The sequence below is a fragment of the Coleofasciculus sp. H7-1 genome, from assembly GCF_057473865.1.
Map to the genome: position 1 here is coordinate 115344 of NZ_JBYCCT010000066.1, position 204581 is coordinate 319924.

The following is a 204581-nucleotide window of genomic DNA, read 5'->3' on the forward strand; positions in this document are numbered from 1 at the left end:
ATAAACCTCTGCGATCGCTGTCATTGGATTCAACCAAAATACCCATCCCCGCCATTTCTCCGGAATAGCTGACGCTGGATAGATAATCGGTGTTACGTAGAACCAGAGATTCAAAATTACTCCCAGCGTCTGAGGAATATCTCGCAAAAACACCGTCAGTCCTGCCACCAAATAACCCAAGCCAGCAGTTAACAACAACTGCGGTAGCCAAATTAGAGGCAACAGTGCCAACGTCGTGTGTAAAGTTCCAGACGACACCGCCACCAACACAATCAACGCCATCAGACCAAGCGAACTTTCAATAAATGCTGATAATATCGGCACCAGCGGTAACAACGCCAGCGGAAACACTACCTTCTTCACCAAGTTTGGCTGTCCCACCACCGAACTCGCTGCTTGGGTAAGCCCACTGGTAAATGCAATCCAGGGAAGCAACCCCGCAAATAGCCATAAACCATAGGTAATATTGTTCGCTGGCAAACCCTTTAAAGTCAGCTTTACCTGCAAGACAATTGAGAAAACATAGGTGTAAATCAGCAACTGCGACAGCTGATTAACTAAAGGCCAAAAATTGCCTAACACCGAACCCTTATATCGCGCTTCCAAATCCCGCCGCACTAGGGTTCTCAACAAATCCAGCTTTGCCCACCACAGGTCATTAACCGGAAGCCAACGCCTCACCCTGCCAGCCTTGCGAACAACTGCTTTCATTGACTTCAACAAATCCCGCTACACTCCCACAACCAAAGCACGAAGCCACTTTTTCCTATGAAGCTGAGTCAAACATTAGAGTTCCCATTGTCGCTTTTTGGCATTTGTTTGCTTTTGTAACAAGTCTAGTCTATTAAGTTAAAGATGATATAGGAAATCTGCCGCAATGCAAGCAGAAGTTTTACGAGTGATTTATGGCAAGAGTAAAGCGTAGCAGTTTAAGGTCATTTTAGTGCTATGGCGACAAAGTATCAGGGCAACGAGTAAGGGTGTAAATACGTTCTGTGGGTATTGACGAGAGGACATCTGAACCAAAAGAAAGCGATGTCCTAAGAGGACGACCTTCGGTTCGCCACCACTCGATCAAACCAATCTCTGAGGTTTTGCCCTAAACTGTGGAATGATTCGGAATGGTTCATTGCATCGGAGCAGTAATGGAGATCGGTCAGAAAGTAAAAGTATACCGCCTCAGAGACAGGGTTTCTCCCGCTGTTGTTAATAAACTGGGGAAAGTCGGCACCATCAAAGGCTACAAAATGACGGATGGTAGTGGCGTTGGGGTCGTCGTGCAATTTGACGACAACTCGACCACTTGGTTTTTTGAAGATGAACTGAAACCCGCACAATAAGAACAGATGGCCCTGATTTTAACGTTTTTGGGCAAAGGCGGCACGGGTCGCACCACAGTCGCGATCGCCGCCGCCAAACAACTGGCAAACAAGGGAGCGCGAGTGCTACTTGCCGGACAAGATCCCGGCCCCACTCTCGGATTGCTCCTGGGGGCGTCCCCTAGCCCCGATCCCCAGGAAATGGCTCAAAATTTACAGGTAGTACAGTTCCAGTCTGCCGTGCTACTCGAACGCAGCTGGGAAGATATCAAAAAACTAGAGGCGCAGTATCTGCGGACGCCTCTGCTCAAAAATGTCTACGGTCAGGAATTGGGCGTATTGCCGGGGATGGACAGCGCCCTGGCTCTCAACGCCATCCGCGAGTACGAAGCCAGTGGCAAGTACGACGTAATAATCTACGACGGCAGCGGCGACCAAACCACCCTGCGGATGCTGGGGATGCCAGAGATACTCAGCTGGTATATTCGCCGGTTCCGAAAAGTGGTAGAAGATTCCGACCTGTGGAGAACAGTTTCGCCTTTCATTCAACCCATCAGCAGCGCTGTTCTCAATGTGTCATGGACTGGGGATAACTTTGCCCAACAGCCCACGAATGAGGTGAACAATCTGCTGGAGCGAGGGAGAGCCGCAGTCGCTGACCCCAACCGCGTTGCCGCCTATTTGGTGACGACGGGTGCGCCAACGGCTGTTGCTACTGCCCAGTATTTTTGGGGCAGTGCCCAACAAGTCGGGCTGACCGTGGGAGGCGTCTTGCTCAACCAAGAGTCGGTCACAGAAGCCATTTCGGCAAACTTTACCCCTCTTGCCGTCAGTTCCCTTCCCAGTTGCCCACCGGCTGACTGGCAACCGCTAATAGACGCCCTCCCGGATTTGCGTCAAGTAGCGGGGCTGCCCAAACCTATCGAGATTGACATTCCAGGTCGTCAGGTACGTCTATTCTTGCCCGGTTTTGATAAAAAGCAGGTAAAACTCACCCAATACGGCCCTGAAGTTACCATCGAAGCGGGAGATCAGCGGCGCAATATCTCGTTACCCCCCCAGTTGAGCGGTCAACCCGTCAAAGGCGCTAAATTTCAAAATAGTTACTTGGCGATTTCGTTCTAATTGGTCATTGAGAATTGGTAATGGGTAATGGGTACTTGATAATGACCATTACCCGTTGACCATTACCCGTTACCTATTACCCATTAGCAAATGACAACCGACAAACAACAAACAACCGATAACAAACCATCTGAGCGCAGTGCGAAAACTCGGCAACTTCTGGGCATGAAAGGTGCCGCTCCTGGCGAGACTTCTATCTGGAAAATTCGCTTGCAGTTGATGAAGCCGATTACCTGGATTCCCTTGATTTGGGGCGTTGTCTGCGGTGCGGCTTCTTCGGGTGAATACACTTGGACGCTGGAAAATGTTCTGAAAGCTGCTACTTGTATGCTGCTGTCGGGACCTATTTTAGTTGGGTATACCCAAACTTTAAATGATTTTTACGATCGCGATATCGACGCGATTAACGAACCGTACCGTCCGATTCCTTCCGGTGCCATTTCTGTTCCCCAAGTGGTGACGCAAATTTTGGTACTGTTATTTGCAGGGTTAGGACTTTCCTACGTTTTAGATAGATGGGCGGGGCATGATTTTCCTACCATCACCTGCATTGCCTTGGGCGGTACTTTTCTGGCTTATATTTACTCTGCGCCACCGCTGAAGCTGAAGAAAAATGGCTGGCTGGGCAATTACGCACTGGGTGCCAGTTACATTGCTCTGCCTTGGTGGACGGGTCACGCGCTGTTTGGGGAGCTAAACGCTACGATTATGCTTCTGACGCTGTTCTACAGTTTGGCGGGGTTGGGAATTGCGGTGGTGAATGACTTCAAGAGTGTTGAAGGCGATCGCCAACTCGGTCTACAATCGCTCCCGGTGATGTTTGGTGTTGGCACGGCTGCCTGGATATGCGTGCTGATGATCGATATCTTTCAAGCTGGAATTGCCGCTTATTTAATTAGCATCCACCAAAACCTTTATGCGGCAATCTTGATATTACTCATCATCCCCCAAATCACTTTTCAGGATATGTATTTTCTCCGCGATCCCCTGAAAAATGATGTGAAATATCAGGCAAGCGCTCAACCTTTTCTAGTTCTAGGAATGCTTGTTGCTGGTTTGGCATTAGGTCATGCCGTTTATTAGTAGGTTATTAGTAGGTTGGGTTGAGTCACGAAACCCAACTTATTAATTAACAAACATTTGTTGGGTTCCACTACAATTATTCTTCACAGTAGGTTGGGTTGAGTCACGAAACCCAACTTATTGATTAACAAACATTTGTTGGGTTTCGCTTCGCTCTACCCAACCTACAATTATTATGAATTGATATTAAAACAAACCCCGGCTTACTCATGCCCTATACTTACATCAAATAATATTTCTTCCCCAGAACCCCAAGATACATCATATATTCCGGCATTAACATAACGGTGAAAGCTAGAATATTCCCAGTCTTTGGGTGCTTTCACTAATCCATGTTTGACTGGATTGTAGTGAATATAGTCAATGTGTTTAGCAAAATCTTCTTCGTCTCGAATTTGATGTTCCCAAAAGCGGCGTTGCCAGATTGATTGCTCTTTTTTACTTTGTCTGGATAGAGAAACTTTTTGATGATACTGTGGTTCGCAGTTGCGGCTAAAATAACTTTTGATTAAACGCCATCGCGTAGAGAAATCGCTATCTCCATCCGGCAAAGTCCAAATACAGTGTAGATGGTCGGGTAAAATAACGCAGGCATCAATTTTAAAAGGATGCGTTTTGATAATCTCTCTAAAAGCATTTCTTAATATGGAGATATTTGAAGGAATACATAAAAATTTTCTTCTATTGTGAGTTACTAATGTAAAAAAGTAGGTGCCGCCTTCTATTTTGGCTCTACGATATTGCATAGCGTTAAGAGGATGGGGTGTTGGGTTTCGTTGCCTCAACCCAACCTACACGATCTGAGTATGAACTAGCGCGTCTTGGTTTTGGTGAACAAGACTCTCAAGTCATCCTCAACAACATTGTTATCTTAAGTTGAATTGTTTTTAGTTGAGGCTGAGGTGTTGGGTTTCGTGACTGTTTATTAGTAGGTTGGGTTGAGTCACGAAACCCAACTTATTGATTAAAAAACATTTGTTTGGTTCCGCTACAATTATTCTTCACAGTAGGTTGGGTTGAACGCACTTGAAGCCCAACAAATACAGCAGTTCCCGCTATTGTGAGGTACGTTCTTAGTCGTGAAAGGTTACAGGAGGTAGCGGGGAGGGGATAAACTGTACTTCATAACAGCAGGAAGCGCTGTATATAGTGTTATGTTGGGTTTCGTACCTCAACCCAACCTACTTTTACGTGTAAGAATTTGTTGGTAAGCTTTGATAGTTGCTCTAGCGATCGCTTGAAACTGGATTCAATTCTCAGATAAACGGTTGACAAATTCCTCCCAGGAATTAACCGTCAGCGCTACCTCCACCAAATCTTCAAGTTGATTTAGGTCAAGTTCTTGCAAGTCTTGCTCTACATCCGGTGGAACCAACCCGAAACGAGTCGTCAGCAGACGCAATAGCTGCCGCAATGCACCTTGTTGTAAACCTTGCTGTTGAGCGGTTTCTAGTTGTTGTTGCGCTGCATCAGCCCTAGCTTGCGCCGCCTGGGCATTAGCTTGCGCCGCATCAGCCCTAGCTTGCGCCGCCTCCTCTGGTAGGGGGACAAGATTGCCTTCCCGATTGTAAAAGCGTAACCATACAGCCGGAACTCGTTCTATCGTCCCCTCCCAAGTTCCCAGCCACAAGCCTAAGCGCTGACACCACAGCCACCCTTGCTCATTTGGTGTCAGGGGCTGATACTGTTGATTAGCATCCAAATGCCATCCCTGTAAAGAATTGGCATCGAATGGGTCGAACACAAAGTAATCTGGCGTGCGGAAAATCTGCTCGTAAATATCCTTCTTTACACTTGTGTCAACCTGTGCTGTGGAAGGTGACATCAGTTCCACAATTACATCAGGATAGCGACCATTTTCCTCCCACACGACCCAACCTTGACGATCGATGCGACCATCCACATTCAACACCACAAAGAAATCAGGTCCCCGAAAGTCCCGATTTCGTGCTTGAGTGCTGCTGTAGTAAATAAACATATTCCCAGCAGCAAAGTAATCATCACAGTCAGCCAATGCAAGTAACATTGACCGAATCAGGACATTCATACCAATACGGTGACGATTACTTTCCAAAGGTTCACCATCATCGAAAATTAAATCAGTAGGTGGCATGGGAGGTTCCCAGTCCACAACTGTTGTATTTTGGGGCATTTCCAAGCTTGTCTCGCCAGAGATCATCCCAACCCCCTACTTGTTTTTACTTATTTATAATAATTTTCTCGTAAGCTTTGATAGTTGCTTGAGCGATCGCTTTCCAACTGTAATTTTTTAAAGCGTACTCTTGGGCATTGATTCCCCGTCGCTGTCGTTCCGAAGCATCAGCCAGCGAATCGCGCAATTGTTCAGTTAAACTATCCACATCACAGGCGCAAACCCAGCCAGCTTCCGCCTGTTGAATTTCCTCCCAGATATAAACTTGGTCAGAAATTACCACCGGGGTGCCGTTACACATCGCCTCTGCTACAGCAATCCCAAAGTTTTCGTAGTAAGAAGGGAGGACAAATAAATCGGCATCTTGTAGCAAAGCAGTTTTCGACTCACCAGTCACAAATCCGGTTATAGTAGTGCGATCGCCTAAACGTGACGCTTGCAATTGTTCTCGAATTTTGTTCTCATAAGCTGGATCTTGCGGATTTCCACCCGCCAGCACAAAGTGAAAATTAGCACCCTCTTCTAAAAGTTTTTCCAGTGCTGGGATCAGTAAATTTAGCCCCTTTTTCGGGTCAATTCGAGACATAAACAGCAGCAAAAGCCGATCCTCCGAAATGCCAAAATGCCTTCTAGCTTGCCCTTTGGGAAGCATCATTGGCTGCTTTACACCCAAAGGAATCACCACATCCGGTGTTGAAGTTCCAAAACGTTCGGAAATCTTAGCTTCTTGAAGGCTCGTGAAGTGAATTCCTGCCGCACCTGCTAAATTGGGACGTTCCAGCAGTGCCGCATAAATCTGCTTGATTCTCTTCTTCTTGCGTAAATCGGCAGGGTCAAGCGTCCCCAAAGGACGCATTAAATAGGGTAAATGCTTATATCTGGCTACAGTCGCCGCCGCAGTGCTTACAGGCGAAAATAAAGCATGGATATGAGCTAAGTCAAATTCAGCCGCGTGTGCAGCCAGCCAACGCAACAAATCCAGGGAAAACTTATAGCGCCGAAACGGGGAACAGGGGAAATAACGCACCTGGTAGCCATTTTGTTCCACCGGACGGTCGAGAGGCACATCTAAAGGCGGCTGACCGACATCTCCGTTGCTATTTGTAGTCAGTACCGTCACCTCCACACCCTCTGCCGCCAGTGCCTCTGATAGCCCCAGAACCATCTGACTAGGGCCACCATAAACTAAAGAAATCGAAGGGACAATTTGTAAAATTTTCATCTTGTTTGTCAGGTATCAGTTGTCAGTTGCTAAGGACTACTGACTCTTGACTAACTGTTTATAAAAATCTAATTGCTGCTTGGCTAATGCAGTATTGGTATATTGCGCGATCGCTCGTTCATAACCCAGCTTACCCAACTTCTGGGCTAAATCTGGTTGTTCCATCAATTGCCCCAGGCAATTTTGCAAAGCTGCTACATCCTTCTCTGGAAAGATTAACCCAGCGTCTCCAATTACGTGCGGAATTTCCCCGGAATCAGAACCAATTACAGGAACTTGGCAAGCCATCGCTTCAATCAGCACATGACCAAACTGTTCCTTCCAACCAGCGGCAGTCAAAGTTTTAAACTTATCAGTCGTTTCCGAAGGTAACACCAGAGTATTCATCAGGTTGATATAGCAGGGAACTGCGTCATGGGGAACGCTTTCCACCAAAATCAATCTATCTTTAATTCCCGCCTCAGCAGCCCGTTCCAGTAGTACCGACTGCAATGGGCCGCGACCGAGTAAAAGCAATTTCCAGGGGCGTGACTGCAAGCCTGTCAACGCTTGCAACAGCGTCAGCAGCCCTTTTTCCTCCACAAACCGCCCCACAAACCCGACCACAAATTCATCCGGTTGAATCCCCAGTTTTGCTGCCAATTCTGGCTGTGGTGTTGGTGAGAACAGTCTTTCATCTACACCCAACTGCGGCATCACCTTGCTAGGGCCGTGGTAGCCGTGCTGCTGTAATATATCCACACCATCTTGATTTCCGGCAATCAGTCCGTGAGTGTGTCGTAGGTTATAAGCTTCTAGTATAGAAACAGGAAATTTTAGTTCGTAGGGCAAGTTCCACCAGGTAAAAAACACATTTTTCGCCTTAAGCCCCAACAGTCGATTGAGCGTAATCAGCTGAGCATAACCTAAAGCTTTTGAACCCTGTTCCACTTGAATAATCTGGGGTCGAAACTGGCGCAACAATGAAATCAGATCAGCCCCAAAGGTGAGCATTCCCTGGTTGTTCTGGCTGAAATTAGAAACTGGCACGATTTGAAAAGAGCCTTCTTGACGCAGCTGAGTTTCAATCGTCTTATTCTGGACACCCCCAGGCTGCCACCGGCGCGGCACGACTACAGTTACTTCAATTCCGGATTCCAGTTGAGCTAACGCCCTTAGTTTCTCGCAGTTGAGGTCAACGATATAAGTGTGACTGGCAACCAAAATCCTCATCGCGCAACTCCTAGTAGCGAAAATATTTTTTTAACGCTCTCGTAGCGCTAAGGTAAGCGCAAAGGTTCGCAGAGAAAATTTTTCTTTGCGTTTACTTTGCGTTCTTTGCGTTTAAATTCCATCTTGACGAGTGTAAATTTGACCGTCTTCCCAACTTGATTGGATAACTGTGCCAAGTGCGTTGAAAAAGCCTAAAGTGTAGGAAGCAAAGCGAGTCAAAACTTTTAAGGGGGAGCCGCTTTTGTTGCATGGAGGATGCCCCAGTACGTGACAGTCAAATAGCTTGGCAAAGAATCGCAGACATTGAGTTGGGGTGAGGTTTTTGAAGCCCAATAGGAAGTGGTTGTGATAGAAGGTGAGTTGGTATTTGAGCGATCGCGTACTAATATCGTGACAGCCGCCAGTTTCTTCTCCCAGGTGAACTAAATCGGCATCGGGGTCATACCAAATTTGATACCCAGTCTGTCGTAACCTCAGACAAAAGTCCGATTCCTCCCGTACTGCACTGCCCCGAAACCGCTCATCAAACCCCAGTCCGTGCTTGGTAAATATTTCTCGCCGGAAAGACATATTGCAGCCTCTGGCAGTGAGAACGCGCTGCGGCTTTACGGTATGCACTAAGTCAATGTGGTACCAGGCAATTCCAGGGTCCATTGCTTCTTTTGGCAAATCCTCAATCGTCAACTTATTGCCGGAATCTTCCAATTTCATCCGGTCAAATACTCGCCCCGCCACCGCACCCACTTCCGGGCGATCTAAATAATTGCGGGCATGAGCCTCTAAATATCCAGGCTTTAGCTGGACATCATCATCGAGAAACAACACAATTTCCCCAACTGCCCGCCGTACCGCATAATTTCGGGCACCCGGTAAACTTGCCCAATCTACGCGAAACCAGCGAATTTTACCGCTGTTTGCCAATTGTTCAAGATACGCTTGAGTTTCTGGCTGGTGCGTGGCGGTTTGATCGACCACCAGCACTTCAAAGGCTGGGTAGTCTTGCTGCAAGACATCTTTGAGCGTGTCTCGCAAAGGTTCTTCACGTCCGTAAGTGGGGATAATTACCGAAATCAAAGGCTTCACGGTTTATTGCTCCGAAATGCAATTGAGTGCTGAGCGATCGCTGCCTTAATTATGTGGCAGGTACCGGGCTTGTTTTGCCGACAGTACGCCTTCCTGATGATTTGCGGCGTCCTTTCTTTTTAGTTTGAGCCTCATTTTCTTCCTCTGCTAATCGCTTCTCCTGTTCCTGCTCGTCTATTACTGGCAATCTAAAAATAACACCGGCAAAAAACCAGTAATAAATTGCCACATCTGTATCCAGTGGGTACCAGTAAGTGTTGTAACTCAGGACTAAAACTAAAACCCAAAAACTGGCACCAAAACTGCGTAAACTCTTATCTTTTACCGAGCGGTAAATCTTGAAAGTAATCGCTGTCAAGCAAGTCACAAAAACTAAGAACGCCAGCGTGCCTAACGGGCCAATTTCGTATAGAACCTTGGGATAGTAAGTTTCAACCAGCGCTGCATCACCAAAAATTCGGGTGGAATTGGTAGCAGTTCCCAAACCGCGTCCCAAAAATCCCCGCTGTTTCTTGACCGCCCAATTAAATTGATCAACGATAAATGCTTGGGGGGGTGAAGCATTCCAGCGGCTGACAAAACTATCGACCCGTTCCTGAATTAAAGCTGGATTGGCGGCAGCGGCGATTCCTATCACCAGACCTAGCCCGACTCCAACGGGGATAAACCGTTTGAGGTTCGCCACTTGACCTGTAAGCACGAGCAGCAGCACGAAGACGACAGGAACCAGCGACAGGGCAATTCTTTGACCGGAGATCACCGCATTAGCAAAGACGAGTGCCATACCTACCAAACCGCCAATCCGCCAGAAAAACGAGGGGTCGCAAAAGGCAGTTGCAAAGGTAAAAAAGGCGTTGGCAATCAGGAACCATGCCCAGTGCCAGGGGGATACAAACGTACCTGGTAAGCGAATCATCCCGACTTCTGGACTGTAAACCAAAGCGCCACCGACAAAACACTTGGCATCCAGGGTTGCCTTAAACAAAGCATCAGCGACCAGTCCTCTGGTTCCAGCACACCTACCGCTGGTCAGCATCCAGTACTGAATAAAGCCAAGGATACAGCAGATGATGGCGAGAACCAGATGCATTCGCGTCAGGAAGAGCAATTCCTTTTTTGTCCGAATCAGGTAGTAGGCACAAAAAGCCAAGGGAATGTACCCCAGAAAAACTTTGAGACCCAAAATCCCCTGCAAAAATGGTTGTCCCGACCTACCTCCCGAAAATTGTAGGAAGCCGTTAACAAACAGTAGCGTAAGCCCAGAAAAGACCAACAGAATGTACAAGCTCGGCTTGATATCTTTGGAAATTAGGATGGGCAGCTTTTTCCGTTGGCAGTCCTTTACCAGGGCAATCACTGCGGGAATATAGATTCCATCTTTAGCCAGCTGGAACACCACATTTCCGCCGCCAATCCAGTAGGTGACGGTGCCATTAATCGGTAGGTAGAGAAGGAACGCCCATAGCGCTGTGCGGGGATATTTGTAGGAAAACCCCAGAGCCGGAATTGCTAAAGAGGCGAAGGCTGCTTTTGGTCCAGCGGCGAGAAACAGGAAGATAGCAAGGACGGCGGCAATCCCCACGCTGGCAAAGGCAAATTGAGTGAATTCTTTTCGCGCCTGCTGCGCCTGGCGCTTTTGGGCTAACTGCTCCTTAAGACTTAGGGTTGGCGTCTCAGGCTGCTGTTTTGAATTTTTGGACTTTTTGGATTTTAGCTTTGATTTCGGCATGGGGGAGCTTGAGCAGCCAGTACCCATCGATTTTGGCACACCTGATTTGAGATGCGTGGATTGGCGATCGCATCCACCCATCTCAAATCTCAAATCAAAATCACGCCAGATGTTGCTCGACTGCGAGAACCAGCTGTTCTGTCCAGTAATTTGTTAGGTGGGCACTGGCGGCTTCCACCATAACTCGGATGACGGGTTCGGTGCCAGAGGCGCGAACTAAAATTCTTCCCTGGTCTCCCATTGCCGCTTCTGCTTGAGCGATCGCATTTGTCACGGCATCGCACTCTTGCCAGCGCCGTCTCTTTTCCCGGTCTTCCACCCGCACATTCCGCAGCAGCTGTGGATAAGTCTGAAAGCTTCCATCGATCAGTTCGGCGAGGGATTGCCCGGTGGTATGCACAAGCGCCGCTATATGTAAAGCGGTCAGCAAGCCATCTCCGGTGAGACTGTAATGGTGGCAGAGAATATGTCCCGATTGCTCGCCGCCCAGCTTTCCTCCAGTCCGCAGCATTTCCGCCTGTACGTATTGATCGCCGACGGCTGTCCGCACGAAAGAACCGCCTAGCTGTTTCCAGGCGCGTTCAAAGCCCAAATTCGCCATAACTGTCGCCACGATCAAATCCCCAGGCAACTGCCCCGCTTGCCGCAGGGTGTTGCCCCAAAAATAGAGGATATAGTCACCGTCAACGACGCGACCTTGGGCATCGACTGCCATCACTCGGTCGGCATCTCCATCAAAAGCAAAACCTAAATCTGCACCGTGCTGTTTGACGGCTGACTGGAGAGAACCGAGGTGAGTGGAACCGCAATTGACATTGATGCGAGATCCATCGGGACTAGAGTGCAAGCAGATTACTTCTGCCCCCATCTCTTGAAATACCGCTGGTGCTAGATGAACCGCCGCGCCCCAAGCGAGATCCAGCACGACTCGCAAGCCTTGTAGCCCGATCCCTGGTGCTAGCGATCGCTTAAGCAAGTCCACATAATTTGCCACTAACTCCGGTCGATGATAATGCTGTCCCCAGCTACCATCCAACGTGGCGAAATTCGCCCTTCCTCTTAAAGCCGCTTCAATCTCCTGCTGCAATGCGGGGGGAAGCTTCGTACCATCCGAGCCAAAAAACTTGATTCCGTTATCTTCTGGCGGATTGTGGCTGGCAGAGATCATCACCCCGCCCACGGCTTGGGAGGCGCTGGTGAGATGAGCCACGCAGGGAGTCGGGCATAGCCCTAGATTCCACACTTCCAGACCCGCTGACGTTAAACCAGCGGCAAGCGCCATTGCCAACATATCGCTGGAGTTTCTGGAATCCTGCCCTAAAATCACCGGCCCTGAGGTGGTTGCCGATGCCCGCAGCACTTGACCTGCCCAAAAACCCACTTGCAAGGCTAGGGAGGCACTCAGCAATTCTCCAGCTTTTCCGCGAATGCCATCGGTGCCAAACAGAGGAGTCGTTGGCAAAGAGAGGAAACTAGAAGCAGGATTAATACCGCTCCGGATGCCTGGTTGCTCTGCCTCAGTCGCAGGACTAAACAGCTGAGGACGGCTTGGGGATGAAACCATATTTATTCAAACACTCCACACACAACACACTTACAGTGGAGGATAGCACCTTCCGGAATAACCCAAACCTCTCTTAGGGTCTGCCGTTGGCTTGCTCTAGGTCGAGGCGGCTACTGAGTGCGATCGCGCTCGGATGTTTGCTCGGCAAGACCAGTGCAAACTCGGTTCCCCTTCCCATCTGCGAATTGACCTCGATTTTGCCTTGATGCTTTTCCATAATTTGGGCGCAAATTGCCAGTCCTAGCCCGGTGCCTTTTCCCGCAGGCTTAGTAGTGAAAAAAGGGTCGAACAGTTTGTTTTGAATATCCGGAGGAATACCGGGGCCGTTATCCCCAATCCGCACCCTTACAGACCCGGTATTTTCTGTCTCTATTTCCGTCTGAATCAAAATCTGCGGACTGGGTTGCTGGTTTTGATCTAGCAAGGCGTCAATCGCATTGCTCAAGATATTCATAAATACCTGGTTGAGTTGCGCTGGATAACACTCAACTAAAGGCAAATCTCCATATTGTTTGATAACTTCAATTCCGCGTTTAAGTCGATGGTTGAGAATCAATAAAGTGCTGTCAATTCCTTCATGAATATCAACAGGTTTCATTTCCGCTTCGTCTAGGCGAGAGAAATTCCGCAAAGACAGCACGATTTGACGGATGCGGTCAGTTCCCATCTTCATTGAAGATAGTATTTTCGGCAAATCATTAGCGACAAATTCCAGGTCAAATGCTTTAATTTGAGCTTGGATTTCCGGGGCGCTGTTGGGATAATGTTGCTGGTAAAGATCGATAAGATTAAATAAATCCTGTGTATACTCGCTGACGTGACTCAGGTTGCCGTAGATAAAGTTAACTGGATTATTAATTTCATGAGCCACTCCTGCTACCATTTGACCCAAACTAGACATTTTTTCCGTTTGAATCAAACGAGCTTGAGTTTGCTGGAGATCGTGCAAAGTATGGCTGAGTTCGGCAGCTTGAGACACTAACTCAGCATTCAGTTCTTGCAAATGAGCGCGAGCTGCTTCTAGCTGCTCATTTTTGCCCTCAAGTTCTTCAGTCCGTTCTGCTACCCGTCTTTCCAAAGTCTGGCGAGCTAACTCCAATTCTTGAGTATAGTTTGCAACTCGTTGAATGAGGTTGTTGAAGGAAATCGCTAATACTCCAACTTCATCTTGAGTGAGGACAGGAGCTTGCAGGTCAAAATTAGCTTCCTCAGTAGCTTGAGTCGCTACTTTAGTAACCGCTTCAATAGGATAAGCGATCGCGCGACTGGTATAAATGGCGATAACGGTAGCGATCGCGCTCGACAGTAGTATGGCAGCGATCATCACCTGGGTTCCTAGATTTTCTGCCTCTTCTAGACTCTCATACGCTTCTTCTTCTGCCTTGCGAACCGTTTGAATTAAAATTTCTACGTCTTCTGAAAAGTTGTCAAACTCGGTAGCCACTTTGTTATTCGTAAAAGCGATCAGTACCTGTTGTGCGGCTGAAACCTCCTGTGGTTTTAAATTAGACCCGTTAATTCTTTTAATCAGAGCTTCTACTTGCTGAAAATAGCTTTCTACCTGATTCTGGTTATTTTGAAGAAATTGCTTCAAATCCTGGCGATTAGTGCTATCTGCTAAAGCTCTGATTTCAGATAGCCGATTCTCAACCTCCGCTTTATGCTTAACAAAGTGAGCATAGTGTTTCCTAAATACCTCTGGTTGCGATATTAAAGAAATAAATTGTTGCTGGTGATTTCGTGCCTCTAGTACGTTAAACCTCAATTCATTGAAAAGAAGTGTTTCGTCGTGTGCCCTCTCTAGCTTCTCCTTAGCTTGGGCTTCATAGTAATAATCTCCTACTGTACGTCCTATGGTGGTTCCTACAATCGCCACAGCAAGAGTTAGGGCATATCCAAAGCCAATTTTCTTGCGGATACTGACACGATGGAGCCGTCGGTTTACCCAGTTGGAGGAAAGTTCTGGGGGACTGAATTGGCTTTGTGACTCAGACTTAGCAGCGATGACCCGATCGTGTGGGGTAAAGCCAGGATCTGGAGATGGCATGGTCGAAATTTTAGTGGGATACTCAATAATAGTTTCCCTAGAAATCCTTAATCTAACAATATACAAATATTAGATTTTGTCTGCTCTAAGCCGCTAATGTTTATTTCTTGCCCACTTCCTTAGCTTTCGCAAAGCTCAACTAACTGGTTGACCTAAACTCCCACCTCTAACAACAAGGGTTGGATTGTTTCCCAAGTCAATCCTTGTTCTATATAATCGGGAGCTTCCGGATTGTAAGGGGAAAGTACTCTATCAATAGAGATAATCGTTGCCCCGTCTGGCAGCACCGGCACATCCGGATCGAACGCTGTTGGGCGCATCAAAGAACTAGAATATCCTTTAAAAATGGCAATTTTGTCTTCTTCACCGGCAATTTCAACCGTGACAATCAGGACTTCATGAGGGCGCTTGGCGGTGTATTGCTCTAGACGCTGCCCAACAGCATTACTCATATCGTGTAGAGTCTAAGGTGTTAGAGAGAAACAATTAAAAAGGCAAAATTAAAAATTAAAAATTGAAGGCTTTTTTAATTTTTAATTTTTAATTATTTTTACTGTTCCATAGCCGAGCGTCCCTCTTTGCCCAGCCGGATCAGGACAAAATAACTCAAGTAAAGTACGTAAATCACTAATCCCACCATCGCTAAAAAGCCTAAAAATTGGGGTGTATAACTGGGATGAAAATACTGTTTGTACATTCTAGGTGCTTCTAACCAAACGTTACAAAATGGTTTCTGAATCGCTCCTGGGGAAAATGCACAAGACAGGAAAGGAAGGAAAGCTAAAGCGCCCAATGTTAGATAAACACTGACAGCCCAACGCCACGCTGTTAGCGCTAGCTTGAGAGGACGCAGCGATTGATCGTCAATTTCATCGTTGATATCCACCCAAAACCAGAGGGATATGGGAATCAACAGGCGGGCAAAGAAAGAAGACACATAGGAAATAGGCCATCCAGCAATCATCAGGTAAATTGTAATCGCCAGCAGACTAGAAACCCGCCAGTAGATGATTAACAAGCGCACCATTGCATCGGCTTTCTGGATAAAAGCCCAGATCAGCAGAATCAGCGGAATGATAACAGTAAATAGTAGCGCTAGTCGGTAGTCCATCCAAACTAACGGTCGAAACCAGAGGTTGTCATTGTCCATTGGCTGTGTATGGCAGAAAGGGGAATTTTTACCCACTCATTTTAACTGTCTAGGTGCGACTGCTACTCAACTAATCTCGTTGCTCTAATTGTCTGCAACAGTTCCCTACACGCGAGGGGAGGGGTTTTCAAGGGAAGGTTTTTTCTCTGTTTTCCCCTTATTTTTACTTTCCCGATCAAAAACTGCTTCTTTTTCACTTGTGGGGGAAGGGGAGCTTTGATTCGTTTCCCGATTGCTTTTGGGTTACGCGAGAAGCAGCTTCAGAGCGATCGCCACAAATATTGGTATAGATAGCTACACAAAGCGAAAAAACAAGCAACTCGAACGACTTCAATCAGGTTCTTGTTGCTTGTAAGTGCCGGAAATTTATCCGGTGAATTTGTGCGGCGAACTCCAGCTCCGACTGGTGGCATTTAGCACCGAGTTAAGTTTATTCTTCGTAGACCCGGCACTCATCTGCCCCTGGATTAGCGTCACAATACCGCTCCAGAGAATTCTTCGGCTTGGTTTCCCGCTGATGGGATGCTTCTGCTTGCAATTCTTCAACGGCATCCCAGGCAGCAGCACACTCACCGGAGCCTGCGCCCTTGATATCGCAGACAGACCGGGCTTGGTCGCGCTCTTGTTCAATTTGGTCTTGGATGTTGCTCATAATTCTCGTCCCCGTTTCTTGTTTTAATTCAGGAAACCTGGTGAATTTCGACCGTTATCGGCAATCTCAAATCAGGTGTTCTGCTTGCTGACTCTAAGTTTCAGTCATTCTTTGTTTGTCATATCAGCAACAGACAGCACCTGAACAGGATCGATCTTTATCTTTTAAGATTTGGTCGTTTCTGACTCACCGAGGTGCCAGTATACACTTAACCGGCTAATCTATGGTTATCTTCACCATATTAACTAATGTTAAGGTGCTACTGCCACTCGCCAACTCCTCCCCTAGTGTTGAAGTGATGGGACTCTACAACCTGTGCCTTGCGAGTGTTAGGGTAATAATAATGCTTTGATACCCTGCCAATCGACCCAAGAGCATTGGCTTACAAAAGCGCATTTTTGTGTAATCCCTATGGCTAACCAGATCAAGTGGACGAACGCCTTATCAACCCGTCCGTCTTTGGAAGCGGCAGTCGCGGAAGTGGTTGAACGCACGACTCTGGCGTTGCAGGCACCGGCTGATTTGGGGCTGGTGTTCATCTCGTCTGCCTATGCGAGTGAATATTCGCGGCTGATGCCATTGTTGCAGGAACGACTTAATATCAAAGCGCTGATTGGCTGTGGTGGCGGCGGCATCATTGGCATGAATTCGCAAGACGAAGTGCAAGAAGTCGAACGAGAACCAGCATTAAGCCTCAGCTTAGTTCATCTGCCTGGAGTCAATGTTCGCGCTTTTGAGATTTCTAGCGATGCTCTGCCCGACCTGGATAGCTCACCGGATAATTGGGTAGACCTGATTGGCGTATCACCCGCTGATGAACCCCAGTTCATCTTGTTAGCCGATCCTTTCTCTTCCAAGATTAATGACTTACTTCAAGGACTGGATTTTGCTTATCCAGGGTCGGTGAAAGTGGGGGGACTGGCTAGCGCTGGCAGTTTGGGCAGCAACACGGGTTTGTTTTGTAACTACCAGCTCTACCGTGAAGGAACGGTTGGCGTCGCTTTAAGTGGCAATATTGTACTGGAAACAATTGTGGCACAGGGCTGTCGCCCGATTGGGAAGCCTTATAGGATCGCGAAAGGAGAACGGAATATTCTTCTGGAACTGACTCCCCAAGAGGATAGTGCCGATGTGAATGACTGTGGCGGGAAATCTGGGACGCCTCTGGAAGTCTTACAGGATTTAATCGAGAATTTGAGCGAGGCAGACCGACAGTTGGCACAGCATTCGCTGTTTGTGGGCTTGGTGCGGGATGAATTTAAGTTAAACCTGGAGCCGGGAGATTTTCTGATCCGCAACTTACTAGGGGTAGATCCCAGAGTGGGGGCGATCGCAATTGGCGATCGCGTCCGCCCCGGTCAGCGCATGCAATTCCACCTCCGAGACGCCCGCACCTCCGCAGAAGACCTGGAACTCCTCCTCCAGCGTTATCAAAAACAGGCACCCAACGATTCTCCATCTGCCGGTGCCTTGATGTTCTCCTGTTTGGGGCGAGGAGAAGGGCTTTATGGGCAGCCCAACTTTGACTCCGAGCTATTCCGTCGCTATCTAAAAGACATCCCACTGGCTGGCTTCTTCTGTAATGGTGAAATCGGCCCCGTGGCAGGCAGCACTTTTCTACATGGCTACACCTCAGTCTTTGGTATCTGTCGCCAAGCTTAAAATGATGCATTTCAGATAATTGGGAATTGAGAAAAAGTTTGGAGTTTTGATCCTTGCTCAAGCGTATAGTTTTAAATTTTGAATTAAAGAATTTTATTCAACCTCAAAACTTAACACTCATCCCTCTTCTGACCGATTACCAGTTCCCCAATTATCTGCGATACCAATCAAACAAAATTGTCCTAGACTCTAGGGAAGTCTCTTGGTTGAAGAACTCCAACTTTTGCTGAATTATCAGCAATCCCATTTCGCCTCGAAATAACCTTCGCAGGCACACCCACTGCCACCGAGTAAGAGGGAATATCTTTGGTTACAACTGCGCCTGCACCGATGACACTGCCCTTACCAATCGTGACTCCATCTACTACTGTTACTTTACTACCCAACCAACAGTCATCTTCGATCGTAATTCCCTTGCAGTTGTAGCCTTGGCTGATCATTGGGCGTGTGGTATCTTCAAAGTTATGATTGCTAGCATAAATGCTGACATGGGATGCAATTAAACAGTCTTTACCAATTTTTATTTTCTGCCCAGATATACAAGTGTATGGGCCAACGTAAGTATTTTCTTCAAGCTCAATATAGCCGTCTTCTAAAACTTTGATATCTACGCCTCGATCGAGGCGTACTCGATTTCTTAGACAAATTGTACTGCTTTTTCCCCCAGCATATAGATAAACATTCTGTCCTAGATATACCTGATCTCCAATCCTAATCTGACTCTCCTGGTCATAACTTTGTAAGAGAGTACCGCGATAAATTTTGGTTTTATCCCCAATTTCAATACAACAAGCACGGATCAATTCTACACCCGGTTGAATCAAAACAGAGGTGCCTATTCGCCCTAAAATAGTGCCATACAGATGGTTTCGCAACACTAAACCTAGCGATAAGGGAACCCATCCAAGTAATGTAATTACTAAAGATTCTTTTCGGCGATTCCACTGTGAAGGATAAAGGTTATTTTCAAGGCTCATTACTATTTCCCTCCAAAGCTGACTTTTTTTTTACCTGATATCGAATTATTTTTAGCAGGAATAAACTTTTCGCGCGAAAGTAGTATGGCTGGCTCAATACAGTCTTCGACATGATTAGAGTTTTAGAAGTCTGTAACTTGAACATCCACCTGTTTTGCTGAAGGTTTGCTAATAGTATTTCGCTGAGAAATGACTCTAGCAGGCACACCCACGGCAACTGAGTAAGAGGGAATATCTTTGGTTACGACTGCGCCTGCGCCGATGATACTTCCCCGACCAATCTTGACTCCATCAAGCACTTTTACTCCAGTGCCTAGCCAACAGTCATCTTCGATGGTAATTCCTTTGCAAGTGACTCCTTGCTTCCATATATAAACTGTAGGATCTGCAAAGTTATGATTGTTGGCATAAATTCCTACGTGTGATGCGATTAAACAGAATTTGCCGATTTTGATATTACCGGGGCCACCTAAACAGGTATAGGGAGAAATATGTGTGCGTTCACCAATCTCAATATGACAGTTACCTCGTTCGGTAACATTAATATCAACACCGCGATCGAAGCAGACTAAATCTCCCAGAGAAATCTTACTGTTTTGACCGCAAGCGTTGAGGCGAACGTCTCGAAGAAGTTTGACATTGTTTCCGATTTCAATACAACTAGCACCGAGAAGTTCAACCCCAGTTTGAATGTATAGAGATTTGCCTACCCGACCCAAAATAGTGGGGTATAGTAGTCTCCGCAGCATCGTCCCCAGAGGTCGTCGAATCCCCCCGATTAAGGTCATCAATACAGATTCTTTTATCCGCGACCAACGTGAAGGTACTTGAGATTTTTGTACTGAGGATTGAGGTTTTTCAGCACTTATGTCGATACTCATGGCAAATGCACTCCAAAATCATCTTCTTAACTAAAACTCAGTACTTACGCAACATCACCACATCTGAGGGCAACCACAAGGGGATTGCCCCTACAAAACGCTATATGTATAAGCTTTGTGTAAGTCCTAAAACTAATACTTGATGATTTGTGGGAGTAACTATCTTTCGAGCAAAATCAGTGCGGCTTAACCAAATGAACGTTGTCTTTGATTTCAAGTCATTAACCTACGCTAGCGATTGAAGCCGAGATCCTAGAAAAAGCTGGAGTTCTACTAATCACAGTCATGCCAAAAGTGATGGTAATAGATACAACAGACTTTTGCTAGAATTAGTTTCTAATTTGTGCAAGTCAAAGGATCTTAAAAGCCTAAAGATTTGGCTTTAAAGATAGTTACTATGAGCAGGCAGAGTTTTCAGTTGCACCTGCATAAATTCTAGGAAAAGCAGGAAAATCGACTTAGTTATTTTCCAATGCGATCGCCCACTCGTTTGGCATCGCCTCTAAATCGCTGTGACTAAACTAGGGCGGGGTATCTCCAACTTCAGCCATCACGTTGAATTCCACCATCGGCGCAAACAACATGGCACTTCCGCGATGGCTATGACGACTTTCTTCTATCCAGTTTCGTTGGTCTACTGCTAAGGTCACGATGTAGAGCGTGGATTTAGAGACTTATATCTAGACTGAAAATAAGCTTAAGCAATGTTATGACACTTTAGCTGACACGCTACTGAAGGTAAAGATTGAACAGCATCTTACTAAGGGTAGATCAAAGAGCTGGTGAATTAGGTTATAGAGATAAAGTTGTGTAATTGTCGATGAGGGCGGGGGTGCCATCGGGAGCGATCGCGCCAAATGACTCGAAATAGCGCTTTGCGACTGGGGGGAAGTGGGAGAAATCAAATAAAGCATCCCCATTGGCAACATCTGCCCAGAAATAGCGCAAATTGGGAGCGAGTCCCTCTGCCTCTGCCATCGGAATATTTAAGGGTGGCTCAGTCAGCAACTTGAGCATGAAAGGAAGAGAGCGATCGCCCATCCAATCTCGTGAGAACTGTGGCAGCGTCGGGAAATGGGGGACAGATTCCACCCGATGCGACTCAATCTGCAAGGATTTTCTGCCTTGGTTATCGGTGCGGAAGTTCAAGATGCGGTAGGGATGAGGATAGCTAACTAGAGAACCTGTGGTGATGTCATAAACACCGCGATCGCTAGCAATATCCTGAATATGCAAATGCCCTGTAAAAATTAGATTTACCCCCGCCTCCCGGAGCATTTGCAACAGCACTGGCGCATTCTCCAACATATACCGACGCCCTAGCTGGTGGCTAGATTGTCCGGGTAGATGCTCGACGACGTTGTGATGCACCATCACCATCACCAACTCGTCATCAACCTCTTTGAGCCGTTCTTGCAGCCATACCAACTGAGCATCATCCAAACGTCCTACCTGTTTCCCGCGATCGCTAAAATTATTGGAATTCAGCCCAATTAAACGCACTCCGGGTAAAATTTGACTCGTGTAATACAGACGCTCTGGATTCTCGTAGCCAAACTGTTGGTAATAGTGGGGAAACTCTTGGAGTCCAATAGTGCTATCAGTGGGTAGTAAACTGGGTACATCATGATTCCCCGGCACCACGTAGGCTGGGAAAGGTAGCTTCAAGAGGCGTTTTTGCAGCCAAGCATGATTTTCTGGTTCCCCATCCTGCGTTAAGTCTCCCGGTATCAACAGAAAATCTAAGTTGAGTTGTTCCAGATGTCTCAGTACAATCTCCAATGCTGGGATACTGACTTCTACCATGTGAAAACGGCTGGGATGATCCGTAATCGTGTTAGGAAGTGCGATGTGTAAGTCGCTGATGATAGCAAAACGAAAATTGAGACTCATAGCGCCAACGCGAAAGTGGATGCGGGAATGTAATAATAGCGATCCCCGTCGATCATAACCTTTGCTACATTCTCTTACGCAGGCGAATCAGTCAGGGAATCGCCAAGTTCGCATCAAAACCTAACCCCCCAACCCCCTTCCCTGCTTTACCGTGTACACATATCTTTCATTAAGTAGCAAAACGTGATTGATCCCCCTAAATCCCCCTTAAAAAGAGGGACTTTGGCTTGATTGCCCCCCTTTTTAAGGGGGGTTGGGGGGATCAAAACGGGATTGGCAAGTTCAAAAAGACTTGTGCGTACACGGTAGCTTCCCTGGTAGGGAAGGGGGTGAAATTCGCTCCGGAGGCTAAAATCTTCCTGTTCCTGCTTAAGAGTAGGAGAGGGTTAGGGAGAGGTAAAAACTTTGTGTTGAATGATATTTACCTACTGAATCGCTAACATCCAAAAAAGGAGTTTCATTTTGTCACCCGTCCGAGTTCGCCAACACGTTAATCCACTTTCCTCCAAGTATCAAACGCCGGTAAATCCTCCCGACTGGCAGAAAATTTATGCCGATCCGACAAAGCCGCTGCATTTAGATATTGGTTGCGCTAAGGGGCGGTTTTTGTTGAAGATGGCGACTGTAGAACCCAATTGGAATTATCTAGGTTTAGAAATTCGAGAAACGTTGGTAGAGGAAGCCAATGAATGGAAACGGCAGGCGCAATTAGAAAATCTTCACTACTTATTTTGTAATGCCAATAACTCATTAAATCCTATTTTGAGTTCCTTGCCAGTTGGTGGCTTGCAGCGCGTCACAATTCAATTTCCCGATCCGTGGTTTAAAAATCGACACGCCAAACGCCGAGTGGTGCAGCCAGAAATGCTAGAAGTTCTGGCAAAGTACCTGGTTAGTAGAGGAGTGGTTTTTGTTCAGTCAGATGTTGAGGTGATCGCAGTGGAAATGCGCGATCGCTTCTCCTCTTCCCCAGCCTTCCAAAGGCAGGGAGGTGACGCCTGGTTAGACACTAATCCCCTGCCAGTGCCAACCGAACGCGAAATCACTACCCTTTCTCGCGGGGAACCCGTTTATCGCGCTTTATTTATCAGAAGTTGAATTTTGAGGGTTGAGTATTTTAATGGTGAGATTAATGATGTGAAAACTAGGGAATTTTCAAAACTCATCCCTCAACCCTCAAAACTTTCCTAAACCCAATTGGGCACCCACTGGCGCAACCAAGACGGCAAATACCGAACATTGAAGCGCGGTATCAAGATTTGATAATCCCTTAGAGATAAGGGCAAACCTAAATAGATTGGCATCCAGAACACAAAAGCTGCCAAGATCGTAAAAATTACCGTCAGGGCGATCGCTCTTAACTGACGCGCCGGACTTTGCAGCCAGCCATCGACAATCCAGGCAAGTGCCAACCCCGCAAACACAGACGCCCCCATGTAATGGTACAAAAACGTGCAGCGAGTCACCCGCACCCAAGGCAGCACATTCGCTAGCCAATTCAGAACCAAGTACAAAGCAATCCAAGTTGAGGCGCTTGGGGTAAATTTCCACCCTTTCCCAGTCAAGAAGTGTTGAGCTAGCAAAAACAGCAGCAGTAAAATTGCCACCGTTGAAAGCCACCACAGAACTGGGTTCCCCATCGCGTGAACATCGTAAATCACGTTACCTATCCCTTTCGGCAAAGGCGGGAATTCGGGTACCGTCGCACTCGTATTTTGAGCCGTTTGGTAAAAGTACGCCACCGGGCGCAGCATCAACAGCCAGGTGTACCATCGGGAGCAGTAAGGATGAATTTTAGGGCCATCACCTACCCGTTGGTGATATGCCAGAATTTGCCTTTGCACCTCCCAAAATCCAAATTCTGGGTTGAGTTGAATGTGAGGAATCCAAATAACGGCGTAAAACAGGAATGGGATGATTGCTAAATTTACTAAAACGTGCAGTAAATTCAGCTGTGTCAGGTTTTGCAACGGTGTCAGAGTGAGGAGTGAGGAGTTAGGACTGAGGGCTGAGGAGTTAGGAGTGAGGACTGAGGGCTGAGGGCTGAGGACTGAGGAGTCAGGAGTTAGGAGTGAGGAGTCAGGAAAAAATCTCCTCTGCTCCTCTGCTCCTTTGCTTCCTTTGCTTCCTTTGCCGATTGCCTGTTGCACCCATTGCATCGCCCAGGCAAAACCCCACATAAAGTATGCCCCTAACAGAAACCACAAGCCATTCCACTTGATAGCCACTGACGCCCCGAAAAAAATACCGGCTAGCGCTAGCCAAAACCAGCGCCGCATGGCTTGATTAGCGAGTCCTAATAGGAAAAACCACTGCCCCAGCAGTCCAAAAATCACTAGATAAACGTTATTCAGGGCATAGCGCGACTCTACCAGGAATAAACCATCGGCGGCGGCAAAGATAGCAGCGATTAACGCATAGCTGCGCCGATAAGTTAGTTGATAGGCTATTCCCCCCAGCACTAAGGGAATAAATGAGCCAGTCAGCGCATTTAGCCAACGGTAACTCCAAGGGGAATGCAGAGAACCCGTCAGCCCGTTCATCGTATCTTTCCCAAACGGCAAGCGATCGCCTATCCATATCCCCACGGCGATGATGTACTTACTCAAAGGGGGATGCCCATCAAAAAAGGGAGTCCGGGTTAAATAGTTGTTGGCAAACTTCGCATAGTAAACTTCGTCAAACACCAAAGCATTAAATCGTTCCAGCCCCCAAAAGCGCAGGGCAAGCGAAACCAAGAATACGCCAGCCATCCCAATCCAGAACCACCGTTGGCTGATAGAACGTTTGTTAAACAAGAACATAGAAATCCGCTCAAACGCTTCAAGGCATTTCCAAACTGTGTAGCATCATCCCAAAAATTTCTCAATAAAACTTTACTCTGAGTAGAGTGCGTGTCAGACAAAAAAATGAACGAGGATGAGTTGAGCAACGAAGTCGTTGCGAGTCGCGGATCTTCTCCCCCGCCAAAGGGGTGGCAAGGTGCGATAGCGAAGCGCAGAAAAAGTCAGTTCGCCCGATTTTTTAAATTTGAGGAATTCCAAACCAACTTTCGCACCGAAGTGTTGGCAGGCGTGACCACGTTTATGACAATGGCATATATTCTGGCAGTCAATCCGGGGATTTTGTCAAATGCCATTTTTCTGGAACAACCGCAGGATTTATTTGGGGAGTTGGCGATCGCAACGGCGATTTCCAGTGGTCCGGAGATTTGCTCGGTCAAGCTTTCCAGGGGTTGAGTCAGATTAACCAAACCAACATCTGGAATTTAATCACCGTCACCTTTGTCTTTCTGTTCATCGCTCTCTTCGACACCATCGGCACCCTCGCCGGTGTCGGCACCCAGGCAGGCTAAATTGATGAAAATGGGGAACTGCGCCGCGCTAGTGAAGCGCTGATGGCAGACGCCGTGGGAACCACCGTGGGGGCAATTCTGGGAACTTCCACCGTCACTACCTACATTGAGTCAGCCGCTGGTGTCTCGGAAGGGGGACGCACCGGGTTTACTGCCGTTGTCGTCGCCGCCTTATTTACTTTGTCGATATTTTTTATCCCTTTGTTGGCAGCAATTCCCGCCTTTGCTACAGCACCCGCACTGCTAGTTGTTGGCGTCTTGATGGCGGGAAATGTTCGTCTAATTCGTTGGGACGATCCCGCCGAATCAATTCCCTCATTTTTGACCATTCTCCTGATGCCTTTGACCTACTCAATTGCCGAAGGTTTGTCAATTGGTTTTATTACTTATCCACTGATAAAAACGTTTCAAGGTAAAGCACATGAAATCAGTTTATCCGTGTGGATTTTGGCTGGAGTATTTGTGCTGAGATTTGTATTTATGGCTGTAAACCCTGCTATGTAAAAGTAAGGAGTCAGAAACTAGAAGGAACTCCATTTCTAAATCTCTTCGCAAAAAAATGCTTTTTTGAACCACAAAGGCACTAAGACACCAAGATCAAGAACTTCGTGTTTCCTTAGTGCCTTTGTGCCTTTGTGGTTAATCTTATCCAAGCGCTTGCGTCATCAAGCCGGGTGCTGGGAAATGCTAACTTGTATGTCTGAATATTGAGCTTTATTTAGGCTTAGAGAATTTGTTGGGATGTCTGGGAACTATAAATCAAGCGGCGAATTATCCTTACTTTTAGGGATTCCCCTAAATTCATGCCCAGTTGACGCTACCCATCGTTCTTACAAAAATGATTCTTACCCTTCCCGGTTACGAACTTGTTGAAGCCCTACATGAAGGCATCAATACTGTTATTTATCGTGCTTCCAGGCAGTTGGATGAAACTTCAGCGATCGTTAAAGCGCTCAAAGCCGAGTATCCCACCCTGGAAGAGCTAACCCGATTAAAACATGAATATAAAATCTTAGAAACGCTAGTAAATATAGAAGGAATTGTCAAGCCCATAGCGCTAGAAAATTATCATAACGGTCTAGCACTTATCTTGTCAGATTTTGGGGCAATCTCTCTAAAAAATTATATTAGCGATCGCTCTTTAGAATTAAGCGAATTTCTAAACATAGCCATTCAGCTAGCATCCACGCTTGCTCAACTGCATTCCTACCAAATTATTCATAAAGATATCAAACCTCACAATATCCTCATTAACCCAGAGACAAGGCAAGTTAAAATCATCGATTTCAGCATTGCATCGCGCCTAGAAAGAGAAAATCAAACGCTTGGCAACCCCACCTTACTGGAAGGCACCCTCGCCTATATGTCACCGGAACAAACCGGGAGAATGAATCGGTCGCTTGACTACCGTACCGACTTCTATTCTCTAGGCGTCACCTTTTATGAAATGCTCACAGGTGAATTGCCTTTTAATGCTACCGAACCGCTGGAATTGGTACACAGCCATATCGCTAAAATGCCACTGCCACCTCATCAACTAGATTCGGAAATTCCAGAAGCAATTTCCAATATTGTAATGAAATTATTAGCTAAAAATGCTGAAGACCGCTATCAAAGTGCAGATGGTTTAAAGTTTGACTTAGAAATATGTCTGATGAAGCTACAGACTACCGGAACGATTTCTGACTTTATTCCCGGCAGTGCTGACAAAGCAGGTCAATTATTAATACCTCAAAAAATTTATGGTCGTGAGGTGGAAGTTGCTACCCTGCTAACTACTTTTGAGCGCGTCTCTGATGGGACGGGAGAAATGATGCTTATTTCCGGTTATTCCGGAATTGGTAAAACTGTTTTAGTCAATGAAGTTCACAAACCCATTGTCCGGCAACGGGGATATTTTATTGCGGGTAAATTCGATCAGTTTAAGCGAAATATTCCTTATGCTTCCCTGATTCAAGCATTCCAATCCTTAACTCTGCAACTGCTGACCGAAGGCGAAGCAGAAATTCAAATTTGGAAAGAGAAACTCTTAGCTGCTTTAGGCGTTAACGGGCAAGTCATCACAGACGTGATTCCCGAAGTCGAACTGATTCTCGGCAAACAGCCGCCCGTTCCGGAACTTGGGGCAACTGAATCGCAAAACCGTTTCAGTCGGTTATTTAAACAATTTATTGGTGTATTTACAACTAAAGAACATCCGTTAGTTGTCTTTCTGGATGACTTGCAGTGGGCAGATTCGGCATCGCTGAAATTGATCGAACTGCTGATGACCGATAGCAAATATCTATTGCTGATTGGGGCGTATCGAGATAACGAAGTTTTTCCCACGCATCCGACAATTCAAACGGTTGACAAGATTCGACAAACGGGTGCGACGGTGAATGATATTTTACTTGAACCTTTACAACTGGTTAATGTCGAAGAATTTATCGCCGATACTTTAAATGAATCTGTTCAGTCAAAACCGCTAGCGGAGTTACTTTTCAACAAAACTCAGGGAAATCCGTTTTTCTTAACTCAACTGCTCAAAACACTTTACCAGGAAGATTTGCTGGGTTATGACTTACACTCAGGTGAGTGGCAGTGGAATATTGAGCAAATTCAGGCGATTGGCATCACCGATTATAATGTTGTCGAGTTGATTGCCAGAAATATTCGCAAACTGCCGGATGAGACGCAGAAAGTATTAAAACTAGCTGCTTGTATTGGCAACACTTTTAATTTAGAAGTCTTGAGCGTTGTCAATGAAGAATCCGCCTTAGTTACTGCCGTACAGTTGTGGTCTGCACTTCAGGCAGGTTTGATTTTACCCCTAAGTAATGAATATAAAATTCCCCTAGCATTTACTCAGGAGGAATCGGGAGGGATTAGTTTAACGGATGTCAAGGTTGACTACAAGTTTTTACATGACCGCGTCCAGCAAGCAGCTTATTCTCTAATTCCTGATGAGGAGAAGAAAGCAACGCACCTAAAAATTGGTCAATTACTGCTGCAAAATACAACGCCTGAAGAACGAAAAGAAAATATCTTCGCTCTAGTCAACCAACTCAATTATGGGACTGATTTACTTACAACTGAAAAAGAAAAATATGAACTAGCTGAACTTAATCTTATTGCCGGTCAGAGAGCCAAGGCAGCAACAGCGCACGATTCCGCAGTCAAATATTTGCAAGTGGGTTTATGTCTTCTGGGGGTAGATAGCTGGGATCGCTATGAACTGACATTACCACTGCATGAGGAAGCAGCAGAGGCAGCATTTCTGAGTGGTGATTTTGACGCAATGCAGAGATTCGTTGAGGTAGTGCAAAACCGCGCTAAAACGCTACTGGACAAAGTGAAAGTTTATGAAGTCCAGATTCAAGCTTATGCCTCTCAAAACAAGCCGCTAGAAGCAGTTAATACGGCGCTAGAAGTCTTAAAGCTATTGGGAATGGGATTTCCCCAAAAAGTGAGTTCCTCAGATATTGGGCGAGCATTAGAGGAAACTGCTTCAATTTGCAGTGGTAAGGAACCCTCGGACTTAATCAACTTACCTCCAATGACAGACCCTGATAAACTAGCAGCTTTGAGGCTTCTGTCACGCATATTTGCTTGTGCCTACATTACTGCACCGGAATTGTTACCCTTACTGATTTGTAAACAGGTCAATTTATCTGTCCAATATGGAAACGCTTCTGTGTCTACTTTAGCTTACTCTAACTATGGTTTAGTTCTGTGTGGGGTAGTAGATATCGAGCGGGGATATCAATTTGGTCAGTTAGCTTTGAATCTTGTTTCAAAATTGCATGCTAAAGAATTTGAAGCTAAAGCACTCTTTGCGGTCAATACTTTTGTCCGGCATTGGCAAGAACACCTGAAGAATACCTTAGAATCTTTGCGTTTAACTTACTCTAGCGGTTTGGAAACCGGAGATTTAGAATATGCAGGCTATGGTCTGGAGGTGTACTGCTATCACTCCTATTATGTTGGTAAGCAACTCGTTCAACTGGAGCGAGAAATGGCAACCTTCACAGATTCCCTTAGAAAAATTAAAAATGAAACAGCACTCAATTATCTCAAAATTATTTGGCAAGTTGTCTTAAATATGACAGGGATAAATGATAATCCCTATCTATTGCAGGGTGACGCTTATAACGAGGAGGAAATGCTACCGATTCACCTGCGAACTAATGACCAAGTAGCACTTCAACGTATACATTTGCACAAAATTATATTGGGTTATTGGTTTGAAAATTATTTACAATCGCTGGAAAATATTACCCATTTAGAAAATTATTTTAGCGCACTTAAAGGGCAGATAGTTGTTGCTATCTTCTATTTCTACGATTCTCTGGTGCAGTTGGCAGTGTACGCCGATAATTCACAGTCAGAGCAACAGGACATTCTCGATCGCGTCCAAGCTAATCAAGAAAAGATGCAGAAATGGGCGCATCATGCCCCAATGAATCATCTGCACAAATTCTATTTAGTAGAGGCAGAAAGGTATCGTGTTTTAGGGGAAAAAATAGAGGCAATCGAGATGTACGACAAGGCGATCGCTCTTGCCAAAGAAAACGAGTATATCAACGAAGAAGCCCTAGCTCACGAACTCGCTGCTAAATTTTATCTGTCATGGGGTAAAGAAACCATTGCCAAAACCTACATGACGAATGCTTACTATGCTTATATCCATTGGGGCGCTTTAGCTAAAGTCAAGCATTTAGAAGAAAAATACCCACAATTAATTACGCGATCGCCTGTTGTTACCGAAACCCCTTTCGACCATACGATGACAATTGCCTGTTTGACCACTACAGGCGGTCAAACAGGGTTGCTAGACTTGGCAACTGTAATGAAAGCCTCTGTTGCCATTTCTGGCGAAATTGTTCTGTCTGACTTGCTTGACAAATTAATGAAAATATTGATAGAAAACGCTGGCGCTGAAACTGGTGCGCTTATCCTATCAAAAGAAGGTCAATTTGTCATAGAAGCGGTGGCGACTAAAGATGAAGTCCGAGTGCTGCAATTACCAGTATCAACTTCTAGGCAATTGCCTGTCTCGGTACTTAATTACGTCACTAGAACTCAGAAAGATGTCATTTTAAATGATGCTAGTCGAGAGGAAATATTTAACACCGATCCCTACATTACTCAACACCAACCAAAATCTCTTTTGTGTACGCCCATTATCTACCAAGGGAAATTAATTGCTCTGGTTTATCTGGAAAACAATTTAACTGCTGGCGCTTTTACACTGAAGCGGGTGGAAATATTGCGACTGTTATCGGGACAGGCTGCGATCGCGCTGGAAAATGCCCGACTCTATAACAAATTAGAAAACGGGAGCATCCCACTTTTTATTTAGCGAGCAAAGATTAATCCATTAAGATAAGCGCAGCGGTGAGCAAGGACTTGATGAACATTCTCAATGTTCCATTGTGCCCCAGAAATTTTAGTTCGACGGTCAATCTGTTTAACAGTAGATTCAATCGCACCAGAACCAATGGAGCAAATTTGCTCTGCTTGATAATACTGATAATTAATTATACGGTGTCGATGTTTCTCAAGATAAGCACAGAAATTTTCACCTTGCTTAAGCTTGCAGTCAGCAAAGCAGGCGATCGCATCATCAACTTTTCCTTTCCAGAGAAACTCCTTGGCAGTGTGTATTCTCTGCATTGAACCACCAACCTTATAGAGATTTTCCATTAAATGAAACCAATCAAGTATTTCACGGCGCTCTTGAGAGGGCATAAACTCGCGGATAATGTTCCAAATGCCATCATGTCCGTCTCCAATACATGTGAGAATAGAAGCCAAGGGTTGGTTGTTGACCCAATCAATTACAAGATTATTTTCTTGAAATGAAGCTGCCATAGCTTGTAAGTTGTGTAAGCGGACTGCTTTGTAACCTTTCCAGTCACATGGTTTACCGATAGGTGTGCGGATACGGATATTTCCTCCATCAACACTCAATTCCTCAACCGTTGATTGTGCTTCTGGGAATTCAAAATTTTGACGATGTACCAGTCGCTGTTGCACACTTTTGGGGACTTCTATCCCCGTGGCATATTTTACATCTTCTGCTGCACGTTGGTATGATACCGAAGCGCTCGCTCTTAAACAACATGCTTCTAAATATGGGCTTAACTGACTATGGGGTTTAAGTTCCAGGTTTTGTGCTTGAGAACTCGTAATTGGCAGTTTCCCGATGATACTTTTTACAACTCGAAAGTGTCCTGTGTTTTCTCCTGTGACATTTTCGATAAAAAAACCCCTACTTCTGGCATGAAATGTTGCTGCATTTGACTGCGTACTACTTCTTCGATCTTCCCTAAGCTTGTTAGTTCGTTGATGGGGGCGTTTTTGTAGAGGATTTTAGCGATCGCACGAGTATGTTCGATTAAAAGTTGGCTTTCTTCTTTAGTCATTGCGGTTCCCATCAAAACGATCGCATGGATTACACCTCTACCATCTCACTTTTAATTTTTATTTATCGGAAGAATAAAAACTGGGATGCTCCCAGTGTCATCTACTACTCAGATTTGATATCAATTAATCTCACCAAAGCGATCGCTTGTCTCATCCTTGATGGAAATTAGCTGGCGTTGATGGCGAAATGGGAATGACGTAAGAGCGATCGCGCAACGCGCAATATATTCGCTAACCCTAACGCCTTTCTGTAGACGCGAAGCGGCGCATCCGTTGCTCTAGGGTCGGTCTATCCGTAAAACTACCAGCATCTTCAGTTAAACACTATCAAACTTCCACTTTTTCAGAGCTAAACCGTAATATTACTGTGATTAAATCAAAGATAAATTTGATTACATACAACTAAATCACTTACCTGTCTGTAGTTTAGATATCACTTCACAAAATCTTTGTTATTTGCCAGGAAAAGATGGATCTTCTGTAAAGATTCAGTAAAGATTCTCTTTAGAGTCAGTATTCTTCCTTAGGGATTGCTTAGGATATAGCGAAAGCACTATTAGAAAGCTAGGTACTTTTATTTAATTCTCTGACTTTTATCTACAAAACGAGAAAGAAACCAATTTACACAAGTTACGTGTTTTTACGGAAAGCTTGAATTTTATTTACACAATTAGATGGTTCGTGATTCTGAAAAGCGTGCAGAGGCTAATCAAAAGAATATACGATTTTTAGTTATTATCGTACTAATTTTAGGGATATTTTTTCGATTTGCAAATTTAGATCGGAAAGTCTACCAACACGATGAAGCTTTTACCTCAATGCGAATTTCTGGCTATTCCAAACCAGAAGTACAACAGCAACTTTTCGATGGTCGTGTAATCAGTGTCGAAGACTTGCAAAAGTATCAGCGCCCCAATTCAGAAAAAGACTTAATCGATACCATACAGGTGCTGGCGCAATACCCAGAACATCCGCCGCTATATTACGTGATAGCGCGATTTTGGGTGCAGTGCTTTGGCAGTTCGGTGGCAGTGACAAGAAGTTTGGGTGCCCTAATTAGTTTGCTAGCATTCCCTTGCATTTATTGGCTGTGCCGAGAATTATTTGAGTCGTCGCTGACGGGATGGATAGCGATCGCTATCATCGCTATTTCACCCTTACACGTACTGTACGCCCAGGAAGCGCGGCAGTATAGTTTGTGGACGGTGACAGTCTTGCTATCGAGTGCAGCGTTGCTGCGAGCTATCCGGGTTAAAACTAAGCTAAGTTGGGTGATTTATGCAGTTACTGCGGCGTTGGGACTCTATTCAAACTTGTTTTTTGGGCTGACTTTAATTGGTCATGGGATTTATGTCATTTTAACTAGAATACGTCGAGAAAATAAAGCTTTTATTGCTTATTTGCTTGCAGCAATAGCGGCTAGTTTAACCTTTGTACCCTGGGTTTTGGTTGTTTTCAGTAGCGATCGCATCATTGATAGAGTAGCATCAGCTCCAAAACCACCCAATTTATTTACTTTAGTTAAATGGTGGACTCGTAATCTTAGCAATATTTTCTTAGATATAGATCCTAGTGGTAACTGGTTCGATCCGATTGGTTATGATGACCCTTTTTCCATTCCTCTAACTTTAATCTTGGTTGGTTACTCAATCTATTTTCTCTATCGCCATACCCCTGTGAAAGTTTGGTTATTTATTTTGACTTTTACTGGGATGGCGGTTATCCCCCTAATGCTACGAGATTTAATGACTGGGGGATTTCTATCCACAGCAACACGATATCTAATCCCATCCTATTTAGGAATTCAGATAGCTGTTGCTTACCTCCTGGCTAGTAAAATTACTTGGAGTTTTAATTCCATCCGGCAACAGAAACTGTGGCAGTTTGTGATGGTTGCTCTGCTTTCGTGCGGAGTCTTATCCTGTGCAATCAGTTCGCCAGCAGAGGTATGGTGGAACAAATTTATGGACACTTATAATCCTCAAGTGGCTCGCATCGTTAACCAAGCTTCTCATCCGCTTGTGATTAGCGATACTAAAATTCCCGGAAGTGTATTATCCCTTAGCCATCTGCTCAGTCCGAAAGTGCAGCTACAGTTGGTGAACAAACCAAAAACATTTCTAGCTGCTGATGGTTTCAGTGAGGTATTTTTATTCGATTCATCAGATACTTTGCGAGAACAACTTGAGAGAAAACAGGGTTATAAGTTTGATATAGCTTTTAAAGGCTACAAATTTGAACTCTGGGAAGCAAAAAACTAGCTAGCGGCTATCAAGCCTAATTGCAGAATTAAATAAATGGAATGGCGATCGCTTTTGCCATAGATGCTGTAAATCGGTAGCATCTCACCTGCTGTCTTCATTTTTCGGCGTAGCATGACAAGGAAAAGACGCGATAGCGAAGCGCCGACCTGTCGGTTCGCGCTGCTTAATTTTTAGCAACATTGAAACTAATCGCCGTTTTGAAGCGTATCAGACAGAAGTACAAGCGATCGCGCAATTGGGAATTAGCTTCCATGACTGGTTGAAATTAGCTCCCTCTATAGAATCTAAACCCGATGGCGCAGAATTGATGTACATCATTCCATCCCAGCCCCTAGTACTGTAACTCTATCGTTTACAATACTTTCTGTTGCACAAAATAGTAGCCATGAAATATCGCCTGATTGACCTGTTCTCAGGAGCAGGCGGGATGACACTTGGATTCACAGATAAAAGATTTGGAGGCGGATTTGAAAGTATCCTTGCGGTAGACAACGATAAGGCTGCGATAGCAACTTACAATGCCAATTTTGGCACAAATGTGATGTTAGCACGTGTAGAAGACTGGCTAGATAAACACCCTAAGATTCCGGTAGCCGATGTTGTTATTGGGGGTCTTCCCTGTCAAGGCTTCAGCCTGCTGAACAAAAAGCGTCTGGGAGACTATCGCCGTGCCCTTTGGGAGCCATACATGGATGTCGTAGAATCTTCTGTGGCATCTGTATTTATTCTAGAAAATGTACCAGAATTTTTGCGTTCCATAGAGTTTACTTATATCAATAATCGGGCAAAAAAAATTGGGTTTAAAGTATTTTCTGGAATCTTAAATGCTGCAAATTATGGCGTACCACAAACGCGAAAACGTGCCTTCATTATTGGTTGTCATAACAAATGCATTCCAGCTCCACATTTTCCCCCAGCACCTACCCACCCTAATAATTGGCTAACGGTGCGTAACGCTATCAGCGATTTACCTGATCCAGAAGGAACACAAATTCGCCAAATTCCTCCACCTCTTGATTTGCACTTTGGGCGAAGTCCAACCCCAATAAGTTTGCAACGTTATAAAGCGGTTCCACCAGGAGGCAATCGTTTTGACCTTCAAAAAAATGCACCTGAATTAACTCCTGCTTGCTGGATTAAGAAAACTTCTGGAGGGACAGATTTATTTGGTCGCTTATGGTGGGATAGACCCTCAGTAACAATTCGCACTGAATTTTTTAAGCCTGAAAAAGGTCGCTATCTCCATCCAGAAAAGCATCGGCCAATTACACATAGGGAAGCTGCAAGATTGATGGGGTTTCCAGATGATTTTCGTTTTTTTGGTAGCAAGGTAGAAATTGCAAGGCAGATTGGTAATGCTGTGCCGCCACCGCTAGCAGGAGCGATCGCTAAGATGATTTGGAAAATGTTAGATGCCTCTTTGAAAGGTAGCGCAGCATGAGTGCTTATTTCTCTCAATCAAGAAAAAAGTTTCACGCAGATGTGCTGGTCGGGCTAATACGTTTTAATAGTCAGGGTGTACCAAACTTTGCAGACACTTCCAGTAAAGCAAGCTCAAATATTGCTAAACGTATTGTTGGAAAAATGGAGGGAGAGGTTAGTATTGGTCGTGTAGCAGGGCAAACTTCTGGAAAATTATTTGAGGATTTAGTTCTAGAATTTATCCAGAATTGTTTCGGAAGACTGGGTAATCTTCGACCTGGAACATGGGGGATTAAAAAAATAAGCAGTCGAGATAGATTGTCTATAGCCCAATTTGAACAATATGCCCATCTCGTTGTACTTGATGAGGCAGCCAGGTCTAACCCAGCGCTTGCCGCAGCTTTAGGCAGTGACTATACCATCACGCCTGATATTTTGATGTTTCGCGTTCCAGAACCGGATGACCGAATTAATGAAATATCCGACCTTGTGGATGACGAATCAGTTACTTACGCCATTCTAAGACAAAAGAATAGTGGAGCTTCGATTCTACACGCTAGCATATCTTGTAAATGGACAATCCGCAGCGACAGAAGTCAAAACTGTCGTACAGAAGCTCTTAATCTAATCAGAAACAGAAAAGGTAAATTACCTCATATTATTGTAGTAACTGCTGAACCTTTGCCAAGTCGAATTGCCTCTATTGCACTTGGTACAGGAGACATAGATTGCGTTTACCATTTGGCCCTTTATGAGCTGATAGCTGCTGTTAGGGAAGCGGATTTAGAGGATGCTGGTGAAATGTTGCGGATTATGGTTGAGGGAAAGCGGTTGAGAGACATCAGCGATTTGCCTCTGGATCTTGCTACTTGAATTATTTTCAATAGTTGAGCAATCATTAAAAATAGCTCAAGGATTGCTCTAATATCTGAAATGGGGCAAAATAATAAACTGAAAACTAGACGAATTTGCCAATTTCAATAAAGTTAATCATTCAATCGTTTTTAAATTTAAAGGTAAAAAAAGATAATCCGTGGTTATTGCGCGTAATTAATAATAAGATAAATGTTAAGACAGCACCAGCAAAGATAGCCCATAAAACATATCGATTTTTTCGATTCAGCCAACTAAAGAAGAATACTAAGATGAGAAAGAGAATAGTAGTAACAATTCTTTGTAAGTTTCTTAAATCCCAAGCTATCAAGGGATCTTCCAAATCTCCAAACATCATTAAAATGGCTCCTTGTAATTTAGGCTTATTCTAATCTATATAAATAGACAGCTCAACAGCCAAACCAATATTTTTGTGTAGACGATACCAGGCGATCGCTACTGTTAGGGAAGCGGATGTAGAGAATCCGGGTGGAAGGCTGCGGATGAGGGTTGAGAGACATCAGCGGTTTGCCTTTTGGATATCGCCACTGAAAGTTAGAAAGCCGCGTCAGCCACCATCTCCGAGGCGATAGCCTTTACCGTAGACAGTATGAATCAAAGCTGTCTCTCCAGCCGCTTCAATTTTGCGGCGCAAAAGCCGAATCAAAGCGGCTAAAACGTTACTGCTGGGTTGTTCTTCTGGGTTCCACAAATGTTGATGAATTTGGGCGTGAGTTAGCAACTGCCCAGCGTGACGCATAAAATATTCCAGCAGCTGAGTTTCTTTTTCTGATAACTCAATGGTGCGTCCGTGACGATAGGCTAGCTGGTTTTCACAATCTAGTTCTAAATCTCCAATCTGAAGTAGGTGAGGACGGTTGTGCGCCCCTACAGTCACCCTGATAGGCGCATCGGTCGCGGAACGACGCAGCAAGGCGCGGACTCGTGCGAGTAACTCTCGCAGTTCAAACGGCTTCACCAGATAGTCATCCGCACCGGCGTCCAAACCCAGCACGCGGTCGTCTATGGTATCTTTGGCAGTGAGAAAAAGGACGGGTGTAGCATCTTTGCGCGATCGCATCTGCTGACAAATCTCCAACCCGGCAATCTCCGGCAGCATCCAATCGAGAATCAGCAAGTCATAGCCTCCTTGCAGCGCCATCTGGCTGCCAGACGCCCCATCGTAAGCCAAATCAACGCTGTAGCCTTCACGACTTAGCACGCGACTCAGCGGTTCAGTCAGCTCAACTTCATCATCCACCAAGAGAATTCGCATCACAAAAGTTATGAATTATGAGGTATGAGTTATGAGTTACCTTTTGATATTCAAAACTCAACACTCAACACTCAGAACTCTATTCTATGCTTACCGTTGCATTGCCCAAAGGCGCACTCTTATCTGATAGCATTCGGCTGCTGCAAAGTGTCGGACTCGACTTTAGTGCCTTCAAAGATTCTGCCAACCGCCAACTCCAAATACAAGACCCCACCGGCACCGCCAAAGCGCTACTGGTAAGGGCGCAAGATGTCCCAGTTTATGTGGAATATGGGCAAGCGCATTTAGGGATTGTCGGTTACGATGTTCTACGGGAGAAAAACCCCCAGGTTGCTCATCTAGCTGACCTCCGGTTTGGTCTTTGTCGGCTGTCAGTGGCGGTACGGTCTTCTAGCCTTTATCGGTCAGTCTTGCAACTGCCGCCCCACGGTCGAGTCGCGTCTAAGTTTGTTCATTGTGCCCACGAATACTTTGAAAGCTTAGATTTACCCGTAGAAATTGTGCCTTTGTATGGTTCCGTAGAACTAGGGCCGATTACCGGGATGTCGGAGGCGATTGTAGATTTAGTTTCCACGGGTCGCACCCTGCGCGAAAATGGCTTGATCGAGATTGATACACTATTTGAAAGTACGGCGCGGTTAATTGCCCACCCTCGGAGTTACCGCCTCAATACGGGTGATATCCATCAATGGGTTGAAGACCTTAGAAGTGCTGTTTTAATCAATTGCTAGCGCAAGGCGATCAAATGGACGAAACAATCAGGATTTGCTCGGTTGATAAAAATGCTTGGAGTTCAATTGTGCAAGGTTTTGACCCGAATATTCTCCAAAACGTGCTAGAAGTCTATGGCGCTGATGGAGAGAAAGTAGGAACTCTGTGCGAATCGGTAGATGGCAAATCCTACATCAACGGGCAACCTGAAACGGCTTACCTATCTCTACAGGCAGCTGCTACAGCACTGGTGAAAGGGGAACAATGAAGAAAGTAGAAAGAAGATAGCTTTGGCAGCATGACTCAATCCCCGCTTCTGACGGAAACTTATGGAAAAGAGCGATCGCGCGTTCGTGAAAGCGACTGGCGACTCTTCCTGCGCCTAGTCCCCTACGCCCGGAAAAGTGGTCGCCTGCTGATAATTTCCATCCTGTTGTTAGTGCCGCTGTCAGTCGCAGGGGCAATTCAACCGATCATCGTGGGGCAAGCAATTTCGCTGATTCGTGGGGAAGCAGTTTGGTCTTTTCTTCAAGGTAAAGGCTTGTTGGAAGGAATTAATCTTCTGGCCGTTTTACTGCTGGTAACGATGATCGTTCGCATGGTGTTCACCGCCGCCCAAGGTTACACGGTGCAGAAGGTGGGACAGCAAATTACCGCCGAGATTCGCACTGACTTATTTCATCACGTCACTTCCTTGGCGGTGCGATTTTTTGATCGCACCCCCGTGGGACGATTGATTACCCGCCTCACCAGCGATGTAGAAGCCCTGGGGGATGTCTTTTCCACAGGTGCCATTGGCATTGTCAGCGATCTAGTGTCGATTTTAGCGATCGCCATCACCATGTTTTTGCTGCAATGGCAGCTGGCATTGATGCTAACACTGATGTTGGTGCCGGTGACGGGTTTGATTATTTACTTCGAACAGCAGTACCGCAAAGCCAATTACAACGCTAGAGAAGAACTCTCTGCACTCAACTCAACGCTGCAAGAAAACATCGTTGGAGTGAACGTCGTGCAGCTATTCCGGCGAGAGAAATTCAACTCAGAACTGTTTCGGGTAACGAATCAGCGGTATATCGAAGAAGTAGATAAAACTATCTTTCACGACTCAGCCGTATCAGCCACATTAGAGTGGATTGCACTGGTAGCGATCGCGGGCGTACTCTGGTTAGGCGGACAAATGATCATGGGCAAAGCCCTCAGTTTTGGCACCCTCTCTGCCTTTATCTTGTATGCCCAGCGTCTATTCGATCCCTTGCGACAATTTGCTGAAAAATTTACCTCCCTGCAAGCTGGTTTCACCGCCGTCGAACGCATCACCGATATTCTCAGCGAACCGATTGAAATCCGCGATCCTGAAGGTACACAAAAGCAGCTTGTAGAGACGCAATTTATCCCGTCTGGATCAGAGGAACCGAGGAGAATTTCCCATTCCCCATTCCCAACCGCCAAAGGTGAAATTCGCTTTGAAAATGTCTCCTTTGCCTATAAAAATGATGAATACGTCCTCAAAGACCTGAACTTCACCATCCATCCCGGCGAAAAAGTCGCTCTCGTTGGTCCCACGGGTGCTGGTAAAAGTTCGATTATTCGCTTGCTGTGTCGCCTTTACGAAACCACTGAAGGTCGCATTTTCCTTGATGGTGTCAACGTCCGAGACTTACCCCAAAAAGAACTGCGGGAACACATGGGCGTCATCCTCCAAGATGGCTTTCTGTTTGCCGGTGACGTGAAGAGCAACATTACTCTAGGAGATACTTACTCCTTTGAAGAAATTCGACAAGCCGCCGAAAAAACTAATGTTGCCAGTTTTATCGAACAACTGCCTCAAAGCTACGATACCCAACTTAGAGAACGAGGCACCAATATCTCTAGCGGGCAAAAGCAACTCTTAGCATTTGCCCGTGCCGCTATCCGCAATCCCCGTATTTTAGTGCTAGATGAAGCAACAGCCAGTCTAGACGTAGGTACAGAAGCTTTAATTCAAGATGCCCTCGACAAATTGCTGGAGGGACGCACCGCCATTATTATCGCTCACCGTCTCTCAACCATCCGCAATGTAGACCGGATTTTGGTGCTGAAGCGAGGGCAACTGGTAGAGTCGGGCAGCCACGATGAATTGTTGCGCCAAGGCGGATTGTACGCCAGTTTATATCAGTTGCAAATGTTAGGCGCTTAAGAAGGTAAAAGTAAAAAGGCAAAAGAAAGATTCTTGTCTCTTTCTTTTGCCTTTTTACTTAATTAGGACTTACGCAACTTGCGCGACATCTGAGGGCAACCACAGGGGGATTGAACCGACAAGAACGCTATATGTATAAGCTTTGCGTAAGTCCTGTTAATTAAACAAACGTGCCATTTGACTGCTTGCGTTGAATGCCAATCACCGAAGGACGCGGTGGTCCTTGAGGATTGCCCTCAATATTGCTAGGCCAATTACTACCACGAGGAACCGTGCGTTGTTGGTTAAATAGAGTGCCATTCAAGTCCAGCATCTCAATCGTTCGACTTAGGGTTTGCTGAGGAGTAAACGGGCAATCTTCACCAGGGTGCTGCACCGCCAGGATCAGCGTATCCCCGATAAAAGTCGGCCCCGTCATCTCGCAACGCGGCGGGCCATAGGCAAAGGGTACGATTTCCCCGGCATCCGGGCCAGTGGTGGGAATGAAAAAGAGCCAGTTATTTCCAAAAACCCCAATCAGGTTAGAAGTTTGAACATTGAGATTAGAATCATCCACACTAGGGGAGTTAGCACCCACTACCCTGTGGTCTATCAGTAATGGAGTTGCGGCAGCACCAACATCAAAACCATTGTGAGCGCTCGTAGACATATCCGTGACGCCCCAAATATTTCCTTTGGGATCAAATGCCAAGTTATCCACATTGGCAAAACCAGAACCCGGTTCTGCTCCTGCTTCCCCACCTTTAGCAAATCGCTGCCAGCGGAAAGTTGTACCCGTGCCATCCGAGCTGTTTTCCATAATTTTGAACAGTTCGCCCGAAGGCTGTCCGGCGGTGACGGCAGGGCTGTACTTAGAAATCACAAAGATTCGAGAGTCGGGGTAGCCATCGCTTCCCGCCGCACCATCCGTGTAGGCAATAAATACTTCCTTAGTGCGAGGATGAACTTCGATATCTTCGGGACGTGCGGTGGGAGTGGCTCCCATTAAGTTGGCAGCTAAGAAGGCATCCACGAGGACAGCCCCTTGGCTGGTGTAAAAATTGGACAGCTTTTTACCTTTGTAATCAGGTAGAAGCGTGGCTTCATTAGTTGTATCTACATTTAAGGCACCACCATCTGTGGTTTGGCTAGCAATCCCGTTCCGTTTGGGTAGTTTAATCAAACCATTCCGGCTCGCTTTGCCTAGTGCGGCAATTTCTTTAGAGCCAAGAACGGAGGGCGGAATCGGATTGGTAGCAGCATTCAAATCCAGGGGAATCCACGTTCCTGTCCCGTCAGGATTGTAACGGGCGACATACAGCGTCCCATCCTCAAATAAAGCGCTGTTGCTCTTGCTATTGGGGGCAGAAACTGTGCCTTTGCTGATAAATTTCCAGGTGTGTCCCCCACGTCGGTCATCACCCATGTAGGCAACTAATTTTTTCCCAGCTTCCGCCCGCATGGCGATGTTTTCATGACGGTAACGACCCAAGGCGGTGTGTTTGCGAGGGCGGAAATTCGGGTTACTCGGATCAATTTCCACCATCCAGCCGTATTTTTCGCCGACCAAGCCAAATTTTTCCCCAGTGGTACCGGGGGTGTAGCTAGTCTGAGTGCCGTCAGGCTTCACAAATTCTGTGACTCCCACAAAAAAGGCTGTGCTTGCCTGAAAGTTTTCTTCCGCTGAGAGGATGGTTCCCCAGGGAGTGGTGCCGCCAGAGCAGTTGTAGCCAGTGCCAATGATTTTATTACCCAGCCCATCTACACTGAGAGGAAATACTTGAGTGGCAGCGAGTCCCGTACCCAGCAGGTAGTTTTGATCGCCTTTCTGGTAGCTCTTGGAACCCCAAGAGGTAATGGTTTTATACTGATCGGAACGCTCGCTGTTAATCCCTAAACCGGAAAGACCATGAATGCGTCGATTGTTGGGATCTTTAACAATCGAATAGCGTCCGGCGCGATTTTGGCGTGACATCCGCAGGACAGAGCCACCCATGTTGTACATGATTTCGCCCAACAGGAGAAGACTGGTTTTGTCAGCCGGTAAACTCTGCCCGACGACCAAGGGATAAGATTCAGGCAATCCTGCTAAATCCGCTGGGACTTCAGGGAGTGCAAAAGCAAACGGGTAGGAGACATACTCGTGATTTACCCAAAGGTAGCCATCGTTGGGGTTTCTGCCATCCAGGGGAACGAAGCCGGTGTAGTCGCAGTTGTAGCCAAAGTATTCTTCTTGGTTGGGGAAGACGCGATCGCCCCAACGTACAATCACATAACGTTCGTATTCTGGGGGTACCACTACATCATCAATGATGTTGTAGGTGCCTAACCGAGTATCAGTAGCAGCATTTAGTACGCTTCCTTGATTATTAATTGCTGTAGCGTAAAAACTTTTTTGCTCTTGGTAAATCGGTAAAGGATGTGGCAAACGCACTGGGGTAAATTTCAGCGATGGAACCGCTTGGGCAACGCTAGGATTGCTGCCAAAACGCTGTCTCCCCAAAGTAGGAGCTAGTACAGCAGTACCGGCACTCGCCCCAAAAAAAATTAGTAGCTGCCTGCGACTGAACTTAGACATTAAATTCCCTCTCTTTTTGGGATCGCAATAATCAAAAATCTTGAGTCATTATTTGGCAGGAATTTAGTCGAGCTAAGCTCTATAACTTAAACAGTCAGCCAAAAATGCTGCGAACTTCAGCGAAGCCACAGCATTCATGTCAACTGCTAGTCAACGCAGCATTACCTCAAGCCATCGGCATAAGTAGATATACCTCTAGCATCATGCCTGCTTTTTGTTCTCTCTACTCGAATGGGCGGCTCCCCCATGCTCGACTTACACCGCCAAATCTGGGTGTTTCTACGCACCCTATGAATACTACTGACGTAGAATTAAGCTTCTTTAATCTCTGGGTTAATACAAGATTAATAAAATATAAATTTATCAAGAAGTTGTAAATAAGAATAAGCTTGTTAAGCCGAATTTTAGCAGGTCTTATACCCCTATTAATGTTTGCTTAACCAAAAATGCTTTTAATAGAAGTATCCGTGAAAATACTTAAGGTTAACCCAAGCCTGCTCTTAAAAATCAGCAGAACTTGAAAAAGACCTTTTTGACGGAAAAAATTAGGAGTCATTTCAATGATAAAAACGATTGGTTTTGCGGCACTTGCCATCGGTGTAAGTGTATCTTTTCCAGCTACAGCGAAAGCTGCTATCCTGAATGGAGGATTTGAAGAAGGGTTTCAGAACTGGAAAACAGTAGGCGATTATCGAATAGAAACTTCAGCTTTTGGAATTAAGCCATCCCAAGGAAAAAACCAGGCTTTTCTCTCAACTGCATACCAAGAAATTCTTGGTTTTGACAATAATTCTAATCCGATAATCGGCGGGAATGCCGCTCCCGTCACTTTCATTTCTGGCTTTGCTGAAGAAGAAAGTTTAGAAGGATTCTTAGGTTTCTCAACTTTCTTTGGCGATCAATCTTTATATGACATTGCTACCGCAGAGCCGATTGAGGGATCTGCCATCAAGCAGACTTTTAAAGCCAGTGCTGGGCAAAAGTTATCTTTTTCTTGGAACTTCCTCACTAATGAGGCTGTTGAGCAAGCTGCGGTTGATGACTTTACCTATCCTGAATTTAATGACTTTGCTTTCGTAAGCCTTCAGTCAGAATCTAGCACCCAATTCTTCAATTTAGCGGATACAATTTCAAAATTTACTGACTCTTCGAGTGTCTTTAGTAAAGAAACGGGATTCAAAACTTTTTCATACATCATTCCAACTTCAGGAGAATATACTTTAGGGATTGGGGTTGTGGATGTTGGGGATGGAACACGTATTTCAGCCTTATTGGTTGATGAGGCGGCAGTTGTTCCTGAAACTACGCCTACATTGGGTATACTTCTTTTTGGAGTGGCAACAGTAGCAGGGTTAAAGGGTAGAAAGAAAAACCCAAATTTGTTGTCTTAAAAAGATAATTTTAGTGTTTTTTCTACCTAGAGGCGCGAATAATTGCGCCTCTACTTGTATTTAATCATCCCGAAAACCAGGATCGTCTTCGCGTCTGATGGTGGATGTAGGAGTAATCGGAGGTAGGAAGGAATCAGATGAATTATAAAAGCCTAGCAGCAATCCAGAATTATCAAAATATCGAATCCAACGATCAATTTTGGGTTCTGTCTGCCAATCAGAACGATAAACTTTTGAAAATAGAAGTGGGGCTACTTGTCCTTTGATGTCACCGAAAATTCTGATATAAATTTGCGTGATATCCGGGTTTTTGGCAAATCCCTCATCAACAGAATTGCTAGCAATAGATTCTGCTTGCTCAAGCACGTCTTCAAAACTTTGATTGGTATTAGGGCTAAAAATCAGATCGATTTGTTGAAGTTCAGGTTGTTGAGTTTCAAACTGCTGAATTTGAGAGAAAACAGGTGGAGCGATCGCGCTCAATCCTGTCAAAATTAAAAATGTAGCTGAAACGATCCCGCGATGGATACCCATTGCTGTTACTCGTTAAATTTTTATGGCTTTATTTCTTCTACTGAAAGTACCTTGCAACACAGCTTATATCCGTGATAACATTTCAGCATTAACAGACTAACACTCGTAGAATTAATCAGCCACTAAGTTAGGGTTAACTCTAAGTAAAGACGAAAAACAAAACGCAGCGGTTAGGTGTCGTGCATTTAAATGAAAATCTTATCAAATGAAGCCTAACGGTGCTGTTGAATGGGAATTGCGATCGCAAACTCTGTACCTTGCCCTGGTTCAGACACGCAGTGCAATTGACCCCCGTGTTTTTCCACAACAATTTGATAGCTGATCGACAAACCTAACCCCGTGCCTTTGCCCACGGGTTTGGTCGTAAAAAAGGGATTAAATAACTGTTTTTTCATAGCTTCCGTCATCCCTAGACCGTTATCTGCAAAGCTGATAACTACACGATCGGAGTTGACAACAGGTGATATCCGTAATCATCGCAAAGGAGCCAGCATAATTCCCCGCTGAGTCGAAGATGGGAGAGGTAGAAACAATTGCCCATCGAAACGAGCCATCTTTGCAACATAACTTGAAATCAATCTTGTCTTTAATACCTTGGTGATGAAGCTTGACTTGGCGGGCAGCGATCGCTTTCCCTTCATCATCCATGAAATCAAATAGCGGTCTACCCTGCATCTCCTCAATGCTGTAGCCAAGCATTTCTGTCATTGTGCGATTGACAAAAACCGTCTTGCTTTGGGCGTCGATCACCCAAATTCCTTCTAAGGCAGTCTCAATAAAGTGACGATAACGCTCTTCGGATTCTCGTAGCGCCTCCTCAGCGGCTTTGCGCTCGGTAATATCCCGCGAGATGCCAATCAGACCAATCACGTTACCACAAGGTTCGCGCAAAACGCTTTTGGTGGAAAGATAAGTCTTGGTGATGCCCATGATGGTAACAACTTCCTCAACCACCTCAGCTTTTCCCGATGCCATAATGCGGCATTCAGTCTCTGTGAGTTGACAGGCAAGTTCAGGTGACAACAACTCGGTATTATTCTTGCCGATAATTTCCTCCACCGGCTTACTCAGAATGGTGCCAAGACCTGAATTAGGCATCACCACCCGGTATTGTAGATCCTTGACAAAGATGGCATCGGGGGTTCCTTCAATGACTTCCTGCAAGAGGCTATAGCTCTGCTGGAGTGCCGCCTCAGTGCGCTGGCGCTCTAGCATCTCTTCCTGCAATTGCTCGTTGGCTTTCCTAAGTTCAGCCGTCCGCTCTTCCACCCTGATTTCTAGCTCAGCCTTTGCCTTTTTCAGCGCTTGCTCTGCCTGGTGACGCTCGGTAATATCAATCCCCGTACCGATGATGTACTTGACCCCACCAGAGGAGCCGAGCAGCGCCGTATTCGACCAAGCAATCAAACGGCGATCGCCATCTCGCGTTAACCAGTAGTTGTCATACTGGTTTGGGAACTGACCAGCTTGAAGATTTTTAAAGACAGCTTTGACAGGTTTCACTTCTTCTGGCAGCAAAAACAAATCCCAGAACGGTCTGCCTTTGACTTCATCCGCCGCGTAAGCAGTGGTTTGCTGGCAGGCTTGATTGAAAAGGACGATTCGCCCCTGGGTGTCGAGAACCACCACCAAAGTTGCTGCTGTATCCAGAACAGCGGCGACGAAGTTGCGCTCATCCGGCAACACTTCCTCGGTATTAAAGGTTCCACGACTTTTTGACATATTTTTTTAGATAGTTATTCCAATTTTTTGATTCTACATTATGGTGCTATTGGTTCAGATTATTTAGCTACAAAAAGTTGGACTGGTTAGCGTGTTGGAGGTGGCGGTGGATAAAGTTAACAGGATTATTAAATTCATGGGGAATACTAGCAACCATCTGAGCGACGCTGAACATTTTTTAGGCTTGAATCAGTTGAGCTTGAGTTTCTTGGAGTTCTGGCAAAGTTTGTTCCAGTTGCCAGGTTTTGTCTTGGTCAAGACGGGCAGAATTACTGGCTTCGGCGTAGAGTTCCGCGCTTGTTAATCGCGATCGCTATCTGATGTGGCAATGGCGCAAAGCAGTGCCACATCAGCGTCTGTCCAAACCAATTTTGTGCCGGATACTTAAGCGAAAGATTAGCTGTTTTAGCTAATTTTTTGGAGGTTTCTTGGAGTTATTTTCTGGAACAGATACAGCGGTAAAATTTATTTTATCTTCAGAAACTTTTGGCTCGGAAGACTGCATCAACAAAAAGCCTCCGTAATTATCCTTAATTTAATCAGTATGAAAATACTCAAGTTTTTACTTAAAAACTTACTTTTATTTTCAAAAATGCAACCAAGATATATAAAATTTTGATAAAGTCAAAGAAGAATGTATATCTAAACACAGTAAGAATTAACAAATAGGATGAGACTGACAATGGCGATCGCTAATATTTAAGATAATCAAACTAAGAGCGTCAAATTGGGATCGGCAAAATTGCTGAATCTTAATACTTATCCAAAAACCCATCGTGCGAACTAAGTAAGATTACGACAGAAAATTGTGCAGGACGTTGCTAGAGAGCTTGGCGATCCGATAAGCTTTTGCAAAATGCCTCTGAACTGAGTGCGCCGCACACGAAACCTGTCAATGACTAATACTCCTTCACTGACGAGCCAAGATGCTGCTGAGACGAGAGCGATCGCTTCTGCCGACTCATCCATCTGGCCTAACTTGCTGCAACAGCTACTCGATCGGCAATCCCTGCCTCACGATCAAGCCGCCTGTCTGATGCAGGCATGGTTAAACGAGGAAATTCCACCCGCGCTATCGGGGGCGATTTTAGCCGCCCTGCAAGCAAAGGGCGTTTCGGCAGACGAACTTGCTGGGATGGCTCAGGTGTTACAGTCTCAATCCTCCCCACTCAGCCTACAATCGCCAATCCTCAGTCCGGTCATTGACACTTGTGGAACTGGGGGAGATGGGGCATCAACCTTTAATATCTCTACAGCCGTTGCCTTTGTTGCCGCTGCGGCTGGCGTCTCAGTCGCCAAACATGGCAATCGTTCGGCTTCGAGCAAAGTTGGCTCGGCGGATGTCTTGGAAACGCTGGGAGTCAACCTGAACGCCAGCAGTGAGAAAGCACAAGCAGCACTTGAGGAAATCGGGATTACCTTTCTATTTGCACCCGGTTGGCACCCAGCGCTCAAAGCTGTGGCACCGCTGCGGCGAACCTTGAAAGTGCGGACAGTATTTAATTTACTAGGCCCCTTGGTGAATCCGTTACGCCCCACAGGGCAGATCATTGGCGTGTGCGATCCCAACTTGGTAGTGACGATTGCCCATGCTTTAGGGCAGTTAGGAACTCAGCAGGCAATTGTCCTGCACGGACGCGAGAAACTGGATGAAGCGGGGTTAGCAGACGCGACAGATTTAGCAGTGCTGTCCGGTGGTGAGGTACAACTGGCAACGCTGCATCCCCAAGAATTAGGCTTGACACCGGCACCCACGGCGTCAATTCGGGGTGGAGATGTCGAGGAAAATGCCGAAATTTTGCGCGATGTCCTTCAAGGAAAAGGAACATCCGCGCAGCAGGATGTAGTGGCCTTGAATGCGGCGTTGGCACTCCAAGTTGGCAGCGCTATCGCAATGGGTAGTCATGCAGAGGGCATTGCGATGGCTAGAGAAATCTTAGGTAGCGGTACTGCCTGGTCGAAGTTGGAGCAGTTAGTTGAGTTTCTGAAAAATTAGCGAATGGCTAATCTGATTATGAATGGGCAAATTGACGAGTGCTGGTAGCATCCTGGGCGATGTCTATCGTCCTCCATTCAATCGGATTTGCCAAATGCGATCGCATTCTCACACAGCACCCACTTATCTCTTATCCCAACCGCCTGTGAGATGATAACTTACCAACTAAGAACTAATTTCTAAAAACTAACCACTACCTTATGTCTATTTCTTCTGCTCAACCAGCTTTGCTCGTCCTTGCCGATGGCACGTCGTACAAAGGCTGGTCTTTTGGTGCCCCTGGAACAGCCATCGGTGAAGTGGTCTTTAACACGGGTATCACCGGCTACCAGGAAGTCTTGACAGATCCCAGTTACTGCGGTCAGATTGTCACCTTCACCTATCCAGAATTAGGCAACACTGGCGTCAATCTAGATGATGAAGAATCGAATGGCCCCCAAGTGCGGGGCGCGATCGCTCGTAACATTTCCTCCCGTCCCAGCAATTGGCGTTCCAGCCAGTCTTTGCCCGATTATCTCAAGCAACACCACATTCCAGGCATTTACGGCATCGATACCCGTGCCCTTACCCGGAAGATTCGCTCCGCTGGTGCCATGAATGGGGCGATTTCCACCGAAATTCTTGACACCGCTGAATTGCTGAAGAAAGTGCAAGCAGCTCCCAGTATGGCAGGGTTGAATCTAGTTCGGGAAGTTACGACTGCCAACGTCTATGAGTGGTCTGACCCCACAGAGTCGAGTTGGGAATTCAGCCCTGGAATCCCCTCAGACAGGGAGGAAGCCCTCACGGTTGTCGCCATTGATTTTGGCATCAAACGGAACATCCTGCGGCGTCTGGCGAGTTACGGTTGCCGCGTGGTCGTGGTTCCCGCCAATACATCCCCTGAAGAAATTCTCAAGCACAACCCGGATGGAATTTTTCTTTCCAATGGTCCCGGCGATCCCGCTGCTGTTACCGAAGGCATCGAAACCACAAGGGCACTGCTAGAAAGCCAGAAACCGATGTTTGGGATCTGCATGGGGCACCAGATTCTCGGTCTTTCGCTGGGGGCTGACACCTTCAAGCTCAAATTTGGTCATCGGGGCTTAAATCAACCCGCCGGTTTTGAGAACCAGCGAGTGGAGATTACCAGCCAAAACCACGGGTTTGCCATTGATGCAGATTCTTTAAATCCAGAAGTGGAAATTACCCACCTGAACCTGAACGACCGCACTGTGGCTGGGTTGCGTCACAAATCCCTACCCTTCTTTTCCGTACAGTATCACCCAGAAGCCAGCCCTGGCCCTCATGATGCCGACTATCTGTTTGAGCAATTTGTTGAGCAGATGCGATCGCACAAGCGTATTCTTTGACTGACGATCGCATTGCCAGTCAAGCGAGTATTCCTCTCCCTCGCCCGCAAGGAGGAGGCACGGGGGATGAGGTTTGTCCCATGTGACGTGGATAGTCTTATATCCTTGACTAAGGACTAAGGACTAATCACAACAGATGGGTATATCCAGCGCATTGTGTTTTATAATAAAGCCTCGACTAAGGACAATCCAGCTAGGAGGGTGTTATTCCTGAGCCACTAACCCTAACTGTCAGCTTAAGAGGCACTCGCGAAGTTAGGGACAATTATCAGCTATTCCGCCTCACAGGCTTATTGGATGCTTTTTCCGAACCCACGTTTCGGAAAGTTATCAGCAAGTGTATTGAGGAAGGTCCCAGTAACGTTGTTCTGGATCTTTCCAAAATTGATTTTGTCGATAGCTCTGGCTTGGGCGCTCTAGTGCAGCTGGTGAAGAAGGCTCAAAGCCTTGAGGGTAGTTTGCAAATTGTTACAAATGCGCGGGTGACTCAAACTGTGAAGCTGGTTCGCTTAGAACAGTTTCTGTCATTGCAGCCTTCGGTCGAAGCGGCATTGGAGAAGGTCAAGCCAGCTTAACCTAACAGAGACGCGATCGCTCTCGCGGCGCGGATGCGCTCTTCGTATGCCGCCATGATTCGCTGTTCGCGCTTGAGGGGTGGGGGCAACAGAACCCGCCCCAATCATTTTCAAGAGTCCTGAACAGGGAATGATAGGGAAACAAAGAGCAGCGGGGCCCAGGCGTAGGAGACAAAGGGAACAGGTAATTACCAATTACCCCTTACCTACTACCCATTCCCCATCACCTGAGTTTCAGGCGAAAGCATTAAGATTAACTAGAGGGCGAGGTAGGGCATAGATGTGAGTTCACAGGAGGAAGAGTGTTCAGATTGGCTGAATACTAACCCCGTACTGGGTGAAACCAAAATATCGTTGAACTCGACCTGGGCGATCGCAAATCGCAGCACGCAAATTCAGCGGCTTTCCCCGGCGTCTTTAGCTTATCTAGGAGATGCCGTGTATGAACTTTATATCCGTAGTTTTTATCTACTGCCACCCAAGCGATCCCACGCTTATCATGACATGGTAGTGGCGCAGGTGAGAGCCGAAAGTCAGGCAAAAGCATTGCGATCGCTCGAACCCCACCTCACCAGCACAGAATTAGAAATCTTGCGGCGCGGACGCAACGCTGCGACAGGTCGCCCCAAGCGCCTCGATCCCGAAATTTATCAACAAGCTACCAGCTTAGAGACGTTGATGGGCTATCTTTACCTAACCGATCCCCAGCGATTGAACCAGCTGCTGAGCTACTTAGAGCTAAATCCACTTCCACAAGTTAAAGATTCTTAACAATATGGCCGATCAACATCGCCGACCCCATCCTCCGGGCAGAGCCAGCACCAGTCGAGGAAAGCCCATTCGAGCCAAGCGTGCCTTCCCAAAGCGTCTTGGGGAAAATCGGCTCGTGAAGCGAATTGTAGAGCAACGGACGCCCCCCGCGCGTTCCATCTCCGATGACAAGGACGCCGCTAGGGATACGCGCCCTCTCGGTAAGCATGAGCAAGTCAAGCCGATTATTCAGCGCCGAGAGCGTCAGCAAATCCGTCCCGCCTCCCGCCACAAAGACACTGACTCGATTGACACGCGCCGAGAGCGTCAGCAAATCCGTCCCGCCTCCCGCCACAAAGACACTGACTCGATTGACACGCGCCGAGAGCGTCAGCAAATCCGTCCCGCCTCCCGCCACAAAGACACTGACTCGATTGGCACGCGCCCGACAGACAACTTCAAGCCAAAGAAGTCGATTCCCGACCGGCGCGAACGGGAGATCCCCAGAGGTCGTCCCCAGGCAGAGGATCGAGCGGAGGCTACCGCACCCGAAGAGGAAAGCGATCTGATTTATGGACGGCATCCTGTCCTCACCGCTTTGGAGAAACATCGCCATCTGAATCGGGTTTGGATACTGCCAAATTTGCGTTACGATTCCCGCTTTCACTCCCTACTGCTGAAAGCCAAGGAACGGGGAACGGTAATCGATGAAGTCAGCCCGCGCCGCCTGGATCAAATCACTCACGGGGTCAATCATCAAGGAGTGGTCGCTCAAGTCGCACCCTACGCTTACACTGAGCTAAGCGACTTAATCGTTCAGGCGAAATCTGTCTCAGAGCAGCCGGTGCTGGTGGTAGCGGATGGCATTACCGATCCCCACAATCTGGGGGCGATTATTCGCACAGCAGAAGCCTTGGGTGCCCAAGGATTGGTGATCCCTCAACGACGGGCAGTGGGAATCACATCCGCCGTGATGAAAGTGGCAGTAGGAGCTTTAGAAAGTTTTGCCGTTGCCAGAGTGGTTAACCTCAGCCGTGCCTTGGAAGAATTGAAAGCGGCTGGCTTTTGGATTTACGGCACCGCCGCAGGCGATGGTCAAATGTTACACACAACTCAATTTACAGGGCCAGTAGTATTAGTGATTGGTTCTGAAGGTGAAGGATTGAATCTCCTGACACAAAAGTGTTGTGACTTCCTAATTTCGATTCCGCTAGAGGGAAACACACCGAGCCTGAATGCCTCAGTCGCCGGGGGAATGGCTCTTTATGAAATTTATCGTCAGCGCTGGTCGAATCGACTCTACTTGAATAATCTCTCAAAAGAGACTTTAAAAAAGAAAGATGACAGAGTATAACAAAATGTAAAGAACATACCTTTTAGAAGACTGCTTTGTATCCCCTAAGATAGGCCAAGAACATGAAGGAATTTTTGATTAACATTCTCCACTTCTTTGGACGGGCTTGGTGGGTTGAGATTGTCACAGACAACCCCCGTTGTACTTACTACTTTGGCCCTTTCATCAGCGCCCAGGAAGCTGATAAAACCAAAGCTGGTTACATCGAAGACCTGGAAGAAGAAGGAGCTAAAGGCATTAAAGCTATGGTAAAGCGCTGTAAGCCAGAGAAGCTAACGATTTACGATGAGTCGGGGGAGCGTTTTGACCGCCAGAGAACAGCCACGTTTTTTAGCGGTCAGCCTTCTTAGGTTTTGAGCCATTTAGCGGGTAAGATCAAATCCCTTTGAATCCCGATCGTTTGGTACCTCATCCCCAACCTCTCTGGGTTAACCAGAGGGGTGGGGTCGGCGGGGATAGATGCTTCTGGAATGCTGAGAATTAATAGGATAGGATACCAAATTTGAACTTGCACTCCCTCTGGTCCGGGCTAAATAGCTTCGGTCAAGAGTGAGGTGACGATGGTATCTAAACTCCATCTGGCGTTACAACTTGTGGATGGCTATCGAGCCAGGAGTCAATGTCCCGCAGTACCAGTTCGGGAATTTCCCAGGGAAATAAATGAGCGGTATTTGGATAGCAGTGCCATTGGCAATCCTTGAGGTGATGAGCCGTTTCTAAACTCGACTCAGGAGTGATGTGGCGATCGCTTGCTCCTGCCAACATCAAACTCGGACATGGGATCTGCTGGAGGTCTGCCAATCGGTTGTAACCAGCTCCTAGAGCAGTGTTAAGTGCCCGTGTTGCCGCCGCTGAGGTTTGCAGGTAAGCTGACATCGCCTCCAAGGCAAGGTAGCGGTAAGCGCCGGGGGTGTGTTGCCCAATCAAGTAGCGATAGAGCGATCGCTTCCCAAATGTCTCAATATTCCACTCCCAGCCAGGCTGTATGCGGTTCACAATCGAAGCCAGCCCCGTGTAAAAATTATCCTGCCAACTGATTGGCGGATGATTCCCACGAGGGCGTGCTGCTGTAGCAATCAAAATCAAACCCGTGACTCGCTCTGGTAGCCTCAGCGCCAACTCCATCGCCAAAATCCCCCCTAGCGACCAACCCAATACCAGGCAACGCTCAATCTGGAAGCGGTCTAGAAGAGCCTCCAAATCGGTCAAATGGTCTTCCATACTAAAATTGCCATTGATGCGACTGTTGCCGTATCCACGGAGGTCAGGGGCAAAAGTTTGGAATTTTTGGGATAAGTGGTTAGTGAAGACAGACATACTGCTGCCTAAACCCGGATGACCGTGTAGACAGAGAATGGGAAATCCTTTTCCCTGGAGGCGAACGCTGAGGTGATGAGATGAGGAGGACGAGTGATGCATGAAGCCTATTTTTTCTCTTTATATCCTCCAGCATAGGTAATCACGCACATCGATTTATATTGTGCATGAGACCCAAAAGCCACTCCGGCGACTCGGAAAGCGGGGTTAAAAATGTTTTTTCTGTGACCGCGATTCGGAACCCCATCATCAATGATTAACTGCATTACGATAGATTGAACAGTGTCAGCGCCATAACTGATATTTTCGGCGGCGGTGGTTTGCCAGGAACCGTAGCGATTGATGCGAGAAAACGGATCGCTGCGATCGCTCCCATTGTGACCTATCTTACCTTTTGGTCCCTGGTCTTTCACATGATCCCTAGCCCCCAGCGACATCCCTTTAGATACACTTAAGGGTGGCAAAGGACGAGTGGATTTCAGGAAGCGAATCGCTTCATCGACGGCTTTCACGCCTTCCTGAGTCTGTAAAAAAACGTTCCCAGACATTCTCACTTGCTTACCTTGGAAGCGTTTTTTCCAATTCTCCAGCACGGCGGCATAGGCGGCGGGATTTTTCCGCGCCTGATTCATTTCAGCAATCACTCCTTGTTCCAGAGGTGAGAGAGTATTTGCCTGCGCCAACAAGGTAGATCCTTCTTGAGAAAAACCAACCGGGACACTATTACCGCTAACATTTGCCAGAGACTGCCGCGCTTGAACGCTCAAAGGAAAGAACGTAGCGAGTAGGACGATGGGGGCAAATGCCCAAAATTGAATTCGACGCATAAGTTACCTTAAGACTCGCTATCGCGAGTTGATAAACTTTCCATATCAGATAAATAGACAGCACCCGACGAGAAAGTTTCCCCATTTTTGACCAACAAGGGATCGCCTAGAATTTCCAGCGTTTGCGCTAACTGAATTTCATTGTGAATCGCGCCACAGCCGATGTCATCGGTGCGATCGCGTACTATTTAACCTTGAAGCAGCGTGAGGGCTAGGTTTTCTGGATCGTCTATCCAGCGGAGTGGATTTTCAATGATGTACTGCTGGATTTGACGAAGCGATCGCTCATTCCGAATAATGTGTTCATAGTAATTGCGCTGCCATAACTTGCCTGTAAATGGCGGCCAAGCCTGCTGGCGGACACCGATTGTATATTGGTGGGTTGTAATAGATTTGAATGCACGCACAATATCCGCCAATGTAGGGGCGGGCCTTGTACCTGCCCCTTCTCCGGTTATGGCATTAGTAGGGGCGGGCCTTGTGCCTGCCCCTTCTCCGGTCATCGCAGGCATTCCGGTCATCGCAGGCATTCCGGTCATCGGACGCATTCCGGTCATCGCAGGCATTCCGGTCATCGCAGGCATTCCGGTCATCGCAGGCATTCCGGTCATCGCAGGCATTCCGGTCATCGCAGGCATTCCGGTCATCGCAGGCATTCCGGTCATCGGATGGGTAGCGACATTGGGATGGGCACCCACAAGGGGTGCCCCTACGGCATTGAAGACATTGGGATGGGCACCCACAAGGGGTGCCCCTACGGCATTGAAGGATTCGAGGGTTGTGTGGCTTGCGGCGGTAATCAGGATAATTCCGTGTATGTGGTTGGGCATGACCACGAAGGCATCCATAACAATTTGGGAAGGGCACCCCCGAAAACGCTGTGGCAATTGTTGCCAGATTGTTTGCAGCATTTGCCCACTCTCATTTAATATCATTTCGCCATTCACAATTTCACCCAATAAACACAGGCGGTGTTGCGTACAAATGGTGACAAAATACGCTCCTGCCTGGGAATAATCGTATTCCTTTAATCGAATAGACCGGCGGTGGTGAAGGTCGGGATTGTATTTCACTACAGATTGTTGGATTCTGAAGCCCAATTACTTCGCAGCAGTGAGTAGATTTTCCATATCTGACAGTTGGATAGGGCCAGAGAAAGTCTCAGTATCGATCAAGAAAAAGGGAGTGCCTGCAAGCCCTAAACTCTCAGCTAGCTTAATATCCTCTCCAATCGCAGCACTAGCGGTAACGCTTGCGCGATCGCGGTTAAATTGCTCTAAATCCAAATTGAGTGTTTGGGCAATCTCCACATACAACTCCTCGCCCAATTTTTCTTGCTTGGCAAATAAAGCGTCATGGTATTCCCAGAATTTGCCTTGCCGATCTGCCGCCCAAGCCGCTTTAGCCGCTGGCATGGCTTCCGGATGAATCGGAGTCAGGGGAAAATGCTTGTATGATAAGGTCACTTCATCCGGATGCTTGGCGATCAGCTGCTTTAGCGTGTCATGAGCTTGGGCACAATAAGGACATTGAAAGTCTGAAAATTCGATTAGCACAACCTTTGACGACTCTGTCCCCGTCGTCGGAGATTCACCAATTACTGCCTTGGGGTTGGTCTTGAACTCCTGCAAAAATGACTGCTGGGCTTGGTTTAGCTGCTGTTGTTGTTGCTGCTGATATGCCTGAACCGACTCCAGAATCACTTCTGGGTGCTGACGAATCACCTGTAAAATTTGCTCTTCCAATCGCGGACTAATTTGGCTAGCGGCTTGCGCTGGAAGTGTCCAACCGAAAAATGTTAGAGACAATAGCAATAGGGTTGCTAGTCTCAATACTTTCTGAGCGAGAAAGCGGATGGGAGCGATCGCCCAAAGTTGAACTCGACGCATAAATTACCTGGCTGATGTTGCTACACAATCCAGTATGCTCGACTTGCGGGATGGCTGAACAACGTCGGGGAAGTGATGTCTTCTATAGAACAACCTTTGGTTCGCCATTTCAGGGTTTGCCAAACTTCCCCGCTAAAATTTCACAATCCCAAAGGATTGCTGAATTAACCATCGCGTCTGACGCACGACCTATACTAAATATCTGGACTTTGAGTCACTAAAGGTAGAAGCAAAGCATGGCATCCATCCGCGAGTTGCACACACAACTCATTAGTAAAGAACGCTCCGCTGTAGAACTCACTCAAGAAGCTTTAGACCGCATTCAGGCACTAGAGCCGAAATTGCATAGTTTTTTGAGCGTAACAGCAGAGAGAGCATTAGAACAGGCTCATGCTGTGGATGCCAAAATCGCTGCTGGTGAAGAAATTGGGCTGCTGGCTGGCATTCCCATTGGCATCAAGGACAATCTGTGTACCCAGGGGATTCGCACCACTTGCGGTTCCAAGATTTTGGAAAATTTTGTCCCCTCCTACGAGTCAACCGTGACCCAAAAACTGGCAGATGCTGGTGCGGTGATGGTGGGCAAAACGAATATGGATGAGTTTGCGATGGGCAGTTCTACGGAAAGCTCTGCCTATCAAGTGACTGCCAACCCTTGGGATTTACAGCGGGTGCCTGGAGGGTCATCTGGCGGTTCGGCGGCGGCGGTGGCGGCAAGAGAGTGTGTAGTTGCCCTCGGTTCCGATACGGGGGGGTCTATCCGTCAGCCAGCTTCTTTCTGCGGCGTTGTGGGGTTAAAACCGACTTATGGGCTGGTTTCCCGTTTTGGTCTGGTGGCTTATGGGTCTTCTTTAGATCAAATTGGGCCATTTGCTCGGACAGTAGAAGATGCGGCAATTTTACTGGGAGCGATCGCGGGTTACGATCCCAAAGACTCCACCAGTCTCGACGTTAAAATCCCAAACTACGCCAAATCCTTGAGACCTGACCTTAGACCCAGAGGTCAGTTGAGAGTAGGTTTTATTAAAGAAACTTTTGGCGAAGGTGTAGACTCCTGCGTATGGCAGGCAGTCACAAAAGCGATTGAGCAGCTGCAAAACTTGGGAGCCGAAATTCAAGAAATTTCCTGTCCCCGCTTCCGCTACGGTTTGCCCACCTATTACATCATTGCTCCTTCCGAGGCATCCGCCAATCTCGCCCGTTACGACGGCGTGAAGTATGGCTTCCGGACGCCTGACGCGGATAATCTCTTGTCAATGTATACTCAGACTCGCTCCGCCGGTTTTGGTACCGAAGTCAAGCGGCGGATCATGTTAGGCACTTATGCTCTCTCGGCGGGATATTACGACGCCTATTATCTCAAAGCGCAAAAAGTCCGCACTTTGATTAAACAAGACTTCCAGCGGGCTTTTGAAAGAGTTGATATTTTAGTGTCTCCCACTGCTCCCACCACCGCATTTAAAGCCGGGGAAAAAACAGAAGATCCCTTGAGTATGTATTTAACTGACCTGATGACGATTCCTTTAAATCTCGCAGGTCTGCCTGGATTGAGTTTACCTTGTGGATTCGATGACCAGGGATTACCGATTGGCATCCAGATGATGAGTAATGTGTTGCGAGAAGATTTGCTGTTGCAAGTTGCTTATGCCTATGAGCAAGCAACCGACTGGCATCTACGCGCCCCAAAACTCTAGATAGGTAACGGGTAATCGGTCATGGTTTATTCGCATTACTGATTACCCATTTCCCATTCCTTATTAGCGATTACCAAATATGTCTTTTGTTGGTTTGCACGTTCACAGTGATTACAGTTTGCTGGATGGTGCCAGTCAGTTACCGGAACTGGTGGATCAAGCATTGAAATTGGGGATGCCAGCGATCGCTCTCACGGATCACGGCGTCATGTATGGCGCGATTGAGCTAATTAAAGTTTGTCGCGGCAAAACGATTAAGCCGATTATTGGCAATGAAATGTATGTCGTTAATGGTGATATTGAAGAACAAAAGCGCGGCAGAAAAAAATATCACCAAGTTGTTTTAGCTAAAAATACTAAAGGCTATAAAAACCTAGTCAAATTAACAACAATTTCCCATCTCAAAGGTTATCAGGGAAAAGGAATCTTTGCTCGTCCTTGTATCAACAAAGAATTATTAGCTGAATACCACGAAGGTTTAATTGTTACCAGTGCTTGTTTGGGCGGTGAAATTCCCCAAGCAATTCTTCAGCGCCGACCAGATGTTGCTCGTCGAACTGCCCAGTGGTATAAAGATGTTTTCGGTGAAGATTTTTATTTAGAAATTCAAGACCACGGTTCCCAAGAAGACCGCATTGTTAACGTTGAAATTGTAAAAATTGCGCGGGAACTAGACATTAAACTTGTTGCTACAAATGATTCCCATTTTATTTCCTGCAACGATGTTGAAGCTCACGACGCATTGTTATGTATTCAGACAGGAAAACTGATTTCTGAAGATAATCGGATGCGCTACAGCGGCACTGAATATCTTAAGTCCGCTGATGAAATGAAATACCTGTTTCGAGATCATCTACCGGAAGAGGTAATTGAGGAAGCGATCGCAAATACCCTAGAAGTTGCAGACAAAGTTCAACCTTACAACATCCTTGGTGAGCCTCGCCTTCCCGACTATCCCATCCCAGCCGACTACACCGCCGATACCTTTCTCGAAGATGTTACCTGGAAAGGGCTTTTAGCACGGTTTGGTTATCGTTCTCGTGCTGAAGTCGATCCCATCTACAAAGAGCGGCTGGAATATGAGTTGAAAATGATGCAACAGATGGGATTTTCAACTTACTTTTTAGTCGTTTGGGACTATATCAAATATGCCAGAGATAATCACATTCCAGTAGGACCTGGACGCGGTTCTGCGGCAGGTTCTCTAGTTGCTTATGCCTTGAAAATTACTAACATCGATCCAGTCCATCATGGGTTACTATTCGAGCGATTTTTGAATCCCGAACGGAAATCCATGCCGGATATTGATACGGATTTCTGCATTGAACAACGGGACAAAGTAATTGAATATGTCACCCAAAAGTATGGCGCGGATAGGGTAGCGCAAATTATTACCTTTAACCGCCTCACTTCTAAAGCTGTTTTGAAAGATGTCGCCAGAGTGCTGAATGTTCCTTATGGGGATGCAGACAAAATGGCAAAACTTATCCCAGTGGTGCGAGGTAAGCCAACAAAACTCAAGGTGATGATTTCTGATGATACCCCCGCACCAGAGTTTAAAGAAAAATACAATAATGACCCTATCGTTCGCCATTGGATTGATATGGCGATGCGAATTGAAGGAACTAACAAAACTTTTGGGGTACACGCCGCCGGAGTCGTGATTTCAGCAGAACCTTTAGATCAAATTGTGCCGCTGCAACGAAATAATGACGGCTCAGTAATTACCCAGTATTTTATGGAAGACTTAGAATCACTGGGATTATTGAAAATGGATTTTCTGGGTTTAAGAAACCTAACCATGATCCAGAAAAGCATCGATTTAATTAAGCAAAATAAAAATATTACTCTCGATCCCGATCAACTCCCCCTTGATGAAAGAAAAGCTCAGAAAATTTTAGCTAAAAGTGAAGTAAAAAAATTACCTCCAGATATTAAAAAGACTTACGAAGTATTAGAAAAAGGTGAATTAGAAGGCATCTTTCAATTAGAATCTTCCGGGATGCGTCAGATTGTGCGCGACCTAAAGCCTTCCAGCATCGAAGATATTTCCTCAATTCTCGCTCTCTATCGACCGGGGCCATTAGATGCAGGTCTGATTCCCCTGTTTATTAACCGCAAGCATGGTAGAGAAGAAATAAAATATGTCGATCCTTTATTAGAGCCAATTCTGCAAGAAACATATGCGGTTCTTGTTTATCAAGAACAAATCATGAAAATGGCTCAGGATTTAGCAGGATATTCTCTAGGTCAAGCCGACTTATTGAGAAGATCGATGGGCAAAAAAAAGGTTTCGGAAATGCAAAAGCATCGAGAAGCCTTTATTGATGGAGCTGCTAAAAATGGGGTAAAGGAAAAGATTGCTGAAGATTTATTCGAGCAGATGGTTAAATTTGCAGAATATTGCTTCAATAAATCCCATTCAACTGCTTATGCTTATGTAACTTATCAAACGGCATATTTAAAGGCAAATTATCCAGTTGAATACATGGCGGCGCTGCTGACTTCTAATAGTGGCGACCAGGATAAAGTGCAAAGATATATTACCACTTGTTTGAGTATGAATATTCAAGTGGAGCCGCCGGATGTTAATCGATCGGGGGTTGATTTTACACCGCTGCAAAACAGTATTTTGTTCGGACTGTCGGCAGTCCGAAATGTGGGAGAAGGAGCAATTCGGTGTCTTTTGGCAGCACGGGAAACCGGGGGAAATTTTAAGTCTTTGGCTGATTTGTGCGATCGCGTGGATCTTCGCACGGTTAACAGCCGCGCCTTAGAAGCTCTGATCAAATGCGGTGCTTTTGATACCCTCGAACCCAACCGACAGCAATTAAGCAAAGACCTTGAGCTAGTTCTAACTTGGGGGCAAAACCGCGCCAAAGACCGAGCCAGCGGTCAGGGAAATCTCTTTGACTTTGGAAGCAAGACAACAGAAAGTAGCTTTGAATCTGCTCCCAAGGCTTCAGCCGTCCCTGATTTTTCTCAACAGGAAAAGTTACATTTTGAGAAAGAACTGCTAGGCTTCTACGTCTCTGACCATCCCCTCAAATCCGTGCGGAAATCCGCTCAAATTCTCGCTCCGATTAATCTTAGCGAACTAGGCGATCAGCGGGAGGATACGACTCTTAGCGCCATTGTGATAGTCAGCGGGATCAAACCCGTAGTCACCAAAAAGGGCGATCGCATGGCAATCTTGCAAATAGAAGACTTGACGGGTCAATCTGAAGCCGTCGTCTTTCCGAAAACTTACGAACGCATTCACTTACATCTGGTCGTGGATAATCGCCTGATTATTTGGGGAAAAGTAGACAGGCGAGACGATCAAACTCAACTGATCGTTGAGGATACAGAACCCATTGAACAAGTGCGGATGGTGATTTTGGAACTGACACCTCATCAAGCGGGTGACATTGCGGAACAGCATCGCCTGATGACCAATCTCCAGGAACACTCAGGGGACAAAGACAAAGCAAAAGTCCCGGTGATTGCAACGGTGAAAGGAGGACAGCGGCACTTAACAGTTCGCCTCGGTCGTCAATTCTGGGTGCAAGACCACAGCACGGCTGTTGAGGCGCTCAATTCGGCTGGATTTCCGGCTCGCGTCCAGCCTCTGATTACTGTTTGAGATGTTTATCGATGGCGGTGCCTTCCAAGACAGCCATCCCCAAGGCGCTAGCTCTGAGGAGGCTTTTTGGGAGTTGGAGATCCCAGAAACTGACTTTTTAGCTCCTCCAATTCCAGATCGACTTGACTTTTAGATTTAGCAGGATTTGGAGATGGAGGTTGTGAGGAAGCCGATTTTTGATTTTCGTTTTTGGCGGTGCCACCACCCATTATTTCGGCTTTTAAAGCCTCTAATTCAACATCAATTTGGCTTTTGGATGGGGTAGCGGGCGTGTTGGTAACGGTTGGTGTCACCGGCGATGATTTTATTACAAGAGGCTTGGCAGGTGTCGTCGGTGTCTGAGAGATTACCGTCGCTACTTGAACTGACGGAGGATTCAGGTCTTTAAGGACTTCTTCTGCTGATTGATAGCGCCGACTGGGAGCAGTTTGCAGCATTTTGTCCAGAATTTTGCCAAGAGAATCGCTAACTTTAGATGTTAAATATTGCCGCCAAATCCAAGCGTCTTCGTTAATATCGTACAAGTCAAACGGAGAGCGCTGAGTTAATAGATGAATGCAGGTAACGCCTAAACTATAAATATCGCTAGCAAAAGAAGCTCTGCCTCTGGCTTGCTCTGGTGCCACATATTCAGGGCTACCAATGCTGGTTCCTGTCTGGTTGAGGGCGTTAGCGGTGGCAACTTTAGAAGCGCCGAAATCGACCAGAACGAGCTTGCGATCGCGACTTCTGCGAATAATATTTTCTGGCTTAATATCTCGATGAATCACTTGTTGGCTGTGAACAAATTGCAGCACTGACAATAAATCATTCAGCAACTGACAAATCTGAGATTCGCTAAAAGCACCCACCTGTGCCAATTCTTGGGCTAAGTTTTGTCCATCGATAAATTCTTGTACCAAATACTGGCGGTCATCTTGAGTAAAATATGCCAGTAATTCGGGAATCTGGGGATGTTTACCCAGTTCATCCAGCCGCATCGCTTCTTGGTTAAATAACTCAACTGCCTTTTTAACCGTGCTGGTGCCTTGGGCTTGCGGGTAAAACTGCTTGATTACGCAGCGCGGTTTAGAAGGTTTGTCTTCATCCACTGCCAAAAAAGTTCTCCCAAAACCGCCTTGCCCAATCGGTTTGATGGCACGGTAGCGGTCTTTGAGCAGCAACTTAGTGCCACAAGTCAGGCAAAATTTTGTATCAGAGGGATTTTGAGGGTTTGGGCAAGCTGGATTGAGGCAATAGCTCATAATGGGAAGCGCTGCAACTGACTAAATCTATGTTGACACTCCTAGAGCTAAAGCCCGATCTTTTTACGAGCTTTTTCCAGAAATTGACGCTTTTGGGCCTGGAAGTCTTCTTGCCAATCTAAAATCCCAAATCTAAAACCTGACATTTACGGCGTCTCTTCTGAATCTTCTGGCAAATCGGTATCAGGCCACAACAAGCGGACGGCAATCAAGGCAAACCCAATGGCTGCGATCGCTTTGAGTAACCGCGCGGGCAACAGCACCGCCACGCCTTCCCCGGCAATGACTCCCAGGAAGCTAGCCAGCAGCAGTGCGGCGATCGTTCCGAAAAACACAGCGCGGGGAGATTTAGAACTGCCACTGAGCGCGATCGCTGCCAATTGGCTCTTATCTCCAATCTCCGCCAAAAATACCGTGATGAAACTAATTCCTAAAAGATGCCAATCCATAGTTAAAGGTTAGAAAAGTTAAAAGTTGAAGGTTTTTAATCGCTGACAGGTTGAACTTTCAACTTGCCAACCTTGCACCTTAAAAATGCACGACATCCCACAGCAGCATCACCGAAACGAAGAGTAAACAAGCTCCCGCTGCCGTGTCCAGGGTTTTAGGAGACAGCCTAGTTGCCAGCCAGCGCCCCAATAATACACCCACCAAGCTTGTGGCGATCAGTGCCATTGCCGCACCCGTAAACACCAACCACGGCGACTGAGATTCTGCACTCATCAGCAGCGTTGCCACCTGAGTTTTATCTCCCATTTCTGCCAAAAAGATCGTCAAGAACGTGGAGCTAAAGACTGTCCAAGGCACCCGCTGGAAAATCTTCACTTTTGGCTTTTGAGATTGAGAATGACTAATCTTTGAAGAGGGTAAAGATGGCGCTGGTTCAACGTCAGGTACCTGGGCGCTAGGACGCTCTAAGGTAGGCAGGCTAGGAGGCAGTGCAGAAAGTTTCACTATTGAGTTAGGCTCAACGCTAGCTAATTTTCATATTCTTTTCATTTTCTCAGAAAATGTCGCAAATATCAACCTTTGGTTGCTTGCCGAGGATTTAAATTTTCAATCTGTGTCAAAAGCCAACTTCCTGGTTAAAGCGGATCATTTCTAAAGAGCGATCGCCATAAACTCCTTCAATCTGTTCGCGGCAACACTCAACCGCAAAATCGTTCAGTTCCTCTGGCTCAATGGCGTACAATTCCTCAAAAACATCTGCCTGCACCCGACAAAAGCGAGGACGATCTTGATAAATCTGACATTCTCGCGTATCACGATCGAAATTCACGCACCATCCCCCTTCACCTACCATGCTCAGATATAGCTGTAACTCCTCCGGAGCGAGATATTTATCTAAATCGGGGCGATCTGCTGGATCAAGATGACAGCAGGCTCCACATTGCTTAACACAGCGCCAAGTCGGCATTGTTCAAAACCATCTTTCAAAAAGTTCTCGTCTCTTCAGTTTAGACGCGATAAACCGCGCCTTGGAGCGAGGTTTTTCCTTGCCATCTGCAAGCAACGACTTCCTGAGGGTTTTTTGTCATTGTTTATACTTTTGTGAAGTTCTTTAAATAAAAGACGCGATCGCTGGATAAAATTAGATGGCAAAATTTGCCAATAAGCCATTCAAATCAACACGTTTAACTACTCTTAGACAGGCAGGACAAATGGAGATTTTCAGCGACTTGTTCAGCGGTTTAGGCGGCATCAACTGGGAAGTCATTGCTCAGCTAACCTTGGTGGCGCTAATTATGCTTGCTGGCCCAGCAGTCATCTTCGTGCTGGCATTTCGAGGCGGCGACCTCTAGAATCCCGGTATTTTGACACATTGAATTTTTAACGCAAAGTAACGCAAATGATAGCGCAGAGTAACGCAGAGGATGAGCAGATAGCTTTGCGTACCGAGAGCGAATCCCTTGGCGTTACTTTGCGTTAAAAAATCTTATCCCGCTTTCTCAGAAAAGTTAGGTATTTTTTCCCGGTATATCCAACGCTTGCATAGCCGCCTTAATCAATGGATAAAACGGAGGTTTCGTCACATCAACCTGTTTGGCGTCTTCCCGCGTGATTCCTAATAAACCACTTCTGTGTCCTTGCTGAATCGCCAGAACTTTGCCTTCGGGATTTCTAATTCTTAACTCTTTCAAAGACTCGGAAAGGCTACAGGTATAGCGACGCTGGTTGTAGTGAAATTCGGCTTTCAGACTTGGGGCGAAGGGCAATTGATGAAGTTCCCCTGTGGAACGTCGCAGACCGACTAACTCCAGTTGGATCGTAGTGTTGCCATTCCAGGTATTTTGTCGCAGTTTGTAGGCGATATCGACCCGCGACGGTAAAGGGTAATAATTGCCCCATCGCCAAGCGATCGCTTCGATTTTCCGAACCTGATTCCCGTTATCCCCTATATCTTGCAAGATTTTCAATTTGACGTGACCTTTTCCCACAATTTTTTGCTCAACCACGCGGACATTCGGGGTCCAGAAAACGGGATCGGCGTTTTCAATCCCGCAGGGGTGGAGGGCATCAATCTGTTGGTACAGATCGAGATTAATATCGTTGAGGTTAGCCTGAACGTCAATTTTGAGTAGCGGCTTTAGGTGCTGGGGTTCCAGGCACTGATGAGCAAAAAGGCTAAGACGCGATCGCAATGCTGGCAGATTTTCGGCTGGCATAGAAAATCCCCCCGCCGCCTTATGTCCGCCAAATTTCCCCAGCAAATCCTGACAAAACTGTAAAGCTTCAAATACGTGAAATTCCGGAATTCCCCGCGCCGAACCCCGGATGTGATGGTCATCTTCATAAGTTCCGATAAACACTGGCACGCCGTAGCGTTCCACCAAGCGCGAGGCAACAATTCCAATCACGCCATGATGCCATCCCGGTTGAACCAGCACCAATACCCGTTCTTGCTGGAAGTCAATAGACTTATCTGGAAATTGGGGTAAAACGTCACTGGCGGGATCTAAATTTTTATTCGGGGTTGCAATAATCTGGGTTTCTTCACACCAAGTAACGGCATCTCGTTCAATCTCTTCACAGAGTTGCTGTCGGTGTTGGTTAATTTGTTCGCACTGCATCGCCCGTTCTAGTGCGATTCCCATATCATCTGTTATCAGCAATTCAATCACTGTTTGCGGGTCGGCAATCCGCCCCACGGCGTTAATTCTTGGCCCCAAGCGAAACCCAATATCCTCTGGCTTTAAGGATTTTGAATTTGGGATTTTAGATTTGGGATTTTCTGGTTCGCCCTTCTCTGTGCCTTGTGGTACACCCGCTATCTGAATCAGCGCCTGAACTCCCGCCAGTTGAGAATTCGGTAATTGTTGCAAACCCCGCTTCACCCAGCGGCGGTTCACCCCTGTTAACGGTGCTAAATCGGCAATGGTTCCTAGGGTAAATAGTTCTAATAGCGGCTTCACCAATCCCTTAGTTTGCCCCATCTGTTGGGCGAGGGTGACAGCCAAGATATAAGCGACGCCGACGCCAGCCACCCCGCGATAAGGCGAGGATTCTCGAATTAGCTTGGGATTGAGAATGGCATCCGCTGGAGGCAGTTTTTCGGGAATATCGTGATGATCGGTGACAATGACTTTTACACCCAGCTGCTGCGCCCGATCGATCGGTTCAAAAGCAGAAATGCCGTTGTCTACCGTTAAAATCAGCCAAACGCCTTCCCGGTGAAATTCTTCGACAATTCGGCGATTAATTCCGTAGCCTTCACTCATACGGCTGGGAATGGCATAATCCACCTGTGCCCCTAACCACCGCAGTGCCCGGAGTAATAGCGCGGTGCTGGTCATGCCATCCGCATCATAGTCTCCGCAGATAGCAATTTTTTGGTGGGATGCGATCGCTTCTTTCAACAACTCCACACTGATTGCTAGGTCGGGAAATTCCTCCAACGGTGAGGGCAAAACCTGAGATTCTGGATCTAGGAATGCTTGCGCCTCCTCCGGCGTCTCAATGCCTCGGTTAATCAGTACCTGACTCAACAGCGGTGAAAGACCCGTCGTTTCAGCTAACTGTTGGGCTTCGTCTCGTACTGGGAATATCTGCCACCGATGATTGGGCAATCGGGGAGGACGAGGGGATGATTCTGAATGAGGACGATCTTGCACGGGCGTTGTATTTCCAGCAGTCTGGCTCAGCAGATCCTATCATTTCGCTCCGAGATCGAGATTGATATCTTGGCTCGGTCTAATCACGACAATAATAGGAATTTTCTGACAATAAGAAAATTATTCCCAGTACAGTCTTGTGCAAATTTGAATATGGATTGTCAGGATACTGGTAGGGGCAGACTATACACGATTTATTCTGCGATCGCTATGGCAGCGACGGCTACCAATCACTGAACTTGAATGATGTCGAAGGTACCCCGATCGCCAATGCGATAAAACAAGAAGTCAGAATCGAGGGTAAAAATTTGTCGATACCCCGTCTTCTCAGCCGTCAGAACCAGAGTTGCATCAGCCAGATCCATTGGTCGATCGCGATATTGTTCCATCAGCACAAACAAACGAGTATACTCATTCTCTTGAATTTCATAGATCGTCAGCAGTTTGTCCATAAGAAGCTGACCCAACTGTTTTTGCATCACCCAACCGCCACGATGAAGAGCAAGATACATGGCTTCTGTCAAGCATGACCAAGTTGTGACGAGAGGTTTTGCTAATCGCATAACTGCACCTCTGTAAGCATTATGCTGGGGCTGAGTGCGATCTACCAGACAAAGTAAGACTCCTGCATCGCAGAGAATCATAGAGTTAGACCCTGCTGTCGATACTTGTTGAGTAGGAAATGCTGATATTCGCTGGTTGGTTCTGCGGTCGTTACGTCTAGGCGATCGACAGCCTCAAACCATCTTGACCATACTTCGACAGTATCTTCATTAGGCTGACTGTTAGCAGTTTTAGCTTGATGCTTATGGATGACAAAATCGATGAAGTCACTCACTTCCTGTAAGAGTGGTTCGGAAAGTTGCTGCAATTTGGCGATCGCCGTGTCACGAATAGTCATGGGAATTGCCTCTTTCAGTCCTCTTCATTTTTAACAGAATGCTGACAATATCGTAGTTGGCTAACAATGAAAAGCGATAGGCAGCGATCGCCTTCCTCCTTACTCTGTACCACAATTGTTATGCCGCGTCGCAACGATGTCTACTCAGCTTCAAGCCAACCTCTTACTGCTTCTATACCTATTCCCAATGGTGCAAAGAAAACTTTCGCTGTTTCTAACCCTGCTGCCCTGAGAGCATTTTTTAATCTAATCTTAAAGGCTAGGTTTCGCTCAGTTTCCCTTTGAATTGCACCCTCTATATCTTTAGAATTGGACTGCTGTAATTGATTCAATAACTCCTGAATTTCAGCAGCAGCTTCTGCTGGGGATTCTGGCCTCGGATAAATAACAAAGTCACCCTCAACATTTCCAACAACACCTGTAACAGTTGCATGAAACTGCATTTTTACTTTTGGAGTATCTGACATAATCTTCTAGATTTTAATTCACTTATTGTTACGAAAAATATTAGGTATTAACGTTTTTGGGATGAAGGATTAGTGATAAAATCGCCTTGCACATTACCTACAACTGCACCTACTGAGCTTTCAAAAACATTACTAACATTGATATTCTGAACGAAAGCATCCAAAATTTCTACAGGTAAGCCTTCGTCCTTAAAGATATCACGCACAGCTATAACTCCAACACTAAGCGTACTTTTGAGAAACATCATTACATCGTCAATATTAAAGGAACCTAGATTAAGTGAACCTTGAAATACTTGACGAAAAGCTACAGAAAGTGGAGTCTTGGGATTTTGAATAGCCCTTTTGATTACTTCCCACCAACACCCAACAAAAAAAATACCAAAGGCTAGCCACCAGCCACTCATATCGGGTGTCCTACTGTAACTAACACCATAGCTACTCACAAAAGACCTAGAAATTGCTGTAGCCAGCAGAAGTAATATCAATCCTGCAAGACAGATGAAAAGTCTCCATAATACGGCTGACCATTTGATTCGCCCAAGCACATACGCGTCAATCCCTACGTACAAATGATCGCCATAGCCATGAAATCGCATAAATATTGTTGCGTGTGTATTACGAGGGGTTTCACGAGTAACAACAATATAAATACGTTCATCATTCATCTCTACATACTTAATTAGAAGTGCTTTTGAATCTCCTAAACTACCAGTGTTAATTTTTTCAAAAACTTGCTTATAAAGCCTCTGACAAATCACTTCTGCCTTGCTTCGTTCAACTGGGTAGACTTGGTAAAGACTGAATCGCGGCAGTTCCGTGCCAGCACCATCGGTTGGATCTGTTAGTTGAAATAATTTGTCTGTGCCAATCTGAACAACTTTAGAAACATTTAAACTGTACTGACTCATAAGCTTTCACCCAATCCTGCTTATTGTTCAACTTCATAGAGGCTTATGGATAACTCCTCAGTTTTCTGCTTCTACCCCAAATATTTAGCAATTGGCTACAAAATTTAGCATTGCTTAAAAAGAGATGTAAATACACTCAACCAGCAACCTTTGAGTCAGATGAACCGCCTTAAGAGGCGCAAACCCTCCTTGCGACCAAAGCAAACTCATCTATCCCATCAAAGCACCGACACCTAACGTCGTCAATAGAATACTCACCGCAAACACCAAAAAAGGCGAATATGTCGCCACTTTTGTCAATTAGGTCTAACGAACCAAAGAATTCACAGCCTCGCGATTTGTTCCTCTTGCTTCACAACCGCCACCCGGAAAGCAAGTCGCCAGCGTCTTATTACTCCGCGCCAAAGAGCGATCGCACGCTAACTCAAAATCCTCTATCGCTTCTAATAAACAGCAACCCGACCGTCATCTCTTAGATAAATTGAGCGATCGCCTGGAGGACGCCCACCAGGACGTACTTCTATCCGTAAAGTTCTGGCATTCGGTTTAGCCAGTCTCACTCCCAGCGGCAAACCCGTCGCATCCCACAGCAAAAGTGATAGATTCGGATCTGTACTCCCTCCCCTAGTGAAAGACACTACTTGTCCGGGATTGAGGGGAATCGGATCGGTACCCACTACCTTCTGCATCTGAACCAAACTTGATGTCAGGTTTACCACCTCATAGGTGATGCGTTGTCCCGGTATGAACTGTAGCGGGGCTGGGGGACACTTTTGGGCACAAGTTCCAGCCAAAGCTGGTTGGAGGCGTCCAGCGGCACCAAAGGTAAAGGCAGCTGCTACTAAAACTGCTGGTAAAAATTTAGACATTAAAGACTGCGTTGTGACTTGCTGAGAAGTCTGTTTCTCGAAGCTCATTTACTCAAATTTTGTAATCTATTTATCTAATTTTAAACTTTCTTAGACTATTTTGCTTTTTCCTGATACGCTCAAACCTGCTTTTTTGTTTATCTAGTACACTTTAAAAAATCCATACTTAGTATAAGAATTACTTTTTCTAAGTATTAATACAGAAATCTATTAACGAACCGCCAAGACGCCAAGGACGCGAAGTAAGAGAAGAAGAGGAGCAGCTAATTTTACAGCTCCTCAACAACCGTATGGTATTAAAATGAGGTAATTTCTTCCCAAATTTCATTGGAAAAACCTATTGTACCCAGTTTATTTTTGAGGCTTTGAAATTACAAGAAATACCGAACGGTGGTAACAACACGACTCTTTTTAGCTCGTAAGGAAGCTTTTAAGAAAAAGGTTGTTTGATTGTGTAAAATACTTTCCCACCAATTTCGCGTCACAAAAGCAGGAATGATAATTGTCGATAAAACATTAGGATGTCTATCTTCAAAATCAGTAACAAAATCTACAATTGGAGACACCACTGAGCGATAAGGTGAGTCCAAAATTATCAAAGGAATATCAGCTCCTAGTTGTTGCCATCGCTGTTGCAGTTTTTCTCGATCTGTGGAACCAATATCAACATGAATCGCCACAATCTCATCTGCAATACTACGTGCATAATCGATCGCCTCTAGCGTTCCTCGATTTAGTTGCCCGACTACAACCACTGCTGGATGAGTACCCTCTTGCGTTCTGAGTCTGGGAATATAACTCCGAGGCGCTATCCCCTGAATACTGAGCCGCTGTGCTACATACTCATAGTGGCGATGAATTGCTAAGAATATGCCCACTACTAAAGGAATGGCGACGACGACTAGCCAAGCGCCTCCTTTGAATTTTGTGGATACGATTACTCCTAAAACTACCAGAGTAGCGATCGCTCCCAAACCATTCATCGCGGCACTTGCTTGCCAACCAGATGTCCGTTCCTGATACCAGCGGCGTACCATCCCTGCTTGGGACAGCGTAAATGAAGTGAACACACCCACCGCATACAGGGGAATCACTGCGTTAACTTGCCCTCGGAAGATAACGATCAAAATAGCTGCACAGACGCTCAAGAAAATAATGCCGTTGGAATACACTAAGCGATCGCCTAAAATGGATAATTGCCTCGGCAAATACCCATCACGAGCCAAAAAATAACAAAGCCTGGGAAAATCGGCAAAACTGGTATTTGCTGCTAACAGCAAGATTAACAGCGTGGCAACTTGGAGCAAATAATAAATTGGGCCATTGCCTAGAATCTGGCGACCTAACAGAGAAACTACGGTTTGTCCCTCTTCTGGAGCAATATGATAAGCGTGAGCTAAGTAAGTAATTCCTAAAAACATAAATCCCAGAATCACGCCCATGTAGAGCAATGTGAGTCGGGCATTTTTCCACTCAGGGGGCTTAAAAGCTAACACACCATCTGAGATCGCTTCCACCCCTGTCAGTGCCGTACAACCGGCAGAAAAAGCCCTCAAAATGAAAAATAAATTAATTGATTCTTTAGCTTCGATTAGAGTATCGTTCTGAGAAATTTGTCCAGTCGCTTGTTGATATAAACCAAGACCAATCAATAGAAAAATAGTCACAACAAACGTATACGTAGGAATCATAAACAGCCGACCTGATTCCCGGACTCCTCTCAGATTCGCCAGCGTCAACAAGAAAACAAACACCAAGCAAAGCTCTACCGTGTACCTTTGCAGTCCTGGAACGGCTGAGGTGAGGGCGGCTGTCCCCGCAGACACACTCACTGTCACGGTCAGGATATAGTCAATCATCAGCGAACCGCCTGCCACCAGTCCCGGATACAGACCCAGGTTTTCTCGCGCCACAATGTAGGAGCCACCGCCGTTAGGATAAGCCCGGATAGTTTGGCGATAGGAAAGGATGACCACTGCTAGCAGCGCGATGATTGCTACAGCAATGGGAAGAGACCAAGTCAGGGCAGCAGTGCCTGCGGCTATCAGAACTAGCAGAATCTCCTCGGTGGCGTAGGCAACGGATGAGAGGGCATCCGAGGAGAGAACCGCCAAGGCTTCGGCGTTGCTCAATCGTTCTTCAGCATGAGCGCTGGTTGGCAACGATTCACCGACTAATACTCGTTTTAACCCTGAATAGAACGACATAGAAAGTCTATTTGTGCTTGTTTTTCCTGCCGCTCAGTTGGGCGATCGCACACCCCAACTACTAAGCAATATTGGAATTTTTGCAGATTTAGCACCAATTCAGACAAAACTTTTAAAGTAAACGCAGTTGGGAATCTGTAGTTGCCACAGGCTGCTGACTGGGTTGATTCGTCCCTGCCTCTGATTCTTCCTCCATGTCAGCGACGTTGAACCACGCCTTTTCCTCATGTGCCAGTAACTTCTGGGCTTCTTCCAGCATCTGGGCGGCAATGTCCTTAAGGTCTTCTCGATTGGCTAAGTAAGTTTTCAGCGCTTCCATTGGGTCGATGCTGGCACTAGAACCGAGTTCTGGCAGGCGAGGACGGGCAAGCTGACTAACTAATTCCGCCTGAATCGTGTAAGTGTGGGCGTCACTTAAGCTGGCGTGCAGGGCGGTATTATCAATCAAATCTATCTGCTCGGAACGCAGTTTGTAGATTAGCCGCACTACAGCATCTTTGATATCTTTTTTGCCTATGGCTTTGATTAAGGCGGCTGGCGGGTCAGCTGCCTCAGAGATATCCACTTCGATAGTCCGGAAGGGGCGCACGGGGAGGGGACAAAATTCCCACTGGGCGTTGCCTCGTTCCAGCTGAATCATCACATAGCCTTTGTCTTCTTTTTCTTCGCTGAAATCGACTCGCTCAATGCTGCCTGGGTAGATAACTGGGGGCTGGTTCGACTTGTTGAGGTTCTGATGTCGGTGGACGTGCCCCAGCGCTACGTAGTCAAAGCAAGGTCGCGTCAGCATCGAGATGGGAATTGTGAAGCCTTTGCCGACTGCCAGGAAGCGTTCTGCGCCTAAGCTAGCTCTGTCTGCCATTAGGTGAGCTAAAAGAACTGTTGGCACTTCTGGGTCTAGACGCCGGATTTCTCCTTCCAGGCGAGGTTCCAGACGCTTAATTAATAACTCGTTGACTTGGGCAAGAGACAAATCTTCGGTGTCCGGGCGCGTCAGCAGGGCGGAACGGGTGAGCCAAGGCAGGGTAATGATTTGGACGGGGCCGCTGCGGGTTTCGATGCGGTGGGTGACGATGCGATCGCCTACAATAAACCCCGGCACTCCTAATGTCCGATAAATACATAAACTTGCGCCTCCCTGCCCCTGAGAATGTTGGTCGTGATTCCCCACCAGCAACACCGTCGGAATCTGGGCATCGACTAAGCGGCGAAACTGACTGGCAAACGCTTCCTGTACATACGGCGGCGGCGTCGCATCGGGAAAAGCATCTCCACCGAACAAGACTAAATCGACGGGTTCGCCCTTCTCTGTGTCTGGGCTTTGCCCAATCGCTCGGTCAATACACTTCGATAAAGTATTGACAAAATCCTCCAGCCGTGTATTTGCACCCGTTTCCGGATTAACCCGTCCGTGGGAGAAGCCACTCCCCATGTGGATATCGGATAGGTGGAGGATTTTAATCATTTTGCTAATTGCTAATTGGTGATGGATCATTGGTAATTGGTAATTTTTCTGGCGATTACCGATTACCAATTACCCCTTCCCTTAGCCATTCTAAATGTGAATACCACATTCAGTTTTGCCCATGCCGCGCCAGCGACCGGCGCGTTCGTCTTCACCCTCGGCAACGGGTGTTGTAATTGGTTCGTCGCCGATGCTGGCATATCCCTGGTCGTGCAGCGGATTGTAAATCATGCCATGCTCAGCCACATAAGCCCAGCTGTCCTGGCGCGTCCAGTTGGCGAGAGGATTGACTTTGAGCCGTTGCTGTGCATCTAGTTCCAAGACTGGCATATCAGCACGAGTCACCGCTTGGTCGCGGCGGCGTCCGGTAATCCAGGCGACGGTATTGAGTTCTGCCAGACCTCGTTGCAACGGTTCAATTTTGGTCAGGTGATGGAATTGGGTGATGTCCTTATCCCACAGCGCTTCGCCGTATTTAGCCGCAAAAGCTTCGCGGGAGTGAACATCGGGAATTTTGTAAGTTTGGAGATTTAAATTGTAAATTGCCTGCGCTTTAGCAACTAACTCCAGGGTTTGGGGAAAGTGATACAGCGTGTCCAGAAACAAGACTGGCACTGGCGTTGCTGGTTTGAGATCGCGGTAGAAAATATCCGTAATTACCAAATCATCCACATTAAAGGCGCTGGTTTGCACCAGTCCAGTGGGGATATTTGTAACACACCAAGCCAGGATCTCTCTGGGATGAGCTTTGTCAAATTTTTGGTTAAGCTCATCCAGATTAAACGAGGAGATGCTAACGGGAGCTGTGGTGCTATCGCTCATGGTACGTTTCTAGTGGATTTCTGAATTCTTTATTACAAATCAATTTTACCTCTTATAAGCACCTAACCCGACCGGAGAACAGGGCTATATAGCAATCTTATTTTAGTTGTGAGATGCCAGCTCTTGAGATTCCCGACTTCGTAAGAGTTGCCCTAGTATCTCGCCTTCACGAATCATTCATGACTGCTATAGACGAACATCGGTAGCCAGTCACAGAATGATTCTGCTGCTTTTTTCTGGGATGGGTGTCAGCTTTGAAGAAAAGATGAGAAAAATTCGATTCCCACTTCTAATTGTTGAACCGGCAATTGATTTCTGCCAAACTGCACTAGGAGCTATCATCGCCCTATCAAAGCTTTTTGGAGAGATTGAGTGCGGTTAATTCTGTACAGCAAGCCGGGTTGCCACTTGTGCGAGGGGTTACAAGAAAAACTCGAACAAGTTTCAAACCCCCCCATTGAACTGGAAATCCGGGATATTACTACCCGCGAGGATTGGTTCCAAGCCTATCAATATGAAATTCCAGTCCTGTTTAGGGTTCGATATCAGCGTACAGATCGAGTAGAAGAACCGCTGCCCCGTCCTTCTCCCCGCGCTACGGTGCAGCAGTTGGAGCAAATGTTACAGAAATATTTGCTAGTAAAGGATAAAGAATAAGCGCGAGTAGTCATGAGTCTAAAGTTTGCGTGCTAACGATATCAATATCAATGACTCATGACTTATGACCAATGACGGATGACGATTGTGAGGAGTTACCGAGATGAAATTGCGAGAGTTATTAGCAACCATTCCCCATGTTGAGCAACCCTCTAGTCAGACTGCCCTAGAATTGGAAGTTAAGGGATTAACCACAAATTCTCATGCTTGTCAACCGGGAGATTTGTTTATCGGGATGCCCGGAACGCGAGTGGATGGAGGGGAGTTTTGGGAAGGAGCGATCGCATCAGGTGCAGTCGCCGCCCTGATTTCTTCCCAAGCTGTCCAAAAACATCCTCCCAAAGGGGAAGATGCCTGCGTAATCCCAGTCGCAGACATGACTCAAGCTTGCGCCCAAGTTGCGGCTGCCTTTTATGGCTACCCAGCACAACAGCTAAAACTGATTGGCGTCACCGGCACGAATGGCAAAACGACAACAACCCATTTAATCGAATTTTTCCTGACTCAGAGCCAGTTACCAGCGGCTTTATTTGGGACGCTGTATGCCCGTTGGGCTGGCTTTAAACAAACCGCTGCCCACACGACGCCTTTTGCCGTCGAACTGCAAAAACAACTGGCAGAGGCGATCGCAGCAGGATCTCAGATGGGTGTGATGGAAGTGAGTTCTCACGCTTTGGCGCAAGGTCGGATTTTGGGTTGTCCGTTCTCTGTTGCTGTGTTTACCAATCTCACCCAGGATCATCTAGACTTCCACCACGACATGGAAGATTATTTCCAGGCAAAGGCTTTGCTGTTTAGCCCTGAGTATCTTAAAGGGCGTGCAGTGATTAATTCAGACGACTCCTACGGACAGAGATTGATCGAGCGGTTAAATCCAGATCAAGTGTGGTGCTACAGCGTCAACGATACAACCGCCGATTTGTGGATGAGCGACCTGAGTTATGAGCCAACGGGAGTCAGCGGGGTGATGCATACACCCAAAGGTGACGTGGCTTTCCGTTCGCCCCTGGTAGGGCAGTACAATCTGGAAAATTTACTTGCCGCTGTGGGAGCAGTGTTGCATCTGGGAGTAGATTTGGAGTTAATTGCGGCGGCGCTGCCCCAATTTTCGGGAGTGCCGGGACGGATGGAGCGAGTGCAAATTAGTCCCCAGCAAGAGATTAGCGTCATTGTCGATTATGCTCACACGCCGGATAGTTTGGAGAATTTGCTGAAAGCGGCGCGTCCGTTTATTCCCGGCAAGATGATCTGCGTCTTTGGTTGTGGAGGCGATCGCGATCGCACCAAACGCCCGAAAATGGGTCAAATTGCCGCGCACTTAGCAGACAAAGCAGTTGTCACCTCCGACAACCCGCGCACGGAAGATCCCGAACGGATTTTGCAAGATATCATCGCCGGGATACCAATGACGACTCAGCCAGTGGTGATTAGCGATCGCGCTACTGCCATTCACACCGCTATTTTAGAAGCCCAGCCGGGTGATGGCGTCCTCATCGCTGGAAAAGGTCATGAAGACTACCAAATCTTAGGAACGGAAAAAATCCACTTTGACGATCGAGAACAAGCACGCGATGCCTTATTAAAGCGGATGTCCTCTTCAAGCAATTGTAGATTTTAGACTTTAGATTGGAGCGGTTAACTTGTAACTAGGCGGATAGGCGCAATTCAATCTAACTTGTTGTCTCTTGAAATGGAGATTGATGGCTGGGAAACGATTCAAGAGACACTAGCTAGATGGGTAGAAATCAAGTTGAAAATATCTCTTGTTTCTCTCAATCTGTGCTTCGCATCACTGCGCTAACAGCACTTGCAAAGGAGTTTCCAGTCAAGAGTCTTCAAAACCAGCCAAGTTGATTTTCACCCATCTGTTTAGAAATCAGTGCATTTCAGGACTTACGTAACATCACCACATCTGAGGGCAACCACAGAGGGATTGCCCCTACAAAACGCTATATGTATAAGCTTTGCGTAAGTCCTGATTTAACAAGTCACCCTTTCATCCAAAAGCAACATCTAAAATCTTAAAATCTTATGGATGCATCCCTTTACCAACTGGCTCTGCGTGTAGAACCAGCGCCTCAGCCGCTTGCAGTCAGTGCAACCACTCTCAAGTCCTTGTTATGGGCGCTGATGGACGTACTAATTGACCAACAACTGCCAGCTAAACTCTGGGTAAAGCTGCCGCCTGGTGAAGGCTGGCAGGCGCAGATAAAACAATATCAGGAGCGGGGGCGGGCTGGGCATACGATTTATGTCTGTAATGGCAAAGAGGGACGGGAGCCGGAGAAAATAGAAGCAGGGGAAAGTGAGAGCGGGGAAGAGTTAGAAAATTCCCCTCATCCGCCCACCGGATCGCCAAAGCTCTCCACTTCGCAGATTATTCCAGTTCAGCTGAAGCCGGAAAGCGCAATTTCCAGGGAATATTTTTTGTTAGTGCTATCCGAACGTTTTTGCGGCTTAATTTTGGCTCATCGACCCCGCAGCGCCAAGCCAGTCGCCCAGGCAACTTCAAAGGATTTGGATCAAATCAAAAATTTAGACTCAACTCAAGAGTTCCTCCATTCTCAGTATGGGCATAGTAGTGCCATGCCCCTAGGGAACCGTTCTGGGGCGCGAGCGGGCGTTAGCGACAGCGTTTTGGCTTCGCAAAAGCGAATGCCTACAGCAGGCACGGAGGAAAAGAGAGGACGACCGCTGCTAACGGTTTGCGCTTTCGACAAGCCAGTGATTCAGGAGGTTTTGCAGGGAATCCGACCCGCGATCGCTCTCAGCGAAGAGACTATCCTCACCAACTGGGACAAGCTATTTACCTTACCCCAATCACCCGATTTGGTACAGAATCGGGCGATCGCATCGATCCTGACCCAGTTACTGGTAAAACAAGTCCAGCAGCAAGAGGAAATCGGGCGGGGTGCTGCCGCCAATCAGGCATCAACAACAGAAATCGCTGAACTCCAGCGGCAAAATCAAGCTTTGCTGGATGAAGTGCGCTTTAAGGATGAACTGCTAAGCAATGCGCTTTTAGAACTGCGGACGCCCCTGACCAATATGAAAACAGCGCTGACGCTGCTAGAGTCGGCACATCTCAAACCCACGCAGCGTCATCGCTACCTGCATTTGCTGCATACACAGTGCGATCGCCAAGTTTCTTTGATTAGCGGTTTAATGGAGCTAGTACAGCTAGATCGTGCAACTACACCAACGACTTTGCATCCGGTGCAGTTAGCAGACATCGTGCCTGGAGTTGTCAGCACCTATCAAGCGATCGCTCAAGAAAAAGGCATCCAACTAGGCTACACGGTCAGTCCTAACCTTCCCACCGTCTCCTGCTTAGAGGCATGGCTGCGACAAATTATCATCAATCTGCTACACAACAGCATTAAATTCACTCCCACTGGCGGTCAGGTGGTGGTACGCACCAAACAACAAGGCGAATACGTGCAGTTGGAATTCCGCGATACTGGCATCGGCATTGCCCCTAACGAACTGCCCAAGATTTTTGACCGTTTTTATCGGGGACGCCTTGCACCAGGCGAAGAAGTTTTCGGTGCCGGATTAGGTTTAACCATTGTGCAGCAACTCCTCCTGCGTTGCGCTGGCTCTATTTCTGTCACCAGTAAACTTGGTCAGGGTTCTACTTTCAAAGTGTTGTTTCCCGTTCACCATTCGACATCTGTTCAGTCCTGAGTTGGGTATCTCTGAATACAATTTCACTTGATGTCTGCAATAAATCCATCTATAGCGGAATGGCACTCAAATAAGCCAAAATTCCGTAGGCTGGGTTGAGGAACGAAACCCAGCAACCCCTATAGGAAGTTGGGTTTCACTATCGTTCAACCCAACCTACAGCTTAACGGGGCTTGAACTTTGTTCAAGTCCCGCTAAGCGATCGCTACTATTTTGATAAGCGTTAATTCCCACCAGCAGCGCCAGTTTGCGGGGTGTGCTTTGAGCAAGGACTTTGCCATAGCGAACGCCCTTTCCCATTACATCCATCTGACTTAAACCCAAAGTTGCCAGCGTCGAACCGGCAAATTGCAAAAACTGACGGCGCTTGATGTGAGACATAATCAATGTTTCCTCAAGTCGTGCAGGATGAAAGGCTGAGATAGGTGAAACCCTTCGTTCCACGAGCTGTGTTGACGACGGCACAGATTAGTGACATGGTTAACTGTGTTCATTTATATAGGAAGTAGTTAACGATGCGCTGCGCTATTTTAAGTCGTGCTGGTCAAGTTTTGGCAAACGGAAATTTTGTCATTCAAAAAGATGAAAATGGTGAACTGAGATTGGATTTCCGCACAGATGGGGGAAAAATCCTCCAAGGAGGAATCATTGAGCCGGATGGCGACTTGACCTCAGCCAGTAAAGTTCTCTATCGCCAGTTCTTTGAAGCTTGGGGAGTCAGCGAGATCGCACTGACCGCTATGCCTAAGTTCTAGCATTAACTTTGGGTGAATACTTATTTTATCTGTCAGGTTGTTAATGACTAATAAGTAATCGGTGGAAGGATGACAACCAATTATCCATTACCAACAAATCATCAAGGAAGTAATTAACTAGATTTGATGTAACTTATCTATCCTTGTCGTTAATAAGGATTTTGCAATTAGCTGGAAGTAAATTCCTGTCAATTGATTGTCAAGCCCTCAATGTCAAGCCCTCAGTTGAATATTGCCTTATTCAGCTTCGTCAATCAAATGCCAACGCTTCTTGTAGAGATGCAATTCATCGCGTCTCTACACGTTGTCCTTGCTGACGGGTTAAATCTAACACTTGAATCGAGGGAGCCTTGAGAATAGGATGTTTTTCAATCAGGACTTACGCAAAGCTTATACATATAGCGTTTTTGTCGGTTCAATCCCTCTGTGGTTGCACCAGATGTGGTGATATTGCGTAAGTCCTGAGTAGATATGCGGCAGTGTTTACACCGTCTTAGCCCAGCGAATCGAGCGTGTCCAGTGTTGGCTCTATCCTGCGGTAGTGGCTGGGAGCATCCCGTTTTTACAAATATACGTCCACAGGCTAGAAGAACGAAGCCTGACGAGAGCAGGCTAATATAAAGCCGTTGCGTTGGTAGGCTTTGTTTGTTTAGCCGCGAATGCGAGTCGTCGGACATTTTTACGCTAGCGATCGCGTATGCGCTCTTAGGCGCTGTTTGTTCCTCTTGGGCACCCTAATATCTTGAAACCCAGTTAAAGCTCCACCAAATGCTGCTCATCCACAACGTTTTTTGATTAGAGTGGAATGATTACCTGTATTGCTGTCCTTCAGCCCAAAGACCATGAGTTTACTTGTCAAACAGCTGACCACTTATCTAGCTTTGCTGGCTATCGGCGGTGGTGCAGGAATATATGCCAGTCGCTATCTCGCAGCAGACAATACCAGTCTCGATGGCAGAAGTCCATCAGCGATTCCAGCAGCGCTACAGCAAATCTCCCCACCCCAGAATCGCGCTCCCCAAGAGAACCTAAATTTCATTGCCGAAGCCGCCGAAAAAGTTGGCCCTGCCGTAGTGCGAATTGATGCGTCTCGTACCGTATCGCAGGACATTCCAGACACTTTCAGAAGCCCGTTTTTCCGACGATTTTTTGGGAATGAAATGCCGGTTCCGGAAGAACGGGTGGAACGGGGTACCGGCTCTGGCTTCATTCTCAGTGCCGATGGTCGCCTGATGACGAATGCCCATGTTGTGGCGGGGTCAGATAAGGTCAAGGTGACGCTCAAAGATGGTCGAACGATGGAGGGTCGAGTCGTGGGAGCCGATCCGGTTACGGATGTGGCAGTTGTCAAAATTGATGCGACAAAGTTGCCGACGGTACGCTTGGGAGACTCGAATAACTTGATACCGGGACAGTGGGCGATCGCTATTGGCAATCCTCTCGGTCTAGATAACACGGTGACGGTGGGTATCGTCAGCGCTACGGGTCGCTCCAGTTCGCAAGTGGGTGTCCCAGATAAGCGAGTTAGATTCATCCAAACCGATGCCGCTATCAACCCCGGTAACTCCGGTGGTCCCTTGTTAAATGCTAGGGGTGAAGTCATTGGAATTAATACAGCCATTCGAGCCAATGCTCAGGGACTCGGTTTTGCCATCCCGATTGAAACCGCCGAACGAGTCGCCAATCAGCTATTTAGCAAAGGTCGCGTCGAGCATCCCTACATGGGAATTCAAATGGTAACGCTCACGCCAGAACTAAAAGAAGACATTAACAAAGACAATGAGGCAGGCTTCAAAGTCACGCAGGACAAAGGCGTTGTCATCGTTCGAGTGGTCAAAAACTCACCCGCAGAACGCGCTGGCTTGCGTGCAGGAGATGTTATCCAAAAAGTTGGCGGTCAAGCGGTCGCTAGTGCCGATCAAGTACAAGAACGGGTAGAAGCGAGTACCGTCGGCTCTAGATTAGAAGTAGAAGTCAACCGTAGCGGTCAGACTGAAACTGTCCAAGTGCAACCCGGTGCCTTCCCCGTGGAGTAGCCAAATAATTTCTGTTTTAAACGCTCTCGGTACGCACATTAGGAGTAGGCTGGGTTGAAGAATGAAACCCAGCATTTTAGCTTGACGCGCTACTACGGAGCGGGGAATTTTGGAGCAGGAAGACAGTAACGCTCGGTACCTTTACGTTAAAAAAAGGGCTGATGAGCGCCCAAAAGCACTTCATCAACCCTTATTTGCAATTAGCGATTAGCAATTAGCTAATTACTTGGTTTCCGTTTCGGTAAAATCAGCATCAATCACATCATCCCCAGTCCCAGTGGACTGACTGGAACCACCACCAGGGGTGCCGGTGCCATCGCCAGGAGCTGCACCTGCGCCTGCTTGTTGATAGATGTTAGTGCCGATGGTGTAGAGAGCCTGCTGTAGCTCTGTGGTGAGCGTCTTGATGCGATCGTCGTCTTCTTTAGCGATCGCATCGCGCAGGTCTTTGACCAATCCATCTACCTTGGTCTTGTCAGCAGCGGGAACCTTGTCGCCCAAGTCAACCATTTGCTTCTCAGCTTGGTAAACGAGGGAATCAGCTTGGTTCTTGCGGTCAATCTTCTCACGACGCTCCCGGTCAGTCGCCGCATTTTGTTCGGCTTCCTTGACCATCCGCTCCACTTCGTTTTGTGGCAGGGTGGAAGCACCCGTGATGCTGATCGATTGCTCTTTGCCAGTACCGCGATCCTTAGCAGTGACGTTCAGGATACCGTTAGCATCAATATCAAAGGTAACTTCAACTTGTGGCATTCCACGAGGAGCTAGAGGAATACCATCGAGACGGAAGATACCCAACTCTTTGTTGTTAGCCGCCATCTCCCGTTCGCCTTGCAAAATCTTGATTTCCACGTTGGTCTGATTATCTACAGCAGTAGAGAAGACCTCAGACTTCTTGGTGGGAATCGTGGTGTTGCGGGGGATAATCTTGGTCATTACGCCGCCGAGGGTTTCTACACCCAAAGATAGGGGGGTAACGTCAAGCAGCAAGATGTTGGTTACTTCACCCGATAGCACGCCAGCTTGAATTGCCGCACCTACGGCTACCACTTCATCTGGGTTAACGCTTTGGTTGGGATCTTTGCCCAGAATCCGCTTCACCAATTCTTGCACTGCGGGAATCCGGGTGGAACCACCAACCAACACAACTTCATTGATGGCAGCTTTATCTAACTTGGCATCCCGCAGAGCGTTCTGTACGGGAACGCCGCAGCGATCGATCAAGTCGGAGCAGAGTTCTTCAAACTGAGCGCGAGTCAGCGTCATATCCAGGTGCTTGGGGCCATCCTGGGTGGCGGTGATGAAGGGCAGGTTGATTTCTGCTTGGGTGACGCTCGAAAGTTCAATTTTGGCTTTTTCAGCGGCTTCGGTGAGGCGCTGGAGGGCTTGACGGTCTTTGCGGAGGTCAATGCCTTCGGCTTTTCTGAATTCTTCGGCTAAGTAGTCAACGATTTTCTTGTCGAAGTCGTCACCACCTAGGTGAGTGTCACCAGAGGTCGCTAACACTTCAAACACGCCCTCGCCTACTTCTAGGATGGACACGTCAAAGGTACCGCCACCCAGGTCAAATACCAGAATGGTTTCGTTGCTCTTCTTACTATCAAAACCGTAAGCCAAAGAAGCAGCGGTTGGCTCGTTGATAATCCGCATTACTTCAATCCCGGCAATCTTACCAGCATCTTTGGTGGCTTGGCGCTGGGAGTCGTTGAAGTAGGCGGGAACGGTGATTACAGCTTGGGTAACGGTTTCTCCAAGGTACTTGCTGGCATCATCCACTAGCTTGCGAAGCACTTGGGCAGAAATTTCTTCTGGAGCAAACTGCTTGCTCTGGGCGGGGCAGTCTAGCTTAACATTGCCGTTGCTGTCGCGCAGCACTTTGTAAGAAACTTCGGTGGCTTCGTGGGTGATTTCTTCAAACTTACGTCCGATAAAGCGCTTTACCGAATAGAAGGTGTTTTCAGGGTTCATCACCGATTGACGCTTGGCGATTTGACCCACTAAGCGATCGCCATTTTTGGCAAATGCCACGACAGAGGGGGTTGTCCGAAAACCTTCTGCGTTAGCGATGACAGTGGGTTTACCACCTTCCATAACGGCGACGCAGGAGTTTGTCGTACCTAAGTCAATTCCAACTACTTTTGCCATAGGGGTATTTCGGCTTCCTAGTAACTACAAAAACTTTTGAGGGCGGATACGGAACTACCAATTGAACCAACCGGGTTAAATCAGCAGCTCTTTCCAGATTTAATAACCATTGGTGCGTACCGATCTATATAGTGTGCGGGATTAGCCACTCTCGTGTTGTGGGGTTTTCCGAACCTGAGGAAGGTCGGTTAACCTTCAAGAGGCATCCCCTTTGGCTCATCCACTTAACATCTGCTGATTGCTTTCACTGTGTCTACTGTAAGGAAATCCCAGGCTTTAGGTATGGGGGCAAGCCGTAATTAAATAGGTGTATTTGCCGTCTAGAGGAGTTCAAGGCGATCGCTATTGGCTCTTTGGACTCTCTATCAACACCGTCTGAATCATTGATCATCCTGTTGGTTCGTTCTCAAACTTTGTAATCTATGTATTACAAAGAATGGGTTTTCAGATCCATCGTCCGGAATTAATCAAAAAGAAGCGTTGTGCTACTTATGCGTCGTGCTTCGGGATGCCTATTTGGTTTAGCGCTTGGTGCTGTAACTGAGTTTTGCAATATTGACGAGATTCTGCGCCGCATTCCATCCCCATTGTTCAACAGCGATCGCTCGTAAAATGGAAAAGCCCGGTTGACCGCGATATCACCTATGGTTACTCTTTCTCCTACCCTGCAATCCCGACTCTCGACACCACTGAAAATTGGCTCTTTTGAAGTCAAAAGCCGGGTTTTACAATCGCCCCTTTCTGGCGTTACCGATATGGTGTTTCGTCGCTTGGTGCGTCGCTATGCGCCCGACTCAATGATGTACACCGAGATGGTGAACGCGACGGGACTACATTACGTCAAGGAACTCCCCAAGATTATGGAGGTAGATCCGAACGAAACACCGATTAGCATTCAGTTGTTTGACTGTCGCCCAGATTTCTTGGCCCAAGCGGCTGTAATGGCGGTGAAAGAGGGCGCTGATACGGTTGATATCAACATGGGTTGCCCCGTCAACAAAATTACTAAAAACGGCGGCGGTTCTTCGTTGTTACGGCAACCAGAAGTCGCTGAGGCAATTGTTCGGGCGGTCGTGAAGGCGGTAAATGTGCCGGTGACGGTGAAAACGCGCATCGGTTGGACAGATAAGGAAATTAATATTCTGGACTTTGCCAAGCGCATGGAAGATGCGGGGGCGCAAATGATTACAGTACATGGTCGCACCCGTTCCCAAGGTTACACTGGCCCTGCCAAGTGGGAGTGGATTGGTAAAGTCAAGGAAATTCTGTCGATTCCAGTGATTGCCAATGGCGATATGTTCTCCGTGGAGGCGGCGGTGAAGTGTTTGGAACAAACCGGCGCGGATGGGGTGATGTGTTCGCGGGGAACTTTGGGTTATCCCTTTTTGGTGGGAGAAATTGATTATTTCCTGAAAACTGGGCAAGAAAAGACGCCACCAACGCCGATACAACGGCTGGAATGTGCAAAAGAACATTTGCAAGCTTTGTGGGAATATAAAGGCGATCGCGGCATTCGGCAGGCCCGGAAACACATGACTTGGTATGCCAAGAGTTTTGCCGGTGCTGCGGAGTTGCGCGGACATTTAGCAACGATCGAAAACCTTGAGCAGGGGTTGGAGACGATCGATCGGGCGATTGAACGACTGGCTAATTCTACTTGGCATGAGGTTGAAGATGAGGAGTTAGCGTTGGTGGAGGTTTAACCACAAAGACGCAATACCGTAAGCGTTGCCCTCTCTTCTTTATAGGGCGCGAAGGAAAAAAAGGGAAAAAGAGCGATCGCCTAGAATAGACGCCATCTACCTGCATTGTTTGCTGTCATGAGCAACTCCTCATACGCTTCAAGTCCCCGTCCCCGCTATCAGACCATTCAAGAACTTGGGCGCAATCGCGCCGGGGGTCGCATCACTTATCTGGCAAAGGATAACGTCACCGAGCAGTCAGTTATCCTGAAGCGATTTCTATTTGCCCAAGTTGGGTCTGAATGGTCGGGTTTTAAAGCTTATGAGCGCGAGATTCAAGTGTTACGAGGACTCGATCATCCTGGAATTCCCCGTTATCTCGATTCCTTTGAAACCCAAGCTGGTTTCTGCATGGTACAAGAGTATAAAGATGCCCTGCCTTTATCCTCTCCGCGCAGTTTTGACCCGGATGACATCCAGAAAATTGCTGCTTCTGTCCTAGAAATTCTTGTTTATTTACAAAATCGCCTTCCATCTGTAACTCACCGGGATATTAAACCTGAAAATATCCTCGTGGACGAGCAACTGAATGTTTATCTGGTGGATTTTGGCTTAGCTCGAATTGGCGGTGGGGAAATGGCAATGAGCAGCGTCGCCGCCGGGACATTTGGGTTCATGGCACCCGAACAGATATACAACCGCCAGTTAAGCGAAGCGACAGATTTATATGGTTTAGGCGCAACACTTATTTGCTTGCTAACTGGGACAAAATCAACGGCAATTGACACCTTATTTGATGAAGATGGTCGGCTTAATTTCAAGCCGCTGCTTCCCAAGCTGAGTCTGCGCTTTGTTGACTGGCTCTCAAAAATGGTCGAACCCAAAGCAAAAGATCGTTTTCCCAATGCTACTGCTGCTTTGGAAGCTCTCAAGCCGATTTATGTCAACCGCTTACCGGAAGTTAAATTTAGCCAACTTGCTTTGGAATTTAAAACAACACAACTAGGCGAAAAATTAACTCAAATCGTTAGTGTTAATAACTCCGTGCCAGACACCTTGCTAGAAGGGACTTGGGAAGTAGCAACTCATGCAAGCGATCCGCGCTATTCCAATTCTCATGCTTGGATTTCTTTTCAACCATCTGTATTTAAGAGTAATCATGCTGATTGCCAAATCACCGTGAATACTAATAAGTTGATGGCAGATAAAACCTACAGCCGTCAGATTTTATTACGCACCAATTCTTCACCCGAAACTTACCCTCTAACGATTACAGTCCGCACAGCTCTACTTGAAACCCCAAAACCGCCTTATATTTCAATGGTTTTGCTATTAGGAATTGCTCTGGCAATGACTGGGTTTTGGACAGGTGCGATCGCTTGGATGGTAGCAGTTCTATTTAGGTTTGCCTCTTGGACATCTGTAGCGGTTTTTGAAGCTGGAGTAGTAGCGGTGTTTGCGGCTTGGTTTCTCGCCGGAACTCTACTTGCTGCGGTTGGCATCAGAACTATACTAGGCATCAAGATTGCCGCTTGGTTGACAACTGTGACAATGTTAGTTGTTTTGTTGTCATCTGGGTTCTTAGCGGCGGCTATCACTTCCTTAGGAACCTTGGCAGGTCTAGTGATTGGATTTGTCAATGGAGCCGTGATTAAAAATTATAAAGAAAGAGGATTCCGTGAAAAAATTGCCGTTGCCAGCTCACTTTTGATAACAGGTTTAGGCATGAGCTTAGGCACGGGATTCAGCGTCGGATTTCTCAATTTCTTTCTAATTTTATCCCTACTGGGAACCAGTTTTTCCTTAGCTGCCATGATGTTTTATCCACATCAGCAGCGAGAAAAACTGATCGCTGAGTATCGCCATGCAGCACAAACTAGGCGTCTGATTAAGCCATAGCCTGGGTAATGCAATAAAGAAGCAATCGCACTTCTAGACGATTGTATAGCGTTCGCCTAGAATGGATCGCCATCTACCTACATCCTTGCCGCCATGAGCAACTTTATAAGCTATTGCTTGAATCTCGATCCCTCTAATTGCCAAAGACCTGAAAATCCTTATGGAACCAGGTACTGCCAAAGCTGCGAGTCAAAGTTGCTGCTGAAAGACCGTTACTGTGCTACCAAGCTACTTGGTCAGGGAGCATTTGGTAGAACATTTCTAGCAATGGATGAACATAATAAAGCTAGATGCGTAATCAAGCAACTTTTGACGCAGCATCAAGGGAACCAGAAAGTTAAGGAGCTATTTGAGCGAGAAGCACAGCAACTGGCTAAACTAGGCGATCATCCGCAAATTCCCTATCAGTTTGACTACATTGAGCAAGGTCTTGAAAAACTTAATCAGCCAGCTAATGTATCAAGTGAGAAATATCTCTATATAGTACAGGAATTTATTGAAGGGCAGGACTTGAAGGATGAGCTGGCACAACAGGGAGCTTTTAATGAAAGACAAATTCGGGAATTTTTGAAGGATATGCTACCAGTCCTCAAGTTTATCCATGATAAAAATGTTATTCACCGAGACATCAAACCGCCCAATATCATGCGTCGAAAGAGCGACGGCAAAGTGGTACTGATAGACTTTGGAGGTGTTAAGGAGTTCACCCAGACTAATGTAGGTAAAACAGGTACAAGACTGTATACACCAGGCTACGCATCAAATGAGCAAATGAGAGGTAAAGTTTATCCGGCAAGCGATCTCTACAGCTTGGGGGCAACCTGTATTCATTTACTGATGGGAATTGCCCCTAATGACATTTATGATGCGCTAGAAGATCGGTTACTGTGGCGAGAGTCACTTGAGCAAAGACGCATAACCATCAGCCCTCACCTAGAGCAAGTCTTATACAAACTCCTTAAAAACTTGGCTCTTCCGTAGTTGGTATGCTAATTTTATAGTCAAGAAGCGCCACAAGCTATACTAGCCATGAATTTAAGCCAATTTAGCGTTTATTAAATAGAAAATACAGTCCAAAATCGTTATACCTTGCTAGGTAAGCCTTTCAAGTTTTGGAATCAACTTTTTAGCATACCAAGTAATGAAGAGCCAAAAACTTAGCGCGTGAGCGATATCAATCAGCCGATGAGGTATTGAGAGAATTCTTACCAGAAGCCCAATTAAGCCAAGCCAACTTAGAATTCACAGCGACAAGCCTAAACCAAAGACTGATTCAAAATATTACGGTTAGTAACTTGATTCCTGAAACGTTATTAGAGGGCAAATGGGAAGTAGCACCGCATCCTAATGACCCCGCTCATACCCCAGATTCTCATGCTTGGATTTCATTGGAACCAGCAAAATTTGCAAGTAATTCAACTAAATGCAGCATCACAGTGGATACGAGTAAATTGAGAAGCGATGAGTATGGTGAACGCACGATTTTATTGCATACCAATTCATCACCTAATCCTCACTCTTTAACTCTTAAAGTTCAAACTGCCTCCCTACAAATTGAAAATAAAAAACTACCTTATATTTCCCTAGCTCTGTTATGTGGGTTTTCTTTTGGTTCGACCTGGCTAATTTTTAAAGGCTGGGACTTAGTTTCAGTAGGTTTAGCGGCGGCAAGTACAGGTAAAGCCGGGGCTGGGTCTCCTGAGTTATGGGCCGCATTTGGAGCTGGTCTTTTCTTTGGCCCTTATATTCTAGGTTTGGAGCTATTATTATTGGTTCTTATACTTCTAGCTTCGGGTATTATGAACTATAGTATAGATTATATTATGGCTATTGTTGGATATTTTTTATCAACTTTGGCTGGAGCATCGATCACTTGGGGTCGTAAATATTGGATTAGTTTCTTTGAATCAGCAGGGGATATATTTAGCTCTATAGTTGAAAATTTTACCATAGAAGGATTCAGTACCGTCTTTACAGGTGTGATATTGTTACTAACAATAGGGTTAGGCATCAGTTCGGGAATGAGATTTATAGTTGGCTTTTTGGAGCCACCTATAATGCTTGCAATCGGGGGAACAGGTTTAACATTATCAACAATGATTCTTTATCCACCTCTAAATCGAGCCAGACTTAGTACTCCAATATCGAAGAAAAGAACAACACTTAATTAAGCCATAATTATTTAATTTAGGCGACTATCGCATTAATGCCCAAAAAGATTAGAGAGATAAAAAGTATGTTGCTAAAAGCAGGGTTTACCTACCGCCCTGGCAAAGGTAGTCATACTAAATGGTTTCATCCTCTGCTACTTGAGCCAATTGTTATATCAGGTAATGATGGGAATGATGCTAAAGCTTATCAGGAAAAGGATGTTAACAATGCACTTCAGCAACTAGAGGAAATTAGAAGAGAGCAAGAGGAAGAACAAGAATGAATAGTCACTACACCATAGTAATTCAGTGGTCAGATGAAGACCAGTGTTTTGTTGTCAGTCTACCTGAATGGGGAGATTTATGTCATACACATGGCGATACCTATGAAGAGGCATTCAAAAATGCTCAAGAGGTATTAGAACTTTTAATCGAATCATCTTTGGAAGAGGGAACGCCTCTTCCAAAACCTAATACTTTTGGGCAGTCGTTTCAGGTGGCATGAAATTAGAATTTCAACGAGCTTTTCCTAAGGCGATCGCTATCGAGCCAGATATTACCAAAATCGCCCCTACTACTCCTAAAACAGTGAGGTGTTCCGGTGCAATTAGGGTTGGGAGAAACATTGATACTGTTGACACAGATATTAAGGTGACAATGGGAGTTGTCGCTAATACTGCACTTACCCGCGATGCTTCCCAATGTTCCAAAGATTCGGCAAAAGCACCGTAAGCGATGATGGTATTCAAAGCACAGAAAAGCAGCATTCCTAAATGTAAAGGATTTAGCGTGAGGATGGGTTGAGGTGCGGCAAAAGGGCTAAACAAAATAGCACAGCCGCCATAAATTAGTAGCATGATATTTGAAGACGGTAATTTTTGCAAAAGCTGCTTTTGCGCTAAGGCATAAATAGCCCATGTTACTGCTGCAAAAAAGATTAATCCGCAGCCGATTAAATACTTACCTTGTGCTGTAATTAAATTGGTTAATTGTTCGTGAAAGAACAGTGCAAATCCTAGAGTGAGTACGCTTAAACCCGCCCATTGACGCAGGGTATAACGTTCTTTAAAAACAACCAATCCTCCTAAACCCATCAACACGGGAGCGAGTTGAATGAGAACTTGGGTATTAGCGGGTGAAGTTAGCTGTAAACCTTGCAGAAAAAGAATGTAATTAATCGCCAAAAATATAATAGCGATCGCTAACAATCCCAGCGGTGTTGAGCGCAATTTTTCCACAGGTGGTAGTTGCTGTCGTGCGGCTAAATAAACGGCTAGCAGTCCAAACGATACCAAAAAGCGAAACCAAGTAACGGTGTAAACATCGAGTACCTGTAGCGTCACCGTCAGGGCAATGGGCAGAATTCCCCACAAAAATACAGTCACAAGCGATAAGGCTAGCCCTAATCGCCATCTACCGGAACTAGAGTGAAGTGGCATTGGTATATTAGTAATGAAAAGGAAAAAGGAGCGATACGTTTGGTGCCGCACGCTCCTACAATCTTTCCTTGGTGTGTTTGCTGTTAACATCTAATCTTCGACCATTTCCAGCAGTTCGGCTTCACTCAGTTGGGTGATTCCCAAAGCTTCAGCCTTTTCTAACTTGGAACCGGCATCTTCCCCCACCAGTAAGTAGTCGGTTTTGGCGCTGACGGAACCCGTGACTTTACCACCGGCTTTTTCAATCAACGCTTTCGCCTCGTCGCGCTTCAGAGTAGGCAGCGTGCCAGTAATTACAAAGGTTTTGCCTTGTAGGGGCGAGGGAACTCCGCTTCTACTTTCTGCGGATGGGGTTTCTATCTCAGCGGTGAGTTGCAAACCCGCTGCCTTCAGTCTGTCAATTAACGCCTGATTCGCTGGTACTTGAAACCAGCCGTAAACAGCGTGGGCAATTTCTGGGCCAATGCCGTACACTGCTTCAATATTCGCTGCGGATGCCCCAGCTAGTTGCTCAATCGTGGTGAATTTTTGAGTTAAGGTTTGGGCATTGACACTACCGACGTGACGAATCCCCAAACCGTATAATACCCGCGACCAAGGCTGAGTTTTCGAGTGGGCGATCGCATCCACCAACTTTTGCGCTAATTTCTTGCCCATCCGTTCCAAAGACGCTAATCTATCAGTCGTTAAATCGTATAAATCTGCAACTGAATTCACCACCCCTTTATCCACCAACTGGTGCATCAGTTTTTCGCCCAAACCATTGATATCCATTGCATTGCGACTTGCCCAGTGAACCAGCGCCCCTTTGAGGATGGCGGGGCAAGAAGCATTCACGCAGCGCGTCACCGCCTCCAGAGCGGGCTTTACCACCGGCTGATTGCACACCGGGCAACAGGTGGGCATTTGGAAGGGTTGAGTCCCCTCTGGGCGGAGTTCTAGCAGTACGCGCACCACTTCGGGAATGATTTCCCCGGCTTTGCGGATAATCACCGTATCGCCAATGCGGATATCAAGCGATCGCACATAATCAATATTGTGCAATGTGGCTCTTTGTACGGTTGTCCCAGCTAATTGGACTGGCTGCAACTCTGCCAACGGCGTCAGCGCCCCCGTTCGCCCCACATTCACAGAAATATTTTCAACGCGGGTGGGTGCCTCTTCCGCCGCGTATTTCAGCGCCACTGCCCAGCGGGGAAACTTTTGCGTAAATCCTAGCTTTTCCTGAAGCGGAATTGAATTCAGCTTCACGACGACTCCATCGGTCATGTAGGCTAAATTCAACCGCCCCGTATTCCAATCGTCATAATAATCCCGAACCTCTTCTAAAGAGTGGCAAAGCTGGCGATTGGGATTAACCCTAAATCCCATCTGTTGCAGCAATTCCAACGATTCCCACTGAGTTCGGGCAACCTCAGCATCATCCTTACCAGGAATTTGCAACGTATAGGCGAAGAAATCCAGCCGCCGCTTTGCCACAATCCGAGAGTCTAATTGCCGCAAGGTTCCCGCCGCTGCATTGCGAGGATTGGCAAATAACTGATCGCCAGCTTGCTGCCGTTCCTGATTAATTTGCTTAAAAACATCTAAGCCTAAAAACGCCTCGCCGCGAACTTCTACGTGAGTGGGAGGGTTTTCTAAATTCAATCGTAACGGAATGGCGCGAATTGTCCGCACATTCTGAGTAATCTCTTCACCTGTGATGCCATCCCCCCGCGTTGTACCTCTCACCAAGATGCCATTTTCATACGTGAGAGCGATCGCAGAACCATCAATTTTTAACTCCGAGACATATTCAAAAGCATTGAGTTCGGGGACTTGTCGCCGCCAGCGTTCCTGCCATTTGGCAAATTCCTGAATATTAAAAGCATTTTCCAAACTGTAGAGAGGGATATTGTGCCGCACCGAAGAAAACTGAGTTGCCGGTTTCTCACCCACGCGCTGAGTGATGCTGTCCGCTGTCACCAGTTCTGGATACTGGGTTTCTAAGTCTTGCAGTTCCCGATACAGCCGGTCATAGATGGCATCCTCCATGATCGGAGCATCAAGGACATAGTAGGCATAACTGGCTTTGTGCAACAACTGTCGCAATTCCTGTACCCGCTGCTTGACTGCCTGTGTCACTTCCACGGCATCCATCCCTACTAAAAACTCTATCGTTTCCGCTTTTAGTCTAACTAACGGGGGGTTGCTTGCTCTTCCAGGCTCAACCAAAGCATTACCGACATTTTCAGCAACCTCCCCGGCGCTTCAGTCCGCCAGAGACTTAAGTTTTTGGCTCATAATCTAAATCTAAGCCGGTTTTAACCGAACTTAACGACTTAAGTGGAATGGCACTGAACTTTTGCCAAAATTCCGTAGGCTGGATACTGGGAACGAAACCCAGCAACCCCTATAGGGCGTTGGGTTGAACAATAGTGAAACCATTCCCTAGAGCAAAAGTTCAGTGTCATTCGACTAAAGTTGAGTATTTTTAGTCAGTTTTAACTGACTTAAGCTATTAGCCAGGGGTTTAAACCCCTGGCTGGCGGGAACTGGCGGGAACTGGCGGGAACTGGCGGGAACTGGCGGGAACTGGTGGGAGCTGGCGAGAACTGACGAGAACTGGTGGGAGCTGACGAGAACTGGCGGGAACTGGCGGGAACTGGCGGGAACGAGAAATAGATATTTTAATCAATCTTTAAGTGGTATTTATCCTTGGCTTTACCCAGCCTAATGCTCAAGCTTAATCTCGGCACCGTACATTTACTTAAGTAGATTTACTAATGAATTTCATATCAACCCAAGCTTGAGCCGATTGGTGAGGAAAGCAATATGTGGCGCGTTTTTAAGCTAGCTTTATTAACAACAGCAGCTTTGGCAGTTTTTCCAGTGGGTGAAGCAGCAGCAGCAACTTTGACGGGTGCCCCTCCAATTGTGATTGGACACCGGGGCGCTAGCGGCTACCGTCCAGAACATACGCTAGCATCCTATGAGTTAGCAATTGAGATGGGCGCTGATTATATTGAACCCGATCTGGTTTCCACAAAAGATGGCGTTCTAATTGCTCGCCATGAAAATGAAATTTCTGGAACCACAGACGTTGCAAATCGCCCAGAATTCGCTAACCGTAAGACAACCAAAACAATTGATGGAAAACCAGTAACAGGCTGGTTTACTGAAGATTTCACCTTAGCTGAAATCAAGACTCTCCGAGCAAAAGAGCGTATCCCTCAATTGCGCCCCGGATCTGCTAAATATGATGGCTTGTATGAAATTCCGACTTTGCAAGAAGTTATCGATTTAGCCAAGAAAAAAAGTGCCGAAAAAGGTCGCACGATTGGCATTTATCCGGAAACGAAGCATCCCACTTACTTTGATTCCATCGGATTATCGCTAGAAGAACCTTTGGTGAAAATCCTCAGCGATAACGGTTATACCGATGCGGATGATGCGGTTTTCATTCAATCCTTTGAAGTTGCAAACTTGAAATTTCTCAAAACACTAACGAATTTGCCGCTGGTTCAGTTGTTTGATGAAAGTACCGCTAAGCCGTATGATTTTGTTGTCAGTAGCGATTCTCGCACTTATGGCGACTTATTGACTTCTTCAGGATTGAATGCGATCGCTCAATATGCAAGCGGAATTGGCCCCTGGAAACGCCTGATTATTCCGGCTGAGACTGTCGATCAAAATGGCGATGGTCAACCTGACGATCTGAATGGAGATGGGGTAATTAGCGATGCTGACAAGCCATTGTTACAAACCACGTCCCTAATTAACGACGCCCATGCAGCGGGTTTGCTGGTTCATGCCTACACTTTCCGCAGTGAAGACTTCTTCCTAGCTCCAGACTACAACGGCAACCCAGAGCTGGAGTACGAACAATTCTTTAAATTAGGTATTGATGGCGTCTTTAGCGACTTTCCTGATACCGCCGTTGCGGTTCGCAACCGTATCGCTGGCGATCCCAGCAAAGATGTTCCCGAACCCACGTCCTTACTGGCGTTTGGTCTTCTCCCGCTAGCGGAAGTGTTGCGCCGTCGCCAAGATAAATTCAAAAAGGCTTGATTGAGTAGCCGTCCTACACTCGCGCTACTCAGATAACTTTCCTCTATTAGCTTTCCTCTGTAGATGCTGGGCTAAACATCGCCGAACGCATCTATCCGAACGCACCGATAAAGTCCGCTTCAGCGGGCTTTTTTTATGGCTATTGAGTAATTAAACGGTAAGCCCTAGTCACAAGTATCACTAGATACCTTTGAGTTTCACCAGCAGCATTTAGCGATCGCGCAATTACTCAAGACGCAAGCCATTATCGGACAAGTTACTGGATAATCTTAACGGGAGCGTGTACCGAGAGCGATCGCGCTTTCTTTCCACAGCGCCACTGGACACAGCCTATCAGTCTGGGCTAAGACAGTAAATTGCAGTCAATCAATACCGTCCTTCAGCCATGCGATCGCAACTCGGAATCTTCGCGCTTATCGCCTTCCTAGCTACTACTTCAGCGCCTTTCAACTTTAGTGCGCCATTTTCCACAACCCAGGTGTTGGCGCAAACTTCATCTCGCAAAGCAGAAGCTGAACGCCTTTTAGAGCAAGGCATTCAGCAGATTGATAACCGTCAATTTGAAACTGCTTTACAGTCATTGCAACAAGCATTGACGATTTATCGGGAACTCAAAGACCGTCAGGGAGAGGGAACCACTATAGCAAACCTGGCAAATGTTTACTATTGGCTGCAAGACTACACTAAATCGATTGATTTCCAACAGCAAAGTTTAGCGATCGCGCGAGATATTGCAGATCGTACCTTAGAAGCGAAGAATCTCAGACACTTGGGAAGTACGTACTCCGCGCTGGGACAATATCCCCAAGCAATCGAGTATCTGCAACAAAGTTTAGCTCTTGCACGGGAAATTAAAAATACTAAAAGTGAAGCGGCAGCTCTTGGTATGCTGGCTCTTGTCTACCAACAAATAGGAGACTATCACAAAGCGATTGATTCTTGGCAGCAAGCACTACCTATTTTTCAGCAACTCAAAGAACGTAGGGCTGAAGCAGTCGCTCTCACATCTATCGGAAGTTACTATCAGTTACTGGAAAACTACCCTGAAGCTCGGAAGTTCTTCCAACAAGGTTTAGTCGTTGCCCAAGAACTTAAAGATCGCCTTAACCAACAGATAATTCTTGCACTCCTTGGTCACGTTCATGAATCCCTCGCTGAATACTCCCAAGCCCTTGACAAATATCAACAAAGTTTAGTTCTTGCACGGGAAATGGGGCAATCGGAAATCGAAGTTGAAATTTTGAATAATTTAGGCGGCATTTATGTAAATCTATCAAAATATCAGGAAGCTATTGAATATTATCAGCAAAGCTTAACCATTGCCAAAAAGATTAATAACCGCAAATCAGAAGCGGGTATTCTGTCTAACTTAGGCACTGTATATAAAAATTTAAACGATACTCCCCAGGCAATTCGCTATTATCAGCAGAGCTTAGCAATTACCGATGAAGTCAATCATCAACAAAGTGCTTTAGAAGTTCGAGAAAAACGGAAATTATTTGCCCAAACAATCCTAAATTTGGGGAACATTTACCAAGAAAATGGCAATAGCGATAAAGCCAAAGAATATTATCAGCAGAGCTTGAAAATTGCCCAAGAAATCAACGATCGGAATTTACAAGCAGATATATTAAACTTTTGGGGAATTCTCTCCTATCAAAATTTGGGAGACTACCGACAAGCCAGTGAATACTATCAACAAAGCTTAGCCTTAGCCAAACAAAACAATAATAAGCGCGGGGAGGCAAAAGCGATAGGCAATTTGGGACTTGTTTATGATTCTATGGGCGATTATGATAAAGCGATTAATTACTTTCAGCAGGATCTAGCAATTTCTCGCGAAATTAAAAACAAACGAGGAGAAGCCATAGCTTTAAACAATTTAGGGCTGGCTTTTATGCGCTCTGGTAAGCTAACAGAAGCCGAAAAATATCTAAAAAATGGAATTGAAGTATTAGAATCTGTTCGAGCAGGATTAGGTGGAAATGATGTCAACAAAGTATCAATTTTTGAGGATCAAGCTAGCAGTTATCGAAATTTGCAACAAGTTCTGATTGCACAAAATAAAACAGATGCCGCATTGGAAATTGCTGAACGTGGGAGAGCAAGAGCCTTCGTTGAGTTATTAGCTTCGCGTCTATCTGAAAATTCATCTGTCCCAGCTACACTCACCTCACCCAATATCAACCAGATTAAACAAATTGCCAAACTTCAAAACTCAACTTTAGTTGAATATTCTATCGTCTACGAAGACTTAAATGCTGAAGGACAAAAAACACAAGCCCAAACATCGGAAATCTATATTTGGGTAGTTAAACCAACAGGTAAAGTTGCGTTTCGTAAAGTCAATCTTAAATTGTTGCGGCAGCAAAAAAAGAGTTCTCTAGAAGAGCTTGTTGTCAGCAGCCGCGAATCGATTGGTGTTAGAGGTCGTGGTTTAGCTGTAGAGGGTAGAGTTAATGGAAGTCAAGAAAAACAAGGCTTCAAGCAACTTCACGAACTGCTCATCCAACCCATTGCCGACCTGCTCCCAAAAGACCCAAATGCTCGGATTATCTTTATTCCACAAAGCGAACTGTTTCTAGTTCCTTTCCCAGCACTGCAAGATGCTTCTGGCAAATACTTAATCGAACAACATACTATCCTTACGGCACCTTCAATTCAGGTATTGGATTTAACTAATCAGCAACAACAGCTTCTAGGAACGCGAAGTTCTACATCTATACAAAACCAAGATGTGCTGATAGTTGGGAATCCCACCATGCCTAGCGTTCCTGCCAAAATTGGCGATCCGCCGACTCAGTTACCTAGCTTACCAGGTGCGGAACGAGAAGCTTTAGCGATCGCGCCTCTGTTTAACACCAAAGCTTTCACCGGCAGTCAGGCAACGAAAGCAGCGATCGTGCAACAAATGCCCAAAGCGCGAATCATTCATCTAGCGACTCATGGCTTGCTGGATGATATTCGAGGATTGGGAAGTGCGATAGCGTTGGCTCCATCTGGCAACGATAACGGCTTACTCACCGCTGAAGAAATTCTCGATCTGAAATTAAATGCCGAATTAGTTGTCCTGAGTGCTTGCGATACTGGCAGAGGCAGAATCACTGGCGATGGCGTGATCGGCTTATCTCGCAGTTTAATTTCAGCAGGTGTACCCAGCGTAATTGTGTCCCTCTGGCAAGTGCTAGACGCCCCTACAGCCTCATTGATGACAGAGTTTTATCAAAATCTTCAAAAAACACCCGATAAAGCCGCTGCCTTGCGAAGCGCGATGCTAACCACGATGAAGCAATATCCAGATCCCAAAGATTGGGGTGCATTCACTTTAATTGGGGAAGCAGAATAATTAAAAATTGAAGAATTTCTAGGCGTTGCACATTGGACGGATGATAATGTCGCGCAAAGACGCTAAGACGCTAAGTTTTTGTGTCTTTGGGCGAAACTTAAAAGAAAATCATCGCCTGATGGTGCAACACCAATTCCCATTCTTAATTTTTAATTTTGGATTTTCAATTCTGTTTCACTTTGGCAATTACCGTGCGGTGGCGAGGAGTATTGCGAGCGATCGCTGGCGCAGTGAAACCGGAATCCACTAGCGCTTGTTCAATATCCAACGCAAAATACTCATCTAAATAAGGCTCGGTACTCTTGAGCAATGTCAAAATGTAAGGCGGCATTTTGACATAAATCTCAGATTTGGGATTCATATCCATAATTGCCAAATAGCCACCGGGACGCAGTACACGCCGCGCTTCGCGGAAAATCTGCATGGTTGCTGACTGGGGCAACTCGTGGCACATCAAAAAGATAGAAACCAAATCAAATGAAGCATCTGGCAAACCTGTAGATTCAGCAGCAGCATGAACCCAGGGAATCGATTTTTGACGCTGTTGGGATTGGTACTGGGCAACTGCTAGAAAATAGGGTGACAGATCCAAGCCAGTGAGTTTTGCTTGGGGATAAGCATCTTGGAGGGCAAACGTACTCATCCCCACACTGCACCCCAAATCTAAAATATCTTGTGGTTGAGTAGCAATTTGGCTTTTGAGAATATCGAGATAACTCTGGCGCAGTCGGGCGTCTCCTTGCGCCCCCGCATCAGGCCAAATTCCTGCGTGAACGGCATGAGCAGCAACTTCTACTTCCCAAGCTGCTTCCCAGCTTAAGTTACCACTGTCGTAGGCATGGAACGCTCGCAGGTAGTATTCTGGGTAACTCAGTTGGAGGTTTTGTACTTGAGCCAGCTGAGTTTCCCAGTCGTATTGCGAAAGCGTCTGTACTTGCTTTCTCCAAGGCACTCCAATCTTCTCGGCGCGTTTGATCATCATTGAACGCGCTTGCTGCTTGGCTAGATTGGCTAACGGTTTGATAGCTAGCAATCCGTTGACTAAGCGTGAAGATAATCCGAGTTCAGTATTTACCGTGGCAGTCATAAGGTAATAAGTAATGGGTAATGGGTAATGGGTAATAGGTAATGGGTAATCATCAGTAACAAATGACCTTTTGACCAATTACCAATCCCCAAAAAGATGTCTCCAGTCGGATGGGCTTTCATCCCATCAATTGCTTGAAGGTTGGGCAATGCCCACCCTTCAAGAATATTACCAATTACCCATTACCCATCACCGACTTCCTATTTGCCTGTTTTGGGCTTGAGTGCAAGTAACACCTCAACTTGACCCGTCGATGAGTCTGGTTGAGTAACGGTCAAACCAATACCGTGCATGGAATTCAGAATAGCAGTGGTTTCAGGCGTGATGGAACTCTTTTGTGCTGGAGGTAGCTGGCGATTCACCAAAGACATAGTTTTGTCCATGTCGAGGTAAAAATAGCCTGCGTTTGGCTTCTGCAAAGACCCCGTGACCGTTTTAAAGGATGCGCTATTATCTAAAGGCTGGCTGGGCTTATTTGCCATGACATCAGCGATGGGGCCACCAATTGCTACAAACATCGTGTTTTGATCTATCCAACCATGCCCTAAGAAAGCGCCTTGTTGCGGGATTTGCCATTCGGTGACGGTTTTCCCCTGAATCTTTCTAGGCGCTACGGCGATCGAGTTTCCCTTAGCGATCGCATCCAGTTTGTTGAAGGTGGCTTCAGCAGTTTTGCGATCGCTGGTTTGAAATACCAAGGCTCCACCAAATCCAACTGGTGCTAAAATTCCCTGGGTCGATGGAATCGCCGCCAGAGCAAATTCCCCATCCATCCATCCGAAGATATCTTTATCCAGGTCAAGATTAACGAGTTTGAGTTGCTGTCTTGCCATGTCAAACCCCTGCTGAATTTGGGGATCGGCTTTGGATTGTTCGACAACCGCTGACCAAGTTTGGCTGATCCCATTTCCGGCGATCAAGGCAATTGTTTCGGTAGGAAATTCAGACACTATCTTACCGGGAGAAGGCTTGTACTGTATCTTCATCGCCGAGGGATCTACCTTAGCGATCGCCTTCATCCTCACACCGGCATTATCAATCCCAACACCCATCACCACCGACTGCACAGTCTTTAGCTGCTTCAGGGTTTCTGGGGGAAGCTGGGGCGTATTCGGATTGCTTGCCATTGCTTGCTGCACCATCCCTGCGTAATCGGGGATATAGAATTGAGCGATGGGATTTTGTACGTCTACACCCTTAGTCAGAATGCTGGCTGCACCTGCTTTGCTAGCAAATGAAGGCTGTCCTTTAAACGTGTCAATTGCCAGTTGCACAGCTTCTTTTTCATCTGACATCACTAAATGACTATCTAACAAAGCCGTGTAGGTTTTGCCACTTTTATCTGTGGTTTCCTCTATTTTGATGCCTTTGTAATCAATTTGTTTGGTTGCAGCTTTCTTAGCTTTCAGCTTGTTTGCAAAACTTAAGGCACTCACTTTGTCCTTGACGCCGACTACCATCAACATCCGGACTTCCGGTGACGATTTTGGTGTTGTCGCTTGTGCCGGTTTTACAGTTGGTGATGGCAGAACGGCAAACATCACGCTACCCAGCCAAGGCTTGACATCTTTTTCATAATTGATGTTGGATTCAGTCAACATCTCTTTGTTGAAATCCTTCAGCCCTTTATCAATCAATTTTTGGGCTTCCAGAGTCCCAAACTGTTGCAATTGCGCCCAGTTTTTCGGATCGGTGGAGACAAAACCCGCCATTAATGCTTCATCTGGCACCACTTTAGCACTCGCCAGAGGGCTGGTTGTATCGCTAAAAGAACCCTTCAAGTAAAGATAAGTACCTACGCCCCCCGCCACCACAACGGCAGTACCAACAATAATAGGAACTATACGATTTGGTCTTCTTTCAGACATTTAAATTTTTCCTCCGATTATTACTTCTTGTGATTTTTATTGACAAATCTACAAATGGCATTGCAAATTTTGCGGATTTAGTAGGAATCCCTGTAAGGAGAATTAGTAATTTTGCTTAGTCAAGATTCCTACTAAAAGGATTGTTATCGGAAGACTTCAACCTGATTTGGATAAACTCCGCAAAGCAGAATATGAAGTTTAAATAAAAAATCGCCCGCTGATAAACTCCGCAAAGTAAAAATGTCCGACGACTCGCATTCGCGGCTAAACATACAAAGCCTGCCTTCGTCAGGCTTCGTTCTTCTAGCCTGTGGGCGTATATTTGCTGGCATCGGGATGCTCCCGCACTTTTTTGAGAGCGCAAGTAGACACAACGCTAAGTTAAGCTTGAAAATCATCGCGCCTGAAGTGACAAAGCATCTGGAGGTTCGCTACAAATGGGATACCCCGTGCGTCGCCGTGCTTACAAGTACACTCAGACCGGAGGCGTTAACCTAAAGAGATAACCTCCTTAGCCCTTATTCTCGGCTATACTTCGGAGTCTTACAGGTCAATCTCACCATGAAGTTGCAGACTTATTTTGATTCAGAAAATAACGGTCACAAATCCTTTGAACTGCCCGGTGCCCGTCCCCACTACAACCCAGATCGACCCGGACAAGTCGAGCATATTTTCCTAGATTTAGCCCTGGATATTCCTAACCAAACCGTCGGAGGTAATTGTGCCATTACCTTATTGCCGGTGCGGAGTGGGATTGACCGTTTAACCTTAGATGCCGTCAACCTAAATATTCAGTCAGTGCAGGTTGATGAGACGCCGCAAAGCTTTGACTATGATGGCGAACAACTGCACATCCAGATGCAGACACCCACTCAGATGGGGAAGACGATCGAGATAGCGATCGCCTACTCGGTGGAAAAACCCCAGCGCGGTATCTACTTTATTTCCCCCAATAAACACTATCCCGACAAACCCGTTCAAGTTTGGACGCAGGGAGAAGATGAAGACTCCCGCTTCTGGTTCCCCTGCTTCGACTATCCCGGACAGTTAGCTACTTCAGAAATTCGGGTCAAAGTTCCCAAACTCTTGATCGCCATCTCCAACGGAGTGCTAATCAAAACAGAGGAAGATAGCCACTACAAAACTTATCACTGGTTACAAGAGCAAGTTCATCCCACCTACCTGATGACTCTCGCGGTGGGTGACTTTGCCGAAATTCAAGATGAGTGGAACGGCAAACCCGTCACCTACTATGTAGATAAGGGCAGAGAAGAAGACGCCCGCCGCAGTATGGGCAAAACGCCCGAAATGATTGAATTTTTCAGCGAAAAATTTGGTTATCCCTACCCCTATCCCAAATACGCCCAAGTTTGCGTCGATGACTTCATCTTTGGCGGCATGGAAAACACCTCCACCACGCTGCTAACCGACCGCTGCTTGCTGGATAAACGGGCGTCTCTAGATAACCGTACCACTGAAAGCTTAGTGGCTCACGAACTCGCCCACCAGTGGTTTGGAGATTTAGTCGTCATCAAGCACTGGTCTCATGCTTGGATTAAAGAAGGTATGGCTTCTTACTCAGAAGTGCTGTGGACACAACAAGAGTATGGTTCGCAAGATGCAGCCTATTACCTGCTCAATGAAGCTCGTAGCTACCTTGTAGAAGACAGCAGCCGTTACCGTCGCCCGATTGTTACTCACGTCTACCGCGAGGCGATTGAACTGTATGACCGCCACCTCTATGAAAAAGGTGCTTGTGTCTATCACATGATTCGGGCGGAGTTGGGAGACGAGCTATTTTTTAAAGCAATCCACACGTTTGTTCAGGATAACGCCCATAAAACAGTCGAAACCGTTGACCTGCTACGAGCAATTGAAAAAGCGACGGGTCGCAACCTACTATTTTTATTTGACCAGTACGTTTATCGCGGCGGTCATCCAGATTTCAAAGTTGCTTATTCCTGGGATACTGATAGCAAGTTGGCTAAAGTTACCGTTACTCAAACTCAAGCCACCAGCGACACTAACGGCAGCCGTAGCGATTTATTTGACCTAAAAATTCCCATCGCTTTTAGCTATGTCCCAGGAAATTCCTCTAACGAGGATCGTGTAGAGACGCGAGATTCCTCGCCTGAACAATCCTCCACCGTCAATTTCAAAACTTTCACGGTGAGAGTTCACGAACGGGAACAAAGCTTTTACTTCCCCCTCGCAGAAAAACCCCATTTTATTAGCTTTGACATCGGGAATAATTTCCTAAAAACGGTGTCCTTAGAGTACCCAGTTCAGGAACTCAAAGCCCAACTGCAATCCGATCCCGATCCCGTCTCCCGCATCTATGCGGCTGAGGCGTTGGCGAAAAAAGGCGGATTGGAGGTAGTAAAAGCGCTTTCTTTTGCTCTCAAGAACGATTCTTTCTGGGGTGTTCGGGCGGAAGTTGCCAAACAGTTGGCAGAAGTTAAACTCGATCAAGCGTTTGACGGTCTAGTTGCGGGTCTAAAAGATAAAGAAGCCTTAGTGCGTCGTGCAGTGGTGCAAGCACTGGGAACGATTAAAACCCACGACAGCTACAAAGCACTGAAACCATTGGTAGAAGACGGCGACGCCAGCTACTATGTGGAGTCAGCAGCTGTTAATGCGATTGGCGGAATTGGGGCGGCAAATCTGGACGAAAAGCCCAAAGAAGAGAAAGTGCTGAAGCTGCTGCAAATGGTACTCAAAGAAAAGGCTGGTTGGAACGAGGTTGTGAGAACTGGCGCGATCGCTGGTTTGTCTCAACTCAAAACTTCACCCCAAGCGCTGGATCTGATTCTGGAATACACCGCCCAAGGTGTCCCGCAAGCGTTACGTCTAGCAGCGATTCGCGCCTTGGGAAGCATTTCAGCGGGTCAGAATAATGTCAACCTGGAACGAATTCTCGAACAACTTGCAGAACTCTCTAAAGAGACATTTTTCTTAACCCAAGTATCAGTAGCGATCGCGCTGGGGCAAATGGAGACACCCAAAGCTATTGGGATTTTGCGAAGTCTTGCCGACCAAACCCCCGATGGGCGAGTCCGTCGTATCGCTGAGGAAGCAATTGGGCGGGTGCAAAAAAATGTTGGATCGGATCAAGCGATCAAGCAACTGCGAGACGAACTCGACCAGATCAAGAAGCAAAACCAGGAACTCAAAAGCCGCTTGGAAAACCTAGAAGCTAAGTCCAGCACCACAGAAGCTAGCTAACCAATAGCGATCGCATCACGCAGACTCCCCCAACCTCCTTCCCTAAAAGGAAAACTCAGCTTTCCTTTCCTTGCAGGAGAGGGGTTGGGGAGAGAACCAATCAGTATTACCTCTCTACACTTTAGTTTGTTCCTTTTGAGGCTCCGCTTCGAGTTGCCGATTCGATTTCTCGCCGGGAATTAGCATTTCCAATCCACGAGCAATTAACGGCAGAAACCCGATAACCAACACCACGCCCAGCACGTTGAATATCACCTGAGCATTGGCAATTTGGCGGGCAACATCAGCCCCCCCAGAAATCCACTGGGCGAGACCTGCTAATTGAGCCGCAAATAAGATCCCCACGGCGGCGGTTATCACATTGAAAACCAAATGAAAGACACCCGTCCGCAAAGCTTCGCGCGATCGCCCAATCGTCGCTACCAGCGTGTCAGCGCAGGTGCCAACTTCCGCCCCCAGCATCAAGGCAACGCCTGCGGGCAATGAGATCAAGCCAGAAGCTGCCAGCGTAATGATAATCGCTACTGTGGCGGAAGAGGATTGAATCAAGACGGTAAACAGCGCCCCAACTAAAGCACCCAGCAGCGGGTTTTCCCCTAAGGTTCTCATCCAATCAATAAAGGGTTGGTAGTCGCGGAACGGTTTCATCGCCTCGTCAATCGTGTCTAGACCGAAGAAGAGCAAGCCTACCCCCAACAGGATTAAACCGATGTTCTTCCAGCGGTCTGTTTTACCCAAAAAATGCAACAAGAAACCAAGGAACAGGGCGATAGGTGCATATTCGTTAATCTTAAAAGCGATCAGTTCAGCGCCGATGGTCGTCCCGATGTTGGAACCCAGAACGATGCCGAGAGACTGCACGAACGTCAGCAACCCAGCACTCACCATCGCGATCGTCATGATGATCGTGACCGACGACGAATCTAAGATGGTTGTCGCCACCGTGCCAGTTGCCACTGCGGCAAAGCGATTACTGGTGAACTTGTCGATGAGATTTTTTGCGCGATCGCCGGCGATCGCTTCGAGTCCCTCAGCTAGTCTGGTCACACCATACAAGAACAGCACCAGACCCGCTAGCACACCCATGACAATTTTGAAAATATCGATCTTTCCTTTTTTTTCTCCTTCAGACGAAGCACTCTCAGCCTTGTCTCTTTTTCCCTTTTCTTCGCCTTCCGAGGAAGCAGGATTCTGAGCTGTGTCACTCTTACCCGGTTGTGCCGCATCAGTCCCAGCAGGAGGCTGAGCGTTGACACTGACTTCTAAAACGGGTGTGTTAAATAAGTGGAAATTGTTTCCTGGTAGGGAAGGACTAATAATCAAAGCTGTCACTACAAGGCTCAAACCTAACAACTTGAGTATTTTTTTCTTTGAATTTTTTGAAAACGACATGAATGACCCCTCAAAATAACGCCAAGACAAGTTCTCAAACATCACCGCTACGGGCGGAGTAAACGCTCATGGCAAGGCAGAGCCATAGCACTCGTCATGCTGACCTAAACCAAATTGATACTAATAAAACTCGCTACCGGGCTGGCGCTGCGCTTTGGCTACCTTGCCAAAGCGTCTAGGCTCAAAACAGCATTGTCGCTCTGCTGGGCAGACACTAAAAATTTTCTATGTCTCTCCCCTACTGTGCTTACCTCCTCAGAGGGAGATTCACGGCTCATATACACTATTTATTCAAAATTTAAAATATACTTAAGATTAATTTAATTTCTTCCTTAAGAAGAATTACTAACTGCTTTTTTTGCTGGCAGGAGACTTTAGCGATTTTGTCATAGAACCTTGACAGAGAAAAAAATGGGGAGCGAGGGAACTTTTTTATCTCTTAGAGCAGATAGGCGATCCCCGCAAGTGTCTGTAGTTTTGTATACTATAGTTAATAAAACGTTAAAAAGCTGGTAAAAATCAATGAGTAAAGTTACGAAAGAATGCGGTCGAAATCCCTGGAAATTAGTGTTATTCGATTGATCAAGTTAAATAGTGGCTTGAATACTACTAGAAGCCGCTAATTGCGAATTAAATTAGGTTAAAAGAGGCAAGCACAAGCGTGAATCGGTACTCCCTCACTTTCCAGTCTCGGCGCTACGATCCCGAAGCGATCGCCCAGTACTTCCGCTATCGTCCCTGGCGAGTTCTCTGGCGAGCCATCAAAATTATCTGGTTATTTGTAGGGTTTGTTCTTGGCTTGAAGTGGGACGATTGGCTGAACCAGGAATGGAAGAATCGGGAGAAACGCGCCACCCAGCTGCGGGAAATTCTCACTCGCCTTGGTCCAACCTTTATTAAAGTCGGTCAAGCTCTCTCCACACGACCCGACTTAGTACGGAAAGACTTTTTAGAAGAACTCGTCAAATTACAAGACCAACTGCCGTCATTTGATAATGCGATCGCATTTAATATCATTGAAACCGAGCTAGAACGCTCAGTAGAAGAGATATATAGAGAAATATCCCCAGAACCAGTTGCCGCCGCCAGTCTGGGTCAAGTTTATCGAGCGCGTCTCCACACCGGCGAAGAAGTCGCCGTCAAAGTGCAACGCCCCAACTTGCTACCAACCATCACCCTCGACCTTTACTTAATGCGGTGGATGGCTGCTTGGCTGAGTCCTTGGCTTCCGCTGAATTTAGGGCATAACCTGACTCTGATCGTGGATGAATTCGGTTGCAAGTTATTTGAAGAAATTGACTACCTCAACGAAGGACGGAACGCCGAAAAATTTGCCACTAATTTCCGCGACGACCCCAGCGTTAAAGTCCCAGCCATCTACTGGCGCTACACCAACACCCGCGTTCTGACTTTAGAGTGGATTAACGGCTTCAAGCTGAACGATACCGAGCGCATTAAAGCAGCCGGTCTGGAAACCGATACATTGATCGAGATTGGTGTCACAGCCGGTCTACGGCAGCTATTGGAACACGGCTTTTTCCATGCTGACCCCCATCCGGGTAACTTGTTTGCCATGCCAGATGGTCGCATGGCTTACATAGACTTCGGCATGATGGATCAGATGGAGGAGAATACCAAAGAAACCCTCGTCAGTGCCGTAGTTCACCTGATTAACAAAGACTATATTGAGTTAGCCAAAGACTTTGTTAAACTGGGCTTTTTGACGCCAGAAACGGATATTGTTCCGATCATTCCGGCGCTAGAAAGCGTGCTGGGTGATGTCATCGGCGAAAGTGTACAGGACTTTAACTTTAAGACAATTACAGATAAGTTCTCGGAACTGATGTATGACTATCCGTTCCGAATTCCGGCAAAGTTTGCCTTAATTATTCGTTCCCTGGTGACACAAGAGGGATTGGCTCTGAGTCTGAATCCCGATTTTAAAATTGTCGAAGTTGCCTATCCCTACGTGGCGCGGCGTCTGCTGACTGGCGAATCCCCAGAAATGCGGCGGCGTTTGATTGAAGTCTTGTTCAAAGACGGCAAATTCCAATGGCAGCGGTTAGAGAACATGATTGCGATCGCTCGCTCAGATGATAACTTCGATCTGTTGCCCACAGCTCAACTGGGTTTACAGTTTCTCCTCTCTGAAGAAGGACAGTTTCTGCGACGCCAAGTCCTAATCGCCTTAACAGAAGATGACCGACTTCATACCGAAGAAGTGCGACGCCTATGGAATCTAGTTAAAGATGACCTGAAACCGTCACGGTTGTTTAATGTAGCGCTGGGAGCCTTGACGGAACTCTCCACTGAAGGAGTCGCAGCACTATTACCTTCTTTTGCCACACTTGCTGCCTTTCAGGAGAGAGAATAGAGTGTTGGGTCTTAGAGAATCGATAATGGGTAATTGGTAATTGGCGCTGCGTGCAACTTTCTGTAGTTCTCCCTCCAATTAATGGGGGGATTGGGGGATATGACAAAATTTCCTTGACATTTCGCTCCCCCTAACCCCTGATAAACAGGACTTACGCAAAGCTTATACATATAGCATTCTTGTCGGTTCAATCCCCCTGTGGTTGCCCCCAAATGTGGTGCTGTTGCGTAAGTCCTGATAGTGTTTTTTCGGGTTCAATCCCCCTGTGGTTGCCCCAGATGTCGCGCAAGTTGCGTAAGTCCTGATAAATTGGGGGCTAAGAAAAAGTTGCACATGGCGGTAATTGGTAAATCTTCCATTACCGATTACCCGTTACCCATTTACCTGTTACCCGTTATCCATTAGGAGTTTTTAGTGTACTATTTTCCAGATCCGCCGTATTTTTTACTCGTTTTCGGTTTGTTTGCTGGAATAACCTGTGGGCTTGCCTTTGAAGCCACCCTCAAACAGCAAGTGCGGGAATGGTCAAAGAACCGCTCTACCCGGACTTTGGCTCAGATGCAAGGGATACAATTACAGCTGCCATTCCTGGGAATTTGTGGCGGAATCTGTCTATTTCTAGTAGCTGGATTAGAGATTTTTGGCTTTCCCGGATGGCTGTCTTTTGGGACTTCGATGCCACTCACCCTATTTATTGGCTTGTTAGTTTGGTCGCAACTCAAAAGCCTTTTAGGTCAGCTAGAACGCGGTGGCTCCCGCGCACTTGATTTAGATGCTTGGGAATAAGCGATTAGCGATTCGCTTTGCTATTTAAAAGATGTAGGCTGAGCAGTTGCTCAGCCTACATCTTTTAGATTAGATAGCGATTATTCTGAAACGATATTAGTAGACATCCGCGAAGTCCCAACCATCAACATAGCCCAAAGGTCCCGGTGTCGCCCCAGGAACAACAACTTTATACCACTTGTTGCTCCATTGGTTTTGGTCTGGATGGAAGTCTAGAGCTGTGCCAGTTGGTAAAGTTTTAATAATGCGACCCGAACATGGCGATGACCGAATGTTTAACGGTCCTTTTGTAACGCGAACCTTTCCAGGGGCGAGAGGATTAATTATCATCCATCCTTGAGAGCGATTACTTTCACAAGCATTGGTAGAACTGAATCCGTAAGTCACGCGAATCCAAGTATAACCATTGCCTTGCTGAGTGCCTCCGCTAGGATCGTTGAGAACATCGGCTCCTGGTCTAGCGACGCGGAGGATACGGCAGCTGGTACTGGGACAAGAGCGAATGTTCACGGTACTCAGGACGTTATAAACCCGACCATCATCCGTCGCTGTGCCAGCTACACTTGCACCGAGAGCATTGGCAGTACCAACTCTGGCTTTTATCGCTTCGCGGGCTGTTTGAGCTTCAGTAACACCTCCCGCCTGTTCTGGTGCGACAGTTCTGGGAGCAAATTTGTTACCATCCTGAGAAGGTTCAGCTAAATTTTTGGGAACGGACAAACCTACTGCAAGGGCTAGTAGCGTAACAGTTGTTGCACATCCACCAATTACTTTAAGAGATCCGAGGCGCATAGCAGTTCTTTTTCCTTTCAATCAGTCTGTGAAGGTCTTTTTCCTTCCGCATGTTATTAAACACAGTGCTGCAAACTGATTTTTCGGACTTGCCCACAATCGAAAATTACATATCTATCTAAAGGTGGATTTAGAAGTTGAGCGGGAACTTTTTGATCCTTATTTTTATCTTTATTCCCACTTTCCGGCTCTAGAAAGCGAGAAGTGCAAAGCGATCGCCTTTGCTACTTAAAGCGGTAGAAAATTCAACAGCTTGCCGGTGTGAAGATAGCGGCTTCGATCCGATTCAGGGCTTTTTCCAGATCGTCGTTAATGATTTGAATGTCAAATTCACTCGCCGCAGCAATTTCTGCTTGGGCATGGTTAAGCCGTCGCGCGATCGCTACCTCTGAATCTTGCCCGCGACCTCGGATGCGATTTTCCAGTTCGCTGACGGAAGGCGGTAGGATAAAAATCTGTAGTGCGCTGGGGAAATTTTGTCTGATCTGCCGCGCCCCTTCTAGTTCAATTTCTAAAATGACCCACTGACCCTGCTGGATTTGCTCCTCCACTTGTCGTCGTAGGGTGCCGTAACAGTTACCAGCAAACTCAGCCCACTCCAGTAATTCACCTGCTTCCACCATTTGCTCAAACTGGTTGCGGCTGACAAAATAATAGTGTTTTCCCTCAATTTCGTCTGGACGGGGGGCGCGAGTCGTCGCGGATATAGAAAAATACAGTTCCGGATGACGCTTCAAGAGCGATCGCAGTAATGTACCTTTGCCCACGCCACTTGGCCCAGTCAAAACAATCAGTCTGCCAGTTTTCATGCTCGTGTCACCCGTGAAAATGCCTATTGCCTTAATTGTTACTGGCATTCACGTCTTTGCCAATCACAAAGCGATGGGCAACAGTTTCAGGCTGAATGGCGGAGAGAATGATGTGGCTCGAATCGGTAATAATCACCGCACGAGTGCGACGCCCATAGGTGGCATCAATCAACTGCCCTCTATCTCTGGCATCGGTGATAATCCGTTTAATGGGCGCAGATTCTGGACTGACAATGGCAACCACTCGGTTTGCAGACACGATGTTACCAAAACCGATATTGATTAACTGAATGTCCATAAAAAACTAGCGGCATAACCGCCTAAAAAGCTTATTTAAGTCTAGTTTCCATGTTATCTACAAAAATTTTGACTTACAAGCCTAAAATCCACAAAAACTCGCGTTTTTAAGGGATCGCTGCTTTTTTTTCCCTTTTACCCCTATTATCTATTCCGAAAGACAGAGGCAGGTTTTGCAACCACTTTGACCCGCAATCGCACAAATTCGGCTTAATTCATCCCTCTCGGCGCTGGTTGTGAACTAGATGCAAAATAGATACCAGCGTGGATGGAACAAGTTGAGCGACGCGATCGCTTATCTGATATCCGTGGAATCCCTCCTGGTTCAGGTGGTGGGGAGTATTTCTTTGTATCCATATAAAAATCAAATAGTACGAGAGGATGGATGGTTGCAATTATTTACGAGATTTTACATAGAGCGCTTATCCGTAGAATTACAATTAATCTGCTTTTCCTGCATTTTTTTAAATTAATCACCGTGTTTTTATTGAGACAAATTCTTTTTCCCTCTCCAATTCTCAAAAAAAGAATAGTTGCATCTAGCCTTTTTTCATAACTTCAAAATACGAATTCTAGCGATAAAGTTTCCGTAAAGTAGGCTACTTTTAGTAGCGATTATTGGCGTGAGTAATTTATGCTAAAAAAGTAGCGCCGACAAAAGCACGGCAAGCGGTGGAAGTAAAGAGTAATCCTGACATACCGTGCTTCACTTTACCAAAACTAAGGAATAAAAAATGGATACTCGTAAAACACTTATCGGATTATTCGTTGTAACTTTAGGGATATTATCGGCTCCCGCGAACGCAAAAGCGATTTCTTTAAGTTATTTAGAAACCGATCAAGCATTTAAAGATTTAAATGTAGATTTGTTGTTTGTTGCCGAGGGTCGGATTGGCAGTAGCAATAACAGCACTTACGAACTCGACCTTCACGATGATACTGGAAGCACTAATTTTGCAGTGCAGCAACAACAGGAATTGACAGGTTCAAATTACTGGCAAAGCGGAAGAGTGGATGCTTTCACTCTGGCTTACGACGCGCTTACAAAGATAGTTACCTACAAGGTCGGAAACCAAACTTTAGCCTACGATTACACATCGAAATTTACTCAAGGCGTCACAGATATCTTCGTCCGCACTAGAGCAAATAACACTAATAGCAGCATGACGGTCAAAGACTTATTGCTGAAGGATGTGTCGGGTACGAAGTCCATCGCCGAAACTTCTAGCGTTTCATGTACCCTGAGTCCTAATTGCACAACCTGGTCTAAGGATGCCAACGGCAATATTTTTGAGGATGTGAAGGGAGGAGTGCAATATCTTCGGATCGGCGACGTATCGGGTAGTTTCAGCCTTACAGGTAATTCAATTATGAGTTGGACGGGAAAAACCCCCACCCAATCCAATCTCGCCTACCAAATCAAAGTTGGGACGACCGATGACTGGAAAAACCAACAGAGCGTTCCAGAACCCAGTGCGACGCTAGGATTGACTTTGGGAGCGATCGCACTCGGCTTAAAAACTCGTCGCCGTCGCCAATCTGTCTAAACAGAAACGGGTCATACTCATCAACGCAGAAGGCTCCTTTAAAATAGCTTTGTGCGTTTTTTTGTCGGAAGTAGCCTGAAACTGAGAGGATAGAAACAGAGTGTTCCTCGAAATCTTTACAAAAAATACCGATCGCGCGTGCAACTCGTTGACTTTACTACCTTAACTGCCACTTGTTCTGAGCTGCGTGCTGAGTGGATACCGGCGCGGCTGGAACAAGTTTATCAGCGCGATCGCTTTACAATTGCTATAGCCCTGCGAACCCTGAAGCGGCGGAGTTGGCTCTCAGTTTCTTGGCATCCGCAAGCGGCGCGTGTTTGCATTGGAGATCCGCCCCCCCGCACGCCAGATACATTTACCTTCAGCGACCAGTTACGGCATCAGTTGGGGGGATTTGCTTTGGTGGCGATAGAAGCGAGTAGCGCTGACGCGAATACACCTTCAGCGATCGCACCTTGGGAACGAGTGATAGATTTACAATTTGCCAGACGCCCTGGAGATCCGGCTATCTGGCACTTGTACGTTGAAATTATGGGCAAATACAGCAACGTCATTCTTACAGGTGCAGACAACCTGATTGTCACCGCCGCCCATCAAGTCAACGCTCAACAATCTAGCGTCCGTCCCATCCTTACCGGACAGCCCTACGAAGCTCCACCCGCCCTCACTGCGACCATCCCGACTTTAAGCGAATCCCAAGAACGCTGGCAAGAACGGCTGAGTTTAATTCCCGCAGCACTGCGGCGTCAGATGCTGAAAAATTACCGGGGTTTGAGTCCAGCGCTGGTTGTCTCAATGGTACAAACCGCCAGTCTAGATCCAGAGCAATCCACCGATAGCCTCAAACAATCCGACTGGGACGCATTATTTCTCCGATGGCAAGAATGGCTGCAAGCAATTTGGCAAAGCCAATCCTCCCAGTCCTCTACTCCTCTTGCTAAGGGCGAGACAGGGGAGGTTTTTCATCCAGGCTGGACACACGAAGGATACAACGTCTTAGGCTGGGGCATCGTTAAGCCCGCTGAATCAATCCAAGAATTACTCAACCGCTACTACACCGATCGACTTAATCAACAGGAATTTAACCAGATTCATCATCAGTTGAGCCAAAAACTCAACAATATTCTGGAAAAATTACGACTGAAGGCGTCTACCTTTACGGAACGCTTGCAGCAATCCGACCAAGCAGACCAATATCGGCAACAGGCAGATTTGCTGATGGCTTACCTTCAGAACTGGGAACCAGGGATGAAGTCAATTGACCTCAATGATTTTGACACCGACAAACCCGTCACCATTCCCCTAGACCCTGAAAAAAATGCCGTCCAAAATGCCCAATCCCTCTACAAGCGAAATCAAAAGCTGAAACGCGCTCGCTCAGCCGTTGAACCGTTACTCAAAGAGGTGCAAGCGGAAATAGACTACTTGGAGCAAGTGGAAGCAACCCTAACTCAGATGGATTCTTACGACGACCCAGAAGATTTACAGACGCTATTAGAAATCCGCGATGAGCTGATACAGCAGCGGTATCTAGAAGATCCGGACAACCGCAGCCGTAGGGGCGAGGAGGGAAGTCACCCTTATCGTTACCAGACGCCCAGCGGCTTTGAGTTATTAATTGGGCGCAATAACCGCCAGAACGACCAGCTAACCTTTCGGATGGCTGGAGACTACGACCTCTGGTTTCACACCCAGGAGATTCCCGGAAGTCATGGGTTGCTGCGCGTCGCTCCGGGGTCTGTCCCTGAAGAAGCCGATTTGCAATTTGCCGCCGATTTAATTTCCTACTATAGCCGCGCCAGACAAAGCGATCGCGTCCCAGTTGTCTATACGGAACCCAAACACGTCTACAAACCCAAGGGTGCCAAACCGGGGCTTGCTATTTATAAGCAGGAGCGCATTATCTGGGGGCGTCCTCAAACAGCAATCAACTATCTAAAGTAAGAATTTTACAAAAAAATGTAAATATTTCTTACTAAAAATGTGTATTTTCTGTTACAGTAAATATTAAAGAAATCTTACGGCTGGCGGTTGGGAACGCGCAGCTTTGGATTTCCTCGGATTAACGACAACAAAAATAAAGATTTTGTTCAACCAGCTGTCGCATCAGCTGGTTTTTTTTAGTAGTCAATAGTCAATAGACCTCTTGCAAAAGTCCCAGAGGCGTGGGACAAGTAGGTTAGAGTTGGGTAGCATTGATGACCTACTTTACAAGTAAAGAGCCTGAGACCAGAAGACTTTAAACGCTTATGTGGTGTACGTCCAGAGACTTTTAACCAGATGCTAGAGATAGTGCGAGCGCTTTCATCAAACCAAACAAAAAACAGGACGACCAGGGAAACTTTGCTTAGAAGACCAATTGTTGATGACATTGGAATATTGGAGAGAATACCGCACCTACTTTCATATTGGCCAAACTTGGGGAGTAAATGAGTCTACAGCTTACCGAATTATCCGAAAAATAGAAGATACACTGGTTAAATCCAGAGCTTTTACTCTTCCTGGTAAGAAAAGACTGGCCAATTCTGATTATCAGTTACAGGTAGTGATTGTGGATGTTACAGAAAGCCCAATTGAACGTCCTAAAAAAAACAAAAAAAGTTCTACAGTGGGAAGAAGAAACAGCATACACTCAAGTCACAATTAGTGGTAGACCAAGCGAATGGTCAAATCATCTGCACCGCTCATGGTAAGGGTAGAGAACATGATTTCTGTATATTTAAAAATAGTAAAGTGAGGTTGAGAGAAAACATCGAGTGTTTAGGAGATAAAGGTTATCAAGGTATTCAAAAATTACATGATAATAGTCGGATTCCCCAGAAAAAACCCAGAGGAGGTAGATTAAGTAATGAGGATAAAAAGAGGAACCAAGAATTAGCCAAAATTAGAGTTTTAGTTGAGCATGTAAATCGCCAGATGAAAATATTTAAAATCTTGTCTCTGACTTATAGAAATCGTCGAAAAAGATTTAGTTTGCGCTTTAATCTGATTGCTGCTCTCTATAATTATGAGCTTCATCTCTCTCAAATCGAATCTTCCTGACCGACTGCGTGCAAGAGGTCTATTGATGCCCATCAACACTGCAACCAACAGCCCTGACTCGCTTCGGAGTGCCTGTGCCAAGCTAAAAGCGCCCCACACTGCTGCTAGTACCACCAGATTTTTTAATTCTTGTGGCAGCGATTTAGACTGCTTGAGCAGCAGACTGAGTAGACCACCTGCACTTAACCCGATCGCTATCCCAATGCCTAACCGTAGCCCCAAGCTTTTCAGCACCAATAACGGGATTGCCGTGCCGACTAAAACCAGTGGCACTTCATGACGACTCAAAATGATGTTGAGGGTGATCACTGCCACGATCGCACCAATGGGATCGATCAAAATCCCCTCGCCCTCCAGAAGTGTTGCGACTCGTTGTTCAACCCCAATCAGCTTCAGCAAAGGAGTCACCACCGTCGGACCCGTGACTACTACTAAGGAGGCGTAGAGAAAGGCGATCGACCAGGGAAACTCATTCAAGAAATGGGCGGCGATCGCGCCGCCGAGAAAGGTCATCAGCACTCCGATGGTCACGAGATTGCGGAGACTCACCGAAACGCTACCTAGATCGCGAATCTGTAAACTTAGCCCTCCCTCAAACAAAATCAGAGCGATCGCTAAAGAAACGATGACTTCTAAACCGCTACCTAGAAGCGAAGGCTCCAGCACGCCTAAGCTGCTGGAACCTAAAAGGATGCCAAAGAGCAGCAGTAAGACAATACTAGGAATCTGAAGCCATCTGGCTAAAACCTGAGCACCAATGCCAACCACTACAGTTGTGCTAATGAGAACCGTAATCAGTAGAGAATCTTCCATTAAAATCAATTTGGCTAAAGTCGGTTGAGCTAAAGATGCCAGGGCGATCGTAGCTGAATTATGTCGATTTTGTTTTGATATCCAAAGGAGTTTGCAATTTGTTCAACGTTCATGCTGTGCAGATTCACTTGAAGCTATTTTTCGAGGAACTGTCCATTGATCTAAAATATCTTTCACTAACACCTCTTTAAGCCAGATTTGCGCGACTACTAAAATTGGTAATCCTAAAAATAATCCCAAAATACCAAAGAACGTTCCAAAGGCAGTCAGCAAAGCAAGGGTTGTTGCAGGCAATAGAGACACTTGGTGTTTCATGATGATGGGCGTGATCAGATTGCCTTCAATTTGCTGAATCAAAAAATATAGCAGCAAAACTTCGATCGCCTTCCAGGGAGAATCTAACAAAGCTAATAGGGCAGGTGGGACAACGCTAGCGATCGCGCCAAGGTAGGGAACAAACGCTGATATGCCTGCAATCAGTCCATTCACCAATGGCAAGGGAACCTGTAGTACAAGCAATCCTATTGTTGAGGCAATGCCAATAAAAGCCATGCTGAGGGCAATTCCACCCAGATAGTTGACTAAACCAATCTCACACTTTGAGAGAATGCTATCTGCTCGTCTGCGATAGAATGCAGGAAATCCTTGAATCAGTAGATTGCGATACTGCTTTGGGTTTGCCAATAACATCAGTGTTAATACTGTTAGAAATAAACTGTTGAGCAGTAGGGATAGAGAGTTAGAAAAAATCTGATAAAAGTGAATGATTGCCCAGTTTGCAACCCGCTGAAGCTGAAGGCTCAAATCGCTTAAGCTAGGAAGATTGTTAATGATTCGACCTGGAATTTGCTCTTGTATCCAGTAGTTGAGATTTGCAACCTGGGCAATTGCGCCTGGAATCAGGTCAATTAGCTGATCGACTTGCTCCATAATTCGAGTAGCGACTAAAATTAAAACCAGTCCTAAAATCATGAGTGCGATCGCCACTGTCAGCGCGATCGCCACCCCTCGTTTAAGTTGAGATTTCTGAAACTGGCGCACGACTCGATTTAGCCCAGTGGCAAAGATCACTGCCATGAAAAACAGCAGCACGATCGATCGAACTTGCCACAGAACATAGAGCGAAATGAGCAGCGAAATTAATCCAACCCAGCGTCCTAATGTCAAAGTTTTGCCTTCCGCTTTCTGAGAAGAAAAACTGCTTAACAATAACAAACAGTCTACTAACGTTCTACCTTTGTTGCTCCAGTTAATACCACCTAATTTGCACAACTTCTGCTACAAGGAAGTTGTTGTAAAATATCTATCTAGTGATAGGTGACAACTCAAAATATACAAACAGCGGTACTTAGTGGTTAATCTCCTTCAAACGGTACACAACTCGAATTAGATTAATTAGTAAACTTCTTGTGAATTAACAAACAAATAAAGAAGACCGCTGATGAATTTTCATTCTCAATATAATTCGGTATTTAGCAGCACTCTGCTTATATTTGGACTTGCAACAGCCGCGATCACACCTTATTTTGTGGGTATCCCTGATTCCGCAATGGCGGCGGCACCTGCGAATACCAGCTTTCCTGACACACAAAATTATTGGGCGCAGCCTTTTATTCAAAACTTAGCAGAGCGCAACATTGTGACGGGCTATCCTGACGACACATACCGTCCAGAAGAACCTGTCGCTCGCGACGAATTTGCTGCAATTTTGCAGAAAGCGTTCTCTCAGAATCTAGAACGGCAGATCGCCAGCGGCAGCGTTTATAAAGACATTCCCCAGGGCTATTGGGCAAGCTCAGCGATTGAAGATGCCTATGAAATGGGATTTATGAAAGGGTATCCGGGTGGAGAGTTTCGCCCGAATCAGCCTGTCACCAGGGTTGAGGTATTGGTTTCGCTGGCCCAAAACCTAAATTTGCCTACAACCACAGCCGACAATAGTAAACCTGTTGCAGCCTCTGCCACACCAGCCCCAGCGCAGGCTACACCTCGTCGGCGTGCTATGAGACCCTTCATGTTTCCCCTTGCCATGACCACGTTGATGCAGCCGTTGATGACAACGCCAGCTAGAGCAACTGTCGCAGCCAACCCTCAAACCGCAAGCAACACTTCACAGCGCCCAGTCTCGCTAGCAGTAAGCGACTACTACCAGGATGCCGCTCAGATTCCTCAGTATGCTGTGGATGATGTTGCGGCAACAACCGCAGCCGGAATTGTTGTTAACTATCCCGATCAACGGGTGTTGAACCCAACCCGACCTGCAACGCGCGGTGAAGTAGCTGCCTTGATTCATCAGGCACTAGTCAGTCAGGGCAAAGTAGCACCAATTGCGGATCAAGCAGCGGCTCAATACGTGGTGCGTGAGCGTTAGGTTAACTCAGTCCGAGCTGCCCACAATTAGCTTAGACGATTCCTCTAGCAGCGAAATATAAAGCCAGTCTAATGGAGAGCCGATATGCAGTCTGTTGAAAGACAATCACTTGAGTCGAAACTAGAAAAAGTGGGTAACGTTTTACGCCTGACAGGGTGGATCGGTCTCTCTGTACATATCCCGATCAACGGGTGTTGAACCCAACCCGACCTGCAACGCGCGGTGAAGTAGCTGCCTTGATTCATCAGGCACTAGTCAGTCAGGGCAAAGCAGCACCAATTGCGGATCAAGCAGCGGCTCAATACGTGGTGCGTGAGCGTTAGGTTAACTCAGCCCGATCTGCCCACAATTAGCTTAGACAATTCCTCTAGCAGCGAAATATAAAGCCAGTCTAATGGAGAGCCGATATGCAGTCTGTTGAAAGACAATCACTTGAGTCGAAACTAGAAAAAGTGGGTAACGTTTTACGCCTGACAGGGTGGATCGGTCTCTCTGTACAAATTGGCTTGGGAGCGATTTCGCTGCTGATGGTCGTATTTGCGATCGCGGGTCGAAATTTTAGTCAGGCGACTGCACTTCCCAGTGGTGTAACTCCTGGTGTTGCAGTGCCAGTGAACCAAGGCGTAACTCCAGGAATTGGAGTCGGGATTTTTTGGGCAGTTTGCGGCATTTTAGCGCTGCTAGCTGGAATTTACCTTGCCTTTCGGCAAACGCGATTGGCAAGGCGGTTGCGTCATGCAGACACACTGAAACACCCAACCAAAGCAGAGGTGATGACCGTGTTGCGTCTGGGTGCGATCGCGGGCTTAGTTGGCATGTTGCTAACGATTCTGGGTGGCGGCGCAACGCTGGGAGTGCTGTTATCGAAATCCATTGCTCAACCCCAAGGCATGGCGATTTATGACCCGACTCGCATGATTCGGTCGATCGACATTATGGTGGCAATGGCAAACATGAGCGGAATTACAGCCCATTTTGTTGGCACTGTTGCTTCGCTTAGCGTGTTTGAATGGCTGCATCGTTGATTTATCGATCGGCTTAGATCTCTTTTACCGATAGTTTGATCCTCCAACCCTTAAAAAACGTTTCGTTGAGATGATGAAAGCTGATGAGACAGCTTCTTGTGCAGGTGCCGCAGGGATGCGGAAAAACAGTCTTAGAAATTGCCAAAGCCTGTGAGGGAACAAACTTGGCGCAGTTTGAAGCGGCTGGAATTGAGCAACCGCTGGATTTGGTGCTTGTTCATATCTCTAATGGCAAAGTCGAAGAACTGCTCGGCAAACTGGAAGACGTACCAGACTTGAGCTTTACGCTGCTGCCAACCGGAATCATGGCTTTGCATCCGCCTGCTGACGCTGCCCCTGATCAGGTGACAAACGTTGAAGAACGCAGCCCGCTCGAAATTTTTCTGTCGGGTTTGCAAAGTACCGGCTCTTGGAAAGGATTTCTCAGCTATGCGGCGATCGCTGGGGTCATAGTTTGGATTGGCTTATATAATAATACGGTTTACCTGCTAGTGGCGGCGATGCTGCTGGCTCCGTTTGCTGGTCCCGCTATGAATACGGCACTGGCAACCGCGAGGGGCGATCGCCAACTCCTTCAGCGCAGTATCATTCGCTATTTTGCTGCCTTGAGCGTCACGATTGCCACCACTGCCTTGCTTAGTTGGATACTTCAGCAGCAGATTCCAACAAATTTGATGATCGATAGCAGCCAAATTTCTACGGTTTCTGTTTTGATTCCGCTGGCGGCGGGAGCGGCGGGAGCACTGACTTTAGTTCAGTCAGATCGCAGCAGTTTGGTGTCGGGAGCCGCAACTGGAATGCTGGTTGCAGCTTCACTCGCTCCACCCGCAGGCATCGTCGGTATGGCAGGTGCGATCGGACGGTGGGATTTAGCCAGCAACGGACTGTTTTTGCTGCTGCTACAACTGGGCGGCATTAACCTGTCTGCTGCTTTGGTGTTTCGCCTGTTTGGACTCTCGACGCAGGGATCGCGCTATCAGCGGGGCAAGCGCGGCGTGTTTCCGATCTCGGTGGGGATCAGTGCGATCGTGCTGACAGGTTTACTGATCTGGCAATTTTCTAGCTCACCTGACTTAGAACGATCGAGTCGCGCACAGCGGGCAAATGCCCAATTGCAGCAGGTGGTGAAGCAAAATGATTCGGTTCAACTGGTCGAGGCAAATGTTCGATTTACCAGAGCTAACATTCAGGGGCAAAATACGTTGCTCTGTGTCGTGTATGTGCAGCGTCAGACAGAGGCAACGCGATCGGCTGAACAAATTCGGGCTGATCTGACTCAATCCCTTCAAAGTCGCCTATTGAAAGACTTTAATGCCACACCGCTCGTTGATGTCATTGTGCTAGAAGCGCCTGACGCTAAATCGTAGGATTAAACCGTTCTGATGCAGCAATTCGATCCTCCTGAACAAGCTATAGAACACGAGCAACAGCAGATTCTGCAACACAAACAAAGTCCGCCTGCGCGGACTCTTAAAACCCGCGTAGGCGGACTACCCTCCCTTGAAGGCTAAAGCCTGACGGCATGAACGCGCCTACGTTTTTGTAGCCGCGATTACGAACATCGCCAAGTATTTTTGCAAGAGGTCTAATGACTACACAGGACTTACGCAAAGCTTATACATATAGCGTTTTTTCGGGTTCAATCCCCTTGTGGTTGCGGTGGCAGATGTGGTGATATATGCGTAAGTCCTGACTACAGCAATTCAAGGGTTGGGTGCAACACATCTGTAGGGGCATGGCAATCAAAAAGTCCCTACTGAACGTTAGAACCGCAATATCAGGACTTACGCAAAGCTTATACATATAGCGTTTTTTGGGGTTCAATCCCCTGTGGTTGCCCCTAGATGTGGTAATGTTGCGTAAGTCCTGATATATTCTACCCAACTCTTGAAACGCTATATTAACTAGAATGTAAACGTGGTGCGGATAGTGCCGATCACAATATCATCGTTACGATTATTGTGGTCGGGAGCGGTGAGCCAGATAACCCCAGGCGTGATGGCGATATTGTCCGTTACTTGATACTGGTAGAAGGCTTCAATGTGCAGTGAAGTATCGTCATCTTCTCCCACTGGCGGGATGGGGATGCCTGCTGCGGTTAATGCGCCGACTGCGCCGGGATTGATATCGATGGTTGAGCCAGTGACTTTCGGCTCCATGCCAACGATAATGCCCGCCAAGTTGCCTTGTTTACCCAAATCCGGGAAGGCTAGGGTGACAGCCCAGTTCCAGATGTCAACTTTGCCACGATCAATGAGTCCTCCTAAGGTGGAGAGGTTGCGCGTGTTGGTGTAGCCAACCCAGCCACCCAAAACAAAGCGATCGCTCAGTTGCCAAGATAACTCCACACCGTAGGAATTGCTGACTAAGGGGAGATTGGTGCTAAATCCTAAGTTAGTTATACCACCGCCTACCGAACTACCGTCAATATCGGTATCGAAGAAGCGGGCAAGTCCGCCCTGGAAATTAGCGAGATTGCTGCCAGTGCCGGTGTCATTGTTGTTGTAGGAATGAATGTAGGTCAAACCCAGCTTCAAGCGATCGCTTGGCTTGATCAGTAGCTGTGCCAAGGCACCGTAAGGGCCATTGAACAAACCACCATTTTCTTCCGGGTTGGCGGCGTCACCCGCTAAATAGCCTAAGCTGAGTTCAAAGCGATCGCCCAACTGCTGCCTTAGTCCAACTCCAGCACCTTCCGCCAGGTAATAAATCGGGGGGCGCGTTCCAAAAGTAGATAGTGCCCCAGTGGTACCATCACCGTCAAGGAAGTTGACGGTATCGGTAAAGTCATCCGCCGCACCTGCATTTGCTGCAACCACCACTTCTGTTCTCTCACCGAGGGGGAAAGCGTAAAGAAACGCATCCACGAAAACATCATTGTCAGTCGCACCTGAGAAAAACAAGTTGCCTTCTGGTGTCAGGGTGCGTTCGGTGAGAGAACCCAGTCCTTCCGCTTGCAGTCGCGTTCTCAGTAAGTCTTTCCCGGTGAAGCTGGTTTCAAAATTCAACCGGGTGCGATGACCAAAAATCGTTACATTGTCGATGTCTTCGCCAGTGGCATCTTCTCCAGTGAAAATCCCTGCCAGGGCAAAAACTGCTTCTCCCTGTAGTTTGGTGGTGGTAGAAAATTGATGGCTTTCCAGAAAAGCGGTGCGACCTTCTAAATTATCGATCCGCGTCCGCAATGTCGCCAGTTCCGCACCAAATTCATCAATCAGTCGCTGTAATGTGGTTAAATCCGCTTTGGTGACGAAATCTGCCGAACTGGCAGCAATCAATTTCTCGATTTGTTGCAGACAAGCATTCAATCCGGCGGCAAATTCATACCGGCTGAGTGCCCGGTTGCCGCGAAAGGTGCCATCGGGATATCCTGCAATACAACCGTAACGTTCGACAAGCGATCGCAGCGCTTCATACGCCCAGTCTGTCGGTTCTACGTCTTGCAGTTGGGAAACATTCGTCACTTGTTCCAGGGAACTATCCGCACCCTCTGGATTGCTGTAAACATCGATTTGTTCTAAAACGTCGGCATCAGCAGTCACCGATCTCGGCGCGATCGCTGGGATTTCAGCTAAATCAGCCACTGTTGACTGATTCGGCGTCATTACCACCGATGCTGGTGTTTCTATCTTGACAGCAGATGCTTCCATCAGCTCAGAAGGGGTGGTAATCGGCGCGGTGTCGGTAGCTGCCGTATTTGATACCAATTCTTCAGTTTTTTGATGTAACGTTTGAGATTCCTCTTTATCCTCCTCGATCGCGGGAGTTGGGGCGATCGCTTCCTCTATTGGGTTCTCCTTCACTTCCATCACCGCTGGGGTTGCAGTTGCGAATGCTTCAGCATCCATTCCCAGCATTGCACCGAACACGGCTGGGCTTACCAGCAGCGCATTCCACAGGCTTTTAAATTTCATTTCTCACTCCTCACACCCTTTCCATGTTTTCAGCAATTTTCACTGCTGTACTGCTTAGCAAGGGCAATCTATTGACAATTTTGCTAACTTATTTTGCTCATAAGTTGCCCTTTTCAACTGAAAATTCTCAGTTGCTAATGAGAATCTTTACTCTTAAACACACTCATTTACAATCCCCCCTCATGGCATTTACCTATCAAAACTCAGCCATCCGCAGCAACATCATACTAAAATGAGACTTATTCTCATATAGTAAAATAAGACTCATTCTCAAAATAAAGATTGACACTTCCACTGTCAATCAGGAGATAAACCGTGACGCGCCCTAAAATCCGACATCATTCACGCTTTGCCCTGTCCCTATTGCTGCTGTCCGTGTTAGCTGCCACTGGGTGTAGCTCATCCAATCCCTCATCCCCACAGCAGAGTGCTTCGCCGCAGCCGCCAGTAGGGACGCAGAATACGGAGTCTCCACGGGTGGTGGCGACGTTTTTGCCGATATATTGGTTTACATCGGCAGTTGCGGGTGACAAAGCGCAGATAGAAGTTTTGGTGCCACCCGGTTCAGAAGTGCATGAGTATCAAGCGACACCCGCAAACGTGCAAGCGATCGCCCAAGCAGATGTGCTGGTAAAAAACGGCTTAGGCTTGGAAGAATTTCTCCAAGAAACGATAAAAAATTCTGGAAACGCCCAGCTCAAAGAAATTGATAGCAGTAAAGGCATGAACGCCTTAGAAGACGCCTCACCTGTAGTGAATGGTCAAGATGCCACTAGCGAAGAAGACCATAACCACGCAGAAGCCAATCCTCACGTTTGGCTCGATCCAGTCCGAGCAAAACAGCAAGTAGAGAATATTCGGGATGGTTTAATTGCAGCCAATCCTGAGAACAAAGCGACTTATCAAGCAAACGCCACCGCCTACATTCAGCAACTGGAAGCGCTAGACAAAGAATTTCAGCAGCGTCTGCAACCCTATCGCGGTTGTACTTATGTCACCTTCCACGACGCCTATCCTTACATTGCTCAGCGCTACCAGCTTAAGCAAGTTGCAGTGGTTCAGATTCCCGAAGATAACCTTTCCCCCGCTGACATCCAAAAGGCGGTCGGGGCAGTGAAAAAGTACAATGTTAAAGCGCTGCTTGGCGAACCAGGAACTGACAATAAATTGCTCAAAAGTCTCTCCACCGACTTGAAATTAACCCTGCGAACCATCGATCCTCTGGAAAATGGCCCCTTGAATCCGGAGCATTATTTCACTGCGATGAAGCAAAATCTGCAAACCCTGGAAGCTGCCTGCAAGTAGACGTGAGAAACTCTGACGCCCCTAATTCCCCATCTCCAATTCTGAAAGTTGACGGCTTAACTGTCTCCCTAGGCAGTTATCTGGCGCTTCGGGATGTCTCTTTTGAATTGCTACCCGGCACTGATACGGCAGTAGTTGGCCCTAATGGTGCCGGTAAAAGTACGCTGGTGCAAGCAATTCTGGGATTAATTCCGCGAAGTGCCGGAAAAGTAGAAATTTTTGACCGTCCAGTTGAACGTTTGGGGCGTTGGTGTCACTGGTTAGGCTATATGCCGCAAAATTTTATCTTTGACCGGAGTTTTCCGATTTCTGTTGCCGAATTGGTGGGGTTGGGATGGGTGAAGAAACACGAGTCAGGAAAACTCAAAACTCAAAACTTTTTGTCATTCTGGCGACAAGATGAAAAAAAATTAGAAGCGATCGCATTTGCCCTGAAACGAGTAGATGCCTATCACCTGCGCCGTCAATCTATCGGCACCCTGAGTGGCGGGCAACTAAAGCGAGTTTTGCTTGCATATTGTCTGGTCATGCCTCGTCAACTTCTAGTGCTGGATGAAGCGTTTGCCGGTGTGGATGTGCAGGGTGCAGCAGATTTTTATGCTTTGCTGAATGAACTCAAACGCGAGGAAAATTGGACGGTGTTGCAAGTTTCCCACGATATTGACATGGTAAGTCGCCACTGCGATCGCGTTCTCTGCCTCAATCAAACGGTAGTCTGCACTGGCACCCCGGAAATTGCCCTTTCTCCCCAAAACTTGCTAGCTACTTATGGCCCAAGCTTCAGTCGCTATCATCATCACCACTAAAACAATTAAAAATGCTTGCATTAAAAATGCCAGATATTTTTAATTGGCTTCATCCAAATGTTCTGCAACAGAGCGATAGAGGTCTAAAACGTGATTATCTTGAAGGCTATAGAAGACCTTGCGCCCACGCTTGCGGTAGCTGACCAGTCGCAGGGCGCGTAAGGCTCTCAACTGATGGGAAACCGCTGATTCGCTCATTTCCAGCGCTGCTGCCAAGTCACAGACACACAGTTCTTTTAGTGCCAAAACTGATAGAATCCGCAGGCGGTTGGCGTCTCCTAAGAGACTGAAGAACTCTGCCATGCGCTGGGACTTCTCGGTGCTGAGAATCTGAGTTTGCAATTGGTGAGCGTTATCTATGTCAACTGGGTGTGGCGGATTACAATTTAAATTTTCTGTTTTCTGAAGGTCGCTATTTACAGCTTCATCAGATGAAAGTTGCACTGACATTTCTCAAACTATAGCTAGATACTCTTATCGTAACTGATTCGCTGACGTGGATGGAAAGCTAATGACTCTCCTAGATTTGTCGATCTTATTTCATTTTCACTGGCTAGCGATCGCTGATAGCGCTAATTTAATCACCTTGTTGCAGTTTCCCTTCATGCAACGAGCGATCGCTGGTGGCGTCCTGATGGGACTCCTGGGCGGCTTTCTGGGCAGTTTTGTTACTTTGCGCCAGTTGTCTTTTTTCAGCCACGCCGTTGGTCACGCGGCTTTAGTCGGGCTGGTGATGGGAGTCTTATTACAGCTAAATCCTACCTGGATGCTACTACCCTTTACCGTAATTTTTGGTTTAGCGGTTCTCTACCTGATTGACCAAACTAATCTCGCCAGCGACAACATCCTCAGCATTGTGCTATCCGGTGCCTTAGCAATTGGCGTCATCCTTAGCAGCTTCATCCAGGGCTATCGGGGCAACCTCTTAGGCGCTTTATTTGGCGATATTCTCGCAATTAATAACACCGACTTGGTACTGGTTTTACTATTGCTTGTGGGCAGCAGTATATTTTTACTGTCAACGCTGCGAGAGCAAATATTGTTGACGCTTAACCCCGATGTGGCAAAGGTTCAGGGTGTTCCAGTCCAGCTTTATCGCTACTTATTTGTTGTATTGCTCTCGCTGGCAGTTGCCGTTTCTATCAAAGCTGTGGGCATCTTACTCGTAAATGCCTTTCTGGTGATTCCCGCCTCTACTGCCAAGTTATTGAGTCACCAATTTATCTACTTTCTCTGGCTCTCCGTTTTCTTGGGAGCGATTAGTAGCGTTACCGGAATGATTGTATCCGGTCTTTTCAACTTTGCTTCTGGCCCCAGTATTGTTCTAGTCCAGTTTTTGCTATTTCTAGCCGTTCTCGGCTGGGCAAAGTTGAATCTGCAAGCTAGCTGAGGCAAGGAAGGTTAGCCAGTTGCAGATTAGCCGGTTGAAGGTTAGCCGGTTTATGAGAACTTTCAACTGCTGTAAACCTTCAACCTTCATTTAGCTAGCCACAGTTGCAGCCTTGATGGGAGCAGCCTTGTCCAGATTCGTGACCATTGGCACAAGCTTCGCCGCAGTAGTATTTACCACCTTTTTCCACCGCTTCGCTGATGGAAACAACGCACAGGCATGATTCACAGGCACATTTCATCGAAGTTACGGTAGTCATCGCTTTCTCCTAGTCAAGTCTTGATTCACTATAACATCTGAACAGATATTCAGATATCCCTTCTTTTCAGGAACCGTCACAAAAATAGCGATCGCCCTTGCTGCAACCGGGATCTCTGACAAAAACTAAAAAGATTAACGAATCTGCCACTAGGGGCTTGTCAACACCTTCTAAATTTGTTAAATTAATAAAGCACAAAAAACGTGCGCCGGGATAGCTCAGTTGGTAGAGCAGAGGACTGAAAATCCTCGTGTCCGGAGTTCAAATCTCCGTCCTGGCATTTTCTTGTACATTTGACCGACTAATCGCTGCTGTAGCCTTTGCTGGACTTTAAACCAAGATTTGTAAATGTAACTAATCAGAGTAATTGCAGAGGTATAAAAGCGCCCTGGCTGACCAATATAGCGGGGGTCGGTTTTCAGAGAGTTAGATAACTGCTGGATCATACCAGCAGGGAGTTTACCTTTTTCTCGCCAGGTTTCAAAGTCGGGATGGTTCGCTATTTGGTTGAGGATGTCGTTAATTAAGGGCGTGTTCAATTCAGCCATTAACCGCCAGAGTGCTTGGCATCTGGGTTCTTTGGCAATTAAGCGACACTGAATAGTTATTTGGCTCATAAAAATACCATAACACAAGAAAACATTATGTGTTTAAGATGCCAAAATTATTTTGCATCTTTGTTAGGTATTATGAAAATCTATGGATAATTTCTACACCAGCACAGAAGCAGCGCAAATTACCGGATGTTCTCGGCGGCAATTACAGTATTGGCGAGAGAAAGGGGTAGTTGTGCCAACGGTTAACCCTAGCGGTAAGGGTCGGAATGTTTATTATTCGCAAACAGACTTGTTGGCGCTGACTGTGATGGAATATTTGCTGTCTATGGGTTTGAGTTTTGAGGTTTGCCAGGAAGTGCTGGAAACGCTCAAAGCTAGTGAGTCATGGCTGTTTCAACCGTCTGTCTTAGAAGGGCAGATGAAACGGTTTATGCTGTTATTGGATTTAAAGCGGCAATGTTTGGTAAGTTTTGACAGTGGTTTGGCGTTGGAAACGATTAATCAGGGTTTGCCTGTTGTGCCATTTTGGAGCGATCGCATTCATCAACGTTTACGCGACAATCTCAGCAGTTTTGCTACCGCAGGCGATTGCATAGTTTAATTTTAGACTTTGCTGATAATTGGATAATAATGGTGGCGATCGCCCCCAACTCAAAAAATATCACAATTTTGTCCGCTCCAATGATTTGTTATGCCCCGATCGCTTAACAATTATTTGGGCTTGGCGATCGCCAATAACTTCTGTGGACTTACCAACGAAGCCGACCATTTTTGCTTGCCTAATCTCGGATAGAAACAGACAACCTTAATGGGCGCATCGGTTCGGTATAACGTTCCTGGTCAGCGGCGGCAGATAACCTTCGCATCGTCACCAAGCTCTTCATACCGTCCGCTGCAACACGGTTGTTAGACATCGCGGCGCAACGGAAGCAGTTTTCGGGATTGCTAATCTCTGACTTTAATCCCAGATACTTGGCTCAAAGTGCCTTCTACTCCATAGCCAAAGGGGAGTATGTACATCAATCGGAGATAGATCAGTGCCAACTAAAATTTTTTCCCACGCCTTTGCTACATCAGTACGAACCACATTTTGATCGCCGCAAGACTCAATGACTCCAAGCATAACGCTGGCTTGAATGACATGAGTATCAGGTGCAATAGAAAGACAGGTCTTGTTCTTCAACTTTGCATCTGTGTACTGGGAGATAACGTATAGCCAGTAATTAGCAATCTTATGCCCGCTTAGATAGGGAAATCCCTTTTTGTGCTTGATCTGCACATCGTTGAGAACTAGAGATATATCATAGGAGTTGTCAGCAAGTAGATTTCTTACATCCCCTTGGTAATGATCAGTCAAGGTTCCACAAATGGTTCTCCAGATACTAGGGTGGCGATTGGGCTGGAGGGCAACTTTATGCTTCATTAAAGCAGAGCGCAAAGCATCCTCTGATGTACTGACAACCTTCTCAGGCGAAAAGATGAAGTTCGTTTCTGGATCTTCGTAAGCAGCAACGGCTGACTCCCAAAGTTTATAGGAATTACGCTGGTAATTCAGCGCCATAGGTAAGGTAAAATAATGAAAATTATCTTTTGAAGACTTATCTAGGCTGGGGTTTGAGTCCTCTGGCATCTTTTCTCCACCAAGAATACCTTGAGCATGATAGTCTCGCAATTTTTCCACAGCGGAAAGTATTTCTTCCCGACTTCTTGTTGAAGCATCTTTTTGCTCAAAGATATCTAATTGCATACCCATTTTCACCCCTACTTAGATCCCCTACTTAGATGCAGAACTCTCAAGATGTGTTGAGAAATATTCAGGAAGGAAATCTAAATATTCCTGAATTTCCATACCTGCTTTTTCAGAAAGCCTTATCACCAGAATCAGCAGCAAATCTTGCCAATATTCTGGGATGCCTGATAATTGCGATCTGCTCACCTTCCTTCCACTCTGAATTTGCGTCCGTAGTTCCTCCTCCATTGCCATCAATTTAGAAACCATCTTTAGTGGACTGGTTTCTCTGGGCATCGCTGGAAGAAGATTATAAGGGTCGGAAGTCAATAAATCCTCTTCTGTAATAATTCGTTTCACTAAAGCTTCCTCGTCAAGATAATAGTGAAGAGAGCCGCATACATGATGATACGTACCCAACTCAGCCCCTAATTCTACAGCTAAAACCTCCTGAAGAAACGTAAATGAATATATATCGTATGGCAAAACCATAGCTGCTGATTGGGAGCGCATATAGGTTATCGCGTGGAGTTTTCCATCTCTTTGCAAAAATTGAATAGCGATGGGACATGGAATATCTCTAGAAGATGCTCTGTTGTCAGATGGATAATATACTGATGCAACAGTTCTACGAGAATATGGATCTTTCTTTAGACGTTCAGTAATAGCCTCGATTTGATTCACTCCGTTTGCGTTAAATAATCTTTTGCCGTGGGCACCGTATAAAGTTATTTGATCGTCAGAAAAGTCTCTCCCTCTCTGATTATAAAAGTTGATAAATCTTAGCTCATCAGAGCCAGATATAGTCCAAAGAGAATTTGCAACTGCAAATGACAAATTAATCTTTCTAAGCTTTGAAGATAGAAGTCTATTAGTTGGTGATTCAAGGCTAAAGGAATAGCCTATGATTTCCTTGGTTGGTCTAACTTGACATCCAAAATTTGAACCGACTGACATTGGATCAATTATTGAATCCACATCAGACCCGTATTTTACAATGTCCTGTAAGACCGCTTTGCAAGCTAAATTAAAGCTCAAAAAATGCCTGTTGTTAGTTTCTAGTGACATGAGCTTAGTTAGAGAAATTAGTGAATTTTTACTTCATAACACGGTAATCTAAGCTCTTGGGGAGAAAATCGCTTTCTCAGAGCTTCTCGCCATGCCGTGAGCGCGCAATATTGGTTATTCTCCATAGCGAATTCTTCTGAGCTTTTCATGCGGTAAACTGTAGGAGAATATGGCTTAATTTTTAGAGGAGAAACTCGCAAAGGTAAATTTAGATGTATTTCTTGTAAGCTATCTAGTAGCCTCTCCATCTTCTCTGCCAACGCTGATATATTATTGGACGTAAGAACAAGATACAAATAGAGGTCAAGTCGTGTTTCCAAAAGCCTTTTCAATATTTCTAACTGTCGATAAAAATGTTCTGGTGGAGCTTTTGTGTTGAAGTGAAAGGAGGAGGGATCAAATCCCTTAAGGCATCCAACTCTACCAAAATTTTTATAACTTCTCATTAAATCCCAATCTTCATCTCGGAGTACACGCCAAGCATAATCATTACTAAGATTGTCATCCAGCCATAAATAAGTGGTTTCATGGAGATTTGCATTTATTAATGCTTTCATCATCCACGGTGTCCATTCGGGTGTGAGATCTGGTTGTCCACCACTTAATCGGATCACCTTTGGAATAAAAGCTTCTTTTTTAAGCGAGCTAACTAATGAATCGCAAGTAAAGTACTTAGCCTTTTTAATATCGGCAACTAAGAGTCGATAATCTACGAAGCAGAACCAACAGCGATAGTTACATCCTGCACTTTGGAATACTTGTATTGTACTCGCCTCTTCTCTTGAGATACCTAATTTCCACGCGGCTGGATAGTAAGGTAAAACGATTTCTCCCCAGTTTTCTTCAGGAAGTATAGATTTGTGCCAGATTCGACCATAACCATCACAATTAATATTATGAATATCAGAGGCTTGATCAGAGTCTATTAAATTTGATATTAAGATTGCCGACTCGTCTTTCTTCAATAATATCGAGCGCAGTCTCAATCCAAACTCATCTACATCTATGGATTTAGCATTAGCTGAATTAATCATATTCATGTCTCTCTACTTATTCTCGCTGGGGTCTTTACGGACAACCATCAATTGAAGGATAGGTAAATCGTCTACTCCCAAGCCTAGCTTTTGTGCTGCTTGAGTTAGTGCTGAAGAAATGGGGCGAGGAGAACTTTTTAATCCCCTGCCATGAGCAACTTCAAAAACCTCAAATCGGAAGCCACAAGATTTAACTAAATTCTGTAACTCAACATCTGTATAAGTGAAAGAATGAACCGATACTTCATTGCCTGAAGAATGGACAAATCTGGTGACATTTAGCTCTGAATTATGATTAATACTACGAAGAGCATCTGACCATATCTTTGATGGTGAATTGAATATAAAAGCTCCATCATGTGTGAGAACTCTTGCAATCTCATGGAGAGCTTCAGGAAGAAGAAAAGGATCGGCTAAACTGCAAACTATAATCTTGAATGTTTCATCTGGGAAGGGCAAGTTAAACGCGGAAGCTACAACCTTTATAATTCCTGGATCTGGTTGAATTAACGATAGCATTGTAGAAGATATATCGACTGCTACAACTGCCTTAAATAGTTTTTTCAGCTTAGAGGTTAAGTATCCTGTGCCAGCACCAAGATCAAGCACAATCTGGTCTGGATCTCTATAGGACTCAACGTGATGGTTGAAAAAATCAATACTCAAATCGTGAAAGTTTGCAGTGGTAACTCGTCGATCATCAAAGAATTCGTTGGCTATGAGATCGTAACCTACCTTATTTTGTTCTTCTAATGCAGTAATACAACAGCCCTTTGAGGCTACAATTTTATCTAATAAAGAGGCAATAAAGACAGTCTTCAAAGCCTCTGTAGACATTGAGGATGAAACTCTGAGAACAATGTCGAAGGGATATGCACTTGTATCAAGTGATTCATAAAAAGCCTGATCTTCATGTAGTCGTAGAAGTCGATCGCTACCTAACGAGGAGATCCGACTTTGTGCTCTTGTCCAAAATTTATCTGAATCTTCTGGAAGTATTAAGACTGAAAGTACATCAGGGAGAAGAGCCTTTAGCTTGCCATGATTGCTAGGATGAACCTCTTTTATTGCAATTCCGCCACGTTCAATTATTTCCTGAATTGAACTTCGCGAGATTGAGTAATAGTTTTCATAGATTTTATCGACCGTGACAAATGCCCCGCCATCATTCATTCTCTGAAAGTCATCATGAGAGATATGTTCATACTCCTGACGTGTCTCTCCAAGTCTAGGAGGTCTTGTCGTGTACGAAATCGGACGGTAAAACTCCCTGCTCTCTCTGTCTGATAGGAGGGAATCGATGAAGGTACTCTTGCCAATACCAGTAGGTCCGCCAACAAGAACAATTTTTACCATAACTACTGGAACTTTGGGTAGTCAGACTAGCCGATATAACTCGACACTTTTATTTAGGATGTCTCAGGAAAATAAATCTTGCCTGCACATCACCCACAGTTCATAAATTCTTCATACGTAAGCCCCCGACCGAAAGCGATGTCTAACGTTCGCGCTCACCGGACGTAGATAACCTTTGCAGCTCAACCAACTATATTTGGGCGTTCCGGTGCAGCGCGGTTGTTAGGTTTTGTTGTTTTCCAAGGTTATGACTACACTTCCCTTCTTGTGTCCTTGTTCGACATACCTGTGAGCCTCGGCAGTCTGTTCCAACGGATAACGTCTATCTATGACCGCTTTCATCTTCCCTGCCTCAATTAGCTCTTTGAGGAAGATGAGATCGTCTTTCCGCTCGATCGCTACTCCACCGATCACTTTCTTGTTGCTTGTCATCGAAGTCCATAGCCCTCGAAGTATTGGGGACAGATTTATATGGACAGCCCTGAGATAGATTCCGTGTTGCTTTAGTGATCTTAGACAACCTGAAAACGGACTTTTGCCTATCGTGTCAAAAACAATATCGTAGGTCTTACCGCTTTTGGTAAAGTCCTCTTTGGTGTAATCAATAACCTTGTCGGCTCCTAAAGATTTCACCAATTCCAAATTCGCCGTACTACATACCCCAGTAACTTCTGCCCCAAAGGATTTGGCAAGCTGCACGGCAGCCGTACCTAATGCTCCAGAAGCCCCATAGATCAAGATTTCTTGTCCATTCTGAATATTTCCCTTGTCTCTCAGGAAAAGTAATGAGGTTGTTGCTCCAAAAGGAATGGCGGCGGCTTCCTCATAGGTCATATTGATAGGTTTGATGGCAACTGCTGCTGCTTCAGGTAGACAGATGTACTCAGCGTTAGCACCAAGACTAGTTCCTGCTCCAGCAAAGACCTGATCACCTTCTTTGAATCGTTTTACATTTTTGCCTATTGCTTCAATTTCTCCGGCTAGCTCAGACCCTAGTATCGTGTTTTTTTTAGGTCTTTTGAAACCATAGAAAAACCTTACGGGGAATGGATCAGCCCGTCGTATGCGTACATCCGCTGATGTTACTGTGGTCGCATATATTTTTATCAGTACTTCGTTTTCCCTAGGAGTAGGTTTTTCTACCTCCTTTAGCTGCATAACCTCAGGTGAGCCGTACTCTGTGCAGATAATCGCTTTCATGAATGCTCCTCAAAGATAGCTTTAGTATGGTTCACCACAATCTTCTATCCAATGAGTTTGCGAAACCTAACTATTTATTGTACCGAAACTTTCCGTCTTGTCAACCCCAATGGAACAAAAAGCCGAAACTTTCGGGATAATCACCACATAGAGGATGATAGCTAGAAACATTCCGTATATTCTCCGATGACAACCAGAAACTTTCGGGATAACATACCAGATAGTCATACTATCAAGAAACATTCTGGATCTCATCTTATGGAACAACGTCCCAAAAAACTCCTTGAACAAGTAAGTGATGTCATTCGTCTGAAGCATTACTCTTACAAAACGGAAAAAAGCTACATTAATTGGATTAAACGCTATATTTTATTCCATAATAAACGACATCCTAGAGAAATGGGTGGAAAAGAAATTGAAGAATTTTTAACTTATTTAGCCGTACAAGAAAATGTCGCTGCTTCAACTCAAAATCAGGCTTTAAGTGCTATTTTATTTTTGTATAAGGAAGTTCTCAAACAAGAGTTAGATTTACAGGTTGATGCGGTACGGGCAAAAAGAAGTCGTTATGTACCAACGGTTCTGACCAGAGATGAAGTTCTGGCAATTATTAATCATTTATCAGGAGTTCATCAACTGATTGTTAAATTGCTTTATGGCACTGGGTTACGACAAACAGAATGCTTACAATTACGGATTAAAGATTTAGATTTTGCTCAAAAACAAGTAATTGTTAGAGATGGAAAAGGCATGGAGAGTCGAATCACCATGTTACCGACAAGTTTAGCTGAAGAATTGAAGTTTCATTTAGAGATTGTCAAGCGTTTACATCAACAGGATTTAGACAAAGGTTATGGTTCAGTTTATTTACCTTTTGCCTTAGAAAGAAAATATAAAAATGCAGATCGAGAGTGGGTTTGGCAATTTGTTTTTCCCTCAGATCGCATTTCTCAAGATCCTCGTAGTGGTATTATTCGCCGTCATCATCTTCATGAAAGTGGATTACAAAAAGCTCTTAAACAGGCGGTTAAAATGGCAGGGATTAATAAGCGTGTGAGTTGCCATACTTTTCGTCATAGTTTTGCGACGCAATTATTACAAGATGGCTATGATATCAGAACGGTTCAAGAATTACTGGGACATAAAGATGTTAAAACCACGATGATTTATACTCATGTTTTAAATCTTGGAGGTAGAGGAGTAAAAAGTCCCCTTGATGTCTAAAATCTCAGTTACAATACAAATAGCTTTTCTTGTTGAAAATTTCCCATTCTAGCAAAAGATAATCGACAGCGATCGCATCTCCCATCCTCTCACAATGCAGGCATCTTAAATCTTGCTTCACATTTCGGGCATTTGGCTAAAAGCTTAAGCTGATGGCGATGGCTTACGCCTCGGCTATCGCCTACGCACTTCCAAACAGACTTAAACTGCCACTCAATCCGATGACAAGGGGACTCAGCATAACAAGCACCACATAATCTAATCGGTTCACACTTCATCCCCTCCCCCATTGGCGGCAGCATTTCCCAAAACCTCCCAACCTCAACCCCTACCACCTCCGCGGAAGGTGAATTGCTCACCACAAAGGTCAAATGCTTGCACGCGGGGAGCTTCAGCCAGTTTTTGCTCCCCGGTTTAGCTGAACACCTACCCATCCGCGCATTCGGCAAAAAAGATGGTTTCATCCCGTGGCTGTTCTCCACCAATCCGTTCTACTTTTCGTTGGCAACAGCCACAGAGAAAGTAAAAGCGGATGCTATCAGTATCGGGTTTAATCAGCTTGTTCAAGCGCGATCGCAACTTGGCATACTGAGTATCTGTCAGCTCACACTCAAATACGCTTAACTGCATCCACTGCCCATAAGATTTGAGAATGGAGTGGATTTTAGTGCGACGCTTGTCCTCTGGAATATCGTAACTGACAACAACATACATAGTGCAGACAAGATTGGAAAGCGCTTACTTCAGAACTAAAGGCGGATATTTTTCGATTTCGCCCATCAGGTACTTCGCCAGCAGTCGCGCTTGAATTTCAAAGGATTCCTGATAAGTGCATTGCTTTTTCATGACTGGATGCGTGAATTTAAATTGTTTCTTTTGTTCGTACAATCGCAAAAATTTATGCAGCCCTTCTTTGGTCAGAGAAACAGCCCCAGAGAGTGGTTCCGCAGTAAAATCATCTTTTGTGAGCGATCGCTTATTCAGTGCTGATAGCACAATGGCATCCACCACTAAAGGACGAAACTCTTCCATCAAATCCAAAGCCAGTGAAGGGCGACCATAACGCTCAACGTGCAGGTAGCCTAGATAAGGGTCAAATCCTACTATGTTCGTTGCACTCTGAATGTCGTGGCGGAGCAAAGAGTAGCCAAAGCTAAGGATTGCATTAACCGGGTCAGTCGGAGGGCGGCGGCGTCTGGCTTCAAACTGAAATTCTGACCCTTTGATCAAATGGTCAAAGCAACCAAAATAGGCAGCACTTCCTGCACCTTCCAAGCCTCGAAGAGAATCGATTTTGATAGTTTTATCAATGGGAGCGATCGCTTGCTCTAATCGAGTAATATTTGATTGCAAATCAAGTTGAGAACATTCCCGTTCTCGACGCAACAGGTTAATCCGGTAGTTTTTCAATTTGCCGCGTACAAATCCCCGCACTAGATGCACCGCCTGTTCCGTCTCGCCAGCAGCTTTCCACTGGGCTTTTCTTACAAAGATATTTTTGCTCATTTCAGGCTCCAATCTACCCAAATAGCGTCCAGTACCCGTTAAAAAAGTCAGAGGAATGTGCCGAGAAAGCAGTTCCATAACAACAGCAGGAGAGACAGTAGCACGCCCCAAAACAACGATGCCATCTACTTTAATCAGCGGTACATCCAAAATAGTTTCTTTCCCAGCTTTGACGATGAGACGTTCGTCTGTTTTTCCGATAAAAGCTTCGTCTTGTGTCACATAAACTGTTCCCATTTGTCCTCCTTAAATCGTGAAGAGTTATCCAATACTTTGACAATTCCCCTAGCCCCTTTTCAAAAAGGGGAATAAGAGCAAAAACGCAGTTTCTCTTGTCCCCCTTCAAAAGGGGGTTGGGGGGATCTCCAATTGAAACTTAGCTAGTTAGCTTCTTGATAACGCCCTACTTTGTCAGCAGCTTGGGGCAAACATTGGGAGTAAAGGCTGCATCCTTTACAACGTGGGCTGTAAACAGCTTTTGGCATCAGTCCAGTAGCTAGCAAATTTTGGACGGATTGAATAGTAGCGATCGCGCTTTCTCGTAATTCGGCAGTTATTTCAACTTTTGTGCGTTGGTGCGAGTGGGCGTAGTAGATATAGCCAGTAGTAATCGTTTGTCCTGTCATCTCTTCCAGACATAATGCTTGGGCGCAGACTTGCAATTCATCGTTATCCCACTCGCCTGTATGTCCCCGTTTGTATTCGACTGGATACAGTTCTCCATCAGTAGCTTCAATTAAGTCTGATTTCCCAATCAATTTGCATCTTTCCGATTTCAGCCAGATTGCCCGAACTTGCCAAGTTTCTTCTCGATGTCCTTCTCCAACGGTATGCACTCTTTGATGCAAATCCGTGCCTTCAATTGTGTAGCTATTGTCTGCGAATTCACCTGCACAAAACATCCGCCAGCACCTGTGTGGACAATAAGCATATTGATTCAAGGCGGCGATGGAAATGTAGTCAGTATCGTTCATATATTTTGCAACCAAAGCTATTAGTTGTCTGAGTTATTTTTAGAAAGTGTATGGGCGAGTAAAATCGGTCTCTAGAATTCTTGTTAAGGCTTGATATGCAGTCGCCGCACCATACCCATACCCATTGGTGTCTTACGTCCCACACCGCTGTAGAGAGCAAAATCAGCCAAGGTGTTGATGTTCTTGATTACTTCAGGTGAAACATCCCCCAGAATGCGATAGCTGATTTCTCCGGTCAAGCCAATGAATTTACTGCGGGAGTCTGCCACAATTTCCGTGTGGATGTTGAAAAAACTGGGAAAAATTGATTCTATTGAAAAGTGGGACAACTCAATGCCGCTGTATTTGTTCCACCGATTGAGAAGGCTATTAAACACACACTCTCTAGTAGGGAGGGCAGTATCGTATTCTCCCTGGCGGAAGGCGGTAGGGGTGACAAAGCTGAAGGTAATTAGGCGATCGCTATCCGATGCCTGCTCGTATAATTGAGCGTAGCTGCTGGCATTTGCCCAAGGCTGAGTAGATTGGGGAGTGCCGAGAATACTGGTGATATGCAAATCCGCTGAACCCAGATGCCAAGGATGCTGAGGATTAAGATTCAGCCACAACTGGGTAAGTTTGCTAAATAAAGTGTCATCCAGTAGGGAGATGCGCCACCAACAAATCGTACCCGCAAGTATTGCTGTTTTGTGTTCCCATTGCAAAGTAGAGTCTTGCAGTCCAACCCGTTTAATTTGTCGGCTACTTTGCAAGGGACTAAGGGTGAAGGCTTTGTCAGCACCGGATTTATGGAGAGAGTTTCCCAATTCCTGATCTACGGAACTGACAAGTGTGAGAAACAGGGCGTGTAAATGCCTTCCTGTCAGAAATTGCGCTGGAATTGGTGACTGGGGAAGTAGGTTAAGGACTAGACTGTGGGGCATCTCTACCTCTATATAAGGATTTCATGCAGTTCAATTTCCGGCTCAACTCCTGAAGCGATATTGCATACAGGCTGGGATTTCCATCTGACCAAATTTGTAGTATTGCCCTCGAATTCTGACGTTTTGAATTAGGCTAACCGGGGGCATATTAACTACGTCGTAGCTAATTACTCGATGGGAAAACATCACATCTAAAGGATTGAGAGGATGGGCGAAGATGAATTCTTTTTCGGCAGATGAACTATTTACCTCTTGAGTTTCTACAATTGCTACTTCCGCCTTACTCATCCACTTACCCAGGCGAATCCATTTAGATAGTTTCAGTGGTTTTTTAGAAATCATGAAAAACTCGAATTTGCTTTCAGGAGCAATTTCTTTGGCTCTACCAAAACTGGGGATATTCTTCTGGGTTTTTTCCATTTCAACGTGGTAGTTGTTATTCGCATACTTCCAGGTGTTGAGAGTGGAGGAATGAGAGAGCGATCGCGCTGGCGTCACATAAATTTCCTGTTCGTTTAAAGGCGTTAAATGTTCCTCGTATTTTGGTACTTGTTCCGGGCAAAAGTAGCGATAGGAATGTTCTTCGGGAACAGTGGTCGCGTAAATTTCACTATCTACTAAACCCAGGGCATAGCAGAGGGCGTAATTGTGAATTACTGCCTCTGTTTCATAGAGTCTTCCAATTTCACGAGTTGCATAGTACATACTGTCATGCAACTCTAGCTGGCACCGATAAATCAAAGGCATGGCTACTACTTTCTACCTGCTTTTTCTGACTTGGTTTTATCAGTTTCAGGCTTTTGCTTGATGTGCTTTTTGTTGTAATTTTTAGCTTCTTTATGAGCTTGCTGTAAAATCTGCTTGAGACTCTCTTCATTACCTGTAAGAGATTTAATTTCAGCTAACAGAGAAGTAAAGCGATCGCTCACAAAATCTTCATGCACAATAAACTCCTCGCTCATTAAAGTTGCGATCGCGCTTGTAGCAGCTATTTTTACCTCATCCTCATCCAGTGGATCGTGGGAACTTAGTTTATTTTCAGCTTGCAGGTTGTCATAAATTGCCTGCGTCCATCTGAGATTACTGGTAATTTCACCATCTGCGAATATCACACCGATTAACTCATTCCTAACTCTACCTGTGCGGGTAGTTTGAGCGCCATAATGTCGGGTTCTGAGAATGTTATTAAATACATACAGAAAACCTGCTTCAGTCGGATCTTTCAGCGTCACAATGCTTGGAAAGAATACTTGAGGCTTAATATGATCTTGCTGATTAATCCGGCTAGTAATCTCTCCTGGTTTAGAACCATCTTCCCCTTTCGATGCCATTGTCCCATTTTCAAAAGGTGCATTGAGAGTGAAAGTTTCGTGAGATTCGTCAAAAGCTGTGATGGAAAATGCAGTATCAACAACAACTTTCGATTTCTCCGAGCCAGAATCGCCGATCGCAAACCCATAAATAATACAGTCAGGATTATCCATTGCAAACTTAACGTTGTATTCACATTCCTCAGCCGTTATCAATCCATAGTTTCGCAGCAACTCGCGACCAACTAAACGTTCTGGGGTAGATTGCTTGCGCTTGAACATCGTTAGACGGCTAATTGCCGCATGGTTTTCTGGTGTAATTCCTGCCCTTACTCGTGCCTTGTTTAACTCTCCATCTGTTTGAAATAATGGGTAAGACTCAGTAATTCGGACAGTGAGAAAGTGAACGTATTTCCCCATTGGTTTGTAGGGAATTTCAGCGTGAAAGAACTTCTGGTCGATTGATTTGAGTATTGATTCAACTAATGCCATGATCGAATCTCCTAAATACGAGTGTTTGAAAAATTAAGCAATAAGAGCCTGAACAAGAATCCGCATGAGATGGTCTAAATCGTCGGGAACGCGATAGCTATCAAGTCCTTGATCAAGATGTTTATTAGTGCGATCTAGTTGAGCAAATTCCCAAATTTTGCCAGTAGTAACTGAACCAATCAGGCGAGTCTGTTGTTGATTTTCTTGCCATTTATCTAAGGCAATTAATTCCGCAAAAAGTTGAGTCATTCCATAATCTAAATCCTCCTTTTTAGCTTCAATTACTAAGAGGGTATTGCGATTTTTTATCAGATAATCGAAGTAACCTTGTAATTGCTCATTGACTTTAATTTGATACTCAATTCTAACTTCAGATTTAGTATAGTGAACTAATTCTAAAATTATCGGAGAAACTAATACTTCTCTGCGACTTGTCTCGTTAGCCAAATCAAAGTACGGAAGAATTTCATCAAGTCGTTCTTGCAGTTCTTTTAATCGATCTAGATTCTCCTGATATTGGGGTAAATTCAGCCGTTTTCGAGTAAATGTATAGCCAAATTCTCCAGCAAAATCTTGAGGGGAAATATTCATCTCAAAATATTTGCTAAAAGTATAAGACTGAGTAGGATCGAGAATAGTCATAATCTAGTTTTCCTCAGTTTCGATTTCGGTAATTTCCTCGGATTCATGTTGATGAATATTTTGACGTTCTTTGTCATCTTCAAGACGATAAAGAAACTCACAAGTATCTCGAATTAAGTTGATTTGACGCCCTGCTAGACGAGCGCGATCGCCTGCAAAAGATTTCTCAAATACCTCCACAACAAAGTACTGAGCAAACTCTAAAATTGCCTGTCGTTCTTCTTCCCGATTCTTGAATATCCAACGTCCTTCGGCTGTGGACGCATGAACCCGATCCATTAGCTTGAACACTTCAGCCGCCACCATATGAACCATTACTTCACCTTGAAAACTTAAATCAGCTTCAAGAATAGTTTTGGCAGCAATATCAATAGGTTTTAATACTGCATTTGCTTTAGGATTGTATCGCTTATTTGCTCGATAGAATTTGCGATAAAGTTCCGTTAGCTTTTTGGGATGATTGAGATTTGATTCTTCTCCCACGATTAATTCCTCCGAATTTGGATCGTATTTAGTGTAAGGGTCAAAGCAGGGGTAAAAGTGGTAAGCATAAAGCTTAATTTTCTCAATTCGTGCATTTTCAATTCCCTGATTGCGAACCCATCGATTTAGGTAGCTGAATACATAGAGTGGACTGGTTTCAAAATCCTTTGATAGTTCAGTAAATCTACCCCAGTTGGAGTCATAGCCGGACTTACCCTGTCTAGCATTGACATCTAAATGTATAGCGTAAGCGGCAGTTAAGACGTTGAGTGGTGCGGGATAAGAGTTACCATTCTCCGTCCAACCTTCAAGGATATAGTCAAGACGGAAGCGATCGCGCTTCAGCAACACCCGAAAAGCTTGTGGCGCACTATCCAAAAATACGCTTTCCTCAAACTCAGCCCCATCATTAAACGGTGGAATCGGCGACTCAGAAACCACTGTTTTGACATCCAGAATCATCGGGAAAGCAAATGCTAACCAAGTAGGCATTACCCAAGACTCGGTATCAGTGCCATCGCGTCCAGGAGGTAGCGCCATGAAGTAAAATGTCAAGGGCTGGTCTTCTGGATAGGAAAGTTTAAAGGTTCGGTCTTTCCCTGGTTCGATATCTTCGTTAATAAGGAAAGCGTCTACACTTTGATAGCGATCGCGTTCTAAATTTGCCTGCAAGTCCTTACTAACAAAGTGATTACGGATGCTGGTATCAAAGCGAGTTTGAGCAATTCCATTGTATGCCTTTTGCAGAAATTTATTAGTCTCTGGCGTGAAGTAATAAGTGGGATAGAAATAAAGATAGCGATACTTCCCATCCTCAAACTTTTTACCCACAGCTTGAGTTTGATTCATCAAAATTTGTCGTAGCATCATTTCAATGCCTGCAATACTAGAAATATTTCGTTTAGCGTTAGAACCTCCCAACATTTGCTTATTGGTGTAAACCTGGGGAGTGAATAAAACTGCTGACTCCATCTGCTCAGTTACTGTATAAGCAGAATGAGAAATAGAACAAATTAATTGCCGTCCTCGACTGGATTTTTTTGCAGCATTGTAGTTTGTCAGTTCCTTCAGAAAGATTTCAGCTTGATCGGTGGCTGATTGATTGAACGTATTACCTGGAAGAATAATTACGCGATCGCACCAATCTTTTAGATCTTTCCATTCATCAAACAATTCATACTGAGTGATGATTGGTTCAATGACCTCTATCCATCGATTAACAAGATTTTGAGAAATCTCACGAACATCTTCCTGTCCCGGATTCCGTTTAAGGTATTGCGCTGCAATGTAATACCAGTCATAAGCAATACCTCCGGTATCTTTTAGTTGCTGAAGTGCTATGATTGCAGGCTTATGCTCAAACAGCTCAAGAAAGTCAACAGCTATTTCAGTAAGATTGATAGTTGGGATTGGAGGTAGTTCTTTGTTCTTTTTGAGTACAGTTTTAACCTTATCAAGGTATTCCTTCCAAAACTTTCCAGTGATTAAAGCTCCTAGCTCTGCCAAGTGATCAATACGAACATCTTCTGCAAAATCTATATCAATGTTCTTATCTAGAGTACTCCTGCGCTGAAACTGAGCCAAGTTAGTAGCTTTATCTGCTGCCTTACTCGTCTTGATTTTGCTAGACACTGCATCAACGGCAAATAGCATTAAACCTTTAACGTCGAAGAAGAGGTTGTAGTAGTCAGCGTATTTTATGCCAATATTTCCACGACTAAATCCAACTTTTCGAGCTAAAAGTTGATTAGCACATAGTTTTTTGATGCTAACAACTACGCGATTGGGTAAACCATTTGGAGCAACAGGTGGCGCATCTCTGTGAGCGAGATAGATGACTCCTGTAGGCAGATACAAGAGTGGTTCGTAGTAAGCTTTATCTTCAGTATTGAGGCTTGTATGTGCCTGCATCACGGCATTGTTGACTACATTAGTAAGTACGCCTCGGTTCTCAGCAATGCTATGGTAAGTAAATTTTAGTTGTCCATCACTCAGGCTATGAATTAACTCATTTAGTCTTGTATTTTCAGCATCCTGGGGATGTTTGATGATAGAGGCTAGGGAATCGGCTAGACAGGTTAAATCTGAAAGACTACGGAGAGTGCGATCGCGTAATTTTGGATTTAGTCCAAACTCCGAAAAATTCCAGTTCGTATCCCACCGTCGTTGAGCATTATAAGCCACACAAAGCAAATCATCTATATACTCTTTGTAGGCTTCTGAATCATCAGGATTGAGGAAGCGATCCAAACCTAGCTGACGGACTTTTTCATCAATAATTTGACGATGCTGTTCTAATGGTAACTTGCGGCAATCAGCAGGCATATCTGGGAACTTTTCAAAGTCATGGAGAATAAACCCAGCTATTACGATTCGCCTTTCTCGTTCTCTCACCACCCGCTGCACAGTAGTATTTAATTTTTCCAACCGTTGCTCAATTAAATTAGCTGGAAATAGTCCATTGAGTAAATGAGTATTGAGCGATTGATCGCCAGCATTGTCCCGTCGAACTCTATCTTTTCCTTCCGCTTCATTCTTGCGATCGAGTTCATCAAAAAACTTACCACCTTTTGCAGTAACGCCAATTGCGATTCGTAACAGATTAGGTAATACATACTCTGCAAAGTCACTCATCACCTGATCATTAGGATTTTGAGTCTGAATTGCCTCCCGTAGTAGCTTGAGTGTCAGTAACTCACGCGCTTGGGGTTCGATAGTGCGATCTGAGGGTTCAAATTCAGACTCTGAATCATCAGCTTGCAACCAGTTATCTTCTGAGTCATCAGATTGCTCAGAGTTTAAATAATTCTCACTATCAAATAGATTTAATTGTTCATCTTTTTTTCTAGAAGCCATGGGTTTTCTCTTTATTTCTTATTTAATGCTTATTTTTCTGTAGGCTCAAGTAAGCGATACCGTTCGATATATTCCAGAGCAAGGAGACGGATATAGTCCAGAAGCTCAAAGAACTGCTTGATTTTGGGATATTCATCCCCTGACTGGTGATACCAGTTCACAATGCAATCGACATCGAATATACTCAACTGGTGCAAGTGGTTAATTGCTTCTTGAGGTTTTTGACGTATGTAGCCGTAATCAGCAATCTGGCTAACGTATCCAGAGATATAAGTTGAAAGAAGTTCTAGCTGGCTCCAAACAGTATGTTTTTCCTCCGATTCCTTCTCGGCTTCCCACAGCTTGCGACGTTCATCTTTCATGGCTTTTTCGTAAGCAAACAAACGATTTTTAAGCTCGGATAGTCGATTACGCTCAAAGATTTCAGCTTCGCCTTGCTTAATATTCATAACCCTCCGTTAGTATGTTTTTTAATTATTGAAACCGTAAGTGACAGTTTTGCCCTCTGGCGTTTCAATAAGGTATTCTCCGGTGCTTCTAATCTCCCATCTGACTGTACCCACTTCACTAGAACCCAAGCGCGGAATTCTGACTGCTTTAGATTTGTCAAATCTTGATGCGTTCCGCAGATAGTCCAAGGGTTCGTAATTTTTTCTGAAAGAGTGGTCGAGGAGGCTGGCTGCAACATCTGCATAGGTAGCTGGACTCCATTGTTTCATCAGTTCTTGCATTTCATCGATCTCGCCTTGCGTTCTTCCCTCAAATAGTCGTCGTTCGGATGGTGACAGATTCAGTTCATAGACTTCCTTTATTTGACTGGAGAGTTCTTCAAGTTCAGTCTCGGCTTCCATCAGCAGGTTTTCGCGATCCAAGCCTACGAAAGGGTTTGCTTCAGCATTAACTTCCATCTCAGCTACTCGCCTATATTTTTCTGATAGCGCACTTAAGCGGTTTGCCAAATCTGTATTTTCTGGCTTTTCTAAAAATGCTCCATAAATTTCACGAACTTGGTCTATGAGTTCCTGGTCTTCCGATTCGTTGGGCATCTTTAATGAAGTAGCTTCACCCCTAAAACTCCACTGGTAAGAATTCAACTCGCTCGTGACCGACTAACCGACGCGCATAGACCAAACAAGCTTGCACATCTTCCTGTTCTAACCAGGGATAACCCTCCAGCAGAGTCTGGACGTTATCACCCGCCGCCAGCATTCCTAAAATATGCTCAACCGCCAGCCGACGACCCCGAATAATTGGCTTACCGCTAAAGATTTTGAGGTTGACTGTAATCCTCTCTAATAGTTTTTGCTCGTTCATTGTTGACCTCTGAAATGTTTTGGTGTTTTGACGTTGGAGTAAAGGAGAGGGAAGCTTTAGTAGAGTTAGCTGCTTTAGGTTTGTTCTTTGGTTGGAGCTTAACCAGCCTGTGCTATCAAGTTTTGCTTTTAGCAAATGGGGGTTAAGATTGCCTACGCCTGAACTTAATGCCGCAAGCTGCTCAAGAGCTTCCCTCCCTTGTAAGGGACTCTCTGGTTAGCCAGAGAAATCCCCACAGGAGCTATGAGATGCGTTATGCTGCCAGCATCCGATATTCAAATCGGTTGTGGGCAACCTTCCGCTTCTCAATTGAGTAGCCCTTCTTGCGAGCTTCAAACACTGTGTGTCCGAAGCGCCAGCTAACCTGGTTAGCTAGCTCATCGCTCGAATGCCACTGACCGTCTTTTAGGACTACAATTAATCGCTCAAGATTGGTCAATTTGACAAGCATAGTTATTTATCACCTCCTTTTAGAATTTTTCTCAAACAAATCCCTCAGCCCAAATGCTTATCATTTCTGGGCTTCAGCGATTTGCTTAATCTGAAGGTACTTAAAGCGATAGCTCATGTCAAGCAAAATTAAAGCACTGACTTATTCAACAATCCATAAGCGTTGACTTATTCAACCCTCTCATGACATCCTTGACAAAGAACATCTCATTTCACGGGTTGCAGGAATCTCAAATCCCTATCAGGGATTGAAAGGAATAAGTCTGCGCTTATTGCCGTAAGCTTCCCTGCTAAACTAACCCCTAATCCCTATCAGGGATTGAAACTATCCAGCAATCCATATTTCACCTCCTTTACTTTTGAACGAGTAAGCAAGCGTATCTAGTAGTAAAGCTGACTGGCTGAAAGCAATAGAATAAGGTGCAGTTGCATCATGAAAACTGTATTGATCGCTGATTGGGTAAATTGCAAAGTGCATGGGGAGGCGCAAGCGCGATCGCACCTCTGCCACCGGATGACGCAGCACATAACTGACTAAAGCTTGCTTTCTCAACCGCTTGTTGATTTCACTAATCCAATAGTTGTCAGGTTGCCAAACCTCGATACCAGTCAAAACCTGAACCTTCCAAGAAGAAGCTATCGCATCCAACTTGCCTGAATAAGTAAACCGCCAGTTCAGCCGTTCTTCCCGATATGTCCGTAACTTCATGAAGGCGAGACAGTGTGCAAATCGCCCTTTGGGAATGGGTTGTCCGATGCGTTCAGCAGTTTGGAGAAGCGATCGCATAAACTCCTCTTTAGTCATCACTTCGATTTCCAAATTACTCAAAATCCCTGGTAAATCATAAGTTTTAAACTTATCTACCTGATTTGATTCTGTGAGATCGTAAATGCCGCACTGAAGAGGACTAGACCCTCGAAAACTTGCTGCATCCTCAGCAATAGGATTTCCCTTATCCTTACCTGAGAGTTGCTGCCACTCTTTTTCCCATGCCATGCTACGACCAAAAACCTTTTTCAGGCTAATATTAAATACTTGTTCGCAAGCCGTTTGAAATGCCTTTTGACTGCCTTCATATTGCTGCTTAATTGTTTTATGTCCTAGCTGTCGGCAAAGCCGCATTGACTGAACTGCACCCCAGCGAGAGTAATATCCTTCAAAATCGTTGATTCTGCGGTAGTTCTCACGAATTTGGTTGTGAAAGAAGGAACGGTCATAAATGCCAGTTGCTTCTAGAACTGGAGAATCACCTAGAAACAATTTTTCTACTATAAAATTGGGTACGAGTGCATAAGCTATGAAAGTTTTAAAAGCAATCTTTTGTCCATTCTGTTCGTAGCCATCATGCCGTCCCAGTCTTCCTAGACGCTGAATGAAACTACCTGAATCTGCTGATTCAAAGATTAAGAAATTAATCTTGAAGTCAACCCCAACATCAATTGTGCTAGTACCGAGAACCAAATCTGCTAAAAGCGATCGCTCTTTTTCCTCCTTCCCAGATAAACCTGTATTTTCCCCAACCACTAACCCATGAGGATGCAACAATTCTCGAAAGAATGATGTAAGGCGCTTCACCGTTGCAATTGAGTTGAGAATGATTGCTCCTTTGCTCCCTGGATACTGCTGAAAGTGACCAAAGATTAAGTCGCTATTTTCTTTCAACCAAGTTTCAGAAGCCTTATTGCTGGGTTCCAGAGAGATAAACTGAAGAGAAATTTCTCGTGATACCTGTCGCCATCCTTGTCCATTCAGTTGCTGACACTGAGCCTCTGTATCTGGAAACTGATACTTGTTCTCTTCAATGGGGTTAATCTCCTTACATCGAAAACCAGATAACTTGAGTCGATCTATTAGTTGTTTATTCGGAGTTGCTGACAGGAAGAGAAATTTCTTTTGACGATTAGTATTCTTGATTAACAGCATTGTGTTAATCACACTAGCAATTTGTGGAGCCTGGAAAACATGGAATTCATCAAATATGAATAAATCAAAATACTTGTCAATTCGGCTCCAGAGCTTATCAGGACTATCATCACGAATTAGATATGCACCTCGATACAAGTAGTGAAAGATGTCAGGATTAGTCAATAAAATTTCAGCTTGACCTGTGCGAGTAGCAATTGCTGCTGCTTTTTTTAGCCCTTCATTTTCTGCATAAATCTCTAACTCTTGCCCACTGAGTCGAACAACACGCGGCTTAATTTTAAGCTGAAATTTTTCAATATAGTCCTGAATTTGCGTTTCCTGGTCGCGGGCAAGTTCATTAGTTGGATATAGTCCAATTGCCAAAAAGTCTGTTACTAGCGTCTCTAGATAAGCTGCCAAGCTTTTCCCGTCGCCCGTCATTGCGGTGTTGAAGATGACATCGACGTTGGGGTTGCGGATTGCCTCCAACGTTGCGGTTTGATGCCAGGAAAGCGACCAACCATCTGGTAGCTTTACGCCCTTTGGTGTTTCTGAGGCGGGACAAGAATAAACAGGTTTCAGGGTGATGCGATAATCGGACTTGTCCATATTTAGTGTCCGTGACTTGCTTGTTGCTTTTCATCATGGCACTCAAAATAGAGATTGGCAAGATACATACGAATAGAAGTATACGGACACTTTTAATGAGTCGAAAAGGTCAGTCTATTACCCTCTCAGTTTCCGATCGCGACAAAGCAGAGTTAGAAGCGATCGCCCACGAACTTGGCATGATGTGGGGAGAACGTCCCAACATCTCCAAGCTGGTAGAAGCGATCGCGCGTCGCCAGCTAATCATCGGTCGTAACCATGATTGGTCAGAAACACGCATTAGAGCGCTAGATCGGTCTATCCGGGCTTTAACCGACATCGGACAGATTGAACAAGCCCAAATCATTGCGGAGTTGCTTCTCGAACGCAGCGAACTCTCATTGCCCTTAAGAGCAGAAATAGAACGTTTTTTAGCGAACCTGCCCCCGCCTTGGCGTTTGGAGATTGACCGCTACATCCTCCGCCAGCAACCCTTTCAGCTTTCTTACCAAGATGCTGCGGGTCGCTTGTGGAACTTTACTGTCCGCCATGCCAAAGTCACTCCTCACGAAAAGCGACAATATCTCGATTGCTGGTGCGAGGAGACAGAAGGAAACCAGGATGTATCGGAACTCGTTCACAACTGGTGTTTGCGTTTAGACCGTATCCAAGAAGCGGCAGTGATACCTGTTGAGGGTGAGTGGCTTCCTAATCTGGATCGGATAGAAGTGGAAATGCACTTAACGGGTGGCTTGGCTTTTGCTTATCAAGCTAAACCTGAAGATATTGCTAATGATTGGTTAGCAGATGGCCAGCGAGTACGGCGAGTAGTTAGGCGAGTGTCTGCTACCTTCTGGTTTATCCGAGAAGTCATGCAGTATGCACCAGATTGTATAGTGGTGTCGCCGGAAAACGTGCGATCGCGCCTGACAGACAAAATAAAATCCCTCTGCCGTCAGTACAATCTGGAAATTCGGGATTAGTGCCAGCAAGAGAATTAAAAATTAAAAATGCAAAATTAAAAATTGAATAATTTCCTTTTTTAATTTTTAATTTTTAATTTTTATTGGGATGCTCCCAACTACAACTCGATATTATAATTTCTCTTTAGTTTTCAAAACCTCTATGTAAGCGATGGGAAGAACCAGAGGCCAGAAAACTGTTGCGACCACCAAAGTGATAAAAGATGAAAATCTTTCTTCTGTATTCCAACTGCGATCGCGCTTAAAGAATTCTAGCCAGATGGTAAATAAAGTAGTCGCTATCAGCAGGTAAATCACTTCTATACAGATCATAAGTGTATCTAGAGTCCTTTATTTCTCTCTATTGAGCATTCCCGTGCCAGAGATCGGCAATTTCTATTGCTTAACAAAACTTAACGCAAAGGGATTTTCTCAGACTAACAGCCTGTTATGACAACAGTATGAGCAAGTTGTGCCTAAAGTTTGTAATACGAACATCTAGTAACGAATTATCAGAATTGTTGCCAAAGTCAACTTTTGCTATGTTGCTATATTACTTTTCAACGCTTCCTTTGCCCTTTACGCAAGCAATTCCGACATTACACACTTGCCCTCCAACCTTAGGAAGTGGAAAGCCCAACCAGGAACGGTGCCTTATTCATAAAATCTCAGGACTTACGCAAAGCTTATACATATAGCGTTTTTTCGGGTTCAATCCCCCTGTGGTTGCCGGTGGCAGATGTGGTGATGTGCGGCGAGTCCTAAAATCTATAAAAATTGAGGCGCTCCAACAAAAGCCCCGTACAGTCATTAGCTCAAGTACAACCGTCAAGCTAAAGGCAAGAAAAAACGAAACGTACTACCCTTTCCCAGTTCGCTTTCTACTTCAATCTGACCGCCTTGCAGTTCTAGCAACCGGGAGGAAATAGCTAAACCGATGCCAGTTCCTCTGGAATTTTGGATTCGAGACTGCTCAGCCCGCCAAAATCGCTCAAAGATATGAGGCAAATCTTTTGGTGCAATTCCTTGACCCGTATCCACTACAGCAATCCAGAGGCGTTTTGGTTCACTCCAGGCTTTGACCGTAATCGAACCAGCACTGGTGTATAGCAGTGCATTTCCCAATAGATTAACCAAAACCTGCTCCACACGGTCAATATCAGCTAATACCGGGGGCAACTGGAGCGGACAGTCTAACCGCAGCACCGGGCCATCTTCCAGCACCTGGTCAGAAAATTTTTCCAACAGGGACTCTAATAAAGGTCGTAGATTGACCGGCTGGAGATTGATTGGTAAATACCCCGCCTCTGCTTTAGAGAGTTCCTGCAAATCGTTGACTAACCGCTCTAGCCGGGTTGTTTCCCGCACCAACCGCTGGTAAACTTCTGGCGATGGTTCAATCCTGCTGTCAGCCATCTCCTCCAGGTAGCCGCGAATCACAGTTAGGGGCGTTCGGAGTTCATGCGTCAGGTCGCTAATAAGTTCTCGCCGCCGCTGTTCCACACCTTCGAGACTAGACGCCATGCGGTTAAAACTAGCACCCAGGCGGTTGAGTTCTGGAATTTCGCTCTTCGGTAGGCGCTCATCCAAGTGCCCAGCGGCAAACTTGCGGGTAATTTGTTCCATCTGCGTCAAAGGCTGGGTAATTCGGCGAGATACCCAATAACTCAAGCCCCCAGCAGCCGTGGCACCCGCGATAAATGACAAGAAAGTGCTGCGACTCCAGGCTGTTTCAAACCCTCTCACCAGCTGCCTGCGAGCATAGCGTACCTGTATGCCGCTGACTTCGATTTGTTCAAGCTGGACGATAAAGAAGCGGGGAGAAGACAGTTTGCTGATAATGAGTAGACTACCCACTCCTACCATCATCACTAAGAGATGGGAAAGAAACAAGCGCGATCGCAGTCCCATTTTATTCCGGGGCATTTTATAGAGGTGAGTCTTCAAATTTATAGCCCACACCAACCACTGTTTTAATAAAGGTGGGATTGGCTGGGTCAGGTTCAATTTTTTTCCGCAACCGAGCCACATGAGTATCCACCACCCGTTCATCGCCAAAAAAATCGTTCCCCCAAAGTTTCTCAATGAGTTGCGTTCGGTTCCAGACGCGACTGGGATGACTGATAAACGTAGTCAAGAGATTAAATTCTAACGTAGTCAAATCGAGTGCTTCCCACGGATGAGGACTCAGTTGACGAGAGGCAGAGTGCTGTTCTACATCAACCGTGAAATGCTGAGTGCGGTAAACCTGATGTTGTCCGCCCTGACGCAAGCTACGCCGCAGTAACGCCCGAACTCTCGCAACCAGTTCTCTAGGGCTAAACGGTTTGACAAGGTAATCATCCGCACCCGTAGATAGACCAATTACCCGGTCAATTTCTTCACCTCTAGCCGTCAGCATCAAAATATAGGGATCTTTTGCTCCCGGTTTCTGCCGTATTCTGGCACACACTTCCAGCCCATCCAAACCCGGTAACATCAAGTCGAGAATCATTAAATCTGGTTGTTGCTCCTGAAAAACTTGTAAAGCTCTCAAACCATCCCGGCATAACTGACAGGAAAACCCCTCTTTTGCTAAAGTCAACTGGATGAGTTTGGCAATTTCCGGTTCATCCTCAACAATCAGAATATCCATATTGCTCGCAGGCGATATAAAGACAATAAAAAGATTTCTCGCCAAGTCATTTTAAATTCATCCCGATGACACGGAAACGGCAAACAGTTTTGCAAGAATTGAATTAAGTGATGAAAAATTATAAAACTTTAACTCACTTAAGTCTGAGATCAGCGATACTAACGGCTGGGACGAGAGTCTTACGTTATTGTTTCTAGTTTATTAAAAACATTCCCATGAGAATTTATCAGGTTCGTCTGCGTCAACTCCATCGCGCCCTTGCCCCGATTATGCTGCTGCCACTCCTATTGACGCTCTTCACCGGCTCGATTTATCAAATTGTCGATCTCGAAGGCAAGGGTGAGGACTTCGACTGGCTGCTAGATTGGCATAAAGGTCATTTTGGTTCTCTGAATCTAGAGATAATCTATCCGTTCCTGAATGCGCTGGGTTTATTAACCTTGGTAATTACTGGAATCTGGATGTGGTTTCAGATGCGGCGTAACGCTAGGAAACGTTCTGAGGAAATTTGACCTGTGCGGTTCGGAAAAATTTTAGGTGTTTTTGTCGCGGGTGCCCCTCAGTTAGCTCCTCCCCAGGTGGAGGCAAATACAGGACTGACGTTTGAGCTGCAAACGTTTAAAAGCGCTGCAATAGGCGAAGTGCCTACTTATTGCTTGATTTTGCCTTTTGCAGAATAACTTTAATATTTTGTTTAGCCACAGCGATTACTTTCAGAACCCTGACACTTAAAAATTAAGAATTGAGAAATTTAATTTTTAATTTTTTGGGCGCATCGTCTCTCGACCTAGCATCATCATTCCAGCAACGCCCAAGCAGACAAACCAAATATACTCATACCAATATTCGCGCACCTGCTGGACTGGGCTAAGTTCTGGATGCAAGAGATACAGATAAAGCAGCAACAAAACCAGAAAAAGCGCCCCAAATCCCGAAAAAGTCAAACCAATCAGAATACGAGCTGGTTTCAATTCCTCATCGCTGATTTCATCTAAGTCAATCTCAGCCAGTTGGTTGAGAGATTCATCAGCCACCTCTGAAGCATCTTGCAAACTGGTTGCCACTAGAGGCGGCAAAACCGGCGTCAGAGTTGCTAAAGTTTTGCGTCGCAGCAACCCTTCGGTATCTCGCAGCAACTCCAAAGGCGTTAGCGTCGCAGCTTTGAAGGCGCTTCGTGGTGGTTCAGCAAATTCAGTTGCTTCGGGCATTGAGGTTGCAGTAACTTCTGGTTCAAAATCCATAGCTTATTTCAATCCCTAATCGGAATTATAAACTTATCCCCACGCCTAACCATTCTTTTAACCTAAAAGTCTTTGCCATGTCACATCAAATTTCTCAGATTTTCAGGACTTACGCAACTTGCGCGACATCTGAGGGCAACCACAGGGGGATTGAACCCGAAAAAACGCTATATATATAAGCTTTGCGTAAGTCCTGATTTTGTAGAAACTGTCTTGAGGGCTTGGCAGCTCAAGACAGTTTCTAGGAAACAATCACGGTGGTGAATTTTCTACAACTTAGATAAACACCGATGCCAGGACTAAAGTAGCCCACCCTACCCACTAAAAGCCCAATTTTTCCAACACCGGATGAGTCGAGACAATGTGTCTATCCAAACCGAGCTGTTTCGGGCTAATCCCCAGCGCCAGAGAAATTAACTGGGGTAAATGCAGCACTGGCAAACCCAACTTATGCCCGATTGTTTTTTCAACCTCCGGTTGACGGGAGTCGAGATTCAGGTGGCACAAGGGACAAGGTGTCACCATACAATCGGCACCAGCATTGAGGGCTTCTTGAATATGCGACCCAGCCATCTTGAAAGATTGCGTGGTGGCATAGCTGGAAAGGGGCCATCCGCAACACTGGGTGCGTCCTCGGTAGTAAACTGGCGTCGCCCCTACTGCCCGAAACACATTCTCCATAGATTCCGGTTGATGCGGGTCGTCATAGGGGATATGAGTTTGGGCGCGTAGCAAATAGCAGCCATAGAATGCCGCACATTTCAACCCAGCAAGCTTGCGGCTAACTCGATTTTGCAACTCATCTAATCCGTAATCGGCTACCAATGCCCAAAGCAGATGTTTGACTTCTGTACTGCCTTGATAGGGAGAACAGCCTTCTTTCTTCAATAAGCCATTCACCTGCTCAATATAAGCTGGGTTTGATTGTTGGGAGTCCTTCAAACGCTCATCCACATGACCAATGACGCCCTGGCAGGTACTGCAATGGGTTAGCAGCGGCAGATTCAGTTCTTCTGCCAGAGCAATATTGCGGGCATTTACCGTATCTTCTAGCAGTTGAGAATCTTCTTTGTAGGTACCAGAACCACAACAAGCAGCTTTTTTTAGCTCAATCAGTTCGATGCCCAGAGCTTGGGTGAGGGCTGCTGTAGACTGGTAAAGCTCCCGGCAAGCCCCTTGAGCAACGCAGCCGGGAAAGTAAGCATATTTAAGAGTCGGGGATGCCATATTTTGACGAAAGACTACAGGCACTTGAGAAGGACTGATAACTTCAGGACTGAGGACTGAGGAAAGAGATGTCAGGAATCAGGAGGAGCAAAAAAATTACTTTTTTCATTCAGTCCGCGCTGTCACGCCTCTAAGCTAACAGTCCTCAGCACTCCCTTTACCCCTATCATCGCTTGTCCATACCGTACCGGGGACAACTGGTCACATTCGTTTAAGTTTCAATATGACAGTGCCACTTGGAGAAGCGACTATCTACCGCTTTTGTTGTCCCCTCTTTCAGATAAGATGAAGAGATGCTTAGAACCGTATAACCCTAAGAACAAGCTTGAGGGAATGGGTAGAGGATCAATATGAGCCAAGAGGAAATTTTTGTAAGAGTCAAGAAGATTGTGGCGGAACAACTGGAGGTTGAACCCGACGAAGTCACGCCGCAAGCTAGCTTTGCTAACGATTTGGGAGCGGATTCCCTCGATACGGTTGAACTCGTGATGGCGTTGGAAGAAGAGTTTGATATCGAAATTCCAGACGAGGCAGCTGAGCAAATTGGCACCGTTCAAGCCGTTGTGGACTATATCACTGGCAAAGTGGCGGCTTCGGCATAAATAATCGTGCTGAATGCTGTAGGGGCGGGTAAAGAAGAATTTTCTTCGGGCGCGTTAATTAAAACTAATTAAAACTCGGTGCAAAACTCGCCCACAAGGAAGTCCTAAGTTGAAAATAAAAATAGATACTTAGTTCTGGGTCTTCTTTCCTCGGTCTTATTACTGTTTTGCGTTTTGGGTGCAAAACCCATCTATTACTGGCATAATGACAAATTTTGAACGGAAGCGCGTTGTTGTCACAGGTCTCGGCGCGATTACACCGATAGGCAACACTTTGGCAGATTATTGGTCAGGGTTGTTGAGCGGCACAAATGGCATTGGCCCGATTACATTGTTCGATCCTTCCCGGCATGATTGTCGCATGGCTGGTGAAGTCAAGGGATTTGACCCCCACAAATACCTGGAACGTAAGGAAGCAAAGCGGATGGATCGTTTTGCCCAGTTTGCGGTAGCCGCGAGCAAGCAGGCGATCGCAGACGCTCAATTTGTGATTAATGAGCTGAACGCAGAACAAGTAGGCGTCATCATTGGCAGCGGAGTGGGCGGTCTCAAAGTGTTGGAAGACCAGCAAGAAATCTACTTGAGTCGTGGTCCCGACCGCTGTAGCCCGTTTATGATTCCCATGATGATCGCTAACATGGCAGCGGGTTTAACGGCAATTCACACGGGTGCCAAAGGGCCAAACTCTTGCCCAGTGACAGCCTGTGCATCTGGCTCTAATGCGGTGGGAGATGCCTTTCGCCTGATTCAAGGGGGATATGCCCAAGCGATGATTTGTGGCGGTAGCGAAGCCGCCGTGACACCTTTATCGTTGGCTGGATTTTCGTCAGCACGGGCACTTTCGACGCGCAATGACGACCCGGCTCATGCTTGTCGTCCTTTCGATCGCGATCGCGATGGCTTTGTCATGGGCGAAGGCTGTGGCATTTTAGTTTTGGAAGAACTGGAATACGCCTTGAGCCGTGGCGCTCGGATTTATGCGGAAATTGTCGGCTACGGTATGACGTGCGATGCCTACCACATGACAGCGCCAGTTCCAGGTGGTGAAGGAGCTAGCAGAGCCATGCAGCTAGCTTTAAAAGATGCAGGATTGGCTCCCGATCGAGTTAGCTACATCAATGCTCACGGAACCAGCACACCAGCCAACGATGTGACTGAGACAGCAGCGATCAAAAAAGCTTTAGGTGAGAGTGCCTACAAAGTGGCGATTAGCTCCACCAAATCGATGACGGGGCACCTACTGGGCGGTTCTGGAGGGATTGAAGCAGTTGCTACGGTGATGGCGATCGCCCAAAACCAGATTCCTCCCACCATCAACCTGGAAAACCCCGATCCGGGATGCGACCTAGATTATGTACCCAACAAAAGTCGCTCTCAAACAGTCGAGGTGGCGCTGTCGAACTCTTTCGGGTTTGGCGGTCACAATGTGACACTCGCATTTAAAAAGTACAGATAGGGGCGATAAAAATATCAGCGGGTCGGGTGAAGGAGAAAATATTTAAGCCTTCACCCTCTATAATTTATCCTGTTTCTCACAAAGTACGGGATCTCCCATTCCGAATCGAAATGGGGTAAGCAAGAGAGCCACCTGTTTCGATACCAATGGGCGATCCCTTAATACTGCCCACGACTTGCCCATCCATCCGGCTAATGGGATGATCGGTTAATGGGTGCTTAGGGCGATCCAGAGCATTCAACTTCCCGCTCACCCAATAAGCGTGCTAAACCGTCGTTAAGTAGAAGAGATTATGGCCGTTGCAACCCAATCACTCGAAGAGCTTTGTATTAACTCCGTCCGCTTTCTGGCGATTGACGCCGTAGAGAAGGCAAAATCAGGCCATCCAGGGCTACCAATGGGCGCTGCTCCAATGGCATTTGTGCTTTGGGATCGCTTTATGCGGTATAACCCGAAAAATCCCAAATGGTTCAACCGCGATCGCTTCGTGCTATCTGCCGGTCACGGCTCAATGTTACAGTACGCCTTACTGTATTTAACTGGTTACGAAGATTTGACGATTGAAGACCTCAAGCAGTTCCGGCAGTGGGAATCGAAAACTCCCGGTCATCCGGAAAACTTCATGACTCAAGGGGTAGAAGTCACCACAGGTCCTCTCGGTCAAGGAATTTCTAATGCTGTGGGCTTAGCAATGGCTGAAGCTCACCTAGCAGCTAAATTTAACAAGCCCGATCACACGATCGTAGACCACTACACTTACGTGATTTTGGGTGATGGTTGCAACCAAGAAGGCGTCTCTAGCGAAGCTTGTTCCCTAGCCGGACACTTGGGATTGGGCAAGCTGATTGCCCTCTACGATGACAACAAAATCACCATCGACGGTCACACCGATTTATCGTTCACCGAAGATGTCGGCAAGCGCTATGAAGCCTACGGCTGGCACGTCCAAACCGTAGAAGACGGCAACACCGACCTAGAGGCAATTCACAAAGCAATTGAAGCCGCTAAAGCTGTTACTGATAAGCCTTCCTTAATTAAAGTTGCCACTACGATTGGTTACGGTTCCCCCAATAAAGCCAACACCCACGGTGTCCACGGTGCTGCCTTGGGTGGCGATGAAGTGAAAGCGACTCGCGAGCATCTGGGTTGGGAATACGAGCCTTTTGACGTTCCAGAAGATGCCCTCAACCATTGGCGCAAGGCAATCGAGCGCGGCGCTAAGTATGAGGAAGAGTGGAACAAAAACTGGGAAAATTACAAAGCCAAATATGGCGAAGAAGCTGCTGAATTAGAACGGCTGATTAGCAACAAACTGCCAGAAGGTTGGGACAAAGTTCTCCCCACCTATACCCCAGAAGACAAAGCAGATGCTACCCGCAATCACTCTGGCAAATGCTTGAATTCTCTAGCTGGAGTTTTACCCGAACTCCTTGGCGGTTCAGCTGACTTGGCTGGTTCTTGCATGACCTTAATCAAGAGTTCTGGCGATTTCCTCAAAGGTCACTACGAAAATCGCAACCTGCGCTTTGGTGTCCGCGAACACGGCATGGGGGCGATTTGTAACGGCATTGCCCTGCACGGCACAGGTTTGATTCCCTATGGGGCAACCTTCTTAGTCTTTGCTGACTATATGCGGGCAGCGATTCGCCTCTCAGCCCTCTCCCATGCGGGTGTGATCTGGGTAATGACCCACGACTCGATCCAGTTGGGTGAAGATGGCCCCACCCACCAACCTGTGGAAACGATTGCCTCCCTGCGGGCAATTCCCCAGCTAACGGTGATGCGTCCTGCGGATGGGAACGAAACCTCTGGTTGTTATAAAGTAGCGATCGCGGCTGCTAATCAGCATCGTCCGACTCTGCTGGCGCTGTCTCGTCTAGCACAACCCAACTTGGCTGGCACTTCGATGGAAGGCACCGCCAAGGGTGCTTACATTCTTTCCGACAGCGAAGGTACGCCTGACATCATCTTGATTGGCAACGGGAGTGAACTGCAACTTTGCGCCAAGGCAGCAGACCAGTTGCGCGGCGAAGGCAAGAAAGTCCGTGTCGTTTCGCTGCCCAGCTGGGAGTTGTTCGACGAGCAGGATGAAGCTTATCGGGAATCTGTATTACCCAAGTCTGTAACTAAGCGCTTAGCTGTGGAAGCGGCTTCTAGCTTTGGCTGGTGCCGTTACCTCGGAAACGAAGGCAAAATGATTAGCATCGATCGCTTTGGCTCCTCCGCTCCGGGTCCAGTTGCTCTAGAGAAGTTCGGCTTCAACGTAGATAACGTGGTAGCGAAGGCGAAGGCTCTGTTGGGTTAAGACTCAAGTAATAATCTCTTGTAGGGTGGACTGAAAAGTCCCCCCTTTTTTATTAACATCTGAGCAATGCAAGCACCTCACCCCCAACCCCAACCCTCCCCGCTCTTCGGAAGGAAAGCTGGAGCCGCCGGTTCTAGCGGGGTGGGGTTCCTCTTAATTGTGGGGAATCAACCGGATTTGATATGGCTTTTCTCGCTTTTGTTGATTCCCGTCTTCTACTTCAGGGAAGGAAGTTTTTAGTTTGATTGTGTGTGCCGGTTGAGGAATTGTCTACTGTCAGAGGCGGTAGTGTTTCGACTTCAAAGCGCGATCGCTAGTTCTTCTCCAAGCCACAAGTGCTGATACAGCAAGGAGTAGCTAACCACATCGGCTAAAAAACAACAAGCAAACAACATTAGGGTAGAAAGTCGGCTAAGAGAGTGACACAGCAACGATTGTGGGCTACGCGAAAGTTTTTTATTTTAAGTAAGTACCGCAACGAGAACACGCTATTCGCTCAATCTGAGTGATTTAGGCGTAAATCGAGCAAATCTTGCAAATAAAGTGTCAAAGTCATGCAAAAAGATATTAACTACCCAATGATGGCGATTATTAACGATTTAGATGCTCTGATGACCGAAATAGATGAAAATCCGCACCTCTCTTCATGGGTAGTTCGTCTGGTACTCAAATCGATTAAAGAAAAAGCCAAGAGAATAGCTACCGAGACAGCACCTCAATCAATTTATTTAAATCAGCCTCCTCATCTCGACGCTTTTGCCAACTCATCCACGCTCAACACCTCACAAATCAAAGTATTACGGCAGCTACGGTAGACTGTAAAGGGCGTGCGATCGCCCAAACGCGACTCAGCGCGATCGCATCTGTCATTCACCCGTCTTTTCTAGCTGCAAAGGCACGTAACACGCGGAAGATATTAGAAAAATCATCTGTCCACAGAGGCGCTGATTTTGTTTCCGGGATGGGTTGCCAGCGCGAATCACTGACGAGATTGCCCAAATCTTTTTGATTACGAGCAAATAGCACCCAATGAGAAGGAGATTTCCCAATTTCCCGCTCAGATTCAGAAATATTCGCTTCCCTCTGCCTCAGCGTAGACAATCCTAAATCCTGAGCTAAAGCACCCAAAACCGGCTCAAGATTCAGGAATCGATTAGAAATGTTAATGACAATTAACCCTTCTTTAGTTAACTTACTCAAGTAAAGCTGAATGGCTTCCCGCGTTATTAGATGAATGGGGACTGAATCCGAGCTAAAAGCATCCATAAAAATCAAGTCATAGCGATTATCTGGAACTTCAGCAAATCGCCAACGAGCATCCCCTAAAACTACGGATAATGGCGCTTTTGAATCCTGTAAAAAGGTGAAATAACGAGTGTCACGAGCCAACCTTTCAATAGTTGGATCTATTTCATAAAAAGTCCATTGTTGCCCCAGTTCTGAGTATGCAGCCAGCGTCCCAATTCCCAACCCTAGCACGGCAACATTCGTGGGAGGTTTAGTTTGATTTAAAGAGTTAAATAATTGCCCAATCGGGCCAGTAGGATGAAAATAAGTTAAAGGTTCGTCGTGCCGTTTTGGATCGAGACTTTGTTTCCCATGCAAGATGGTGCCATGCAGAAGACTATGATAGCTGCCGCGCCTGTCATCTAAAACGCGGTAAACGCCAAAAAAGCTGCGCTCGGTATCGAGGATACCACCGAGAGTTCCTATCGAAAACTGACTAATTAAAACAATCAAAGCTAAGCCTAACCCAAAGCGAATCGGGTGCAGTTTGAAGGAGTAGAAAATGGCAGTCAGGATGCTAAAGCCGATAAAGTTACCTATCAGGTTATTAGTAAAGTTTTTGCTAGTAAAACCAACAAGCAAAGTGCCGATTAAAAGACCTAAACTGATGGGGAAAGTTAAACGTCGCTGTAGCCTGGATAGGGGGTCATCTGCATCCTTGGGAGTTTGCATCAGTAGGAGACAAAGTACCATAATCAGAGGGTATTCTAGGACAGATTGAAATAAAAGCGGAGCCGCGATCGCATTAAATAATCCACCGAGGACACCCCCGACAGAAATCCACAGATAAAAATTAGTTAGATACTGCGTACTGGGACGACTTCGAGCCAATTCTCCATGAAAAACACAAGCAGCTACAAAAAATCCTGCCAAATGTAAAGGGAATAACACCCATATTGGCTGCATCACCTGAATCAAAAATAAAATTATTAGTACAGTCAACCATAAAGGTAAAATTGCCACTAAAGTTTTATGGGGCAAAAGTGGTTTACGGGCAAAAGTTAAAATAAATGTTAATAGATAAATCGCTAAGGGAATTGCCCACAAAAGCGGAATTGCTGCAATGTCTGTCGTTAGATAAGCGGTAACTCCTAGAAGTAAACTAGAGGGTAAAAAGGACAGTAATACCCATTGCGCTTGCTGTTGAATCGTGGGAGATTCTTCTGTAGGCGCGGATTTATTGACTAAATTGGTGTCCCCAGCAACATTTTGAATAAACCCAGCGTTACCCGCCTGTAAACTTTTGAAATTTTCAGGCGATCGCCACACGCATACTGCACATCCTAGAGTTAGCAAAACCAATAACCCGTAACCGCTTGTCCATAACCAACTTTGGTGTGTCAGAGAAAAATTCGGTTCAATTAAGATGGGGTAGCTGAGAACTCCTAACATACTGCCCAGGTTACTTGCGGTATATAGGAAATAAGGATCGGAACTGGCTGGGTGTCCTGTGTCAGCAAACCACTTTTGTACTAAAGGCGCACTGGTAGCAACAACAAAAAAGGGAAATCCCACACATAAAAGCAGCAAAACTAACAGCCACGGAATAGGATTGGCATCATGAGGAGGAATCCAATTCTTAGCGGCAGTAATCGGTAAAAATGCTATTGGCAATAGCAGAAAAATACTGTGAATAACGGCTTGGCGACGAATCCTAAACCAACTCGTTGTGATGTGGGAATATCCATAACCAAGTAATAAAATCGCTTGAAAAAAGAATAGACAAGTGTTCCAGACTGATGGAGAGCCACCTAATAAAGGCAGAATCATCTTAGCAACCATCAATTGCACCCAAAAAAGCAGGAAGGCACTAACAAAAAGGGTGGAAGAGAAAAGAATAATCAAAAGCGATACTCCTTTGGTAAATAGCTGAAACTCAATTAATTATATTTCCAATACTCGACGATTAAACTCAGTCTATGCAACTAACCGATAAGAACGAATATCTGGTTCATCTGCTAGTAATCCGTTCAATTTTGACTCGGCTTTCGTGTGCTGATGCCAAATTCGCTTCCAGTTGTGGCTGATTTTTGCACTTTTCATTCAACAAAGGGAAAATCAGTCGGCTCGTTGTGATGTCTGCACCAGCTCATAACTGATGCAGACATCTTCTTGGCGCGTCGGTTCAACTAGCACCCTAAGAACCGATTTCACTTCTGCCACTTTGTCGAGAAGTGCAACAACACCCACTACGCGAACAGTTGTTTTAAGCATCAGCTTTTTCTGGCTTTTCCACGTCAAAATTTACTTTCTTAATCGGTTCGCTTTTTGAAGAAGCGATCGCGCTCATCCCTCACTCCGTGTATCCCTCAAGCCTTCTAGGAAGCCCCGTTGAGCGTGCGATCGCATATTCTCCTCGCCCAACTCCATCAAGCACACCAATTCATCCCCTTTGTAATATTCCGGATTCCGTTCTAAAAAGTAGCGTACATCCGGTTTATGCTGAAATCCTTCTTTAATCTCTGCCCAGCTTCCTCGCAAATGTCCCAGCGACGCGGGAAAGCGAATTAACCCACTTGCAGGATCGTAGTAATCTCCAAATTTTGTCTTAGCCAGGTAATCCATCAACGCCTGATAATTTGCTGGCGTTGGATATCGCCAAGTCGGATAAAAACGTTGGGCAAATACCGACAAGTAGCGATACGTCCGGTATCCCTTAACAATTAGAAACCAATACAAAGGTTGCTCCATTGCTTCGCCTTTAATTTTCCCAGCCAGACGACACCACGCCAAAGGCAGAGTTTGTTCTCCCCAATATTGATGATGGATAATCGTATCGCCGGAGAAAATAGCGCGTTGCAGCTTTCCCTCAAATTCAAACGAAAGAACCGCCACTGTGGAAAAACCCTGAAGTTTTTCCTCTTCATTCCACAGCAAAATTATATAATCTTTGTTACTTAAATCCTGTTGAAAAATTTCCCAACTGGTGCCATCGTAATACTGGGCATATAAGTCGTACATCAACCGGATTAGGTACTCTTGGATTTTGGGTTTAGGGACAACTTCAGCTTTTAAACGATTCATAGAATCAGAAATGAGCCAATAGAAACTGCTGGATGGTCAGTCCATCATAACAGTCCAATTTCTGAGTGGGGTCTAAAAAAGGCTTGCTACTTCCAATCACCCATGTAAACGCTTCCTGCATCTGTCAGAAGACGAGTCAGCTAAATTCAGTCAAGTAACTTTTAATCAAAAACATCCAATCCGGGATTTTAAAGTTAGCAATGACTGTCTGCTAAAGCCTAGTTTCAGTTTTTACTGTAATTGATTATCATCGCGGGTAGAGAGGGAATGACGCAACAAATACCAAAATACAGCTAAATTTACCAAAAAAACTGCTAGCTTTAGTAGCGACATTCTTCGGATAAGCTCAAAAATTTCTGGTGGGATACTAATTCCTACTAGTACCAGAACTAATATTTTTGCCCAAGCTTTTTGATACCACAGACCGATTCCCTCAATCGCAGTTACAATGGCGTAGAGTCCAACAGCCATACTGGTAAACTGCAAAGTTTTAGGGTTGAGATTCAAAATTTCCTTCAAAGTCCATTTAATAATCTGTAATTTACCTTCTAAGGCATAAGATTCTGAAAAATCAACCAAAAGTTGATGTTTTTTAACTGTTAATCCTAAAGCGATCGCCATCACCACAAGCAGTAAAGCACTGAAGGTTTTGTAAATCACGATTGCCACTAAAGCCGGTGGGCGCTTAGTAATATTTTTCACATGAATTATCCCTGATTTTGGTGAATGAGTCAGTCGCTTCTGGGACACCCGAACAATTAAGCACTCGCTTACGTTTGATCGTATGTGGGCAAGTGGGGGAAAAGCTGCTGCTTTGAGAGGTACTCCTAAAAGTAGATATCCCTCTCCAGCGCCAAGAATTTTCATTAGAGTGCAACATCAACGTCACAAGCACGTCACATGGGATGTCTAGATTGAGAGATGTAGAGATGTTAAACGAAGCATCTATACGGGCAAATCTTCACAGCGTTTTCACGCGGACGCACCTGGTGAACAAGCGAATAACCGAGCTATCTTCACCAGAGCCAAGCGTACAGAATTTTAACTTCCTTGTCTCAGATGTCAACAATGAAAAGCAAACAGCAAGATAGCGATTATAATTCCAGGCAACCCAACCAGAAAGGATTTGACGCTTCGGCACCCAAACCCTGGCAAAAGGCAGCCACCTATCTATCGCTGGTGCTGCTGGGAGCTGGTGTCACCTTTTCAGGCAGCTATCTGGGGTCAAATACCCTGCTGTCCTCCAAGGATTCTACTTCTAAAGTGTCTCCAACCCCAGGAGTTGCGGTTGCTCAGGCACAACTACCGCTTACCACAGACACTAACTTTGTTACAGAAGTTGTGGAAAAGGTGGGACCCGCAGTGGTGCGAATTAATTCTTCCCGCACGGTGACACAACAACTCCCTGACGCCTTCAATGACCCGTTCTTCCGCCGGTTCTTTGGAGCTGAATTGCCGACTGGCCCGCAAGAGCGAGTGGAACGGGGTACGGGATCGGGCTTTATTATCAATACGGATGGTCAAATTCTCACCAATGCCCATGTAGTCGCTGGTGCCGACACTGTAAACGTCATTCTCAAGGATGGGCGCAGCTTTAAGGGTAAGGTGATGGGTACAGACCCGGTAACAGATGTCGCCATCGTTAAGATTCAGGCGAATAATCTTCCGACAGTTCGTTTGGGCGATTCAGATGCGCTGAGACCTGGAGAATGGGCGATCGCTATCGGCAACCCTCTCGGTCTAGATAATACCGTCACAACAGGGATTATCAGTGCCACCGGACGCTCTAGCTCTCAAGTCGGCGTTCCCGATAAGCGGGTAAACTTTATCCAAACGGATGCCGCGATTAATCCGGGTAACTCAGGCGGGCCACTGCTGAACGCCAAGGGTGAAGTGATTGGTATGAATACAGCGATTATCCGGGGTGCCCAAGGATTAGGCTTTGCAATTCCCATCAATACCGCTCAACGCATTGGCAATCAGCTGGCGACGACTGGCAACGTGCAACATCCTTATCTGGGCATCCAGATGGTAAAACTCACTCCTGAAGTCAAACAGCAAATCAATGAAGATTCCAACAGTCGCGTGAATATAGATGCAGATCGAGGCGTCCTTGTCGTCAGAGTTATGCAAAACTCCCCAGCTGCCAATGCAGGGTTACGCACGGGAGATGTTATCCAAAAAATCAACGGTCAATCGGTCACAGACACAGACACAGTACAACAGCAAGTAGAAAGGAGCCAGGTGGGCAGTAGTTTACAGATGGAGGTGCTTCGGAATGGGCAAACGATTAACCTACCTGTAACCACTGCCGCTCTCCCGGTTCAGCGCGAGTAATCTGTTAACAGCGTTCTAAAACAGTGAGTAAGACAAGGTTTTTGAGGATGGGTATTTTGCCCATCCTTTTTGTATTATCAGAGTGGCAGGACTTACGCAACATCACCACATCTGAAAGACGCAATCCCACAGGGGGATTGCCCGTACAAAACGCTATATGTATAAGCTTTGCATAAGTCCTGGTACTACCTGATAGCACGGCAACTGAGGAGTCGGTGAAGCAGGAAATGAACGATCAAAAAGCGGTAGATGAGTCAAACTAGAGAGGCTGGGTGCTTTCAGGATGAGAGATGGTGACAATTGTTGTGGTTTTCAATGTGCTGCTCTCGCTGATGCTGCTGTATGTTGCCTGGAAAATCCAAAAACTGCGATCGCGTCTGGCAAAAATCACAAAGATTGTACTCGCAGCCGAACGGAATACTTATGCCGTGCTACGAGGTGCCCCCAAGACTCTTTCTAAAGGTCAGCTAGGGGTTAATCGGCTCACAGAGCGATATCAGCAACTCGATCCTCAACTACAACGGGTGCAAAAAATTTTGGCATTATTCGGTTTGGGACAAAAGCTCTGGCTGCAAAATAAGCCAAAGTCGATAGCAATGACGCAGCGCTTCTGGCGCAGGAGTTGAAACTCGCTCATACCGCTGCTGTTAAGATAAGATTTTCTTTTTCCAAAGGTACTCGTATCGCTGCCTGTACCGACGACGGATTATGGAAAACTGCCTAAAATTGGAATTAAGACATAGAGACTAGAAAATGTCAAACAACCGTGCTGGATCGTTTATTGGTGGTCTGCTGCTGGGAAGCGCTCTCGGAACCATCACCGGATTATTGATGGCCCCTCGTACAGGTCGAGAGACGCGGCGGCTGTTAAAAAAATCTGCCGATGCCCTACCAGAATTAGCGGAAGACCTATCGACCAGCGTACAACTGCAAGCCGACCGCCTCTCAGAATCAGCACTGCGAAACTGGGATGAAACGCTTTTGAGATTAAAACAGGCGATCGCTGCTGGAATTGAAGCATCTGCACGCGAACAACAAGCACTCAAACAAGTCACCGATGAAGAAGTCCCGGCTGATGCACGCCCGCTTGTAACCACAGAGGATAGGCGATCGCAAGAGTGACTGAACCCTTATTTTGGTTAGGACTATCGATTCTGCTGGTAGCGGTTAGCTTAGCCGCCGTCTTAGTATCGCTGCTACCAGCGGTGCAAGAATTAGCGCGGGCGGCTCGCAGTGTGGAAAAATTAGCGGATACGTTGAACCGAGAATTGCCCCCCACGCTGGAAGCAATTCGCCTGACGGGTTTGGAAATTAGTGACTTGACAGATGATGTCAATGAAGGCGTCAAAAGCGCCAGTCAAGTCGTTAAACAAGTCGATCAAAGCATTAGCGGTGCTAAAAAGCAGGCTCAAAACGTGCAAGTTGGCACTCGCAGCGTCTTTGCAGGTGTCAAGGCTGCTTGGAAAACCTTCAAGCGTCCCACAGGGGGGCGCAGGTCAATCGATCGTTTGCCCCCAGAGCCAAGAAATGGTTTTGAGCCTCGTGGATACAGTGAAACTTCTTATCAAGACACTGACAGTGCCTCCACTTCTCATAAAAATTATGAGGAGTGGGAGTCGTTAGGCTCAGAAGATTATTAATATAGATGCCGTTGAAAATACCAGCTATGAGAAAAAATCAGGGAAACTCAGAACCGATCGATTCTGCCACTGACTTGCTGCTAGAGGATCGTTCATCAAACCGCAGACGAAACAACCAATACAACGGTGTTTTTGCCCTGATTTTGATCAACCTAGTTATCTTTATTGCTGACCATATTCTCGGTCTTAATCTTAGAGGTTTATATCTCAATCATGCCAACCCAGCCTTATATCAATTCTTCACGGCGATGTTTTGTCACGCTAGCTGGGCGCACTTGTCGGGAAATCTGTTTTTTCTTTATGTCTTTGGTCGCTTAGTTGAGGAAGAGGAAGGAATCTTCGGGGTTGTCGCTTCTTACTTAGTCTGCGGACTGGGCGCTAGTCTAATGAGTTGGCTTTTCCAGCATGGGTCAATCTATTCTTTGGGGGCTTCCGGAGCCGTCTTTGGCTTATTTGCTGTCAGCGTGTTGATTAAGTTGAGCTGGAATTGGCGCAAAGTCGTGGAAGTGGTGATTCTGGGTCAGTTTGTGATTGAGCGAGTGTTCTTTGAATTTCAACAAACCGGGATTCAAGACGGGGTAGACCATTTTGCTCACCTGGGAGGCGCTGTTGTAGGGGTAGCGCTGATTATGGGTTTGATGCGACTTGACCCAACCCGTTTTCGGAGAACGTAGCCGTGCTGTAGACATCCCACAAGAGTCAGGGGTGATTTGATGCAACATCAAAGCTGACATTGAATCACCCCTCTTTATACTCTTCCCTCAGTCCTCAATCCTGACTCCTCACTCCTCAGCACTCACTCCTCAGGACTTACGCAACTTGCGCGACATCTGAGGGCAACCACAGGGGGATTGCCCCTACAAAACGCTATAGGTATAAGCTTTGCGTAAGTCCTGTCCTGACTCCTCTTCCCTCACTCCTGACTCCTGACTCCTCAGCCCTCAGTCCTCTTCCCTCACTCCTGACTCCTGACTCCTGACTCCTGACTCCTGACTCCTGACTCCTCTTTTCTGACTCCTCAGTCCTCAGTCCTCAGCACTCAGTCCTGACTCCTGACTCCTGACTCCTCTTTTCTGACTCCTCAGTCCTCAGTCCTCAGCACTCAGTCCTGACTCCTGACTCCTGACTCCTCAATGGGTGCCCCTAGACACTCGTTGTATTAAAATATGGTAAACAAGTGTAAAGAAATATTAGTTTACCTAACCCACTCACTTTTAAACAAACCGAACTGCCAATGAAGCATCTTCCTAAACAACGAATTGTGGCATCCCTAGTCGCATTTTTCCTGGCTTTGTCGATTTGGGCGATCGCTCCCGTTGCTCATGCCTATAACAATCCCGACTTACTGCCGGAGACTCATACCCCAATCATTGACTTAGCCAAAGCCTTGACAAATATTCAGGAAGAGGCACTGGTCAAAAATATAGAGAGTTTTGAAGCAGAAACGGGCTGGAAGCTGCGGGTATTAACTCAATACGACCGTACCCCCGGTCTTGCCTTGAAAGATTACTGGAGCTTGGATAATAAAAGCGTGTTGCTGGTTGCTGACCAACGCGGCGGCAATATTCTCAACTTTAATGTAGGCGATGACGTTTATAAACTCATGTCGCGTACCTTCTGGATTGAGTTGCAAACGCGCTTCGGCAATCTGTACTTCGTGCGCGAAAACGGCGAAGACCAAGCCATCATTCAATCATTAGAATCTATTAAAACCTGTCTGCGTCAGGGCGGTTGCCGCGTTGTACCCGGACTGCCCAGAGAACAGTGGATTCTCACCCTGATTACCTCCATTGTGGGCGGAATTATCTGCGGCTTTGCCGCTGTACCCCGCAAAAAGGGACAACTTTTTGCATGGCAGTGGGCTTTAATATTCTCTCCTTTGTGGGGAATTTTATTCATTGCCTTTGGCATCGGTCCCGTTGTCACTCGCACCTCGGAGTGGTTGCCCCTGTTTCGCAACTTCGCGGGTTTTTTCATCGGTGCTTTAGTCGCTTACCTGTCACCGATGATCGTTCAATCTTCTGCTCCGGAAACTTGAAAAAATCCGTCAGCGGCTAGAGCATTTCCAGGCTTTGCCTGAGAATGAGGGCAAGAGGCAAGAGGCATCCCCTCGCACCTCTAGCCCGGAAAAAGCTAATATAGCAATCCTATTTGATTTGTCAGATATTTTTTTAACGAACTGCAAACATCCCTGCATAAAGGAAGAAGAAAATTTCATAAAATCTTTCTCTCTTCCTTTGTGTCTTTGTGGTTTAATAACACTCTTTTGGTTTTCACAAATCATTTCGGACTGCTAGCTGGTAAGCTGATAGCTAAAAGCTGAAAGCGAATCGCTATGGAATGGCACGTAACGGATGCCCAAAGTTTGGCAATCATTGACCGAGAAATTGGCGACCACATCTTCTCACCAGCGGAATTTGAGATTGTGCGTCGGGTCATTTACGCAACCGCTGACTTTGAATATCGGTCTTTAATTCGCTTTTCTGAGAGGGCACTCCAAGCTGGCGCAGCCGCTTTGGCAGCTCGTAGCACCATTGTGGTAGATGTACCAATGGTGCAAGTCGGCATTAGCCCCACGATCCAAAATACTTTTGCTAATCCAGTGTATTGCAGTATGGAAGCCCTGACGCGGCCCCAAAAAGACAAAAGCCGCGCTGCCTGGGGAATTGAAACCCTCGCCAGACGCTATCCAGAGGGAATCTTTGTGGTAGGTCAGGCTCAGACGGCTCTCATTGCCCTGGTTGAGCTAATTGAGGCAGAAGAAATTCGACCGGCATTGGTGATTGGCACGCCTTCGGGATTTGTGGATGTGGATGTCGCCAAGGCACGGCTGAAAGATTCGCTAGTTTCTCACATCCGAATTGATGGACGCAAGGGCAGTGCGGTGGTGGCAGCGGCGATTGTCAATGGTTTAGTTGACTTGGCATGGCAAGCTTATGGGCAGGATACGAATGGTGTCGGCTAAGGGCAGGGAGCCAGGGAGTTAGCCATTAGCCATTAGCCGCTTCTCAATTCAAGGGCGACGCGATCGCCTACGCTTAGGAGTACGATTTTCAGGATAAGGAGCATCATCAGTGTCCTGTAACTGACGACTGACATCCTCAAAAAAGTCCCGCCGCAGATAAGGATAATCACTCACCCAGAGGTTCTGACTGGGAATATAAATGTCTGTCACCTTGGCAATCCGACCCAGGTCTTTTTGATTAGACAGCACTACCATCTCAGCAACTTGACCGGGTTTAACTGCTTTATGAATGCGGCGCAGCGGTACTTGCATCTGTGTCGTAAATCCGGTTTCATCCCCAACTTCGATGTTCAACCGACGCTCTCTGTTTTCAACAATCACCAGCTGCCCGCGATTGTTGACGGTTTGCTCTTCGCCAATCAACTCTTCAGAAACAAAGATATCCACTACTTCACCCCGCCAAAATCCACTGTAGGCGTAGCGGCGATAGGAAGCATTCCGCAGACTTGCCCAATAGACGGGTGCCCACAACCAGTAAAGACCCGTAATGATTCCCAGGAAGAAGGTGATCCCGCTCAAATCCTCACCCAGCAAAAACTTGCCGACGAGTAAAACCACCACCACAGCTACTACAGAAATTAGCAATCGCTTTAAAAAGTCTGGGAACTTGCCCCAGCAGTAAGCATACTGGGGGCCAGTGGCAATCTGGGGAATCAAGTCTTCAAATTTCTGGCGCGTTAATGGGACTAGCATATTGTTCAAAAGCGAATTGCTAATTGAAGGATTGAAGGATGGCTAATTGTTTAAGAGCAGTCCTTCGATTAGGGATTAGCTACTTATAGTATCTTTTCTAACCCATAGACTAGAGATTTGAGCTGGAGAACTTTGCGGATGGCGAGAAGAACACCAGGCATATAGCAAGACCTATCTGAAGTATCGTGGCGCAGGGTATAAATTTGACCCGGTGCCCCAAAAATCACTTCTTGGTGAGCGATGAGACCGGGTAAGCGAACGCTGTGGATGCGAATCCCCTCATCGGCTTGGCTGCCTCTGGCACCGGGTAGTTTTTCGGTTTCTTTTACCATCGGTGGATTGTAGGTTTTACCCAGTTCGGCTAACATCTGGGCAGTCTGAAGGGCAGTACCGCTAGGGGCATCGGCTTTTTGGTTGTGGTGTAACTCGATAATTTCAACGTGGTCAAAGTATTGGGACGCCTGGACAGCTGCCTGCTGTAGTAATACCATGCCAATGGAAAAGTTGGGGATAATCAGGGCACCCGTGCTGGCTTTGTCGGCAAATTCAGCAAGCTCTTGGATTTGCTGTGGGCTAAGTCCGGTTGTGCCAACGACAGGTCGGATGCCGTAAGCGATCGCACTCCGCACGTTGTCATAAACTGAGTCGGGATGAGTAAAATCTACCATGACGCCCAGCTGTCTTTCCTGGGTCGCTAGCACCAGCATCCCTTGTAAGTCACTCACAATGGGCACTTCCAGGGGTTCGCAACCCGCTACTTCTCCAACGTCTTTACCCTGGTGTTCCAAAGTGCGATCCACTGCCCCCAGCAAAGTCATATCATTTGCTTGAGCAACGGCTTTGACGACTTCGCGACCCATTTTGCCAGCCGCACCGTTGACGACAACGGGAATCGGATACTGTTGATTTGCCATGATTTAAGAATACCCTTCTCGACAAGCGCATTCTAGACCAAGAAGGGCTTCCCACGATGACTGAATTGGGCGATCGCGCAGATATTCTTGGCAATTCTCATTCTGTCTCAAACACTGCTTGCTGGAACGACTTGGGATACAGCAGTGGCTTTCTCTGGCTCTAAGTCATATAACTTATTAAAACTTATTTTCAATAAGCTATACTCCACATCAGAGGGACTTTCTGTTTAAAAGTCTCAATTTTAGTTTATTCAGCGGTTATAAAACAATGTCATTTCCCAAAAATTCGCCCACCTATGAACTGGGAAAGTTTGGCAGTAAAGCCGATGCCACTTCTGCAAAAATAGAGAACAAACAAGATAAGACTGACGCCGCGTCTCTCGATTCGGCACTCTTCTGTAACCTCGACAGGAACGGGTCAGCGGAGCATTCCACTGTTAAAAATCAAAACATCCCGTTTGCGGAGAGTATCGTCCCGACCTATTTTGAAGATGAAGACCCGGAACGCACGCCAGAACGATGGTGGAAGAGACGGCAATGCCAAGGATTGACCGGGTTTTCTTAAATTAGTTCTAGGCGCAGTAGGGTTGTACAGCATCTGTACAACCCTAGCAAATACTACCAGCCCCAGGTTCCTGGCTCACCCTTGAATGGGCCAACAATATCGCTGGTAATCCAACCGCCGTAGAAACCTCCAGGTTGCGGCTGCACTTGTTCTCCATCGACCAAACAAACATCCATCATCTGGGGATAGAAAGCGAGATAATCCTTGATGCTGGCGAAGTTTGGTGTGGGATTGGGATAACCCCAAGCGGCATTAGGTGCCTGTTTGTCACCAACAACGACTGTGTAGTAGACAGCACCTCCCTTCCACTCGCAAAACGATCCCTGAATGCTTCGCACCAGGTATTCCATCTTGATATCTAGCGGAGGAATGTAGTAGACAGGTGGGTGGCTAGTTTCCAGTACGCGCTTAGCCCGCTGGGTATCGACAATTGTGACGCCGTTGAAGACGATCTGGATGTACTTGGATGATTCCTCAAGACGCGGGGGACGAGGGTAATCCCATACTGACTCTTGACCGGGGCCGGGTGCAATGCGATCGCGTTCCATGCTGACTTTTTCTGCTGTAAAATCATACTCGCTATTCTAGATGTGCTGCGCTTGTCGCTTCGCTGATTGTTGTAGCTGGCGGTAAGAAACGCGAGAAGCCGTGTATAGGAGCATACAAAAAGAGCGATCGCTCCACGAGAAATTTTCGCTGAATCTGACTTCTAGTACAGGCACCTGACAAGATGTGCAAGGAATAATAAAGCTTAGGGAGCAATTCTCAGGGTGCTTACTTTGACAGTAAATAGCAGACAAAAGCGGTGGATATACCAACACAGTTCGGGTTAGATACTAAAAAACCAAAATTCCAGAGGACATATCCCTAAACAAAATACGGTCTGCTTAGCCGTATTTGGAAATCCCGCAACCCTCTGGAAAACCTTGCTATGAGCTATTTTCCCTCCTTTTAAAGAGGGCGAAGGAGAAATTTTTCCTTAGAAACGCTGCTTGGGGCAATTAAGTATTTTGCATTGAAAAAATTAACCGAACCGTAGTGGGTGGATGTGTTTGAATCCTTAACGCTGAGTATTAGTGTTTTTTTAATCGCCGCTGCGGTCATTGCCGTTGTGGGAACGACGATGGCAAGCACAGCGGATCGCCTAGCGGATGAAACGGGTCTTGGGGAAGCACTTATGGGTGCCTTGTTTCTCGGCGGTAGTACCTCTTTAGCAGGAATTGTTACCTCTGTTACCGCCGCTGCTGGAGGTCACGCCGAACTTGCCATCAGTAGTGCTTTGGGAGGTATTGCCGCCCAAACAGCATTTCTCAGTATTGCCGATCTTGCCTATGGTAAAGCCAACCTGACACACGCAGCTGCCTCCGTGCCAAATCTGATGCAGGCAACACTCCTAGTTGCTTTATTGGCAATTCCTCTTATGGCAATGTCTGGGCCAGATGTCAGTGTTTTTGGGATTCATCCCGCCTCGTTCCTAATCCCAGCTGCCTATATCTTCGGCTTGCGTTTGGCGGCTGAGGCTCAAACTACACCAATGTGGTGGCCTCGGCGTACTGCGGAAACGCAAGTTGACGAACCGAAGGCAGAGAAGTCCGGTGGTACCAGATTGACTGTGTTGTGGTTAAGGTTCGCTTTGCTGGCGGCGCTGCTTGCCGGTGCCGGTTATTTTGTGGCAGAAGCTGGAATATCCATCTCTATGCACACCGGCCTTTCCGAAACTGTGGTAGGAGGGCTTTTTACCGCTTTGTCAACTGCCCTACCGGAACTGGTAACAACCATCGCGGCGGTGCGACGAGGGGCGCTGACGCTTGCGGTTAGTGGCGTTATCGGGGGAAATAGCTTCGATGTGATGCTGGTGGCGTTCTCTGACTTTGCTTATCGGCAGGGTTCGATTTATCATGCTTTGGCACAGCCTCAGATTTTTGCGATCGCATTGACGATTCTGATGACTGGCATTCTAGTTTTGGGCTTGTTGCGGCGGGAAACTCATGGAATTGGAAATATTAGCTTCGAGAGTTTTCTGATTCTGCTCCTATACTTAGGTGGGTTTTCGCTGTTATTTTTTGGGGGTTGAGCAGCTACCAGTGAGGTTTACTCTGCTAAATGAGTAATAATAATTTTGAGTTGTTAGAAAAATTTTTAACTCAAAATTAAGACGTGATTTCTCGGATCTATCTTTAAAAATTCTTACCAATTACCAAACTTCCTCACATTTGATATCAAGCTGCCACTTTGAGTTTCGTTAATTTATTTTGATGCGACAAAAAATTGCTTTTTACTTAGAAGACATTGAAACACCAACAGGAAAAATATTCAATCTTCTAATTACAGGAATGATTTTGCTTTCTTCAGTAATTTTTGTTGTTGAAACCTATCCGCTTCCAAATCATGTCCGAATTAATCTTAATACTATAGATTTTTCGATTTTACTGCTTTTTGCCTGGGAATATTTGCTTCGTTTATGGTGTGCAGATAATAAAATTAAATATCTATTCAGCATTTATTCAATTATAGACTTAGTAGCAATATTGCCATTTTTATTAGGAGTAGCAGACATCAGCTTTATCCGAGTATTTCGATGGTTTAGGATTCTGCGATTTATTCGATTTATAGAAGGTAAAAGCTTGTTTGGTCGCACCATTAATGAAGATGCAGAGATTTCGGCTCGAATATTATTTACTTTATTAGCAATTATATTTGTTTATTCCGGCTTAATTTATCAAGTTGAGCATCCAGTAAATCCTAAAGTATTCGCTACTTTTTTGGATGCCGTTTACTTCTCTGTCGTCACAATGACAACGGTTGGATTTGGCGATGTGACACCGAGTTCAGAAGCAGGTCGCTTGATGACAGTCTTAATGATTTTGACGGGAATTGCTCTAATTCCTTGGCAATTGGGCGACTTGATCAAGCGATTGGTTAAAACAGCTAATCAGGTAGAAACCCTTTGTCCTACTTGCGGTTTATCATCCCATGATGCAGATGCTCGGTGTTGCAAAATTTGCGGAACTAAGTTGGAAAAATTAGCGGGTAGCTAGTAGCAAAAGAAAGCGATCGCATTTGCGGCATATTGTGCTATCGTTGCCTAATTGGCGATAGTCCGGTAGAGCGATCGCGCTAATGATTCCTTTGGCTAACAGAGGGTAGGAGTGCGATCGCCTCAGCTATCTACAATAGATTGAATTTCTATCAGTGGTTGAATCTCTGTTTCAACTTGAGCCTCAACAAAAGGCGTATAAATTAGAATATCAGCTTGTATGGCTTCAAAGCTAACAACTAGAGAGTATGGAACTTCAGCATATGGATCATTATTCCAACCTTCATGCCCTACTACTACAATACAGAATGCCTCTCTAAGATTATAAGATTTCACAAAAGCCCAATCTTTCTGAATTGTTCCTATACTTCTTGATACATTTTTGATTGTTTTATAATGCTTCTCTTTACCGAGAGTCCATGTAAAAAGTTCATCTCCCTTGTCAGCATCTTCTGGCACATTTTAATTAGCTAAAACTCTGCCAAGAAAATGCTTTGGATCTTCTCCTTGTTTACTACACTCCCAGTCAAGCCAAGTTGAAAGATACTTTCTTCTATTACGCCGAGTTCGACGCGGTTCAGCTTTATATGACAAAGTAATTTCTATCAGAATCTCAAACTCTTCTCCAGGCGATCTCAGACTATTCGGTAGTTTGACCTGATAAATATGAGCATCTCCAGCTTTAATTAGCTGTTCTCCTCGTGTAATTAATGTACTACGATTTGGAGTATTACTCAAGGCACGCTCAAGGTTTGGAATACCATACCCAATTTGACGAATAACATTCTTCTTTTCTTCATCACTCTTTGCTATGGCCCATTCTGGCCATCGGGCTGATTGAACAATTAATGCCCGATATAATAAGCATTTTTCATCAGGAAACTCAGCAGCAAGACAAGCCGCAATATGGCTTACTTTTGGTGTTGCGAATGAAGTTCCAAAAGTGTCAGAGGCAACTATAGGAGTAGAACCAGTACCTAAAGTTGACCTTAATAACTCAGGGCCTGTACCTGCGATACAAGTTATGTTTGGTGGCTGACCTTCATCTTTCACAAGATCACCACCATACTCAACCACCTCTGGTTTAATCGTGTCCCATATACCCAGCCCAGAGCAAGAAAATGCTGATGGTTGGTCTTTTTCTCCTAATGAAGACCAAGATAAGTCACGGAAAGAATTTCGAGTAATTGAGCCAACAGTTAATGCTTGAAGGCTTTGTGCTGGATTAGCAATCCTACAAGAGTTCTCAGAAAGATAGTCTGGGTAAGGTCTACCTGCTAAAATATGAGATTTAATAGATAGTCTTGTTGAAATTCCATGACTTTCTACAGGAATATTTCCAGCAGATACTATGAAAAGAATATCTTTTTCATATGTTAATTTATCAATAGCTGCTGCCCAAGCACTCATATACCTAGTTCTACAAGGAACATCTCCATTAATAGAGTGGTTAAAAATTCTTGTTCCTGTTTGACTATAGTAGAACTCTACGATGTTTTCTAGGAGTATAGGCGGATATAATTTGTCAGATAATCTACAATTACTATCCAGCACTCTTGCATTTTGAAGCCAACAAATTGCTTGATGGGTTCCACTCCGAGGCACACTTATTGGATAAAGCACTGCTCCAGCAACTCTGGTTCCATGACCACCATTACTCACCAGATCAGCAGTTAAGTTTAATTCTAAAGGAATCCAAGATTTTGAGTTACCCGAATCAATGGCATTTTTTAAAAGAGGATTCTGCTCTTGAATACCACTATCAATTACACAGACATTAGGTGCATTTTTTTCTGGTGGTTGTAAAACTAAAGATATATTACTAATATTAGATATTTCACCATTGGGGGAAAATGGTTCAGCAATGTTATCTTTTTCAGTTACTTCAAAAATATAAGAAAAATTAAATACCAAATCTTTTAAACATAGACCAGATATTTGAATAAGACATGAAAAACTGTCTGGTGCTTCAGAAAATTGAGGAGGATTATCTTCAATAAAGCTACTTAAAAGCTTACCATTATATTTATATTTAGGATTGCTAATAAAATTCATCAAGTCTTGTTGTCTCTTTGATGCTAAGTCATCCCATTCATCATATGTAATATCACGCTTATCAATCCAGTTCTTGATTGCTTTTACATAATTTTCAGGCTTTCTATAATTTTTTTGTTCTGGATAGTCACGTAATTTTGTTGTAGTTCCTAAACAAGATATACCTACTTCAACGACATAAACCTGCTCATCTTTTATTTGCTCCCATTCCTCTAATAACTTTGGAGATAAAATAAATTCTGGGCGTTGATTTTTGTCAAGAATATTCAAAATTTTTGCAATTACACCACCACCTTGTTGCTCATTGAAAAATTTTTCTATTTTCTTTTGAAGTTCAGTAAGGTTAGTATCCGCAGACGCACCAATAATATATCCATCTTCTAATTCAGATATTATTTCTATCTCGGAAGTTCTTAGATCATCTAAATCGAAAGTTTCAGGATCTATCTGTAGTATTAAAGGTATGGAATCAGGAAGTATGAGTTTTTTATCTTCTTCTTGTTGCTGTTGAGTTATTTTCCAATCGGAAATGAGAGAAGATACTAATTCTTGAATTTTACTTCCGTGTCCCTGCCGATTAGACAAATTTATATGTGTCTGAGTAACTTTTTTATTACCACCGCCACCTAGAGATTTTGCTGTACCCTTGTCTGTCAGCCTGAGATCGATATGCGGAAACCCCTGAGAACTTTCAACCATTTATTTATCCAGACACCAAAATTTAATACTAGGAAACTTTGATTTCTGCGATCGCTTCTTCTAAGTGTTCCTGAATCACTAGCTCCTCTCGCTCAAGGATTGCTCTTTTAGCTGCATCTTGTGCAACCCTCACAGCTTGAGCGGCAGAAAAATCTCTCATCTGCTCAATGATCCTTGGCCAGTTGATAGATCCCACTTCAATTGCAGATAATGTTTCCTTTAGTATAAATTCTAGCTCCTGTTCTCCGGGTTTGGGTACTGCGATCAAGTCATCAAATCTTCTCCAAAGGGCAGTATCTAGAGATTTATTTAGGTTTGTAGCTGCTACTAAAAGCCCTGAAGAGGGTTGATACTCATCCAAAATTTGAAGAAATGTATTGACTACTCGCTTAATTTCTCCTACTTCTTGAGAGTCTTCTCGTGTCTTAGCAATTGAGTCACATTCATCAAGAAACAATAAACATGGATTTTTTGAGGCATCCTCAAATACAAGTCTCAAATTGCTCGCAGTTTCGCCTAAAAAAGACGACACCATTGCATCAAACCGAACTTTCAAAAGTGGTAATCCTGTATTCCAAGCTAAACGTTCTGCTCCTAGTGTCTTTCCACAGCCAGGAGGCCCATACAGAAGAATTTTTTGTCTGTAACGCAATCCATGATGAGCAAGTCTATCTCTTGCCGCATATTCGCGTTCAATTCGGCAGAAACGTTTCTCAATTTTTTCTGGCAACACCATGTGATGCCGCAGATTATCCCTCGGTATGATAGTTACTAAGGGAAGATTGAATCGCTTACTCGTTGGCAGTTCACTTAGAGCCTGTATGTTCTCTGGCGCGTTGGTAGCTCTTTCTTTGCTGCTTGAAGTAGACTTCTCCTTCTGGCTCTTCTTAGCAATGTTCTCTAACTGGTCAGCTAGCAGCGTATGTCCCTTGCTGCGCTCTTCCTCAATTACTAGATATGCGAGCTTGTCAATCGCCTCAGTGTCTGAACTAGCGATCGCCCTAAATAGTCTCTTGAGAAGCTCTGCTTTCATGTCGCCTCTCAGTATAAGGGGTAGTACTGCACTATGGTAACTTGATCTGGTCTTATTAGTACATAAGTACTATAAAGATTATTACTTTGTTTGCTGAAGCTAAAGCTTAAAAAGGCTCTCCATCTCTAGAGAGCCTCTTTGATAACAGCGGATATACAAAAACCGCGTCATTAGCTCAGCAACGCCTTCGCCTTCGCTACCACGCTAAAAGGTGTAGCCGAACTAGGGAAAAGTTGGGGAATAGGTTACTCAGGGATTTTTGCAATAAACCTATTCTGGATTCAAAAATTTCGGTCGTGTCTGCTGGTTGATGGAAAGTTTTTCCTGCAATGCGTTCCAGTCTTCTTGCTCAATTTGAGAAATAATTTGATCGAGGCTGTGGCGATATTGTTGAAGGCTTCGCAGTAATTCCCCGCGATTGTACCGCGCCATCATCACGCCTAACTCTGGATTGCCTCCACCGACGCGACTGGTATCCCGAAAGCCAGAACTCGCCAATTGTTGCGCTAACTCTATAACCGCTGGATCGGTTTCGTTGATGCAGGCATTAATTAAACCAGCACTCACCATCACCGGCAAGTGAGAAATCCAAGCCACCGCGCGATCGTGGTCTTCTGGACGGCACTGATATATTTTAGCTTTGAGCGATCGCGCGATTTCCTCGACAATATTCACCGCTGTTGGAGGCGTCGTCTTCACCGGCGTCAGCACATAAGCTTTCCCGGCAAATAGCTGAGTTTGAGCAGCTTCCAGACCACTTTCTGCCGTACCCGCCATCGGGTGTCCCCCCACGAAGTTCGTCCAAATCGGTTCTAGCGCTTCCACCACCGGCTTTTTGACCGAACCCACATCCGTGATGATAGCGTTGGCAGACAAATGGGGAATGAGCTGCTGTACGCTTGGCGCGATCGCGCTAATGGGCGTACACACGAATATCACATCGGCATCTGCCAAAAGTGCCAGATCCACACTCGCATCATCCACAACCCCACGCGCGATCGCTTCAACACAAGTTTGTTCTCGACGCGCAATCCCCAAAACCTGATAGCCAGCCGCTCGTAAGTCCAAACCCAGCGATCCGCCAATCAGCCCCAACCCTACAATCCCAATATTCATTGTTGTGTCTAACACCATTTCACCTTAAGGTCGCCACACATAAATTGCTGGAAGTGGCTACTGGCAGAGACGCGATAACCGCAAGTCTTCTACAATCCAAAATCTGAAATCCAAAATCTAAAATGGTATAAGCCCCTAAATCCCCCAAAATAGGGGAAGCAAGAGTAATTTGGCTCCCTCCCCGAAACAAGGAGCGCTCTTTGGGGGTTCTCCCTGGGAGTGCTGTACCGATGTTCTAGCATACAGCGCCAACTTACTCCCCGATCCAATCAGCCGCTACGACCGGCTTCAGTCAGAATGGCTATACGACTATTTTCCTCAGGTAAAGTCCTTCCAAACAGGTGAGGTAGGCAGCATAATAGATTTCTTCATTCATCCTTCATCATTCTAAGGATGCCCTCACAGAACTTACTTCTAAGATTTACAGAGGGGCACGCTAGATTAGTGCTTGTACAACTTTGTACAACTTTAGATAGATGCCGGGGAAAAAGCCCGACTCAAAGCAAGCAAAGCCAGGGTTCATCTGCTGCACACTTACCCAGCCACTCAAAACGACAAATGAACCTCAAGGCTTGCTGGTAGCGCCCTCCTCCTAACCATAAAATGAGAATGCTGGCAAGGTGGCTCGAAATGAATGTCGATGAACTGATAGTAAGATATGCAGCCGGTGCGCGAAACTTCGCGGCAATTGACCTGAGTGAGGCAAACTTGAGTGGCATCAACCTCAGCGGCGCTAATTTGACAGGCGCTAATTTAAGTGTGGCAAATCTCAGCGGTGCCAATCTCGAAGCCGCTAACTTGACTCAAGCCAAACTTAATGTCGCTAGGCTCAGTGGAGCCAATCTCAGCAATGCCATCTTAAACCAGGCCAACTTCAACGTCGCTAACCTGATTCGAGCGGATATGGGGGGAGCGCAACTCATCCAAGCCGTCTTGATTCGAGCCGAGCTAATTCGCGCCGACCTGAGTGGGTGCAATCTCAAATCAGCGAACCTCAGCGGTGCCGATTTGCGTGAAGCAACCCTTAGAGAAGCCAATCTCAGTCGCGCCAGTTTGAATGAAGCCAACCTCCGGGGTGCCTTTTTGACGGGAGCCAACTTGGAGCAGGCAAACTTAAATGGCACCGACTTGAGCCGCACCGACTTGAGCGGTGCCAATTTCCGAGAGACAGAACTGAGACAAGCCAATCTCAGTCGCGCCAATCTCAGTGGGGCGGACTTAAGCGGCGCCAATCTGCGTTGGGCGGACTTAAGCGGCGCCAATCTGCGTTGGGCAGACTTAAGCGGCGCAAAATTAAGTGGAGCCAACTTAATCGGGGCAGACCTTAGTAATGCCAATTTACTCAATGCCAGCTTAGTTCACGCCGATCTCACCCAAGCTCGATTGATTAAAGCCGATTGGATTGGAGCTGATTTGACTGGGGCGATATTAACCGGGGCAAAACTGTATGCAGTCTCCCGTTTTGGTTTGAAAACCGAAGGAGTGACCTGCGAGTGGGTTGACTTGAGTCCGGATGGCGATCGCACTGAAATTTTTCGTCTCACCACTGAAGAATCAAAAAAGTTCTTCAATGAAACGCTGCCAACCGTCCGAATTATCGTGGACGCACCGTTAGATTTAGAGGCAAATTTAACGCTAGCCACTACTTATCATCACCTCTGTCAGCATTATCCGGGGATCGCCCATCCTCCCAGTTTGGAAGTCAGCGCTCGAAAAACAATTCTCACTTTCAGAATTGATAGCAACGATCAATTATTTCCCCTTGCTTACGTGGCTATTTTTCCCTTTAACGATGCAGTAGCAACTCAGAGAAATATCAGTGCCCTAGTTAACCTACTTCAATCTCAAAATCAATCAACACTAGGGCATAAAGATGCTCAGCGGATCAAGCAATTAACTGCTGCCCTTAGTAAAACAATCAATCAAGTCGGCAGTCTCGATATTTTCAAAATGGTGCCCGAACTGAGAAAAAAATTAAACTTCTTCCAGGCTCCAACTCAAACGGTGCTACACAATTCTACGGATCAAACATTGAATGTTTATCATCACCCAGTGTTTGGTAAACGGTTTATGAATCAAGGTCAATCTAATTCGACCAGTCCTCCGAAAAACAACTCGGTCGAAGCACAAAGCTCGATTCTCCCTCCTGTAGGTACATTGATTGAATTTGTCAAGGAATTTGATTATTTAGAAAAATTACAGCAAAGTTGACAGAAAGGGTCGGCAGGCAAAAGGCGAAAAAAAAGAGAAAATAGGTAAGACGAACTTTTTTACTTTTTGCTTTCCTAACTCCAAAGTCTCAAATCTAAAGTGATAGAGGTAGAAGTTCATTCCTCACTACGTGCATTTCTTCGCGAACAGGAGAATCGTTCTTGGCCTCATCATCTGACAATGGCGAGGCTGGTGGCGCGGGCTTTAAGATTAGGGCGTTCTGCCCTGATTCAGACTGGGGTTTCTTCGCACGGTACAGGAAAGTATCGCCTGAGTTACCTAGCACCAGCACTGCTATGGACGAAACCCGTCATCCTAGTGGCTCCAGAATCAGTGCAGCAACGCTTGCTAGAGGTGGAAATTCCCCAGATGCGACAGTGGATGGGGACGGAAAAAGCTATCCTGACAGGCGATACATGGCCTGACGCCGACTTTCAGGGACTGCTGTTGATCTCTCCAGAGGTTTGGTTGGCTGACCGGCTCAAAGGGCTGGGTCGGATACCATTTGGCATTCCGACTATTTTTGATGGTGCTGATAACTTGGAAGAATGGGCGCGCGACCAACTGACTGCTGGCTTGCGACCCAGTGATTGGGACGATTTGATGCTGGCTTTTCCCCGCAAGGCAAAGGCAATCCGGGATGCGCGGGTACAGCTAACAAAAGCCGTCTTCCAGCATCCAGCCAATCCTTACGAGTGCTGTCTGATTTCACCCGATGAGCAAGACATCTTGAGGCGTCTCTACGCGGTCTTAGGGAAGGCGATAGGAGTCGGAGACAGGGAGAACCTTATAGAGACAAGGTTTATCCCGTCTGGAGAGGCAGAGGGTGGGAGAGGAGAATTTCCTTCCTCGCCCCCTTTCCTCTCGCCGAAATTACCCCCAGCTTGGAGAATTTTTTGGCAGCGGTTGCAAGCAGATGACCAACTGATGTGGGCGGAAATTGCTCGGAATCTGGGTCAATTTTCTTTGTATTGTGGTCCTGTTGAGGTGGCAACTGCTTTAGAAAAAATTTGGCTTCACGATCCGGTGGTGTTAATTGGTGCGGCACTGGATTTAGAGACAGAAGCTAACGCCTATCGTCAGCGGGTAGGATTGGGAAACCTGACGTGTCTGAAGTTTTCTCCTGACAGGCAAAACGAACTGATTCAGCTATATCTCCCAGAGCGGCTGCCCATGCCGAATACGCCCCAATTTCAGGGAGTTCTGATTCAAGAAGTCCAGAAGCTAGTTGGGACAATGGATCGGTCGCTGGCAGAGAATACCGACATTCAAAGACTAGCGGTGATTTTGGTGGAGGATACGCCTTTAAAAGCCCAGGTGGCGTCTGTGATGGCGGCTGAGTTTGGCTCCCGCGTGCAAGTGGAAAAAACCAGTTTGTCAAACAATGGCATTCTGGTTACGGGATGGGAATTCTGGCGGCATCATCAGGAGGTGTTGCCTGCTCCCCAGTTGCTAGTTATGGCGACGTTGCCGATCCCCTCTCTAGAAAATCCCCTGGTAGCGGGTCGGGTGGCTCATTACAAGGAACAGCGTAAAGATTGGTTTCGCTTGTATCTGTTGCCGGTGGCTTTGAGTGAATTGCAGCGAGCGATCGCCCCCGTGCGAGAATGTCGGGGCGTCGTTGCTCTCCTCGATGGTCGCGTCAACAACCGCAGCTACGGCTCTCAGGTGCTGGAAGCGCTGAGTCCCTTGGCTCGGATTAACTATTTGGACAGTAACTGGTTTACAAGCGATCGCTAGCTTCTCCTACGCCACTCGCTCCAATGGCTCTTTGTCACGATACTTGTAATTTAATCAATAATTCAGCTGCGGCTCCAACGCCAGCGTTATGATGAATAAAGGTCTAAAGGCATCACCAAAAGCTATGGGTGAATCCAAGCGTCGTAAAGAAGCACTCGGAGAGAACTACGGTCAAGATACCTACATCCTTCCTTGGGTACCGATTACCAAAACTCAGGCACAACAGTTTGTGAAATGGTCTGGTCAGGGAGCTTGGTATGGTATCGGCTTCTTGATCCTTTTCTGGGTGACTATCCGCTTCATCGGACCTTCCTTTGGTTGGTGGCAGGTCAACTAGACCTTCCTAACAACCTGGTTCGGTGAAGTGCATAAGGACAAAGCATTTGACAGTCTTGGCTTGTTTGTCAGCAAACTAAGTTTGGCAAAGGCTTTGTCCATATATTTATAAGTAGGCTTTGCCTAGAGGACTGAATGTAATTGATTATTCTTATCTTTTACACTTGCACTATTTCGCCGCCAAGCCCGTCTTTAGCGAGAAGTAGCCTCGATCGCTAGCCTTGAGGATGCACGATCGTCCAGCTAACTGTTATTGTTGATACTTGGCTTTTCTGAATAGTCAAGTTAACCTGGTGCAAATCAGGGAGCAGTCAAGTTCTAAATTTTTCCAAGCTCCTAAATTAATTTACCGTCATGCCTGAGGAGCAAAATCTTAAGAAAGTATAAAAGGTTTAAGATTAGGTGTGGTGGTTGGAGGACAACCGTGTTTCTACGACTTGCAGAGCAACACCGTCAATTTGTACAGGATCTAGTGATGAACCTCCAAGCTCTGGCGATTGTGCTAGAGCAGCGAGGCTATCTGGCTTCTTGCTATACCTGCGGAGGCCAAATGAATAGCGCATCATTTATGGTTAGTCTAGGTGACAACCATCTGATTCGCTTTTTAGTCTCGGATTATGGCATCACCTGGACAGAGATGCGGGATGACCGTGAATTAATGAAGCTAGAGGGCGCTGAAGCTATCTCTCAGCTACAAGACCTAGCAAATCTAGTCAAATACCAAATCAAACCTTCTGAGTATCGTCCCGCCGTGCCCCAGCGAGGCTAAAGGAGTTAGCGAGGTTTCGCCACTCTCTTTAGGCAGATTAGCTCCGGGGACTGCTAATCTGAAAAGTGAGAAACCTACGTGCTAACCCCTGGCGATGGATGCCTGAAGAGATGTCTATGACTGCCCTTGATTGTGCATGGCAACACCATTTTATTGAGACCAACAACATTCGCTTACATTGTGTCACCCAAGGAGAGGGAGAGCTAGTTATACTGTTGCACGGGTTTCCAGAGTTTTGGTATTCCTGGCGGCATCAGATCCCGGCACTGGCTCGCCATTTCAAGGTGGTGGTTCCCGATTTGCGGGGCTACAACGATTCGGATAAGCCACTTAGTGGTTATGACTTGGATACCCTTAGCGCCGATATTCGGGGTCTGATTGAGAATTTAGGGTATGTCCGGGCACATATTGTTGGTCACGATTGGGGCGGATTGATCGCATGGCATCTGGCGCAGAAGTTTCCAGATGTTCTGAATCGTCTGGCTATTTTGAATGCGCCGCACCCGTACAGGTTTTGGCAGGAATTTGCGGGAAACCTGGATCACTTGCGTCGCAGCTGGTACGTTCTGGCGTTTCAGATTCCTGGTTTGCCAGAGTGGCTGATTCAGCAAAATTTAAAAGATTTTGTAAATAACGTCTTTCGGGGACAAGCGGTTCGCAAAGGCGCGTTTTCTGCCGAGGATGCCCAAGTGTATCAGGCAGCATTGGCAAAGCCTGGGGTTCTGGCGGCGGCGATTAACTACTATCGCTCCTCTTTGTCGCCTCAAAATTGGCTGCATCACTGGGGGCGATCGCCCGATCCCGTCACCGTGCCTACCTTGATTCTGTGGAGCGAAGAAGATTCCTTTTTGAGTCGAAAACTCACCGAAGGCATGGAACGCTTGATCGCTGCTCCTTTCAACCTAAAATTTATCAGTCACTGCGGTCACTGGATGCAGCAAGAAGTTCCCCAAACCGTCAATCGAGAACTCTTAAACTTTTTGCGCTCCCCAAAATTAGCTAGCGGGAAAAAAAGCTTCTAAATCTACTGGTGAAGACATACCGAAGACACTGCTGCCAGTGCGGTGAGGTTTAAAGCTAACGACTTCTCTCGTGTCAACAATCTTTAACAACACGCTTGATAGCGCCAAATTAATTGGCGCTGTTGGTGTTGGAATGTCAAACCCTCATCTGGCGGTCAACGAACGAATTGTGATGCGAAACACAGAGCAACCATGACAGTTGACAACCCCAGCCGCCAAATTTTGTTGCATCCTGAAAGGGTAGGGGTTGTATCTATATCGTTCTATAGAGGAGAAGGTTTTATCCTCGCATTGACTTGATTTATGGCGTAGCGCCACCAGCAAAATGATTGGCTACCGTGAGAGCGATCGCCTCATGCTCAATCATTTCCCAATTCAGCAACGCCCCCTCACTGCACTCAGTACCAGCGAGAACTAAGGATGTTTAACGCTACAGAAATTCTGATTGACTCTTTTGTTCAAAGGATTCGTGAAGGCTACCGACGCACTTACGGCGGCTACAAGCCCGACTACGAAGATATTATTGCCTGGGCGGGGGGTATGGCTCTGGAAAACATTGCCAACAGCGACGCCCTCTATCACAATGTTGAACACTCGATTTTAGTCGCTCTGGTAGGGCAAGAAATCTTGCGGGGGAGACACATCCGCGAGGGTGGAGTGTCCTGCGAAGACTGGTTGCACTTCATTCTCTCACTGGTTTGCCATGACATTGGCTACGTTAAGGGCGTGTGTCGCCTAGATAGAGACTACGAAAGGCTGTATGCGACGGGGAACGATGGAGAAATGGTCTCCGTTCCTCGCGGATCTTCAGATGCCAGCTTGACGCCTTATCACGTAGATCGAGCCAAACTCTTTATTGAAGAGCGCTTTGGCGGTCATAAGCTGATTGATGCGGAATTGATCAAGCGCAATATTGAACTAACCCGTTTTCCAGTACCAAAAGCAGAGGATCATCAAGATACGGTTAATTATCCGGGCTTGGTTCGTGCCTCTGACTTAATTGGTCAGCTGAGCGATCCCCGCTACCTGAAGAAAATCGGGGCGCTGTACTATGAGTTTGAAGAAACCGGCGTCAATCAAGCCTTGGGTTATCGGCATCCCGGAGACTTGCGGCGGAACTATCCCAAGTTTTACTGGCACGGGGTATTCCCGTATATTCAAGATGCGCTGCGCTACCTGTCGCTAACTCAGCAAGGTAAACAAATCATTGCAAACCTCTACTCGAATGTGTTTGTTGTTGAACACGAAAGTGCCGAAGATGAGCGGAGGCAACTGGAAGAACAGTTAGGAGTTGGAACTTAGAAGGCGAGAAGTCGAGAGTTAGGAGTTAATAATCAAAATAAGCTTGGAAATACTGAATTCTAGCTTATGATTTAATTTAAAACTCCTAACTCCTAACTTCTAACTCCTAACTTTATGAACTGGTGGCAAAAACTTAAAAACAATCCCTTAGCTCGTTTTGGCGCTTTAATCCTGTTAATTTTCTACTTAAGCGTCATTGCATCTGATTTTGTTGCGCCTTATCGTCCGTGTGACTCTTATGACTTGTCTCATGGCCTGTGTGATGTGCAGCCAAATACGTCTCTTCTGCCACCAACTCAGATTTACTGGCGCAACCGCGAGGGACAATTTATTGGACCGCACGTTTATCCTACGACTCAGGGGCCGACAGATTTAGAGACGGGCGATCGCAAAGTGATTGTAAACTTCCAAAAACCTTCGCCTGTTCGCCTGTTTGTCCGTGGACCCAAATACCAACTGTTTCAGCTTCGCCTACCATTGCCACCCAAATTTGATGAGGTGGAAATTCTTAGCGGTATTCCCTTTAATTGGCACCTCTTCGGCACCCTTGGGGAAGGCAAACTGAATTTGTTAGGCACCGATGAACAGGGGCGCGACCAGTTCAGCCGTCTGCTGCATGGGGGCAGAATTAGCCTCAGCATTGGTCTGGTGGGAATTGCCATTTCTTTTCCGCTGGGTTTGTTGGTTGGGGGGATTTCTGGCTATTTCGGAGGCGGAACCGATAGCGTCTTAATGCGCTTTGTGGAAGTGCTGATGACGATTCCCAGCCTTTATCTGTTGGTTGCCCTTGCCGCAGTGCTGCCGCCAGGACTGACGAGTGCCCAGCGATTCTTATTAATTGTGCTGATTACCTCATTCGTCGGCTGGGCTGGGTTAGCACGGGTGATTCGGGGACAGGTGCTGTCGATTAAAGAGCGGGAATTTGTGCAAGCGGCACGCGCAATGGGTGCGAAACCGCTTTACATTATCATCCGTCATGTATTGCCGCAGACCGCCACCTACGTGATTATCTCGGCAACTTTGGCAATCCCTGGTTTTATCGTGGCGGAATCAGTGCTGAGTTTGATTGGGCTAGGAATTCAGCAGCCAGATCCGTCTTGGGGGAATATGCTATCGCTAGCAACGAATGCATCAATTTTGGTGTTACAACCTTGGTTGATCTGGCCTCCAGCGCTGTTGATTATCCTCACCGTGTTGGCGTTTAACTTGCTGGGCGATGGGCTGCGGGATGCCCTCGATCCCCGGAGTTTGCGGCGGTAATTTTAAAGATTTTTTGCTAATTTGTGTGACATATTTAGCAGAGTTGGTCACAAATATGACCGACTCTGCTAAATTTTTGTTGAGGTTGTTACTGAGATATATGAGTAGCTCAGTAAAGTGTGGTGTGAGAGGAGTTGGAAGCAAATGATATTTAAAATTATCTTAAAGAAATTTATTTGCTCAAGTTTGAAATACGGGTTATTTAGCTGGATTTTAGTAAATGGCTTTGCCTCTCAAGCTGCTCATGCTGCGGATGTAGAGAAAACACCTCAAAAGAGCAAAGAAATTACTACGTTTTTAAAGGCAGATTCAGATTTACCAAATTTGGATAATCAGCCTGATAACACCACGATGCAACAGGTGGAGCAACTATGGCAGGAAAATGCAGAGGAGTCAGAAGCTGCTGAAGCTCCTATGGAGCAAGTGACCAATGTTTCTCAGATGACAGACTTGGAACCAACAGATTGGGCGTATGAAGCACTGCGATCGCTTATCGAACGCTATGGCTGTATCGCGGGCTATCCGGATAATACTTATCGTGGTAATCGTACCCTAACGCGGTATGAATTTGCAGCCGGATTAAATGCTTGTTTGGAGCAAATTAATAACCTGGTTCCGGTAGCAACTGCTGATGGAATCAGACAAGAGGATCTCGCTACCTTACAGCGATTGCAATCAGAATTTGCAATCGAATTAGCAAGTCTCAGGGGTTCGGTGGATAGCTTGGAAGCTCGCACTGCGGAAATAGAAGCAACCCAATTTTCTACAACTACTAAATTGAGCGGACTGACAATTGTTGGCGTTCAAGGGCGTAGCAACAATCGCGCCGATTTATTTCCTAGAGATGGCAAAAAAGAGACTGATGACCGTGGTACGAACATCAACGTAATTAATTTTAATCAGCTGTATCTAACTACCCAATTTGATGAGCGTAGTTACCTGTTAGCAGGTCTCCAAGCTAGTCAAGGAACCACTGCACCTCGACTAACTAACGATGTCCTACTTAGCTATGAATTATTTAATGATAACGATGTGATTTTGAGTGACCTAAACTACCGCTTCCTCCTCACCGACAAATTTGCTGTCCTCGTGGGGACAGAAGGGGTAAATATGGCTTACGCTTTCCGAGGACCCAATCGTGTGGAAAGCGCTGCCACAGGTCCAATTTCTGCTTTTGCCCAAAGAAACCCGATTTTGAATATTGGCTTTGGTCGTGGTGGTATCGGTTTTGATTGGCAATTTGCTAAACGTGCCAGTTTGCAAGCAGTTTACTCAACTACTATTCCAGGATTTTTTAATAGCGATGGACGACCTGACGGACATAATACCGCCGGTGTCCAACTAGCGCTTACCCCAACCGATCCGCTTGATATCACTTTGTATTATGTTAATGACTACTCGCCCAATGGTTCTTTGCTGACTGGGATTGGAGACGACCAGTTGAGTGCTATTAATCCACTGACAGGCAATTCAGCATCCCTGCAAACTAATGCCGTTGGTGCCACGATTAACTGGCGGATTACGCCACGTATCACGTTAGGTAGCTGGGCGGGCTACACCAATTCCTACATTCCAGGAAGATCGGGAAATGTAGAAACAACTAATTATATGGTGTATCTCAATTTTCCCGATTTATTTGGACAAGGAAATTTGGGAGGAATTTACATTGGACAACCGCCAAAAATTGTTAGCAGCGATTTGCCCGTAGGAAATAATATACCTGACTTTTTCAATACGGGTTTGGGACGAGAAGGAGGACAACCTGGAACCACCACTCACGTAGAAGCATTCTATCGTTGGCAGGCAACGGACAACATTAGCATCACGCCAGGGGTAGTCTTTATTTTTGAACCAGGACATACACCCGCCAGCGATCCGATCGCTGTAGGTATACTACGGACTAGCTTCTCCTTCTAGGAAAATTTCCCTATCTACACCTGTCACATTAAGCGAAGTGCAACATCGCAGGAATTCTGCGAGCTTGCTCAGGATGACATTCTGGTGCAAAATGCCAGTTTACACTTCATCAAAACTTGATTTAACTATAAAAACTTTATCCAAATATACCGTAGATTTACTAAATACACTCTTTTTTTAATTTAGGATTTTTTTTATTTTCAGTGTTATTTCGCTTGTAGATAAAAGAGTAAAAGCTATAAATTGAGATAAGGTTCGGTTAAGCAATTATAGTGGCAATTCCAAGAATCTCTAGTTGTTATTTGTCACTCTTTAATCAACCTCAATAGAAATTGTAAATTCTGCTGTATTTGTCTGCCTTTAAAAACATTTACAGCAGAAAAATTTATTGCTTGATTTAAAGGATTTACATCTGCAATTGCTGACAGATACAGATTCTTTGTGCTTTGGCAAAAGTTAGTTTATTTATTCAAGGAGGTTGAGTAGTCAAAATGACTAAATTTATTTTTTCTTTGCTAGTTTTGATTTTAACTGAAAGCTCTGTTTTGATTGCGACTAATTCTCAAGCGCAAACTGTTATTTCCTCAGAAAGTAACATTGTTGATACTATCCACCCAGACTCCTATGATCAAATCCCAGCCTGGAATACAAGCGTTAAATCTGACGTTGGTAATGCTGCCGCCAATTCTACCAATTCTGAGCAAGTTGTTGTCTCTGAAGCTGGAATTAAAGCTACTGATTCTAACTCAACTGTAACTGGCAAGAAAGCCAGTGTTAATCAACGAATTCCCATGTCAAGCAGAATTTTTGATGTATCTTCGATGCGACAGTAGCGCCAAGTAGTAATAGGTTGAAATTTTTGAGATAGTATCGAAATTATTGTAGACGTTGCTGGCTTGATATCTTTAAGCGATCGCATCTCTAATCCTACCGCCCTGCTTTCTCCTCCACGGGGTGTTGACCATAAAAGGGTAGCGCTTCTGACCAGTGGGGGCGCTTTCCCTGTTGCCAATCTAGATAGGCGAGTTCTAGTAGGCTCGAAACCGTTGCCCCTAGCCCAGCCCTAGCGGCGATATCAATTAGCTGATAGGGATGCCAACTTTCCAAAGTTTGTTGCCATGCTGCCGGTGTCATCACGCTATCTGGTAACATCTGAGCGAGTCCCGAATCGGATGGCGATACTTGATAAATGGCGGTAAATAATTGACCCCGTTGAGCTGGCAATTGCACAGCGATCGCATTGCTGAGTGAAGATTCTTCACTATTTGCATTGCCTTTTTGCTGTTTACTTTTACCGGCTTCTGACCAAGCCACAGATGCCAGTGTAGAGACAGAAAACAGGGGAATATCCAGCTGTTGCGCCAGTGTACGCGCCGTAACAACGCCGATGCGAGTCCCTGTAAAGCTGCCTGGGCCTATTGCCACACAGATAAATGTCAAATCAGCCCACATCTGCGGCTGAATAAACTCAACCAGATGATGGTGTAAATGGGTAGATAAATCGCGCCCTAAATCCCAAGTTTGGCAGCGCGAATCTCCAGCAAAGTTGTTTAGTGCTAGACCTAGTTCAGGACTGCTGGTATGCAGTGCTAAGCCGTATTTTGTTGGATCGAGCTTCACGGAATTCATACCCAGTTCAAGGGATCGATAGTCCAGACAGGGAGACACCATAAATCGGCGTTCCTACAAGTGCGTAGCCGCGACTTCTTAGTCATTAATGGCGTTGATTTGCAGATCATAAATTGCTTGACCCGTCAAGCAGTGCCAGTGGCAGGTGAATAAATCTGGCTTTTGGACGCTGATGGTAGCGATCGCCGGTTCCCCCGGAAAAGGCAAAAGTCGGTCAAAAACAATCTCTTGCTCTTGAAAGCCGAACTGTAATAAATAAACAGCCGATGGCGCTGATAAAAATTGCAGCAATCGATGCCCCAGTTCGTACAGTGGCTGACGCCAGAAATCCGATAGATGCACCGGCTGACGATAACTTTTAAAAGCCGGTTCTAAGCGCCTACTTTCATCATCCTCAACCCTACCAATTACCTCGCCGTAGAGCGGTCCCTTTGCCGTGAGAACTATTGGCAACCAGAAATCACCGACACCCGACGGGTGTCCTAATTGCTCCACCCACTGGCGTAAGCCTGTCACATTGCGGCAAGCCTGATAGAGGGATTGGGCTGGAAATTCCAAGTTTTCCGGCAAATTCAGCGTTAAAGGACACCAAAGAATTTCTGCTTGGTTTTGCAAGTCCGCGCCAGCAGAGGCGATAAATTGCGTCTCTACAATTTGTATCGTTGTCGGTACTGGTGAATTGAGCGCGCTTTGCTTGAGGGCAGACACCATTTCGGCTGTTGTGGGCGATGCCGCAAATTCATCAACAGCATCAACCACAATCAGAACTTTACGCATGACCAAAGGTGGGAATCGGGCTATTACGAACACCCGCACGCGGGAAACTGGGCAGATCGAGTCCTGTCGTCGTGCGACGGGTTCTGACAGCTAGACGGTAGCTGACACTTTGCAACTCGGCATGGAGTTGACGGTTTTCCCGTTGCAGCATCGCCACTTTCTCCCGCACGGGTGCCATGCGTTCGGCAAATTTCTGGCGATAAATCTGTGGCAACTCCTGCACCACTTGCTCTAGCATCCGGCTGCGGTCGGTCAATTCCTGTACGGACTGCCGCAATTGATAAATCTCGGTGTCGCGGGTGGTAATCTGTTCCTGGTAGAACGTTACCTGCTGTTCGACCTCTTGCAGTTGTTCTCGCAGCGCTCTCATCTGAGCCATGTGCCGCTCAGAAACTTCCGGTCTGGGCATAAAGTTGGCATTGCCCTTGACCAGCCGGAATAGTTCTTGAGACAACTGCTGAACCAGTTGATCTCGCATCTGCAACTCTTCGCGCAGGCGAGTTACGTCAGATTGAAGCGTTTGTAGGTTTGGCGTGTCTGTCTGGCTCACAATGGCTTACGGCTCCTATTGAGATGATTTTCCTAATGGCAGGCGTGAGGCGAGAGCGGATTGCTCATAATGCTTTTGCAGCTTAATTTACCATTTGCAACGGCAATTAACACCTGATTGCTACCCTTGTTTGCAATTAAGGGTTGGGTCTATCGTATCCTCAGATTCAGCTAGATTTTCTACTGCCACGAGCAAATGGTTCTGTTTATACAAGCCATTTGTCATCTGGCGGCGAGATGGAAAGCGATCGGCGTCTTGTAGTATTTAGGTGGACTCAAGAGGAAGTGGTTAAGATGAGTGCAGCCAGCAGTTCAAACAAGATTAAATTTGGTACCGATGGATGGCGGGGGATTATCGCCGATGACTTTACCTTCGCCAATGTGTGTAAAGTAACGCGGGCGATCGCGAGTTATCTCGAAAACGCCTATTCCAAAGACCGTCCCGTCTTAGTAGCTTACGATACTCGTTTTTTAGCTGACCAATTCGCCCGGACTGCCGCTGAAGTTTTGGTAGATGCCGGGTGGACGGTGAAAATTGTCGATCGAGATTGCCCGACGCCAGTCATTGCTTACAACGCTAAGCTTCTCAATTCTGCTGGAGCGCTGATGTTTACTGCCAGTCATAACCCAGCACCTTATTGCGGCATCAAATACATTCCCGATTACGCCGGACCAGCTACACCGGAAATTACGGATACAATTGTAGCAAATATTGAAAGTGCTACGGATGAGCCGCCCAGTGGCAACAATGCCAATAAGATTTCCACCTTTGATCCCAAGCCAGATTATCTCCAGTTTATTTACACACTGCTGGATGTAGAGCGAATCAAGAGCGCAAGGCTAAAGGTGAAGTATGATGCCCTCTACTCGACTTCTCGCGGCTACCTGGATACCGTCTTGGATCGCTGCGGTTGCGATACAGAGGCATTCCACACCTACCGCGATGTTCTCTTTGGCGGTGGAATGCCGGAACCAAAGGGAGAGCAATTGACTGAACTCGTCGAAGCGGTGAAAAGAGACGGGGCAGATTTAGGTTTGGCGACGGATGGAGATAGCGATCGCTTCGGCATTGTTGACGAACAAGGAAACGTGCTGACACCGAACACCGTGCTGCTGTTGCTGGCGCGTCACTTAGTCAAAAATAAAGGCAAAACTGGCGCGATTGTCCGCACCGTTGCTACCACCCATCTGCTGGATAACCTCGCGGCTAAGTACGGCTTGGAAATCTACGAAACAGCAGTAGGCTTTAAATACATCGGCGAGAAAATGCGCGAGACGCAGGTATTGATTGGCGGCGAAGAGTCAGGCGGATTGAGCATTATCGGGCATATTCCCGAAAAAGACGGTATTTTAGCCGATATGCTGGTGGCAGAAGCGATCGCTTACGAAGGCAAGCCTTTAAGTCAGCTAGTAGAAGAAGCGATCGCGGAAGCCGATGGCCCCCTGTACAACAAACGTCTCGATTTGCACTTAGATGACGCCCACAAAGCCGCTGTCATCAATGATTTCACCAAAAATCCACCAGCAGAAGTTGCAGGAATTAAAGTGAAAGAAGTAGGGCGCAAAGACGGGATCAAACTCTACTTAGAAGAAGGCAGTTGGATACTCCTGCGTCCTTCCGGAACAGAACCGCTAATGCGGGTTTATCTGGAAACGAACACTCCAGAAAAAATGACCCAAATCGTCCAGCAAATGGAACAAACCATTAACCAACTGGAACCCGTCGCAGTCTAAATGATAGGTAGGGGCAAGGGCATTGCTCTTGCTCTTACTCGGTAGCAGGATACCCACTAGCCATTATCAACATGAAAGCCTTTACCAACCTGCTTACCTCGCTGATTTTAGCCAGTTCCGTCGCCGCGATCGCTATTTTTTCCATTCAAAACATCACGCCGGTATCGGTGAAATTTCTAACTTTCCAGTCGATCCGGATGCCGGTAGGCGTCGTGCTGGCGTTTAGTGCTGGCGCGGGAGCGATTGGGAGTGCCCTCGTGCCCGTTTTTTGGGGATTGCCTTCCAGTAATCAGTCTCAATCAGAAGATGCCAGTGAGTATGCTGACGAAGACTTTTGATGGTTATTGTTCATTGCAATGAACCATGAGCCTTTGCTACTTACTGTCACTCCGATACTCCCACGGCGGCAGAAATTTGGAGTCACGCCAAATGCCGCGCCGACTCTTCTTCGCCTCAGCTTCTGCTTGCTCAACGATAGCAGCGCTAGGGCAATCTTTTAGATATTGACGATACACCAGCACCAGTCCTTCTTTTGCCAACACTTCCTGAATAAAAGTGCCATCGGGCAGACGCACCTCGCTAACTTTGCGCCCATACCTGTCAGTATCGGTTACAGTTAAACGAACGCGATCGCCTCCTTGCTGTACCAATTCTTGCAATCGCTGCTGGGTTTTAATTCCCCACTTGAATTGGTTTTGATCTGCTGCTTTTTTGCTTGCCTTTTCCTTACTAGAATGGGGAACTTCCGGAGCATCCACACAAGCAAAGCGCACGTTGATGTTTTTCCCACTGCGATCCGTCACGGCGAGAGTATCCCCATCGCTGACTCGCTTAACTGGGTAAGTAGGAGGACCAAAAATAGCTTCACATCCCACCAAGCCAAGGATGAGAACAACTGCACCAGTCCAGACGAGAGAGTTTTGGATGAGTTTGCGAGTGCCGGTCATTATAAATATTTACTACAAAAGAAAAGTCCATCTGGACAGACGTTTCCATTGTCCAATAGTTTCGGACGCCTGTTGCTGGCTTTTGGCAGTGGTGAAGGGAGATGCGATCGCATCTTCTTTGCGCTGAGCTTAACTATCAGATGGGCAAACCTACGGGAGATACAGACATTGCTGTGGTGGAAACACAGGCATTGTTGCTATACCTTCTGAGCTGTTTTTCGCGGTCGTCCCCCTCGCTTACCGTTTTTGCGAGCCGCTGTTGCTTTTGCTGTTGAGGTAGTAGAGCCTCCTCGGCTGCCTAATTCAGCCATCCAAGCCTTAGTTCCAAATATCCCTACCATCAAGGCGGGGATGCTCATATCTATATCCAACTTTTCCCAGTGCAGTCCGGCTCCGGAAGGGGTGACTTCCACTTGCGTGAGATCATCTAAGGATGCCCCCGCCAATCCTTGAACCAACTCAGGGGGAACCAGAAAACTAGCTCCATTTCGCAGTTCGATGACGATGCGACCAGCATTCGGATCGTAGTAGGCGGAGTGAGCGCGTGGCTCTGAGGCATCTGCGATCGCTGCTGCCGCTCTTGCCTGGGCAATTTCACTCTTTAAGCTTTCCTCACTCAGATGTAGGTTCTCCATGAATCTCTCTCCATTTCTCTAATAGTTCCACCTGATGAGCGATAACAAGTTTCAGCGCCTTAACTGCATCTTTATCGCTCATGTTCCAGATGCCGACCAATGTAGGACGCTCAGTTTCACTGCCAAGGTTGATCTTGGCTTCTCCACCAGCTTTAATAACGTGGACATGGGACGGAAGGTGATCGTTGGTGTAAATACGAACGCTAAAGCCATCTTTTGTAAGTACGCTTGCCATAAAGTTTTGTATAGAAATTGAAATAAGAGTATTTATATATTTTTATACTAACCTAAGCGCTTGGGTTTTGTCAACATACTAAAAAATCTTGGCTAGACTGCCAAGGGTGGAGATAGGATTGCTACGGAGTATGTTTTTACTTGCTCTTCATCCAATTTTGTCCAGCACGGACATCAACCACTAGAGAAAAGCTCAAAGAAACAGGATTTTTCATCGTGGAACGAATCTTAGGGTGTAATTCTTCTCAGTCAAGGGAGGTATTTTAAACACTAACTCATCCACACCTATTGGCAGTCACTCTACTCAGTTGCAACCTGGCGCAACCAATCCTCCAAATCTTCTGAAGAGGAGAAATCCAACAACCCCTCTGCTAAATCTTCTAACTGAGCCTGGGATAGCTGCTGAATGCGCTGTTGTAACTCAGAGGGAATTGCGCCAATTCGCCGAGGCAGTAGGCGCAGAACCAGCGATAGTGCCTCTTCCTGTTTTCCTTGTTGCTTTCCCTGTTCAATACCTTCTTCCATCCAGCTAGTGACGATTCGCATAATGACCTCCCGCTCATTTGGCTCCATCCTAGCAATGTCAGCTCTTAAAAGCCTTTCTTCTTGTGAACTTAAGCGCAGGTACAGCACTTTTGAAGCTAGTGAGGTACGAGGATCGCCTAAAACCTTTGATTTTGGAAGCTTGACTGTACCTCATCCAGAAAGAAAACGCTGTAAGTGTCAATAAATCCGGAAATTAATTGCATCTTGGCAGGATCTAGCCTCAAAGTAGCCAAAAGACGCAAACATTCAAATTTTACGCGGCGGCGGTCTTTAGCAGCGATGTTCATTTTCGCCATTAGCGCACTAGCAACTGGATTGGGTTGCTGCACAAAATCCCGCCAATTCAGCTGATTTAGCTCAATGACATCATAGTTGAACTGCAAAACAACTTTATTAGGAAAGACCACCTGATAAACGTTAGGTTCTGGAGTTTTGGGACTGTTATAAGAAAATACCATCACAGGATATACAGGTAGGTCAAATTTTTCAGACAAGCGGGAGAAATAGCGGAACATTCGCTTGCCAAAGTCAGCTTGATGTTGTGCTTGGTTCTCTACATGAATTAGGAAGAAAGATTCCTGACCTTGAAATTCAGTCTTGACGATTAAATCAGCTTCATAATGTTCGCCAGCAGTAACATCTGTAAAAACTTCTTTGTCTAAAAACTCTATGGAGTCGCGTTCCAGATAAGTTGCTACTTCTGGCAAAAATAACTCTATGAACTCCCCGAAAAAGGTAGTGAGGAGTTCCTTAAATAAGCGGTCATGGTCAATCATCCGCGTTTTTTGAAGTTACGATTCTTTACTTCGTTTCCATCCAATTATGCCCTGCACGCACATCAACCTTAAGAGGAACGCTCAAGGAAACGGCGTTTTCCATCGTCGAGCGAATTTGAGGCTGTAATTCTTCCCATTCAGAGGGAGGAACTTCAAGCACTAATTCATCGTGAACTTGCAATAGCAAACGCGCCTGATAATTCTGCAAAACTGCGTGCAGTTTATCCATTGCAATCTTGATGATATCGGCGCTAGAACCTTGGATTGGAGCATTAGCAGCGGCGCGTAGCGAACCGGCGTCAGCTTGTCCCAAATTACGCAGTTTGTCAAGGTTAATTTCATCGGGATTGCTACCTTGCAGCTTGCGGAGACTGCCACCCTCAAAGTTAAAGTAACGACGGCGTCCTAGAATAGTTTCGACATAACCGTGAGCGATCGCTTCCCGTTTCACCCGCTCCAAATATTCAAAAACCTGGCGATAGCGCTCGTTAAATCGATCGATAAACAATCTGCCTTCTGTCGCCTTCACCCCAGCTTCCCGTGCAAATCGCTGCGCCCCCATCCCATAAATTACGCCAAAATTGATAATCTTCCCCAATCGGCGCTCCTCAGATGTCACCGTATCCTTCTCCAACAACAGCCGAGCGGTGACACTGTGAATATCTTCATTTTGCTGGTATGCCTCAATTAGCACTGGCTCTTGGCTCAGATGAGCCAAAATCCGCAACTCAATTTGCGAATAGTCAGCAGCAACCAGTAACCAACTAGTTTCTGGCAAAAATGCTCTGCGAATCCGCCGACTAAACGCTGTGCGGATGGGAATATTTTGTAAGTTGGGATTAGAAGAAGACAATCGCCCTGTTGTCGTACCTGTCTGATTAAAATTCGTATGCACCCGCTGGGTATCAGGACGTATCAGCAAGGGTAAAGCGTCCACATAAGTAGACTTCAACTTGGAGAGGGTGCGGTACTCTAAAACGGCATCGACAAGTGGATGATCGCCTTGCAGTTTTTCCAGCGTTGCGGCATCTGTAGAATAACCCGACTGAATTTTACGAGACTTTTTGGTGTCTAACTTGAGTTTGTCAAATAAGATTTGGCTCAGTTGTTTCGGTGAACCCAAGCTAAATTTTTCCCCGGCTTCCTGATAAGCTTTCTGCTCAATCGCCGCTAAATCCTTTTCCAGTTCTTGCGATAGTGTTTGGAGATAGGCTGGCTCAATGCGGATGCCCACATATTCCATCTGGGCTAAAACTGGCTCTAAAGGTTGTTCTACTTCCCATAACAGCCGGTGAAGAGCGGGGACTTCCTCTAATTTTTCTCGTAGCTTTGGCACCAACTGGAATGTGGCATAGACCTGCATCCCGCAGTAGTAGGCTACAGTCTGAATATCCAGATCGGCAATTGTTTTACCTTTCGGCACCACATCCGTATAATTGCTGATACTTAGCTCCAGATGCCGCAGGACTAAGTCGCTGAGGTTGTGGCTGTTTTCTGGATTCAGGACGTAACTGGCAAGCATCGTGTCAAACACCACCCCAGCCAAGTTAATTCCCTGACAGCGCAACACCAGCCGATCAAATTTGGCGTTCTGCAACGTCTTGGGATAGTCAGCACTTTCCAGAATCGGACGCAACGCTTCTAAGACAGCCGTTTTATCCAGATTTTCACCAGTTTTGTGACCCGTGGGAATATAGGCAACTTCAGAGGGATCGATTCCCCAGCAGCAGCCAATCCCCACAAGTTGGGCGTCTCGTGGCTCTAGGGCATCCGTTTCCGTATCCCAAGCTACGGGTTTGTCAGAGTCGGTGCAATTTTGCAGCTGCTTTATCAGTTCTGTCAGTTTTTCTGGAGTATTAATAATTTGGGCGCTAATCTTACTAGCAGCATTTGTGTCTGCCTTGCTAGCAGCTTCGGTGTCAGCGGCACTGAAAAACCAGAGGTCGCCATCATCAAAACTGATTTCTTCAAGTTCTTCTTTAGATTCAACGGGTTTAGCTTCCTCTGCCACACCGCCAAATGCCTGCTGCAACTGCTTGATTCGGCTCAAATAAGTCTTAAACTCTAACTTTTCTAGCAGCGGTTCTAGGTCGGCGTTATCAAATCCCTTCAGCGGGCAGTCTTCTAAACTAACGTCTAGGGGGACATCAAGAACTATCCTTGCCAAGTGCTGGGAACGGTATGCCTCTTGTTTCCCGGCTTCCAGCTTCTGCTTGACCGCTCCTTTCATCTCATCCAATGAGGCATAAATCCCATCCAGGGAGCCGTACTCTGTAAGCAACTTCACAGCGGTTTTGTCGCCAATTCCTTTGACACCGGGGATATTGTCGGAGGCGTCGCCACACAGAGCTTTGTAATCGACAACCTGCTCTGGTGTAATGCCCTTTAGTTTCTCTTTAACTTCCTCTGGCCCAAATTCTACTGGCCCTGTACTGCTGCCACGTTGCCAGAAGGTTTGACCGAGATAAAGAACGCTAATTCCCTTTGCCGTGTCAACCAGTTGAAACAAATCTCTGTCGCCCGTAACAATCTTCACCCGATACCCGGCGGCACTCGCCTTTTGTGAGAGCGTTCCCAAGACATCATCTGCCTCATAGCCCGGTGCCGTCACAATTGGCAGATTCAAGGCATCCAAAAGGTCGTGGAGATTTTTCAGGTCGATGATAAAGTCTTCTGGCGTCTCAGCGCGGTCAGCTTTATAGGTGTCGTCGGCTTCGTGGCGGAAAGTGGGTAAGCCGAGGTCGAATGCGATCGCCATCGCCTGAGGTTGCTGGGATGCGATCGCTTCCAGTAACGACTTGAGGAAGCCAAAACAAACACTGGTGGGAATCCCAGTCTTTGTTTTTAAGCCTCCATCCCGCCCTTTAGCAAAGGCAAAGTAGGCGCGGAAGGCTAACGAGTGACCATCTACTAGGATGAGTAGAGGTCGGTTTTGGGATGAGCTAGCGGCGGAGTTAGATGGGTTGGAGGCAGAGGTAGATTGAGACATAGCCTTATTTTAGCTAGCGCCAGAGAGCAGATATTCTTTCAATGGCTCAGATTGCTCGCTTCACGCGAACAAGCCGTTAGATATCTCATCTCACGGCTCAGCCTGACTGATTTTAGCTACCCCTGGGGGAAATTCCTAGCTATGCGCTTAGCACTGGCTACGCTTACAGCGAAGTAGCTGCTAGATAAACTTCCTAATAAAAAAGCCCGCAGGCGCAGGCTAGAAACAGGGGTTATTGACTACTTGAACTTGCAAAGATTATCAGCGATAAGCCAGGTGATTAGCCGTTGATTTGGCTGCGGCGGCGACGCAGTCCAAACATACCTAACGTACCCACAGCTACCAGTGCCAACGTTGCAGATGGTTCAGGTACGCTTTGCAGACCTTGCTTACCGATATCGACGATGAAAACTGTGTCGTTGAAATCCCGGTCAGATGCTGGAGTCACGCCAGTCTCACTTCCGTCTCCGTACAAATCTTCAAAACCGACCACCAAGTAACGGGAGTTAAAGAGATACCCTTTGGCGTGCTGTAGTCCATCGGGGTTAGGAGCATTAAAAGCAGAATTGTAAATGCCGTAGGAGTTGCTGGTGCCGTATAAGCTATTAGCGTTCAACTGGAAGTTTAGGGTTGTACCTTTGCTGAAGTTGCCTAAGTTGACCCAATCTCCTTGCTTGAGATCGGTAAAGCTACTTTGATTTTCCCTAATGCTTTCTGTGCTGTTGAGTTCCCAGAAAGCCATTCCATCTTTGGTAATGTTCCCGTTACTGTCAAGTGCTTGATAACCCAGCTGATTGTTATAATCCGCCCCTTCATTGACGAAGTAAGCGCGAACATCAGTGTTGTTTTGCAACGTTAGTTTGCTCAAATCAAATGATTGACCGCCTAAAAGGCTCAAGTTAGGAAATGCGTATTTTTCCTGAGACTTGTTGAGCTGCGAGTTTAAGCTATTTATAAGCGTGCTGATGTTTGAAAAATCATCAGATTGGCTCAATGTATTCTTTGTGGGTGCAGTATTTACAGGACCCCAGTTAATCTCAGCCGATGCCGGTGCAGTTGCAGAGATGACGCCGGTCAGGGCAGCAGCAGCGGCGAGCAGACTAGTAATTACTTTGATTTTCATTTGAGTACCTCTACCAAGGCGATGAACGACTTCACCCCATCTAACCGGCAAATACATCCAAAATAATTTAGTTTATTTTTACTTTAGAAGCCCGGTGCAGACGTGTGTTTTCTTTTCCTTGTCTATTCATAACTGAAATCTTAATTCTTTGTCTACGACTTTTTTAATTCTTTTTGACCTCTTCACACTATTCGATATTTACGCAAGATGATTGAATATACTTACAAGCTTCCTAATTATTCCTGAATTTGTTAGCAGTATTCTCCTCGGTTTTTGCAGATTTTTTTGAAGCATATCGGTAAATATTCTGAAAGCTTTTAAGGGATTTTGCGGATAGCGTTTTTGGCTTGGCAGTGCTAACCGCAAGAGTTCAGTATTATCAAGAATGGGGGAATTTCTAGAGTCAGGTGAAAACACCAGTAGGAACTGGGAATACGCACGACGCGACGCTGACAGCCTACGCAGATTACGTAAGGTGATTTTGGGATAAGGAACAGACAAAACAGATAAGCTGAAAGTGCTGAATTCTCTATCCATCTGCTTGTCTCAGGCTCAGTTAAGAAGAAAAGTTCTGTGGCGTCGATGGCTGGTGCCAAAATGAACCCCGTTGGCAGCAACAATTGCTTTGTGGATGGACTGCAACAACGTCAACGAGAACGTTTAGCCTGCTGTTGCGGAAGCGATCGCTAATTGAGACAGCGATTGACATCACTACAAGTGACGGCGTTGCATAATAAAGTATGAATTCAAGGTGCTTAGCCATGCAATGTCCTCGTTGTGGTTCTACTCATACCCGTAAGAATGGTGTGAAGCAAGGTAAGCAAAATCACATCTGTGCGGAATGTGGTC

187 protein-coding genes, 1 tRNA gene and 7 pseudogenes (1 of these 195 only partly in view) are annotated in these 204581 nt (G+C 46.1%); 88 read left to right on the forward strand and 107 right to left on the reverse strand.

What is annotated here, in order from left to right:
- Nucleotides 1–711: the 5' portion of an ABC transporter permease gene (locus AC2VDX_RS17090; RefSeq protein WP_378183592.1), read on the reverse strand. It extends 135 nt beyond the left edge of the window; the window shows 711 of its 846 coding nt (coding positions 1–711); its start codon is at nucleotides 709–711; its stop codon lies off the left edge, out of view.
- A 434-nt stretch (nucleotides 712–1145) separates the two neighbouring features.
- Between AC2VDX_RS17090 and petP the strand changes: the two genes are divergently transcribed.
- The 3 genes from petP (at nucleotide 1146) to chlG (ending at nucleotide 3527) form a co-directional block, all read left to right on the forward strand.
- Complete coding sequence (gene petP, locus AC2VDX_RS17095; RefSeq protein WP_190410406.1) at nucleotides 1146–1340, forward strand: cytochrome b6f subunit PetP; 195 nt, start codon at nucleotides 1146–1148, stop codon at nucleotides 1338–1340.
- A gap of 6 nt (nucleotides 1341–1346) precedes the next feature.
- Nucleotides 1347–2444 (forward strand): Get3/ArsA fold putative tail anchor-mediating ATPase NosAFP, encoded by a 1098-nt coding sequence (locus AC2VDX_RS17100; protein WP_378183595.1) that lies wholly within the window; start codon nucleotides 1347–1349, stop codon nucleotides 2442–2444.
- A gap of 90 nt (nucleotides 2445–2534) precedes the next feature.
- A complete protein-coding gene (gene chlG / locus AC2VDX_RS17105) occupies nucleotides 2535–3527 on the forward strand; it encodes a chlorophyll synthase ChlG (protein ID WP_378183598.1) in 993 nt (330 codons plus the stop codon).
- A 203-nt stretch (nucleotides 3528–3730) separates the two neighbouring features.
- On the opposite strand, the gene AC2VDX_RS17110 is transcribed toward chlG, so the two are convergent.
- The 12 genes from AC2VDX_RS17110 to AC2VDX_RS17165 all read right to left on the reverse strand — a co-directional run bounded on the left by AC2VDX_RS17110 (nucleotide 3731) and on the right by AC2VDX_RS17165 (nucleotide 16338).
- Entirely contained in the window at nucleotides 3731–4273 is a 543-nt protein-coding gene (locus AC2VDX_RS17110) for an REP-associated tyrosine transposase (protein ID WP_378183601.1), read from the reverse strand.
- Nucleotides 4274–4776: 503 nt separating this feature from the next.
- Nucleotides 4777–5679, reverse strand: coding sequence for a Uma2 family endonuclease (locus AC2VDX_RS17115; protein WP_486928209.1), 903 nt, complete (start codon nucleotides 5677–5679; stop codon nucleotides 4777–4779).
- A gap of 46 nt (nucleotides 5680–5725) precedes the next feature.
- The gene (gene hpsP, locus AC2VDX_RS17120) at nucleotides 5726–6901 is read right to left on the reverse strand and encodes a hormogonium polysaccharide biosynthesis glycosyltransferase HpsP (protein WP_378183607.1); all 1176 of its coding nucleotides are present in this window, start codon (nucleotides 6899–6901) and stop codon (nucleotides 5726–5728) included.
- Nucleotides 6902–6937: 36 nt separating this feature from the next.
- A complete protein-coding gene (hpsO, locus tag AC2VDX_RS17125) occupies nucleotides 6938–8113 on the reverse strand; it encodes a hormogonium polysaccharide biosynthesis glycosyltransferase HpsO (RefSeq protein WP_378183610.1) in 1176 nt (391 codons plus the stop codon).
- 111 nt (nucleotides 8114–8224) lie between these two features.
- On the reverse strand, nucleotides 8225–9196 hold the full coding sequence (gene hpsN, locus AC2VDX_RS17130) for a hormogonium polysaccharide biosynthesis glycosyltransferase HpsN (protein ID WP_378183613.1): 972 nt from the start codon (nucleotides 9194–9196) through the stop codon (nucleotides 8225–8227).
- 49 nt (nucleotides 9197–9245) lie between these two features.
- Complete coding sequence (gene hpsL, locus AC2VDX_RS17135; protein ID WP_378183617.1) at nucleotides 9246–10925, reverse strand: hormogonium polysaccharide biosynthesis protein HpsL; 1680 nt, start codon at nucleotides 10923–10925, stop codon at nucleotides 9246–9248.
- Between the two features lie 100 nt (nucleotides 10926–11025).
- Nucleotides 11026–12489, reverse strand: coding sequence for a phosphoglucosamine mutase (gene glmM, locus AC2VDX_RS17140; RefSeq protein ID WP_378183621.1), 1464 nt, complete (start codon nucleotides 12487–12489; stop codon nucleotides 11026–11028).
- A gap of 73 nt (nucleotides 12490–12562) precedes the next feature.
- Nucleotides 12563–14536: a sensor histidine kinase gene (locus tag AC2VDX_RS17145; RefSeq protein WP_378183624.1), complete on the reverse strand. Its 1974-nt coding sequence runs from the start codon at nucleotides 14534–14536 to the stop codon at nucleotides 12563–12565.
- Nucleotides 14537–14688: 152 nt separating this feature from the next.
- Nucleotides 14689–14988, reverse strand: a complete 300-nt coding sequence (locus AC2VDX_RS17150; RefSeq protein ID WP_378183627.1) for a DUF7734 family protein — start codon at nucleotides 14986–14988, stop codon at nucleotides 14689–14691.
- A 98-nt stretch (nucleotides 14989–15086) separates the two neighbouring features.
- Nucleotides 15087–15686, reverse strand: coding sequence for a DUF3177 family protein (locus tag AC2VDX_RS17155; protein ID WP_378183630.1), 600 nt, complete (start codon nucleotides 15684–15686; stop codon nucleotides 15087–15089).
- A 260-nt stretch (nucleotides 15687–15946) separates the two neighbouring features.
- A complete protein-coding gene (locus AC2VDX_RS17160; RefSeq protein ID WP_486928210.1) occupies nucleotides 15947–16099 on the reverse strand; it encodes a hypothetical protein in 153 nt (50 codons plus the stop codon).
- Between the two features lie 17 nt (nucleotides 16100–16116).
- Nucleotides 16117–16338 carry a Calvin cycle protein CP12 gene (locus AC2VDX_RS17165; RefSeq protein WP_378183633.1) on the reverse strand — a complete coding sequence of 74 codons (222 nt, stop codon included), beginning with the start codon at nucleotides 16336–16338 and terminating at the stop codon, nucleotides 16117–16119.
- A 411-nt stretch (nucleotides 16339–16749) separates the two neighbouring features.
- On the opposite strand from AC2VDX_RS17165, the gene AC2VDX_RS17170 reads away from it, so the two are divergent.
- The gene (locus AC2VDX_RS17170; protein WP_378183636.1) at nucleotides 16750–18000 is read left to right on the forward strand and encodes an FIST signal transduction protein; all 1251 of its coding nucleotides are present in this window, start codon (nucleotides 16750–16752) and stop codon (nucleotides 17998–18000) included.
- A gap of 182 nt (nucleotides 18001–18182) precedes the next feature.
- On the opposite strand, the gene AC2VDX_RS17175 is transcribed toward AC2VDX_RS17170, so the two are convergent.
- The 4 genes from AC2VDX_RS17175 to AC2VDX_RS17190 form a co-directional block, all read right to left on the reverse strand.
- A complete protein-coding gene (locus AC2VDX_RS17175; RefSeq protein ID WP_378183639.1) occupies nucleotides 18183–18977 on the reverse strand; it encodes an acyltransferase in 795 nt (264 codons plus the stop codon).
- A 122-nt stretch (nucleotides 18978–19099) separates the two neighbouring features.
- Entirely contained in the window at nucleotides 19100–19858 is a 759-nt protein-coding gene (locus AC2VDX_RS17180) for an acyltransferase (RefSeq protein ID WP_378183642.1), read from the reverse strand.
- A gap of 521 nt (nucleotides 19859–20379) precedes the next feature.
- Nucleotides 20380–20508 (reverse strand): hypothetical protein, encoded by a 129-nt coding sequence (locus AC2VDX_RS17185; protein WP_378183644.1) that lies wholly within the window; start codon nucleotides 20506–20508, stop codon nucleotides 20380–20382.
- 142 nt (nucleotides 20509–20650) lie between these two features.
- Nucleotides 20651–21751: a metallophosphoesterase family protein gene (locus AC2VDX_RS17190; RefSeq protein WP_378183647.1), complete on the reverse strand. Its 1101-nt coding sequence runs from the start codon at nucleotides 21749–21751 to the stop codon at nucleotides 20651–20653.
- A 462-nt stretch (nucleotides 21752–22213) separates the two neighbouring features.
- Between AC2VDX_RS17190 and trmB the strand changes: the two genes are divergently transcribed.
- Nucleotides 22214–22849 carry a tRNA (guanosine(46)-N7)-methyltransferase TrmB gene (gene trmB / locus AC2VDX_RS17195; protein WP_378183650.1) on the forward strand — a complete coding sequence of 212 codons (636 nt, stop codon included), beginning with the start codon at nucleotides 22214–22216 and terminating at the stop codon, nucleotides 22847–22849.
- 89 nt (nucleotides 22850–22938) lie between these two features.
- Here the strand turns inward: trmB and AC2VDX_RS17200 are convergent, their stop codons facing one another.
- Nucleotides 22939–24555: a dolichyl-phosphate-mannose--protein mannosyltransferase gene (locus tag AC2VDX_RS17200; RefSeq protein WP_378183653.1), complete on the reverse strand. Its 1617-nt coding sequence runs from the start codon at nucleotides 24553–24555 to the stop codon at nucleotides 22939–22941.
- A gap of 90 nt (nucleotides 24556–24645) precedes the next feature.
- Here AC2VDX_RS17200 and AC2VDX_RS17205 point away from each other — a divergent pair, with 90 nt between their 5' ends.
- The 3 genes and pseudogenes from AC2VDX_RS17205 (at nucleotide 24646) to AC2VDX_RS17215 (ending at nucleotide 30450) form a co-directional block, all read left to right on the forward strand.
- Entirely contained in the window at nucleotides 24646–24990 is a 345-nt protein-coding gene (locus tag AC2VDX_RS17205) for a hypothetical protein (protein WP_486928211.1), read from the forward strand.
- Nucleotides 24960–25610 (forward strand): annotated as a pseudogene (locus AC2VDX_RS17210) (solute carrier family 23 protein); the annotation flags it as partial. The gene AC2VDX_RS17205 and the pseudogene AC2VDX_RS17210, both read left to right, overlap by 31 nt.
- Before the next feature lie 334 nt (nucleotides 25611–25944).
- On the forward strand, nucleotides 25945–30450 hold the full coding sequence (locus tag AC2VDX_RS17215; RefSeq protein ID WP_378183656.1) for an ATP-binding protein: 4506 nt from the start codon (nucleotides 25945–25947) through the stop codon (nucleotides 30448–30450).
- Here AC2VDX_RS17215 and AC2VDX_RS17220 read toward each other — a convergent pair.
- Nucleotides 30447–31516, reverse strand: a protein-coding gene (locus AC2VDX_RS17220; protein ID WP_378183658.1) for an ISKra4 family transposase whose coding sequence is annotated in 2 segments (ribosomal slippage) — nucleotides 30447–31360 and nucleotides 31360–31516 — 1071 coding nt in all. Because the reading frame shifts where the segments join, the coding sequence is not laid out codon by codon here. The two genes, AC2VDX_RS17215 and AC2VDX_RS17220, sit on opposite strands and share 4 nt — an antisense overlap.
- Nucleotides 31517–31540: 24 nt before the next feature.
- Between AC2VDX_RS17220 and AC2VDX_RS17225 the strand changes: the two genes are divergently transcribed.
- From AC2VDX_RS17225 to AC2VDX_RS17240, 4 genes are all read left to right on the forward strand, one after another.
- A complete protein-coding gene (locus AC2VDX_RS17225; protein WP_378183661.1) occupies nucleotides 31541–31687 on the forward strand; it encodes a hypothetical protein in 147 nt (48 codons plus the stop codon).
- A gap of 504 nt (nucleotides 31688–32191) precedes the next feature.
- On the forward strand, nucleotides 32192–33778 hold the full coding sequence (locus tag AC2VDX_RS17230; RefSeq protein ID WP_378183664.1) for a glycosyltransferase family 39 protein: 1587 nt from the start codon (nucleotides 32192–32194) through the stop codon (nucleotides 33776–33778).
- 388 nt (nucleotides 33779–34166) lie between these two features.
- Entirely contained in the window at nucleotides 34167–35222 is a 1056-nt protein-coding gene (locus tag AC2VDX_RS17235; protein ID WP_378184037.1) for a DNA cytosine methyltransferase, read from the forward strand.
- Nucleotides 35219–36076, forward strand: coding sequence for an NgoMIV family type II restriction endonuclease (locus tag AC2VDX_RS17240; protein ID WP_378183667.1), 858 nt, complete (start codon nucleotides 35219–35221; stop codon nucleotides 36074–36076). The genes AC2VDX_RS17235 and AC2VDX_RS17240 overlap by 4 nt, the downstream gene beginning before the upstream one ends.
- 568 nt (nucleotides 36077–36644) lie before the next feature.
- Here AC2VDX_RS17240 and rppA read toward each other — a convergent pair.
- Nucleotides 36645–37352 carry a two-component system response regulator RppA gene (gene rppA / locus AC2VDX_RS17245; protein WP_378183670.1) on the reverse strand — a complete coding sequence of 236 codons (708 nt, stop codon included), beginning with the start codon at nucleotides 37350–37352 and terminating at the stop codon, nucleotides 36645–36647.
- An 86-nt stretch (nucleotides 37353–37438) separates the two neighbouring features.
- On the opposite strand from rppA, the gene hisG reads away from it, so the two are divergent.
- The 3 genes from hisG to AC2VDX_RS17260 are packed head-to-tail and all read left to right on the forward strand — an operon-like array spanning nucleotide 37439 to nucleotide 40242.
- Nucleotides 37439–38083 carry an ATP phosphoribosyltransferase gene (gene hisG / locus AC2VDX_RS17250; RefSeq protein WP_378183673.1) on the forward strand — a complete coding sequence of 215 codons (645 nt, stop codon included), beginning with the start codon at nucleotides 37439–37441 and terminating at the stop codon, nucleotides 38081–38083.
- A gap of 14 nt (nucleotides 38084–38097) precedes the next feature.
- On the forward strand, nucleotides 38098–38331 hold the full coding sequence (locus tag AC2VDX_RS17255) for a hypothetical protein (protein WP_378183676.1): 234 nt from the start codon (nucleotides 38098–38100) through the stop codon (nucleotides 38329–38331).
- A 30-nt stretch (nucleotides 38332–38361) separates the two neighbouring features.
- Nucleotides 38362–40242: an ABC transporter ATP-binding protein gene (locus tag AC2VDX_RS17260; RefSeq protein WP_378183679.1), complete on the forward strand. Its 1881-nt coding sequence runs from the start codon at nucleotides 38362–38364 to the stop codon at nucleotides 40240–40242.
- Between the two features lie 160 nt (nucleotides 40243–40402).
- On the opposite strand, the gene AC2VDX_RS17265 is transcribed toward AC2VDX_RS17260, so the two are convergent.
- Nucleotides 40403–42799, reverse strand: coding sequence for a PhoX family protein (locus AC2VDX_RS17265; protein ID WP_378183682.1), 2397 nt, complete (start codon nucleotides 42797–42799; stop codon nucleotides 40403–40405).
- Between the two features lie 560 nt (nucleotides 42800–43359).
- Here AC2VDX_RS17265 and AC2VDX_RS17270 point away from each other — a divergent pair.
- Nucleotides 43360–44190, forward strand: coding sequence for a hypothetical protein (locus tag AC2VDX_RS17270; RefSeq protein WP_378183685.1), 831 nt, complete (start codon nucleotides 43360–43362; stop codon nucleotides 44188–44190).
- A 60-nt stretch (nucleotides 44191–44250) separates the two neighbouring features.
- On the opposite strand, the gene AC2VDX_RS17275 is transcribed toward AC2VDX_RS17270, so the two are convergent.
- The 3 genes and pseudogenes from AC2VDX_RS17275 to AC2VDX_RS17285 form a co-directional block, all read right to left on the reverse strand.
- Nucleotides 44251–44724 carry a hypothetical protein gene (locus AC2VDX_RS17275; RefSeq protein WP_378183689.1) on the reverse strand — a complete coding sequence of 158 codons (474 nt, stop codon included), beginning with the start codon at nucleotides 44722–44724 and terminating at the stop codon, nucleotides 44251–44253.
- A gap of 212 nt (nucleotides 44725–44936) precedes the next feature.
- Nucleotides 44937–45182 (reverse strand): annotated as a pseudogene (locus AC2VDX_RS17280) (sensor histidine kinase); the annotation flags it as partial.
- Complete coding sequence (locus tag AC2VDX_RS17285; RefSeq protein ID WP_378183691.1) at nucleotides 45142–46446, reverse strand: PAS domain-containing protein; 1305 nt, start codon at nucleotides 46444–46446, stop codon at nucleotides 45142–45144. The pseudogene AC2VDX_RS17280 and the gene AC2VDX_RS17285, both read right to left, overlap by 41 nt.
- A gap of 136 nt (nucleotides 46447–46582) precedes the next feature.
- Between AC2VDX_RS17285 and AC2VDX_RS17290 the strand changes: the two genes are divergently transcribed.
- The 8 genes from AC2VDX_RS17290 (at nucleotide 46583) to AC2VDX_RS17325 (ending at nucleotide 52823) form a co-directional block, all read left to right on the forward strand.
- A complete protein-coding gene (locus AC2VDX_RS17290) occupies nucleotides 46583–46750 on the forward strand; it encodes a hypothetical protein (protein ID WP_486928212.1) in 168 nt (55 codons plus the stop codon).
- Nucleotides 46751–47341: 591 nt separating this feature from the next.
- Nucleotides 47342–48442 carry an anthranilate phosphoribosyltransferase gene (gene trpD / locus AC2VDX_RS17295; protein ID WP_378183697.1) on the forward strand — a complete coding sequence of 367 codons (1101 nt, stop codon included), beginning with the start codon at nucleotides 47342–47344 and terminating at the stop codon, nucleotides 48440–48442.
- A 22-nt stretch (nucleotides 48443–48464) separates the two neighbouring features.
- Nucleotides 48465–48596 carry a hypothetical protein gene (locus AC2VDX_RS17300; protein ID WP_378183700.1) on the forward strand — a complete coding sequence of 44 codons (132 nt, stop codon included), beginning with the start codon at nucleotides 48465–48467 and terminating at the stop codon, nucleotides 48594–48596.
- Nucleotides 48597–48642: 46 nt separating this feature from the next.
- Nucleotides 48643–49794 carry a glutamine-hydrolyzing carbamoyl-phosphate synthase small subunit gene (gene carA / locus AC2VDX_RS17305; RefSeq protein WP_378183703.1) on the forward strand — a complete coding sequence of 384 codons (1152 nt, stop codon included), beginning with the start codon at nucleotides 48643–48645 and terminating at the stop codon, nucleotides 49792–49794.
- Nucleotides 49795–50000: 206 nt separating this feature from the next.
- A complete protein-coding gene (locus AC2VDX_RS17310; RefSeq protein ID WP_378184039.1) occupies nucleotides 50001–50369 on the forward strand; it encodes an STAS domain-containing protein in 369 nt (122 codons plus the stop codon).
- 348 nt (nucleotides 50370–50717) lie between these two features.
- Nucleotides 50718–51140, forward strand: a complete 423-nt coding sequence (locus AC2VDX_RS17315) for a Mini-ribonuclease 3 (protein WP_378184041.1) — start codon at nucleotides 50718–50720, stop codon at nucleotides 51138–51140.
- A gap of 313 nt (nucleotides 51141–51453) precedes the next feature.
- Nucleotides 51454–52473 carry a 23S rRNA (guanosine(2251)-2'-O)-methyltransferase RlmB gene (gene rlmB / locus AC2VDX_RS17320; RefSeq protein ID WP_378184043.1) on the forward strand — a complete coding sequence of 340 codons (1020 nt, stop codon included), beginning with the start codon at nucleotides 51454–51456 and terminating at the stop codon, nucleotides 52471–52473.
- A 62-nt stretch (nucleotides 52474–52535) separates the two neighbouring features.
- Nucleotides 52536–52823 (forward strand): DUF1816 domain-containing protein, encoded by a 288-nt coding sequence (locus tag AC2VDX_RS17325; RefSeq protein WP_378183706.1) that lies wholly within the window; start codon nucleotides 52536–52538, stop codon nucleotides 52821–52823.
- On the opposite strand, the gene AC2VDX_RS17330 is transcribed toward AC2VDX_RS17325, so the two are convergent.
- From AC2VDX_RS17330 to AC2VDX_RS17350, 5 genes are all read right to left on the reverse strand, one after another.
- On the reverse strand, nucleotides 52820–52987 hold the full coding sequence (locus AC2VDX_RS17330) for a hypothetical protein (RefSeq protein WP_378183709.1): 168 nt from the start codon (nucleotides 52985–52987) through the stop codon (nucleotides 52820–52822). The two genes, AC2VDX_RS17325 and AC2VDX_RS17330, sit on opposite strands and share 4 nt — an antisense overlap.
- 53 nt (nucleotides 52988–53040) lie before the next feature.
- Complete coding sequence (locus AC2VDX_RS17335) at nucleotides 53041–53892, reverse strand: alpha/beta fold hydrolase (protein WP_378183712.1); 852 nt, start codon at nucleotides 53890–53892, stop codon at nucleotides 53041–53043.
- A gap of 5 nt (nucleotides 53893–53897) precedes the next feature.
- Entirely contained in the window at nucleotides 53898–54617 is a 720-nt protein-coding gene (locus AC2VDX_RS17340) for a CAP domain-containing protein (RefSeq protein WP_378183715.1), read from the reverse strand.
- A gap of 188 nt (nucleotides 54618–54805) precedes the next feature.
- Nucleotides 54806–55690, reverse strand: a complete 885-nt coding sequence (locus AC2VDX_RS17345; RefSeq protein WP_378183718.1) for a transposase — start codon at nucleotides 55688–55690, stop codon at nucleotides 54806–54808.
- 27 nt (nucleotides 55691–55717) lie between these two features.
- On the reverse strand, nucleotides 55718–56506 hold the full coding sequence (locus AC2VDX_RS17350) for a DsbA family protein (RefSeq protein WP_378183721.1): 789 nt from the start codon (nucleotides 56504–56506) through the stop codon (nucleotides 55718–55720).
- Nucleotides 56507–56742: 236 nt separating this feature from the next.
- Here AC2VDX_RS17350 and gatA point away from each other — a divergent pair, with 236 nt between their 5' ends.
- Together gatA and AC2VDX_RS17360 are read left to right on the forward strand one after the other, a co-directional pair.
- Nucleotides 56743–58200: an Asp-tRNA(Asn)/Glu-tRNA(Gln) amidotransferase subunit GatA gene (gatA, locus tag AC2VDX_RS17355; RefSeq protein WP_378183724.1), complete on the forward strand. Its 1458-nt coding sequence runs from the start codon at nucleotides 56743–56745 to the stop codon at nucleotides 58198–58200.
- 79 nt (nucleotides 58201–58279) lie between these two features.
- The gene (locus AC2VDX_RS17360; protein WP_378183727.1) at nucleotides 58280–61825 is read left to right on the forward strand and encodes a DNA polymerase III subunit alpha; all 3546 of its coding nucleotides are present in this window, start codon (nucleotides 58280–58282) and stop codon (nucleotides 61823–61825) included.
- Between the two features lie 47 nt (nucleotides 61826–61872).
- On the opposite strand, the gene AC2VDX_RS17365 is transcribed toward AC2VDX_RS17360, so the two are convergent.
- The 4 genes from AC2VDX_RS17365 to AC2VDX_RS17380 form a co-directional block, all read right to left on the reverse strand.
- The gene (locus tag AC2VDX_RS17365) at nucleotides 61873–63069 is read right to left on the reverse strand and encodes a protein kinase domain-containing protein (RefSeq protein ID WP_378183730.1); all 1197 of its coding nucleotides are present in this window, start codon (nucleotides 63067–63069) and stop codon (nucleotides 61873–61875) included.
- Nucleotides 63070–63215: 146 nt separating this feature from the next.
- Nucleotides 63216–63518 (reverse strand): TMEM165/GDT1 family protein, encoded by a 303-nt coding sequence (locus AC2VDX_RS17370; RefSeq protein WP_378183733.1) that lies wholly within the window; start codon nucleotides 63516–63518, stop codon nucleotides 63216–63218.
- A gap of 79 nt (nucleotides 63519–63597) precedes the next feature.
- Nucleotides 63598–63924, reverse strand: a complete 327-nt coding sequence (locus AC2VDX_RS17375) for a TMEM165/GDT1 family protein (protein ID WP_378184045.1) — start codon at nucleotides 63922–63924, stop codon at nucleotides 63598–63600.
- Nucleotides 63925–64135: 211 nt separating this feature from the next.
- Nucleotides 64136–64486, reverse strand: a complete 351-nt coding sequence (locus tag AC2VDX_RS17380; RefSeq protein WP_378183736.1) for a YkgJ family cysteine cluster protein — start codon at nucleotides 64484–64486, stop codon at nucleotides 64136–64138.
- A 244-nt stretch (nucleotides 64487–64730) separates the two neighbouring features.
- On the opposite strand from AC2VDX_RS17380, the gene psb30 reads away from it, so the two are divergent.
- On the forward strand, nucleotides 64731–64871 hold the full coding sequence (psb30, locus tag AC2VDX_RS17385) for a photosystem II reaction center protein Ycf12/Psb30 (protein ID WP_378183739.1): 141 nt from the start codon (nucleotides 64731–64733) through the stop codon (nucleotides 64869–64871).
- Nucleotides 64872–65027: 156 nt separating this feature from the next.
- Here the strand turns inward: psb30 and recJ are convergent, their stop codons facing one another.
- The 9 genes from recJ to cysH all read right to left on the reverse strand — a co-directional run bounded on the left by recJ (nucleotide 65028) and on the right by cysH (nucleotide 74823).
- On the reverse strand, nucleotides 65028–67181 hold the full coding sequence (recJ, locus tag AC2VDX_RS17390) for a single-stranded-DNA-specific exonuclease RecJ (protein WP_378183742.1): 2154 nt from the start codon (nucleotides 67179–67181) through the stop codon (nucleotides 65028–65030).
- Between the two features lie 230 nt (nucleotides 67182–67411).
- Nucleotides 67412–67825, reverse strand: a complete 414-nt coding sequence (locus tag AC2VDX_RS17395) for a type II toxin-antitoxin system VapC family toxin (protein WP_378183745.1) — start codon at nucleotides 67823–67825, stop codon at nucleotides 67412–67414.
- On the reverse strand, nucleotides 67822–68082 hold the full coding sequence (locus AC2VDX_RS17400) for a DUF2281 domain-containing protein (RefSeq protein ID WP_378183748.1): 261 nt from the start codon (nucleotides 68080–68082) through the stop codon (nucleotides 67822–67824). The genes AC2VDX_RS17395 and AC2VDX_RS17400 overlap by 4 nt, the downstream gene beginning before the upstream one ends.
- Before the next feature lie 140 nt (nucleotides 68083–68222).
- Nucleotides 68223–68549, reverse strand: coding sequence for a hypothetical protein (locus AC2VDX_RS17405; protein ID WP_378183751.1), 327 nt, complete (start codon nucleotides 68547–68549; stop codon nucleotides 68223–68225).
- 47 nt (nucleotides 68550–68596) lie between these two features.
- Nucleotides 68597–69460 (reverse strand): hypothetical protein, encoded by an 864-nt coding sequence (locus AC2VDX_RS17410; protein WP_378183754.1) that lies wholly within the window; start codon nucleotides 69458–69460, stop codon nucleotides 68597–68599.
- 443 nt (nucleotides 69461–69903) lie between these two features.
- Nucleotides 69904–70377 carry a hypothetical protein gene (locus tag AC2VDX_RS17415; protein ID WP_378183757.1) on the reverse strand — a complete coding sequence of 158 codons (474 nt, stop codon included), beginning with the start codon at nucleotides 70375–70377 and terminating at the stop codon, nucleotides 69904–69906.
- A 323-nt stretch (nucleotides 70378–70700) separates the two neighbouring features.
- A complete protein-coding gene (locus AC2VDX_RS17420) occupies nucleotides 70701–72536 on the reverse strand; it encodes an APC family permease (RefSeq protein WP_378183760.1) in 1836 nt (611 codons plus the stop codon).
- A gap of 112 nt (nucleotides 72537–72648) precedes the next feature.
- Nucleotides 72649–74001 carry an exonuclease subunit SbcD gene (gene sbcD / locus AC2VDX_RS17425; RefSeq protein WP_378184047.1) on the reverse strand — a complete coding sequence of 451 codons (1353 nt, stop codon included), beginning with the start codon at nucleotides 73999–74001 and terminating at the stop codon, nucleotides 72649–72651.
- Nucleotides 74002–74091: 90 nt separating this feature from the next.
- Nucleotides 74092–74823, reverse strand: a complete 732-nt coding sequence (gene cysH, locus AC2VDX_RS17430) for a phosphoadenosine phosphosulfate reductase (RefSeq protein ID WP_378183764.1) — start codon at nucleotides 74821–74823, stop codon at nucleotides 74092–74094.
- Nucleotides 74824–75195: 372 nt separating this feature from the next.
- Between cysH and AC2VDX_RS17435 the strand changes: the two genes are divergently transcribed.
- The 3 genes from AC2VDX_RS17435 to AC2VDX_RS17445 all read left to right on the forward strand — a co-directional run bounded on the left by AC2VDX_RS17435 (nucleotide 75196) and on the right by AC2VDX_RS17445 (nucleotide 79167).
- Entirely contained in the window at nucleotides 75196–75480 is a 285-nt protein-coding gene (locus tag AC2VDX_RS17435; protein WP_378183767.1) for a glutaredoxin family protein, read from the forward strand.
- Nucleotides 75481–75583: 103 nt separating this feature from the next.
- A complete protein-coding gene (locus tag AC2VDX_RS17440; RefSeq protein ID WP_378183770.1) occupies nucleotides 75584–77098 on the forward strand; it encodes a UDP-N-acetylmuramoyl-L-alanyl-D-glutamate--2,6-diaminopimelate ligase in 1515 nt (504 codons plus the stop codon).
- A 413-nt stretch (nucleotides 77099–77511) separates the two neighbouring features.
- Nucleotides 77512–79167, forward strand: a complete 1656-nt coding sequence (locus AC2VDX_RS17445) for a DICT sensory domain-containing protein (RefSeq protein WP_378183773.1) — start codon at nucleotides 77512–77514, stop codon at nucleotides 79165–79167.
- 189 nt (nucleotides 79168–79356) lie between these two features.
- On the opposite strand, the pseudogene AC2VDX_RS17450 reads toward AC2VDX_RS17445, so the two are convergent.
- A pseudogene (locus AC2VDX_RS17450) lies at nucleotides 79357–79548 on the reverse strand (hypothetical protein); the annotation flags it as partial.
- A gap of 134 nt (nucleotides 79549–79682) precedes the next feature.
- Between AC2VDX_RS17450 and AC2VDX_RS17455 the strand changes: the two are divergent.
- Both AC2VDX_RS17455 and AC2VDX_RS17460 read left to right on the forward strand, forming a co-directional pair.
- The gene (locus AC2VDX_RS17455) at nucleotides 79683–79922 is read left to right on the forward strand and encodes a hypothetical protein (RefSeq protein ID WP_378183776.1); all 240 of its coding nucleotides are present in this window, start codon (nucleotides 79683–79685) and stop codon (nucleotides 79920–79922) included.
- An 842-nt stretch (nucleotides 79923–80764) separates the two neighbouring features.
- Nucleotides 80765–81958 carry an HhoA/HhoB/HtrA family serine endopeptidase gene (locus AC2VDX_RS17460; protein ID WP_378183779.1) on the forward strand — a complete coding sequence of 398 codons (1194 nt, stop codon included), beginning with the start codon at nucleotides 80765–80767 and terminating at the stop codon, nucleotides 81956–81958.
- Between the two features lie 222 nt (nucleotides 81959–82180).
- Here the strand turns inward: AC2VDX_RS17460 and dnaK are convergent, their stop codons facing one another.
- Nucleotides 82181–84103: a molecular chaperone DnaK gene (gene dnaK / locus AC2VDX_RS17465; protein WP_378183782.1), complete on the reverse strand. Its 1923-nt coding sequence runs from the start codon at nucleotides 84101–84103 to the stop codon at nucleotides 82181–82183.
- 253 nt (nucleotides 84104–84356) lie between these two features.
- The gene (locus AC2VDX_RS17470; RefSeq protein WP_486928213.1) at nucleotides 84357–84494 is read right to left on the reverse strand and encodes a hypothetical protein; all 138 of its coding nucleotides are present in this window, start codon (nucleotides 84492–84494) and stop codon (nucleotides 84357–84359) included.
- A 253-nt stretch (nucleotides 84495–84747) separates the two neighbouring features.
- Here AC2VDX_RS17470 and dusB point away from each other — a divergent pair, with 253 nt between their 5' ends.
- The 6 genes from dusB to AC2VDX_RS17500 all read left to right on the forward strand — a co-directional run bounded on the left by dusB (nucleotide 84748) and on the right by AC2VDX_RS17500 (nucleotide 90339).
- Entirely contained in the window at nucleotides 84748–85806 is a 1059-nt protein-coding gene (dusB, locus tag AC2VDX_RS17475) for a tRNA dihydrouridine synthase DusB (protein ID WP_378183785.1), read from the forward strand.
- Nucleotides 85807–85923: 117 nt separating this feature from the next.
- Nucleotides 85924–87684 carry a protein kinase domain-containing protein gene (locus AC2VDX_RS17480; protein WP_378183788.1) on the forward strand — a complete coding sequence of 587 codons (1761 nt, stop codon included), beginning with the start codon at nucleotides 85924–85926 and terminating at the stop codon, nucleotides 87682–87684.
- A gap of 93 nt (nucleotides 87685–87777) precedes the next feature.
- Nucleotides 87778–88665, forward strand: coding sequence for a protein kinase domain-containing protein (locus tag AC2VDX_RS17485; protein ID WP_378183791.1), 888 nt, complete (start codon nucleotides 87778–87780; stop codon nucleotides 88663–88665).
- Nucleotides 88666–88877: 212 nt separating this feature from the next.
- Nucleotides 88878–89855 (forward strand): hypothetical protein, encoded by a 978-nt coding sequence (locus AC2VDX_RS17490; protein ID WP_378183793.1) that lies wholly within the window; start codon nucleotides 88878–88880, stop codon nucleotides 89853–89855.
- A 35-nt stretch (nucleotides 89856–89890) separates the two neighbouring features.
- A complete protein-coding gene (locus AC2VDX_RS17495; RefSeq protein ID WP_378183796.1) occupies nucleotides 89891–90118 on the forward strand; it encodes a type II toxin-antitoxin system HicA family toxin in 228 nt (75 codons plus the stop codon).
- Nucleotides 90115–90339 carry a type II toxin-antitoxin system HicB family antitoxin gene (locus tag AC2VDX_RS17500; RefSeq protein ID WP_378183799.1) on the forward strand — a complete coding sequence of 75 codons (225 nt, stop codon included), beginning with the start codon at nucleotides 90115–90117 and terminating at the stop codon, nucleotides 90337–90339. Before AC2VDX_RS17495 ends, AC2VDX_RS17500 begins: the two co-directional genes overlap by 4 nt.
- Nucleotides 90340–90349: 10 nt before the next feature.
- On the opposite strand, the gene AC2VDX_RS17505 is transcribed toward AC2VDX_RS17500, so the two are convergent.
- From AC2VDX_RS17505 to AC2VDX_RS17515, 3 genes are all read right to left on the reverse strand, one after another.
- Entirely contained in the window at nucleotides 90350–91273 is a 924-nt protein-coding gene (locus AC2VDX_RS17505; protein ID WP_378183806.1) for a DMT family transporter, read from the reverse strand.
- A gap of 90 nt (nucleotides 91274–91363) precedes the next feature.
- The gene (gene ligA, locus AC2VDX_RS17510; RefSeq protein WP_378183811.1) at nucleotides 91364–93412 is read right to left on the reverse strand and encodes an NAD-dependent DNA ligase LigA; all 2049 of its coding nucleotides are present in this window, start codon (nucleotides 93410–93412) and stop codon (nucleotides 91364–91366) included.
- A 373-nt stretch (nucleotides 93413–93785) separates the two neighbouring features.
- Nucleotides 93786–93950 (reverse strand): hypothetical protein, encoded by a 165-nt coding sequence (locus AC2VDX_RS17515; protein WP_378183814.1) that lies wholly within the window; start codon nucleotides 93948–93950, stop codon nucleotides 93786–93788.
- A 137-nt stretch (nucleotides 93951–94087) separates the two neighbouring features.
- On the opposite strand from AC2VDX_RS17515, the gene AC2VDX_RS17520 reads away from it, so the two are divergent.
- Nucleotides 94088–95323 carry a glycerophosphodiester phosphodiesterase gene (locus AC2VDX_RS17520; protein ID WP_378183817.1) on the forward strand — a complete coding sequence of 412 codons (1236 nt, stop codon included), beginning with the start codon at nucleotides 94088–94090 and terminating at the stop codon, nucleotides 95321–95323.
- 385 nt (nucleotides 95324–95708) lie between these two features.
- Nucleotides 95709–98669, forward strand: coding sequence for a tetratricopeptide repeat protein (locus tag AC2VDX_RS17525; RefSeq protein WP_378183820.1), 2961 nt, complete (start codon nucleotides 95709–95711; stop codon nucleotides 98667–98669).
- A 163-nt stretch (nucleotides 98670–98832) separates the two neighbouring features.
- On the opposite strand, the gene AC2VDX_RS17530 is transcribed toward AC2VDX_RS17525, so the two are convergent.
- Genes AC2VDX_RS17530 through AC2VDX_RS17540 form a run of 3 tightly spaced genes read right to left on the reverse strand, consistent with a single transcriptional unit; the run spans nucleotide 98833 to nucleotide 101624 of the window.
- Nucleotides 98833–99756: a class I SAM-dependent methyltransferase gene (locus AC2VDX_RS17530; RefSeq protein WP_378183823.1), complete on the reverse strand. Its 924-nt coding sequence runs from the start codon at nucleotides 99754–99756 to the stop codon at nucleotides 98833–98835.
- A complete protein-coding gene (locus AC2VDX_RS17535) occupies nucleotides 99753–99905 on the reverse strand; it encodes a hypothetical protein (protein WP_378183826.1) in 153 nt (50 codons plus the stop codon). Before AC2VDX_RS17535 ends, AC2VDX_RS17530 begins: the two co-directional genes overlap by 4 nt.
- A gap of 51 nt (nucleotides 99906–99956) precedes the next feature.
- Nucleotides 99957–101624: a DUF3352 domain-containing protein gene (locus tag AC2VDX_RS17540; protein WP_378183829.1), complete on the reverse strand. Its 1668-nt coding sequence runs from the start codon at nucleotides 101622–101624 to the stop codon at nucleotides 99957–99959.
- A gap of 561 nt (nucleotides 101625–102185) precedes the next feature.
- Here AC2VDX_RS17540 and AC2VDX_RS17545 point away from each other — a divergent pair.
- Nucleotides 102186–104849, forward strand: coding sequence for a M1 family aminopeptidase (locus tag AC2VDX_RS17545; protein ID WP_378183831.1), 2664 nt, complete (start codon nucleotides 102186–102188; stop codon nucleotides 104847–104849).
- A gap of 114 nt (nucleotides 104850–104963) precedes the next feature.
- Here the strand turns inward: AC2VDX_RS17545 and AC2VDX_RS17550 are convergent, their stop codons facing one another.
- Nucleotides 104964–106241 carry a Na/Pi cotransporter family protein gene (locus tag AC2VDX_RS17550; RefSeq protein WP_378183834.1) on the reverse strand — a complete coding sequence of 426 codons (1278 nt, stop codon included), beginning with the start codon at nucleotides 106239–106241 and terminating at the stop codon, nucleotides 104964–104966.
- A gap of 661 nt (nucleotides 106242–106902) precedes the next feature.
- Between AC2VDX_RS17550 and AC2VDX_RS17555 the strand changes: the two genes are divergently transcribed.
- Both AC2VDX_RS17555 and AC2VDX_RS17560 read left to right on the forward strand, forming a co-directional pair.
- Nucleotides 106903–108615 (forward strand): ABC1 kinase family protein, encoded by a 1713-nt coding sequence (locus tag AC2VDX_RS17555; protein WP_378183837.1) that lies wholly within the window; start codon nucleotides 106903–106905, stop codon nucleotides 108613–108615.
- 414 nt (nucleotides 108616–109029) lie between these two features.
- The gene (locus AC2VDX_RS17560; RefSeq protein WP_190688212.1) at nucleotides 109030–109401 is read left to right on the forward strand and encodes a hypothetical protein; all 372 of its coding nucleotides are present in this window, start codon (nucleotides 109030–109032) and stop codon (nucleotides 109399–109401) included.
- 96 nt (nucleotides 109402–109497) lie between these two features.
- Here AC2VDX_RS17560 and AC2VDX_RS17565 read toward each other — a convergent pair whose 3' ends face one another.
- The 3 genes from AC2VDX_RS17565 to remA form a co-directional block, all read right to left on the reverse strand.
- Nucleotides 109498–110193: an SH3 domain-containing protein gene (locus AC2VDX_RS17565; RefSeq protein WP_378183841.1), complete on the reverse strand. Its 696-nt coding sequence runs from the start codon at nucleotides 110191–110193 to the stop codon at nucleotides 109498–109500.
- Nucleotides 110194–110438: 245 nt separating this feature from the next.
- A complete protein-coding gene (gene gmk / locus AC2VDX_RS17570; RefSeq protein WP_378184049.1) occupies nucleotides 110439–111002 on the reverse strand; it encodes a guanylate kinase in 564 nt (187 codons plus the stop codon).
- A gap of 31 nt (nucleotides 111003–111033) precedes the next feature.
- Entirely contained in the window at nucleotides 111034–111300 is a 267-nt protein-coding gene (gene remA, locus AC2VDX_RS17575; protein ID WP_190413898.1) for an extracellular matrix/biofilm regulator RemA, read from the reverse strand.
- Between the two features lie 733 nt (nucleotides 111301–112033).
- Here remA and AC2VDX_RS17580 point away from each other — a divergent pair.
- The 3 genes and pseudogenes from AC2VDX_RS17580 to AC2VDX_RS17590 all read left to right on the forward strand — a co-directional run bounded on the left by AC2VDX_RS17580 (nucleotide 112034) and on the right by AC2VDX_RS17590 (nucleotide 115888).
- Entirely contained in the window at nucleotides 112034–112846 is an 813-nt protein-coding gene (locus tag AC2VDX_RS17580) for a PEP-CTERM sorting domain-containing protein (RefSeq protein ID WP_378183845.1), read from the forward strand.
- A gap of 138 nt (nucleotides 112847–112984) precedes the next feature.
- On the forward strand, nucleotides 112985–114790 hold the full coding sequence (locus AC2VDX_RS17585; protein ID WP_378183847.1) for an Rqc2 family fibronectin-binding protein: 1806 nt from the start codon (nucleotides 112985–112987) through the stop codon (nucleotides 114788–114790).
- 279 nt (nucleotides 114791–115069) lie between these two features.
- Nucleotides 115070–115888, forward strand: a pseudogene (locus AC2VDX_RS17590) (IS5 family transposase).
- 84 nt (nucleotides 115889–115972) lie between these two features.
- Here the strand turns inward: AC2VDX_RS17590 and AC2VDX_RS17595 are convergent.
- Together AC2VDX_RS17595 and AC2VDX_RS17600 are read right to left on the reverse strand one after the other, a co-directional pair.
- A pseudogene (locus AC2VDX_RS17595) lies at nucleotides 115973–116701 on the reverse strand (cation:proton antiporter domain-containing protein); the annotation flags it as partial.
- A gap of 102 nt (nucleotides 116702–116803) precedes the next feature.
- Entirely contained in the window at nucleotides 116804–117868 is a 1065-nt protein-coding gene (locus AC2VDX_RS17600) for an AI-2E family transporter (RefSeq protein WP_378183849.1), read from the reverse strand.
- Between the two features lie 274 nt (nucleotides 117869–118142).
- Here AC2VDX_RS17600 and AC2VDX_RS17605 point away from each other — a divergent pair, with 274 nt between their 5' ends.
- From AC2VDX_RS17605 to AC2VDX_RS17625, 5 genes are all read left to right on the forward strand, one after another.
- Complete coding sequence (locus AC2VDX_RS17605; RefSeq protein WP_378183851.1) at nucleotides 118143–119072, forward strand: S-layer homology domain-containing protein; 930 nt, start codon at nucleotides 118143–118145, stop codon at nucleotides 119070–119072.
- Nucleotides 119073–119227: 155 nt separating this feature from the next.
- Entirely contained in the window at nucleotides 119228–119395 is a 168-nt protein-coding gene (locus AC2VDX_RS17610) for a hypothetical protein (protein ID WP_378183853.1), read from the forward strand.
- 84 nt (nucleotides 119396–119479) lie between these two features.
- Complete coding sequence (locus AC2VDX_RS17615; protein ID WP_378183855.1) at nucleotides 119480–120097, forward strand: DUF3611 family protein; 618 nt, start codon at nucleotides 119480–119482, stop codon at nucleotides 120095–120097.
- An 83-nt stretch (nucleotides 120098–120180) separates the two neighbouring features.
- Nucleotides 120181–121464 carry a DUF389 domain-containing protein gene (locus tag AC2VDX_RS17620; protein WP_378183857.1) on the forward strand — a complete coding sequence of 428 codons (1284 nt, stop codon included), beginning with the start codon at nucleotides 120181–120183 and terminating at the stop codon, nucleotides 121462–121464.
- A 15-nt stretch (nucleotides 121465–121479) separates the two neighbouring features.
- Nucleotides 121480–121608, forward strand: a complete 129-nt coding sequence (locus AC2VDX_RS17625; RefSeq protein ID WP_378183859.1) for a hypothetical protein — start codon at nucleotides 121480–121482, stop codon at nucleotides 121606–121608.
- 393 nt (nucleotides 121609–122001) lie between these two features.
- Here AC2VDX_RS17625 and AC2VDX_RS17630 read toward each other — a convergent pair whose 3' ends face one another.
- Nucleotides 122002–124011: an iron uptake porin gene (locus AC2VDX_RS17630; RefSeq protein ID WP_378183861.1), complete on the reverse strand. Its 2010-nt coding sequence runs from the start codon at nucleotides 124009–124011 to the stop codon at nucleotides 122002–122004.
- 315 nt (nucleotides 124012–124326) lie between these two features.
- On the opposite strand from AC2VDX_RS17630, the gene AC2VDX_RS17635 reads away from it, so the two are divergent.
- Entirely contained in the window at nucleotides 124327–125316 is a 990-nt protein-coding gene (locus AC2VDX_RS17635; RefSeq protein ID WP_378183863.1) for a metal ABC transporter solute-binding protein, Zn/Mn family, read from the forward strand.
- Between the two features lie 2 nt (nucleotides 125317–125318).
- Nucleotides 125319–126122: a metal ABC transporter ATP-binding protein gene (locus AC2VDX_RS17640; protein WP_378183865.1), complete on the forward strand. Its 804-nt coding sequence runs from the start codon at nucleotides 125319–125321 to the stop codon at nucleotides 126120–126122.
- A gap of 39 nt (nucleotides 126123–126161) precedes the next feature.
- Here the strand turns inward: AC2VDX_RS17640 and AC2VDX_RS17645 are convergent, their stop codons facing one another.
- The gene (locus AC2VDX_RS17645; protein WP_378183867.1) at nucleotides 126162–126572 is read right to left on the reverse strand and encodes an ArsR/SmtB family transcription factor; all 411 of its coding nucleotides are present in this window, start codon (nucleotides 126570–126572) and stop codon (nucleotides 126162–126164) included.
- Nucleotides 126573–126633: 61 nt separating this feature from the next.
- On the opposite strand from AC2VDX_RS17645, the gene AC2VDX_RS17650 reads away from it, so the two are divergent.
- Entirely contained in the window at nucleotides 126634–127512 is an 879-nt protein-coding gene (locus AC2VDX_RS17650) for a metal ABC transporter permease (protein WP_378183869.1), read from the forward strand.
- 94 nt (nucleotides 127513–127606) lie between these two features.
- On the opposite strand, the gene AC2VDX_RS17655 is transcribed toward AC2VDX_RS17650, so the two are convergent.
- Nucleotides 127607–127771, reverse strand: coding sequence for a metallothionein (locus AC2VDX_RS17655; protein WP_378183871.1), 165 nt, complete (start codon nucleotides 127769–127771; stop codon nucleotides 127607–127609).
- 207 nt (nucleotides 127772–127978) lie between these two features.
- Here AC2VDX_RS17655 and AC2VDX_RS17660 point away from each other — a divergent pair.
- Nucleotides 127979–128051, forward strand: a tRNA-Phe gene (locus AC2VDX_RS17660).
- Nucleotides 128052–128064: 13 nt separating this feature from the next.
- Here AC2VDX_RS17660 and cas12k read toward each other — a convergent pair.
- Nucleotides 128065–128388, reverse strand: a pseudogene (gene cas12k / locus AC2VDX_RS17665) (type V CRISPR-associated protein Cas12k); the annotation flags it as partial.
- Between the two features lie 82 nt (nucleotides 128389–128470).
- Here cas12k and AC2VDX_RS17670 point away from each other — a divergent pair.
- Entirely contained in the window at nucleotides 128471–128929 is a 459-nt protein-coding gene (locus tag AC2VDX_RS17670) for a MerR family transcriptional regulator (protein WP_378183873.1), read from the forward strand.
- A 178-nt stretch (nucleotides 128930–129107) separates the two neighbouring features.
- Here the strand turns inward: AC2VDX_RS17670 and AC2VDX_RS17675 are convergent, their stop codons facing one another.
- The 6 genes from AC2VDX_RS17675 to AC2VDX_RS17700 all read right to left on the reverse strand — a co-directional run bounded on the left by AC2VDX_RS17675 (nucleotide 129108) and on the right by AC2VDX_RS17700 (nucleotide 134715).
- Entirely contained in the window at nucleotides 129108–129242 is a 135-nt protein-coding gene (locus tag AC2VDX_RS17675) for a hypothetical protein (protein WP_378183875.1), read from the reverse strand.
- A 44-nt stretch (nucleotides 129243–129286) separates the two neighbouring features.
- The gene (locus AC2VDX_RS17680; RefSeq protein ID WP_486928214.1) at nucleotides 129287–130087 is read right to left on the reverse strand and encodes a hypothetical protein; all 801 of its coding nucleotides are present in this window, start codon (nucleotides 130085–130087) and stop codon (nucleotides 129287–129289) included.
- Nucleotides 130088–130102: 15 nt separating this feature from the next.
- Entirely contained in the window at nucleotides 130103–131125 is a 1023-nt protein-coding gene (locus AC2VDX_RS17685) for a thymidylate synthase (protein WP_378183879.1), read from the reverse strand.
- A gap of 17 nt (nucleotides 131126–131142) precedes the next feature.
- A complete protein-coding gene (locus AC2VDX_RS17690; RefSeq protein WP_378183881.1) occupies nucleotides 131143–132159 on the reverse strand; it encodes a radical SAM protein in 1017 nt (338 codons plus the stop codon).
- Nucleotides 132160–132171: 12 nt separating this feature from the next.
- Nucleotides 132172–133515, reverse strand: coding sequence for a methyltransferase domain-containing protein (locus tag AC2VDX_RS17695; RefSeq protein ID WP_378183883.1), 1344 nt, complete (start codon nucleotides 133513–133515; stop codon nucleotides 132172–132174).
- Between the two features lie 222 nt (nucleotides 133516–133737).
- Nucleotides 133738–134715 (reverse strand): NAD(P)-dependent alcohol dehydrogenase, encoded by a 978-nt coding sequence (locus AC2VDX_RS17700; protein WP_378183885.1) that lies wholly within the window; start codon nucleotides 134713–134715, stop codon nucleotides 133738–133740.
- 258 nt (nucleotides 134716–134973) lie between these two features.
- Here AC2VDX_RS17700 and AC2VDX_RS17705 point away from each other — a divergent pair, with 258 nt between their 5' ends.
- Nucleotides 134974–135939, forward strand: coding sequence for an integron integrase (locus tag AC2VDX_RS17705; protein ID WP_378183887.1), 966 nt, complete (start codon nucleotides 134974–134976; stop codon nucleotides 135937–135939).
- 426 nt (nucleotides 135940–136365) lie between these two features.
- Here the strand turns inward: AC2VDX_RS17705 and cas2 are convergent, their stop codons facing one another.
- The 13 genes from cas2 to cas3 form a co-directional block, all read right to left on the reverse strand.
- Nucleotides 136366–136653, reverse strand: coding sequence for a CRISPR-associated endonuclease Cas2 (gene cas2 / locus AC2VDX_RS17710; RefSeq protein ID WP_378183889.1), 288 nt, complete (start codon nucleotides 136651–136653; stop codon nucleotides 136366–136368).
- Between the two features lie 24 nt (nucleotides 136654–136677).
- The gene (gene cas1d / locus AC2VDX_RS17715; protein ID WP_378183891.1) at nucleotides 136678–137682 is read right to left on the reverse strand and encodes a type I-D CRISPR-associated endonuclease Cas1d; all 1005 of its coding nucleotides are present in this window, start codon (nucleotides 137680–137682) and stop codon (nucleotides 136678–136680) included.
- Nucleotides 137683–137825: 143 nt separating this feature from the next.
- Nucleotides 137826–138419, reverse strand: coding sequence for a CRISPR-associated protein Cas4 (gene cas4, locus AC2VDX_RS17720; RefSeq protein WP_378183893.1), 594 nt, complete (start codon nucleotides 138417–138419; stop codon nucleotides 137826–137828).
- 83 nt (nucleotides 138420–138502) lie between these two features.
- The gene (gene cas6 / locus AC2VDX_RS17725; RefSeq protein WP_378183895.1) at nucleotides 138503–139342 is read right to left on the reverse strand and encodes a CRISPR-associated endoribonuclease Cas6; all 840 of its coding nucleotides are present in this window, start codon (nucleotides 139340–139342) and stop codon (nucleotides 138503–138505) included.
- Between the two features lie 42 nt (nucleotides 139343–139384).
- Nucleotides 139385–140089, reverse strand: coding sequence for a type I-D CRISPR-associated protein Cas5/Csc1 (cas5d, locus tag AC2VDX_RS17730; protein ID WP_378183897.1), 705 nt, complete (start codon nucleotides 140087–140089; stop codon nucleotides 139385–139387).
- 5 nt (nucleotides 140090–140094) lie between these two features.
- The gene (cas7d, locus tag AC2VDX_RS17735) at nucleotides 140095–141144 is read right to left on the reverse strand and encodes a type I-D CRISPR-associated protein Cas7/Csc2 (RefSeq protein ID WP_378183899.1); all 1050 of its coding nucleotides are present in this window, start codon (nucleotides 141142–141144) and stop codon (nucleotides 140095–140097) included.
- 33 nt (nucleotides 141145–141177) lie between these two features.
- Nucleotides 141178–141786 carry a hypothetical protein gene (locus AC2VDX_RS17740; RefSeq protein ID WP_378183901.1) on the reverse strand — a complete coding sequence of 203 codons (609 nt, stop codon included), beginning with the start codon at nucleotides 141784–141786 and terminating at the stop codon, nucleotides 141178–141180.
- A 3-nt stretch (nucleotides 141787–141789) separates the two neighbouring features.
- Nucleotides 141790–145125 carry a type I-D CRISPR-associated protein Cas10d/Csc3 gene (gene cas10d, locus AC2VDX_RS17745; RefSeq protein WP_378183903.1) on the reverse strand — a complete coding sequence of 1112 codons (3336 nt, stop codon included), beginning with the start codon at nucleotides 145123–145125 and terminating at the stop codon, nucleotides 141790–141792.
- 29 nt (nucleotides 145126–145154) lie between these two features.
- Nucleotides 145155–145574 (reverse strand): hypothetical protein, encoded by a 420-nt coding sequence (locus AC2VDX_RS17750; RefSeq protein ID WP_378183905.1) that lies wholly within the window; start codon nucleotides 145572–145574, stop codon nucleotides 145155–145157.
- A 21-nt stretch (nucleotides 145575–145595) separates the two neighbouring features.
- Complete coding sequence (locus AC2VDX_RS17755) at nucleotides 145596–146171, reverse strand: hypothetical protein (protein WP_378183907.1); 576 nt, start codon at nucleotides 146169–146171, stop codon at nucleotides 145596–145598.
- Between the two features lie 22 nt (nucleotides 146172–146193).
- On the reverse strand, nucleotides 146194–146439 hold the full coding sequence (locus tag AC2VDX_RS17760) for a DUF433 domain-containing protein (protein WP_378183909.1): 246 nt from the start codon (nucleotides 146437–146439) through the stop codon (nucleotides 146194–146196).
- Between the two features lie 253 nt (nucleotides 146440–146692).
- Complete coding sequence (locus AC2VDX_RS17765) at nucleotides 146693–146890, reverse strand: hypothetical protein (protein WP_378183911.1); 198 nt, start codon at nucleotides 146888–146890, stop codon at nucleotides 146693–146695.
- A 324-nt stretch (nucleotides 146891–147214) separates the two neighbouring features.
- Nucleotides 147215–149404, reverse strand: a complete 2190-nt coding sequence (gene cas3, locus AC2VDX_RS17770) for a type I-D CRISPR-associated helicase Cas3' (RefSeq protein WP_378183913.1) — start codon at nucleotides 149402–149404, stop codon at nucleotides 147215–147217.
- Between the two features lie 95 nt (nucleotides 149405–149499).
- On the opposite strand from cas3, the gene AC2VDX_RS17775 reads away from it, so the two are divergent.
- The gene (locus AC2VDX_RS17775) at nucleotides 149500–150366 is read left to right on the forward strand and encodes a WCX domain-containing protein (protein ID WP_378183915.1); all 867 of its coding nucleotides are present in this window, start codon (nucleotides 149500–149502) and stop codon (nucleotides 150364–150366) included.
- 111 nt (nucleotides 150367–150477) lie between these two features.
- Here AC2VDX_RS17775 and AC2VDX_RS17780 read toward each other — a convergent pair whose 3' ends face one another.
- The 3 genes from AC2VDX_RS17780 to AC2VDX_RS17790 form a co-directional block, all read right to left on the reverse strand.
- Nucleotides 150478–150678 carry a hypothetical protein gene (locus AC2VDX_RS17780; protein WP_378183917.1) on the reverse strand — a complete coding sequence of 67 codons (201 nt, stop codon included), beginning with the start codon at nucleotides 150676–150678 and terminating at the stop codon, nucleotides 150478–150480.
- A gap of 495 nt (nucleotides 150679–151173) precedes the next feature.
- A complete protein-coding gene (locus AC2VDX_RS17785; RefSeq protein WP_378183919.1) occupies nucleotides 151174–152271 on the reverse strand; it encodes a sensor histidine kinase in 1098 nt (365 codons plus the stop codon).
- A gap of 1 nt (nucleotide 152272) precedes the next feature.
- Nucleotides 152273–152980 carry a response regulator gene (locus AC2VDX_RS17790; RefSeq protein WP_378183921.1) on the reverse strand — a complete coding sequence of 236 codons (708 nt, stop codon included), beginning with the start codon at nucleotides 152978–152980 and terminating at the stop codon, nucleotides 152273–152275.
- A gap of 215 nt (nucleotides 152981–153195) precedes the next feature.
- Here AC2VDX_RS17790 and AC2VDX_RS17795 point away from each other — a divergent pair, with 215 nt between their 5' ends.
- Nucleotides 153196–153492: a PepSY domain-containing protein gene (locus tag AC2VDX_RS17795; RefSeq protein WP_378183923.1), complete on the forward strand. Its 297-nt coding sequence runs from the start codon at nucleotides 153196–153198 to the stop codon at nucleotides 153490–153492.
- Between the two features lie 3 nt (nucleotides 153493–153495).
- Complete coding sequence (locus AC2VDX_RS17800; protein WP_378183925.1) at nucleotides 153496–153660, forward strand: hypothetical protein; 165 nt, start codon at nucleotides 153496–153498, stop codon at nucleotides 153658–153660.
- A 78-nt stretch (nucleotides 153661–153738) separates the two neighbouring features.
- Here the strand turns inward: AC2VDX_RS17800 and AC2VDX_RS17805 are convergent, their stop codons facing one another.
- Together AC2VDX_RS17805 and AC2VDX_RS17810 are read right to left on the reverse strand one after the other, a co-directional pair.
- Nucleotides 153739–154221: a hypothetical protein gene (locus AC2VDX_RS17805; RefSeq protein ID WP_378183927.1), complete on the reverse strand. Its 483-nt coding sequence runs from the start codon at nucleotides 154219–154221 to the stop codon at nucleotides 153739–153741.
- Between the two features lie 321 nt (nucleotides 154222–154542).
- The gene (locus AC2VDX_RS17810; protein WP_378184051.1) at nucleotides 154543–155448 is read right to left on the reverse strand and encodes a CoB--CoM heterodisulfide reductase iron-sulfur subunit B family protein; all 906 of its coding nucleotides are present in this window, start codon (nucleotides 155446–155448) and stop codon (nucleotides 154543–154545) included.
- Between the two features lie 350 nt (nucleotides 155449–155798).
- On the opposite strand from AC2VDX_RS17810, the gene acpP reads away from it, so the two are divergent.
- Both acpP and fabF read left to right on the forward strand, forming a co-directional pair.
- Nucleotides 155799–156050: an acyl carrier protein gene (gene acpP / locus AC2VDX_RS17815; RefSeq protein WP_378183929.1), complete on the forward strand. Its 252-nt coding sequence runs from the start codon at nucleotides 155799–155801 to the stop codon at nucleotides 156048–156050.
- A gap of 205 nt (nucleotides 156051–156255) precedes the next feature.
- Nucleotides 156256–157506, forward strand: coding sequence for a beta-ketoacyl-ACP synthase II (fabF, locus tag AC2VDX_RS17820; protein WP_378183931.1), 1251 nt, complete (start codon nucleotides 156256–156258; stop codon nucleotides 157504–157506).
- Nucleotides 157507–157582: 76 nt separating this feature from the next.
- Here fabF and AC2VDX_RS17825 read toward each other — a convergent pair whose 3' ends face one another.
- Entirely contained in the window at nucleotides 157583–157759 is a 177-nt protein-coding gene (locus tag AC2VDX_RS17825) for a hypothetical protein (protein WP_378183933.1), read from the reverse strand.
- Nucleotides 157760–157798: 39 nt separating this feature from the next.
- Between AC2VDX_RS17825 and tkt the strand changes: the two genes are divergently transcribed.
- The 3 genes from tkt (at nucleotide 157799) to AC2VDX_RS17840 (ending at nucleotide 160626) form a co-directional block, all read left to right on the forward strand.
- Entirely contained in the window at nucleotides 157799–159811 is a 2013-nt protein-coding gene (gene tkt, locus AC2VDX_RS17830) for a transketolase (RefSeq protein WP_378183935.1), read from the forward strand.
- Between the two features lie 66 nt (nucleotides 159812–159877).
- Nucleotides 159878–160051 carry a hypothetical protein gene (locus AC2VDX_RS17835; RefSeq protein ID WP_378183937.1) on the forward strand — a complete coding sequence of 58 codons (174 nt, stop codon included), beginning with the start codon at nucleotides 159878–159880 and terminating at the stop codon, nucleotides 160049–160051.
- 314 nt (nucleotides 160052–160365) lie between these two features.
- Nucleotides 160366–160626, forward strand: coding sequence for a hypothetical protein (locus AC2VDX_RS17840; RefSeq protein ID WP_378183939.1), 261 nt, complete (start codon nucleotides 160366–160368; stop codon nucleotides 160624–160626).
- 55 nt (nucleotides 160627–160681) lie between these two features.
- Here AC2VDX_RS17840 and AC2VDX_RS17845 read toward each other — a convergent pair whose 3' ends face one another.
- From AC2VDX_RS17845 to AC2VDX_RS17865, 5 genes are all read right to left on the reverse strand, one after another.
- Nucleotides 160682–162943 carry a spermidine synthase gene (locus tag AC2VDX_RS17845; RefSeq protein WP_378183941.1) on the reverse strand — a complete coding sequence of 754 codons (2262 nt, stop codon included), beginning with the start codon at nucleotides 162941–162943 and terminating at the stop codon, nucleotides 160682–160684.
- A gap of 72 nt (nucleotides 162944–163015) precedes the next feature.
- Nucleotides 163016–163141 (reverse strand): hypothetical protein, encoded by a 126-nt coding sequence (locus tag AC2VDX_RS17850; RefSeq protein WP_486928215.1) that lies wholly within the window; start codon nucleotides 163139–163141, stop codon nucleotides 163016–163018.
- A 15-nt stretch (nucleotides 163142–163156) separates the two neighbouring features.
- On the reverse strand, nucleotides 163157–163312 hold the full coding sequence (locus tag AC2VDX_RS17855) for a hypothetical protein (protein WP_378183943.1): 156 nt from the start codon (nucleotides 163310–163312) through the stop codon (nucleotides 163157–163159).
- A gap of 72 nt (nucleotides 163313–163384) precedes the next feature.
- Nucleotides 163385–164122 carry a hypothetical protein gene (locus AC2VDX_RS17860; RefSeq protein ID WP_378183945.1) on the reverse strand — a complete coding sequence of 246 codons (738 nt, stop codon included), beginning with the start codon at nucleotides 164120–164122 and terminating at the stop codon, nucleotides 163385–163387.
- Nucleotides 164123–164353: 231 nt separating this feature from the next.
- The gene (locus tag AC2VDX_RS17865) at nucleotides 164354–164815 is read right to left on the reverse strand and encodes a DUF2127 domain-containing protein (RefSeq protein ID WP_378184053.1); all 462 of its coding nucleotides are present in this window, start codon (nucleotides 164813–164815) and stop codon (nucleotides 164354–164356) included.
- A 375-nt stretch (nucleotides 164816–165190) separates the two neighbouring features.
- Here AC2VDX_RS17865 and AC2VDX_RS17870 point away from each other — a divergent pair, with 375 nt between their 5' ends.
- The 7 genes from AC2VDX_RS17870 (at nucleotide 165191) to AC2VDX_RS17900 (ending at nucleotide 171064) form a co-directional block, all read left to right on the forward strand.
- On the forward strand, nucleotides 165191–166459 hold the full coding sequence (locus AC2VDX_RS17870) for an HhoA/HhoB/HtrA family serine endopeptidase (RefSeq protein WP_378183947.1): 1269 nt from the start codon (nucleotides 165191–165193) through the stop codon (nucleotides 166457–166459).
- A 290-nt stretch (nucleotides 166460–166749) separates the two neighbouring features.
- Nucleotides 166750–167085 (forward strand): hypothetical protein, encoded by a 336-nt coding sequence (locus AC2VDX_RS17875; protein ID WP_378183949.1) that lies wholly within the window; start codon nucleotides 166750–166752, stop codon nucleotides 167083–167085.
- A 127-nt stretch (nucleotides 167086–167212) separates the two neighbouring features.
- Nucleotides 167213–167581 (forward strand): YtxH domain-containing protein, encoded by a 369-nt coding sequence (locus tag AC2VDX_RS17880; protein ID WP_378183951.1) that lies wholly within the window; start codon nucleotides 167213–167215, stop codon nucleotides 167579–167581.
- Nucleotides 167578–168099 (forward strand): DUF948 domain-containing protein, encoded by a 522-nt coding sequence (locus AC2VDX_RS17885; RefSeq protein WP_378183953.1) that lies wholly within the window; start codon nucleotides 167578–167580, stop codon nucleotides 168097–168099. Before AC2VDX_RS17880 ends, AC2VDX_RS17885 begins: the two co-directional genes overlap by 4 nt.
- Nucleotides 168100–168125: 26 nt before the next feature.
- A complete protein-coding gene (locus AC2VDX_RS17890; RefSeq protein ID WP_378183955.1) occupies nucleotides 168126–168773 on the forward strand; it encodes a rhomboid family intramembrane serine protease in 648 nt (215 codons plus the stop codon).
- 560 nt (nucleotides 168774–169333) lie between these two features.
- Nucleotides 169334–170137, forward strand: coding sequence for a TPM domain-containing protein (locus AC2VDX_RS17895; RefSeq protein ID WP_378183957.1), 804 nt, complete (start codon nucleotides 169334–169336; stop codon nucleotides 170135–170137).
- A gap of 297 nt (nucleotides 170138–170434) precedes the next feature.
- Nucleotides 170435–171064, forward strand: coding sequence for a precorrin-8X methylmutase (locus AC2VDX_RS17900; RefSeq protein ID WP_378183959.1), 630 nt, complete (start codon nucleotides 170435–170437; stop codon nucleotides 171062–171064).
- Between the two features lie 48 nt (nucleotides 171065–171112).
- On the opposite strand, the gene AC2VDX_RS17905 is transcribed toward AC2VDX_RS17900, so the two are convergent.
- A complete protein-coding gene (locus tag AC2VDX_RS17905) occupies nucleotides 171113–171817 on the reverse strand; it encodes a phosphate ABC transporter permease (RefSeq protein ID WP_378183961.1) in 705 nt (234 codons plus the stop codon).
- Nucleotides 171818–171900: 83 nt separating this feature from the next.
- Nucleotides 171901–172731, reverse strand: coding sequence for a 4-hydroxy-tetrahydrodipicolinate reductase (dapB, locus tag AC2VDX_RS17910; RefSeq protein WP_378183963.1), 831 nt, complete (start codon nucleotides 172729–172731; stop codon nucleotides 171901–171903).
- A gap of 268 nt (nucleotides 172732–172999) precedes the next feature.
- Between dapB and AC2VDX_RS17915 the strand changes: the two genes are divergently transcribed.
- Nucleotides 173000–173296: a hypothetical protein gene (locus AC2VDX_RS17915; RefSeq protein WP_378183965.1), complete on the forward strand. Its 297-nt coding sequence runs from the start codon at nucleotides 173000–173002 to the stop codon at nucleotides 173294–173296.
- 53 nt (nucleotides 173297–173349) lie between these two features.
- On the opposite strand, the gene AC2VDX_RS17920 is transcribed toward AC2VDX_RS17915, so the two are convergent.
- Nucleotides 173350–173844 carry a DUF427 domain-containing protein gene (locus tag AC2VDX_RS17920; RefSeq protein ID WP_378183967.1) on the reverse strand — a complete coding sequence of 165 codons (495 nt, stop codon included), beginning with the start codon at nucleotides 173842–173844 and terminating at the stop codon, nucleotides 173350–173352.
- A 500-nt stretch (nucleotides 173845–174344) separates the two neighbouring features.
- Here AC2VDX_RS17920 and AC2VDX_RS17925 point away from each other — a divergent pair, with 500 nt between their 5' ends.
- Both AC2VDX_RS17925 and AC2VDX_RS17930 read left to right on the forward strand, forming a co-directional pair.
- Complete coding sequence (locus tag AC2VDX_RS17925) at nucleotides 174345–175370, forward strand: sodium:calcium antiporter (protein WP_378183969.1); 1026 nt, start codon at nucleotides 174345–174347, stop codon at nucleotides 175368–175370.
- A gap of 181 nt (nucleotides 175371–175551) precedes the next feature.
- A complete protein-coding gene (locus AC2VDX_RS17930; RefSeq protein ID WP_378183971.1) occupies nucleotides 175552–176334 on the forward strand; it encodes an ion transporter in 783 nt (260 codons plus the stop codon).
- Between the two features lie 122 nt (nucleotides 176335–176456).
- Here the strand turns inward: AC2VDX_RS17930 and AC2VDX_RS17935 are convergent, their stop codons facing one another.
- From AC2VDX_RS17935 to AC2VDX_RS17950, 4 genes are all read right to left on the reverse strand, one after another.
- On the reverse strand, nucleotides 176457–176792 hold the full coding sequence (locus AC2VDX_RS17935; protein ID WP_378183973.1) for a hypothetical protein: 336 nt from the start codon (nucleotides 176790–176792) through the stop codon (nucleotides 176457–176459).
- Nucleotides 176793–176795: 3 nt separating this feature from the next.
- Entirely contained in the window at nucleotides 176796–179087 is a 2292-nt protein-coding gene (locus AC2VDX_RS17940; RefSeq protein ID WP_378183975.1) for a S8 family peptidase, read from the reverse strand.
- A 28-nt stretch (nucleotides 179088–179115) separates the two neighbouring features.
- Complete coding sequence (locus tag AC2VDX_RS17945; protein ID WP_378183977.1) at nucleotides 179116–180120, reverse strand: ATP-binding protein; 1005 nt, start codon at nucleotides 180118–180120, stop codon at nucleotides 179116–179118.
- Between the two features lie 270 nt (nucleotides 180121–180390).
- On the reverse strand, nucleotides 180391–181236 hold the full coding sequence (locus AC2VDX_RS17950) for a prephenate/arogenate dehydrogenase (protein ID WP_378184054.1): 846 nt from the start codon (nucleotides 181234–181236) through the stop codon (nucleotides 180391–180393).
- 169 nt (nucleotides 181237–181405) lie between these two features.
- Here AC2VDX_RS17950 and AC2VDX_RS17955 point away from each other — a divergent pair, with 169 nt between their 5' ends.
- From AC2VDX_RS17955 to AC2VDX_RS18000, 10 genes are all read left to right on the forward strand, one after another.
- Nucleotides 181406–181627 carry a hypothetical protein gene (locus AC2VDX_RS17955; protein WP_378183979.1) on the forward strand — a complete coding sequence of 74 codons (222 nt, stop codon included), beginning with the start codon at nucleotides 181406–181408 and terminating at the stop codon, nucleotides 181625–181627.
- A 239-nt stretch (nucleotides 181628–181866) separates the two neighbouring features.
- Complete coding sequence (locus AC2VDX_RS17960; RefSeq protein WP_378183981.1) at nucleotides 181867–183447, forward strand: pentapeptide repeat-containing protein; 1581 nt, start codon at nucleotides 181867–181869, stop codon at nucleotides 183445–183447.
- Nucleotides 183448–183546: 99 nt separating this feature from the next.
- Nucleotides 183547–185187 carry an ATP-dependent DNA helicase gene (locus AC2VDX_RS17965; protein ID WP_378183984.1) on the forward strand — a complete coding sequence of 547 codons (1641 nt, stop codon included), beginning with the start codon at nucleotides 183547–183549 and terminating at the stop codon, nucleotides 185185–185187.
- Between the two features lie 124 nt (nucleotides 185188–185311).
- The gene (locus AC2VDX_RS17970; RefSeq protein ID WP_378183986.1) at nucleotides 185312–185524 is read left to right on the forward strand and encodes a DUF2839 domain-containing protein; all 213 of its coding nucleotides are present in this window, start codon (nucleotides 185312–185314) and stop codon (nucleotides 185522–185524) included.
- Nucleotides 185525–185947: 423 nt separating this feature from the next.
- Complete coding sequence (locus tag AC2VDX_RS17975; protein ID WP_378183988.1) at nucleotides 185948–186292, forward strand: DUF1815 family protein; 345 nt, start codon at nucleotides 185948–185950, stop codon at nucleotides 186290–186292.
- A gap of 116 nt (nucleotides 186293–186408) precedes the next feature.
- Nucleotides 186409–187314 (forward strand): alpha/beta fold hydrolase, encoded by a 906-nt coding sequence (locus AC2VDX_RS17980; RefSeq protein WP_378183990.1) that lies wholly within the window; start codon nucleotides 186409–186411, stop codon nucleotides 187312–187314.
- A 420-nt stretch (nucleotides 187315–187734) separates the two neighbouring features.
- The gene (locus tag AC2VDX_RS17985; protein WP_378183992.1) at nucleotides 187735–188616 is read left to right on the forward strand and encodes an Npun_R2479 family HD domain-containing metalloprotein; all 882 of its coding nucleotides are present in this window, start codon (nucleotides 187735–187737) and stop codon (nucleotides 188614–188616) included.
- Between the two features lie 114 nt (nucleotides 188617–188730).
- Complete coding sequence (locus AC2VDX_RS17990; RefSeq protein WP_378183995.1) at nucleotides 188731–189876, forward strand: ABC transporter permease; 1146 nt, start codon at nucleotides 188731–188733, stop codon at nucleotides 189874–189876.
- A 351-nt stretch (nucleotides 189877–190227) separates the two neighbouring features.
- The gene (locus AC2VDX_RS17995) at nucleotides 190228–191793 is read left to right on the forward strand and encodes an iron uptake porin (protein WP_378184056.1); all 1566 of its coding nucleotides are present in this window, start codon (nucleotides 190228–190230) and stop codon (nucleotides 191791–191793) included.
- A 491-nt stretch (nucleotides 191794–192284) separates the two neighbouring features.
- Nucleotides 192285–192626, forward strand: coding sequence for a hypothetical protein (locus AC2VDX_RS18000; protein ID WP_378183997.1), 342 nt, complete (start codon nucleotides 192285–192287; stop codon nucleotides 192624–192626).
- A gap of 94 nt (nucleotides 192627–192720) precedes the next feature.
- Here the strand turns inward: AC2VDX_RS18000 and tsaB are convergent, their stop codons facing one another.
- The 3 genes from tsaB to AC2VDX_RS18015 form a co-directional block, all read right to left on the reverse strand.
- A complete protein-coding gene (tsaB, locus tag AC2VDX_RS18005; RefSeq protein ID WP_378183999.1) occupies nucleotides 192721–193422 on the reverse strand; it encodes a tRNA (adenosine(37)-N6)-threonylcarbamoyltransferase complex dimerization subunit type 1 TsaB in 702 nt (233 codons plus the stop codon).
- A gap of 78 nt (nucleotides 193423–193500) precedes the next feature.
- On the reverse strand, nucleotides 193501–194199 hold the full coding sequence (locus AC2VDX_RS18010) for a hypothetical protein (protein WP_378184001.1): 699 nt from the start codon (nucleotides 194197–194199) through the stop codon (nucleotides 193501–193503).
- Nucleotides 194192–194749, reverse strand: a complete 558-nt coding sequence (locus tag AC2VDX_RS18015) for an Npun_F5560 family protein (RefSeq protein WP_378184003.1) — start codon at nucleotides 194747–194749, stop codon at nucleotides 194192–194194. The genes AC2VDX_RS18010 and AC2VDX_RS18015 overlap by 8 nt, the downstream gene beginning before the upstream one ends.
- Nucleotides 194750–195042: 293 nt before the next feature.
- Here AC2VDX_RS18015 and AC2VDX_RS18020 point away from each other — a divergent pair, with 293 nt between their 5' ends.
- Complete coding sequence (locus AC2VDX_RS18020) at nucleotides 195043–196482, forward strand: phosphoglucomutase/phosphomannomutase family protein (protein WP_378184058.1); 1440 nt, start codon at nucleotides 195043–195045, stop codon at nucleotides 196480–196482.
- A 71-nt stretch (nucleotides 196483–196553) separates the two neighbouring features.
- The gene (locus tag AC2VDX_RS18025; protein WP_378184005.1) at nucleotides 196554–196820 is read left to right on the forward strand and encodes a lipopolysaccharide assembly protein LapA domain-containing protein; all 267 of its coding nucleotides are present in this window, start codon (nucleotides 196554–196556) and stop codon (nucleotides 196818–196820) included.
- A 36-nt stretch (nucleotides 196821–196856) separates the two neighbouring features.
- On the opposite strand, the gene AC2VDX_RS18030 is transcribed toward AC2VDX_RS18025, so the two are convergent.
- From AC2VDX_RS18030 to AC2VDX_RS18055, 6 genes and pseudogenes are all read right to left on the reverse strand, one after another.
- Nucleotides 196857–197429 (reverse strand): thermonuclease family protein, encoded by a 573-nt coding sequence (locus AC2VDX_RS18030; protein ID WP_378184007.1) that lies wholly within the window; start codon nucleotides 197427–197429, stop codon nucleotides 196857–196859.
- A 197-nt stretch (nucleotides 197430–197626) separates the two neighbouring features.
- Nucleotides 197627–198064, reverse strand: coding sequence for a DUF2442 domain-containing protein (locus tag AC2VDX_RS18035; protein ID WP_378184009.1), 438 nt, complete (start codon nucleotides 198062–198064; stop codon nucleotides 197627–197629).
- Entirely contained in the window at nucleotides 198042–198299 is a 258-nt protein-coding gene (locus AC2VDX_RS18040; RefSeq protein ID WP_378184011.1) for a DUF4160 domain-containing protein, read from the reverse strand. The genes AC2VDX_RS18035 and AC2VDX_RS18040 overlap by 23 nt, the downstream gene beginning before the upstream one ends.
- A 299-nt stretch (nucleotides 198300–198598) precedes the next feature.
- Nucleotides 198599–199620, reverse strand: a pseudogene (locus AC2VDX_RS18045) (Rpn family recombination-promoting nuclease/putative transposase).
- Between the two features lie 25 nt (nucleotides 199621–199645).
- Nucleotides 199646–202609: a DNA polymerase I gene (gene polA, locus AC2VDX_RS18050; protein WP_378184013.1), complete on the reverse strand. Its 2964-nt coding sequence runs from the start codon at nucleotides 202607–202609 to the stop codon at nucleotides 199646–199648.
- A 280-nt stretch (nucleotides 202610–202889) separates the two neighbouring features.
- Nucleotides 202890–203732, reverse strand: coding sequence for a DUF4114 domain-containing protein (locus tag AC2VDX_RS18055; RefSeq protein WP_378184015.1), 843 nt, complete (start codon nucleotides 203730–203732; stop codon nucleotides 202890–202892).
- Nucleotides 203733–204493: 761 nt separating this feature from the next.
- On the opposite strand from AC2VDX_RS18055, the gene AC2VDX_RS18060 reads away from it, so the two are divergent.
- On the forward strand, nucleotides 204494–204581 hold an 88-nt coding region (locus tag AC2VDX_RS18060; protein WP_486928133.1), incomplete at its 3' end, for an IS1/IS1595 family N-terminal zinc-binding domain-containing protein.

Bases quoted from the DNA above. Each gene is read 5' to 3' on its own strand.
- AC2VDX_RS17240 (WP_378183667.1), top strand. From the start codon at position 35,219: ATGAGTGCTTATTTCTCTCAATCAAGAAAAAAGTTTCACGCAGATGTG.
- AC2VDX_RS18030 (WP_378184007.1), bottom strand. From the start codon at position 197,429: ATGACCGGCACTCGCAAACTCATCCAAAACTCTCTCGTCTGGACTGGT.
- AC2VDX_RS17275 (WP_378183689.1), bottom strand. From the start codon at position 44,724: ATGGGTATCCATCGCGGGATCGTTTCAGCTACATTTTTAATTTTGACA.
- AC2VDX_RS17165 (WP_378183633.1), bottom strand. From the start codon at position 16,338: ATGAGCAACATCCAAGACCAAATTGAACAAGAGCGCGACCAAGCCCGG.
- AC2VDX_RS17470 (WP_486928213.1), bottom strand. From the start codon at position 84,494: ATGATCAATGATTCAGACGGTGTTGATAGAGAGTCCAAAGAGCCAATA.
- AC2VDX_RS17455 (WP_378183776.1), top strand. From the start codon at position 79,683: ATGCGCTGCGCTATTTTAAGTCGTGCTGGTCAAGTTTTGGCAAACGGA.
- AC2VDX_RS17100 (WP_378183595.1), top strand. From the start codon at position 1,347: ATGGCCCTGATTTTAACGTTTTTGGGCAAAGGCGGCACGGGTCGCACC.
- AC2VDX_RS17625 (WP_378183859.1), top strand. From the start codon at position 121,480: ATGCAGCAATTCGATCCTCCTGAACAAGCTATAGAACACGAGCAACAG.
- AC2VDX_RS17620 (WP_378183857.1), top strand. From the start codon at position 120,181: ATGAGACAGCTTCTTGTGCAGGTGCCGCAGGGATGCGGAAAAACAGTC.
- tkt (WP_378183935.1), top strand. From the start codon at position 157,799: ATGGCCGTTGCAACCCAATCACTCGAAGAGCTTTGTATTAACTCCGTC.
- AC2VDX_RS18040 (WP_378184011.1), bottom strand. From the start codon at position 198,299: ATGGCAAGCGTACTTACAAAAGATGGCTTTAGCGTTCGTATTTACACC.
- hisG (WP_378183673.1), top strand. From the start codon at position 37,439: ATGCTTACCGTTGCATTGCCCAAAGGCGCACTCTTATCTGATAGCATT.
- dusB (WP_378183785.1), top strand. From the start codon at position 84,748: ATGGTTACTCTTTCTCCTACCCTGCAATCCCGACTCTCGACACCACTG.
- AC2VDX_RS18000 (WP_378183997.1), top strand. From the start codon at position 192,285: ATGACTAAATTTATTTTTTCTTTGCTAGTTTTGATTTTAACTGAAAGC.
- AC2VDX_RS17400 (WP_378183748.1), bottom strand. From the start codon at position 68,082: ATGACTATTCGTGACACGGCGATCGCCAAATTGCAGCAACTTTCCGAA.
- psb30 (WP_378183739.1), top strand. From the start codon at position 64,731: ATGGAGATTTTCAGCGACTTGTTCAGCGGTTTAGGCGGCATCAACTGG.
- remA (WP_190413898.1), bottom strand. From the start codon at position 111,300: ATGGACATTCAGTTAATCAATATCGGTTTTGGTAACATCGTGTCTGCA.
- AC2VDX_RS17405 (WP_378183751.1), bottom strand. From the start codon at position 68,549: ATGTCAGATACTCCAAAAGTAAAAATGCAGTTTCATGCAACTGTTACA.
- AC2VDX_RS17695 (WP_378183883.1), bottom strand. From the start codon at position 133,515: ATGGTAAAAATTGTTCTTGTTGGCGGACCTACTGGTATTGGCAAGAGT.
- AC2VDX_RS17270 (WP_378183685.1), top strand. From the start codon at position 43,360: ATGATAAAAACGATTGGTTTTGCGGCACTTGCCATCGGTGTAAGTGTA.
- fabF (WP_378183931.1), top strand. From the start codon at position 156,256: ATGACAAATTTTGAACGGAAGCGCGTTGTTGTCACAGGTCTCGGCGCG.
- AC2VDX_RS17545 (WP_378183831.1), top strand. From the start codon at position 102,186: ATGAAGTTGCAGACTTATTTTGATTCAGAAAATAACGGTCACAAATCC.
- AC2VDX_RS17785 (WP_378183919.1), bottom strand. From the start codon at position 152,271: ATGCCCCGGAATAAAATGGGACTGCGATCGCGCTTGTTTCTTTCCCAT.
- cas1d (WP_378183891.1), bottom strand. From the start codon at position 137,682: ATGGGAACAGTTTATGTGACACAAGACGAAGCTTTTATCGGAAAAACA.
- AC2VDX_RS17520 (WP_378183817.1), top strand. From the start codon at position 94,088: ATGTGGCGCGTTTTTAAGCTAGCTTTATTAACAACAGCAGCTTTGGCA.
- AC2VDX_RS17890 (WP_378183955.1), top strand. From the start codon at position 168,126: ATGAGAAAAAATCAGGGAAACTCAGAACCGATCGATTCTGCCACTGAC.
- AC2VDX_RS17675 (WP_378183875.1), bottom strand. From the start codon at position 129,242: ATGTCTAACAACCGTGTTGCAGCGGACGGTATGAAGAGCTTGGTGACG.
- AC2VDX_RS17395 (WP_378183745.1), bottom strand. From the start codon at position 67,825: ATGATTCTCTGCGATGCAGGAGTCTTACTTTGTCTGGTAGATCGCACT.
- AC2VDX_RS17370 (WP_378183733.1), bottom strand. From the start codon at position 63,518: ATGGATTGGCATCTTTTAGGAATTAGTTTCATCACGGTATTTTTGGCG.
- AC2VDX_RS17905 (WP_378183961.1), bottom strand. From the start codon at position 171,817: ATGCTAGTCCCATTAACGCGCCAGAAATTTGAAGACTTGATTCCCCAG.
- AC2VDX_RS17300 (WP_378183700.1), top strand. From the start codon at position 48,465: ATGGGCAAATTGACGAGTGCTGGTAGCATCCTGGGCGATGTCTATCGT.
- hpsO (WP_378183610.1), bottom strand. From the start codon at position 8,113: ATGAGGATTTTGGTTGCCAGTCACACTTATATCGTTGACCTCAACTGC.
- AC2VDX_RS17460 (WP_378183779.1), top strand. From the start codon at position 80,765: ATGAGTTTACTTGTCAAACAGCTGACCACTTATCTAGCTTTGCTGGCT.
- AC2VDX_RS17855 (WP_378183943.1), bottom strand. From the start codon at position 163,312: ATGCTTAAAACAACTGTTCGCGTAGTGGGTGTTGTTGCACTTCTCGAC.
- AC2VDX_RS17685 (WP_378183879.1), bottom strand. From the start codon at position 131,125: ATGTCACTAGAAACTAACAACAGGCATTTTTTGAGCTTTAATTTAGCT.
- AC2VDX_RS17175 (WP_378183639.1), bottom strand. From the start codon at position 18,977: ATGAGCCTTGAAAATAACCTTTATCCTTCACAGTGGAATCGCCGAAAA.
- AC2VDX_RS17350 (WP_378183721.1), bottom strand. From the start codon at position 56,506: ATGCGTCGAGTTCAACTTTGGGCGATCGCTCCCATCCGCTTTCTCGCT.
- chlG (WP_378183598.1), top strand. From the start codon at position 2,535: ATGACAACCGACAAACAACAAACAACCGATAACAAACCATCTGAGCGC.
- AC2VDX_RS17700 (WP_378183885.1), bottom strand. From the start codon at position 134,715: ATGAAAGCGATTATCTGCACAGAGTACGGCTCACCTGAGGTTATGCAG.
- AC2VDX_RS17580 (WP_378183845.1), top strand. From the start codon at position 112,034: ATGGATACTCGTAAAACACTTATCGGATTATTCGTTGTAACTTTAGGG.
- AC2VDX_RS17200 (WP_378183653.1), bottom strand. From the start codon at position 24,555: ATGTTCTTGTTTAACAAACGTTCTATCAGCCAACGGTGGTTCTGGATT.
- AC2VDX_RS17145 (WP_378183624.1), bottom strand. From the start codon at position 14,536: ATGCCATCTCCAGATCCTGGCTTTACCCCACACGATCGGGTCATCGCT.
- AC2VDX_RS17670 (WP_378183873.1), top strand. From the start codon at position 128,471: ATGGATAATTTCTACACCAGCACAGAAGCAGCGCAAATTACCGGATGT.
- AC2VDX_RS17990 (WP_378183995.1), top strand. From the start codon at position 188,731: ATGAACTGGTGGCAAAAACTTAAAAACAATCCCTTAGCTCGTTTTGGC.
- AC2VDX_RS17115 (WP_486928209.1), bottom strand. From the start codon at position 5,679: ATGCCCCAAAATACAACAGTTGTGGACTGGGAACCTCCCATGCCACCT.
- AC2VDX_RS17895 (WP_378183957.1), top strand. From the start codon at position 169,334: ATGAAGCATCTTCCTAAACAACGAATTGTGGCATCCCTAGTCGCATTT.
- polA (WP_378184013.1), bottom strand. From the start codon at position 202,609: ATGTCTCAATCTACCTCTGCCTCCAACCCATCTAACTCCGCCGCTAGC.
- AC2VDX_RS17980 (WP_378183990.1), top strand. From the start codon at position 186,409: ATGACTGCCCTTGATTGTGCATGGCAACACCATTTTATTGAGACCAAC.
- AC2VDX_RS17940 (WP_378183975.1), bottom strand. From the start codon at position 179,087: ATGGTTGAAAGTTCTCAGGGGTTTCCGCATATCGATCTCAGGCTGACA.
- AC2VDX_RS17550 (WP_378183834.1), bottom strand. From the start codon at position 106,241: ATGTCGTTTTCAAAAAATTCAAAGAAAAAAATACTCAAGTTGTTAGGT.
- AC2VDX_RS17365 (WP_378183730.1), bottom strand. From the start codon at position 63,069: ATGAGCTATTGCCTCAATCCAGCTTGCCCAAACCCTCAAAATCCCTCT.
- AC2VDX_RS17485 (WP_378183791.1), top strand. From the start codon at position 87,778: ATGAGCAACTTTATAAGCTATTGCTTGAATCTCGATCCCTCTAATTGC.
- AC2VDX_RS17170 (WP_378183636.1), top strand. From the start codon at position 16,750: ATGGCTAACCAGATCAAGTGGACGAACGCCTTATCAACCCGTCCGTCT.
- AC2VDX_RS17150 (WP_378183627.1), bottom strand. From the start codon at position 14,988: ATGAGTAATGCTGTTGGGCAGCGTCTAGAGCAATACACCGCCAAGCGC.
- AC2VDX_RS17985 (WP_378183992.1), top strand. From the start codon at position 187,735: ATGTTTAACGCTACAGAAATTCTGATTGACTCTTTTGTTCAAAGGATT.
- AC2VDX_RS18020 (WP_378184058.1), top strand. From the start codon at position 195,043: ATGAGTGCAGCCAGCAGTTCAAACAAGATTAAATTTGGTACCGATGGA.
- AC2VDX_RS17860 (WP_378183945.1), bottom strand. From the start codon at position 164,122: ATGAATCGTTTAAAAGCTGAAGTTGTCCCTAAACCCAAAATCCAAGAG.
- AC2VDX_RS17750 (WP_378183905.1), bottom strand. From the start codon at position 145,574: ATGAATATTAAGCAAGGCGAAGCTGAAATCTTTGAGCGTAATCGACTA.
- AC2VDX_RS18010 (WP_378184001.1), bottom strand. From the start codon at position 194,199: ATGCGTAAAGTTCTGATTGTGGTTGATGCTGTTGATGAATTTGCGGCA.
- AC2VDX_RS17775 (WP_378183915.1), top strand. From the start codon at position 149,500: ATGAGTCGAAAAGGTCAGTCTATTACCCTCTCAGTTTCCGATCGCGAC.
- AC2VDX_RS17655 (WP_378183871.1), bottom strand. From the start codon at position 127,771: ATGACTACCGTAACTTCGATGAAATGTGCCTGTGAATCATGCCTGTGC.
- AC2VDX_RS17765 (WP_378183911.1), bottom strand. From the start codon at position 146,890: ATGCTTGTCAAATTGACCAATCTTGAGCGATTAATTGTAGTCCTAAAA.
- AC2VDX_RS17415 (WP_378183757.1), bottom strand. From the start codon at position 70,377: ATGAGCTTCGAGAAACAGACTTCTCAGCAAGTCACAACGCAGTCTTTA.
- ligA (WP_378183811.1), bottom strand. From the start codon at position 93,412: ATGGATGCCGTGGAAGTGACACAGGCAGTCAAGCAGCGGGTACAGGAA.
- AC2VDX_RS17950 (WP_378184054.1), bottom strand. From the start codon at position 181,236: ATGAATATTGGGATTGTAGGGTTGGGGCTGATTGGCGGATCGCTGGGT.
- AC2VDX_RS17190 (WP_378183647.1), bottom strand. From the start codon at position 21,751: ATGAGTCTCAATTTTCGTTTTGCTATCATCAGCGACTTACACATCGCA.
- cas6 (WP_378183895.1), bottom strand. From the start codon at position 139,342: ATGCCCCACAGTCTAGTCCTTAACCTACTTCCCCAGTCACCAATTCCA.
- dapB (WP_378183963.1), bottom strand. From the start codon at position 172,731: ATGGCAAATCAACAGTATCCGATTCCCGTTGTCGTCAACGGTGCGGCT.
- AC2VDX_RS17945 (WP_378183977.1), bottom strand. From the start codon at position 180,120: ATGAAAGCAGAGCTTCTCAAGAGACTATTTAGGGCGATCGCTAGTTCA.
- rppA (WP_378183670.1), bottom strand. From the start codon at position 37,352: ATGCGAATTCTCTTGGTGGATGATGAAGTTGAGCTGACTGAACCGCTG.
- AC2VDX_RS17540 (WP_378183829.1), bottom strand. From the start codon at position 101,624: ATGTCTGAAAGAAGACCAAATCGTATAGTTCCTATTATTGTTGGTACT.
- cas3 (WP_378183913.1), bottom strand. From the start codon at position 149,404: ATGGACAAGTCCGATTATCGCATCACCCTGAAACCTGTTTATTCTTGT.
- AC2VDX_RS18055 (WP_378184015.1), bottom strand. From the start codon at position 203,732: ATGAAAATCAAAGTAATTACTAGTCTGCTCGCCGCTGCTGCTGCCCTG.
- AC2VDX_RS17650 (WP_378183869.1), top strand. From the start codon at position 126,634: ATGACTCTCCTAGATTTGTCGATCTTATTTCATTTTCACTGGCTAGCG.
- AC2VDX_RS17340 (WP_378183715.1), bottom strand. From the start codon at position 54,617: ATGCGTCGAATTCAATTTTGGGCATTTGCCCCCATCGTCCTACTCGCT.
- AC2VDX_RS17960 (WP_378183981.1), top strand. From the start codon at position 181,867: ATGAATGTCGATGAACTGATAGTAAGATATGCAGCCGGTGCGCGAAAC.
- cas7d (WP_378183899.1), bottom strand. From the start codon at position 141,144: ATGGCATTAGTTGAATCAATACTCAAATCAATCGACCAGAAGTTCTTT.
- AC2VDX_RS17530 (WP_378183823.1), bottom strand. From the start codon at position 99,756: ATGACTGCCACGGTAAATACTGAACTCGGATTATCTTCACGCTTAGTC.
- cas5d (WP_378183897.1), bottom strand. From the start codon at position 140,089: ATGCCTTTGATTTATCGGTGCCAGCTAGAGTTGCATGACAGTATGTAC.
- AC2VDX_RS17265 (WP_378183682.1), bottom strand. From the start codon at position 42,799: ATGTCTAAGTTCAGTCGCAGGCAGCTACTAATTTTTTTTGGGGCGAGT.
- AC2VDX_RS17325 (WP_378183706.1), top strand. From the start codon at position 52,536: ATGAAGGAATTTTTGATTAACATTCTCCACTTCTTTGGACGGGCTTGG.
- dnaK (WP_378183782.1), bottom strand. From the start codon at position 84,103: ATGGCAAAAGTAGTTGGAATTGACTTAGGTACGACAAACTCCTGCGTC.
- AC2VDX_RS17230 (WP_378183664.1), top strand. From the start codon at position 32,192: ATGGTTCGTGATTCTGAAAAGCGTGCAGAGGCTAATCAAAAGAATATA.
- AC2VDX_RS17970 (WP_378183986.1), top strand. From the start codon at position 185,312: ATGGGTGAATCCAAGCGTCGTAAAGAAGCACTCGGAGAGAACTACGGT.
- gatA (WP_378183724.1), top strand. From the start codon at position 56,743: ATGGCATCCATCCGCGAGTTGCACACACAACTCATTAGTAAAGAACGC.
- AC2VDX_RS17235 (WP_378184037.1), top strand. From the start codon at position 34,167: ATGAAATATCGCCTGATTGACCTGTTCTCAGGAGCAGGCGGGATGACA.
- AC2VDX_RS17760 (WP_378183909.1), bottom strand. From the start codon at position 146,439: ATGAACGAGCAAAAACTATTAGAGAGGATTACAGTCAACCTCAAAATC.
- AC2VDX_RS17410 (WP_378183754.1), bottom strand. From the start codon at position 69,460: ATGAGTCAGTACAGTTTAAATGTTTCTAAAGTTGTTCAGATTGGCACA.
- gmk (WP_378184049.1), bottom strand. From the start codon at position 111,002: ATGAAAACTGGCAGACTGATTGTTTTGACTGGGCCAAGTGGCGTGGGC.
- AC2VDX_RS17840 (WP_378183939.1), top strand. From the start codon at position 160,366: ATGCAAAAAGATATTAACTACCCAATGATGGCGATTATTAACGATTTA.
- cas4 (WP_378183893.1), bottom strand. From the start codon at position 138,419: ATGAACGATACTGACTACATTTCCATCGCCGCCTTGAATCAATATGCT.
- AC2VDX_RS18035 (WP_378184009.1), bottom strand. From the start codon at position 198,064: ATGGAGAACCTACATCTGAGTGAGGAAAGCTTAAAGAGTGAAATTGCC.
- hpsP (WP_378183607.1), bottom strand. From the start codon at position 6,901: ATGAAAATTTTACAAATTGTCCCTTCGATTTCTTTAGTTTATGGTGGC.
- AC2VDX_RS17870 (WP_378183947.1), top strand. From the start codon at position 165,191: ATGAAAAGCAAACAGCAAGATAGCGATTATAATTCCAGGCAACCCAAC.
- AC2VDX_RS17445 (WP_378183773.1), top strand. From the start codon at position 77,512: ATGGATGCATCCCTTTACCAACTGGCTCTGCGTGTAGAACCAGCGCCT.
- hpsL (WP_378183617.1), bottom strand. From the start codon at position 10,925: ATGCCGAAATCAAAGCTAAAATCCAAAAAGTCCAAAAATTCAAAACAG.
- acpP (WP_378183929.1), top strand. From the start codon at position 155,799: ATGAGCCAAGAGGAAATTTTTGTAAGAGTCAAGAAGATTGTGGCGGAA.
- AC2VDX_RS17740 (WP_378183901.1), bottom strand. From the start codon at position 141,786: ATGACTATTCTCGATCCTACTCAGTCTTATACTTTTAGCAAATATTTT.
- AC2VDX_RS17780 (WP_378183917.1), bottom strand. From the start codon at position 150,678: ATGATCTGTATAGAAGTGATTTACCTGCTGATAGCGACTACTTTATTT.
- AC2VDX_RS17995 (WP_378184056.1), top strand. From the start codon at position 190,228: ATGCAACAGGTGGAGCAACTATGGCAGGAAAATGCAGAGGAGTCAGAA.
- AC2VDX_RS17480 (WP_378183788.1), top strand. From the start codon at position 85,924: ATGAGCAACTCCTCATACGCTTCAAGTCCCCGTCCCCGCTATCAGACC.
- AC2VDX_RS17380 (WP_378183736.1), bottom strand. From the start codon at position 64,486: ATGCCGACTTGGCGCTGTGTTAAGCAATGTGGAGCCTGCTGTCATCTT.
- AC2VDX_RS17290 (WP_486928212.1), top strand. From the start codon at position 46,583: ATGGGGAATACTAGCAACCATCTGAGCGACGCTGAACATTTTTTAGGC.
- AC2VDX_RS17930 (WP_378183971.1), top strand. From the start codon at position 175,552: ATGCGACAAAAAATTGCTTTTTACTTAGAAGACATTGAAACACCAACA.
- AC2VDX_RS17705 (WP_378183887.1), top strand. From the start codon at position 134,974: ATGGAACAACGTCCCAAAAAACTCCTTGAACAAGTAAGTGATGTCATT.
- AC2VDX_RS17160 (WP_486928210.1), bottom strand. From the start codon at position 16,099: ATGCCACCAGTCGGAGCTGGAGTTCGCCGCACAAATTCACCGGATAAA.
- AC2VDX_RS17260 (WP_378183679.1), top strand. From the start codon at position 38,362: ATGACTCAATCCCCGCTTCTGACGGAAACTTATGGAAAAGAGCGATCG.
- AC2VDX_RS17360 (WP_378183727.1), top strand. From the start codon at position 58,280: ATGTCTTTTGTTGGTTTGCACGTTCACAGTGATTACAGTTTGCTGGAT.
- AC2VDX_RS17525 (WP_378183820.1), top strand. From the start codon at position 95,709: ATGCGATCGCAACTCGGAATCTTCGCGCTTATCGCCTTCCTAGCTACT.
- AC2VDX_RS17900 (WP_378183959.1), top strand. From the start codon at position 170,435: ATGGAATGGCACGTAACGGATGCCCAAAGTTTGGCAATCATTGACCGA.
- AC2VDX_RS17915 (WP_378183965.1), top strand. From the start codon at position 173,000: ATGTCATTTCCCAAAAATTCGCCCACCTATGAACTGGGAAAGTTTGGC.
- AC2VDX_RS17255 (WP_378183676.1), top strand. From the start codon at position 38,098: ATGGACGAAACAATCAGGATTTGCTCGGTTGATAAAAATGCTTGGAGT.
- AC2VDX_RS17180 (WP_378183642.1), bottom strand. From the start codon at position 19,858: ATGAGTATCGACATAAGTGCTGAAAAACCTCAATCCTCAGTACAAAAA.
- AC2VDX_RS17690 (WP_378183881.1), bottom strand. From the start codon at position 132,159: ATGATTAATTCAGCTAATGCTAAATCCATAGATGTAGATGAGTTTGGA.
- cysH (WP_378183764.1), bottom strand. From the start codon at position 74,823: ATGAGCGATAGCACCACAGCTCCCGTTAGCATCTCCTCGTTTAATCTG.
- trpD (WP_378183697.1), top strand. From the start codon at position 47,342: ATGACTAATACTCCTTCACTGACGAGCCAAGATGCTGCTGAGACGAGA.
- AC2VDX_RS17500 (WP_378183799.1), top strand. From the start codon at position 90,115: ATGAATAGTCACTACACCATAGTAATTCAGTGGTCAGATGAAGACCAG.
- AC2VDX_RS17790 (WP_378183921.1), bottom strand. From the start codon at position 152,980: ATGGATATTCTGATTGTTGAGGATGAACCGGAAATTGCCAAACTCATC.
- AC2VDX_RS17805 (WP_378183927.1), bottom strand. From the start codon at position 154,221: ATGGATTTTGAACCAGAAGTTACTGCAACCTCAATGCCCGAAGCAACT.
- AC2VDX_RS17215 (WP_378183656.1), top strand. From the start codon at position 25,945: ATGATTCTTACCCTTCCCGGTTACGAACTTGTTGAAGCCCTACATGAA.
- AC2VDX_RS17605 (WP_378183851.1), top strand. From the start codon at position 118,143: ATGAATTTTCATTCTCAATATAATTCGGTATTTAGCAGCACTCTGCTT.
- AC2VDX_RS17795 (WP_378183923.1), top strand. From the start codon at position 153,196: ATGAGAATTTATCAGGTTCGTCTGCGTCAACTCCATCGCGCCCTTGCC.
- petP (WP_190410406.1), top strand. From the start codon at position 1,146: ATGGAGATCGGTCAGAAAGTAAAAGTATACCGCCTCAGAGACAGGGTT.
- AC2VDX_RS17155 (WP_378183630.1), bottom strand. From the start codon at position 15,686: ATGGACAATGACAACCTCTGGTTTCGACCGTTAGTTTGGATGGACTAC.
- cas2 (WP_378183889.1), bottom strand. From the start codon at position 136,653: ATGTATGTTGTTGTCAGTTACGATATTCCAGAGGACAAGCGTCGCACT.
- AC2VDX_RS17645 (WP_378183867.1), bottom strand. From the start codon at position 126,572: ATGTCAGTGCAACTTTCATCTGATGAAGCTGTAAATAGCGACCTTCAG.
- AC2VDX_RS17630 (WP_378183861.1), bottom strand. From the start codon at position 124,011: ATGAAATTTAAAAGCCTGTGGAATGCGCTGCTGGTAAGCCCAGCCGTG.
- AC2VDX_RS17505 (WP_378183806.1), bottom strand. From the start codon at position 91,273: ATGCCACTTCACTCTAGTTCCGGTAGATGGCGATTAGGGCTAGCCTTA.
- sbcD (WP_378184047.1), bottom strand. From the start codon at position 74,001: ATGATTAAAATCCTCCACCTATCCGATATCCACATGGGGAGTGGCTTC.
- AC2VDX_RS17875 (WP_378183949.1), top strand. From the start codon at position 166,750: ATGGTGACAATTGTTGTGGTTTTCAATGTGCTGCTCTCGCTGATGCTG.
- AC2VDX_RS17335 (WP_378183712.1), bottom strand. From the start codon at position 53,892: ATGCATCACTCGTCCTCCTCATCTCATCACCTCAGCGTTCGCCTCCAG.
- AC2VDX_RS17225 (WP_378183661.1), top strand. From the start codon at position 31,541: ATGGATTACACCTCTACCATCTCACTTTTAATTTTTATTTATCGGAAG.
- AC2VDX_RS17920 (WP_378183967.1), bottom strand. From the start codon at position 173,844: ATGGAACGCGATCGCATTGCACCCGGCCCCGGTCAAGAGTCAGTATGG.
- AC2VDX_RS17850 (WP_486928215.1), bottom strand. From the start codon at position 163,141: ATGAAAAGTGCAAAAATCAGCCACAACTGGAAGCGAATTTGGCATCAG.
- AC2VDX_RS17420 (WP_378183760.1), bottom strand. From the start codon at position 72,536: ATGTCGTTCTATTCAGGGTTAAAACGAGTATTAGTCGGTGAATCGTTG.
- AC2VDX_RS17880 (WP_378183951.1), top strand. From the start codon at position 167,213: ATGTCAAACAACCGTGCTGGATCGTTTATTGGTGGTCTGCTGCTGGGA.
- tsaB (WP_378183999.1), bottom strand. From the start codon at position 193,422: ATGAATTCCGTGAAGCTCGATCCAACAAAATACGGCTTAGCACTGCAT.
- AC2VDX_RS17110 (WP_378183601.1), bottom strand. From the start codon at position 4,273: ATGCAATATCGTAGAGCCAAAATAGAAGGCGGCACCTACTTTTTTACA.
- AC2VDX_RS17810 (WP_378184051.1), bottom strand. From the start codon at position 155,448: ATGGCATCCCCGACTCTTAAATATGCTTACTTTCCCGGCTGCGTTGCT.
- AC2VDX_RS17440 (WP_378183770.1), top strand. From the start codon at position 75,584: ATGAAATTGCGAGAGTTATTAGCAACCATTCCCCATGTTGAGCAACCC.
- AC2VDX_RS17755 (WP_378183907.1), bottom strand. From the start codon at position 146,171: ATGCCCAACGAATCGGAAGACCAGGAACTCATAGACCAAGTTCGTGAA.
- AC2VDX_RS18025 (WP_378184005.1), top strand. From the start codon at position 196,554: ATGAAAGCCTTTACCAACCTGCTTACCTCGCTGATTTTAGCCAGTTCC.
- AC2VDX_RS17615 (WP_378183855.1), top strand. From the start codon at position 119,480: ATGCAGTCTGTTGAAAGACAATCACTTGAGTCGAAACTAGAAAAAGTG.
- AC2VDX_RS17835 (WP_378183937.1), top strand. From the start codon at position 159,878: ATGCAAGCACCTCACCCCCAACCCCAACCCTCCCCGCTCTTCGGAAGG.
- AC2VDX_RS17565 (WP_378183841.1), bottom strand. From the start codon at position 110,193: ATGCGCCTCGGATCTCTTAAAGTAATTGGTGGATGTGCAACAACTGTT.
- carA (WP_378183703.1), top strand. From the start codon at position 48,643: ATGTCTATTTCTTCTGCTCAACCAGCTTTGCTCGTCCTTGCCGATGGC.
- AC2VDX_RS17285 (WP_378183691.1), bottom strand. From the start codon at position 46,446: ATGTCAAAAAGTCGTGGAACCTTTAATACCGAGGAAGTGTTGCCGGAT.
- cas10d (WP_378183903.1), bottom strand. From the start codon at position 145,125: ATGGCTTCTAGAAAAAAAGATGAACAATTAAATCTATTTGATAGTGAG.
- glmM (WP_378183621.1), bottom strand. From the start codon at position 12,489: ATGGTTTCATCCCCAAGCCGTCCTCAGCTGTTTAGTCCTGCGACTGAG.
- AC2VDX_RS17495 (WP_378183796.1), top strand. From the start codon at position 89,891: ATGCCCAAAAAGATTAGAGAGATAAAAAGTATGTTGCTAAAAGCAGGG.